Source organism: Leeuwenhoekiella sp. ZYFB001 (genome assembly GCF_011784865.1).
Taxonomy (GTDB): domain Bacteria; phylum Bacteroidota; class Bacteroidia; order Flavobacteriales; family Flavobacteriaceae; genus Leeuwenhoekiella; species Leeuwenhoekiella palythoae.
On the sequence record NZ_CP050460.1, the window covers coordinates 3,033,670 to 3,264,355 of the forward strand.

Here is a 230,686-nt window from a genome sequence, read left to right on the forward strand (position 1 = left end):
TGAGTCGGTCAAGGTTAAAAACATTAAGTAAGGGCGTGTTAGCAACATCGTCAGGTAGCGCCGGGCCACCTTCGGCAGGAGTTATGTAGTTGATAGGAGACGGAGCGTTGTAAACGATATTCATCCTAAAGCCATCCGCTTCTAACTGCCCTACCCCGAGTCCATAGATGTTTTTCATCATCAGATCCCAGATGGGTTCTTCAACATCTGTGATATTACTCTTAAGCAATTTCACCACTAACGCCTGAGAAGTCCCTCCCTGGCCGGGTGTTATAAAACTGTCTAAAATTCCGTCGTTATTGATATCGCTACCGTTAGTCTGATCAGCATCAGCAGCATCGGCAATCTGGTCACCGTCAGTATCCTGACCGTTATTGTTAACGCCATCACCATCAGGATCTACATCTACAATATCAGGCACTCCATCACCATCTGTATCTGCATAGGCGCCACTGGTAGCGTCAACGCCATCATTAGCAAACTCCCCTACCTGATACACTTCTCCATTTACCGTATATTGAAAGGCTACCGCCAGAACCTCGTCGTTATTGAGTCGTTGATTTAAGGAGATATATCCTAATTGGGTGTTTAGCGTATATTCTGCAGCGGTGAGTTGACGCGCATTTTCTAAAGAAACATAGTCAGATCCGTCAGCAACTTGCACTCCGCCAAATCCCTGTTGTACAGTAGCCACATCACGAATAGCAGAAGTAAGCACAGACTGGCCGGTACCGTCGATACCAAACGGATTAAAATCATTACTACTGTTGCGTGGATATGCTCCTGCCGGAAGATTAACAAAGCCTCCCGGAATTGTAGGCAAACCTATTTTAACAGGGTCTGACTCCCCAATATCCTGAATTGCAACAATGTTTCGAGTGTTTTCAAATCGCTGCGTACGGTTTGTAACCCAAATCTCAATACGCGTGATTTGCACATTAGAATTGATAAAAGGATAATTTGCTAATGCTCTATCATAATTATCTCTAAAATACTGCGCTAGGAAATAATGCCGGTTCTCGTCATATTCTAGCGCATAAATATCAAAATCCTGAATTGTCCCATCGCCTTGAGCAACTACTTGATTGGTTTGGGATTGCTGCTCAGAGAACACGCCGGTAATGGTTGTTTTTCCAAACTGAAGCTGTGTTTTTACCCCAAATAAACTTTGCGAACCTTGAATAAGCGCACTATTGAGCGGCATACTTACATTACCTACTTCAATCTTCTGAACAATATCATCCTCATTAGGCGTGTATTCTAATTTGATCTGATTTTGAAAATTGAAGGTCGACTCGGTATCATAAACCGCATTCACCTGCAGTCGTGAACCTACTTTACCCAGCAAGCTTAAGCTGATACGCTGGTCAAAATCAAAACTGAAATTGCTTCGGTTACGCGGAGAAAAACTAGGATTATCTTGTTTTGTAAACAATCCACCAATGTCCATTTCCACCGAACCTTGCGGAGTGAATTCTATGGTATTTCCACCGAAAATAGATTCAAAAAAGTCAGATTCTACATAGTAAATAGGCAGTAAGCCGTTTTGACTTTCTTTTCCTTCTTCGGTACGGCCATCAACCGCTGCTATTTTCTGCTGAAAATAGGTTTTCATGCGCTCTTTTTTCACCAGCTCTTTAAATTCATCTGGTGTAAGAATACGCGGGTAATTTATGTTGTATTGCCCTAAAGTCTCGGTATAAATATACTTGTCTGTAAGTGGATCGTAGGTATATTTGGCAACAATAGAGTTAGGGTTTTTAAGGCTCAGTTTGCCTAAACTCACTCCTATTTGGGTAGAATCTTGCTCTTCTTCCTGTGCAAATACGGGCATAGAACACAAAAGTGTCCCAGAGATAAATAGCATTTGTAAGGAAAACCAGCGTAGTTTTGTACCCAATGTCTATTACAGTTTTTTTAGTGCTAATTTAATGATCGTCTCTACCGAAGCTTGCGGCTCATCACGAACGATCGCCGTACAAACTTTCTCAGCCTGCTTGCGCGCGAAACCTAAGGTCTCTAAAGCTGATAACGCTTCTTCTTTATTGGTATTGTCTGCTATAGGAGAAACTTCATTAATATCATAAACTTTAAGAATTTTATCTTTTAGATCTAAAATGACGCGCTGTGCAGTTTTAGCCCCAATACCTTTTACCCCTTGAATGGTTTTAACATCACCGGTCGCGATCGCCTGTTTCACTTGACTAGGTTCAAGAGAAGAAAGCATCGTGCGCGCAATGCTCGTGCCCACTCCACTCACAGAAATCAACAATTTAAAGATCTCACGTTCAGATTTATGAGCAAAACCATAAAGTGTATGTGCATCTTCTTTGATGTGCAGATAGGTATAAAGCATAATGCTCTCCCCGTCTGGCAACAACGAAAATGTATGTAGCGAAATATTTACAAAGTAGCCAATACCGTTACATTCTATAACGACATCAGTATGGTTTTTTTCGACCAACTTGCCTCTTAAAAAAGTAATCATCTGCTAATAAAAGGTTAAGGCTTCAAATGTATTAAAATTAATCAACACACCTAAAGCCTGTTCTATCTTGGTTTTATGCATTATTTGCTTCTCCTAATAATTCTTCCTGAAGCTTTTTTCCTTTCTGCTGCGCATCAATTACTGCAACAGCAGACATATTTACGATCTCATCTACACTTGCTCCCAGTTGCAATACGTGAACCGGTTTGTTCATCCCCATCATAATAGGCCCAATATTATCAGCATTGTTCAATTCTTTAACCATTTTGTACATAATGTTGGCTGAATCGATATTGGAGAATACAAAGGTGTTCACCTTTTTTCCTGCTAGTTTTGAGAATGGAAATTTACTCTTCAACATTTCAGCATTAAGAGCAAAATCTGCTTGCACCTCACCATCAACTGCAAGATCAGGGTAATATTTATGTAAATAGGATACCGCTTCGCGCACCTTATCTGCCTGCGGATTTTTTGAAGATCCAAAGTTAGAATACGAGATCATTGCAATTACCGGCTCCATCCCGAAGAGACGCACCGTACGCGCCGTCATCAATGCGATTTTTGCCAATTCTTTTGCGGTGGGCTCAATATTGATGGAAGTATCTGCTAAGAATAAAGGTCCCCGACTGGTGTTCATCAAGTTGGCTGCTGCTACTTTCTGAACATTAGGCGCCGAACCAATTACTTCAAGAACCGGTTTTACCGCCGAAGGATAACTGCTGCTATATCCTGTGATCATCGCATCAACATCTCCCTGCTTCACCATCATAGATGCATAATAATTACGCTGTCTCAATAAACGCTGCGCATCATAGAGTGTAACCCCTTTGCGCTTGCGCTCTTGCCAGTAAATTTGTGCATACTCGTTGAGCTTCGGTTTTTCTTCAGGAGTTTTAGGATCTATGATTTGCACATCTGCATCAAAATCAAGCTCTTCCATAAGCTCAATAATGGTCTCGCGATTTCCTAACAATACCGGCACACCAATACCTTCATCGTGAATGATTTGTGCTGCTTTTAGAACATCTAGTTGATCTGCTTCAGCATATACAATACGCTTAGGCTCTGTTTTCGCACGGTTGAGTATAAGACGTACAATTTTATTATCTGAGCCCATACGCTCGTGCAGTTCGTCTTCATATTTCACCCAATCCGTAATAGGTTCACGCGCTACGCCACTATCCATCGCGGCTTTTGCAACCGCCGGCGGAACCTTTGCGATCAATCTTGGATCAAAAGGTTTTGGGATAATATAATCGCTACCAAAATTCAGTCGGGTTTCGCCGTAGGCTATATTCACCTGTTCAGGCACCGATTCTTTAGCGAGTTCGGCTAAGGCTTTTACCGCAGCCATTTTCATTTCTTCATTGATCTTTGTGGCACGCACATCTAGCGCACCTCTAAAAATAAATGGGAAACCAAGTACATTATTCACTTGATTAGGATGGTCAGATCTTCCTGTTGCCATTATGATATCGTCGCGGGTGTCCATCGCAAGGTTATAGTCGATCTCCGGATTTGGATTTGCCATGGCAAATACGATCGCATTAGGCGCCATAGATTGAAGCATTTCCGGCGAAACAATATCTGCAATGGATAACCCGATAAATACATCTGCATCTACCATTGCTTCTGAAAGTGTATCAATTTTACGATCAGATGCAAACTCAGCTTTTTCCACCGTAAGGTTTGCGCGATCGCTACGTATCACCCCTTTACTGTCAAGCATCACGATATTTTCTGCTTTTGCTCCAAATGCTTTATAAAGACGCGTACAAGAAACCGCTGCAGCACCCGCACCACTTACCACAATGCGAATGTCTTCCATCTTTCTATTAGTAAGTTCGACCGCATTTAATAATGCTGCCGCAGAAATGATGGCGGTACCGTGCTGATCATCATGCATTACCGGAATATCAAGCTCTTCTTTTAAACGACGCTCGATTTCAAAAGCCTCAGGAGCTTTGATATCTTCTAAGTTAATTCCACCAAAGGTTGGCGCAATATTCTTTACGGTTTCAATAAAAGCATCTACATCTTTAGTATCAACTTCTATATCAAAAACGTCAATTCCTGCAAAAATTTTAAACAGGAGGCCTTTCCCTTCCATCACCGGTTTTGAAGCTTCAGGACCAATATCGCCCAAACCTAAAACGGCTGTTCCGTTAGAAATCACAGCAACTAGATTTCCTTTGGCTGTATATTTATATGCGTTCTCTTTGTCCTTTTCGATCTCCAGACAAGGCTCTGCAACCCCGGGAGAATAGGCTAACGACAAATCTCTTTGTGAAGAATATTTTTTAGTAGGTACAACCGCAATTTTACCTGGCTTTGGTTTGGCATGGTATACTAAAGCCTCACGGCGCTTACTTTCTTTACTCATAATTTAAGTGTTTGCTAGTAGTACAAAAGTAAGCCTATTATTGAATCACCCTAAGAAATATCAAGGTTTCCTTGCCGCAATTTTGACAGTATCAAAATTTTAACGCTTAGCGCAATTTGATCTCATCAGACGAATAGCTCTTTTTGAGACGCAGTGCTAAAAGCGCCGCAATGATAAAAAACACACCACCAAAAAGGATCGCGTTTACCGCATTATCCCCAAGTAGATTTTTAATTATAGGGCCAAACGTAACCGTTTGTATCAGCATAGGAATCACGATCATCATATTTACAATTCCCATATAAACACCTCGTTTTTCTTCAGGAATCACTTTAGAAACCATCGCATAAGGAATACCCATCATTGCAGCCCAACCAATACCAAAAAGGACCATTGGGATAAGAAGTGCATATTCATTTGTGATGAACGGCATACTTAATAAGGCAATTCCGGTAAAGACTAAACTCAATACATAAACATTACGAGAACCGTATTTTTTAGCAAAAGGAACTAGAGCCAGCGCCACGATCATCGTCACAAAATTGTAGGTTCCGTTCATTAAACCGGTCTGTGCTAAGGCTTGCTCTGAGACCATCTGAAAATTTTGAGCGAAAGCAGTGTCTCCTGTCCCTACGGTTCCGCCCGACTTACAAGCTTCCATAATTGCTTCGAAACGCTGATTATCTTCATTGGTCAAGCCATAAATACTATTGCGTAGCATGGGCGTTACAAATTGCCAGTACACAAATAGCGCATACCACTGAAAGAAATAAACGGCAGCTAGTTTTTTTAGCATCGAAGGCATATTACCAATAGCCCCGATGATCTCAGCAAAAGGTTCTTGAATACGCTGTAAAAAGGTTGAATCTCTTTTTTCCTTTTTTAAAGCTGCTAAAGCTTCATCTGACGGAGGAATTTCAGGAGTTTTCCAAACCGACCAGCTAATCGTTAACACCGAAGCTATTGCGCCAAGAAAAAAGGAGTAATACACCCAAGTAGGAATATTAGAGACCGTCTCTGTCGCCGTAGAGCACAATGCAGCACTTTGCTCTGCAGACGAGCCAAACCAATCCTGAAACAGAAAAAGCGAGAAGTTAGCAATGGTGATCCCGGCACCCACAAAAAGGCTCTGCATTTGATACCCAAAGGTTAACTGGTCATCATTAAGCTTATCTCCTACAAAAGCCCGATAAGGCTCCATCGCGGTGTTATTCCCAACATCAAGAATCCATAATAAACCAACAGCAAACCACAACTCTGGACTATACGGAAAGGCAAACAAACATAAGCTTCCCAAGATAGCCCCTATGAGAAAAAACGGCTTTCTGCGACCACCCCATTTAGGCAACCAGGTTTTGTCTGAGATCGCCCCAATAATAGGCTGAATTAATAAACCGGTAACAGGACCCGCAAGATTTAGCAGCGGCAAATCTGCGTGATCTGCTCCCAAAAAGGAAAATATGGGATTTATAGCAGTTTGTTGCAGTCCAAAACTGAATTGAATACCAAAAAACCCAACGTTCATATTCCATATTTGCCAAAAAGAAAGATTAGGCTTTTTTAGGGTACTCAACACTTTATTCATAATAGCACAAATTTCAAACGTTTTCGATTAGCAATTAATAATATTACGATATAAAATGCAAAAATAACATAGTAAGCAGTGTAGAAAATAAATCTTACTCAGGATCTTTGATGTTCTCTAAGAAATCAATATTCCGCTTTAAGCCGCTAAACTTTGTACGCTTTACCGGTGACTTTTTAAAAATTTCTGAAAAAACCTCCTGGGTAAGTTCTTTCCATTCCTTTTTAGAATACTGAAGCAACTCCGGTTTGGGATTAAATAAGGGTTCATTATGGGGTTTTGAAAACCGGTTCCACGGGCATACATCCTGACATACATCACACCCAAACATCCAGTCGTCCATCTTACCTTTAGCATAATCAGGTATTTCATTTTTTAATTCGATCGTAAAATAGCTGATACATTTACTTCCATCAACCACATAAGGATCTACAATCGCTTGTGTAGGACACGCATCAATACAAGCCGTACAAGAACCGCAATGATCAGTAACCGGAGTGTCGTATTCTAGCTCGAGATCAATGATCAATTCAGCAATAAAAAAGAACGAACCCACTTGTTTGGTTAATAGGTTACTGTTTTTCCCTACCCATCCCAAACCACTTTTTGCCGCCCAGGCTTTATCCAATACAGGAGCCGAATCGACAAAAGCTCTACCATCTACTTCTCCTATATGCGCTCTGATGGCTTCAAGGAATTCCTTCAGCTTATCTTTGATCACAAAGTGATAATCCGTTCCGTAAGCATACTTAGAAATCTTATACGCATCTTCTCGCTGGGTTTCTTCAGGATAATAATTCAATAATAACGAAACTACACTTTTAGCTCCGGGAACTAGCAACGTGGGGTCTAGACGCTTATCAAAATGGTTTTCCATATAGTGCATTTCACCATTTCGATTTTTATTCAACCAATCTTCAAGACGTGGAGCTTCTTGCTCAAGAAAGCCAGCCTTAGAAACACCACAACTCATAAAGCCCAACTCCTTAGCTTTAGCTTTGATCCAAGCGGTATGTTTAGCTTTGGTGTTATTCACGGTCTCTAGGAATAAAGGTGAGCAAGACGTCTTTGGGTTTTAATGTGATCAACGGATTAATAGCGATTGGAGATGCTTCCTCTTGAATCTTGAACTTGCACATTAACTGACTTACCGTCAAAACCATCTCATACATCGCGAAATTATTACCGATACACATACGTGACCCAGCCCCTAATGGATAGTAATATGGAGAATATTTTAAGCTATCGTCAGCAAAACGATTCGGATTAAATGTGTCAGGCTGCTCCCAAAAATCGGTGTGCCTGTGAATTTCAAAAATGGAAAATAAAATATTGGTCCCTGCTTCAATCTCAAATTCTTCAAATTGATCGTTATCAATACTTATACGATCAATAAAATACGCCGGCGGATACAACCGCATAGATTCGTTGATCACTTGATTGGTATAGGTCAACTTTTTGATTTTATCTAAGAGATCAGATTCTTGTTGAGCTTGGAGTGCTTCGGCACAAAGCTTTTCCTGAATTTTAGGATCTCGGGCTAAAAGAGCCGCCGTAAAAGTCAAGGCATTTGAAGTAGTCTCGTGCCCCGCAATGAAAAGTATTAAAATCTCATCAATAAGTTGCTCCCGACTCATAGGCGTGTCATCTTCATACCGTGCATAGAGCAGCATATCAAGTAAATCATCGTGACGGGTTTCGCTCGCAATACGCGCATCGATAAGCTTACTTAGAATTTGCCGTGCTTCTAGGGACTCATTTAGTGCTTTTTTTAAGGCTCCTGAAAGGTGAAACCACCAATTTAAATACGGCTGTCTCAATTCTTTGACCATCATACGCTGATTGCGTTCTGTAATATTTTGCAATCTGTTAATATCTTGCTGATCAATCACATTACTAAATAACGCCTGCACAACCGTGTTAAACGCCAGATCATTAAATACCGGAAAAATATCAAAGGTTTTCTCCGGCTCTATTTTACTAAGTTCCTTCTGAATAACTTCATCTACTTTATGAAGTAAACCGTGTATCGTTTTTTTATGAAATGCCGGCTGAATGAGTTTGCGCTGTTTTGCCCAATGCTCTCCATTTGCAGTTAATAATCCACGACCCACATATTTTGCAAGATCTTTCGTTTGAATAGGAGACTTCTGATAGTTTTTTTGATTTTTCTGAAGCGCGTGCTGCGCAAAACGGGCATCCCTTGAAAAAAGAACGCTTCTGGAAAAACCGATCTTCAACTGAAACGTATCGCCTTTGGCCTCAAAATTCCGTTTATGAAAAGGCAATGGATTTTTTAAAATCGACAAAGCCGATCTTAAAAACTGAACCATGGAAACTTTAGGAAAAGGCTTAGCCATAACTTCCGGTATTAAAACAATCCTCCTTGAATAGGACCTTTAACCCTATTCAAATGCGTATAGGCCGCTTCAGTAACTTCTCTACCGCGTGGTGTTCTTACAATAAAACCTTGCTGAATTAAAAAAGGCTCATACACCTCTTCAATTGTCTCTGCACTTTCAGAAACTGCGGTTGCAAGGGTTGTGATCCCAACCGGCCCACCTTTAAATTTATCAATGATGGTAGCCAGGATTTTATTATCCATTTCATCCAAACCGTGCGCATCTACATTAAGTGCCTTTAAGCCAAAACGGGCGATCTCGATATCTATAGTTCCATTTCCTTTTATTTGAGCAAAATCCCGAACCCTTCTCAGTAAAGCATTTGCTATACGCGGCGTACCTCTACTTCTACCTGCAATCTCAATTGCAGCTTCCATATCAATCGGTACTCTTAAAATTTCGGCACTACGCTGAACGATGGTAGTCAGTAATTCGGTGTTGTAATATTGTAATCTTGAAGAGATGCCAAAACGCGCTCGCATAGGAGCTGTCAACAACCCGGAACGTGTGGTTGCGCCAATGAGCGTAAATGGATTTAAAGTGATTTGGACCGTACGCGCATTGGGTCCGCTTTCGATCATAATATCGATCTTGAAGTCTTCCATTGCGGAATATAAATACTCTTCAACAATCGGACTTAAGCGGTGTATTTCATCTATGAATAAAACATCGCGTTCTTCAAGGTTGGTCAATAATCCGGCTAAATCGCCCGGCTTATCTAAAACCGGCCCGGAAGTAACCTTGATATTCACCCCCAATTCATTGGCAAGAATATTAGCCAAAGTGGTTTTTCCTAATCCCGGAGGCCCGTGAAATAAGGTATGATCTAGTGCTTCTCCTCTACCATTAGCAGCCTGCACAAACACTTCAAGATTTTCAATAACTTGTTCTTGACCCGTAAAGTCATCAAAACTAAGCGGTCTCAAGGCACGCTCTATATCGTATTCTTCGTGAGAAAATCCTTCTCCGGTGGGATCTAAATGCTCATTCATAAGGTAAAGATACTAAATAGGAGTGCACAGATTACTTGAGGCTCCTCTAATAAAAAAGCCCGCAAATTGCGGGCTTTTGAATATTTATCAAGAATCATTTAGTGATTCATTTCTTCTTCATTTGGCTGAAGGGGTACATTCTGAGGAACGAAATCCTGACCAGGAATTACGTAATCAGTCTCATCTTCGTTCAATTTACTATAGTCATAAGACCAACGGTAAACAGATGGAATCTCACCCTCCCAGTTTCCGTGAATGTGCTTCAACTCTGTAGTCCACTCTAGCGTGTTAGATTTCCAAGGGTTCTTAGGACCTTTCTTTCCATAGAAAATAGAAGAGAAGAAGTTATATAAGAACACTAGCTGAACCGACGCCGTTACGATTGCTGCAATAGTAATCATTACGTTTACGTCAGCAAGATCGTCAAAGTACGGGAATGCAGTGTTTGAATAGTAACGTCTTGGTAAACCTGCCATCCCAATAAAATGCATCGGGAAGAATACAGCGTAAGAACCTATAGCCGTTACCCAGAAGTGTACGTAACCTAAATTCTTGTTCAGCATCCGCCCTTCGAACATTTTAGGGAACCAGTGATACACTCCGGCAAAAAGACCGTACAGCGCAGAAATACCCATTACCAAGTGGAAGTGCGCCACAACAAAATACGTATCGTGAACATTGATATCTAGTGTAGAATCTCCAAGAATAATACCTGTTAAACCACCGGTGATAAAAGTAGACACCAAACCAATAGAGAACAACATAGCAGGGTTCATCTGCAAATTACCCTTCCACAACGTAGTAATATAGTTAAAGGCTTTTACTGCGGAAGGAATCGCGATCAATAGGGTCGTAAAGGTAAATACAGAACCTAAGAATGGATTCATACCAGATACAAACATATGGTGACCCCAAACAATTGTAGATAAGAAAGCAATTGCAAGAATCGATGCGATCATCGCGCGATAACCAAAAATAGGTTTACGAGCATTTGTAGCAATAACTTCTGATGAAATTCCCAATGCAGGAAGTAATACAATATAAACTTCGGGGTGACCTAAGAACCAGAACAAGTGTTCAAACAATACGGGAGAACCTCCTGAGTTATGCAATACTTCCCCACCAATATAGATGTCAGATAAGAAGAAAGAAGTACCAAAACTTCTATCCATTATTAATAGTAACGCAGCCGATAATAAAACCGGAAAAGATATAATACCAATGATAGCGGTCACAAAGAATGCCCAAATTGTAAGCGGTAGTCTGGTCATTGACATCCCCTTAGTTCTCATATTAATTACAGTAACTACGTAATTCAAAGAACCTAATAAAGATGAAGCAATGAAAACAGCCATTGAAACTAGCCATAAGGTCATACCCGTACCTGCAGCAGATATAGACTCAGGCAAGGCACTCAATGGAGGATAAATCGTCCAACCTGCAGCAGCAGGGCCAGCCTCAACAAACAAAGACGAGCACATAATAACAGCAGACAAAAAGAATAACCAATAAGAAACCATATTCAAGAAACCGGAAGCCATATCTCGAGCCCCAATTTGCAATGGTATTAAAAGGTTACTGAACGTACCACTTAACCCAGCGGTAAGTACAAAGAATACCATTATAGTACCGTGAATGGTAACTAATGAAAGGTAGATACTAGAATCCATAACTCCTTCTGGAGCCCATTTCCCAAGGAAAATTTCAAAAATGGTAAAACTTTCCTCTGGCCAAGCAAGCTGAATTCTAAAAAGAATAGACATTGCTATACCGATGATCCCCATAAACAAACCAGTAATTAAATACTGCTTTGAGATCATTTTATGATCGGTACTAAAAATATATTTACTTATAAAAGTCTGGTGATGATCGTGGTGCGCATGATCGTCGTGATGTGCGTGATCATCGTGAGCATGTTCAAAAGCTGTTGCGTTTGCTGACATATCTAGTTTCTTTTAAAAATCAATTTTACTGCTGAGCTATGCTCGCTTCAAAAGTTTTCTGGGTTTCTAACCAAGCTTCATAATCTTCTTGAGATTCAACTATAATCTTCATCTGCATATTATAGTGGCTAGCTCCACAAATCTTATTACAAAGTAAATAATAGTCAAATTCATCATAAGAGTCAAGTGCAGGCTCTCCGGCAGCAACTAATTCTTTACTTTTTTCTTTACGTATCTCTTGAATAGTACGCATTTTATCCTGCATATACTCAGTCTCTCTGATCTCTTCGGTAGTCACCGTAGGAGTGAATGAAAACTGAGTGATCATACCTGGAACAACGTTCATCTGCGCTCTAAAGTGTGGCATATACGCTGAATGCAATACGTCTTGTGATCTTAGTTTAAAAATCACCTGACGGCCTACCGGCAAATGCAGTTCTTGAGTCACCACATCGTCTTTACCATCAGCATCACTAGGATCTATACCTAATTGATTAACACCTTCGATAAAACGGACATTGGCATCTCCTAAAATGTTGTCTTCACCCGCATAACGCGCTTTCCAGTTAAACCGCTGTGCATATAATTCAACTACAAGAGCATCTTCATCTTCCTCAAAATTCATAATGTCTGACCACGTAAATAATCCGTAGATGATTAAACCAGCCAAAACAATTACCGGAATAATGGTCCATATGAATTCTAACTTATCATTATCTGCATAGAATAAAGCTCGCTTACCTTTTTCACCTTTATACTTATAAGCAAAAAAGTGTAATAGAAATTGCGTGATTACCTGCACCACCATAATAAGGGCGATAGAGATAAACATCAAGTTATCGTACTTACCACCGTGAGCGGAAGAAGCTTCAGGCAAATAGAATTTAGAGTAATGCCAGAAGCAATAGAACATTAAGAAGTAAAGAAACACCATAAACATTACCATCAACTTGGCATTGATACGGTTATCCTTTCCATTTGCGACATCTTGGGTATCTTCAGCAGAATTCCCTTTAGAAAGCGCATATATTTTACTCATTTGCCATATTGCTACAGCAAAAAGAATGATTACAATAAGTACTAAAAAAACGGTCATTGTTGTGTTTTTTCTGTTCGTTGATATTAATAGTGAAAATGCTCGCTTTCTACTAAGAATGGATTATTCTTAGGTCTCAACGATACTTTAGCTAATCCTAAACCTACCATTAAAATAAACAGGCCTAAGAAGAATAGTAACGCAGCGAATTCTGTGATTCCGAAAGACCAATGCGGTCCAACCGTAGATGGCATAACCAATAGGAAAATATCTATATAGTGTCCTACCAAAATGAAAACACCTGCAATTACCACAAACCAAGAAACGCGTTTGAAATCACTATTCATCAATATTACAATTGGGAATACAAAGTTGATGATAATCATTCCAAAGAAAATAGGATTATACTCTTGTATTCTCAAAATAAAATAGGTAACCTCTTCTGGGATGTTTGCATACCAGATCAACATAAATTGACCAAACCATAAGTATGTCCAGAATACACTGAAACCAAACATAAACTTAGCCAAGTCATGTAAGTGACTATCATTTACAAATTCTAATTTACCAATAGCTTTAAGTGAAACTGTTACTATTGCAATAACAGTTACAGCTGAAACAATCATACTTGCAAAAATATACCAAGCAAAAAGCGTACTGTACCAGTGTGGTGTCATTGACATAAACCAGTCCCAAGCCATTGTAGATTCTGTTACGATAAAGAAGGCTAAGAAATACACCGAATACTTAAATAAGTTCTTGTAAGGTCTATCTCCTTCAGCATCATCCATTGCAAGAGAGTTCTTTCTAGCAAAATGTCTGTATAAATTCCAACCAACAACATAGATGATCCCTCTAATCAACCAGAATGGAAAGTTTAAGTATACTGATTTCTCTTGAAGAATGGTATCTTCAGCTACTAATTCGTGATTTTGCCAAGGGAAGAAATGCTCACCTGCAAAAATTACGATCAATAAAACAATCACAGATCCAGGCAAAAGATAGTTCGTAATCCCTTCCATCACTCTAAACAGCACTGGCGACCATCCTGCTTGAGCTGCATTTTGAATTGCATAAAAAACCAATGTTCCTAATGCAATCATCATAAAGAAGAAAGCTGCGACAAATACCGCAGACCAAGGCTTTGTTTGCATCTGATGCAATACGTGCTCCATATGCTCTCCTTCGCCGTGTGCCTCGTGGCCCATATCTTTATCATGTGCCATGGCTTTCTCAGAATATCCATGTTCCTGACGCGCCTCGTCAACAAAATTTGCTTCTTCGTGACTAGCTTCTTCACCATGATGCCCTTCTTGAGCGGCAAGCACTTCACTTGCTTCTTCAACTGTAGCGGGTACAGATAAAAATCCGTAGACCACACCTACAAGTCCAAGAACCATACTAATTATGGCAAAAAGTCTTAATTTACTTGATAACGTGTACATAATTTTGAAATATCCTGCCTTTATTATTCTTCAGTTTGCGCTTCAGTAGTTTCTACCTCTCCTGCGGTTTCCTCAACACTTGCAACATCTTCAGAAGAAGCCTCGTCTATAAATGCTCTCTTAGGCTTTCCGTCAAGTGCATCTTTAAGGTCAAGCACGTAATGATTAATCAACCACAGTTCGCGCTCGGTTGTTTGAGATGCATAAGACCCCATTGTGTTCAGACCATAATAAGTTACGTGATAAACACTTCCTTCAGTAATGGCACGGCCCTGATCATTGTATGCCGGAACACCTAATATTTTCTCGCGCTTCGCTAATGTACCTTTACCGTCCCCTTTATCGCCGTGACAAATTGCACAATAAATAGTATATAACGCTTTACCTTCATTGAGGTTATCTTCGGTATAGGGTACAGGGTTTTTTAAACTTGCTTTAGCTGCTTCATAACCTTCAGTGCTATTCTCGTAGCCATAAGGCATCCAACCACGCGAAACTGTTCCTTCTGCAGGCTGCATAGCTTCCATTCCGTTAGGAAAAACCTCATAATTGCCATAGGTTTCATAACCTACATCTTCATACATGTTAGGCATATATTGATAGTTGGGATGATCTTTATCCTGACAAGAGGCCATAAAAACCAACATCATTACCAATGAACCTAATATTTGAATATTATTTTTCATTTGTTACGCGTGTTCTTCGTTATGAATTAGACTTATCTCTGTAGCTCCTGTATCATAAAGAAACTTAGAAAGTTCATCAAGATCGTGATTTGCTGCATCAACCTCAATCAAAAAGTGATCATCAGTTGTACGTACGTCTGGATTCTCAGCTTTTTTGAAAGGCCAGATCTTACTTCTCATATAAAAAGTAATAACCATAAGGTGAGCCGCAAAGAATACTGTTAATTCAAACATAATTGGCACAAAAGCAGGCATATTCTGCAGGTAAGAAAAACTTGGCTTACCACCAATATTTCTTGGCCAATCTTCAATCATTATGAAATTCATCATAAGGGTCGCCACACTCAATCCAATTAGTCCATAGATAAATGAACATATAGCGATACGAGTATAAGGTAATCCCATAGCCTTATCCAAGCCGTGAACCGGAAATGGTGTATATACCTCAATAATTCGATAATGTTTAGAACGCAGTGCCTTTACTGCCTTCATAAGGATATCATCATCATTGTAAAGCACGTGTAAAACGTTTCCTGATGCCATAATTATTGTTTAAGATTTTGTGCCTGACCTGCCCAATCATCGCGCTCTGCTCTACCAGGAAACGCATCGATAATTTCGTCTAAAAGGTCATATTCTGTTTTAGTCATTTTACTCACCTGATCATAGGTATAAATACCTAACTGATGTAGCTTTTGCTCCAATACCGGACCAACACCACTGATCTTTTTCAGGTCATCAGCTGATTGTGTTGCCGGATCATAGGTTCCTATTTTAGCCAGCATCAAATCAATCTCTGCTTTTTTAGTTTCAGTATCAACTAATGCATCTGCATTTATAGTAGATTGGTGATAAGTACTTTCAGCATTTGAAGCAGCGGCTAAACTTTCAGGTCGAGTCGTATAGTTAGAGGTACGCTCATCTGTTGCTGTACCAGCTAAATCTTCACCTGACTCTCTAATTCTCTTGTAGCGTTCTCCTGAAGATTTAAGAATACTCTTAACCTCTGCTTGTGCAATAACCGGGAATGTACGAGCATACAATAAGAACAACACGAAGAAGAATCCAATTGTACCTACAAACACTCCTATATCAACAAATGTAGGTGAGAACATCGTCCAAGTAGAAGCCAAACGGTCTTTACTCAAACAGATCACAATAATATCAAAACGCTCAAACCACATACCGATGTTAATCACTAGAGCTACGATAAATGTCCAAAGAATGTTTCTTCTCCATTTCTTAACCCAAAGCGTAAGCGGCACGATTAGGTTACAAATAATCAGCGCCCAGAATGCCCACCAATATGGTCCTGTAGCAGCACCAAATGACAAGTATGTATAGTTTTCGTAAGGCACCCCAGAGTACCATCCGATGAAATATTCGGTTAAATAAGCAACTGTTACGATACCACCGGTAAGCAAGATTACCTTATTCATAAATTCAATATGAACAATGGTAATATAGTTTTCAAGGTTAACCACTTTTCGCATTACCAAAAGAAGCGTTTGCACCATAGCAAATCCAGAGAAAATCGCTCCTGCTACGAAATAAGGAGGGAAAATCGTACTATGCCATCCCGGTACAACCGAAGTAGCAAAGTCAAAAGATACAATCGTGTGTACCGAAAGTACTAGCGGAGTTGCAAGACCTGCAAGAACAAGAGACACCTCTTCAAAACGCTGCCAGTCTTTAGCACGACCACTCCATCCAAAACTTAAGATACCGTATATTTTTTGCTGAAACGGGCTCTTAGTACGGTCGCGAATCATCGCAAAGTCAGGTAAAAGACCCGTCCACCAGAATACTAATGAAACCGATAAATAGGTAGAAATTGCAAATACGTCCCAAAGAAGTGGCGAGTTGAAGTTAACCCATAACGATCCAAATTGGTTTGGAATAGGCACAACCCAATATGCTAACCAAGGACGACCCATGTGGATGATCGGGAACAAACCTGCCTGCACAACCGCGAAAATTGTCATCGCCTCTGCAGAACGGTTAATCGCCATACGCCATTTTTGACGGAAAAGTAATAATACAGCAGAAATAAGAGTACCAGCGTGACCAATACCTACCCACCATACAAAGTTTGTAATATCCCAAGCCCAACCAATGGTTTTGTTAAGACCCCAAACTCCAATACCTGTAGACACTGTATATACAATACAGCTAAGACCCCACAAGAACGCAATAAGCGCGATAGAAAAACAAATCCACCAAGACTTATTGGCTTTACCAAGAATAGGAGCACCTACATCTACACTGATGTCGTGATAAGATTTCTCTCCAAGAATCAAAGGCTCTCTTATGGGTGCTTCGTAATGTGACGACATATTAATATATTGATATTTATTTTATACTAAATTAAGCTTCTGCAGTATTCTTAACTTTTACCTGATAGAATACATTAGGCTTCACACCAATATCTTCAAGTAAATAATACTTACGTTTATCATTTTTCAATTCTACGATCTCAGAATCCGGCATATTCACATCACCAAACTTGATAGCGCCGTTATCACAAGCATTACTACAAGCGGTTGCAAACTCACCATCCTCTACTGCTCTACCTTCACGTTTCGCATCAAGAATTGTTTTTTGTGTCATCTGAATACAGAAAGAACATTTCTCCATAACCCCGCGAGAACGTACTGTAACGTCAGGATTAAGCACCATACGACCAAGATCATTGTTCATGTTGTAATCAAACTCATCGTTTTCTGCATATAGGAACCAGTTGAAACGACGCACTTTGTACGGACAGTTGTTAGCACAGTAACGTGTCCCTACACAACGGTTATAAGTCATCTGGTTTTGACCTTGTCTACCGTGACCAATCGCAGCTACAGGACATACAGTCTCACAAGGAGCGTGATTACAGTGTTGACACATCACAGGCTGAAATGCAACTTCAGGATTGTCATAAGACTGCTTCTCTACTACTGAATAGCTATCAAAAGCAGGAAGCTCCTCAAGGGTTTTAGTTTCCTCTTCAAATGTATCTGCAGATGAATAGTAACGGTCAATACGCAACCAGTGCATATCTCTAAAGTTTCTTACCTCTTGCTTACCTACTACAGGAACATTGTTTTCTGAGTGACAAGCGATAACACACGCACCACAACCGGTACACGCATTAAGATCAATCGAAAGATTAAAATGAGGACCCATGGTATCATCAAAAGATTCCCAGATATCTGCATTTTTATCTCTTACCGAAATTTCAGAGTGGTTATAATCAACCTCTCCTACAGGATTCCAAGCGTGAACATCTTTAGTATTAAAAATCTCTAAAGTAGTCTCACGTATAATATCATCTGCACGGCCTGCCATTGTATTCTGCATTTGAACACAAGCAAATTCGTGCACTCCGCTTACTTTTTCAATCTGCACAGACTGTGTAGCGCTAAAGTCTTTATATAATGGGTAAGCATTAACACCTACCTGCATCTCTTCTTGAACAGCAGCTTTCTTTCCATAACCTAAAGCTAAACCAACTGATCCTGGCGCTTGACCCGGCTGCACATAAACAGGTACATTCTCAATAGTTTTACCATCAAGAGTAATGTTTACGTAATTACCATTTAAAGCCCCTTTAGAAGTAATTTCATTTTCAATCCCTAACTTATCTGCATCTGCTTTAGACATAGTAAGATAGTTATCCCAAGAAGTTCTTGTGATAGGATCAGGGAATTCTTGCAACCAAGGGTTGTTAGCCTGCTCCCCGTTACCAATACCAGTACTTGAGTATAAAGTCAACTCGTAACCAGAAGTTGAAGCTTCCTCTTGAGCAAGAGCAGCAACAGCGCTTGAAAGTGTAATTGCACCATTTGCAGTTGCACTTGACATTTCTGCCGTCTCTTCAGCAGCTGGAATAGAACCCGCTACAAAACCATCGTGCAATGCCTGATTCCAGCTCGTAGAAGCATTACTCCAGTTATTTTTTAGATACTCGTAATAGGTAACTCCTTGACCAGTCCAAGCCAATAATGAGTCTTGAAATTGTCTTGTATTGAATAAAGGACGAATGGTTGGCTGCGTTAGGCAAATCTGACCTTTCTTGATTTCAACATCACCCCAAGATTCTAAATAATGTGGAGCTGGTGCTAAGTAATTACAAAGAAGTCCGGTTTCATCTTCTTTCATATTAAAAGAAACCTTCACATCAACATTCTCTAAACCAGCAACAAACTCATCAGCATTAGGCAAACTGTAAGCAGGATTCACACCCGCAACAAGAAGCGCGCCTACAGCACCAGAATTCATATCAGCAACCAATTGCTGTACTTCTTCAGCATTACCCTGACGGGTCATTTTTGGAGCCTGAACATCAATAATTCTACTTCCTAAGGTCTCGTTGATAGACAATGCCACCATCTGTGCATTTGCATCCTGAACACCAGTTACAAACACTCCTTTACTTCCCGCTTTACGCAATTGAGAAGCGGCACTCTTCACAGCTTCGTCTAGTTCTGCAGGCAATCCTGTATTAGCACTTCCACCAGAAACAATTGATTGGATAGCAGCAACTGCTTTTTTCTGCTGCGCAGGAGTCATTGGCACACGCTTATCAGCATTTGCACCAGACAAAGTCATATTCGCCTCAAACTGTACGTGACGTGACATTTTTCCATTTTTAGGAACACGACTTTTAGCATAAGTTGGACCGAAGCCGCCACCTTGCCAATCACCTAAAATATCAGCACCTACAGAAATAATCACTTCCGCTTCAGAAAAATCATAATCCGCTAAAGCACGCTCACCATATTTGCTTTCAAAAGCATCTAAAGCAGCCTGCTCACCTATTGCATCGTAAGTCACATGCTTAACATTTGGATAAGCCGCACTAAACTCTGAAATAAGTTTTGAAGTTGAAGGAGAAGCAAAAGTCTGCGTCAACAACACAATACTTTTTCCTCCTAAATTCTTTAATTTATCACCCAGCTGACCATCTAATTCAGACCAAGAAACATCTGCACCGTCAATTTTAGGACCTTGCAAACGCTTGGTATCATACATAGACAATACAGAAGCATGTACTCTGGCATTGTTACCTCCTAAAGAAGCTGCCAGTTTATTATTTTCAATTTTAATAGGTCTTCCTTCGCGTGTCTTAACCAAAACACTAGCAAAGTCAAAACCATCAGCCATTGTTGTAGCGTAGTAGTCTGCCTTTCCCGCCGTAATACGCTCTGGAGCAACTACGTAAGGAATGGACTTGTTCACAGGCCCCTCACATGCTGCAAGTGTAGCTGCTGCAGTAGAAAAACCTACATACTTTAAGAAATCACGACGCGTAGTTGACGAAGCATCTAACGAATCTTTGTCTCCAAGAAACTCATCCATAGGAATCTCTTGCGCAAATTCATTCTGTTTAAGCGCCTCAACAATAGAGCTATTCTCATTTAGCTCCTCAACACTTTTCCAGTATTTCTTGTTTGATGACATAAAATCTATTGTTATTTATTTTGAAACGCGAGTTAGACTACACGCAATCTTAACTTATTAATAATGGCATTTACCACACTCGAGACCTCCCATTTGTGCCGCAGTCAACTGCTCAACACCATACTTCTTAGAAAGCTCTTCGTGAATTTTTTCGTAATACGGATTCCCATCCATCTTAACATTAGTCTCACGGTGACAGTTAATACACCAGCCCATCGTTAACGGAGCGTTTTGATACATAATCTCCATCTCTTCAACAGGACCGTGACAAGTCTGACATTGCACTCCTGCCACTGAAACGTGCTGCGAGTGATTAAAATAGGCGAAGTCTGGCAAGTTGTGAATGCGCACCCACTCCACAGCCTGAGTCTCCCCGGTATAGGACTGCGTTGCAGGATCCCATCCAGTCGCCTTATATAACTTCTGAATCTCTTTATCGTAAAATTCTTTTGAGTAATCTTCAGTCACTGAACTAAATTCTGATGTTTCATCAGCAACCTCACTAATACTTTTGTGACAGTTCATACACACATTCAAAGAAGGAATTCCTGAAGTTTTACTAGTACGCGCTGAAGAGTGACAGTATTTACATTCAATCTGGTTGTCACCAGCGTGAATTCTATGTGAGTAATGTATAGGCTGAATTGGCTGATACCCTTGATCAACACCCACCTGCATCATCCATCCGTATGCAAAATACGCCCCACCTAAAAGCAACACAATTACAGAAACAAGAACCAAGAATTGATTTTCTACAAATGATTTCCAAATTGGCTTACGCGCTTCTTTAACCGGCAAAGCAACACCTTGAGCAACTGCAAATTTTCTAAGCGTATTATTTACTAAGAATAAAACAGCAACAAGCATCACAAGCACAACAGCAAGAATAGCTAAGATCACAGTGCTCGAAACACCACCTCCACCTTGACCAGCAGCACCTGCCGCAGCAGCCGGAGCTTTAGGCTCTGGCTTTGGAGTATCTGTATACGCTAAAATATCATCAATATCCGCATTGCTTAATTGCGGAAAAAGATTCATCGCTGTTTGATTGTACTCTTCGTAAATCGCAATCGCCTCCGGATCCCCAGAATCGATCAACGCACGGTTATTTTTAATCCACTGATACAACCACTCTCTATCGCGACGCTCAGTAACATTATACAAAGCCGGGCCCGTAGCACGACTGTACAACTTATGACACGCAGCACAATTCGCATTAAACAATGCTTTACCTGCAGCAGCGTCACCCCCTTGCACAGCAGGAGTAGTTTCAGACTGCGCAGCCCCTTCAGCAGGCTCAGCATCCTGAGCAAACACAAACGAAGAAAAAGAAAGCAATAATGCTAAAGTGATTATAGAAAATCGAGAAGCTGAATTAAGGTAGTTACCCTGTTTCATAGTATGATAGAATTGTCATAGTAATGCGGCACTAATTCTAGATATTTAAGCATCAACTAACTAAATATAGTGCCGACAAATTTGATGGCAAAAGTAAGACTTAGAAGTGGATTTTTGAAGTGTTACTAAAGCGTTAAAAGGTAATTTATACCTGTTCTAAATAATAATTATCACAAGTTTTGAGTTATTACTTTTACATTTGCTTAAACAATTTTTCTTATGAAAAGAAACCTAAAAAAACCGCTATTATATCTAATTTTTAGCGGCATTTTCAGCACCGCTACCTATGCGCAAACCGCTAAGAGTAATGTCATTCAAGATAATAAGTTACCCGAACTTTTAAAGTTGAAGTCAGAAATGACCGTGAATAACGAACTGGCAGATCGTTATAAAATTCAATTATTTTACGGCCAAATCACAGAAGCCAATAAAGTACAGAAAGATTACAACTCAAGTTTTAGCGAATGGGAGCCTAAGATCGTTTATGAGAGCCCAAATTATAAAGTCTGGGTTGGAAATTTTAGGGATCGTCTGGACGCAGATCGCGCACTACTCAAAATCAAAGAAAAATTTCCTAGCGCATTTGTAATGAAACCAGAACGCTAAATGAAATACTACCGCATAAAAAAACCGCTGATGTTCAGCGGTTTTTTTTATTCTTAATTGATTTTATTTCAATTTCTTCTTAACAGCTACCTCCTGATATGCTTCAACAATATCACCTTCTTTGATATCATTGTAGTTCTTAATCTGCATACCACAATCGTAACCTTTACTCACTTCCTTAACATCGTCTTTAAAGCGTTTTAACGAAGCTAGCTCCCCAGTATAGACAACAACTCCGTCGCGTATTAAACGCACTCCAGAGTTACGATAGATTTTACCTGAAGTAACCATACAACCCGCAATAGTACCAATCTTAGAAATCTTAAAGGTCTCTCTGATCTCAGCATTACCGGTAACCTCTTCCTTCATTACAGGAGAAAGCATTCCTTCCATCGCATCTTTCAGATCGTTGATCGCGTCGTAAATGATAGAGTATGTTCTGATGTCGATTTCTTCCTTATCAGCTACCTGACGAGCATTTCCGGCAGGTCTAACATTAAATCCGATAATGATCGCATCTGAAGCCGAAGCTAACAATACATCACTTTCAGTAATTGCACCAACTCCTTTATGAATGATATTTACAACAATCTCTTCTGTAGACAATTTACCGAAGCTATCTGTAAGCGCTTCAACAGAACCATCCACATCACCTTTAAGAATAATGTTAAGCTCCTTAAAGTCTCCTAAGGCAATACGTCTTCCAATCTCATCAAGTGTAATATGTTTCTGAGTTCTCACTGACTGCTCTCGCTGCAACTGCGTACGTTTATTTGCTATATCCTTAGCTTCACGCTCATCTTCCATCACATTAAACTTATCACCCGCTTGAGGCGCTCCATCAAGACCTAAAATAGAAACCGGCGTAGAAGGCCCTGCTTCCTTGATCTCTTTACCGCGCTCATCGTGCATCGCTTTTACCTTACCACTGTTAGTACCGGCAAGAACGTAATCTCCAATTTTAAGCGTACCACCTTCAACCAATACTGTTGAAACATAACCTCGACCTTTATCTAGGAATGCCTCTACAACGGTACCGTTAGCACGTTTGTCAGGATTCGCTTTCAGCTCTAGAATTTCAGCTTCTAATAAAACTTTCTCCAGTAGCTCAGCTACACCAACACCTGTTTTAGCCGAAATATCATGAGATTGAATTTTTCCACCCCAATCTTCAACAAGCAAATTCATATTTGCCAGCTGCTCTTTAATCTTATCAGGGTTTGCTGTTGGCTTATCTACCTTGTTTATCGCAAAAACAATAGGCACTCCCGCGGCTTGTGCGTGAGAAATCGCTTCTTTAGTTTGCGGCATCACATCATCATCAGCAGCGATTACAATAATCGCAATATCAGTAACCTGAGCACCACGCGCACGCATCGCCGTAAAGGCTTCGTGACCCGGTGTATCTAAGAAGGCAATTTTTTGACCGTCTTTTAGGGTTACTCCGTATGCACCAATGTGCTGCGTGATTCCACCACTTTCTCCCGCGATCACATTTTCTTCACGTATATAATCAAGAAGCGAAGTTTTACCGTGGTCAACGTGACCCATTACCGTAACAATTGGAGCACGGGGCTTAAGATCTTCTTCAGCATCTACCTCAACAGCAACAGACTCTTCAATATCTGCATTTACGAAATCTACCTCGTAACCAAATTCGTCTGCAACAATAGATAACGTTTCTGCATCCAGACGCTGGTTCATCGTCACCATCATTCCCAATGACATACACGCTGAAATAATCTGAGTCACCGAAACATCCATCATAGTAGCTACTTCGCTAACCGTAACAAACTCGGTTACTTTCAACACCTTGTTTTCTGCTTCCTGCTGTGCTTGTTCGCTTTCAGATTTCTGACGGTGCTGATCTCTCTTATCTCTACGATATTTAGCACCCTTTCCTTTGTTAGATTTACCTTGAAGTTTTTCTAAGGTTTCTCTAACCTGCTTTTGCACTTCTTCTTCTGAAGGCTCTTCTTTTACAACAGGCGCATTGCGGCGTCCACCACCTCTTTGATTACGACCTCTATTGTTGTTATTACCACCACTATTAGGATTCGCACCCGTAGCTTTACTTATACGCTTACGCTTACGTTTTTTATCATCCTTATTGGCAGCTGGCTTCTTCTTTTTCTCCGGCTTTTTAAACTGAGAAAGGTCAATTTTTTGACCTGTAAAGTTTGGCCCGTCTAATTTCTTATAATCTGTCTTTAAGACATCATCCCCAAGCTTAGGCTCTTCAGTCTTCGTCTCGGCTTTTTTAGGCGCTTCAGCTTTTGGCTTAGCCACCTCTTTCTCAACAGGCTTCGACTCAACCTTTGGCTTTTCTTCCTCTTTAGGCTTTTCAGCCTCCACTTTCTTCTCTTCTACCTTAGGCGCTTCTACCTTTTGCTCAGCAACCGGCTCTTCTTTTTGAACTGGCTTAGGCTCTTCTTTAGGCTTTTCTGGAGCTGCAGCTTTTGGCTTTCCTGATTTATCTAAATCAATCTTACCTACTTGCTTAGGTCCTTGAAGGTTCGATTTTGCACGAATCACCTCCTTATCAGAATCTTGTTCCTGGCGTTTCTCTTCGATCTCCTCCTCGCGCGCTTGTCTGATAGCTTCTTTTTCTTTCTGCTTCTCTTGCGCTACTTCTTTAGACGCAACTTTTTTACTCGCGTCTGTCTGAAATTGATCAGATAATACCTCGTAGATTTCGGCAGAGATTTTTGTAGTAGGGCGCGCCTCTATCTCATGCCCTTTTTCCTTAAGGAAATCAACAGCACGATCAAGTGAAATATTAAGTTCACGCAATACTTTATTTAACCTCATGTTCTTTACTTCTGCCATAAAATGCTTTAATTCGCTATAAAATTAACCTAAAAAACCTGTACAGTCCTAAATTTATTCAAACTCTTCACGAAGAATCCTCATCACATCTGCAATGGTTTCTTCTTCAAGGTCTGTTCTTCTAACCAGGTCTTCTACGTCTTGTTCTAAAATACTTTTTGCGGTATCTAAACCTATTTTTGAAAATTCGGCAATGATCCAATCTTCAATCTCATCAGAGAATTCTGTAAGCTCCACATCTTCTTCAACTCCTTCTCTGTACACATCAATCTCATAACCTGTAAGTTGGCCCGCCAATCTAATATTGTGACCTCCACGACCGATCGCTTTAGAAACCTCTTCTGGTTTAAGCATTACTTCTGCTGACTTATTCTCATCATCAATTTTGATCGAAGTAATCTTTGCAGGACTTAGCGCTCTGGTAATATATAATTGCAGGTTATTTGTAAAATTGATTACATCAATATTCTCATTACCTAACTCACGAACTATGCCGTGAATACGTGATCCTTTCATACCTACACAGGCTCCAACAGGATCGATACGATCATCGTAAGAATCAACAGCAACTTTCGCCTTCTCTCCAGGGATACGCACTACTTTTTTAACTGTGATTAATCCGTCAAATACTTCAGGAATCTCTGACTCAAACAACTTCTCAAGGAAAAGTGGAGAAGTACGCGACATAATGATCGCCGGCTTATTTCCCTTCAACTCAACACTCTCGATAACCCCTCTAACATTTTCTCCTTTACGGAAGAAATCTGAAGGTATTTGCTTGTCTTTTGGCAATATGATCTCATTACCTTCATCATCAAGCAATATGATCGCTCTGTGTCTTATGTGATGCACCTCAGCATTATAAAGCTCTCCTTCAAGATCTTTAAATTGCTTATAAATATTAGTATTATCGTGCTCGTGAATTTTACTGATAAGATTTTGACGCAATGCAAGAATAGATCTACGTCCCAAGTCTATAAGTTTTACTTCTTCAGAAACATCTTCACCCACCTCAAAGTCAGGCTCAATTCTACGTGCTTCAGTTAAACTAATTTCTGAATTCTCATCTTCTACTTCACCGTCAGCTACCACAACACGGTTACGCCAAATCTCTAAATCTCCTTTATCTGGATTTATAATGATATCAAAATTATCATCGCTTCCAAAACGTTTTTTTAACGTACTTCTAAAAACTTCTTCGAGTATTGCCATAAGCATTACTCTATCTATGAGCTTATCATCTTTAAACTCAGAAAATGATTCGATTAACGCAATATTTTCCATGCTGTGTACTTAAAATTTAATCTTAACTTTTGCTTGCTTGATAGCTTCAAAGGCTATCACCTCTTCCTTCTCTACGGTCATCTTACCTTTACCCACCTCTTTAGGCACGCGCTCTTTCCAGAACAACACAATACCCTCATCATGCACTTGAATTAGATTACCTGTTATTTTTGAACCATCTTGAAGTACTACTTCAAGATCACGGCCTTCATTCTTTTTATACTGCCTTGTATTAATCAATGGTTCGGTAGCCCCTGCAGACATAACTTCTAAAGAAAAATCCTCTTCTTCCCTGTCTAAATTATGCTCTACTTTACGGCTTACATTGATACAGTCTTGCACCGTTACTCCCTGATCACCATCTATCACAACTACAATCTCGTTGTTGCCTTTAATTTTTAAATCTATAAGAAAGAGATTCTCATACTCCTCAAACGCCTCTTGTAAAAGGGCTGTAACTTTTTCCTTCAACATGTTCCTATAAAAAGAGGGGACTCAATGTGTCCCCTCGATTAATTTTCTTAATTCAACACTGCAAATATAATAATATTTATCAAGATATAAAATAGAACAAGCTCACTATTAAATGCTTAACTTTAATACAGCCCATTAAAATCTATATAACTTTTAAAGTCAGTACATTATGATCAAAAAATTACTACTGCCTACAGATTTTTCTGAACAGGCAACCTACGCATTTGAAGTCGCTTGCCAACTCGCAAAACAGTATGACGCGCAGCTACACCTAATTCATATGGTTGAATTACCTTACTCGTTAATTGATGTTATTGACGGCAATCACAACGCACATCTGCCCGAAGCGCTTTTCTTTATGAAGCTAGCACAACAGAATTTTGAAAAGCTGCGTGCTGAAAAATACGCCAGCGACATTGAGCTCTTTGAACACGTTAAATTCAACAGCATTCAAAGCGGAATTTTAGACTATGCCGAAGAACACGAAATCGATATCATAATCATGGGATCTCATGGCTCCAGCGGATTTGAGGAACTTTTCATCGGCTCAAACACTGAGAAAATTGTTAGACACTCTAAAATACCGGTTTTTGTGATCAAAAAAAGACACGTCAACTTCAAAATCAACAGTCTGATTTTTGCGACAGATCTTGAGAATGACAATCTAAAACCTGTAGCTCAGGCATTAGAATTTGCGCAAACGCAAAAAGCTGAATTTAAAATGGTTTATGTGAATACTCCTGACCGATTTGAGACCACAGAAAAAATTCAGGCTTTGTTTAAGGAGTTTGTTCAAAAACTACAGATCAAAACTCCGCACTTTGAAATTTTTAATGATCTCAAGGTTGAACGTGGCATTATGAATTATGCCAAAAGTCAAAAAGCAGACCTTATCGCCATTGGCACACACGGTCGAAAAGGACTCGCACATTTCTTTAACGGCTCCTTGAGCGAAGGTTTGGTTAATCACGCCAAAAGACCGGTCTTGACTTTTAAGATCTAAAGGTTAATAAATCTCTAAATAACACTTTTTTAGAAATTTTATCGCGCTCAAAAAGGTAGCTTGGAACTAAAATTCAAATGCTATGCAAACCGAAAATCAAACATCAATTCACGCACTTTATCGCCTTATAGATGAAGAATGCCAGCTCGCGCAACATTCAGCGCGCGCAGAACAATTACAAAAAGCGATCTTGAAAAAATTCTTTAAAGCTTCAGATGTTGTAATTAGACAAACCGAGCGCGAGGTTCACATTACTATGAGCCCGCTCCTTTCTGATGCGCGTTCCGCGGAAATAAATCTTGAGATTCCTAAAGCACGCTTTTCGACATTTCTTCAGAATTGCATCAAAAATGATTCAGGAAGCAAAGCATTTTACACCAATATGATGCGTTATTTTATTACTAATACTATTGCCTAAAAAGATAAAGTCGCAATTTAGAGGCACTCACACAGTAGCACCACTGATAAACAAAAAAACCCGCAAAAATTTGCGGGTTTTTTATTGCAGTTGGCCTACTAGGGCTCGAACCTAGACTCTTCTGGACCAAAACCAGACGTGTTGCCAGTTACACCATAGGCCAGTACCTTTCTTAAAAAGAAAACATTCACCTGACTTGCGAATGCGGCTGCAAATTTAATACAAACTTTTTGTTCACCAAATATTTTTTGAGGAAAAATTTAAACCAAAGAATATTTTTAGGTTCAACTACGTTACTCCTAAGCATCTATCGCAATTTATTTAAGAATTTAGCTGTGCGAGTTTCTTTTATTCCATTGCGATCAAAACCGCATGGATTACCGTATTAATTCTTAAATTCGCTGCTTGCTAATTTTGCCTTATGACCATGACAAACTTCAACTTCCCGAAGTATAACAAAATAGTAGGATGGCTCGCATTTGCCATTGCATTATTAACCTACAGCCTCACGGTAGAACCTACCGCGAGTTTCTGGGACGCGGGAGAATACATCTCAACCTCTTCTAAGTTAGAAATTGGTCACCCGCCGGGAGCACCATTGTATCAAATGCTCGGCGCCTTTTTCTCAATTTTTGCTCCAGACAGTAGTTATGTGGCACTCTGTGTAAATTTTATGTCCTGCCTGGCTTCAGCATTTACCATTCTTTTTATGTGCTGGTCCTTGTCTTTGCTGTTGCGCAAATTGCTTAAACGCAACAAAATTGAATTGACATCTTCAGACCAAATAGCAGTTCTGGCTGCTTCGTTTATCGGCTCAACTGCTTTTGCATTTACTGATAGTTTTTGGTTTAACGCCGTGGAAGCCGAAGTGTACGCGATGGCCATGTTTATGCTTTCGTCTTTGTTTTACGTAGCGCTGCTTTGGGAACGTGACATGTTCAAACCTCGAGGAAACAGATGGCTCATGCTTATTTGCTTCATTATCGGATTGTCTTTTGGGGTGCATTTTATGGCGCTACTTACCATTCCGGCAATTGGGTTTTTGTATTTCTTTAAAAATTACAAAACCATAACGGTCAAAAACTTCATCGTCGCAAACATCATTGTAGTTGCGGTATTGATGTTCATTTTTAAATTTTTACTACCATACACGTTGAGTTTCTTTGGCTACGCCGAAGTATTTTTCGTAAACACCTTTGGCTTACCGTTCAATAGCGGAACGATTATCGCAGGCTTAGTCTTTATCGGAATCTTCTATTACATTTTAAGCTACACCCGAAAAAAATCATATTACCAACTCAACACACTTGCGCTTTCGATCTTATTCATTTTTATTGGATTTTCAAGTTGGTTAATGCTTCCTATTCGCGCTAACGCCGGGACAACCATTAACGAGAACAACCCTAACAACGCACGAGAACTTCTTGCGTATTACAACAGAGAACAGTATCCTGAAACGCATTTGTTTTACGGACCGCAGTTCACTGAAATTTTTGGCGGACTCGACGCTCAAAATCCATACGTGGACGGAAAGCCCAATTACGAGAAAGACGAAGAAAGCGGCAAGTATGTGATCGTTAACGAATGGAAGAATTCTGTTCAAAACTCAGAAGACCGTCATAAAGTGTTTCTTCCGCGTATGTGGAGTACAGACCATATTGCAAACTATATGCAATTTACCGGTCCTTTAGAATTTCAAGTAAAGCCAGAGTATGCAGACAATCAAGAGTTGCAACAAGCCGTAGCACAGTTCAAATCTGACTATGCTCAAGGCCGTATGGATAATGAAGGCTTTCAGTCTACTCTAATGCGCTTAAGAAACTATATTGATGTCAATCCGCCGTCATTTGCAGACAATCTTGCCTACATGTTTGATTTTCAATTTGGCTATATGTATTGGCGTTATTTTATGTGGAATTTCACCGGGCGTCAAGACGACATTCAAGGTAAATACGACAATATCCACGGCAATTGGCTCAGTGGGATTTCATTTATTGATGAAGCAAGATTAGGCCCTCAAGACAATCTACCTAGTGATGCTTTAAAAAATAAAGCGCGTAATACCTATTTCTTCTTACCCTTAATTCTAGGATTACTTGGGCTGGTCTTTCAAGCAAGTCGAGACAAAAAAAGCTTCTGGGTGCTTTTAGTACTTTTCCTATTTACAGGTATCGCTTTAAAGATTTATTTGAATGAGCGTGCTTTTGAACCCCGTGAGCGTGATTATGCTTTAGTGGGATCCTTCTACGTTTTTGCAATGTGGATCGGTTTTGGCGTCTACGCCCTTTATGACTTACTTAAAGAAAAAATTAGCGCTAAAGTCGTGCTACCCGTAGTTACAGTTGTCTGTCTACTTGCCGCTCCGGTAATTTTAGCAGCACAAAACTGGGATGATCACGACCGTTCTGGCAGAAAGACTGCCTTAGCGATGGCTAAAATGTATCTTGACAGTTGTGATGAAAACGCTATTCTATTCACCATTGGTGATAACGATACGTTTGCATTATGGTACGCACAAGAGATCGAAGGCTACCGTAGAGATGTGCGCATCGTAAATACCAGTTTGTTTCAAACCGCGTGGTATATTGACGATATGAAACGTAAGGCTTATGAGAGCGATCCTATACCTTCTCAGCTTTCGCATGACAAATACGTTGCCGGAAATCGCGATGCTATTTTTTATAATGAATTACGTCCTGATGACACTTTAGATATTAAAACCTGGATGAACTGGATCGCAAGCGATGATCCACGTACGATGGAAGAATTACAAAGTGGCACAATGGTGCACTCCTTCCCTACCCAACACGTGAGCATTCCGGTAGATAAGCAAACCGTGCTTGCGAATGGCACTGTGGCTCAAAAAGACGCAGATGAAGTAGTTTCTGAAATTGTGGTAAACATTAAAGAGTCTGTAATTTATAAAAACCGCCTTCTAATGCTTGATGTTATTGCAAATAACAATTGGGAACGCCCTATTTATTTTACCGGCGGAAGTTTTGGTGATGATGATTATTTGTGGATGAAAGATTATCTGCAGCTTGATGGTGTTTGCTATAAGCTTGTACCCATCAAAACACCAATAGATCCTCAGGCTCCTTATGACATGGGACGCATTGATTCTGATAAATTCTACGATATTGCTACCAATTGGTATTGGGGCAATAGTGGTGATCCAGATATTTATCATGACACCGAAACGCGCCGTAACGGGATCACTTATCGTGGCAATCTGGCTCGTTTAACCGAAAAACTGATCCAAGAAGAGAAATTTGATAAGGCAAAGAATATCCTAGATCTAGCTATGGAAAAAATGCCTGTTGATATTTTTGAATATTACACGCTTTTAGAGCCCTACATCAGCGGTTATTACCAAGTAGGCGAGCAAGAAAAGGCGCGTGCACTCTGGGAACAAGTAGCTAAAAAATATCAAGAAAAGCTTGATTACTGGAGCAGCCTTAATCTTGAGCAGCAATACAATTATGCTCAGGACATCATTACGGATATTGAGCGTTACCGAAGTTTGGTTGATTTATTGATCATCAATCAAGATCAAGAGATTATTCCTGAGAAAGCTCGTGAATTCAATTCGTACCTGCGTAAATTCAATCAGTTCTATGGCGAAGATGAGACCGAACCAGAAACTGTGCTACCTACCGAACCAACGCAGGATAGCTCTATTGCAATTCCGGCAGACACTTTAGAATAGATGAAGTTAAAATTTGACCTACCCGTAAAGACGCCTAAGTTACTTAAGCGTCTTTACCCTGGGTATGTTTGGGATAAATATGCAACTTCAGCAACTGAAAAAACACTTTATCTCACCTTTGATGACGGACCAATTCCTGAAGTTACCCCGTGGGTTTTAGAGCTTTTAAAAGCTTATAATGCCGAGGCAACATTTTTCTGCATCGGAGACAACATTTCAAAAAACCCGGAAATCTTTCAGCAGCTGGTTAGCAGTTCGCACAGTATAGGTAACCACACCTACAACCACCTTAAGGGCTGGAAAACAAAAACCGAAACTTACCTAGCAAACGCTTTTAAAACCGAAGAGATCATCTCAAGGTTTGCAACACCCCAAAAACTCTTCAGACCACCTTACGGAAAGATTAAACGCAGCCAAGCAAAAGCGTTAAAAAAGCACGGTTACCATATTATAATGTATGACGCCATTGCCTATGATTGGGATCAAAAACTCGATGGAAAAACGTGTGCAGATTACATTATAAACAATGCACAACCCGGAAGTATTGTAGTATTTCACGACAGCTTAAAAGCCGAGAAGAATATGAAAATTGCCTTACCCATGGTCTTACAACATTTCACCAAGGCCGACTATACGTTTAAACCGCTTTAAATGAATTTTTGAAGTACAGACGTAAGTGCGTTTGTAGTTTGCGCACCACTTTGGCGCCATTTCATCTCGCCTGATTTATAGATCACTAAGGTAGGTAAACCTTTTATGCGTAGCGCTTCGGCGAGATCTTGATTTTTTTCAATGTCTATTTTAATGACTTTAATTTGGTCGCCAAGGGCAGCCGCCACTTCACGCAATACAGGATTCATCGCTACAGAGGCTTGATCTTTTGCAGAAAAAAAATCGATCAATACCGGGATTTCTAAATCGATAAGAGCTCCAAACTTTGACATAAGAAATGCACTTTACATCCCTAAATATAAGGTTTAAAAGCATATAATGTGAAAAGCGATGATAATTTAAGTCACACAACTGAATTATTAACCTAAACGCTTCTTCCGTTTCAGCTCAATAACAGTGACTTCAGGCCAGATACCTACGCGCCCCGGGTAACCTAAATATCCAAAACCTCTATTCACATTGAGCACACGGTTTCCTTCCTTGTAAATTCCTGCCCAATTCTCATATCGATACTGCACCGGACTCCAGCGTATAAAACCGGGAATTTCGATTCCAAACTGCATTCCGTGCGTATGCCCGCTTAAGGTTAACTGAAAATTTTTAGGATCAGTTTTTAAACGCTCTGACCAATAAGAAGGGTCGTGACTCATAAGCACTTTAAAATCATTGGTGTTCAACCCGGCTGAAGCTTTATCAATATCACCCGCTTGTTTAAATCCGGCGCCCCAGTTTTCAACTCCTACAAGCGCAATACGCGCATCATCTTTTTCTAACCAGCGGTGTTCGTTAAGCAACAACTTCCAACCCATTTGCGCTTGTAAGGCTTTTAAATCTTCAAGATTTTGAGCTTTTGCCTGCTGTGTTTCCCAATCAGCATAATCTCCATAATCGTGATTTCCAAGCACGGAATACACCCCGTCTTTGGCCTTGAGCTTAGAGAAATGTTGGGTCCAGTTTTTCATCTCGCTGGCAAAATTATTGACCAGATCTCCCGTGAATAAGATCACATCGCTTTCTTGCTTATTGATCAGATCTATGCCGTATGCGATCTTGTCAGCATTATCAAAACTACCGCTGTGCACATCGCTGATTTGGGTAATTGTATACCCATCAAATGCCTCAGGAAGATCATCAAATTCGAGTTGGTACGACAACACCCTATACCTGTATTTACCTTTATACATCCCATAGATCAAAGATGCAAACGGAATCGCCGCTACCCCTAGAGCAATTGCACTTACAAATTTTCTTCTGGAAGGCATATGAAAAGATTCTTTACCGGATAAAGCTGTAAACGCCCCAACAATGAAGCGAATCAGATCTTCTCCAAACATAAAAAGCGTAAGTAGAAGCTTCGGCACAAAAAAGACCAAGAACCAACCAAAAACATACATTTCATCAGTGGTAATTCCTTTTGAGCGATCAAGTGTACTCAGCGTATAAATTAAAAAAGCAAGGACCCCAAGAGATACAAGAATGTAACTGCTATTTAACCAAACAGATTTTGAAAAGGTTCTGAACGCTTGAAAAGCGTAAATATCAATAAGAATATAGAACAGGATAAAAAGAAACCAACGCATCGCTAAATTTTAAGAAAAGCAATATTACTAAAGCTCCTTGCGGATTTCTTTAATATTTTCCTATTTTTTTTGAATATTATCGTCTCAATAATCATAGGGGCTTTAGTAACTTTCCATCTTAACACAAATACAAATGAAACGTCGAAATTTTATCACCAAAACGAGCATCAATACACTTGCTTTTGGTTTAGGAATTCACAGTCTTGCCCAAGCCGGCACGGCTAAGAATTCTGCTGAAAAATTGAAAAAAAAGAATACAACCGCAACTACTCCTGTTGCCATCTGTACTTGGCAATTTACCGAAGCCAATGCCACTGCTGGCGCGCTTCTTGACCAAGGAATCCCTGCACTTGACGCAGTAATTAAGGGCGTAGCAGTTGAAGAAGAAAACATTAAAAATACCACTGTTGGTAAAGGCGGCTCACCCGACCGCGAAGGCAACGTAACACTTGACGCTTGTGTTATGGACCACACAGGTAACTGTGGTTCTGTTATGTGTGTTGAGAATATCACCAACGTTGCAGCCCTTGCCAAGAAAGTAATGGAGGACACACCTCACGTTATCCTCGCCGGAAAAGGCGCCGAAGAATTTGCTGTTAAAAATGGATTTACTGCAGAAAATTTACTTACCGAAGAGAGTGAAAAAGCCTATAAAGAATGGTTAAAAACCTCAAAATATAAACCCATCATCAACATCGAAAATCACGATACTATTGGGATGCTCGGTTTAGATAAAAACGGAAACATATCAGGGGCGTGCACAACATCTGGCTTGGCCTATAAGATGAAAGGTCGCGTGGGCGACAGCCCTGTAATAGGTAGTGGTTTATTTATAGACAATGCTATTGGCGGTGCAGCGGCCACCGGAATGGGCGAAGAAGTGATCAAAACCGTAGGAAGTTTTCTAATTGTTGAACTTATGAGAAACGGTATGTCGCCACAAGAAGCTTGCGAAGAAGCTGTTAGACGAATTGTTACTACTAATCCCAACCACACCAATTTTCAGGTTGCTTATATCGCCATCAATAAACAGGGAGAAACAGGATGTTATTGTATTCATCCCGGTTTTAAAATGATGAAGTACGCAAACGGAAAAAATACGCCTGTAGTATCCGGAAGTCACTTAAAATAAGTTAAATACGCTAAAAGTTTTTATAGGTATTTTAACTTCTCAGGTTTTCTAAACCGAAAAAATGCTTTAGCTTTGTTTTGTGCTGAAAAGCGAAAAATATTGAAGACTGTTGTAATTGACTTGTAATAATCAATTATGATTTGGGGTGAAAGCCAGCTCTTGTAGCTGGCTTTCTTTTTTTTGTTCCTAACTGCTTCTAAAAGCTAAGGGGTGGTGAACAAGGGTTAATGTATATTCATTCTTTACTATTCACAAAAAAACCCGAAGTGAAGCGTTTCAATTTTAATAACTGTACCGGCTTTTTTTTCCTAACTGCTTCCAAAAGCCAAGGGGGTGGTGAATGAGGGTTAACGTATAATCATTCTTTACCAACAACATAAAAACCCAAAGTGAAGCGCTTTAATTTTAATAACTGTGCTGGCTTTCTTTTTTTGTTCCTAACTTCTTCTAAAAGCTAAGGGGTACTGAACAAGGGTTAACGTATATTCATTCTTTACCAATCACATACAAACCCGAAGTGAAGCGTTTTAGCTTTAATAACTATCTTATTACTTATTATTTAAGATAAAGACAGTCGTACTGATAATCTATAACAGCCTTTCCTTTCTTTAAAATATCGGCACCTATGATTCCGCTTACGGGACTAGCTTCGTGATTAATCAAAGCTTGGTTAACATGAGAAAGATCAAAAAGCACGATTGATACACTTCTGGTAGACCACGTGTCAATTTCGATCAAATTATCTTGAGATATCTGCGTAAGCATATCTATCGCTCCTGCTCCGGCTGCTTTCACCTCACTATCTTCAGCAAACAGCTTAAAACGCTCCAGATCCTCAAAACCAATACACGTATTGGATGCTCCGGTATCTAAAATGAATTCACCTAAAACCCCGTTGATGGTTGCCGCAAACTTTAAATGCCCTGTACCCACCGGTGTTAGTTTGATGCGTTTGTAGCCTTTTCTTGTGAGATGTTGCCGTAGTGAAGCCATAGTCAATTTTATGTGTTCAAACTTACTGTAATTAAAATTGGAGGACTTTAAATATTCTCTAAAGTTTGGCATAGCCAAACGCCTATTTTAACTTTGTGAGCTATGTTTATAGATACACACACCCACTTATATAGTGAGTCTTTTAAAGAAGATCGTGACGAAGTTATCAAACGCGCTCTCGACCAGTCAATTAATCAATTTGTATTACCAGCCATAGATTCTACATACACTAAAGCTATGTGGGATTTAAAAGACCAGCACCCAGATCTAATGCATATTATGGCCGGCTTGCACCCTACTCACGTAGACCCGCTGAGTGTTTCTGAAGAGCTTGATCACGTAAAGCAGCAGCTAGAGCAAAAAAATGTATGCGCCATTGGTGAGATCGGGGTAGACTTGTACTGGGATTCTTCAACAAAAGATTTACAACAAAAAGCTTTTGCACAACAAATTCGCTGGGCAAAAGAATACGATTTACCTATTGCGATACATTGCCGCGATGCCTTTGATGAAGTTTTTGAAGTTCTAGAGCAAGAGAACAATGACAAATTAAGAGGCGTATTTCATTGTTTTACAGGAAACCTTGACCACGCAAAGCAAGCGATTGCTTTCAATTTAAAATTGGGTATCGGCGGGGTTGCAACATTTAAAAATGGAAAAATCGATCAGTTTTTAAAGGAAATTGATCTGGAGCATATCGTTTTAGAAACCGACGCACCTTACTTGGCACCGAAACCTTTTAGAGGGAAACGCAACGAAAGCAGTTACTTGATTCATATCGCCGAAAAACTTGCAAATATTTATCAAGTGCCGTTATCAAAAATTGAAGAAATCACTACAGAAAATGCTAAAAAGCTATTTAAACTTGATTGATCTTTAAAATATTTCGTTCTTTACGCTTCAACAAAATTTGAAAGTGTGTCAAAATTTGACTCTATAAGACCGTATCACGATTCTGAAGTACACGAGGTATTGCAATCGTTTCACCGGCACCCCATGATTCAAGCGTTATTGCAGTTTACTTTTCCTGAAAAATCATCAGAGGAAATTAAAGCAATAATAGACGAGTGTCATTCTATCTTTGATTTCCAAAGCAAAGTAATTTATAAATCGGTTCACAAAATCATGGAGAAAAGCACAGACGGCTTTTCGACTTCTGGTTTTGATGATCTGGAGCGCAATAAACCCTACTTCTACCTTTCTAACCACCGTGACATTATATTAGACACCTCGTTTATTAACGTCGCGCTTTACGATCATGAGTTGATCATGACCGCTTCGGCTATTGGTGATAATCTGGTTAAGAAATCTTTTTTAATGGCATTGGCCAAACTCAACCGAAGTTTTCTGGTAGAACGTAGTTTGACTCCGCGTGAAATGCTGTTAAGTTCAAAAAAACTTTCAGAATACCTTCAGTTTTTACTTAGTGAGAATCAATCGATCTGGATGGCACAACGAGAAGGACGCACTAAAGATGGAAGCGACAAAACTCAACAAGGCGTGCTCAAGATGGCGGCAATGGCGCGCGGTGAGCAAACCGCACTCAATTATTTAAAGAGTCTGAATATTCGCCCGGTGGCCATTTCATATGAATTTGATCCAACAGATATTCTAAAGGTCCCTGAGCTGATTGCTAAAAGTGAAGACACGACGTATGTAAAAAGCAATAATGAGGATTTTAATAGTATTCTCAGAGGAGCTTTAGGTTCAAAAAAACGCATTCATATTGCCGCAGGGAAACTTTCGGCAACCACCTTTGATGAGATCGAAGCGCTAGATTTATCTGAAAACGATAAACTACAGGAACTTGCCAAACGCATAGACAAAGAGATCTATCGCATCTATAAATTATGGCCGTCTAATTATGTGGCTTATGATTTATACTATCAAACAGATCGTTTTGCGCGCACGTACACTGAGCGTGATAAGCGCAGTTTTGAACGCCGTTTTGAACGCCGCGTAGATCCTTCTAGCGAAATTGCACGCGAGAGTTTCTTACTTATGTATGCAAATCCTGTAATTAATAAACTTAAAAGCATTGAGCAAACAACCTAAAATACTACTCATCTACACAGGTGGTACTATAGGTATGATCAAGGATTTTGAAACAGGAGCACTTAAAGCTTTTGACTTTAAAGACCTTTTAAAAAAAATCCCAGAATTACGCTTATTAGATTGTGAGATAGAAACCACAGGGTTCGCCACACCTATTGACAGCTCTAATATGAATCCTGATTTATGGATTGAGCTGTGTGACATTATTGAAACACATTACGACACTTGTGATGGCTTTGTGATTCTCCACGGAAGCGACACTATGAGCTATACTGCTTCAGCATTGAGTTTTATGCTTGAAAATCTGGCGAAGCCGGTCATTTTTACAGGATCTCAATTACCCATTGGTGATTTACGCACCGATGCTAAAGAAAATTTGATCACAGCGATTCAAATTGCAGCTTTACGCAAGAGAAATCGGCCTTATATAACAGAAGTCGGACTTTATTTTGAGTATAAATTATACCGCGGTAACCGGAGTTCAAAGATCAGTGCAGAGCATTTTGAAGCCTTCAAATCTCCTAATTATCCACCTTTGGCGACCTCGGGAGTTCATTTAAATATAGAAGATGAGAAGCTTTTACCTTATTCTAGAAAGAAGCTTTTAGTACATCGCAGTCTAGCGCGAGACATTTTAGTGGTACACCTCTACCCCGGAATTGACCAGAAATTACTGACTTCAATTTTTGAAAATGCAACGTTTAGCGGGGTAATTCTGTTAACATTTGGCTCAGGAAATAGCACAACATCCCTTTGGTTTACCCAATTGCTTAAAAAAATTATTCACAAAAACATTCCTATTGTGAATATTACACAGTGCACTTGGGGTAGTGTTCAAATGGGTAGTTATGAGACCAGTACAGGCCTTAAAAACATAGGCGTTATTTCTGGCAAAGATCTAACAATAGAAGCTGCCATTACAAAAATGATGTATCTCAATAGTCAAAATTTGTCTCCAAAGGTCTTTAAGACTATATTTGAAACATCTCTAAGAGGAGAAATGAGTTAATGAGAACAATTTCTTATACCAAACAAACCTTTTGGAAATCGATATTTTTTTTGTTAATTGGCAACCTTTTGAGAAAAGGCTTCGGCCTGAATAGAGAGGTGGCCGAGTGGTCGAAGGCGCACGCCTGGAAAGTGTGTATACGTCAAAAGCGTATCGAGGGTTCGAATCCCTTCCTCTCTGCTAATTTTTAATAATTGAATAATTAATTTTATATCTTTATCCCTTTACTAACTAAATTTTTAAGATCAAAAGCAATGAAAAGAGTATTTTCTATTCTAGTTATCACAGCTGTAATCGCGTTAGGCAATCTTACAGCTCAAGCAAATACTGCACCTCTTATGACTGTTAATACAACAGCTATCGCGGCAGCAGTTCAAGATGAAGCCGCAGACGAGGCAGCAGCCGATGAGACTGAGTCTTTATCCTTTACACAAGAGTTAAAAAAGCGTTTTATAGAAGGTGGTCCTGGCTTTATGGGGATCGTTCTTTTATGTCTTATTTTAGGTCTTGCAATTGCAATTGAGCGTATCATTTACCTAAACCTTGCGACTACAAACACTTCTAAATTAGCACAAGATGTAGAAGATGCTCTAAACAGTGGTGGTATTGAGGCTGCTAAAGAAGTTTGCCGTAACACCAGAGGTCCTGTTGCTTCTATTTACTACCAAGGTCTTGACCGTGTAGACGAAGGAGTTGATGCTGCTGAAAAAGCTGTTGTAGCTTACGGTGGTGTTCAAATGGGTCTATTAGAGAAAAACGTTTCTTGGGTATCATTATTTATCGCACTAGCACCGATGCTTGGTTTCATGGGTACGGTAATTGGTATGATCCAGGCGTTTGATAAGATTGAAGCTGCAGGTGATATGCAACCTTCTCTTGTTGCAGGTGGTATTAAAGTAGCACTTTTAACAACTGTATTCGGTCTTATTGTTGCGATTATTCTTCAAATCTTCTATAACTATATCATCGCTAAGATCGATAGTATCGTTAATGATATGGAAGATGCTTCTATCACTTTGATAGATATGCTTGTACGTTACAAGAAGTAATAATCCCTCTTAAATACATAAACAGATTATGTTACATAAAATATTAAAAATTATTGCACTCATCCTGTCTGTTCTTGGAGCCATCTGGCTGGTAAGAATCATTCTTGCGGGTGACACTGCAATAACAGATTCAGCAGACTTACAAGATAGTTTGGTTACTCCATTTATCTTGATCGCATATGCAACCATTGCAATTGCCATTGTATTCGTTTTGGTCTTCGTTCTTAAGAACTTGTTCAGCAGCGGATCTTCTTTAAAGAGCACCTTAATTGGTCTTGGCGCGTTTCTTGCAGTAGTTGTAATATCATACGTTTTGGCTTCAGGAGAAGAAGTTCAGCTTCGTGATGGAGAAGTACTATCAGCTAGTACATCGCGTTGGGTAGAAGCAGGTATTTATGCCTTCTATATCCTAGCAATTGTTGCAATTGGTGCAATGGTATTTTCAGGTGTAAAGAAATTAGCTAAATAAAAAAGTATTATGGCAAAAAGATCAGCTCCAGAAGTTAATGCAGGTTCGATGGCAGATATTGCCTTCTTACTCCTCATTTTCTTCCTGGTAACTACAACAATTGAGACTGATAGCGGTATTAGCCGTAAATTACCACCCGAGTTGGATGAAAATATGCCACCTCCACCGGTAATTAAAGAACGTAACTTATTTACAGTAATCGTTAACAGTAATGACGAGCTACTTGTTGAAGATAAAGTTATGGAGCTTAAGGACCTAAGAGCAGCTGCTGTTGAGTTTTTAGACAATGGTGCAGAGGACTGTTCTTATTGTCAAGGTGCTAAAGATCCTAACTCTTCTGTTAATCCTACAAAAGCGATTATTTCGCTAGTTAATAACAGGGGAACTTCTTACAAACGCTATATCGCAGTACAGAACGAACTTGTGGCTGCATACAACCAGTTACGTGATCGCGTTGCTCAAGAACGTTACGGTGAATCTTTCATAGCTATGGAAGCTCGTTACAACGACCCTCGTACTTCAGATGCGAATAAGGATAAATTAAAGCCGAAACTTGAATTGATTCGTGAGCTTTATCCAGAGAAACTTTCTGAAGCAGAACCTAAAAAGAGTTAAAAACATTTAACATTAAAATCTATGTCTAAATTTAATAAGAAAAAAAGTGGTGATTTACCAGCTATTTCTACGGCATCGCTGCCGGATATAGTTTTCATGTTACTTTTCTTTTTTATGGTTGCTACCGTAATGCGAGAAAATACGCTAATGGTAAAAAATGATTTACCTACAGCAAACCAAATTGAGAAACTTGACAAGAAAGATCTTGTAATGTATATCTATGCCGGGGAGCCTGTTGATCGCTTTAAAGGTGTTTATGGTTCATCTGCAAAAATTCAATTGAATGATAAAATTTCAGATGTTTCACAAATTCAAGATTTCATTTATGAAGAGCGCGCAAGTAAACGTGAGGAACTTGTTCCTTTCTTAACTACTGCCCTTAAAGTAGATGGAGACAGTAATATGGGTCTTATCTCAGATATCAAGCAAGAACTGCGTAAAGCAAACGCTCTAAAAATTAATTATGTTACCAAATCTGGTGACGCCGTTGAAGCCAACGATTAATATACTCTTAGAGTTAATTGCATATCTCTTAAAATTTAAGAAAACGTCCTGATCATTTCAGGGCGTTTTTTTGTTTCTTTAAACCGTATTTAATTGACTGAATGAAACGTCTTTCTCTACTAATATTTTTAAGTTTTACTGCGATAAACTTTGCACAAGATTCTCTTGTAACCACTATTGATACCGCCAGCGTTTACCAGAAATATAGAGAAGATCAATTTTATCTAGGCCTTACTTTTAACCTGCTTACCAATAAGCCGGAAGCTATGGAGCAAAATGGCTTTAGCGGTGGCTTGCAGTTTGGTTTTATACGGGATATGCCCATAAACAAACAGCGTAATTGGGCTATTGGCGTTGGAGCCGGTATTTCCATGAATACCTATAATCAAAATCTTTTTGTTGGGGAAACCACTTCAGAAGAGAGTATTTTTCAGATCATAGATGACCAAACTGACTACAACAAGAACTGGTTTACTACCTATCTGGTTGAAGCACCCATACAACTACGTTGGAGAACCTCTACGGCGACCGATTACAAATTCTGGCGTATTTATACCGGATTGCAGTTAGGCTACGTTTACGCTTATAAATTCTATTTTGAACAACCGGGCAATACGGTAACACAAACCGATGTTCCCGAATTTGATCGCTACCGTATGGGACTGACGTTCACTTTCGGATATGACACTTTTAACTTTTACTTTTACTACAACCTGAATCCTATATTTAAAGATTCGGGGCAAATTGATGGAAGTCCTATTGAACTCAACAGTCTTAAACTCGGTTTAATGTTTTACATTTTATAAAAGTAGAACATCAAAAATTGCGGGATACCGCCTACAAAAAGTCCCACAAGTAATTCAGTCATGGTGTGTGCTTTTAATTCTAGTCTGCTTGCAGCAGTAAATCCTAAACCTAGAATAAGTAACCCAATGATCACAAGATAATTGGCATTATAGATCATACTCAAGGCGATCACAAAGCACAAAACGCCGCTTACACCTACCATATGCAGGCTAGTCTTAAAGTTCAGCAGACTAAGGATAAATGAAGTTGCTGCTGTGATTAAAATTCCCAAGAAGAAAATATAAAGTTCCGGAAATTCGTAACCATTAATAATAATCCGAATAATCAAAAGGATAAGACCTACTTGCACTAAAAGTGGAATTCTACGCTCTTTAATCTCTCGTAAGTGTACTGAGGAAACTAGTTTTACACTTTCTAATAAAAAGTAAAACAACACCGGTACGACAATGGTAAGTATGCTCACCGCAAACAATTTAGCATACATAAAACTCTGCGGAACAAATTTAGGCGTAACCGAAAAGTAAATACCTACACCAAGAAGCGGCATAAATAGCGGGTGCATCAGCACCGAAAAAAAACGTAAAAAATACTTCATTAAATTTCTTTTCGAAGTCGGGCTACGGGTACATCTAACTGCTCGCGATATTTAGCAACTGTTCTTCTTGCAATAGGATAACCTTTTTCTTTCAGGATCTTGGCCAATTTATCATCGGTTAAAGGTTTACGCTTATCTTCCTCCTGAATAGTTATTTCTAATATTTTTTTGATCTCCCGCGTAGAAACTTCTTCCCCTTGATCATTAGTCATACTTTCACTGAAAAACTCCTTGATAAGCTTGGTGCCGTATGGGGTGTCAACATATTTACTATTGGCAACTCGAGACACTGTGGAAACATCCATCTCGATCTCATCTGCAATATCCTTAAGGATCATTGGGCGCAAGTTACGCTCATCACCGGTCAAAAAGTATTCCTTTTGATATTCCATTATGGCGCTCATGGTTACAAATAATGTTTGCTGACGTTGCTTTATCGCTTCAATAAACCATTTTGCAGCATCTAACTTCTGCTTGATAAATAGTACCGCATCCTTTTGCGACTTGCTCTTTTCTTTAGCTGCTTTATAACCCTTAAGCATATTTGTATACTCGCGAGAAACGTGCATTTCCGGAGCATTACGGCCGTTTAAAGTCAACTCCAATTCTCCATCTCTAATATTGATGGTAAAATCTGGAATCACATGTTCTACGACTTTGGTATTGCCGGAATAGGATCCACCCGGTTTTGGGTTAAGATGCTCGATCTCGTCAATAGCATCTCTCAACTGATCTTCTGTAATATCAAATTTTGAAAGCAAACGCGAATAATGCTTTTTACTAAAGTGATCAAAAGTATCGGTTAAAATTGCTATGGCTAAGGCAACCGCTTCGGTTTCTTCTTTGCGTTTCAGCTGAATCAATAAACATTCTTCAAGACTACGCGCCCCTACTCCTGCCGGATCCAAGTTTTGGACAATTCTTAAAATTTTCTCGAGTTCGTCTTCCGAAGTATAAATGTTTTGCGTGAAGGCCAGATCATCCATCAGATCAACCAACTCTCTACGCAAATAACCACTTTCATCCACGCTACCTATGAGAAATTCTGCAATTTCCATCTGCTCATCACTGAGTCTATACGTATGCAATTGCCCCATTAAATGCTGCGTAAATGAAGTTCCTGATGCGTAAGGCACCTGGCGTTCCTCATCATCAGCACTGTAGTTATTGCTATTTAAGCGATAACTGGGAATCTCGTCATCAGACAGGTAATCATCAACATCGATTTCGGTTTCGATCTTTTCAGAATCGTATTCCTCATCTGCGCTGTTATCAAACTCTTCATACTCATCTCTCGCATCTTCCTTGCCGCTATCAAGCGCCGGATTTTCTTCAAGCTCTTGCTTTACGCGCTGCTCAAAAGCCTGCGTAGGCAACTGAATAAGCTTCATCAACTGAATTTGTTGCGGTGAAAGCTTTTGCGAAAGTATGAATTTGAGTTGTTGTTTGAGCATATACTTTTAAGAATCTGTTCTTACAAAAATAAAAAAATGCATCAACCGATGCATCAGAATGTTTTGTTAACAAAAAATACGCCAAAAATTAATTTTACGCTGCTTGCGCACATTACAGAGTACACCAGATTAAAAATTTCAGCTATAACGTAACACTTAATTGCGTAACCCTTTGGCGACAAGAACCATCTACAATGTTAGCTTCTGATCGAGTACACAAAAGACAACATAATTGAAAAACTAGGGAACAAAAATTTTATTCTTAATAGCATAGATCACCAATCCCGTGCGGTTTTTTAAACCTAGTTTTTGAAAAACTGATTCTCGATAACCTTCAATAGTTTTAGGACTTAAAAACATTTTTTCAGCGATCTCTTTATAGGTCATTTCGGTGCAGGCGTGTTTGATAAATTCGATTTCTCGTTCTTTTAAAACGATCTCCTGATCTTTTAAACGCTCCGTTTTCTTGACGATACGCTCAACCGTATTGGTATAATAATATCCGTGCTCAAGGACTTCATTTAAAGCTTGCTCTAAAATAGATTTGCGCGTGTCTTTTAATAAATACCCTTTAGCTCCGGCGCGAATCATTTGCATCACCACGCCCTCTTCTTCCTCTACCGAAAGCGCCAGCACCTTGATCTCAGGATAGTGCTTTGTTAAATACTGCGTAGTTTCGACCCCGCCCATCACAGGCATTTTCACATCCATAAGCACAACATCTGGCTGCATATCAGGATTGGCCTCAATAAAGTCTACCAATTCTCTTCCGTTAACCGAAACATTGACAACTTCAAAATTCTCAAAACGTCTTACTAATCCCGCAATGGCCTCTGACAGCAAAGTGTGATCGTCTACTAAAGCAACTTTATACATATTCTAATTTCTAATCTAAAGGATAATATAATTTTAATTGAGTCCCAGCCCCGGGAATAGAACTTATACGTGCCTGTGCTCCTATCAATTGCGCACGCTTATCTATGTTACTTAAACCTATACCGCGCTCTAACAGTTTCTCTGCGTCAAAACCCACACCATCATCTAGCGCAGTGATCTCTAATGCATCAGCTTTAAACTGAACACGTATCTGCAGTTTGGACGCCTTAGAATGCTTCATCGTGTTACTCATAAACTCTTGTACTATCCGAAACAAAATGATTTCCGCTTTAGGATTAAGTTGCACAGGATCACCGATCAAATCATAGGTTGCCGAAAGAAATTTCAAGCGGTTAAAGCGGGCCACTTCGTTTTCTAAGGACTTTAGAAGCGACTGACCGTTAATCGCTTCTGGGTTGATCGATTTTGACAACGCCCTGAGCTCATTTAAGCCCGTTCCTATCGTTTCTGCGACTTCGAGCATATCTTCGCCATCTTCTATGTTCTGCGCTTTGATCTTGGCTAAGGTGAGCAACTGGCCAATATTATCGTGCAATTCCCAACTGATGTTACGTAAAGTTTCTTCGCGTATCTCTATTTGGGTTTCTGCAATAGCGCGTTCGTATCGTTTTTCGGCTTCTATTTGCTCGCGCAGCAAACTGTTTTTACGTTTCATAAATACTGAAAACAGGACAAAAATGATCAGCGCCAGCAGGAATAATACCAGCAAAACAACCAATATGACTAAAAGCTGCGTATCCTGATCCATAGTTATTGCATTAAATAGTTTGAAGATTTAGCTCTATAAAAACCATAAATAAAAATTAGATACATAGCACTCGCCACCCAAAAGCTTGCGTTACGAATTATATTAAAAAACTGTCGTCTCTCATCATTCAGCTCCATAACTCTTGGCCAACCTACATAAGTCATTGTAAGTACAGGTAACTGTACCACAAGATTTAGAATCAGTGCTATACTTATATAAACTAAAAAAACATCTTTTAAGGTGGTGGTTAAATTATTATTTATCACTTCGATCAGAAAAAAGAGAATCACTATGAGCAATAAAAAACCACCAAAAACTCTTGAAAACAAAGCGACCCCCTCTACAATACCATGAGTAAATACAAAGTATAAATAGCTCAAACACCAGAGACCAAACATCATCAAAATAATCTGTCTGAAACGATCGCTTACGGCATATTGATAAAATAAATAAAAGTACACTCCAAAATATATAGGGTAACGCACATTATAGAATATGCTCGTGTGATCTGCCCAACCAAAAATATAAATTGTAGATGCTGTGACCTCATTTAAAAAATTATACCCTAAAAAAAGAATGAACCATATTATAGAGGTACTTTCAAACTTTTTCCAATAATATAGACCAGTAACAAATGCAGCCAACTCAAAAAAGTACATTATTACCAAAGAGGGATTCCCAGTCAAATATCCCAGACGTTCATAAGAAAACTCAAACGTGATTATTGAGGTTTGCAATGGCTTATTTAGTTTAGATTACTAGTTCTTGGTGCTTTAGCTCTATAAAAACCATAAGCAAAAATTAAATATGAAACACAATAAGCCCAAAAGCTAGCATCTCTAATGATATTATAAAATGCATTAAGACTGTCTGAAGCATCTGTTATTTTATACCACCCTACATATATGGCTACAGAAACAGGAAGTTGAATGACTGTACTTATCACAAGACCAATACTTATATAAATCAAAACAAGGTCTTGTATTTTGCTCAAATCTGCACTATTTATTGTTTCAACCAAATATAAAAGAACAACCACAAGCAGAAGCATATCACCGGTTACTGCTGAAAATAGCGGTTTTTGATAAAGAAAATAACTTGTTGCTACAAAATAGATATACGTCAAAAGCCATAGAGCATAAAAAGCGACCACTGTATTTTTGAATGAACGTTTATTTAAGTATTTGAAATACATCCAAAAGAGTGCTGAAAAATAAATCAAGTATCTTAGATTGTAAAATGCGGTATTTCTATCGGCAAGATTAGCAACCACAACAAAAGCAGCTGCTACCTCATTCAAGAAGTTATATCCTAAAAAAAGAATAAAAATGACGATTGGTGTTTTAGAGAACTTTTTCCAATAGCATAAGCCAACTATAAACGAAAGCAGCTCGAGCGCAGTCATGGTCATCGTGGATGGATTGCTCAAAATGAACTCTAAACGTTCCTGTGATATTTCTAAATCCAATCTTCTCTAATTTTTAAATCCTAAATTAATTATTTGACCTACCGCGTTAAACTCATACTTGGTGCTTTTGCTCTATAGAAACCATAAGCAAAAATGAAATACATTAAAGCCCCAGCAAAAGTGCCCACATTTCTTAAAATCTGATAAAACTCCATTCTTGGCCCCGTATCCTTTCCAATTTTCTCCCACCCCACAAATGAAGTGACTGAAGTTGGAATACTAATTACCAAATAAACCAAAAGCCCTAAGCCTAGATAAATAATCATGTTGTCTTGCAGCTTTGAAATAGTTGAAGCATTAATGACTTCTATAAAAACAAATAAAACACTGATCATCTTAAGAAAATCACCGAGAACCGTTGAGAACAATGCATATTCTAAAACTAGATTTTTGGTAAAAAGCTGATACGTAAAGCTTATCAACCAAACACTATAAAAGAGAACAACGGCAAGTTTCAGCCTTTTTCGTAATAGGTATTTATAAAAAATGTAAAAATGAACACTAAAGTAAATGACTTGATGCACATTATAAAAAATGGTATTGTTATTACTCAAGCCACTAACGTAATAGGCTAAAGCAGCCATTTCGTTAAAGAAATTATATCCTAGAAATAGAATAAACCACCTTATAGGCGTTTGTTTAAACTTATTCCAATAAATTAACCCGAAAACGAAACTCAGCAATTCGGCAAAATCAGAAATCATTATTCCTGGATTTGTAACGAAATACGCAATGCGCTCTTGCCAATCTGAAATTATTAGTGATTCAATCGTCACCCTTAATCTAGCTTAGATGTTGATTAAAAATCTTCATCACTTATTGGTGGTGGTGGCATTTCTTGGCCAAAATTCTCGGCAAGAGAGTTAACGTCCTCTGCTCCCAAACCTGAAGTCAAAGCAGATCCATTCAACACAGATCCAACAGTCACTGCACTCTTAGAACCATCAGCATTATTAAGAATAGCAAAACTTACAGTATCTTTTGTTCCATCTGCAAAAACAAATTCAGCTGCGGGATTAAAAAACACTGTCCCCTTATTTGCTTTAGTTTTTTTAATAGGTTTTTTACCATATTTACCAAAATACACCCGTAGTTCCAAAACCTCTACACCTGCAGAATCTGCCTGCTGTTCGATATATGCCATATATTTTTTCATTTCAGCAAATGAGAAACTAACTAGACGGGTGGCCTGTTTATAATTAGCATCCTCTTTTGGGATGGTATCGCCTTCTTCGGTGATGTTTTCTGCAAGCTCGATAAGGGCAACACGACTGTTACCATAATTTTTATACAGCGAATCTGCCTGAGCTAAGGGAATAATATTAGCCGGAGCACCTAAAATTGGCGTTTCCGCCTCCTCGCACTCGCAAGGTTTTTCGCAAGAAGTAATTAAAAATGCAGCACTAAGCACGGCTGCAACTAAGGTAGTTTTTTTCATCTGTTGGATTTTAAAATAGTTAGGTGTAAAATAGACATCTTTTTTTTCACTAGGAAAAAACACTTTTAAAAAGGGGGTTTTTCCCCGAAGCATTTTTAACCCCAAAAAAAAGCCCGATTTAAAAGTTTAAATCGGGCTTTTTTTAATTTATTGCTCTGTTTAAAACTCAGCGTTTTGCGGAAAACGTGGATAAGGAATCACGTCTCTAATATTAGTCATTCCGGTTGCGAATAGTACTAAACGCTCAAAACCAAGACCAAAACCACTGTGCACACAGCTACCAAAACGGCGGGTATCTAGATACCACCACAGTTCTTCTTCGGGGATGTCTAGCGCTGCCATTTTTTCTTGCAACACTTCTAAACGCTCTTCTCGCTGCGAACCTCCTACGATCTCACCAATTCCCGGGAAGAGAATATCCATCGCGCGTACGGTTTTGCCGTCTTCATTTAAGCGCATATAAAAAGCTTTGATATTTGCGGGATAATCAAACAAGATCACCGGGCACTTAAAGTGCTTCTCTACAAGAAAACGCTCGTGCTCACTTTGCAAGTCGGCACCCCATGCTTCAATAGGATATTTAAATTTCTTCTTTTTGTTAGGCTTTGAGTTTTTAAGGATCTCGATCGCTTCGGTATAGCTTACGCGCTTAAAATTGTTCTCCAAAACAAACTTTAATTTCTCACGCAAAGGCATTGGCGCACGCTCTGCTTCGGGCTTAGCTTTATCCTCCTGGATCAATCGGTTTTCTAAAAACTCTAGATCATCCTGGCAATTATCCATCACAAACTGAATCACATATTTGATAAAGTCTTCCGCCAGATCCATATTCATATCCAAGTCGCAAAAAGCAACTTCCGGCTCGATCATCCAGAATTCTGCCAAGTGACGGCTCGTATTTGAATTTTCAGCTCTAAAAGTTGGCCCAAAGGTGTAAATCTGTCCCAGACCCAACGCATAGGTTTCTCCTTCTAATTGACCAGAAACCGTCAAATTAGTTTCCTTTCCGAAGAAATCCTTTTTATAATCAATGTTTCCGTCTTCATCCTTCGGCGGATTTTTCATGTCTAAAGCCGTTACTTTAAACATTTCACCCGCACCTTCTGCATCACTACCGGTTACAATCGGAGTATTTACGTAATAAAAACCTTCTTTCTGAAAGTACTGATGTACCGCAAAGCTCAATTGCGAACGCAAACGCATTACTGCCCCAAAAGTATTGGTACGCACACGTAAATGGGCTTGCTCACGCAATTTCTCTAGCGTGTGACGTTTAGGCGATAAGATGGTTTTCTTTACCTCTTCAGGATCTGCATCACCAAGAATTTTAATTTCCTTAGCTTCAACTTCAACAGCCTGACCACCGCCTTGACTTTCGATAAGATTTCCGGTAACGGCGATTGCAGCACCTACGGTAATACGTTTTAAAAGCTCTGGATCTGTATTTTCAAAATCAACGACACACTGTAAATTATTAAGCGTAGAACCGTCATTTAGCGCAATAAAGCGGTTGGCTCTAAACGATCTTACCCAACCTTTTACGGTAAGTTCGTGCCCTTTGGGCTCTTCTTTTAAAATGTGTACAATGGTTTTTCTCATAGTTATAGAATCAAAACGTCTTGAGACGTGATTGGCTTAGTTCTGTAATTCAAGTTTGATACGCGACAAAGATAAATTTTACATCAGATTGCCGCAAAACTGGCTGAAAATTTAAACGGAATTATTCTTTGTCTAATTCTTCAAGCACTTCTTCATCTTCTACTTCGTCCAGAATGTGGATCGCAGGTTTTTTAAAATCTTCTTTATTGGCAATATTTCGCTCTAGCGAAAGCAACAATGACGGAAGCAATAATAGGTTAGATAACATCGCAAAGATCAAGGTTACCGAAACCAAGCCTCCTAGCGCAACCGTACCACCGAAGCTACTGATCATAAATACCGAAAATCCAAAGAACAAGACGATTGAAGTATAAAACATACTTACGCCAGCTTCTTTTACCGAAGCATACACCGAACGCTTGATCTTCCAACCGCTGCTTTTTAATTCCTGACGGTATTTGGCCAAAAAGTGAATGGTGTCATCTACCGAAATTCCAAACGCAATACTGAACACTAAAATGGTTGAAGGTTTTATAGGCACGCCCAGAAAGCCCATCAATCCGGCGGTGATCAATAAGGGTAATAAATTCGGGATCAAAGAAACCAAGATCATTTTAAACGACCGGAACATAAAGGCCATAAATACGGAGATCAATAAAATGGCCAGCGACAAACTGATGATCAGGTTATTGATCAAATAATTAGTTCCTTTTTGAAACACCAAAGCCTTACCGGTCAGCGTCACATCAAACTTATCTTCAGGAAAAAGAATACTTATTTTATTGTACAGATTGCCTTCTACGATCTCCATACGATCAGTCCCAATGTCCTGCATAAAGGTCGTCATACGCGCATACTGCCCGGTAGAATCTACATAACTATCCAGCAGGCCGGCTTCGCTAGAAAAGCTTTGCGCATAAGGCAATATAAAGTTGCGCTCGTTTGAAGTAGGCAATTGATAATACTGCGGATCCCCATTGTAAAAAGCCTGCTTTCCATACTTCACCAGATTCACAATAGAAATAGGTTTAGAAAGCTCTGGAGTTTCTGAGATGGTCGTTGCCAGCTCGTCCATACGTTTTAAGGTTGGCAACTTCATCACGCCTTTAGGTCGCTTGGTATCGATCAACACTTCAAGTGGCATTATCCCGTCAAACTCGCTTTCAAAGAACTTGATGTCTTTGTAAAACGTCGTGTTTTTGGGCATATCTTCAATCAAACTACCCGAAACTTTTATTTGATAAATACCTATCATACTTACGATAAGTAAGATCACGGTACTGATGTAGATCGTGATGCGGCGATCGCGCACCATACGTTCAATCCAGTTTACAAAACCTTCAATCCAGGTTTTTCCCAAATGTTTTAAATGGCGCTCTTTTGGCGGCGACATGTAGCTATAAATGATAGGAATGATCAACAAGCTCAATAGAAATATCGCCAGGATATTGATTGAAGCCACAATACCAAATTCCTTCAGCAGCGAACTCTGCGTTAAAATAAATGTTGCAAAACCAGAAGCTGTTGTGATGTTGGTCATCAAGGTTGCGTTACCAACTTTTGTGATCACACGCTGAAGCGCCTTGATCTTGTTCCCATGGTTTTTATATTCCTGCTGGTATTTATTGATCAAAAAGATACAGTTAGGAATCCCGATCACGATAATTAATGGCGGAATTAACGCGGTAAGCACGGTAATTTCATAACCTAACAAACCTAAGAATCCAAAGGCCCACATCACACCAATCACCACAGTGATCATCGAAATAAAGGTCGCTCGGTAAGATCTGAAAAAGAAGAAAAAGATAAGCGAGGTTACTAGAAGTGCACCACCTACAAACCAACCAATTTCACTGATGATCGTTGCACTGTTTAGTGTGCGTATGTACGGCATCCCGCTAGTATGCACTGTGATCCCGGTCTCTTCTTCAAACTGATCAATCAACGGAATAAGGTCATCTACGATAAAGTCTTTCCGCGCTGCGGTATTAACGATGTCCTTTTTGAGATACACGGCACTGCGTACCGTACCGGTCTCTTTATTATAGATCAGTCCTTCATAAAAAGGCAATTCTTTAAAAAGCTTTTTCTTGAGCGCCTCTGCTTGCACTTTAGTATTTACAGAACCGTCTACAAAAGGAATCATCTCAAAACGCTTAGGTTCCTCTTGCTTTTGAAGCAGTTTTAAATCCTTAAGAGATACCGAAAGCGCGACTTCATTAAAATCATTGATGGTATCAGAAAGCGCATTCCATTTGTTAAGCGTTTCGGGAGTAAAAAGCGTAGAATCTTTTATTCCGAATACGATAAGGTTTCCTTCCTCCCCAAATTGATCAAGAAATTTGTTGTATTCCAGATTGACTTCGTGATCATCCGGCAGTAAGTTGGCTTCGGTATAGGTAAATCGCATGTATTTCCACTGTGTGCCTAAAAACACAGTAAATGCGGCAACCAGAAAAAGAATAAAGAGTCTGTTGCGTAAGATAAGGCGTGCGACACCGTTCCAAAATCCGTAACCCAATAGCTTGGTCATCGTCCTAATTTAAGAGGCGCAAAGATACTCATTTAAGAACGAATAGCCTTTGCCATAAATCAAAAACAAAATCCACAGAAAAGCGCAGGCTTTGAACTGAAGATCCCTACGGAAACCTAATTTGAAAATCTATTTACAACTGAAGGTTGAACGTAAACTTGAACGCAATGTTATCTGCAAAACTAGGCAGGCTATACGCCCCGTAGCGGTAGGTTAAACTTGTACCGAAGCCAAAAAGTATCTTGTTGATTTCAAAGCCGGTTTCAGTATAGCCTTTATCAAGAGTTCCAAAACTCACATCCTGATGCCGCGCTATGTTTGAGATATCGCCAATGGCATAACGGGTGATGAATACCATTTCGGGCTTGAATTTTTCGCCTAAATTAAACGGCCGCAAATGATGTTTTACTTGCAGCGTCGCAATACGATCTGAAAAGAATTCCCCAAAATACATGGTTTCAAAACTATTTACACCCGCCACCGAAAAACGCTGCATAATAGTTTCTTTTGTAGGCGCATTGGGATACGCGTGAAATAAATGCGTTAACGGCACTTCGCCAAATGCCATCTTACCTTCAATCAAAAATTCGGTGGTTGATTTATTGAGGCGTTCTACTTGATAGTAAAATTTTGCACCCACTCTAGTAAAATCAAAATCTCCATCAAACAAGCCTGAAATTCCTTTAGAAACTTGCGCTGTAACTTTAGGATAGCCATCGTAGATCTCTACCGTTCCCTTCTCAGAACGCATAAACTTACTCGACGGACTCCATCGAACTCCAAAAGTGGCTTCGGTAATATCATATTCTTGATAAGACTCATCGCCTAAAACAAATCTATAATCTTGCGTTTGAACAATGTTTGACTTCGCAAATTGAAACTCAGATAAAATCTTAGGTGTGATTTGATATTCTTGATTTAGTCGAAGTGTTTTATAGTCAAAAAACTGCGTGATATTCACCAAACGCGGCTCAAATAAAGAGTACACCCGGCGATCTGTTAAATAGTTAAAGCTACCTACTTCCTGCAAGTCATCGTTATAGGTTAAACTCAACCAGGCACCGTGGGATTCATTGAGCATAATTCCCCCGCCAATGCCGTATTTTAAAGCCTTATCTTTAAAACCATAAGCCGTGTAGCCTTCTAGCCTGAACTTTTGCGAAAACGAAGCATTGGTCACTCCGCCCAAGCCCAGTCGCAAACCTTCGTAATTGTTATACTTTACGGGATAGGTCAAATCAAAATCAAAAAAATCAACCGTGTAATAGCCAATCCCAAAGTTGTTGATGACTGCTAAACGACGCTCAATATTTTGAGTTTCTACAATGTTATTGAGGTAGTCAAAACTATTAAGGTCTCGCTGCGTCAACGCTTGTGAGCGGTATTTTTTCCAGAAGGATTCGGGTTTATTTTCTGCGCCTTCCATCACTTCAACCGCAAGATTGGGATGCTCGATCTCCTCGTCTTCAGAAAGGTTAAAATTGGCATTGTACGAAGTAGAAAGCAAGTATCTGCCTTCTATCGCTTCTTTAACCGGGTTGCGCTCGATGGTTCCTACGGAAACTTTTCCTCTAAAAAGCGACAATCGTTTTGAGGTCTCGCCCTTTTCAATATAAAGTTTACTTGATTTGGGGAGGTAAACAGCCTCCTCCTCAAGATACGTGTAATGCTGCTCAATACGAGCCACAAGCTCATCGTTAATTGCGATATGCACCCGCTGAATAGCTAAAGATTCTTGATCTAGATACAATATCCCTTCTAGCCCGGGAATAGTTTGTGGCCTTTTTGGCTGAAAAGCTACCGCATAACTGGGACGTTCTAAAATGGTGGTATCCGCAACAAATTGATAATCATAATTCTTGAGTCCGCGGGAAGAAAGTGGTCCGGCGTAACGGTAATTGAAGATCACAAAATCCTCATCATAAAAGGAGCGCGACTGCAAGGTGATCCCAAGCACTTCATAACGCGGTTCTTTAAAACCAGCCATATTGAGGCCTAGCACTTCTTCTTTAAAACCCGAATATGCATCAAACTCATTTTTTGAAACCTTTTCGGTAAAAAAAGAATGGGCGTTGGTTTCACGTTCTAAGGAATCTGTAATAATGGTTTTCTCGTAAGTGGTATAGCTGTAATGCGGCAGCGCCTCTTGAGGATTATTTTGTTCTGCCGCCAAAATAGCACGTTGCATTAACGAATCGACAGCTATGCTTTTTTGCTGAGCAAATGCATTTTTTTGCAGCAAAAGAAACAAAAACAAACAGAAAATAAGTTGTTTAAACATTATCACCGAAGAACTTAGGGACTAAAAATACTATAAAAAAAGCGACCCAAGGGTCGCTCTTAGCATGAGTTTAACGAGAACTAAACGGTAAGAATTTCTTTTTCCTTTACTGCTAGTAGTTCGTCAATTTTTTTGATGTATTTATCAGTCAAATCCTGAACATCAACTTCTGCATTTCGGCATAGATCTTCTGCAAGACCATCTTTCTCCAGCTTTTTAATATCGTTATTTGCTGATTTACGATCGTTACGCACACCTACTTTTGCATCTTCTGCTTCAGCTTTAGCTTGTTTTACCAAATCTCTACGGCGCTCTTCAGTCAACGGCGGAACGTTGATAATCACGCTTTCACCGTTATTCATTGGGTTAAAACCAAGATTGGCATTCATAATTGCCTTTTCAATCTCTTGAATCATCGCTTTCTCCCAAGGCTGAATAGAAATCGTTCTTCCGTCAGGAGTATTCACATTGGCAACCTGAGCCAATGGTGTTTGACTTCCGTAGTAATCTACCATTACACTTCCTAACATTGAAGGGCTCGCCTTACCGGCACGTATGTTTGCAAATTGCTTTTTTAAGTGATTGATCGCATTTTGCATGCCTTCTTCAGTTCCGTCAAGTATAAATTGAATGTCTTCGTTCATAGCTTTATTTGTTCGTTGCTTTTTTTCAAACCAACCAAAAATACTAAATTATAAATTTACTGTAGTACCTATATTTTCTCCTTCAACAACTTTGAGCAAGTTGCCCTGTTTGTTCATATCAAACACGATAATGGGGAGCTCATTCTCCTGACTTAATGTGAATGCGGTTGTATCCATCACTTTAAGTCCCTTCTGTAAGACATCTTCAAAACTGATGAAATCAAATTTTACAGCCTTCTCATCTTTTTCAGGATCGCTGGTGTAAATTCCATCTACGCGCGTTCCTTTTAAAATCACATCTGCGTGAATCTCAATAGCTCTTAAAACCGCTGCAGAATCAGTAGTAAAATATGGATTCCCGGTTCCTCCACCAAAAATCACTACACGTCCTTTTTCTAAGTGGCGAATGGCGCGACGTCTAATAAAAGGTTCTGCAACCTCATTGATCTTTACCGCGCTCTGTAAACGGGTTTGAATACCCGCTTCTTCAAGAGCACTCTGCAATGCCAAACCGTTGATCACAGTGGCTAGCATTCCCATATGATCCCCTTGTACGCGATCCATACCGCGGCTGGCTCCGGCAACACCTCTAAAGATATTTCCACCACCAATTACAATGGCTACTTCTACCCCCTGATCAAGTACTTTTTTAATTTCTTCTGCATACTCAGCAAGTCTATCTGGGTCTATACCGTACTGGCGTTTTCCCATTAATGCTTCACCTGATAATTTTAAAAGAATGCGTTTGTATTGCATGGCGTAGAAAAATTTTTGACAAATATAAGCTTAAATGACATTTGAGAAAAAGAAAGAATGCAAGGCATAAAAAAAGGCCGCCAATAGGCAGCCTTCTTACTTAGTATTTTGTCAGAAAGAATTAAGCTAAGCTCACACGCTTAAAGCCTACTACTTCTGCATCACCTTTACTTGCAACATATTTTGCAACGTTGATGCTCTCATCCATAATGAAAACTTGATCTAACAAAGCTTTCTCATTATCAAGAGTAGTGTTGTCAGAAACAAAACGCTCAATTTTACCAGGAACGATACGATCCCAGATTTTTTCTGGTTTTCCTTCTGCTTTCAATTCTTCTTTGATATCTGCTTCTGCCTGAGCCATAACTTCTGGAGTTAACTGAGACATAGAGATATATTGTGGTACGTTTTTAAGGGTTTTTCCTAAACGACCTAACTCAATGTTTTCTTTTTCGATCGCAGCAATGCGTGCTTCGGTTTCTGAAGCAACAAATTCTGGATCAAAATCTTTGTAAGATAACGTGGTTGCCCCCATAGAAGCTACCTGCATAGAAACTGTTTTTGCAACTTCTTCTGCGTTATCTGAAGCTTGAGATAAACCAGTTAAAGCACCAATTTTGTTACCATGTACATATGATCCAACAAACGGAGCTTCTAAAAGTTCAAAACCACCAATTTCTAACTTCTCACCAATAACACCTGTTTGCTCGATCAATTTTTCTTCAACAGTCATCCCTTTAAAGTCTGCTGCTAAGAACGCTTCTTTAGTATCAAAGTTGATCGCGATATCACCAAGTTCATTTGCTAACTCTACGTAAGAATCATTTTTAGCAACGAAATCGGTCTCACAGTTTAATGAAAACACAACACCACGGTTGTTTGCATCATTGATTTTTGCCACCACAACTCCTTCGCTAGAATCGCGGTCTGCTCTTTTTTCAGCAACTTTTTGTCCTTTTTTACGAAGGACAGCGATTGCTTCATCAAAATCACCATCAGCTTCTACAAGTGCATTTTTACAATCCATCATACCTGCACCGGTAGCCTTTCTAAGTTTATTTACTTCTGCGGCTGTTATTTTTGCCATTTTAAATACGTTTTATGAGTTAAAACAAAAGTCGTTTAGTTTAGTGCAAAAATGCAGTATACTAAACGACTTTACTTATTATCAAATTGTTAAATACTATTCTTCTTCGTCGTTAGCTACAGCTTTAGCTTTTGCCTTTGCCGGCTTAGCTGCTTTATCTTTCTTCCCTTCACCAGATTTTTCTTTTCCGGCTTTGCGTTCTGAAAGACCTTCTACGATAGCATCAGCAACGTTAGAAATGATTTTCTCAATAGATTTTGAAGCGTCATCATTAGATGGGATAGCATAATCAACCTGACGTGGATCAGAGTTGGTATCAACCATCGCAAAGATTGGAATGTTTAATTTTTGAGCTTCTTTAATCGCAATGTGTTCACGTTTGATGTCAACTACAAATAGTGCACCTGGAAGACGTGTCATATCCTCGATAGAACCTAAGTTCTTTTCAAGTTTTTCACGCATACGGTTCATTTGTAGTTGCTCTTTTTTAGACAAGCTATCAAAACGACCGTCTTGTTTCATACGATCTACAGTTTGCATTTTCTTAACCGCTTTACGTATAGTTACGAAGTTGGTTAACATACCTCCAGGCCAACGCTCTGTGATGTAAGGCATTTTTGCACGAGTTGCTTGTTCTGCAACAATCTCTTTAGCTTGTTTTTTGGTAGCTACAAAAAGTATTTTTCTACCTGAAGCTGCAATTTTACTTAGTGCTTCTGAAGCTTCGCTAAGTTTAGCAGCAGTTTTGTATAGATTGATGATGTGAATCCCATTACGCTCCATATAAATATATGGTGCCATGTTAGGATCCCATCTTCTGGTAAGGTGACCAAAGTGTACACCTGCATCCAGTAAATCCTTTACATTTTCTGTTTTTGCCATTTTGACTTTAGTTTACGTTCCCGTTGTAGTAGCAATATGCAAGTGGTCTTCTTAATGAATCGCCAAGCACATTTAGATGCTAAACTAATTTCCTGATCACTCAGGACAACGACTTAATTTTTAAATTAATTTCTTTTCGCTTTCAAAAACTGAATGAAAAATAAATTCCATAAAGATTGAAACACGATTGCTGTTAACGTTTTGAGAATTGGAATTTCTTACGCGCTTTCTTCTGACCGAATTTCTTACGCTCTACCATTCTTGGGTCTCTTGTTAACAAACCTTCCGGCTTAAGGATACCTCTGTTCTCTGCATCTACTTCGCACATTGCTCTAGAAAGAGCTAAACGTACAGCTTCTGCTTGTCCTGTGATACCTCCACCATAAACGTTTACTTTTACGTCAAAGTTTTTATCATTTTCAGTCATTACTAATGGCTGATTAACTTTGTACTGTAACGTTCCTGTTGTGAAGTATTCTTTAAGATCACGCTTGTTGATGGTGATGTTACCAGAACCAGGAGCTAAATAAACACGAGCAACGGCGGTCTTTCTACGACCAATTTTGTGAATTACTTCCATTTACTTGAGTTCGTTAATGTTAATTGCTTTAGGTTTTTGCGCTTCCTGCCCGTGTTCTGCACCGGCATAAACCTTTAAATTGCGATAGATCGCACTACCTAATTTGTTTTTAGGCAACATACCTTTTACTGCATTCTCGATAAGACGCGCAGGGTCTTTACCATACAATTCTTTTGCAGTAAGGCTTCTTTGACCACCAGGATAACCCGTGTGACGGATGTAAGACTTAGCGTCCCACTTTTTACCTGTTAAGTTGATTTTAGAGGCGTTGATAACAACAACATTGTCTCCGCAATCAACGTGTGGTGTGTAGTTAGTTTTGTACTTCCCGCGTAACAGTTTTGCTACTACAGAAGACATACGCCCTAACGTTTGTCCTTCAGCATCAACAACAACCCACTCTTTGTTTACGGTGTTTTTGTTGGCAGATACTGTTTTGTAACTTAATGTGTCCACACTGTTTTATTTAATTATTAAACATTCCATTTCCTGTCTTCAATCGCTCGCGCGTGAAAACAGGGGTGCAAATGTACAATTATATATTTAGATAGCAAACAGAGGTTTGCGAATAATTGATACCATTAAAAAACTTTAAAATAGCACTTTAACCTAACCCAAAAAGAATTCTCTTTTTAAATTTGATGTTCATCAGGACTAAAATGCTAATGATGAAAAATTTCTCGCCCCTAGTTTTAACACTTTTACTCTTCTCTCAAGCTTTATTTGCTCAGATTGGTATTGGCACCACAGCTCCAGAAGCTAGCCTAGATGTGCAGTCTGTTGCTAATGGTGGTATGCTCATTCCACGCGTAGCACTTACTAGCACTACAGATAATACTACGGTAGTCAATACAGACAGCGGAGCCCTTGCTGAAAGCACCTTAGTCTACAACGACGGAACAGGCGGCTTAACTCCTGCCGGATTTTATTATTGGCAAAACAGCCAATGGAATCAATTATTATCTGAAACCACAAAGCAAATTCACTTTGGAAAAATCCTTGTGACCAGTGCAGGTACAGAAGCTGTTACCGGAGTAGGGTTTACCCCTAGCGCCGTAGAATTTGTTGCAATAAACCGCATACAAGATTACAATACTACTTATAGGTCTGACGGTAACAATACAAATGATATCAGAATGGCAGGCGGAACAACATTTGGCTATGCGCAGAACAACGGCGGTACGATTGACCAACAAGTCATCTCAAATGCATTTAGTGGTTCAAGTATTAATAATATAGGAACCTTTGCATCAGACACGCACTGTATCGCAGCCTATTTTGTCAACAACAATGGGCAAGCTATTCACGACAACGGAACCGCAAGCGGTGGTTCAGAAGATCAGGATGGTTTAATACGAGCGACCTTGCAGTCATTTGACAGCGATGGCTTCACCCTAAATTTTGATCGATTTTTGTCACCCACCACGGCAAGCCCAGACCGTACCAATCAAATCGTAATTCTTTATAAAGCATATAAATAGACTTTTTGAAAATTGAAATATTGGCAGCTTTAAATAGAAAAAAATATTTCTTATCCTTCCATAAGTCGTAAATAATCGTTGGTCACGCTGTTTTTTAAAAAAGTCAGCAAAAACCTTAACAAAAATGCTATACTACGCACAAGGATTTTTTTGCATTTAAATTATGTTTTTAACTAAAAACCATATTTTAAATCAAAAATCGCCACCTTCACAACTCGATTTACATACTTCTCAATAAAAAAGACCTTCAATTGAAAATCTTGTAATTTCAATTGACATTTAACATACTTTTCGACACTTAATCAATATGTATGTTAAATGATAAAAAAATTATTATTTAGTTTCTTAATGTGCTTGCTAAGCCTGTCGGCTTTCGCACAGCAAAAGACCGTGACAGGTACCGTAATCGGTGCAGACGGCACTCCGCTACCGGGAGTAAATGTAGTAATTAAAGGCGCCACCGGCAGAGGTACGCAGACTGACTTTGACGGCGCCTACACTATTGATGCCAGCTCAAATGAAACTTTAGTATTTTCATTTGTGGGCTTTGAAACGCAAGAGCAGCTTGTGGGTGCAAAAACTACATTAAACGTAACCCTTGCAGAAAACACCGAATCGCTAGACGAGGTAGTGGTAGTAGGGTACGGTGTTCAACGCAAGCGTGACTTGACCGCTTCGGTATCTCAAGTAAAGGGAGATGACATCGCAAACTTGGTTACTCCAAGTTTTGAATCTCAACTAGCAGGACGCGCTGCCGGGGTACAGGTTACTACACAGACCGGAATTATTGGTGAAACTCCACGTTTCAGAATACGAGGTATTGCTTCAATCGATTCGGGTACTTATCCGTTAGTAGTTGTTGATGGTATTCCTATTTACACCGGTGACTTAGGTGGTTATGCCTCCAACAACGCTTTAGGTGACGTAAACCCTGCCGATATTGAATCTGTAGAAATTCTAAAAGATGGTTCAGCTACTGCAATCTATGGATCACGCGCTGCAAACGGTGTTGTTTTAATCACTACCAAAAAAGGTCGCGAAGGAAAAATGACTATCAATTACAACATGTCTGCTGGTTTTGCAAGACCGGTAAACACGTTTAATCTTTTAGGCGCTTCAGACTTTGTTACCATAAGTAATGAAAAGCGCAGCAACCGCGGCCAAAGCGATTGGGCTGCAGGAACCGAATTCAACACAGATTGGCAAGATCTTGTTTTAAATGACAATGCTTTTCAACAGGATCATAGTGTTTCTTTTTCTGGCGGAACACAGTACACAAAGTATTATTTGTCCTTAGGTTATACCGAGCAAGAAAGTATCGCGCGCCCTAATGACTTTGTACGTTATACGTTTAGATCAAATATTGAGCAGAAAATCAAAAGTTGGTTATCTATGGGGGTAAACGCAGGTTTAACCCGCTCTGAGTACAACGGCTTAAACACCGGCACCAACTCACTTTCAGGTAACATTTTTAATGCGAGCCGTCAGCATCCTAACGTATCTCCTTATGATGCAAATGATCCTACAGGATATAATTTAGATGACACATTCCCTGATCGTATGGGACGCGGCACCAACTTAGAAACCGTAGGAGATAACATCCCAAACATTATGTTTGCGATCGAGAACAACTCGTACTACTCTAAAGTAAACCGTGTTATTGGGAATGTTTATGCAGATATCAAACCCGTTTCTACGATCAACTTTAGAACTCAAGTTAGTATTGATCAAACCAACACCACAGGTTTCTTATTCTGGAGCCCGATTCACGGTGATGGATATGGCTCAAACGGACGTGTGCAAAACAACAACACTGACCTTACCCGCTGGAACTGGCAAAACGTGTTGAGCTACAACGAGACTTATAGAGAAGATCATAATGTTTCGCTTACACTAATCAATGAATATCAAAAGTCAAGAGACCAAAGTTTCTTCGGCACAGGTACAGATCTAAGCAACGAGTTTTTCAATCAAAACCTTATCAGCAACTCGTATGGTGTTCAAGGTTCTGGTGGAAGCTTAAGCGAGAATGGTTTGATTTCCTATGCTGGTCGTTTGAATTATAACTACAAACAGAAGTATTTCCTTCAGGGAACATTACGTAGAGACGGACTTTCTTCATTACCATTTGAAAACCGCTACGGAACTTTCCCAGGAGCTTCTTTTGGATGGACTGTAAGTGAAGAATCATTTATGCAAGGCATTAAAGAAACCCTTTCTGACTTCAAAATCCGTGGTTCGTACGGAAAAGTCGGTAACACAGACATTGGCAACTACCCTTATTTAGGACTTTATGGCGCTGCAAAATATGGCGACACTAATGGTATTGGTTATGTTCAATTTGGTAATGATCAGCTGCGTTGGGAAACCAGTATTAAATATGACTTAGGTGTTGATCTTGCTTTTTTACGCAATCGCATTACCTTTAGTGCAGACTACTTTAAAAACGACACCGATGACTTGATCTTAGATCTTGAAACTCCTATGTCTTTTGGTGTACCTAATAACAGCTACCGCGCAAACATTGGTAAAATTCAAAACACCGGTTATGAATTTGCTGTAGATGCACGTATTCTGGATAAAGAATTTAGATGGAATGTTTCTGCAAACATCTCCTTTATCGACAACGAAGTTATTGCTTTGGTTAACGGTCAGGATCGTATAGGCACCAACACGATCACTCGTGAAGGAGAATCTATCAACTCTATTTACGGTGTGCGTTATTACGGAACAAATCCAGAAAATGGTAATCCGGTTTATTACAAAGCAGACGGAAGCCTAGTTCAAGGCAACCTGCCCGGTTCTAGTTATTCGGTTTTTGATCCTGCAAATCCTGCTGATGTTTCTCAGGCTGCTTCTTTAAGCGCTGCAGACGATCGTGTGATTTTAGGTCAATCGCTTCCTAAATATTTTGGAGGTTTAAATTCTTCTATGAATTACAAAAACTTCGATTTAGGATTTTTATTTCGCTTTAGCGGCGGAAACAAAATCTTCAATGCTACCCGTAGAGATTTATTAAACCAAAACTTCACAAACAACAGCACTGAGATTTTAGGAAGATGGCAAAGTGTAGAAAATCCAGGTGATGGATGGACCCCCAGATTATATGCATCTACAAACACTACTACCAACTTAACTTCAATAGCGACTTCACGTTTTCTTGAAGACGGCGATTTTATCAAATTAGATAACATCACTTTAGGATACAGCCTACCTACTGATACCGCTACACAATTAGGTATCACTAAGCTTCGCCTGTACTTACAAGCGCAAAACGTATGGACGATTACTGATTACTCAGGCTTAGATCCAGAAATGGAATCTGCAGGTGTTGACCTTAACGGTACACCTAGAGCAAGCATTTTTTCTTTTGGTCTTAATCTAAGTCTATAACCTTATTACTATGAAAAAACGAATTTTAAATATGAAATTTTCCGGTGCTGTTAAACCACTTCTTCTCGTTTTAGGATTGAGTGTCTTTTACAGCTGTCACGAAGAAAATGTTCTCGAATTAGAGCCTTTTAACCAAATCTCTGAAGACGCTGCGTTTTCTACCGCAGATCTTGTTGAACTATCCGTAACCGGTATGTACAATGCAGCTCAAATAGGAGTGTATACCGGCGCAGGGCGTGGGTATCCTTTTGGGGCTGCTTTTGTACAGCAAGGAGATAACCGTGGTGAAGATGTGGTAAACGTTGCTACCTTTTACCAGCTTACCTACACCGGCACCTACGACCCCACTACAGCAAATAACGTGTATTACTGGAGCGATACCTATCGCTTAATAAACAGAGCAAACATCGTTCTTGAAGGGGTACAGACCGCGTTAGACAATGGGATCATCACTCAGGAACAAGCTGACGACTATGAGGGTCAGGCAAAATTCTTGAGAGCTGCTGCACATTTAGAGTTGCTGTTTCATTTTGCAAAACCGTATAACGACACTCCAGATGCATCACATCTTGGGGTTCCTTATAGAGACTACCCGATCAACACTGCAGAGTCTATCGCTACTGCGTTGGAGCAAGGCAGAAACACCGTCGCAGACTGCTATGCCCGAATTTTAGCTGATTTTGATGATGCTGAAAGTCTTTTGCTAAGCAAAGCGGAGCGTGGAGGAACAGACGGAATCATCAGAGCTACAAGCGAAGCTGCAATTGCATTTAAAACCCGTGCCTACTTGCATATGCGTAACTGGCCAATGGTTATTCAAGAAGGAACCAAACTTAATGGAACATATACCTTAACTGCTTCTCCTAACGAACCTTTTGCAAGTGGATATGCTAATACCGAATCTATTTTCTCTATTGAAAATACAGCTTTAAACAATCCCGGTGTGAACGCAGCTTTAGCTTCTCAATATAATCGTCGCGGACTTGTAGTAATCAGCCCAATTATCTGGAGAAATCCTTCTTGGTTAGAAGACGACCTAAGACGCGGAGAAGGAACTTTAGTAACCACACGTTCAGGAGTAAAGTACACTAACAAGTATAAAGATGCTACGAACTACACAGACCCCGCTCCGGTAATTCGTTATGCTGAAGTGTTACTCAATATGGCCGAAGCTTATGCTCGTACTAACGCTGCCGGAAGCGCGCTTACCAATCTTAACTTGGTACGCAACAGATCGCTCGCAGCACCTACAACTCAAGCCTATGTGAGCACCAGTTTTGCAACTCCGGCTGCTTTGGTAAATGCAATCATTACCGAGCGTAGAATAGAATTTGTTATGGAAGGAAGACGATGGCCAGACATTCACCGTCTACAACTTGATGACTTAGCACCCGTAAGTGGTGTTCCTCAGAAAGTGGCTAACGGCACACCTACTGCCGAAAGCTATACTTTAGGCACCGCATATTCCGGACCTTATGGTGTAGATGCTATTCCTTATAGCGCAACTGCATTTTTATGGCCAATACCTCAGCAAGAGATCAACAACAACCCAACTCTTGCTGCGCAGCAAAACCCAGGTTGGTAAACCAACATTTGGTTTCATTAAATTCATTTAGCCAAAGAAAAACCCGCTTAAGAATCTTAAGCGGGTTTTTTAGTTTAATCAATCTTCAATTTATATTGGGTTTTGCTCCAATAATGGGTTCGCATTTAATGCATCTAGAGGAATCAACCATTGCCATCTGTTATCTCCTGCAGGCACCTCATACACATTATTAATTACTGTTTGTACGTGATTAGCTCCTGTACGATCAAGCGGTTGATTTAAACGCTTTAAATCATAGAATCTAAAACCTTCACCCCAAAGCTCTATTCTTCTTTGAATATATATCTCCTCTTTAAGAGCCTGACCTGTATTGGTTGACAAGGTATACTCAGGATCTCTGTTTGAAGCAAAATCAAACAATACAGAACGCGCTGCTCCTTCATCAATATAGCTTAGCGCTTCAGCTTCTATAAGATACATCTCCCCGGCGCGCATATAAGGTACATCCATTCTACTATCACCGGTTCCTGCAGCTAAGAATTTCTGACTTGTATATGGGAAAAGTGAAAAATTAGACGCAATTGAATATCCCGGAGGCAAACTATCGTGTTGACCGGTAGGATCAAACAACACAGCCCGAATATCTGTTTCAGAAATCTGATCGTAAAGCAAAATATTTATCGCTTTAGGGTTTGTTCTAATATTTGTTGAACTGTAATTTCTTGAAACATACGCGCCGAAATTTCCATAGTAATCGGTTTGATCCTCTTGAATATAGCTTCCCCACATCCACTCACCATTAGTATATGTGTTGAAGTTTGCATAGTAATCATCATTAGACATAAGATTATAGTTGGCTCTAGCCTGCGCTGCATAATCTGCCGCAACTTGGTAATTTTGCTGAACCAAAGCTACACGTGCTTTTAATCCTAATGCCACTGATTGATCTAGATGTGATTTATTAGGTCGCACATAACCGTCAAGCAATTCAATAGCTGCATCAAGATCTGTATTAATCTGTGCATAAACTTCTTCAACGCTCGCACGAGGTAATGGGTCATTATCAGCGGTTAATCTGATAGGAATTCCCGGTTGTGTATTTTCAGCACCTGCTGAATAGCGAATTCCATAAAGTTGAACCATTTGAAAATGAGCCCAAGCTCTATAAAGAGTTGCTTGACCTAAAGCAGCCTGACGTTCTGCAGCATCACCTTCAGCATTTTCCGCTCCATTGATGACTACGTTAGCATTTCTGATAATTCGATAATAGGTACGATACGGGAAAAGGTTATCAGAATCATCTGCATTGGTGTGGTCTAACCAACCTGCCGCAGAAACAAACCAACCGTTTCCTCGAGAAGTCATAACAAAATCCTCTCCTAATACATCGTTTTGAATCATTAACGATCCTATACCGCTTCGGCCTTGCGCGCCGTATCTTATGTATAAAGAACGGTGAATACCATTAATTACTAAAAATAGGTTTCCGGTTGTTGACGTAGCGGTCACATCAGAAACACTTTCGGTAGGCACTTCTTCTAAAAATTCTTCACTACACGATGATAATGCTAATCCCAGCACTACAAAGAGTAAAGTAAACTTAGTTATATAGTTGTTTTTCATAGTTTTTATAATGTAATATTTAATCCTACTGATAATACACGAGCCGGTGTAAAGCGGTTTGAAGTGGTACCGTTAAAGCTTTCACCTACATCCATACCTTTTCTAGCGGTAAGCTTGAATAAATTCTCTCCACTTACATATACATTTGCTCCTGTAAGCCCTAACTTTTGCACAAGCTCAGCATCAAATGCATAGCCAAGATTTACTTGTCGTAATGCCAAGAAATCTGATTTTTCTAACCAACGGCTAGATCCTGCACCAAAAGCAGCTGATTGCGCAGCATCAAGTCTAGGGACATTCGTAATGTCACCCGGCTCTTGCCATCTATCAAGAATATCTGTACTTAGCGCGGTTCCGTAAGTACCAGAATGCATCAGACCAGAATAGTTAGAGTCATACGTTTCTCCACCTAACTGATAAGTAAATGTGATCCCTAACTGAAAGCCTTTATACTCAAAGTTGTTTCTAAAGGCTCCGTAAACATCTGGAGTAGCTTTACCTACAAAGTTGTAGTTTGCATTATTTTGGTTAGTAGTTACTGTGGTTCCGTCGATTTCTCTTAAATCGCTTCCTCCTGCTTCAATAGCCTCAGGACTTGCAATGTATAGCGCCATACCATCAGCAGGATCTACACCATACCACTCTCTTAACCAGTAGTCATAGATATCACCTCCTACAACCAGCTTTTTAGAACCATTAATGATCTCTTCTTGTGAAAGTTCTTTAATCTCATTTTTGAGAGTTGAAGCATTAATGCTGAAATCCCACTTAAACTGACTGTTGCGAACAATTCCTACAGTTACGTCAAATTCAAAACCACTGTTTACCCAGCTACCTATGTTGTCAGGATAATCATCAAGACCTGAAGATACCGGAAGCGGCACATCAAATAATAGATCTTCAGACTTACGGTTATAGTATTCAAAAGTACCAGCCACGCGGTTGTTGAATAAACCAAATTCTATTGCAGCATCGGTTTGAATGTTAGTTTCCCACTGCAATCTTGGGTTTCCTGGAGAATCAACTAAGATTCCACCTTCTGAAGCGTTGTTGTAATCTAAAGCAAATAAAGACTGGCTTACATAATATCCGCCTAAGTTGTCATTACCTACTTCACCATAAGAGGCTCTCAATTTTAGAAGATTTGCCCAATCTGCAGTCTCCATAAAGGCTTCTTGATCTAACCTCCAAGCACCACCTACAGAAAAGAAATCTCCCCAACGAGCATCTTTGCTAAATCGTGAAGACCCGTCACGTCTATAAGATCCTGAAATGTAATACCGACTGTCATAATCATAATTTACACGAGAGAAATATCCTTCGGTCGTTTGATTACTGGTATAGGAAATCAAATCATTTGTAGTAGTAAAGTTGATCAACTCGGTATTTCCTTCAACGATTTGATTTTGTCTGAATCCATTTAGATACTCATACTCTGTATCAAAACTTTCGTGTCCTACTAAAGCAGAAACGCTATGCTTTCCAAAAGTCTTAGAATAATTAAGTAACTGGTTGTAGTTTACTGTAGTTCTAGTTGAAGTTGTTCTACCTGCTCTACCATCAGGAGCACCATCACCTACAATTGGGTTGTCAAAACTTTCGTTGCTATAAAAACGCTTATCAATACCTCCATTTACGGTAAAGGTGAAATCTTGCAAGAAGGTGAATTCAGCATAAGCTCTAGACGTAAATGAGAAAATCTTATCACGATCTACGTTAAGCAAAGTCTCTTGAATCACATTACGACCACTACCACCGCCACCTACACGGTTATCGCCAAGGTCATAGATCCAATTGCCATCACTATCTAAAATATATTCTCCTGTTTCAGGGTCGTGCTCGTGAACTGAGTAAATAGGACCGATATATCTGGTAGTTCTAAACGGGTTTACGTAGGACGAACTTCCTGCATCTGCAGCTTGATTGGAGTCTGAATCTGCAGCCGAAATATTTAATCCTGTTTTAATCCAATCTGTTACTTGCGTATTCGCATTAAGACGGGCTGTAAGTCGCTTAAAATTTGAATTGATGATATACCCATCTTCTTTTAAATAACTAACCGAAGCATAATAGTCTGATTTCTCAGTACCACCGCTATATGAAAAATCAAGGTTGGTACGCACACCGGTACGCACAAGCGGCTCTAACCAATCAAGATCTTCCGCGTATAATAATGACGCATTAGGATTTAAAGTTCCATCTTCTAAAACGATTTGATCGTTAGCCACATTAAATGGGTTTTGCCCGAGCTCATCATAAATTGTTGAGGAAGCAATAGCGTTTGCTTCAGCTACCGGTGTATCACTACTCATAGATAAACTATTGCGTAACGCTTCCCACATTAAAGGATAATACTCACTCGCGCTAACGCGATCGTATTCTGGAATACCACGACTGGTAATACCTTGAGACATTTTTAAGGAAATTTGAGGTTTTCCACTGCGTCCAGATTTTGTTGTGATCAACACCACCCCGTTTGCAGCTCTACTACCATAAAGTGACGTAGAAGCAGCATCTTTAAGTACGGTTAAACTTTCAATATCATTAGAGTTGATACTTGAAAGCTCTCCATTAAACTGAACTCCATCTACGATGTAAAGTGGCGTATTTGAAGCACTGTAAGAACCTGTTCCTCGAATACGGATGCTAGGAGCCGATCCCGGCTGACCGTTTGCTGCAGATACATTTACACCGGCAGCAGCACCGTCTAATGCAGAAATAGCATTGGTAATAGGGCGTTGTTCTAAAGACTCTCCATTTACCTGTACTGCAGAACCGGTAAAGTCTTCTTTCTTTGCAGTACCATAAGCAACTACAAGCACTTCATCCAGTGATTGAGTGTCTTCAGATAAGGTTATTGAAAATGTAGCAGAAGCACCTACGAGTTGCTCGTATGGCTTAAAGCCCATATAAGAAAAAACGAGCGTTTCATCGGCGCTCGCTGCGATGGTAAAATTACCATCAAAATCGGTTTGCGTACCACGACCTGTGGTATTCTTTACCGTTACATTAACTCCCGGAAGCGGCATGCCGGTTTGATCGGTCACCGTTCCACTCACCGTTTTTGTTTGGGAGAAGGCGAAATTTAAGGTCATCAGGAAGACTAATGACCAGATTAATCTTAGTTGTTGTTTCATTCGTAAAAATTTGAATTTTGATATTAGCCAGCGCTAAAAATGAAACAAACCAATTGAAAACACTTCTTTTTAACAGAATCCGAAGCACTTTTATTAATACAACAGTTATTTCATTGATTTTTATAAAATTCAAATTTTAAATAGGGTAGAATTCACATAATAGCACCCTATTTTTAACAACATAAAACGTATTAGTTAAGAATATTTTATTATAACGTTAAGTTAAAGAAATCATAGAAACTCCTGTTTTAATGGGCATCAAGCCAGTTATCACCTAACCCGACTTCAACATCAAGAGGAACATCTAACTTAAATGCGTTTTCCATTTCAGATTTTATAAGTTCTTGAACTTCATCTAATTCTGATTTGTAAACATCAAATACCAATTCATCATGAACTTGAAGTAACATTTTGGTTTTTAAGCCTTTATCCTTGAGTTTCTGGTGTATTTTGATCATTGCGATTTTAATGATATCTGCAGCACTCCCTTGTATTGGCGCATTTACCGCGTTACGCTCAGCTGCACCACGCACCACCGCGTTACTACTATTGATATCCTTTAAATAACGACGACGTCCCAAAACCGTTGATACATAACCATTCTCGCGTGCAAAGTCTACCTGTTCGCTCATATAATTGCGCAGTTTAGGATAGGTCTTATAATAGGTATCTATAAGCTCTTTACTCTCGCTTCTGCTAAGGTCGGTTTGATTGCTCAGTCCAAAAGCAGACACGCCGTAAATAATCCCAAAATTCACGGTTTTTGCATTACTACGTTGTTCCCGCGTCACCTCATCAATGGGCACATTAAAGACTTTTGCAGCAGTAGATGCGTGAATATCTTCTCCTTCCTGAAAGGCTTTCATCATCGTTTCTTCCTGGCTCAAAGCTGCGATGATACGCAATTCAATTTGCGAGTAATCTGCCGCCAGTAATACATAATCCTCATTACGCGGCACAAAAGCCTTACGTACCTGACGCCCACGCTCAGTACGGATTGGAATATTCTGTAAGTTCGGGTTATTTGAACTTAGACGGCCGGTAGCCGCTACGGTTTGCATATAATCGGTATGTACGCGGCCGGTTTTTGAATTTACCTGTGCAGGCAGCGCATCAACATAGGTACTCTTAAGCTTAGAAAGACCACGATAATCAAGTACGTGCTGCACGATCTCGTGATCAGGAGCTAAATAAGAAAGCACATCTTCTGCGGTAGAATATTGCCCCGTACGGGTTTTCTTCGGTTTATCTACAAGCTTTAATTTGTCAAATAGTATTTCACCCAATTGCTTTGGCGAACCAATATTAAATTCTTCTCCCGCTTCTTCATAAATACTTTTCTCCAGCGAGGTGATGTCATTATTAAGCGCTTCAGAAAGACTGCCTAAAAATTCCTGATCCAGGTTGATTCCTTCTAATTCCATATCAGCTAAAACCTGCACTAAAGGAATTTCGATATCATCAAACAACTTTTGGGTATTAGCCTCGCCCAATTCTTTTTGAAAATGCTCTTTCAGCTGAAGCGTTACATCTGCGTCTTCTACAGCATATTCGGTTTGCTGATCAACAGGTACGTCGGCCATTGACTTCTGATTCTTACCTTTTTTACCGATCAATTCTTCAATAGAAACCGGTGTATAGTTAAGGTAAGTTTCTGCGAGCACGTCCATATTATGACGCATATCTGGATTGATCAGATAATGCGCGATCATTGTATCAAACAATTTCCCTTTAACCTCAACATCATACTTCGCCAACACCTTGATATCATATTTAAGGTTCTGCCCTATTTTCTCGATTTCTTCCGCTTCAAAAAACGGACGCAGTGCTTCGATCAGTTTTTGTGCTTCTTCCTTTTCTGATGGAAATGGAATATAAAATCCTTTGGTTTTCTCCCAGCTGAAAGCGATCCCTACCAGTTCTGCCTGTAACGGATCTAGATCAGTAGTTTCGGTATCAAAACATACCGAAGTTTGCTTCATTAAGTTTTTGATGAATAAGTTCATCGCCATTCCTGGAGCTACACTTTGGTAAAAATGCTCAGTGTCTTTTATGGTTTTTCGAGTATTGCGCTCTTCTATAGCAGGCTCATCGCCACCAAAAAGATTGTATTGTCCGGCGCCGGCATTCGCTGCTTTTTCTGCAGAACTTACTAATTTTTTAGCCGTTTCCGTACCGCTTACTGCGGCTCCGGTATCGCTATCGGCTTCGCCGGAAAATATCTTGATAAACTGATCTTTAAGCCTACGGAATTCGAGTTCGTCAAAAATCTCTTGAACTTTATCTGCATCCGGTTGCGAAAGTTCGTACTGCTCAGCATCAAATTTCACGTCACAATCGGTCATAATCGTCGCCAGCTTTCTGGATAGACGACCTAGTTCAGCGTTTTCGATCACCTTCTCTTTCATCTTCCCTTTAAGCTGATCTGTATTTTCCAATAAACCTTCTAAGCCACCGTATTGCTTAATAAACTTCTTAGCCGTTTTATCTCCCACTCCGGGCAATCCGGGAATATTGTCAGACGCGTCACCCATCATTCCTAAGTAATCGATCACCTGTTCAGGACGCTCGACTTCAAAACGTTTTTGCACTTCAGGAATTCCCCAGATCTCGATCCCGTTACCCATTCGCGCCGGTTTGTACATAAAAATGTTTTCAGAAACCAATTGCGCATAATCCTTATCCGGCGTCACCATAAAAACCTGATAATCCTCCTTCTCTGCCTGTTTGGCCAGCGTACCAATCAAATCATCTGCCTCTACACCTTCAATCTCAATACACGGCACGTGCATCGCTTTAAGAATCTCCTGAATAATAGGCACCGCAATACGTATCGCCTCTGGAGTTTCATCACGATTCGCTTTGTACTCTTCGTACATTTCGACACGTTCCGAACTTCCGCCTTTATCAAATGCCACTGCGAGATGATCTGGCTTTTCACGCTTGATCACATCAAAAAGCGAGTTGACAAAACCCATAATTGCAGAAGTATCCTGTCCTTTTGAGTTCACTCGCGGATTTTTAATCAGTGCGTAATAACCACGAAAAATCAATGCATAAGCATCTAAAAGAAATAAGCGCTTTTGAACAGCCATATTGGGAATTTTTAATCGAATATCAGAAGTATCAAAAATAGGAATTAGTCTTATGATAAAAGTTTTTAGCCGGAGACATTTTGACAAAAACGATATGGTCTATTTTTAGACAGATTACTTATCTTTCTTAAAACTGAAACTTAAATACCATGAGCATACCGCAATCTTATACGGAGTTTGAAGCCACACTAGAGAAGAGCAATCCGCCTTCACATTGGCCCGAAGCCTTACTAGCACTTTGGTATCAAGCGAAAGGAGACTGGGAAGCCTCTCACAATATCGCACAAGACCTACATACTGCTATGGGAAGTTTGATTCACGCGCACTTACATCGCGATGAAGGCGATGATTGGAATGCAAAATACTGGTATCGTCAAGCCGGAAGACTTTTTCCAACTGTTTCTTTGGAGGAAGAATTGAAACTATTGATAAACGAAACTATCGCTAAAACAAAACCCTAAACAATCTCAGGGCAAACTCAATAAACATTGGTTAGAAACGAATTTTTCAATTTTAAAGCAAGCCTCGAAGTATTAAACCCTTTGGCGGCGCCAATAAAAAAACCCGCTGAAAATCAGCGGGTTTTTTTATTTATTGAATGTACCTATTACAATTCTAACGCTTTAAGCACATTATTATCCATCAATAATTCTTCAGGATTTTCTAGTGCTTCTTTAACTGCTACCAAGAATCCTACAGATTCTTTACCATCAATAATGCGGTGATCGTATGAAAGTGCTACATACATAATAGGTGCGATAGCAATTCCGCCGTCACGTACGATAGGACGCTCAACAATGTTGTGCATTCCTAAAATCGCAGATTGAGGAGGGTTGATGATTGGTGTAGAAAGCATACTTCCAAACACACCACCGTTTGTGATGGTAAAGGTTCCACCAGTCATTTCATCTACAGTGATCTGACCATCACGCGCTCTTAATGCAAGACGCTTCACTTCAGACTCCACACCGCGGAAACTTAAGTTTTCAGCATTTCTGATAACTGGCACCATCAAACCTTTAGGTCCTGAAACCGCGATAGAAATATCTTTAAAGTCAAAAGAAACCATTTCTTTACCATCGATCATTGAGTTTACAGCTGGGTACATTTCTAGCGCACGCACACAAGCCAAAGTGAAGAATGACATAAACCCAAGGCCAACACCGTGCTTAGCTTTGAAATCTTCTTTATACTTATTACGCAACTCAAAAATCGGAGTCATATCAACCTCATTAAAGGTAGTAAGCATTGCGGTCTCATTCTTTACAGAAACTAAACGCTCAGCTACTTTACGACGCAACATAGACATTTTAGAACGGCTTTCTCCACGGCTTCCGGTTCCCGGAGTTCCCATTGAAGGCTGTGCGTTTACCGCATCTTCTTTAGTAATACGCCCGTCACGACCTGTACCTTTTACATCTTTAGCATCAATTCCCTTTTCATCTAAAGTCTTTTTAGCTGCCGGAGAAGGTGATCCTGAAGCGTACGTTTTTTTATCTTGCGTTTGCTCAGGCGTTCTCGATTTTAAAGGCTCTTCTTTTTTAGGTTCGGCTTTTTCTTCTTTCTGCTCTTCTTTGTCGCTACTGCTATCGCCTTCTGGCTTTGCAGCATCAGTATCAATGAGACAAACAACTTCGCCTACGGCAACTGCGTCGCCTTCTTCGGCTTTAAGGGTAATAATTCCGCTTGCTTCAGCAGGAAGTTCTAAAGTTGCTTTATCACTATCTACTTCGGCAATCGCCTGATCTTTTTCTACATAATCCCCATCTTCAACAAGCCACTGGGCGATTTCAACTTCGGTGATCGATTCTCCCGGCGAAGGGACTTTCATTTCTAAAGCCATAATTCTCTATTGTTATCTTTTATTCTTTAGTTAAAACTAAAATGTTTTTATTGGTTATTTGAATTTTTATCGAAAACATCATCAATTACGCGCTGATGTCTTCTCTTAAATCGTACAGAACTACCTGCAGCAGGCGCACCGTAAAACTTACGACTGCATACTCTGAATTTTTGAGCTTCCGGAAGATGCATCAACAAGTGCCCGTAAGCTCCCATATTGCGCGGTTCTTCTTGTGCCCAAACTACATCATCTGCATTTTTATACTTTTCAAGCGCTGCTCTGATTTCCTTTTTAGGAAGTGGGAACAATTGTTCAACACGTACGAGTGCAACATCTTCACGACCTAATTCTTCACGCTGCGCAAGCAAGTCATAATAAAACTTACCAGTCACAAAAACCAGCGTTTTAACCTGATCTGCTTTTACACTATCATCATCAATAGTCATTTGGAAACTGCCGTTTGCCAATTCTTCTTTGGTCGACATTACTTTAGGATGTCTCAACAAACTTTTTGGCGTAAAAACGATAAGCGGTTTTCTAAAATTGGTCTTCAATTGACGACGCAATAAATGGTAGAAGTTAGCCGGCGTAGTACAATCTGCGACATACATATTGTCAACTGCACAAAGCTGTAAATAGCGCTCCATACGTGCCGAAGAGTGCTCTGCACCCTGACCTTCATAACCGTGAGGCAATAACATTACCAGACCGTTTTGAAGTTTCCATTTATCTTCTGCTGCAGAAATATACTGATCCAGCATAATCTGCGCTCCATTGCTAAAGTCACCAAACTGCGCTTCCCAAATAGGAAGGGTTTTTGGACTCGCCATCGCGTAACCATAGTCAAAACCTACCACACCATATTCTGAAAGCAGCGAGTTGAAGATGTACATATGGCCTTGCTCTCCTTTAAGGTTATTGAGCAACACGATCTCTTCTTCGCTTTCTTCAACTTTGGTCACAGCATGACGGTGTGAGAACGTACCTCGCTCTACATCCTGACCGGTCATACGCACATCAAAACCTTCTTTAAGCAAGGAACCGTATGCAAGTAATTCGGCGAGACCCCAATCTATTTTATTATCATCAAAATACATTGCGCGACGCCCTTCGATGATCTTGTTTATTTTTCTTAAGAATTTCTTCCCTTCCGGAAGTTTGGTGATCGCCTCTGCAATTTCAGTTAATGCATCAAGGTCAAAAGTCGTATCTACCGGCTGCATCATCTCATCTTCAGTAGCAGGCTCAAAACCTTCCCACTCATCTTGCATAATTGCAGTGATACGGGTGGTTTCTTCTTCTCTAGACTTTTCTAATTTTTCCTCGAGTTTTTCTTTGTACTCATCTTCTAACTGCTTCACATGATTCTCGTCAATCACGCCTTGCTCAATGAGTTTTTTAGCATAAATATCTCTAGCATTATCGTGCTTGGCGATCGCTTTGTATAATTTAGGCTGCGTAAAACGCGGCTCATCACCTTCGTTATGACCGTATTTACGATATCCTAAAAGGTCGATGAATACATCACGACCAAAAGTCATTCTGAAATCAAGTGCGAATAAAGCTGCATGTACTACAGCTTCTGCATCATCAGCATTTACGTGCAATACCGGAGATAATGTGGTTTTAGCAACATCAGTACAGTAGGTCGAAGAACGCGCATCAAGATAATTAGTGGTAAAACCGATCTGGTTATTGATGACAATATGAATGGTTCCTTTAGTGGTATAACCATCTAATTGTGCCATCTGAATCACCTCGTAAACAACACCCTGACCTGCAATTGCCGCATCTCCATGCACTACAATAGGAAGCACTTCCTGCGGATTGTCAAAATAATGACGGTCTTGTTTTGCTCGAGAAATTCCTTCTACCACGGCGCCTACAGTTTCTAAGTGAGACGGGTTGGGCGCAATGTTGATATTGATCTCTTTTCCGCTGTCTGTAAGTCGGCTTGAGGTCCAACCGAGGTGATACTTAACATCACCATCAAATACCTCTTGATCGTAATCTTTACCATCAAACTCACTAAAAATATCTTTAGCGTTCTTTCCGAAGATATTGGTCAAGGTATTTAGACGACCACGGTGTGCCATACCCATCACAAAATCTTTTACACCACGATCTGCTGCTGCTTCGATAATGGCATCAACCGCAGGAATAAAACTCTCTCCACCTTCAAGCGAAAAGCGTTTTTGCCCCACGTATTTTGTATGTAAAAAGGTCTCAAAAGAAACCGCTTCATTCAGTTTTTTAAGAATCTTCTTCTTAGTATCTGCAGAAAAATCAGGATGGTTATCATTGACATTCAATTTGTTTTGAATCCATTTGATTTCCTCCGGTTTTCTGATAAACATATATTCAACCCCGATAGAATCGCAATAAATGTTCTCTAAATGCGTGATTATATCTCTAAGGGTGTTAGAACCGATACCCAAGATCTCGCCCGCGTTAAAAACGGTATCTAAATCTTTTTCTGATAAACCAAAGTTTTCTAAAGCCAGCGTAGGCTCATATTTGCGACGCTCGCGCACCGGATTGGTTTTAGTAAATAAGTGCCCGCGCGTACGGTAACCATCTATCAATTTAACAACTTGAAATTCCTTCTGTAATTTATCAGGAACAGCATTATCTGAAGAAGTGTTAGCGCTGAGTTCTGAAACGTCTGCGGCGATACCGCTTTCTTCGATCCCAAAGTCAAAACCTTGAAAAAATGCTCTCCAGCTGGGTTCTACACTATCAGGATGTTGTAAATATTTATCGTATAGGTCTGCGAAGTATGCAGTATTTGCTGCATTGAGAAATGAAAATCTATCCATTTTATAAGTTAAATCTGTCGATTTTTTAAGCAATAATTTGTCAAAAATACAATAAATCGCGCGCACCAAGCGTGTCCTTTCGTAATTTTATGTTTATCATTAACATTTTAAAATCAGGTTTTAACACCTTGCTAACAAAGCCTTAAGCTTTAGAAAAATGTATTTTATGAAATCGATTTCAAAACTTTATATAATTCTTCTATTTATAGTGTTTGGTATAGCTTCTAGCCAAGCACAATTTCGGTCTGATTCTTTTTGGGATCGGGTGAGTTTTGGCGGTGGTTTTGGATTGAATTTTGGCAACGACTATTTTGCTGCAAACCTCGCTCCAAGTGCTATTTACAACTTCAATCCTTATTTCGCTGCCGGACCCGGCTTGAGTTATGCCTACGTAAAAAATGGAAGTTTAAAATCTTCAATTGTGGGTGGAAGCATTATTGCGCTCGCTAATCCGCTTCCTATCATTCAGCTTTCTGCAGAGTTTGAAGAGCTTTATGTTTCCCAACGCGCCAATTGGGACGGCGGTACATTTACTGATGATTTCTGGAATTCTGCTTTATTTCTAGGAGCCGGTTACCGTAGCGGACCCGTGACAATAGGCGCCCGATATAACATACTTTACAACGATGACGATGCCATCTACACCAGTGCGATTATGCCATTTATCAGGTTCTATTTTTAAACTGAACTTTTTTAAATTCCCGCTCCAGAATGAGTACGCTTACAAATTCTGCGAGTTGATGCACCTCACAATCGGGCAAAGCTTTGATCTTAGCTTCAGAAACATCTATAGCGTAAAGCAGCGTGAGGTAGCTTTCAAAATCACTCACCACCAGATTATAAAGTGCGGCTTGCAGATTACGCAGTAACTGTTGATTTTCGTAAGTAGTTTCAAACTCAGCTTCCAGTCCGGCGCGTTCAAAGTCTTTATTAAGCTGAAACACCAAGGCATCATACAGCTTCTCTTTGCGAACCTGGTCTAATAAGTTACTGCCGGAATTCATTCTTCAATTCTTTAAACTTTTCTGCGCATGAGCAGTCGGGCAAAGTCTTCTAAAATACCTTTATTTTCTTGAGGAACCTCAAGCGTTTCCAGAACGTTGAGCGCCTTTTGGGTATAATTCTCAATTTCTTGCTGAGTTGCTTCGGCTGCGCCGGAATCTATAAACAGCTGCTTTACCGTTTCAATTTTTTCCGAAGGATCCTGCGGATTGATACTGAATAAATGCTGTAACTGCTTGCTGTGCGTAGGATCTAGTTTTTGCAAAGCAGTTAAGTATAAAAAGGTCTTTTTGTTTTCGATAATATCACCGCCCACTTGCTTCCCAAAAGTTTTAGGATCACCAAAAGCATCCAGATAATCATCCTGAAGCTGAAACGCGATCCCTAAATCACGACCGTAGTCATAAATACGCTGCGCATTTTCAGAAGAGGCTTCTGCAACCAGTGCGCCCATTTTAAGCGCAGCTCCTACCAAAACCGCCGTTTTGTATTCAATCATTTTAAGATACTCTGGGATGGTCACATCATCACGTGTCTCAAAATCCACATCATACTGCTGCCCTTCACAAACTTCGATTGCTGTCTTACTGAAAAGCTTTGCGAGTTCTCTAAAGGTTTCTCCTTCATAATTCTCAAAAAGCTGATATGCATTGATCAACATTGCATCTCCCGAGAGAATCCCTGTATTTATGTCCCACTTTTCGTGTACAGTCTCTTGACCACGACGCAAAGGCGCATCATCCATAATATCATCGTGCACTAATGAGAAATTATGAAAAACCTCAACCGCTAAGGCCGCGTCTAGAGCCTTCTTATGATCTGAACCAAAAATATCTGTCGCCATCAACGTCAATACCGGTCGTAAGCGTTTCCCTCCCAACTGCAAAATATAGTCAATGGGTTCGTACAGGTTCACCGGTTCTTTAACCTTGACCTTAGCGTTTAGATATTCAACAAACACCTCTGTGTATTGATCAATGCGGAGCATACTTTAAAATTTTGGCTAAAAATAAGACACTAATTCTGAACTCAACGCTTCAAGCATCACAAGCTGGTATTCTTAGGCCATATTATGTAATCATTAAATATTGAAAAAACTTTGGAAACTTAATTAGTTTTTAAAGTTTCCGTTTTATATTTGCGCCGGATTATGAAAACGGAAATTCTAGAAAACGCAACCCAACTCTTTTTAAATCACGGATTTAAAAGTGTTACAATGGATGATATCGCCGCACATATGGGGATATCCAAAAAGACCATTTATGCCAATTATGCGCATAAAACCGAGCTTGTAGAAGCAGTGGGCCATCATTTATTGACCAGCGTACAATGTGTGGTCAAAGATATGGTAGATGAGCACATGAACCCTATTGAAGAGCTTTATGAAATAAAGAAATATGTGATTCAACATTTGCAGGGCGAAAAAACCTCATCTATTCAACAAATGATGAAATACTACCCAAAAATATTTACCAAGCTGCGTGAAAGTCAGAATGCTTTTATGCGTGGCTGTATGGAGCAAAATATTGCTCGCGGTATTGAGCTGGGACTTTTCAGAAACAATCTTGACATTGAGTTTGTTTCCAGAATGTATCAAATAGGGATTACCAACATTAAAGATGAAACCATTTTTCCTTCAGATAAATTCCCGCACATACCGCTTTACGAGACCTATTTAGAATACCACTTACGTGGAATTGTAACACCTGAAGGTCGTAAAATACTCAATCAAATCATTCATTCAAATCAAGACTAATGCAAAAACCAATGTTCCTCTTTTTATGCCTCTTGGGATATTTAAACCCTTCCCTAGCCCAAGACACTACAGAGGTAGAATCTTATGCGCTAACCCTACAAGAAGCCATTACTTATGGCCTCGAGAATAGCTATGATGCTAAAAATGCTCTCACCGATGTAGAGATCGCGCTTAAACAAAAATGGGAGGTTATCGCTCAGGGACTGCCTCAAATCTCAGGTGAAGTGACCTATCAAAATCAATTTATTCAACCTACGTCTTTTATTCCGGCGGTGGTTTTTGATCCTAGTGCAGACCCGGGAGATTTTATTCCGGTGCAGTTTAGCCAGAAGCAAAATGCCTCTGCTGTTGCCACTTGGAATCAGTTGATCTTTGACGGCTCTTATATAGTAGGTGTTCAATCTGCAAAAACGCTTTTACAGATTTCTGAAAATGCTAAGGTCAAAACCGATCTTGAAGTAAAGCAAGCCATTATCGAAGCTTATGGCAACGTATTGCTTGCTCAGGAGAGTGTAGCGATTCTGCAGAAAAACATAGAAACCGTAAACAAGAACCTTAACGACACTCAGAAGATTTTTGAAAACGGATTAGGAGAAGAAGAAGATGTAGAGCAATTGCAGATCACTGCTTTAGGTCTTGAAACCCAATTGAACAACACCGTGCGTCAACTTGCTATCGCATATGACATGCTAAAGCTTACTTTAGGTATCCCAATAGATAGCAAACTGATGGTGACTGATGAACTTGAAGATCTAACGTTGCAATATTATGATCTTAACTTACTCACGCAAGACATCAATCCCGAGCAAAATATTGATTATCGCATTGCTCAAGATCAAACCAATCTTGCTGAAACTGAGGTTAAACTAGAAAAGAGTAAAGCCTTACCACGCCTTAGCGCTTATTTAAATTATGGGGCTGCAGGTGCCAGTAACTCGTTTACTTTTTTGAGCGATGAGCAACGCTACTTTGAACAGTCGATCTTAGGAGTTTCTCTTACCGTACCCATTTTTAGCAGCGGTATGCGTGCCGCTAAAACTGCTCAAAAAGAATTGGCTTACCAGCAAAGTTTAGAAGATCTGGAGCGTGCACGCAATCAGGTAAAACTTCAAATCGCTACCGCTCGCAACGATTATCAATTTGCGCTTGACAATTTTGCCACTCAAGAAAAAAACCTTGATCTGGCAGAACGTATTGAAAATAAAAACTCCATTAAATTTTTTGAAGGTATCGCCTCTAGCTTTGAGTTGAGCGAAGCCCAAACCCAACTTTATCAAGCGCAACAAGATTATTTACAAGCAATGTATGACGTCATCGCTAACAAAGCCGCTTTAGAAAAAGTATTAGACACCACCGTTTATCAACCAAAAGAAGACTAATTCACAGACACACCTACACTATGAAAAATATATTAAGCCTTGCATTTGTTTCGCTCCTACTTATTTCCTGCGGAGGAAAAGAAGAATCTGTAGAACAAATTATTGAAAACGGTGACATCACCGCAATGCGCGCTAAAAAAACAGAACTTGTAAATGAGCAAAATGCGATTAAAGCTAACATTGATTCGCTTAACGCCGCTATAGACAAGCTTGACGTAAAGAAAAAAGCAGCTTTAGTAACCGCAGTAACCTTACAAGACACGTTGTTTAAGCATTATTTTGAAGTTCAAGGTAATGTAGATACAGATCAAAATATTGTGCTTTACGCAGAATACACCGGAGTGCTAACACAGCTTTATGTTAAAGAAGGACAACGCGTAGCTAAAGGGCAGCGTCTTGCCAAGATTGATGATGGAGGTTTAGGAAGTGAACTGGCCCGTCAAGAGGCACAGACCGCTTTAGCAAAAACTACCTTTGAGCGTCAAAAGCGCCTTTGGGATCAGAAGATTGGTTCTGAAATCACGTATTTAGAAGCAAAAACTAATTATGAAGCGATGCAAGCTGCAACAGATCAATTGCGCTCTAGAGTTGCAAAAACCGTTATTACTGCACCATTTTCAGGAATCGTAGACAATACGATGGCAGATCAAGGTCAGGTAGTAAACGCAGGGCAAACCGGTGTTTTACGCCTCGTAAACCTGAGCGATATGTATGTTGAAGCTTCGATCCCGGAAGCCTTCTTAGGTAAAGTTAACCAAGGTACTGAAGTAAAAATCAGACTAGCTTCTATAGGTAAAACTTACGATGGTGAAATTAGACAAGTAGGCAACTTTGTAAGCCCAGACAACCGAACCTTTGACGTAAAGATTTCGATCCCTAATCCTGATAGCGCTGTAAAGCCTAACCTGATCGCAACCGTTATGGTAAATGACTACACCGCTGAGAACGCTATTGTAGTGCCAGAAAATGTGGTTCAGCAAAATGCAATGGGTAACAGCATTACTTATGTATATGAGGAGCAAGCTGATGGTACAGCTATCGCTAAACAAGTACAAATTGAAGAAGGTTATAGCGATGATCAACGCGTAGAGATCACTTCTGGCCTTGAAGCCGGAGACCGCCTGATCGTAGAAGGAGTACGCTCTTTGAGAGATGGGCAAGCTGTAGAATTAAAAGATCAATCTTCAAACAACCAGTAAGATGGCAAAAAACACTTATAAAGAATTTAGCATATCGTCTTGGGCAATAGACAATAAGATGACCGTTTATGTAATTACGGCGATCATCTTACTTAGTGGTCTGGCAGCCTATTACAGTATGCCGCGTGAAGCATTCCCCGAAATCATAGAAACCAAGATCTATGTAAGTTCTGTAAACCCGGGTAATGCCGCCGAAGATGTTGAGAAATTCATCACCGAACCACTCGAAGAAGAGTTCAACGACATCGCCGGGATTAAAGAGATCACCTCTACTACCCTTCAGGATTACAGCATCATTATTGTAGAGTTTGAAGAAGATGTAGATGTAAATGTGGCTAAAACTAAGGTTAAGGATAAAGTTGATTTGGTTAAGGCAGAAACTACTTGGCCTACGTTAGATAATGGTGCCAAAGTAGAGCCTAATATTTTTGACCTTAATATTTCAGAAGAACAACCTATTCTGAACATCAACCTTACCGGTGACTTTCAAGTGCAGCAACTTAAAGATTATGCTGAATACCTTCAGGATAAAATAGAATTGCTTCCGCAGATCAAAGAAGCTACCGTACGCGGTGCCGAAGAGCAAGAAGTAGAAGTAGCGGTGGATATTTATAAAATGACCGCTTCTAAAGTGAGTTTTGATAACATCATTAACGCCATTCGCTCTGAAAACAATACCATTTCTGCGGGTAACGTGATTTCTGATGGGTTGCGAAAAAACATACGGGTTTTAGGCGAAATTCAAGATCCTAAAGAACTCAACAACATCGTAGTAAAACGCGATGGCGGAAATATTTTCCTTAAAGATATCGCCACCGTGCGCTTTAAAGAAAAAGACGCGACCACTTACGCACGTGAATATGGCCAGCCGGTTGTGATGCTTGATGTAAAAAAACGCGCCGGAAAAAATATGATCGAAGCGGTCGAGTCTATTAAAAAGATCGTCGCTGAAGAAGAGGCCAATTACTATCCTGAGTCGTTACACATCAGCCTTACCAATGACCAATCAATTAAAACAGAGAATCAGGTAGATGACTTGGTTAACAACATCATTTTTGGGGTGATTCTGGTTGTAGTGGTATTGATGTTTTTCTTAGGATTTAGAAATGCATTGTTTGTTGGATTTGCAATTCCGCTCTCTATGTTTATGTCCTTAACCATTTTATCAAGTTTAGGTTTTACCCTGAATACGATGGTGCTCTTTGGTCTTGTAATGGGACTTGGGATGCTGGTAGATAACGGTATTGTGGTTGTGGAGAACGTATATTCTTTGATGGATCAAGGTATGCCGCGTTTAAAAGCTGCAAAGCAAGGTCTTGGGGAGATCGCCTGGCCTATTATCGCTTCAACAGCAACTACACTTGCAGCCTTTTTCCCGCTAGGTTTATGGCCCGGAACTATTGGTAAGTTTATGATCTACTTCCCCATCACGCTCTCTGTAGTGTTGAGTTCGTCTTTATTCGTTGCCCTTATCATCAACTCGATGCTGACTTCGCGTTTTATGAAAACCGAAGAAGAAGATATGAGCAAAAAGAGCTTGGTGCGCAACAGTTTAATTCTGACTGCCATAGGTGCCATTTTCCTTATTGTAGGTTTTGTAATTGATTCAGGCGGATTTAGAGGAATCGGAAACTTATTGCTTCTGATCGCAATTTTGCTCTGGGCTTATAAATATTTCTTAGCAGGTGCAGTACGCTATTTTCAGTTTGAATCGCTTCGAAAATTAGAGAACTTCTATGAGCGTTTCTTAAAATATGCGCTGCGCGGAAGAAAAGCGTACGTGTTTTTCTTCGGAACCGTGATTATGTTATTCTTATCCTTTGTATTGGTAGGGATCGCACAACCTAATGTGTTATTCTTCCCTGAAAATGAACCCAATCAAATCATCACCTATATAGAATATCCTGAAGGTACGGCGATTGAAAAAACCAATCAACTTACCAAGCAAATTGAAGAGCGCATTTTTGATGCTATTAAAAAGTATGAAGATGCTGACGGATACAACTATATGGTAGAAAGCGCCATTTCACAAGTAGGTCAAGGTGCCGGAAACCCTCAAACCGATGGTGGCCAGAGTAACGAAATGCCACACAAAGGTAAAGTAACGCTGTCTATGCGTGACTTTAAATTGCGCCGCGGAGTGAGCAGTAGCACCGTACTTTCTGAAGTGCGTGACGCGGTTAAAGGATTCCCTGGAGCTTCGGTTATTGTAGAAAAAGATGCCAATGGTCCACCGGTAGGATATCCTATCAATATTGAGATCAGCGGTGAAGATTATGAAGAAATGCTACTCGCTGCAGAAAATATGCGTACCTATATTGAAGATCTAGGCATAGGTGGTATTGAAGAACTTAAACTGGATGTCAATAAATCTAAAGCTGAACTTGGTGTGACTGTAAGTCGTGAGAAAGCCGGTCAGCTTGGTATTTCTACCGCTCAGGTAGGGCAAACTTTGAGACGTTCGGTGTACGGTGAAGAAGCTTCTACCTATAAAGAAGGAGATGATGATTATGAGATCAACGTGCGTTTTAATGAAGATTATCGTTATGATGAGAATGCTTTATTCAACCAGCCGGTAACGTTTAGAAACAATCAAGGTCAGATCATCCAGGTGCCTATTTCGGCATTAGTTGATAAAAAATCTTCAGCAGCATTTAGTGCTATCAAACGTAAAGACCTTAAGCGCGTGATCACCTTATATTCAAATGTGCTTACCGAACAAGGCTTTAATGCTACTCAAATTGTTGAGCAGTTGAAACAAGACCTCGCAGGCTATGAAACTCCTAACGGAATTGAATACAGTTTTACGGGTGAGCAAGAAGAGCAAGCAGACAATATGAGCTTCTTATTGATGGCTTTAGGTATTGCTATGGGCTCGATCTTGCTTATTCTGGTAGCGCAGTTTAACTCACTTTCAAAACCAGTGATCATCTTGATGGCGGTAGTCTTAAGTTTAGTGGGTGTATTCTTAGGTTTGATTATTTTCCAAATGGATTTTGTCATCTTAATGACGATGATGGGTATTATCTCACTCGCCGGAATCGTGGTGAACAATGCGATCGTACTTATAGATTATACACAGATCCTGATCGATCGTAAAAAAGAGGAATTAGGCATTGAAGATGATGAGTATCTAACCCGTGAAGAATACTTTAGAATTACGGTAGCAGGTGGTAAATCACGTTTACGCCCTGTATTGCTAACGGCAATTACTACAGTGCTCGGGTTGATTCCGCTGGCAGTTGGTTTAAACATTGATTTCTTCGGACTCTTTACTGATTATGACGCGGGTATCTACATAGGAGGTGATAACGTGATCTTCTGGGGACCTCTGGCGTGGACGGTAATCTTCGGTTTGGTTTTCGCAACCTTCCTAACCTTGGTAATCGTACCGGTAATGTTCTACCTTACTAATCGTGCTAAGGTTAAATTTTCAGAAAAGCGAAAAGCACGCGAAGAACAAAAACAACAGGCTAAATTAGCTGCTGCTTCAGAAGATTCAGAAAGCTAAATATCTTTTTGATTTTAATTAGACTCAAAAGCAGAAGACTATTCTTCTGCTTTTTTGTTTTTCAAGGGTTGAATCCCATAAAAACGAAAAGCTTTACGGCTAAGTAAAATACCTCAGGGCAAGCCTGTCTGCCGACAAAGGCAGGCCCATGAAGCATTGCTTGGAAACGAATTTTCAATTTCGAGGCATCCTGAAAGCTTTCGGGACGGAGTATTAAACCCTTTGGTGGTGCCAATAAAATAACCTCAAAACAATAGGCGGTGACTTGCTTTAACTTCTTAAATTTGCACCTCAAATAATCAAGCATGTACAGAACGCATAACAACGGGGCTTTACGCGCCGAAAATATAAACGAAACGGTAACGCTTGCCGGCTGGGTACAAAAGTCCCGCGATAAAGGTTTTATGATCTGGGTAGATCTACGCGATCGCTATGGAATTACCCAACTTATTTTTGACGAGGAACGCACCCCTAAAGCGGTGATGGATCTCGCCAAAACAATGGGCCGTGAGTTTGTGATTCAGGTTACCGGAAAGGTGATCGAGCGCGAGTCTAAAAACCCAAAAATGCCTACCGGTGATGTAGAGCTTTTGGTTGAAAAATTAGAGATCTTGAACGAGGCCAAAACGCCGCCGTTTACTATTGAAGATGCAACTGATGGTGGTGAAGACCTCCGTATGAAATACCGTTATCTGGACATCAGAAGAAATCCGGTAAAGGAGAAACTCATCTTTAGACATAAAGTGAGTATTGCCGTGCGCAACTACTTATCTGAACAAGGTTTTATTGAAGTTGAAACTCCGTATTTGATCAAATCTACTCCGGAAGGTGCTCGTGATTTTGTGGTACCTAGCCGAATGAACGAAGGTCAGTTTTACGCGCTTCCGCAATCACCACAAACTTTTAAGCAATTGCTTATGGTGGGCGGTATGGATAAGTACTTTCAGATCGTAAAGTGTTTTAGAGATGAAGATCTACGTGCAGACCGCCAGCCGGAATTCACGCAGATCGACTGCGAGATGGCTTTTGTAGAGCAGGAAGACATCTTGAATATTTTTGAAGGTTTGACTAAACACCTTTTAAAAGAAGTAGTAAGTTTTGAGATCGAAAGCTTCCCGAGAATGACCTATGACGAGGCGATGGCAAAATACGGTAACGATAAGCCGGATATTCGATTTGGGATGGAATTTGGCGAACTCAACGCGGTGGCGCAACATAAAGACTTCAACGTTTTTAACAGCGCCGAACTGGTTGTTGGTATCGCTGTTCCGGGAGGAGCGAGTTATACCCGAAAAGAGATCGATAAGCTTATTGATTGGGTGAAGCGCCCACAAGTAGGTGCTTTAGGAATGGTCTACGTAAAATGTAATGAAGATGGAAGTTTTAAATCTTCAGTAGATAAATTTTATGATCAGGAGGATCTGGCGAAATGGGCTGAAGCTACCAGCGCACAACCGGGAGATTTGATCTGTGTACTTTCTGGAGAAACTTCAAAAACACGTGCACAATTGAGCGCACTGCGTATGGAATTGGCTACACAACTAGGCTTACGCAAGTCAGATGAATTTGCACCGCTTTGGGTAGTAGACTTCCCGCTTTTAGAATGGGATGAAGAAACCGAGCGTTACCACGCGATGCACCACCCATTTACGTCTCCTAAACCGGGACAAATGGAATTGCTAGACACCAAGCCCGGCGAAGTAAAAGCAAATGCTTACGACCTTGTATTGAACGGAAATGAAATAGGCGGTGGTTCTATACGTATTCACGATAAAGAGATACAGTCTAAAATGTTTGATTACTTAGGCTTCACCAAAGAAGAAGCACAGGCACAGTTTGGCTTCCTGATGGATGCCTTTCAATACGGTGCGCCACCGCATGGTGGTTTGGCCTTTGGATTAGACCGTTTGGTAGCAATTTTAGGCGGACAAGAAACGATAAGAGACTTTATCGCGTTCCCTAAAAATAATGCCGGCCGTGACGTAATGATCGATGCGCCTGCAAAAATTGATGCCGCGCAATTAGAAGAATTAAATCTGAAGATTACTTTGTAAGCTTCGGTAAATATGCAGCTAAGAAAGCAGCCCGGTGAGGCTGCTTTTTTTTGTTTCCTTCTAAAGGATTACTATCCTAAAACCTATCTTGAGATGAATTCTTTCACAGGTTTAAAAACAAAAAAAAGGTACGAAGCATCTCCGGACCTTTTCATATAGCTAATTCAAATATATTATAATCTAGCTTCGATCCAAGTCCAAGTAGAAATATCAACTTGTGAGCCTGTATTATATGCTTCTGTTAAAACAGCTGCAGCACCGTCAATCATAACATTCGTTAATGCACCGTCATCTCTAAAATCTAGGTTAGTATCATAGCCTTCTAAGTAAAGATTAGTGATGGTTGCTCCTGATTCTTTTTTAAACTGTAATGCAGTACCACCTACAGTAGAAATAGCAGTTACATTGATAAAAGTTGGATTATTATTTACACCATCTGCTTCAAATGCAGTTGAGAAATCAGCATCAGTATGCGTGATATACGTGTTAGTCACTGTTCCATTCCATCCTTCAGTCCAGTCTACAGCATCATCTTGGTTATTATCTAAGTAGATGTTGTTTACAGATACGGTACCTCCAAAGAATTCTACACCGTCATCATCACCATTGATGATCGCGATGTTCTCTACAGTAGTTTCAGAACCTACCGCATATAAGGTAAGACCGTTAAACTGTGAATCTGCATTGATTTGAGCTCCCGCTCCAATGATCACAAGATTTGTGATATCTCCAGAATCATCATTGTCAGTTGAACCTCCGTAAACAAGACCTCCTACTTCAGCAGTAGCATCAATACCTTCGGTAGTAGTTGCATCACCACAAACTACAAGACCTCCCCAGTCACCACGGTTTCCATTTAAAGACCCCATTACTACAGGATTGTCTTCGGTACCATTTACATTGATTGTAGCACCTTTTTCAACAGCGATGTAAATACTTGCGCCACCATCTAAAGCCGTAATTTTTGTTCCTGCAGGAATAGTTAATGTATTACCAGATTTTACAGTAAATACATCATCTAATAAATAACGCGTATCTGCATCAAGAGTCATATCTGCAGTAAGATCTCCGTTTAAAGAAACATAAGCTCTAGCCTCAAGACCAGACTGTACCCAGCTAAAATCTGCGATATCTACAGTAGCGGTTGCTACATAACTTAGTGCAGGGTTAGAATCTTCACCTTCAACCTGAACGTTAGAAACAGCACCACCATCTCTATAATCAAAAGAAGTATCAAAACCTTGTAATGAAAGACCAGTGATCGTAGCACCAGATTCTTTTTTGAATTGTAATGCGATTCCGCCAGTTTCTGAAACAGCAGTGAAGTCTGTAATAGTAGGATTAGCGTTATCTCCATCAGCTTCAATTGCAGTAGAGAAATCATCACGATCTAAAACTACATAGGTGTTTGTGATAGCACCACTCCATCCTTCAGTCCAGTCAACAGAGTCATCCTGGTTATTCTCTAAGTAAAGGTTGGTTACGCTTGCAGTTCCACCAAAGAACTCCACACCATCATCTTCACCGTTCAAAATCGCAACGTTTGTGATTTCAGTCTGAGCACCTACTGCGTATAAAGTAAGACCATTATACTGAGAGTCAGAGTTAATTTGAGCACCAGCGTAGTTGATGATCAGGTAATCAATAGACCCAGAATCATCGTTATTATCTGTACCACCGTAGATAAGACCACCTACTTCTGCAGTTGCGTCTACACCTTCTGTAGTAACAGCTTCACCACAGATTACAAGACCTCCCCAGTCACCACCTTGCTCATTAGCAGATGTCATAACAACAGGATTAGAAGCCGAACCATCAACGATAATATCACCTCCTTGCTCTACAGCAATATATTTATCAGTACCTGTTTCAGAAACAATGCGTGTTCCTGCAGGGATGGTTAAAGTCGCTCCGCTTTTTACAATAAAAGATCCAGTTAACTTGTATTCTACAAGCGGGTCTAATTGGCGATCTTCAGTTAGGTTTCCTGTAAGATTTGCATCTTCAGTAGGAGTTTCTTCTCCAAAACCTAGATCATCATTGTTAGAGCAGCTGCTTACTGCCATAGCTAGACCTAAAGCAAAAATCCTTAGGTACTGGTTGTTCATCATTCTTTTCATAATTAATCGGGTTTAATTAAATTTTTATGTTAGAAGTCGTAGGTAAGTCCCAATAAAAAGGTTCTTCCTAAAGTGTATGACTGTACTGTTGCATTAAAAACTGGGTCTCCATTAGTAGGACGCTGAATTTGCGTTTGCTCAATAGTTGGATCTAAAAGATTTCTACCGGTTAGTTTTACCGCAAAACCGTCTGTTACTTGCTTAGACAATACTGCATCAAGAACCACAAAACCCTGTTCTACAATAGATTCGTTAAAGAATACATCTGGTTCTTGCTGGTTACGTGGCGCACCCAATGCAAATATTTTAGAAGAGGCATAGTTACCCACTACGTTAAGTTCCCAAGGATTTTCTTCAGCAGTGCTGAATCCTAAAGTTCCGTTTACAATCCAGTCTGACGCTCCTTGTAGTCCTTCATCAGATTTACCGTTGTATTTAAAAGTTCTAAGCAAAGTGCCGTTTTCATCATAAATTTCTTTAAGGTCTTGCTCGTGGAACATTCGCGTAATGTTACCAGATAAACGCACACCTATATTTCCGCTATCCTCTACCGGCTTCACGATATTAACGCGGCCTTCTAATTCAAGACCAAAAATATTTGCCTGATCTCCTGCATTGAAATACGAGAAGATACCTGCAGATCCTCTTTGTTGTACTTTGTTGATAGGGTCATTAATCATTTTGTAGAAAGCAGCTACAGATAAAAGTTCATCTGAAGATGGAAACCACTCATATTTTAAATCAAAATTATAGTTGATTGACGCCTCAAGATCTGGATTACCTTTAGTTACCTGCCCTACTGGAGAAACATATTCAAATGGAGCGATCTCTTTAAATTCAGGAAGTGTGATAGTACGACTACCTGCAAAACGCACTCCTTGATCTTCGGTAAGGTTATATTTAAAGTTTACCGAAGGATATAGGTTTGTGTACTCTTTATTAGTAGCTCCTCTACGCCCCGGGAAGTTGTTCACATCAAAAAGAACATCAATCGCGTCACGCTGAAAACGCATACCTACGTTAAGATTGAATTTTTCTTTTTGTAAAGTATAAGCAGCAAAAGCCGATTGTGACTCTAAGTCTGCGATGTAACGATCTGTAGGTAAGAATTGAAAATTCAAGTCTCCTGAACGGAAATTCTCATCTGTAAAGATTACGTCAAGATTGTCAATAGAAACCGAACCAAAATCTGCACCGGCATTACTCTCAGTAGCTCCTAAGAATTGAGATTTAAAGTTACGCGACTTCATGCGCACATTTAATCCTCCTGAAATTTCAGATTTTGAACCGGTATCAAAATCTTCGTTAATTACGTAAGTATCTTTAATGAATCCGGCTAATTCTTCATCATCGATCAACTGAAAACTTTTACGTTGCTGAAATCCTCCGGTCACCCCTAGTTGTACAAAGTCTGCGTCTGGGGTTATATTCACCTCATTTCTTACACGGTTAGGCTCATCTGCGCTCAACAAGTTGATTCCCACTCCCCAATCTAAGGTGTTCTTTTCTGAAAGCTCGTGGTTACCAAAAAACTGGTTTACCCAAAGTCTGGTTTGCTTGGTGTTTTGATCTCTAATGAACTGAAACACATCATCTCTAGACTCTTCCTCAAAGATAGTAGCCTCTCCATTTCTACCTCCTTCAAACACTTGATCAGAAAGGCTATTCACAAATAATGAAACCCATCTTACATCATTCTTATCATTGATCTTATACTCGGTGTTTAACAAAACGGTAGTAGTTACGCGGCGATTATAATAAGTCGCATCGGTAATACTATCATCAATGTTGTTTTCTCTATACTGTCTAAAAACTCCGTTTCTGTACGTGAAGTCTCCAGACTGTGATGCTGTAAAAAGCACTTTAAACTTCTCACCAAATTTCTTACCCGCAGTAATCGCATAACGATAATTCATTGGGAAATTAGCAGTTGAAGTATTCCAGGTTTGCTGTGTCATACGCGGGTATGCGCTATAACCTGGCGAACTCGCTTGCGTAGTTTCGTTAAAACCCTGATTCTTTAAAAACCCTAAAGTATAATCTCCTTTGTTTCCGGTGAGTTTAAAATTGTCACTTACACCGCTCTGTGTAGCATTTGTGTTAGCTCCCACACGAATACCAACACCAAGTTCTTTGGTTCCGCTTAATTCTTTAGTAGCTACATCTATAGTACCCGAAGCCTGGTCTGCAGAGTTACTCACTCCATAGGTTTTACTGATCCCTACGTTTTGAATAACACGAGTAGTAAATAGACCAAGATCAAAGTTTTTCTTTTCAACATCATCAGAAGGAATAGGCAACCCGTTCATTGTAGTATATAAGTAACGGTCTCCTAGCCCACGTACATAAATATCTCCTGAAGCCTGACTTGCAGTAACTCCGGAAATTTTTGTAGTTGCGGTAGCAGCATCGGTAACTCCCTGTTTTGCCAGCTGTACAGCCCCAATACTTTCTTTGATCTCTACAGCCTTCTTTTGCTCAAGAAGTAATGCTGACTCGCGCTCTCTACTGGTTTGTACCTGTATCACTACCTCATCTAAAGCAGCAGCACTTGCACCTAAGGCGGTGCTAACATTGGTGAATTTTCCTGCTTGTACCACTACATTAGGCACTGTTACAGGCTCATAACCTACAAAGCTGAATTCTACTTCATAAGTTCCTACCGGTACGTTCTCAATAATGTACTTTCCATCAAAATCAGTAGTAGCACCTTTAGTCGTACCTTTAATAATAACATTAGCAAAAGGAAGCGGCTCATTGTTTGTTTCTTTGTCTGATAGAGTCCCTTCAATTGTTCCTGTTTGTCCTAATGCAACTGCCGAAAACATAAGCATTAAAAGACCTAAAATCTGTTTCATCAATAATCGTATTTTGTGCTGCAAAGATGTCGCTAAAGAAACTCTAGCCAGTTAATCGAATGTTATGAATTCGTAACCCAAGAGTTACTTCATGGTTACCTTAATGTTAACAGCTTTTTGAGACCTCTGGGTTTCATTAGATTAAAATTTGGCAAAGATGTATCTTGCCAAAAATTGCACACTATGATGAATTGGGAGCATTTACTTTCCTTAAAAAGACAGGGCGATACCGCAAAAAGACTGCGTATAGAACAGGACGACACACGCCTGGGTTTTGAGGTTGATTACGACCGCATTATCTTTTCGGCAGCCTTTAGAAGCTTGCAAGACAAAACCCAAGTGATTCCGCTTTCTAAAACAGATTTTGTTCACACGCGCTTAACACACAGCATGGAAGTTTCTGTGGTGGGCCGCTCTCTAGGTCGTATGGTGGGTAAAAAATTATTGGAGAAATACCCGCACTTAGAGCAGGTGTATGGGTATAAGTTTAATGACTTTGGGGCAATCGTAGCCGCTGCGGCTTTAGCACACGATATCGGTAACCCACCTTTTGGGCACAGTGGGGAGAAAGCGATAGGCGAATTCTTTAAAACCGGATACGGGAAACGTTATAAAGACAGTCTAACGGCGAAAGAATACCAAGACCTCATCAAGTTTGAAGGTAATGCCAATGGCTTTAAAGTGCTTTCGCAAAGCAAACCGGGAGCTCCGGGAGGCTTGCGCTTATCTTATGCTACTTTAGGTGCATTTATGAAATACCCTAAAGAATCACTTCCGCACCGCCCTACAGATCATATAGCCGATAAGAAGTATGGCTTTTTTCAGTCTGAAAAAGAACTCTTTGAAGATGTCGCCCAAGAACTGGGCCTTTTAAATCGAAGCTCTACAGATGATCTAAGCTGGTCGCGTCACCCACTGGCCTATCTTGTTGAGGCTGCTGACGATATTTGCTATACCATCATTGATTTTGAAGATGGTATCAACTTAGGCCTTATCCCCGAAGAATACGCCCTTGAATATATGGTAAAGCTCGTAGGCCAGACTATAGACCGCAATAAATACAATGCCTTGCAGGAGACTTCAGACCGGGTGAGCTACTTGCGCGCATTAGCTATCGGCACATTGATCAATGAAAGTGTTGAGACCTTTATGACCTATGAGGAGGAAATTCTTGCCGGTACGTTTGACCAGTCGCTTATTGACAAAAGCAGCTATCAGGCCCAGATCACAGACATTATCAATCTGAGTATAGACCGTATTTACAACAGCCGCGAAGTGATCGAAAAAGAGATCGCCGGGTATGAGATCCTTTCTACATTGCTTGAGGCGCGTTGCCGAGCTTTAGACAATAACGATACGCATTACAACCAACTCATTCAGCAACTCTTAGCTCCTGCTGATCAATCTGAAAAAAGCTTGTATCAAAATCTTATTCAGATTTGTGCCGAAGTCTCTACGATGACTGACGGAAAAGCGTTGCGCAATTACAAAAAGATTAAAGGCCTTGACATTAAATAAGTGTTAAGCAATGCGCTACGTGCGCCTTAAGGCTTTCAAAATCCAGACCCACCGAAGCTCTTAATTCTTCGGTGGTTCCTTGTTCAATAAATGTATCAGGAATACCTAATACCTGCAGTTTCCCTTTATAATTTTGGCGTACGGCTTCTTCTGCGACAGCGCTACCAAATCCTCCTGATACTACACCATCTTCGAGCGTGATCACGTTAGTATAGGTGCTAAAAATTTCTTGCAGCGCCGCAAGATCCAGCGGCTTTACAAAACCAAAATAATACACCGCTACCTCATTTTTAAAAGTATCCGCAAGTTGAAGCGCCGTTTCGGTCATCGTGCCGGTCACGAGAAGGGCAATGTTATCCCCTTCGGTTAACTTTTCGGCCTTACCTATTTCTATTTTTTGAAAGTAGGTTTTCCAGTTGATCGTAGTTCCGCGACCTCGCGGATAGCGTATGGCAACAGGCTGCTCTAAACCCAGCTGGGCAGTAAACATTATGTTGCGCAAACTTTCTTCATTCCGCGGAGCGAAAATGATAAGATTGGGAATGCAGCGTAAATAGGCCAGATCAAAAACTCCATGATGCGTCGCCCCGTCTGCGCCTACCAATCCAGCGCGATCCACACAAAAAATAACCGGAAGCTTTTGCAAGGCCACATCGTGAATCAATTGGTCGTACGCCCGCTGCAAAAAGGTAGAATAGATCGCACAAAAAACGACTCCGCCTGCTGCAGCTATTCCGGCGGAAAGCGTAACCGCATGCTGCTCGGCGATCCCTACATCAAACGCGCGCTCAGGAAACTCCTGCATCATATATTTTAACGAACTCCCGGTAGGCATTGCCGGTGTGATGCCTACGATCTTTTTATTTTTCTTGGCCAACTCTACCAGAGTCAGCCCAAATACATCCTGATATTTTGGAGGTTGTGGTGTGGTGCTTTTAGGGTTTAACTCTCCTGTTACCGCATTAAATTTTCCCGGTGCGTGATAGACCACTTGTTCTTTTTCGGCTTGTTTGAGTCCCTTGCCTTTGGTGGTGATCACGTGCAAAAACTTAGGACCCTTTATTTTCTTAAGCGTCTTGATGATCTCCAAAAGCTTGTCAATATCATGCCCGTCAACCGGACCAAAATACTTAAAGTTCAAGGCCTCAAAAATATTCTCTTGCCGTTGACTTCCGGTTTTTACATTGGTCAGGTAATTTTTCAACGCACCCACACTCGGGTCAATTCCAATTGCATTGTCATTTAAGATGACGAGTAAATTAGCATCACTATCACCGGCGTGATTCAAGGCTTCAAAAGCCATTCCGCTGGCAATAGATGCATCACCGATGACGGCGATATGCTGACGTTGCGTATTCCCTTGTATCTTCGCTGCGATCGCCATACCCAGCGCAGCAGAGATCGAGGTGCTCGAGTGCCCGGTTCCGAACGCATCATAAACACTTTCTTCTCGCTTAGGAAAACCGCTCAATCCGCCCAGTTGCCTATTAGTATCAAAGTTATCCCGGCGTCCGGTAAGGATTTTATGTCCGTAGGCTTGATGTCCCACGTCCCAGATGAGTTGATCTTCAGGCGTATTAAAGGCGTAATGCAGCGCCAGTGTGAGTTCAACAACACCCAGACTTGCTCCCAGATGTCCTTCTTTAGTGGCAACAATATCTATAATAAACCGGCGCAATTCTGCGGCAAGTTCGTTTAACTGTGCTACCGGAAGTTTGCGTAAATCCTGCGGGTCATTTATGGTTTCTAAAAGCGGGTAACTCATAAAACAAAGGTAGCCGAACTTCAAGAAATAATTAGTGGCACATTTAAAAATGATACTGCAAAAAACTTTTTATCTTCAAGCTTTAAAACCAACCGCATGGCGCTAATTGAACCTTTTGACGATCACTATTTTATGAAAAAAGCCTTGCAGGAAGCTGAGACTGCTTTTGAGCTCGGCGAGATTCCGGTAGGTGCAGTCGTCACGGTAAATAACCGCATCATTGCCCAAGCACATAATTTAACCGAACGCCTGCACGATGTGACCGCACACGCCGAAATGCAAGCCATTACCGCAGCAGCCAATTTTTTAGGCGGAAAATACTTAACCGATTGCACGCTATACGTTACGCTTGAACCCTGCCAAATGTGTGCCGGTGCTTTGTATTGGAGTCAGATCAGCAGGATCGTTTTTGGTGCGGCAGACACCAACCGGGGTTATCAAAAAATGGGAACGCATTTGCATCCTAAAACGCAAGTAACTTCAGGTGTGCTAGAGACCGAAGCTGCCCAACTGCTCAAGCGCTTTTTTATCGAGCGCCGTAACCTCAACTAACGCTAAACTTCTAAGCTTTTGAAAAATACTATTGCAGAACGTGTTGCCGATTTCTTAAAACGCTATCCGCCATTTCAATTCCTGGCAGCAGACAGCCTCTTGAAGATCGCTGCGCAAATCGAGGTGCTCTACTTTGAGAAAGACAAACCTATCTTTAAAGAACACGATACCAACCACGCTATGTTTTACGTGGTTAAAGACGGTGCCGTACGGGTGTTTAGAACGGTAGATAACCAACCTAAAATTGTAGATATTTGTGATGAAGGCGACATCTTTGGTCTGCGTCCGCTGATCACAAAAGAAGATTATGAACTCTCTGCTTCTGCTAATGAAGAGTCTATCATTTATGGGATCCCTATAGACCTTTTTCTGCCCATCGCTTTAGAACACAAAGAGGTGAGTAACTTTCTTATCGCCAGTTTTGCCTCTAATGTGAGTGACCCCTATTCCCTTGAAGAAAGCGGAAAACTATTCACCGAATATTCTGTAGAACGCAACAGTGAGATCTTTGATCTACAAAAAGCGCGTTACTCTAAAAACATACTGACCTGCACGCCAGATACTACTATAAAAGTAGCGGCAAAGAAGATGAGCCACCGCGATGTGGGTTCCATTGTGGTGACACACGATGAGAAACCTGTAGGCATCATCACCAACCGTGATCTGCGTGACCGTATCGCTACGGGAGATTTTAATATCTCAGATACGGTGGATAAGATCATGAGCCATCCGGTTAAATGTTTTCAGAAAGATCCTACGGTGGCACAAGCCCAACTGATTATGCTTAAGAACGAAGTAAATCATTTGTGTATCACCGAAGATGGCACGCCAGACACCAAACTACTGGGGCTCATCACAGAACATGATATTGTAGTTTCGTTTGCTAACAATCCGGTGGTGTTGTTAAAAGAGGTAAAACTCGCAAAGCGCACCAAACGCCTGCGCGATGTACGGCTTAAAGTTTCGCGTTTGCTTAAAAAGTATTTAGATCAAAACCTGCCGCTGTCGCAAATTCTCAACATTCTCAATGAGATCAATTATGCGATCGCAGTACGGGCGCTGGAACTTTCTCTTTTAAAGATGGAAACTCCGCCGCCGTGTAAATTTGCCTGGCTGGCTTTGGGAAGTCAGGGACGCAAAGAGCAACTTCTGTTTACAGATCAGGATAATGCCATTGTGTTTGATAACGTTCCCGAAGAAGAATACGAGGCAACCCAGGCATATTTTATAAAACTAGCACGCATCACCACGCGTGCGATGCATAAAGTGGGCTATGCCTATTGCCCTGCAGATATGATGGCGAGCAATCCGCGCTGGTGTCAGTCGCTTTCCGAATGGAAAAAACAATACCACACCTGGATCACCGATCCCACCCCGGAAACCCAACTGCTCTCTGCCATCTTTTTTGATTACAGTTATGTTTTTGGCGACACCCAACTAGTAACTAAACTTTCAGACAGTATTCTTGATACTTTAGATACCAACCCAATGTTTTATCGGGTGATGGCTAAAGATGCTATCCGCAGTCCGTCGCCGTTGGGGTTCTTCAGACAGTTTCTGGTAGAAGAAGGTGGCGATCATAAAGACTTTTTTGATATCAAAACCCGTGCATTGATGCCGCTAATAGATGCTGCGCGTGTGCTGAGTCTCAATCATAAATTGCGCAACATCAACAATACCGCCGGTCGCTTTGAGCGCCTTGCCGAACTGGAACAGAACAATAAAGAGATTTATGAAAACTGCTCGTATGCTTTTAAGGCCTTACTGAAATTCAGGACCAAGCAGGGAATTTTACACGACGACTCCGGAAGGTTTATTGAATTAGCAACCTTAAGCAAAGCCGAAAAACTTAAGCTGAAGCGCTGCTTTAAGTCCATTCACGACATTCAGGAATTATTAACCCTTCGATACAATCTCAAATAAATATGCGCATTCCGTTTTTCAGCAAAACCCCTGAGCCGCCTGAATTCTACAAAAACTACGCAGCGCAATTTTCAGGAAAAAGCCTTCCGGAATTTGAACAGGCGCGTTTTATTGTTTTTGATACAGAAACCACCGGCACCAATGCCCGCGAAGATCGTATGCTTAGCATTGGCGCCTTAGAGCTTAAGGGAAACACCATTAGCCTCTCCAGCAGTTTTGAACTGTATGTGGAACAAGACGTGTTTAATGAAGAAGCTGTTGCTATTCACGGTATTCTACGTGAAAACCGGAAATACAAAAAGGTAACCGAAGAAGAAGCTGTAAAAGCTTTTTTAGAATTTATAGGCGATGCCATTCTTGTAGGGCATCACGTAGGGTTCGACATTGGCATCATCAATTATGCGCTTAAACGCCTGGGCGCTCCTAAACTGAAGAATAAGTTTACCGATACCGGGGTGTTATATAAACGCACGGTACATTTGGTAAACATCACAGACCCCAATAAAGTATATACGCTAGACGATTTATGTGAAGAGCTGAATATCGCCCGAACAGACCGACACAAAGCAATGGGTGACGCCTATATCACAGCCCTGGCCTTCCTAAAGATCCTTTCTAAATTAAAGACCAACAAAAAGTTTAAACTGAAGCAGATTCTACTCAATTAAAATTCCTTGCATTTTTAGATTGATACGCCAGACGATCGACCTCATCAAAATATTTAAACTCTGAAATTTCAGACTCATTGAGCATTTTTTTGATCCTACCGGTGTACGGACTACGCTCTTGACTGATCAACTCCTGAAGGTGTGCCTCAAACGTGCTGTAAAGCAATTGTAACAAACGCGTTTTCACCCCGGCATCTTTGTAATACTGCATAAACTTTTTACAACAAGACAAAAACAGTTGGGGATGCGTGATCAAACTATCTACAACCGTATTAAAATAGTCTAATACTTCAGGACCGTGAAGGGTAGCCACGAAGTGTTTTTCAGCAACTACATCGTTTGCGGGTTTAAACAACCACAAATTTTTTTTGATGAATTGAGAATAATCTTGGGTACTGCTATAGTACACATCAAGTCCCAGACCAGTGCTTATAACAAATACATTATGACCGATAGCATTGATTAGAAATCGGTTTAATTGACGTTCGGCCTGCGGGTACAGCACCGGCTTACGCTTAAAACCAACATTTCTAAAACGTATGGAGTGTAAGTCTTGTACTACTTTAGGGTGTAGCATGCTTTAATAGATTTTCTATTTGATCTAAACCTTGCATACGTGCATGGTCTTCGGCTTTTAGATCTCTAGAATCTCTTAATTCAGGGTTTGCTCCGCGCTCCAATAACAATTCAACCAGTTCTTTTTGATTAAACGTTGCTGCATAAATCAATGCGGTCGCTCCATTAAAGTTCTGCACATTCACATCGGCACCTTTATCGATCAGGAGTTTTGCCACTTCGGTATACCCTTTAAAACACACGCCCATTAAGGCGGTATTTCCTGAGGCATCTTTAGCATCAATAGCAGCACCTTTATCAATAATCGTCTCGGCGATTCCTTTGTGTCCGTAATAGGTAGCTAACAATAACGGGGTAGATCCGCGCTGGTCTTTTTCGTTGATCAATTCGGGGTGCTCCGTTAATAGCGCTGCAACGGTTTGCTCATCTTCAGAACGAATGGCATTAAATAGAGATTCTGATTTCATCTAGTTAAAATACTATATTTTTTCAAAAAAAAAGCGAGGCAGCTATAATTTAATCCGCCTCGCATATCTTATATATCTTGGTTTATACGTCTTGTGGAAGCACGTTACTATTAGGATCAACACCGGTTTTCATCGCTTTGATCGCATCTTCCACTCCTTTTCCGTATGCAGGATCTGCCTTGTAAAAATGGCCTAATTGACGCTGTACAATAGGTTCTGAAACACCATCTAAAGCAGTAGCAATAGTCACAAACATACGCTCTTTTTCATCTTGTGGCATCAAACGGAACAGATCTCCCGGCTGCTTATACACGCCAAACTCATCATTCTCTTCATAGCGTTTTACATCACCACTAATGCGCATTGGCGGCTCTTCAACCTCCGGTACTTCAACAGCACCACCTTTAGAATTCGGTTCGTAATACGCGTCTGGGTTTCCAAAATCGTTGGTGAAGAAACGCATCGGTCCGTCTTTGTGGTAATGATTAACCATCGCGTTTTTAGGCGCATTAGCCGGCAATGCTTCATAATGCGTTCCTAAACGATAACGGTGTGCATCAGCATACGAGAAAATACGCGCTTGCAATACCTTATCTGGTGAGAACCCAATACCCGGCACCACGTTAGATGGCGAATACGCAGCATTCTCTATAAATTGAAAGTAATTCTCAGGATTCTCATTCAACTCCAACTCCCCTACTTCAATAAGCGGATAGTCATCGTGTGGCCATACTTTAGTAAGATCAAACGGATTGAATGGTAAGTTCTCTGCTTCAGCCTCCGGCATCACCTGAATTTTCAACGTCCATTTAGGATAGTTTCCTTCGTCAATGGCTTTAAACAATTCTTCCTGATATTTTTCACGGGTTTGCCCAATAATATCCGCAGCCTCTTCATTAGTATAGTTCTCTATTCCTTGCTGAGTCTTGAAGTGAAATTTCACCCAAAAACGTTCTCCATCCTTATTCCAAAAACTAAAGGTGTGCGAGCCGTAGCCATTCATGTGCATAGGTGTCTTAGGGATTCCTCGGTCAGACATTAAGATGGTGACTTGGTGTAAACTTTCGGGAGAAAGCGACCAGTAATCCCACATAGCTTCAGGCGAACGCAAGTTGGTTTTAGGATGACGCTTTTGCGTATGAATAAAGTCGGGAAACTTATAGCCGTCACGAATAAAGAATACGGGGGTGTTATTCCCTACCATATCCCAGTTTCCTTCTTCGGTATAAAACTTAAGCGAAAATCCGCGCACATCACGCTCGGTATCTGCAGCGCCAGCTTCCCCGGCTACTGTAGAAAAACGCGATAGTATCGGAGTTTGCTTCCCTACTTCAGAAAATAATTTGGCACAGGTATATTTTGTGATATCATGAGTAACAGTAAATGTTCCTTGTGCTCCCCAGCCTTTGGCGTGCACTGTACGCTCTGGAATGCGCTCACGGTTTTGGTGTGCTAATTTTTCAAACAATTTGTAATCCTGCATTACTACAGGACCGCGATCGCCGGCTGTTTGCGACTTCTGATTATTAGAAACCGGTGCTCCCGCTGAGGTGGTCATTTTCTTTTGCTCTGCCATGATATCTTTATTTTTTGGTAATTTTCCTACCAAAGGTATTTATTGAGTTTGCCGATTTTATTAGAAAATGATTAAAAAATAGCATTCAATCATTAGCAAAAGCTATTTAACTTTTATTTACCATAATTTTTAACAATAATATTAACAGTCTGATGAAAAAACACTCCGCGCGCTTGTATGGCCTTTTTGGTATACTTCTTTTAACCATCAATACCCTTTGTGCACAAGAATATTATTTTCCCGAATATCAAGCCGAATGGAAAACCGCACCAGCAACCTCCGGTGCGTTTACCGAAGCTTCGCTCCAAGCCGCAGTTGATTTTGCTATGGAACACGAATACACCGGTTCACGCGATCTGCGCCAGGCAATTTTAAAAGGATTTGAGCGGGAGCCGTATCATCATATCGCCGGACCCACAAAAAAGCGCGGCGGACCTGCGGGAATGATCATAAAGAACGGCTACCTCGTCACCAGTTGGGGCGATACGCAGCGCGTAGATATGACGTTTAGCGTCACCAAAAGTTTTCTCTCAACCACTGCCGGTCTTGCGGTAGATGCGGGCATCATCACCAATGTGAATGATCTGGTAGGCGATTATATCTGGGACGGAACCTTTGATGGTGATCACAACAGCCAAGTTACTTGGAAGCACCTGCTAGAACAAAACTCCGATTGGAGCGGCGAACTCTGGGGCGGAAAGGACTGGGCAGACCGCCCACCGCGTGAAGGCGGTATTGACGCTTGGAAGAACCGCGAACTGCGCACCCCCGGAACGTTCTTTGAATACAACGACGTGCGGGTAAATGTACTCGCCTACGCACTCACGCATACGTGGCGCAAACCGCTTCCGCAGGTATTGAAAGAACAGCTTATGGATCCTATAGGCGCTTCTACCTCGTGGCGCTGGTTTGGCTATGATAACGCGTGGAGCACCATAGACGGTCTCCAAATGCAAAGCGTAACCGGCGGCGGACATTCCGGTGGTGGGATGTTTATCAGTGCTGAAGATATGGCGCGCTTTGGACTCTTATTCCTTAATAATGGTGTTTGGGACGGTAAGCGCTTGCTTTCTGAAGCTTGGGTAAAAGCGGTACAACAACCTTCGGCGCCAAATCCTAATTACGGCTATATGTGGTGGCTGAATCAGCAAGGTGCGCGCCACTGGAAAAACCTCCCCGAGCATTTATACTATGCTGCCGGTTTTGGCGGAAACTTTATCGTCATCGATCAAGAAAACGATTTGGTCATCGTACTCCGCTGGCTAGAGCCCAGTCAGATCGAAGCCTTTTTGGAGTTGGTTTATGGAGCTTCATAGACTGGAGACTGGAGATTTGAGATAATAGATTAGAGATAAAAGAATAAAGACGGTTTAAAATACGGAAGTAGAACTGCGACTTAAACGTCATTTCGACCATCGGGAGAATTTGCATCTGGTGTGTGCTTTGTCAAAAGCCCTTATCCCCAGCCCTTCTCTAGTGGGCAGTCTCAGTTGGCAGTTTGCTGTTTACTGCTTACTGTTTTAGATGTTGCCGCGCTGCCTATTCATTTCCTATTGACAATTGTACCTCTGTTGCCGCGCTGCCTGTCCCAATGTAAATGGGGAATTGTATCGCGTGTATAAAGTAATCGAAAAGTTTTCCGTTTTCTGTTTGTGGTATTAAATACTCATACCCGAAGGGTTTCCGCTTCTTTTCTTCCTCTCTTGCCCCGCTGCCTGTCCCAATGTAAATGGGGAATTGTATCGCGTGTAGGTTTACATACTGTCGTTAAATCCTTATGAAACAATTATAAGCGCTTAACACTATCAGCTCCCCTCCTTGTTGAGGAGGGGTGGCAGCAGCAAGCACATAGTGCGCAGCAGCTGACGGGGTGGTGCTCACGCAAACTTACTAAAACCACCTCTGCCCAGCTACGCGGACTTCCCCCTCATCCCCAACCCTTCTACCAAAGGAGAAGGGAGTTAGCGACTTGTGTGACCTCTCCTAACGTCGAGGTGACTAGGCGCAATCATACCGGAAGGATTAAACGAATCTAATATTCCCTCGGTTCCGAATAGACGTAGGAAGCTTATGGTTAAGTCGACAGTAGCAGTCTTCAGTTTTCCGTCTTCTGTTTTCAGTTTGTGGTATTGAATACGCATACCCGAAGGGTGACACGAATCTAATCATCCCTCGGTTCAGAATAGCTGCAGGAAGCTCCGAAGGACAGGAGCGGTAGCGACGCGGAGCTGACAAAGCGGTTTTTGCCTGATAAGGCAAAAAATTCCTAAGCGAGGGGGTCTTTTCTTTTGGTTCGTTTTCTTTGGACAAGCAAAGAAAATGAACAAACATGATTAGTAAACAAAATTACTCAAGCTGCTGCGCTGCGCTACCCTCCAATGCCTATCTACGTTGTTTTAACTTGTGAATTGACCTATCAAGTAACATAGGGTTTACGTACCCAAAAAAGCTTATCGTACTATCTTGTTTGTGCACCAAAACTATAAAGCGTTCTCCGGGTTTAAGCGTTCTGTGAATGTTAAGCTCATAGCCAATTAAAGGTGTCTCTTGGTCTAGGAAGTATTCATAGTTTAGCACCCGATTTCTTGGCAATGAAAAACTCAATAGATTACTAAGCACCCTACCTTCTACTTCATAGAACCCCTCAGGTTCAAAATCAGCATACGACAAGCCTTTGTTATTGGTAGAAGATCTACAGCCCATCGTAAACATACTAACGAGTAGTAAAAGTGCAATTATGCTTTTCATAGAACATCTTGTTAGGCCACAATATGAAATACATCAAGGTGATAAAAGCGCTATATACGTGCCACCAGTTACAGACTGGCGGTAGCGGGGAGTGGTTTAGTCCTTATTTGTAATATTTAAAAGTCTAATTAAGCCAAAGTTTTACATTTAGTAATTATATCCTTAAGTTCTTCGACGCTCAGTTCTTTACCATTTAATTTTCTATGAAGCATAGAATGGCAATTTGGACATACTGGTATTAAATCGTGTTTATAATCAATTCTATAGTTTTCTCCGATTTCGTGAATTGGTATCAAATGGTGAATGTGAATAAAATCTGTTCCAATTTCTCCGTACATTTCTTTAAAGTTTATATCACAAACCTTACAATTCACTCCATGGAAATTCACAGCATTTTCTCTTGCTTTTGAACTTCTTTCATATTTGTTGACAACTATTGCTTTCTTTGCTCCTTCATATAGTGTTTTGTTTTCTTCTACAATATCAGGGAAAAAATCTGTTTGATAATTGTCGGTAAAGTAAATTTCAATGTGCCTTAGAAGGTTATCATTCTTTATTTTTACTGGTCCCTGTGGCGCAGCTTTCAATCCGTTTACTTTAAGATTCTCGAGTTTCATTTGATTATTTGAAACTTGCTCAACTAACCGCAAAGTCATAAATTTTCCATTTAGTGATTTAAAATATTCTTCCTCGTCAAGCCAATATTCTTTATCATTTCTAATTTGATCAGAATTCAAATCAATTTTATCTACGATACATTTATATTGTATCATCATTAAAGGTCGAGTACAGTATATATATACAGTATCTCCAACTTCAAATTTTGCATTTCCTTGTCTCCAATCTATCGATCCGTGATGCTCGAATGAACTAGAATGATCATACATTCTAGAGTTTGCGGAAATTATCCAATTCATTTAAAGTTTTTGGTTTTAATACTACTTAGCTTGTTCAGAAATACAATCAATTCTAGGCACCCTAAATTGCTATTGGGTTATCGAAGCATTTATACTTCCCCTAAATCTACCCCAAAATCCCCACACCACTTTACGCAATTCCATAATTATCAATAATTAAACTCCTAAAACCTGCAAATAGGGTGTATTTCCCCGTGGGTCTGCTACGGTCTTTATGCATTGTTTTACCATAGTTTCTCCATTGTTTTACCATTAAACCCCAGTATTTATGGGCAAACAATGGAGTATTAATGGACAATCTATGCTCAATCTCCCTGTTAAGCCCATTTTACGCTCGTGCCGCAGGTGTCAAAAAGCTGTTAAACCCAAAGGCCTTGTGTGGTATCCTTGTTACCTTTAAACCAAACAACAAATTATGAGCACGACCCTTGAAGCCTGGTTAGAAAAAGATACCTTCACCTCTAATGTTAGTCGCGGTTTGATCTCCGGCGTATTGGGCGGTCTTGCCGGTACTTTGGTCAAAACAGCGATCGAGAAAGTGCTTCCGGTACGTAAGCCCAATACCCGCTCGGCACAGATCAAAATGGTAGATGATCTCTCGATGAAACTTACCGGAGAGCGCATTAGCGAAAGCAACCACGAGCTGGCAGAGCAGTTGGTGAATGTGCCTTTTGGTGCTAGTTTAGGTGCGACCTACGGCTACGCTAAACGCGATAAGTTAGATACTAATATTTTTGACGGTGCAGCCTATGGTGCAACGACGTGGATAGGTACGCACGAGACCTCGTTACCTTTGTTAGGGCTTAAAGACAATCCGACCGAGATCCCGGCGAAAATTCAGGTGAATGAACTCTTGGCACATTTGGCATTTGGGATCACTACCGAGTTGGTACGCGGTTATGTAGCCAAAAAATTACGCGAGTAAAAATTTCGGGCAACACCTAAGATCTAGTTGAAGGTATAGTTATCGCTTGAGGCTATTGCGAGCGCCTTTGATCTGGATTATCGAGTAAACCGCGCAATTTGGGTAAAAAGTGTCACCTTTACCTTGCAGAAGCACCGCCTTCTGCCCCTAATATTTAATAGTGAATTTCAGGCAGTACCATACCCAAACCACCCGCTTTTTTAACAGTACAGATTTTGCTAAAGCACTGCTCATCACCTTTGGCGTGGTGGCTCCTATGCTTACCGGGTATCTTCTGGGAGCGCTCAATATTGGGTTGGCATTAGGCACAGGCGTTTTGCTATCATCGCCCAGCACGGTTACCGGCAGCCTTAAAAACAAACGCATTGGCATCTTGCTTTCAGCACTTTTAGGCGGAGTGATCAGCTTGATCGGTGCGTATATTCCGCCTACGCTTTGGGTACAATTGCCCTATCTGGGCATCACCGTTTTTGCGCTTTCGATGCTTTCGGTATATGGATTTCGCGCTTCGCTTATCGGCTTTGCGGGCTTGTTTGCCGTAGTGCTCAGTTTTGCCAATCTATCGGCATCCGGTCTCCTGCCTTATGAACGCAGCAGCCTTATTGTTTTAGGCGGAATTTGGTATTTAGCATTGACCTTGCTCTACGACCTGCTGGCGCCTAAAAAACAGATCGAAGAACTTTTTGAAACCGCACTCAACCTGAGCGCGTCTTATATTGAGGCGAGAGGCGAATTCCTGAAACAGGCGACCGACCGAGACAGCGGCCTGCAACGCTTGTTTGTGATTCAGAGTGAGTTTAACGAGCATCTCGAAAAACTCCGCGAGATCTTATTACAAGCGCGGCATGCTTCGGGTACTTCAAGCTATTACCGCAAGCGTTTTCTGGTGCTTACCGAATTGGTTGATCTTTCTGAACTCTCGTTGACGAGTCCTATCCCACCACAGCAAATGCATGAGGTGCTTAAAAAGTATCCCGAGCAGCTTGAGGCGTTCATTCAGCTGAACAAAGCGCAAAGCGAAAGCTTAAAACGTATTGTCACTACCAATTTGCAAAAGCACGACCTCAACCTCAACTCCCTAGAGCAACGCCTTAAAAATGCTAAAGGTGCCCTCTTACTGCTGAAGCAACAACCGGTAACTACAGACTATATCGTATTGCACAACTTATACGAATTGCAAGAAAAACAGGCGCAGCGCATTTTTGGTATCGCAGATTTGTTAGACCGAAGAAAAAACATCAAAGACACCAATACCGACTCGCCCAAGGAGCTGGAAGGTTTTATCACCAAACAAGATTACAGTTTTCAGCTTTTGCTCGAAAACCTCAACCGCGACTCCCCGATCTTCAGACACGCACTGCGTATTGCCGTGACCGCGATCGCCGGGATCACCTTAGGGAATTTATTTTCGGTGCAAAACCCGTATTGGATCTTGCTGACCATTGTGGTGATTATGCGCCCGGGCTATGGCCTTACCAAACAACGCTCTAAACAACGTATTCTGGGAACCTTGCTGGGTGCCGTGGTAGCAGCAGGCATTGTTTATTTTTTTGAAAATGACAAAATGCTTTTTCGGGTGTTGGCGATCCTCAGCTTTGTGGGTGCGCAAGCCTCGCTACAAAAAAACTACCGTACCGGCGCCTTGTTCATTACGCTGAGTATCATTTTTGCTTATGCGCTGCTGCGCCCGGATGTGTTGGCGGTAATTCAGTTTCGTGTGATCGATACTGCCGTAGGAGCAGCACTGGCTGCCTTGGCGAATGCCTTTTTATGGCCCACTCGAGAAGCCAAAACGCTTAAACAAAACCTTGCCGATAGTCTGCGGGCACACCGAAATTACCTTGCCGCCATTGAGCAACATTACGATACTAAAGAAGAGCTAGCACTTGCCTATAAATTGGCACGTAAAAAAGCGTTTATCGCCACCGCCGGACTCAACAGCGGGGTGCAACGCCTGCTGCAAGAACCTAAAAGCAAAGGCAAACTCACCGGAAAGCTTTATGAACTGGCGGTACTTAATCACGCATTTCTGGGAGCGCTAGCTTCGATTGGTGCTTATTTACGTACGCACAACGTCACCCGCCGCAGTGAGGCCTTTCATCAGGTTACCGCTCCGGTTTTTAAGAATATCGATCACGCTTTGTTGTTGCTGGAAGCACAAAATACGCAAGCAGAATGGGAAGTAGAAGACCTGATTCCCTTTGAAACACAACTGACGCAAGAGCCGGATGAAGCGCTCCTGGAAACCCATATTTTAAGCGAACAACTCGCATCGCTCAAACGCCTAAGCGAACAGGTAAATAAGCAGTTGAAAAATTTACATGCGTAATTCTAGAAATCCTAACTTTAGCTAAAACCCAAAAATATGGCTACATTAAAATTAAGTTCTAGTTCGTCTAAAGGAGATTTTAAAGTACTTGACGGTGCTAAAGAATTGTGTGAGGTGGTGTATAAAAATTGGTTTTCGAGCACTGCGATTACAAACTTGAAAAAGTCGGTTATTGAGATCAAGCCCAAAAATATCTGGACGAGCAAAGTAGATCTTTTTAAAAACGACCGCAATGTGGGTGACATCACATTTAACCTTAAAGGGCAGATGGTGATCCGCTACATCAATCCTGACCGCACGGAAGTCAATTATATTCTCAAAAACGTTTCAGGGCTTAAGCTGAAGTTTGAGGTGTATAATGCCGAAAAACAACTGCAGTTTAAGCTGATATGCACCAGTAAATGCCATCAACTCAGCTACAACTATGAGGTAGAACCGGAAGCTTTTGATAAACAAACCGATCTGGAAGAACTATTGGTCTATTGCGGGTATGCTGCCAACCTTTATATTTCGATCATTAGCGCGGCAGCGCTTTAGATCGAATTGAGAATTGCTGCTGCTTTGAGCAGCGTATCTTCTTCTTTAGCAAAGCAAAAACGCAACAGATGATCATCACGTTGTTCTTTATTAAATACCGATACCGGAATGCTCGCCAGTCCCTTTTCTTTCGTAAGATATTCGGCAAAGGCAACATCATTTAGATCACTGATTCCTGTATAATCCAGCATTTGAAAATACGTCCCTTCAGAAGGTGTAAAGCGAAAACGTGAACCTTGAATCGCGTTTAGGAACACATCGCGTTTCCGCTGATAAAAACTACCCAGATTTAAATAATGCTCAGGTTCGTTCAAGTATTCAGCGAGTGCCACCTGGGTAGGATGGTGCACACAAAACACCGTGTTTTGATGTACTTTATTGAATTCTGCCATCAGCGCTTTTGGCGCAAGACAGTAACCCATTTTCCAACCGGTGGTGTGAAAGGTTTTTCCAAAAGAAGCCGTCACTAGTGCACGTTCTTTTAAGCCGGGATATGATGCGACACTGCGGTGTTGCTTTTCATCAAATACAATATGCTCATAAACCTCATCGCTCAAGATTAAAATATCGGTGTCTTTTACCAATTCTTCTAGGCGTTTTAAGTCGGCATCCTTCAGCACCATTCCGCTGGGATTATGCGGATTGTTTAAAACCAGCATTCTTGTTTTGGGCGTGATCGCTGCGGCTACCGCATCCCAATCTACCGTAGTGTAAGGTGCATCAAGTTGAACCGGTACGGGAATTCCGCCTTGCAATTCAATCGTAGGCTCATACGTATCGTACGCCGGTTTTAAAACGATAACCTCATCGTCGCGATGCACAAAAGCTGTGATCGCCACATACAAAGCTTCCGAAGCACCTACAGTGATGCAGATCTCATGTTCCGGATCGTAAGTTGCACCACGAAGCTCCTGCACCATAGCTGCAATGTTTTTGCGTAGCGGAAGATATCCCGCCAGTGGTGCATATTGATTGGCGCCATTTTGCATAGCTTGAGTCACCAACCGAATCAACTCCGGGTCTGTATTAAAATCAGGAAAGCCTTGCGATAAGTTGATGGCGTTGTATTGCGCCGCCATTTTGCTCATCACAGCAAAAATAGATAGTTTGTTCTGCGGGAGTTTACTTCGCATCTTCTTGCTTCAAAAGCTCCACAACCGCTTCTAACTCCTCGTACCAAGGCGCACCAAACTTGCGAATAAGCGCATCTTTAGTAAACTTATATACAGGCACTTGCAACTCTTTACCCAAAGTACAGGCATCGTCACAAATAGGCCAGCGCTCGTAGTTTACTGCGGTGAATTTAGAATACTTCTGCAAACGCACCGGATACAAATGGCACGAGATGGGTTTTCTAAAATCTACCTCGCCCGCATTGTAGGCATCCTCGATCCCACACGAAGCCACCCCTTCTTTGGTAAAGGTCACGTAAGCACACTCAGCACCATTGACCAATGGAGTTTCCAGTTGGTCCAGATCGGTTTTAATGTGTGTACCCTGAGCTTCGATCGCCGCGATCCCTTCCGGGCGCAAAAAAGGCTTCACCTTAGGGTAGATTTCCTTTAAAATTTCAACTTCCTGAGGTTCAACCGGCGCTCCTGCCTCTCCGGCGATACAACATTCTCCTTTACACGCAGCGAGGTTACAAACAAAATCTTTGTTGATAACGTCTTCTGAAACTATGGTTTGATCTATCTGAAACATAGCGCAAAGATACATGTTCTCCCGCTGAGCGCAGTGTATTTCTACATTCTTGTTTTAGAAGCGCACGTGCTAAAACCGTGCGTAAAATCATTAGCCTCCAGGTACTTTGAAGCACATTATCTAATCGTTAAATCTTTGGGTTTTAATGCTTATTAATCAAAGAAATAGATGTAATTTTGCGCCCTCTTTAAAAAAAGGATAGCGATGGCATTTAATATTAAAGAAATCATAACGGCGACCATGATCCTATTTGCGATCATAGACATCATTGGTAACATCCCGATCATCATTGGGCTGCGTGAAAAGGTAGGGCATATTCAGAGTGAAAAGGCTTCTATAGTAGCGGCAATGTTGATGGTTGTGTTTCTTTTTGTAGGTAAAGAAATCCTGAACCTTATAGGTATTGACGTCAATTCGTTTGCCGTAGCCGGTGCTTTTATTCTGTTTTTTCTGGCTTTAGAAATGATCCTAGGGATCTCTTTGTATAAAGATGACGCTCCTGAAACCGCTAGTGTGGTGCCGCTTGCCTTCCCGTTGATCGCAGGAGCCGGAACAATGACCTCCCTGCTTTCACTGCGCGCAGAGTATGCCGTAGAGAATATCATCGTGGCCATTTTTATCAATATTGTGATCGTTTATGCAGTATTGAAAGCCTCTGGCCGCATCGGAAAAATTCTAGGAAAACAAGGAATTAACATCATACGCAAAATCTTTGGTGTAATTTTGTTAGCGATGGCGGTTAAGCTGTTTACTACAAATATTCAAGGACTCTTTTAAACCCAGCTCATGAAAGTTGCACTCTATATCATTCTTGCTTTGGCAAGCGCTCTATTGATATTTAACCTGACCAAAGTAGATTATAGCGCGCCGCTTACCGGCGACAGTACGGTTGCTGTAATTTCGGTAGTGGCTTGTTTATGTGCGATGTTACTCGTAGTGATTTTACTTATTTCAAGAAAAATTGCCGAAAAGAGCAAGGCGGCTCAAAAGACCAAGACCATCAAAACGCAGTTATAATAGCGCGACAAGCGAGGGATTGATGAATTCATAGACGATCCCGGCGATAAACGTGAGCACGGCAAGTATTAAAAATACTTTGTGCAGCTTTTGATACACTAGCGTACGTTTGAGCTTTTTACGCAGCTCATCATTCTCAATGCGACTCATTTGCTCTTTGATCTCTGCGGCTTTGAGATAAAACGGACTCACCGATATGCCATTTGAGATGAGCAGGCCTGCACTGTTGTCTAGCAATCTGAATACTGCTGCAATACAAAAAACAAATATGGAAGCTATAATTACCATAAGCACTACTCGCGGCTCAGTTCTTTAATTTTGATGATGGCAGGATCTTCTTCATTGATCAGCTTTTCAAATACCGTATTCCCAAAAAGCTGTTGCGCCATTACGGCCTTAAGATAACGCTTTAAATCGTCTTTATAATCCCTTACTCTGATTTTTAAACTGCGTTTACTCATGTAATTCACAAAATCAGTTATGGTTTTATCACTGATGCTTACCGTTTTACTGAATTCTTCAAAAGAAAGGCTATTATAGTACGGGCGGCGCTGCTCAATGATCTCAAAAATAAAACGAGACATAAAGCCCGAGCGCAACGCGTAGGTTATCGCTTCTTTCTCATAATTGGTATCCTTTGGGATAAACACATCAGGGATGATTCCGCCGCCGCCATAGACCACCTTTCCTCCCGGAGTAACATAGCGAAGACTATCGGCTACGGTGATGCTGTCTGCGCTTTGCATCTCCCCGTTTTTATAGCGCGAAAGATAATCTTCATAGTAGGCTTTGTTCCCGGAATCATAAGGTCGCTGAATACTTCTACCAGTAGGCGTGTAGTATCTGGCGATGGTGAGTCTGACTGCACTACCATCTCCCAGTTGCATTTCTCGCTGCACCAAACCTTTACCAAAAGAACGTCTGCCTACGATAACACCGCGGTCATTATCTTGTATAGCTCCGGCAACGATCTCACTAGCAGAAGCCGAATTCTCATTGATCAACACATACACCATCCCGTCTTCAAAAGCACCTTCATCGGTAGCATAGGCGTTTTCGATCTTTCCGGTTTTGTTTTTAGTGAACAGAATGAGTTTATCTTCTTTTAAAAACTGATCAGCAATTTGTTCTGCTGCCGAAATATAACCTCCCGGATTTCCGCGCAGGTCAAGAATAAGTTGGGTGGCGCCCTTTCGTTTTAGCGTTACCAAAGCTTTTTCAAATTCTTGAGGGGTACTTTCGGCAAAACGGTTGATTTTGATGTATCCTAACGTATCCGTCGCCATATACGAAGCGTCAACACTTTTGAGCGGCACTACTGCTCGGGTAACTTTAAAATCGAGCAAACCTTCTACTCCCGGGCGTTTGACTTTGAGCGCTACTTTAGTATTGATCTGGCCTTTTAACTGGTTGGTGATCGTATCGTCACGCACCACAGCCCCGGTTAACGACTGGTTATCTGCCGCCACGATGCGATCGCCACCGCGTATGCCGGCCTTTTCACTTGGACCTCCGGGAATGGCTTGAATGACTGCAATGGTATCTCTAAAGTTGTAAAAACTGATCCCTATACCTACAAAATCCCCTTTCATACTCTCACTCACTTCCTGCAATTCACTCGGGGGAATATACACAGAATGCGGATCGAGATTTTCGAGTATTCCGTTTACGGTTACCTCAACAATACTATCTGTATTTATAGGATCTACATACTCATAATCTATGTAGTCTATGAGACGGTTGAGTTTTTCTTTTTTGGCATTTCCGCCTAAAATATTGGTAGGATTGCTGCTGTAGTTGAGTTGGCTCCCAATGAAAATACCCAGGGCTACCGCCACACAGAAAAAGATAGGAAGGTATTTTTTTTGGTAACCGCCCATTTATTCTTCAATATTTTCAATGCAGTCTACTTGTACTCCGGCGCGACGTAAGAATTCGATTCCGCTAGGGTCTTTATAGGCTTTGTGAAAAACCACACGTTTGATACCGGCCTGATGTATGAGTTTACTGCATTCGGTACACGGAGAAAGCGTGATATATAAGGTTGCTCCTTCACAAGATTGGGTAGAAGACGCTACTTTCAAAATCGCATTAGCTTCTGCGTGAAGCACATACCACTTGGTGTAGCCTTCATCGTCTTCACATATGTTTTCAAAACCTGTGGGCGTCCCGTTATAACCGTCTGAAATAATCATCTTATCCTTAACGATCAAAGCGCCTACTTGTTTTCTTTTACAGTAAGAAAGTTTTGCCCACTCCTGCGCCATACGTAAATAGGCGATATCGTAGGTCAATTGTTTATCTGAAGTTATTGAAGACATAAATCTATAATCCCGAAGCTGAAATACAAGTCGTTAAGTTTGCGAAGATAAAAAACTTGCGTCGCTTCTCATCCCACAAAAACTGCTTTACCACGGATAATTTGCTATTAACATCGGAATTACCATACCAATGACAACGGCAGATATGAACATCACCCAATCTCTGCGAGAGAACCTGAAAATGGTTTGGCAGATAAACCCAATGATCAACACGATAAGCGTGATAATGATCTGCGCAGCTTCGATACCTAATGCGAATTCTGCCAGCGGCAACAACTTATTAGACAAATGGGCTGTTAACTGCTCAAAAAAGCCTGAAAAGCCTAAGCCGTGAATCAACCCAAAAAACAAGGCCGTAATGAGCAATACACCCAACTTGTCTTTGTGCGCTCCCCTACCTGCAGTAAACACATTGTACAATGCTGCAATAAAAATGGTCACCGGTATTAAAAATTCAATAAGACCGCGGTTGATGCGTACTACATCATATACTGCAAGCAGTAATGAGGTGGTATGCCCTAAAGTGAATAAGGTCACCATCAATAACACCCTCCGCCAATCTTTAAACACATAGGGTACTGATAAAACGATAAGAAATAAAACGTGGTCGTATGCCGTGTAATCTAAAACGTGATCAAGACCAATTTTAAAATAGAACCAGAAATCTGACATAGGGGAAACTTAGTATTTTCTCAAAACTACAATTATTTCCCAAAGTTGCGCTGTTAAACGTTAAACTATGTCTAAACAGATTTACCACAAAATGCCGCTTTTGTAATTTCAATTTTAAAATTTACATATGCGCCGTTTTCTTTATGTTTTTACAGCTGCTCTGGGGCTGCTCGTTGTAGTGGCTTGTGGCGCTACACCCGGAATTACCACTACAAAAAAGCAATTGCTTAACGCCCCGTCGTACACGTACATAGATACCAAAGGCAATGTATACTCGATCTCCTCAAAGAAACTGATCTACGAACCAGTCTCAGCAGACAATACCATTGATGGCCTGGATGATGAAGGACGTTATCTGGAGCTGAATATTGAGCTGAACGATTATACTAAAATGGCTGCGGAATGTGAACGACAACTGAATACTACACAAAAAGAATTACCTGCCAACTATACCGGATATGCGATCCCTACGCTTACCCGTAAAGACAGTCTTGAAACGCAGAGCATAGACTTGAGCATTGAAGCGGTAGACGAACTCGATTATGTGATCAAGCCCTTTCTAAACGATGAATAAACCCAAGAATCCCATATTAAGACAAGGCTTTACGCTATTTCAGTTTCTTAAGAAAACTTATGTGGCTTGGGATCGGAATGACCCGTTTGCTAAAAGTGCGATCATTGCGTATTACACCTTATTTTCGTTGCCCTCACTGCTGATGATCGTCACCTCGATCGCCAGTGCATTTGTAGGTCCCGAAGCTGTACAGGGACGCATTCACGATGAGATCTCAAGATTTATCTCTCCTGAGGTCGCCATCGCCATTGAGCAAATGATTGGCAAAGTTACCCTACAAAATGACAATTGGATCACTTTGATCATCAGTATAGGAGCATTGATCTATGGTGCTACCGGAGTGTTTTTTCAGATGAAAAAAACCATGAACACCATCTGGAATGTTACCGAAAAGAACGACAACTTTAAACGGATGCTCATCAACCGGGCGATCGCTTTTGGAATGGTGTTGGTTTTAGGATTTATGCTGCTGGTAGCCTTTGTGATCACGGTACTGCTTAACCTGCTCACAGATTACTTATCACAATTTGCACCGACTATTACCGTCGTGTTTGCCGATGCCTTGCGCTTTCTCATCTCTTTTGCGTTCATCGCCGGCCTCTTTGCTGCAATTTTTAAAATTCTCCCCGATGTAAAAATGGGATATAAAACCACCGTACTTGGCGCCAGCATAACTGCAATTTTATTCTTGGTTGGGGAAAGCATTCTCGGCTATTACTTTGCCAGCAGCAATCCGGCTTCGGTTTACGGGGGTGCTGCTTCGATCGTATTGATTTTACTTTGGGTGAACTACACTTGTTTGATCTTATTTTTTGGTGCAGAAATCACTGTGCAATATGCTTTGGTCAAAAAGCACAAGATCGTACCTAGCAGCCACGCAAAACTGGCGCACTCTGAAGAAATGGCTGCGCTTCGCGAAAAGGAAAAACAAATAGAAGCTGATAAAAAAAAAGCCATAGAATTAGCAACCAATCCTGAAGAACCGCCAAAAACCTAATCCGTTTTCCGTATTAGAGCGATGTATACAGGAAAGTGATCGCTGTAGCCTCCGGTGTAATTTCCGTTAGCGAAACTGCGAAAAGGATAACCTTTGTAAGGCCCTTCCGGAGTTTGCAAAAAGCGTTTATTAAATATTCCTGCTTTATAAAACTGAAAAGTCTCGTAGTCTTTAGAAAGCCAAGCGGCAGAAAGCAAGATCTGATCAAATAAGTTCCAGCTGTCCCGATATGCCAGCGTACCTTGACCGCGTTTGGCCATGCGTTCCATTGGGTTATAGATCTCGCGCAAACCTACAGCTTCTACACGAGCTTTGGTTTTCAACACCTTCTTTAAACTTTTGTCTTTAGGATCATCATTAAGATCCCCCATACTCACGATTTTAGCGTAGGGTTCCTGACTTAATATAGAATCCATAATCTTTTTATTCAAGGCTGCGGCCGCCATACGTCGTGGTCGGGTGCGTGCCTCTCCTCCACTTCGCGACGGCCAATGGTTGACGATCACGTGCATACGCTCTCCGGCCAAATTACCGGTTACCAGAAGTTGGTCTCGCGTATAAATACGTTTGTCTTCACGCTCGGTATCGTACAATTCCAGTTCAAAAACTTTGCTATTGATGACTTGAAAGACTTGCGTATTATAGAGCAGTCCTACATCAATTCCGCGCCGATCAGGAGAGTCGTAGTGTACGATCCCATAATGCGCTGAGCGCAATACTTCTTGGCCGCTAAGCTCTTGAAGCACCTTTAGGTTTTCAATTTCAGCCACACCGAGTATTGCGGGCGGCCCTTGTGCTTCCTCCGGACCAATCTGCGCAATGACCTCAGCCATTTTTGCTAGTTTATCGGTATAGATTTCCTGCGTCCAGCGGTCTTTTCCATCAGGGGTACGATTGTCATCGTAAGTTATGGGATCATTTTCGGTATCAAAAAGATTCTCAAGATTGTAAAATGCCAGCGTAAGCATTTGATACTGTTGCGCTTCCTGACCAAAAACACACAGAAATGGGATAAAAAAGCACACTACCAGAACACTTAATCGAATATTTCGCATAACACACCTAAAATCAAATAGTTAAGATACATTATTTTCTACTTTAGATACGTACGCCCCTAGAAAATTTTAAATCTGGACGCTTCGTGTACAAATTTGCTACGATCTTAATGCTGTTTCTTAGTAGTGCTTCCGCAGTTGCACAATATGCCCGCATACGCGGCACAGTTAAAGATGCAGCTACTTCAAGTGCACTTCCTGAAGTTGAGGTTTTTGTGCAAAAAACTAACTACACCACTCAAACCGATGCTGACGGAAATTTTGACTTCATCCCTCAAGTACCGCCGGGCAGCTATACCCTCGTATTGCGTAAATCTGGCTATCTCTCGCTCACGATCCCTGTGAATCTCATTCCCGATCAGGAACTGGTTCTAGAATACCTACCCTTAGAAATTGATCTTGCTGAAGCCAATGAGCAAATTACCATCATCAGTCTTTCTGACGTACAACTCAATGACGACAATGAGCAACGCGACAATGCCGTATCAGGACTGCTGGGCGCCACGAATGATGTGTTTAGCAATGCTGCTGCTTTTGATTTTAGCAGTACATTTTTTAGACCTCGAGGCTTAGATAGCAAATACAGCCGGGTCCTCATCAACGGACTCGTACTAAATAAATTCAATACCGGCAGACCGCAGTGGAGCAACTGGGGCGGACTCAACGATGTGATGCGCAACAGGGAATTTAGTATGGGTTTGACCGCCAGTGATTACAGCTTTGGCGCGCCGGCAGGCACCTTACATTTTAATATGCACGCATCCTCGTATCGGCCCGGAGGTCGTATTTCATATGCTACTGCAAATCGCACCTATACCGGTAGAGTTATGGCAAGTTATAACAGCGGGGTTACAGCTTCTAACTGGGCGTATTCTGTTTTAGTTTCACGAAGATTTGGACCAGAAGGCGCTATAGACGGCACCTTTTATGACGCCAACTCGTTGTTCTTTGCTGCGGAAAAAATACTTTCAGAAACACACTGTATCAATCTTTCATTCCTCTATACGCCTAATCGAAGAGGCCGAAGTACCGCATTAACTCAAGAAGTAATCGATCTGAAAGGCTACACGTATAATCCCAACTGGGGATTTCAAAATAATGAAGCACGTAATGCACGCGTTCGTGCCATTAAAGAACCTTTAGTATTGCTTTCCCATCATTGGCAACTAGGGAAACAAGCAAGTTTACAGACCAATCTGGGGTATCAATGGGGAACCACTAAAAATTCGCGTATTGATTACACCGGAAGCACTTTAGTTAGCAACCCTAACGGGCAAGAGCATTTTGTGGGTGGCGCAAGAAATCCGGCTCCCAATTATTACCAAAACCTTCCCAGCTATTTTTTGCGCTACCCCAATCCATCAGCAGTGCAATACCAGCAAGCCTATTTAGCTGAGCAAGAATTTAGAAACGATGGGCAACTCGACTGGCAGGCTTTATATGAAGCAAATGAAACAGCAGTGCGTTCCGGATTGAATACCATCTATGCGATACAACAAGACGTAAATCAAGACCAACTCTTCACAGGAAACATCAGGTATAAAGCACAAATGTCAGAACATTTTGATATCAATTTTGGGGTTTACGGTTCTGCATTACAAAGCGCGCATTATGCGGAATTAGATGATCTTCTTGGCGGAAACGTCTGGTTGGATATAGACAGTTTTGCGGAAGACGATAACACCACCGGCGGAGATCTAGCACAAAGTGATTTGCAAAATCGCAACCGACTGGTACAACCCGGAGACCGGTATAAATACAATTACGGAATAGCCGCCAGGCAAATAGGCACATTTGCGCAACTAGAAGCCACTTATAATCATCTGGATTTCTATGCTGCCCTAAGTGCAGAACAGACCTCTTATCAGCGGGAAGGATATTACGAAAACGGTTATTACCCGGGCGCCTTGTCTTTAGGTAAGAGTGCACCGGTGCGCTTTACGAGTTTGGGCGCCAAAGCCGGAATCACGTATAAATTCAACAGTAAGCATTTTGCGTTACTAAACGCCGGATTTCTTGAACAACCACCAGGCTTCAACACCGTTTTTACCAACGCCAGGCAACGTAACGCCATACTTGAAAATCCGCAATCAGAGCGTTTGATCGATCTGGATGCCAGTTATATTTATCGAGGTTCTGATCTTAAACTGCGCTTGACCGGTTACCTGCTTAATTTCACTCAAGGAAGTGAGGTTTCTTATTTCTATACCCAGTCGATGCAAACCCCGCTGATTGATCAAGGTAATGCACTTGTGCAAGAAAGCACTACTCATATTGCACGACAAAATCTAGGTTTAGAATTTGGTGCGTCTTACAGCATACTCCCTACGTTGACTTTAAAAGCGGCGGCGGCCTTTGGCCAAAATATGTATACTCAAAATCCTCAGGTATACTACACCACCACGCTTGCTGAAACTGCCATTCGTTTTGGCGATGGCAGTGTCAAACTTAAAAACTATCACGTCGCAGGAGGTCCTGAACGCGCCTATCAGCTGGGTTTTGACTATCGAGATCCCGATTTCTGGTGGTTGGGCGCCAGTGTAAACAGATTCTCCAACGCTTATGTAGATGTAAGCTATTTGCGGCGATCAGGAGCATTCAGCAGCGATTATGACGGACAAGCTTTTAATGATTACACTGCTAAAGTGGCGCAAGAACTTTTAAAGCAAGAGCAGCTAGACGCCTATTATCTGGTCAACATCGTAGGCGGCAAATCCTGGCGTGTAAAAAGCTATACCGTGGGGTTTTTCGGGTTACTGAACAATGCGTTGAACACCCGCTATAAAACCGGCGGTTTTGAAGATTCGCGTATAGGAGATTACAGAAGTTTATTAGAAGAACGTGCCCGGGATACTCCGCTATTTGGCAACAGGTATTTTCTGGGATATGGCGCTACTTTTTATCTAAACTTTTATGTGCGGTTTTAATCATTCGCTTCGGCATCCTTAATAGAAAATAATATGAAACTACCTTGTAGATACCTCATCGCATCCTTTTTGCTTCTAGGCTGTGTGACTTCAGAATTTGAAATTCCGGAAACTGAAAGTGCATCGGTCACTCCTGAAGGCACTGAAATCAGTATTATCGCCGTACTCAACAGCCTGCGGCAAAGTAGCGAACCCATCATAAGTTTTGACGCCACAGACACCTACTTTACAGGCTATGTGACTAGTAGCGATGTTGCCGGTAATTTTTACCACGAACTCATCGTACAAGATGCTGCTGAAAATCCCACGGCGGGGATTACACTTCAATTGAATGTTAATGCGCTGTACACACTGTATGAGCCGGGCAGAAAAATCTATGTTTACCTTGATGGTCTTGCCCTTACTACAGAAAATGGGGTGCTGCAATTGGGCATCCGTGACGGAAACGGCATTACAGAGATTCCTAATTCGGTTATTGGGAATCATATTTTACGCGATGCGGAAGTAGCACAACTGGTTCCTTTGCCTATAGCCATTTCGGAGTTTTCTGAAGCTTATGAGAATATCCTCATTCAGCTTGATCGCGCACAATTTAACCAAAATGAGGTTCTAGGTTCTTCGATTAAAACCTATGCCGGAGAGCTCACTGATGAATACGACGGGATACGCTTGCTTGAAACTTGTGAACCCCGCGGAAGAACTTTAGTAAGCACCAGTACCTTTTCGAAGTTCAAGTCGGTTGCGCTTCCTACCGGCTCCGGAACCATTTCAGGCATTCTAAGTCGGGATTTTTATGATGACTTCTATATTTTGAGAATCAATACCACCGAAGCTGTGGTTTTTGAAGACACGAGCCGCTGCGACCCTGAATTGTACCGTTGTGGTCTGGCAGAAGCCGAAGGCACAACGGTACTGTTTGCAGATGACTTTAGTGAACAGTCGCGTAACAATCCCATTGAAGGTAACGGCTGGACCAACTTTGTAGAATACGGAGTTCAAGCTTGGGAAGCTTATACCGCTACCGGCACCAATGCTTCTCAGGGAGTTTCGGCACGCATAGATTCGTATCAATCAGGAGATGCGCTTAGTGTTTGCTGGCTGATCACTCCGGCTATTGATTTAGCAACCACAACTAACGTACGTTTACGTTTTGAAACCAGCAGCAGTTTTGCAGACGGTAGTGATCTTGAGGTATTGTTTAGCAGCGATTGGGATGGTGATCCTACAACAATCACACAGGCCAGCTGGGCAATTCTGGACGAAGCTTTTGTGATTAGAGATCTTGACTTTTTTGGTGATTGGTACAGTAGTGGAATTGTGAACCTTTCCTGTACATCTGCAAATAGCGGCTATATCGCATTCAAATACACCGGAAGCACTCAAGAAGCCTTTGACGGCACCTACCAGTTAGACAACATTAGCATCACCGCAGACTAAACCTAAACTACCTCGGGCCAGTTTGTGAGAGATCCTACCATTTGGTGACGCCAATTAAATTGGTATTTTTAAGAAACTAAAAACCAATCATCTTGATCAAAACTACCCTTTTCAGTCTTCTGTTTATATGCTTGATTGCATGCAGTTCTACAAACGAGCAAAAACAGACTCCTTCTCAATTTAGCCAAGAACAAACCAGCCTCATTATGGCTGCCGATTCTGTGACCCCTATGCGTGTTTTTAAGATCACTAACAAACAAGATTCCCTTTTGCTACGTACGCCAAGTGAGCACGTAAATGTAGACCCAAAAGATACTGTACTGATGAACCTCATCAACCGGATGTATGCTACAGTACGCGACAGCCTTTCTCTGGGTGCAGGAATTGCTGCGCCGCAAGTGGGTATTCTAAAAAACATAGCTTGGGTGCAACGTTTTGATAAAGAAGGTTTTCCTTTTGAAGTGATCATCAATCCCGTGATCAGGCAGTATTCAAAGAAAAAACAAGACTGTCCCGAAGGTTGTTTGTCGATTCCCGGACGTCGGGATACCTTGTCTTCCCGCGCGTATGCCATTTTAGTGGAATATGATACTCCCGATGCTTCTCACGAGATCGAAATGGTTGAAGATTTTACAGCAGTGGTCTTTCAGCATGAGATTGATCATCTTAACGGAATTCTGTATTTAGATCACCTAAAACAAGAAGTTAAAGACGCCGAAGGCTTGATGACCTTGGATACGCTTTCTAATTAAAATACCGGGTAACGGGTATTTCTTCCCACTTTTTTAAAGCTTAATATCACATTCGTCTATAAAACCCATGAAAAATAACACCATCACTCCTACCGGATTACTTTATTTAGGAGCAACTTCAGAAGTCTACGATCAACTCGTTTATGCGTCACAATCGTACGGAACATTTTACGCGATCTATGCCAATATTAAAACCTCAGCAGCAAGTACCGGTGAGCGCCAAATTGATGAAATAAAACTGCGCATATTAAATTACAAAGGCGTTATCAATCTGGGTTTAGAGAAAGCCGAATATAATGCGTCAACAGGAACTATAGATCTATTTGTAAAAGCTTTAGGCAATACTTCAAAAGAGATTCTTTGTAAAAAGCTGAATAAGCTTAGAAAAAAAGATCAGGAAAAGCTAGTCTTTGTCAGACATCTCATTCACTTACCAAATGCTCATAACAATGGTATTTTTGAGGTAGAAAAATACTACCGGGACGGCACTTATACCGAAGAACGTCCTGATTATGATAGTGCCTCCCCTGTAGCCCCCGGCGGACGCTGCATGATGTCTGAATTGAAAATTTTGACTTAATGCGGTGGGTGCTGTGGCATATCATAGGGTTTTTAAGTTTTAGCCTTGCTTTTGGTCAGGAAACTGACTTCTCTAAATTTGATGCTTATTTTCAAGCTTTAAAAACACTTGAACACCAACAGGCCTTAACACATCTCAGCACTATTGAAGACACGCTGTATTCTCAGCCTTTAAACACCTTTGCACAGCTCACGTATCACGGATTTTCCGGGAGTCCCGAAAACTTTAAAGCCGCGTGTGTGCTGCGCACAAGCGATGACCCTTTTTTAAATGCAGTTTACCGGCTGAATACCGGCTATTATAAGTTTTACTTTTTACAAGACCGCACCGCGGCATACCCTCATTTCTATAAAGCATTAAAAAGCGCAAATCAGCTCGCCTACGCGCCGCTTCAGCGTAGGGTTTTACGAGCCATCTTGCAGTACTTTCATCACGAGATCGCGCGTAACAACAATAACTACCAGATATTTCTAGATCAATATCAAGATCTTATTTTGGATAGTAATGATCAGGTTTATTTTCAGATCTATGAAGTCATTTTTCACTCTTCAGAAATCGATATCAAATCGGTTTATTATACTAAAGCGCCGCTGCTTGAAGGCTTAATTTCTCAGTTAGCGCCCAACAGCAAATTACTACCGAAGCTGTATCTGGAGATCGCTTTATATCACGAATTGATCAAAGAATATGACCGGGCAGCTTACTATTATCAAAAAGTATTTGATGAGGGTAAAGACATTCCCTATTATAACGACAGTAGGTTTTCTGCCATTACCAAGTTGGCCTACCTGCAGCACCTAAAAGGAAACTCTCAGGAAGCCCTCAAAAAATTAGAAGAAGTATCTTGTTGTTTCAATCCGCAGGACTCCTTAAAAAACACCTTTTTTGTAGAATACTATACCTCTCTTTTTTATGAAGGTCTGGGCGCAGATTCATTAGCGCTGGCACATTATAAAACCTATGTTGAGGCAGGACACAATATCAATTTCAGAGATAATTCATTAGAAATATCCCGGTTACAGGTAGAACTGGAAACCGAAAAAAAGGCCAATGACCTCCTGTTGGAAAAACAAGAAAAGAAACGCATCCTGGTTTTAACCGTGGGACTTTTAGTAGCGCTCGTTATTCTTTTATTGATAGCCTATCTGATTCTTAACAACAGCAGAAAACGGCGCAAATTAGCCGAACAGGAACGGGAGCTAGAAAAAGAACGCGTAGCCAATCTCTTAAAAGATCAAGAACTTGCCAGTATAGATGCAATGATCGCCGGTCAGGAAAAAGAACGTTCGCGCATTGCCGGTGAATTGCACGACGATCTGGGCGCCCTAATGACTAATGTGCGTATGCATTTTGAATCCCTTAAATCTTCTCAGGCTCCCGAACTCTTTGATAAAACCGATGCGCTGCTTCACGAAGCCTATCAAAAAGTACGCAGTATCGCACACGCTAAAAATTCAGGAGTTATTGCCAATCAGGGTCTTTTAAAGGCGGTAAAAGATCTGGCAAAAAAAGTATCACAACTCAACGCTTTAGAAATACAAGTGGTACACCACGGGATGACTAACCGACTTGAAAATAGCCTTGAACTGAGTATTTTCAGAATCATTCAAGAACTCATCACTAACATCATCAAGCACGCAAAAGCTACAACCGCAACTATTCACGTGATCAATCACGGAGATTCGCTCAATATTATGGTTGAAGATGACGGCTTAGGGTTTGACCCTAAGCATATAAGTCTGCGCAGTCAGGGAATGGGCATCAGCAGTATTGACAAACGTGTAAACCACCTAGACGGAAGCCTCACTATAGAATCGGCTCCCGGCGAAGGAGCAACTATAATTATAGATATACCTTTATGATACGTATAGCAATAGGAGAAGATCACCAATCTTTAATTGACGGCATCGCACTGTTGATCAGAGATGAAGCGCATATTCAACTTGTTTGCAGCGCAACTAATGGCTTAGAACTCGTTCAGGCCGTACGTAAATATCAACCCGATGTGATCATCACTGATATACGTATGCCGAAGATGGATGGGATTCAGGCTACGGAAATCATCAAAAAAGAGTTTCCTAATATTGCGGTGATCGCTTTTACCATGTTTGATCAGCAAGATGCAGTGCAGCAAATGCTTGATGCCGGAGCATCGGGGTATATTTTGAAGAATTCAAGCTTACAAACTTTAAAAAAAGCTATAGAAACTGTAGCTGAAGGAACACCCTTTTTTGATTCTCAAATTGATCTAAGCGCGTTTGAAGAAGATCACAGTGCAACCTCAAAAAGCGGTTTGCTTACCAAGCGTCAACTCGAGATCCTTCGCCTTATCGCTCAGGGTAAAACCTCAAGAGAAATTGCAGACGAATTATTCATAGGGGTACACACGGTAGACACCCACCGTAAAAACATGATGCGTATTCTGGAACTCAAAGGAAAAGGCGAACTGCTTCGGTATGCACTCGACCGAAAGTATGATTTTTAAACAGCAAGAACAGGCTCTTTTTGTGTCATTCCTATAAAAAACGCTTCAGTAGTTCTGAAGCGTTTTTTATTTCTAACTTTACCCTCTAATTTTCTACTATGGCTTTATCTAACAACGACATCTTTAAAAAATTACGTGTAGCGCTAAAACTGCGTGATGACGATATTGTAAAAATATGTGCGTTAGTAGATTTTGCAGTGACCAAGAGTGAATTGGGTGCTATTTTCAGAAATGAAAACCATCCTAAATATGTAGAATGTGGAGATCAATTTCTTCGGAATTTCCTCAACGGACTCGTTATTCATATGCGCGGCCCTATGCCCGAAAAGAAAGCCGGTAAACCGGCCCTTAAAAAAGACGGGGAAAAGAAGAAAAATACCAAGAAAAAAGATTCTCCAAAAAAACCGGACTAATCTTCCACTTTAAAAATCGTATACACCGGAAAGTGATCGCTTAAGCCGCCCAAATACTTATCACCGGCATAGGTGCGTAACGGATTCCCGCGGTATTTCCCCTCCTGCTCTTTTAAATACTCAGGATTATAGATTTCAGATTTATCATACTCTAGGGGATTGTCATAGGCTTTCATCCAGTTGGGCGACAAGATGATCTGATCAAACAAATACCAATCGCCACGATGGGTTAAGGAGCCTGCATAACGAGTTAATAAAAAGACCATAGGGTTGTAAAAATCGGTGGACACCAGATGATCGCGCACCGCAATACTCTGCGGATCGTCGTTAAAATCTCCCATTATAATGATACGCGCTTCAGGATCGCGTGACTGAATATCTCGAATGATTTCACGGTTACGCTCAGCAGCAGCAATACGTTTGGGTTCAGAAATTGCCACACCTTCTCCCCGTGATGGCCAGTGATTGACCAAAACAAAAACAGGTACACCGGCGAGTTTTCCTTCTACATAAAGGATATCGCGCGTAAAATCGCGTACACCTTGGGCCGTTTGAAGATGTAAAGAATAGCTCCTGCTTTCGATAACTTCAAAGCGGTTTTTATCATATAGTAACGCCGTATCAATACCGCGCTCATCCGGTGAATTGTGATGTACAAAATCATAATTCAATGTATGTAACGCTTCGGTTTGTAAAAGATCGTTGAGCACTTTTTTATTTTCAACTTCGGCCACGCCAATAAGTGCAGGCGCTTGTCCTGTTTCCGCTTTGCCCACTTGAGCAATCGTTTTTGCGAGTCCGTTTAACTTTTGCGTGTACCGCTCGTGATTCCATTTGAGATCGCCGTGCGGCGTAAAATCAGCATCCAGAATATTGGGGTCCTTTAGGGTATCAAAAAGATTTTCAAGATTGTAAAAGGCAAGGGTAAGTTTGGTTTGGGGCATTTTTGTTTTGATAGCGGCGCCGGTCTTTTAAAGTTTATAAGTCACTTTAAAAATAAGGGTTCTTGGCTGAATAAAGGTGCGCTGATCTGTAATTAGGAATTGACTAAAAAAATTGCTCGCGCGAAAGCGAATGTCAAAAATATTTTGTGCTTCTAGCTCAAAGCCCCAGGCACTTCCCTCCTTTTGATAAAACAAACTTGCCCCGGCTTCCTGAAAATGATTAATCTGGTTTTGGGCTTTGTTTTCATAATAGGTAAACTCATAACTGGCTTTTAAAATGAAGTCCTCTAGAAAGTCATAATCGAGATAAGCAAATGGAGTGATGCGTTGAAAAGTACTCTCAAAACTATCTGAACTGAAATCACTGAAGCTATGTCTCAGCCCGGTTTCTAAATTTGGCCAAGTATCAAAAGAGGTTTCAGTTTTAAAGTTATAGCCGTAGTTTACCGAATTGTAGGCAAGCGTCGCATTGTTGATGATTCTTGAATAGTCTGAAAGATTCAAATTTCCTCCTAGTGTAAAGCGATAGTCGCTAATTTTTTTAGAAAATGACGCATTGGTGCCATAACTGTTTTCCGGGAGATCTGTGTAGATCAAGGTGTTGATCTGGTCTATTCCTTCAATTTGGGTGGTGTTACGTATCGCGTCTTCTGTATGCCTATAACTCAATCCAGCATTCATAAAAATTCCGCGGTAGAGACTGAACTTCGAGTAAAACAAGGAAGCACTGTGAGACAACTGATTTTCGAGGTTTTCATTACCACTAAACAATCCGTTGAAACTGCTCAGACGCAAGCGATTTGCCAATTGCGAGGCATTACCAAACTGGGAAAGTCTGTTGTACTTCAACCGTAATTTTTCGCCACTGCTTATTTCCCATTCGACCAGCAATTCCGGCAATAAAACAGGTTTTCCTTTGCCTACTTCCTGGGTTTCAAATTGGTCTACCGACCACGAATAATAATGATAAAACAAGCCCGGTTTGAAGATAACATCGTCCGCTTTGGCCTTATACTGAAACCCAAAATAGCTATCGCTCAGTTTAAAGAACAAATCATTATTAAAGCCGCTACTTGTAAAATCTAAACGACTACCGTCATTTAATCGTTGAGTGTCTAACGTCGTATAATTTTGATGCGTCACATTGATACCGACTTCGGGATAAATATGATGAAAGCGGTGCAGAACCCAATAATGCTTAGCATTGATATTAAAATCATAATTTCTGGAACGTGTGGTCTGGACTAAATTATAGGTGTCATCTTCCGCATTAAAGGGAATGACTCCTGAAAACACAGGGCGATTAAAAAGCCAGTCACGATCATTATTATTTTGACTATACTGCACAGCTGCTTCAACCGTACTGGTGTGTTTGTACGAGAATTGGCGATTAAAACTCAATTCGGTTTTAAAGTCTAAAGACTGTGGCTGTGTCTGGGTATCTACAAAGGTGTTTTGATCGGGCGTTTGAGACAACACATGATTCAGGCCGTCGCCTTTACTTGTTTTCAAATAGCTTGCTGCATAAAGATCGGTGCCACTGTCTGGGATGTAGCGCAAACGCAGCTTATTAAGCGTAAACAATAGATTATTATTGGTTGTAGTGGTTCGGTTTTCTTCTTGCTGCTCGCCTGTTAAATAGGTGAAATCACTCTCATTACGAGCTTCGAGCTTTCCGTTAGAAACAATAGAATAGGCATCAATGTTTGTAGATTTGCTCAGCTCCTGTGATATACTGAAAGCTCCAAACTCATTTTTGTTGTAAACAAAATCATCGTTATTTAAAAACTGTGCGAAATCATCATTGCCCAAGTTGAAATAAGCGGAAGGATCTTTACTCAACAAACTAAAACCGCCTTCAAAATTGATGTAATCACTCAAGGTAAATGACTTTTGGCCGATGTTGATAAAATCACCAATAGCATTTACCGCCGTTTTTGCAGAATAATAAAACAGATTGGGGTGTATCAAATACCGATCTTCAAGTCCGCCACCAACTTCAATATCTCCAAAAGCAAACTTCTTCTTACCTTCTTTAAGCTTTATATTAAGCACCATCTTATCGCTATCACTTAAACCCTTTAAAAAGGCAACTTCGTTATAATTATCAATGGCTTCAACTTCATCAACAGCATCTGCGGGAATGTTATTGACGCCTAATTTCTCGTCGCCGGTAAAAAAATCTTTCCCCTCGACCATAAGCTTGGTCACCTCTTTACCATTAACGGTTGCATTACCGTCGCGGTCTATCTCCACCCCGGGCAGCTTTTTAAGAATATCCCGCAGTTTGCGCTCCTCGCCGGTTACAAAATTATCGGTGCGGTAGGTGATGGTATCTTCACGTACTTTTACCGCCAAGCGCTGCTTGATCACTATCTCCCCCAATTGATCGCTCAAGGGTTTCATTTTGAAATCGCGAACCGTGTCCTCACTCAAACTGATAGTGTCTGAGATTTTAGCAAACCCCATATAACTTACTTCAACCCTATAGGAAACATTACGTTCTAATTGCAACTTGTAAAGCCCTTGCGGACTCGAGATCGCAAACCGGGTCTGAAAACCGCTTTCTTGTGGAAATGCTAAAATATTAGCATTGGGCAGCGGCTGATCTAGAGTATCTTTTACACTCCCGGAAAGCTGTGTGTTTTGGGCATGGCAAAAGGATAAACCTATTATAAATAGTGTGAAAATGGTAAACTTCAAATCATTCAACCTGATAAATGTCAATATTGACTACTATTTAGTTAAGCATAAAACGCGAAAAGTATTAGTATTTTATCGGTGTGACTATTTTTCAATAGAAGCCCCCATGGCGTGAAGCATTTTCCTTGTAGTACTTCCAAGATCTTTCTGTGCAATAGGAATTCCTTTAACTGGTTTTTCTATTATGATATCGTCTTCTGTACTAAGATTTAATTCTGTTGCGGTCCAACGTATGGGACCAAGATCTACCTGTAATACTAAGCCCGGAAAACCATCAAAATGAATGGGCCCCAATGCAACAGGTATATCAGGTGTAAACCATACAGAATAGGTATACCTCGTATCTTTTAAGTCTTTATTGGGAGCTTTATTAATACCCGTGACAATAGCTTGTCTACACTCATAATTACCAATTATTTTTGTTTCATTGGTAATAGTAAACGTAGGATGATCCATTTTTACTAAAAACAATTCGCCTATGTATTCAACTTGACGTATTGAATAATTACAATCTAAAGATGTATAATATGTTCCATTCCCACCTCCTGAACGAAACACATAGCTATTAAACCTATTGTCATCGCGTTCCATATTATCAATCATACTAAAAAGCGCTTCCTTAGTATTAAATTTAAGTTCGTACCGTAGCGCATCATAGGCACTTTTTATCGGTTTGTTACTTACAAAAACTATTGTCCCAGTATGCTTCTCACTAGCCACTGGTTCTTTTTTATAGATCACGCTACCTTGAAGAGTTTGAGCAACGCTCAAGAACGGTAGTACAAGTAGCAAGTAAATGCAATACTTATTTTTCATAGAAAACACCTTTAAAAACTAAATAATTAGTTGAATTTAGTCAAAAGATTAATATAAAGCACATTATATCCTAATTTTTTCACAATGATCATCAAATTTGTGATCTTAGCGTAATCTATTGGCGTAATGCGCTCAGCATTAAATATAACCTCTAAATAGGCTTCGGTCTGAGCCCACAAAGCACACAAAAATGACTAAAAATTATTAAAAGTGCTTTCATTTAAATACGTATAGTTTAGTTTTTTCGCCATCCAAAAGTTGCCGTTGCTAGTGAATCTACATATTTGCTAAAACCTTCTCTTGTTTTTACAATCCCATTTCTTTCAAATACAATAGCATCGATGGGTTCCAATTGCAGCTTGGTCATCTCATAGATCACAAGATGATCTTCCAGATACAAAATCATTCCCGGCAATCCGCAATATCCTTTAGGACCATAATTAAAAGATAGTTGTGGACAGAAATAAGCGATAATTTCAAGCGCTTCTTCATTGGGCCCTTCAATAATACTTGTTGCTTTATGACACGTATACCCTTGAATTATTTTGGTTTCCTGCTGAATCTCCCAAGCATAATCTGAACACTTCTGCGCAATAAGATAATCATCCCCCATAAATTCTATTTTATTGAAGGATTCGCCAGAAGGCTGAAGTGTATAGAATGGCGTGTTCCGAGCTAGTTTTGCTGCATTTTGAACTGCAGGATGACGTTCATTAGCCAGCTGTTTTTCTATGTCATAATAGGCTATTTCCGTATTAAAATACAGCTTGTACTGCAATTGATCCAGATGCTTTAAAGCATCCTTTATTTCTGCATAGATGTTATTTTTTGGGGATAAAGCTTCCACTCGCTTCATATTAGGATAAACCCTATAAACAGCGACACCAGAGTTGTTTTTCTGAGCTTTGGTATTAAAACCAGCACAAAATAGCAGTAGGAATAAAAGTATATTGATTTTCAGCATCTTGATTAAAGCTACACAAAATAAATTTAGCTTCTAAATCCGTATCTTTGCAGCTTACTTTTATTTATGATTGAAGAGACTAAAATAGAATATGAAAAAACCGTATTGATCGGTTTAATTACACAGTTTCAGGACGAGGAGAAAGCGACGGAATATCTTGACGAACTCGAGTTTCTTGCGTACACGGCAGGTGGCGAAGTTCTCAAACGCTTTACCCAAAAGATGGATACACCTAATCCCAAAACATTTATTGGTACCGGGAAGATGGAAGAAGTACGAGCGTATGTAGACCAGTATGAAATAGGAACTGCAATTTTTGATGATGAATTGAGCCCTGCCCAGCAGAAGAATATTGAAAAGATCTTAAAGTGTAAGGTCATTGACCGAACCAACCTGATCCTTGATATTTTTGCGCAACGCGCACAAACGAGTTATGCGCGTACTCAAGTAGAGCTGGCGCAATATGAATATTTGCTGCCACGCCTTGCGGGGATGTGGACGCACCTTGAGCGTCAACGAGGAGGTATCGGGATGCGCGGACCGGGTGAAACCGAAATTGAAACCGACCGTCGTATTGTGCGTGATCGTATTTCGTTACTTAAAAAGAAACTCGAAAAGATAGATAAGCAGCAAGCGATACAACGAGGTAACCGCGGCGCTTTAGTGCGTGTCGCTTTGGTAGGATACACTAATGTTGGGAAATCTACATTGATGAACACGATAAGCAAAAGTGAAGTTTTCGCAGAAAATAAGCTTTTTGCTACGCTGGATACTACCGTGAGAAAAGTGGTCATTCGCAACCTTCCGTTTTTACTGAGTGATACGGTTGGGTTTATTAGAAAACTGCCTACGCAGCTGGTAGAATCCTTTAAAAGTACCTTAGATGAGGTGCGCGAAGCCGATTTGTTACTGCACGTTGTCGATATCTCACACCCACAGTTTGAAGATCATATCGCTTCGGTTAACCAAATTATGGATGAGATAGGTGGTTCAGACAAGCCGATGCTGATGGTCTTTAATAAAATAGATCAATACACGCATAAAACCATTGATGAAGATGATTTAGTTACCGAACGTACCGAAGAGCATTTTACGCTCGAGGAATGGGAACGTACATGGATGTCCCGTGTAGATGGCGATGCTATTTTTATTTCGGCATTAAATAAAGATAATATGGAAGCTTTCCGCAAAAAGGTTTACGATCGCGTTCGTGAAATTCACATTACGCGTTTCCCTTATAATAACTTCTTATATCCTGAGTACGACGCTTACGGCGAAGAAGAATAGCGTATTTTAGATTTTAAATAAAAAAACCCGATGCTTTCTGCATCGGGTTTTTTTATACAATAGAATGCTTTTTAGAATGCATAGGTCAATCCTAATAGATAATAAGATTGAAGTTGGCTGTCTAAGTTGTCAAACGTAGGCTCTGTACCTGTGCTTCCGTTGTCAACATATTCTCCTAATGCGTAATCTAGGTTTTCTTGTTTGTTTCCTCTTAAACCAAACTCAAAACCTACACCAACTTTGCCAAACAATTTATAGTTGAACGAGTTGATCCAAGTGAAGTTTGAATAATTACTACTCTTGTAGCTTTGAAATGCAGAAAGGTTAGACTTGAATGCAATCTTACCAATCTGACGCGTATAATCTGCCACAATCTTTGCCCCTAAAGAGGATTCAAAAATGGTGTCTTCATCGCTAAACACAAAGTTGTAGTTGATAGGATGTACAACTACCGTAAGATTAGTGATCGGTGTCCACGTCATACCGACACCCAAGTCTAGATAACCGGGATCATTAAAGTTGTCAAGAATTGTGGTTCTATATTCACCAAGACCTGATACTGCTAGTTTTTCACTTAACTTGTAACCGTATAGCGAACTGATATTAAATACATCTGTCGCGTTGCGGAAGCTATCATCATCGTCCGGATCGTCGCGATCATCAAACTTTACCCAACCCAAATTGAGATTCATTGCATTTCTCCAGAAATACTTTTCATCTTTTTTATTGGCGAAAGCATTTACAGTTGCACCAATTGTTGCCGAAGATACATTAGGATTTCCCTGAGAGTACCAACTATTGAACCAGCTGAAATTAGCACCAATAGTACCGAAAGCACCAAATTTCCAACCCGGAAGATTGTCAATTTGCGATTGCAGTGCGTTGACTTCTTTTTGCAGTTTTGCGATTTCGGCTTTTTTAGGAGCGATCTCTTCTTTAAGCTCTTGTTCTGTTTTCTCCTGAGCAACTACTCCGCTTACAGAGCAGGCTAAAAAGAATAGGAATAATAATTTTCTCATAGTGCTGATTTTTCAGATTTGAAGCAAAGATACTTCACCCAAAAAACATAGGTGGTCACTATATTTGAGAAAAAAGACTAAAACCGTAAATTAGTTATTTTGCTTTATAAAGCGGTACTGAAGAGCATGCCTCTCCAAACATCAGGCTTTTAGCTACTTTTTGTAGTTTTTGCGTAAGCAATATATAAGCATTTTGAGGCACCGGTTTATTAGAACAACCTTTAACGATCACCAGTTGGTTCTCGTAAGGAGCTACATCTAATTCAGCAATGATCTCAGTATATAACAAACATTCAAGGTCTTCTAGCGTACCTACAATCACTTTTTTTGCAACCGGCTGAAGATAAGTAGTCACTAACATATACGCCCAAGCCGGCACGATTGCATCTGTGCTGCAATGCAGCGCAACAAAAGCATGTTCATAAGCAGACCAGTCATAATCCTTAAGACTTGCTCTAAATTCTTTTTCTCTCAGAATAAATCCTTCTAACAGCCACTGCGAGATATCTACTGTCGCTCTGCGTCCTGAAGGATAAAGATCTTCAAGATCAAAGGTTTTAAGCTTACTGTTTGCGACTCTGTTTATGATTTCTTCCATAGCTATTAGGTTTTAAAGCAGGCCTAATTCTAGCTTTGCTTCATCACTCATCAAATCCTGACTCCACGGCGGATCAAAAGTAATTTCAACCTCACAATCTTTAACCATGTCAATAGTCTTTACTTTTTCTTCAACTTCAACCGGTAAAGTTTCTGCCACCGGACAGTTAGGCGTTGTTAAAGTCATCAAGATCTTAGTCTCGTAATCTTCATTAACAAAAACATCATAGATCAATCCTAACTCATAAATATCTACAGGAATCTCTGGGTCATAGATCGTTTTAAGCACACGTACTACTTTCTCTCCCAATTCTTGAGTGTCTATTTCTTTTGTATCGCTCATGGTATTATTCTTTAAATCGTTTGTCTAAGGCTTTTTCGGTGCCTAAAAGTAAATATATAACGGAACCTATAATCAACAATAGGGTTAAGAACATTTGAACCTTCGGGTTAAAATCTAAATTGACAAAAGCTCCCAAAACGGCCAATATGAGTAACGCAACCACAGCCTTAATCATTTTTACAGAAGAGAACTTTTGCGCAAAATCCCACCGGTCTTGAGATTTCATGGATTTTGAAGTTCGATACCCGTAAAAATGGTTGATCTTTTTAGGTGGAAAACGGTACATTAAAATTCCAACGACAACAAACACGAGTCCGCAAATCCCGCCGGTTAATGTTAAAGCGTTTTCCCAATGCATCAGGATTCTGCTTTTGCCTGATAGGCCACTGCGTATAATTTTATCTGCTTGATCATACTCACCAAACCGTTAGCACGCGTTGGCGACAAGTGTTCTTTTAACCCGATCTTATCAATGAAAGAAGTATCAGCATCTAAAATCGCTTGCGGCGGCTGGCCAGAAAAAGAACGAATTAAAATAGCGATGATCCCTTTTGTGATGATCGCATCACTATCTGCCGTAAATTCTATTTTATCATCCTTTAAATCTGCGTGGACCCAAACCTTACTTTGACATCCTTTAATGATATATTCTTCGGTTTTGTATTTTTCATCTATCAGCGGCAGTGATTTTCCCAACTCGATCATATATTCATAACGCTGCATCCAGTCGTCAAACATTTCAAACTCTTCAATAATCTCTTGTTGTATATCTTGAATACTACTCATAGGTGTTTAAACTTATTTTGCAATCAATATAGGTTGCTCTTCAGCATCTAAAAGACTTAATTTATTGCTCTTAAGACTAAAGGTTTTCGCATTTAATAAAGCCTGAAAAAAATTATATTCAATAGAAGTTCCTTCAGGGCACATCATCTTAGTCGACACTGCCGGCGAAAACTTAATATTATTTCCGCTAACCACATAAGTGGCGCTATAGGAGTTACAAACGGCTTTACCACTCACTTGACCTTTTTCTTCATCAAAGATCAATTGAATCTCTTTCCCTGCAACCGTATCTTTTTTGATAGAGGCTACAATATATTCTCCTTTAGGTCCTTTAATTTTCTTATCGGTTGATTTACAAGCACTAAAACTTACAAATACTAGAAGCAACATCACTGCAAATGTTTTCATATCTTAACGTTTTAAGAGTGAAATTACTAGTAATCGCTTAAATATGCACCAGACTAAAGGTTAAATTTAGCCCAACATACTTTTTGCCTTGCGCACTGCATTCACAAAAATATCTATTTCCTCTTTAGTGTTGTAGAAAGAAAACGAAGCTCTAACCGTTCCGGGAATTTTGTAGAAATCCATAATTGGTTGTGCACAATGATGACCAGTACGCACCGCAATACCCAACTTGTCTAAGATAGTGCCGATATCATACGGGTGAATGTCACCAATATTGAATGAGATTACAGCCGTTTTATGTTTAGATTCACCATAGATGCGCAATCCTTCGATCTCTTTAAGTTTTTGTGTTGCATAAGTGAGCAACTCGTATTCATAAGCTGCAATATGCTCAAAACCTATGGCATTCATGTAATCAATGGCTGCACCAAAAGCTATTCCGCCACAAATATTGGGAGTCCCCGCTTCAAACTTATGAGGTAATCCTGCATAAGTAGTTTTCTCAAAAGTAACCTGATCGATCATTTCCCCTCCTCCTTGATACGGGGGAAGTTTTTCAAGCCATTCTTCCTTTCCATAAAGCATTCCTATTCCTGTAGGACCGCACATTTTATGCCCGGAAACGACGTAAAAATCTACATCCAAAGCTTGAACATCTGCTTTGATATGTGGTGAAGCTTGCGCCCCATCAACTAAAACAGCTCCACCCACTTGGTGGGTTTTGGTGATGATCTCGTCAATAGGGTTTACAGTTCCTAAAGCATTACTCACGTGATTGACAAAAACCAATTTGGTCTTCTCTGAAAGCACGGCGTCAAACCCATCCATGTCAAGTTCGCCACTTGTAGTCATTGGGATGACTTTAAGCGTCGCACCGGTTTTTTCGCAAAGCATTTGCCACGGTACAATATTAGAGTGATGCTCTAATGCCGAAACAATAATCTCGTCTCCCGCCTTTAAAATCTCAGCAAACCCTGAAGCTACAATGTTGATCCCGTGTGTGGTCCCCGAAGTAAAAAGCGTTTGATACGCGTTAGGGATATTAAAATGCTTTTGCAATTTTATACGCGCCTGCTCATAAGCATCAGTAGCTTCTTGCGATAACGCGTGAACCCCACGGTGTATGTTTGCATTATAGTTTGAATAATAATCAACGATCACATCGATTACTTGCTGCGGCGTCTGAGAAGTCGCAGCATTATCAAAATAAACCAATGGCTGCCCGTTAACCTTTCGGTTTAGAATAGGAAAATCTTCGCGTATTCTTAAGACATCTAAGGTTGATGTGATACTAGCAGTAGCCATATGTACAATTTTTGACGAGTTACTTACAAGACAAAAAAGTCTTGTCTAGAGATCAAAACCAATATTAACGCCTAGTTTTTCGGCAATAAGATTGGTGATGCGTGCTTTTAACTGTGGAATTTTTACACTTTCTAAAACATTGTTAGCAAAGGCATACATCAATAATGCTCTACCTTCTTTTTTACCAATTCCGCGGGTACGCATATAGAATAAAGCATCTTCATCAAGCTGACCAATGGTACAACCGTGTGAACAACGAACATCATCGGCAAAAATCTCCAACTGAGGTTTTGAGTTGATCGAAGCTTTATCGCTAACCAAAATGTTATTATTAGATTGGTATGCATTGATCTTCTGCGCAATAGCATCTACAACCACCTTACCATTGAAAACTCCGGTAGATTTATCATCAAAAATACCTTTGTAATCCTGATGACTTTCACAGTTCGGCTGCTTGTGGTGTACTAAAGTATTGTGATCTACGTGCTGCTTATCTTCAATGATGGTAACCCCTTTTAGAATAGAATTGATGTGCTCCCCATTCTGATAATAATTCAAATTATTACGGGTAAGCTTTCCACCAAAAGAAAAGGTATGTACTGATACTTCACTAGACTCCTGCTGATCAATATGCGTATTATCAATTAATGACGCATTTTCTTTGTCATTTTGGATCTTATAATAGTCTACACGAGCGTGTTTACCCGCATAAATTTCAGTAACAGAATTGGTAAATACAGCATTTGAACTCAAACTCTGGTGACGCTCAATCACTTGTACTTCGGCATTCTCTTCAGCAACAATCAAGTTACGCGGCTGAAGCATAAGATTTGCCTCATTACCGGTTGATAAATGCACAATCTGTATAGGTTTGTTTACCGCCATACTCTTAGGCACATAGATGTAAGCACCCTCTTTAGCAAAAGCAGTATTTAAAGCAGTAAGACTGTCGTTCTTGGCAATTTTATTAAAATACACATCAATAACCTGCTTGAACTTAGGCTTAGTAAGCGCTGAACTCAAGAGACAAACATCAACACCATCGTGTGTAGTTTCAGAAAGATACGAACTGTAAACACCATCAATAAATACGATCTTAAAGGTGTCAATATCATTTAAAAAATATTGTTTTACATCTTTAAATTCAATCGCATCATCACCGGTTGCTGCCAAGCTATAATGAGGCTTTGTAACTGAATTTAATGAAGTATACTTCCAGTTCTCATCCTTTTTACTCGGAAAACCTTCCGCCTCAAAGACCTTTATAGCCTGATCTTTAATATCAAGAATACTGTTATCAAAAGATGTATTCTCTTGAAAAGTCAAGTATGATGATAATAATTTATCTTTTAAACTCATAATTCAATTTAATATTCAAAGTTGAAAAAGTCAAAAGTCACTTTTACTCTAACAACTTCATACATTTTAATGTTCAAGCGTATTTAAACTTGAACGCTCTAAGCAGTAAGCTCCGCTTTTACCCAATCGTATCCTTTTTCTTCTAACTCAAGCGCTAACTCTTTTCCGCCGGATTTTACGATTTTTCCATCTACTAAAACGTGTACAAAATCAGGAACAATGTACTCTAGAAGACGCTGATAGTGCGTAATCACCACTACTGCATTGTCTTTACTGCGTAGTTTGTTTACACCGTTAGAAACGATACGTAATGCATCAATATCTAATCCTGAATCAGTCTCATCAAGAATAGCCAATTTTGGCTCTAACATCGCCATCTGAAAGATCTCATTACGTTTTTTCTCTCCACCCGAAAAACCTTCGTTTAATGAGCGTGATAAAAACTTACGATCAATCTCTAAAAGTTCAGATTTCTCACGAATCATCTTTAGCATATCGTTCGCCGGCATATCTTCAAGGCCTTTAGCTTTACGCGTTTCGTTGATCGCTGTTTTGATAAAATTGGTAACCGATACTCCAGGGATCTCTACCGGATACTGAAAAGATAAGAACACACCTTTATGCGCACGCTCTTCAGCATCTAACTCGAGCATAGACTCACCCTCAAAAATAATATCTCCGCCGTTTACCTCATATTCCTCTTTACCGGCAATAACAGACGACAATGTACTTTTACCTGACCCATTAGGCCCCATAATAGCGTGTACTTCACCTGCGTTAACTTTAAGATCAATTCCTTTTAGAATGTCTTTATCTTCTATACCTGCATTCAGATTTTTTATCTCTAACATATTCTATATTCTTTGGGCATCAATGCCTTTTTCTGATGTTCTTATTTTGTTTTATCCTACGGAACCTTCGAGTGAAATTTCCAATAATTTTTGAGCTTCTACCGCAAACTCCATCGGAAGTTTGTTTAGCACTTCTTTACTAAAACCATTAACGATCAACGCAATTGCTTTTTCAGTGTCAATTCCACGTTGGTTACAGTAAAAGATTTGGTCTTCACCAATTTTACTGGTAGTTGCCTCGTGCTCTACTTTAGCCGATTTATTTTTAGCTTCGATATACGGGAAGGTATGTGCACCACATTTATTCCCCATCAATAGTGAATCACACTGCGAGAAGTTACGCGCATTTTCTGCTCTGCTATTGATTTGAACCAAACCGCGATAACTGTTTTGAGATTGCCCTGCCGAAATACCCTTAGAAATGATCGTGCTCTTCGTGTTCTTACCTAAGTGAATCATCTTGGTACCCGTATCTGCCTGCTGAAAATTGTTAGTAACCGCGATCGAATAAAATTCACCAATCGAGTTATCTCCTTTCAACACACAACTTGGATATTTCCAAGTTACAGCACTACCGGTTTCTACTTGTGTCCAAGAGATCTTCGCATTTTTTTCGCAAAGCCCGCGCTTGGTCACAAAATTGTAAACACCACCTTTTCCTTGATCGTTACCAGGATACCAGTTTTGTACAGTAGAATATTTAATCTCCGCATCATCTAGTGCAATCAATTCAACAACTGCAGCGTGCAATTGATTCTCATCACGAGATGGAGCGGTACAGCCTTCTAGATAACTCACATAACTACCTTCATCTGCAACAACAAGTGTACGTTCAAATTGACCGGTTCCTGCTTGGTTAATTCTGAAATACGTTGAAAGCTCCATTGGGCAACGTACGCCCTTAGGAATATAACAGAAAGAACCATCACTAAAAACAGCACTATTTAAAGCAGCATAGAAGTTATCTTTCTTAGGAACTACTGTACCAATGTATTTCTTTACCAGCTCAGGATGTTCCTTAATCGCTTCAGAAATAGAACAGAAAATAATTCCCTTTTCCGCCAGCGTTTTCTTGAAAGTAGTAGTTACCGAAACTGAATCCATAACTACATCAACTGCCACACCGGCAAGTTTCTTTTGCTCATCGATAGAAATACCTAAACGTTTAAATGTATCTAACAATTCAGGATCCACCTCATCTAGACTATCGTATTTAGGCTTTTTTGAAGGTGCAGAATAGTAAGAGATATTCTGAAAATCAGGTTTCTCATAATGCACATTCGCCCATTCTGGCTCCTCAAGCGTTTGCCAATACCTAAAAGCTTCAATACGCCATTCGGTCATCCATTCAGGCTCTTCTTTTTTCTTAGAAATCGCTCTCACAATATCCTCGTTAAGCCCAACCGGAAAAGTTTCAGATTCAATATCTGTATAAAAGCCGTATTTATATTCTTTGGTGGCTAATTCTTTCTCTAAGTCGTCTTCTGTGTACGCCATATACTTTATCTAATCTGTTATAAAAACAGGTTTAATCTAATTACAATGAAAAACTTTCTCCACAACCGCAGGTACGTTGTGCGTTAGGGTTATTAAAGACAAAACCCTTACCATTTAACCCGCCGCTATATTCAAGCGTGGTACCAATCAAGTAGAGAAAACTGCGCTTATCTACTATTAACTTTATGTTGTTATCTTCAAAGAGTTTGTCTTCTTCAGCTTTACTCTTATCGAATTTCAAATCATATGATAAGCCACTGCATCCACCACTCTTCACGCCAACCCTAACATAGTCTGTGCTAGGATCATAACCATCCTCAGTCATAAGAACAGCTATCTTCTTTTTTGCGCTTTCACTTACTTTAATCATAATTCATTTTACTTGTTGCAAATATACCATTTAAGTAGGGTTTTACCATACATCCTTACATTAAACTATTTTATGCTTTTATAGACTAAATATATATAATTCGCCATGGCAGCACATCACGTTAAACTTCTATCTAAATCCCGGTGAGATCAAAATAATACACAAACGCACTTAGATTATTTAAAGGAGTCTCGTGCTTGCTTTTGATTTATTCCCATTAAATTTGCGCTTTTAAAGAAACTGTTATGTTTGAAAATAAAGATGAATCACGCACTTCACTAAGCGATCTGGGAGAATTTGGTTTAATAAATCACCTTACCCAAACGTTTAAAATCAAGCAATCAAGCACCGTAACCGGCATTGGGGATGATGCCGCGGTAATTGACCCAAAGGAGAACCAACTTGTAGTCACTACTGATCTACTGGTTGAAGGTGTGCATTTTGATTTGAGCTTTATGCCGCTGAAACATTTAGGCTACAAGGCTGTTATGGTAAATTTATCTGACGTCTATGCTATGAATGCCGAAGCTACTCAGATCACCGTTTCAATTGCAGTATCTAATCGGTTTCCTTTGGAAGCGCTTGAAGAACTTTACGCAGGAATTGAACTCGCTTGCTCTATCTACAACGTAGATCTAATAGGTGGCGACACCACATCAAGCACAACAGGACTATTAATCAGTGTAACCGCATTAGGCCAGGCCGAACCAAAACAGATCGTGAAAAGAAGCGGCGCAAAAGATGGGGATCTGCTCGTTGTTTCAGGTGATTTAGGCGCCTCGTATATGGGACTCCAGGTTTTAGAGCGAGAAAAACAAGTATATAAAGTTAATCCTAATGCGCAGCCTGATCTAGAACCTTACGCTTATTTGGTAGAACGTCAATTAAAACCGGAAGCCCGTAAAGACATCGTAGAGCTTCTAAAGAAAATTGACGTGCAACCTACTTCTATGATCGACATCAGCGACGGACTCTCTTCTGAAATTATTCATCTATGTAAAAGCTCTAAGACCGGAATCAGGCTTTATGAAGAGAAAATTCCACTTGATCCGCAACTCATTCAGACTTGCGAGGAGTTTGAACTTGATAGCACCACGGTAGCCTTGAGTGGTGGTGAAGATTACGAACTCTTATTCACCATTAAACAGGAGGATTACGATAAGATTAAAGGAAACCCACACCTTACAGTGATCGGCCACGTGACGCCGGAGCACGACGGAATGAATTTAATCACGAGAGCAAACACCTCAATACCTATTGTAGCTAGAGGATGGAATGCACTTAAAAATGAAGAATAATTTATTTTAAGCAGACTGCCTACGCGCGTGCTTGAAGAGGTAAAACTTCTCCATAACCTCATTAATGCGGCGCAATTTTGGGGTTAATGGGGCTAGATAACCGTGCTCATCTTCTGTAAATTGCTGTTTACAACATGAGCATTCATATTCCTTTTTGTTGGTTTGATACTGGCGCAATAAATTATAATTGTGACCAAAAAGTTTACACCGTAATCGCTTTAATGGATTTCTCGTAGGGCTTTGTAAATTCATTTTAAGGGAATTTTATGAAGTTAGCTTGACGAATTTAACAAAATAAACGTTAAAAAGCATTTTTTATACGTTTAAAAGACCTATTTTCTGCAATGCACCATTTATTTTGAGAAATTCCTAAAATGGAAGCAGTAAATCTTTAATCTGTTAAAATTTTAGCCTCATATTCAGAACTTTATAAGAAACAATACGGGTTTACAACTTTAAAATTGCTTCAATATTGCCAATACCCCCTTAAAATTTTCAATGGTAAGCATATGGCCGCCCTCTAAAACGTCTATTTGCACATCGTATTCCGTAAACTCGTTTTTCAAATCTTCAGCACGAATCAAGGTATCTTGAGCGCCTAAAATCATCATTTTTTTAAAACTTCCGTTTTTCCAGAATTCTGTGGAATCGTCTCTTATTGCCATCGCCTTTTGAGAATTGATATAACCTTCAAGCGGAGTCTGTAGCGCTTCTTGCTTTGTTAGCTGAATAGCTTCGGTTAACCGACTTCTTAAAGGCTGTGAAAAAAGGTTAGCCACTGACATAGATACTAAAGCGTGATAGTTCTTTCTGGCCACTGTAATTCCATGTTCACGCAATGCAACGCGCTCGGCAGTATCTGCTTTAGGTGTCGAATTGAGCAAACAAATTCCGCTTATATCTTCCGGAAACCGTTGCGCGTAGGCCAAGGCTACATAACCCCCCATAGAATGTCCCACGAATTTTAGATCTTTCAATTGAAGGTGATCAACTAGCTTTTTTAGTTCTTCTGCCATTAGCGCTAAGTTTTGCGCTCCCTTTAAAACATCACTTCTACCATGCCCCGGCAAATCAATTAAAATCAACCGATGTTTCTTAGATAATTCAGGCACAAACGGCATCCACATCTTTCGGTTTTCTAAAAATCCGTGAAGTAAGAGCATCGCAGGTCCATTCCCAAATTCCTCATAAAATAGGGTGTTTTCAATTATATTTGGCATCGTTTTATTTTATCTTTCGGTTTGAAAGTTACAAGCAATATGCGTTTTAACAAAGAAGTACTCGTTACAGGTTTTGCAATATTCTCTTTATTTTTTGGAGCAGGAAATTTAATTCTTCCGCCCTATTTAGGCTATTTAAGCGGCACCCACTGGCTTCTGGTTACTCTAGGTTTTTTCATTTCCGCAGTATTTATACCTATACTAGGTGTTATAGCGCACGCACGCTTACAAGGAACGATGCTCGATTTTGCGACTAAAATTCATCCGGTCTTCAGCACCGTATTTTGCATTCTAGTGTATCTGGTTTCGGTTACACTTCCCGGCCCTCGTACAGCTTCTGTAACCTATGAAATGGCCATTGAGCCCTATTTTGAGATCAATTCACTTACTTCTAGCGCCATATATTTTGGATTGGTACTGCTTAGCGCTTTAAATCGGTCAAAACTGCTAGACCTTTTGGGTAAATATCTTACGCCTCTGCTTTTGCTAATCTTAGTCACCATTATCGCAATCCTTTGTCTTGCCGAAATACCGATTGCGAATAATAAACATATTACTAAAGTAGTAAGCACCGGGATTCTAGAAGGTTATCAAACCTATGATGCGATTGGCGCCATTGTTATTGGTGCGCTAGCCATAATCTCTTTAAAAATAAAATTCAAAGAAAGTTCGGTTGGCGAAAAAAGAAAAGTCCTTTTTAAAGCTGCATTCATTGCCGGAATAGGTTTGCTTCTTATTTATACCGGGCTGATCTATGCCGGTTCTCTGTTTTCAAATTTAACTGAAGAACCGTCGCGCACAGATTTACTTACTCTTTTAAGTTATGAAGCTTTGGGAAGCTCTGGAAATATTGTGCTCTCCATTTTAGTAGCTCTTGCCTGTTTTACAACTGCTGTAGGGGTAGTTACCGGAACTGCAGATTTCTTTCAAGGTTTAAATCGAAGCAATAAAACCATCTACCCGCTAACGGTAACATTAGCCTGTATTGCTGGTATCGTTATCGGGCAGACCGGAGTCTCCTATATCATTACAATTGGAGTTCCAATACTTGCTTTTATTTACCCTCTAGTTATTACTTTAATTTTGTTGAATGCCTTACCTGAACGATATGCCACAACTTTGGTATTTAGAGTTACAGTATTAGGATGTATTCTTTTTAGCATCCCCGAATTTTTAGAAAGCATAAATATAGAAACGCTTACTCCCCTCCAACAGCTTTTACCATTATCCGCTTATGGAGTGGCATGGTTTATTCCTACGGTAGTTTGTTATGCACTAGGTAGCGTGGCACAACTAGCGATGAAACCCACCTAAGTTATACACATAAACGTTACAAATCCCGATTTTAATGCACTTGTTGTAAGATTTCGTAAAACGTTTTACAGATTAAAGGTATCAAACACACTTTTAACAGGCTATAATATAGTATCTTACGTTGATATTATTATTTTTTACAAGTAAAAAATAATTTTTGCTTTTATTTTAGAAAACCCTGCAAAATTTAACACTTTTTTAAAAGCTACAGGTTTTACAGTAAAAATGTAGTCGTATTCATACAAAATATACACCTAAAGGCAATTAACCTCATTTTTTTGTAAGAAAAACCTATTTTATTCCATTATTTCTTCTTATCAAATAAAGCCAGCTCAAAACCATTCACCGACACATTACGTAAATTAACCGACAGAAAAAGCTTGTTTATCAACAAAAAGCAAAAGATTGTCAACAAATATTAATAGCTTTAATGTTTGAATAAGGCTTTTGTAAGAAAAATATTACGAGTAATAAAATCGACGCTTATATGAATAAAATTACCCCTAAATTTTTTCATCTTGACTTAATAACGCTTTTCGAAAGATATCTTTTGGTAGCGGTTCTATTTTGTTGCACCAACTTAACATTAAACGCTCAAGCTACATTTAGCGGTAACCCTTCAAATGCCCAAATTCTAAATCAGATTAGTGGTGAAGGTGTGACCCTCTCTAATATGAGTCTAGTTACCGGTGACCGCCCTTCTCAATTAGCAATCTTTAGCAATGGAAATGCAGGTGCGAATCTAAGCCTTGATACAGGGTTAGCAGTCACCACCTCTAATCTTGCAACTACATTTTCTTCAAATAATAATGTAGCAGCCAGTGTAAATGCACCAGGGCCTAATACCTACAGTGATCCTCAATTACGAAGTGTTGATAATGGTGCTATATATGATGTAGTCGTATTTACTTTTGATGTTGTCTTAGACCCAGGTTTTACAGAGCTCAATATTAGATCAGTATTTGGTTCTGATGAATACCCTGATTATGTAGGCTCAGTTTTTAATGATGCTTTTGGTTATTTCATATCAGGACCCGGAATAAGTGGCACAAGAAATTTAGGGGTATTACCTAATGGCAATCCTATTGCAGTAAATAACGTCAATGCCGGATTTTTAGGTTGTGCACAAGATGGAACTTTCGCAGACCTAACACAAACTTCAAATTATATTAACAATGGCCATGACGGGCCCGGTGCTTGTAATAATGGAGGCAATCCCACTCCTGTCAATATCCAGTTTAATGGACTAACAACTGTTCAAACCGGTAAATTAACAGGTCTACTTTCTGGTGTTACCTATACCTTTAAGATAGCAATTGGAGATACTGGTGACCCAACCTACGATTCGGCTGTATTTATAAATCAAATTTTTGCTTCTTCTCCTCCTGACATTGACAACGACGGGATCACTGACATTGAAGATTTAGATGATGATGATGATGGAATTCTCGATAGTGTAGAGAGTGCAGGTTTACCAAATGCTAGCGAAGATGACGATTTAGACGGAATTTTAAATTATCAAGACTCAGATATTGCTGGTTACATTGATTCCAACGGAGATGGAATTAATGATAACTATGATTTTGATCTAGATGGTATTATAAATCAATTTGATTTAGATTCTGATAATGACGGTATTCTTGATATCATAGAAAGTGGTCAAAATGATAATAATGCTGATGGAAAGGTAGATAACTTCGTTGATTTAAATAATAATGGTGTTTCAGATCAAGTAGATCCTGAATGTGATGGATCCACGACGAGCTTCACAGTCAATGCAAGTTCAGTTTATAGTCAGTTTAGTATTCAAAATGCTGCTAACGCCTTAGGTGCTCAAGACAATAATTTTGCTAGTATAAACGATCTTGATGATATTTTAACTTTAAGATTATCAGATGATGTTCCTGTTGGATCCACAATTCAAGTCAGAACTAATATTTCTAATGGTAGTGGTACTTCTTATGCTTTGAGCGTTGAACAATCTCTAGATGGATCAAACTTTACCAATCTTCAAAACTTTAATTATACTACCACTAATGCAGTTAATTTCAATTATACTGTAACTGGAAATCAAGCACGCTTTATTAGGCTTAGAATGTCAACAGATACCGGTTCTCGCAGTATTGGTATTGATGCATTGACAAGTAATTATACAGTCGTAGCTCCCTGTTCTGGAGGAAACGCCGTAAATCCGATTAATACAAGCGGAATTGGCAATCCCAACTACTTAAACAATGAATCTGATAGCGATGGTTGTTTTGATGCACTTGAAGGTGATAATGCAACACTTACTTTGGCTGATTTAGATAGTAATGGGCAAATTACAGGAGGTGTTGATGGCAATGGTATTCCATCTTCAACAAGTGGAGGGCAAGATGATGTCAGCAGTACAGACATAGCTGTAACAGGTGACGCTTGTGATGATGATGGTGATGGAGTCATTAATGCTAATGATCAATGTCCGGGCTTCGACGATACCGTTGACTTTGATGGAGACGGTGTGCCTGACGGTTGTGATAGTGATGATGACAATGATGGAATTTTAGACTGTGAAGAAAACGGACTTCTTAATTCGGATTTCAACGAGATTTTTCAAGTCAATGGCTCTGCGCAACAAAGCACCGCAAATCCAAACGCAGTGATACTTACTCCGGAAGAACCAGGTCAATCTGGCCAAGCATATGGCATGAACAAAGTTGATTTCACCCAAAATTTTTCTTTCTCATTTCAGGCTAACTTGGGTAGTTTAGATGGCACTGGAGCGGACGGTATTGCAATTATTTTTCATAATGACCCTAATGGAACTTCTGCCTTAGGCGCTACCGGTGTTGGTATGGGGTCTTCAGGCATAAGTAATGGTATTGTACTTGAGCTTGATACTTTTAACAATGGCACAGGTGTGGGTGATATAGTGAATGATCACACTATGATATGGGACTCTGATAATCAAAGTGGCGCAGGCCTCTTATCGAGTGCTATTGATTTTGGTAATTTAGAAGATGGCGCTTGGCATGATGTTACGGTCTCTTGGAAACAAAATAGTCAAACTTTGACTTACACCGTAGATGGTAGATTAGCTGGTTCATTCACAGGGAATCTTATTTCTGATTATTTTGGTGGGGCTTCGGAAGTCTATTTTGGTTATACTGCATCTACCGGTGGCTTTACCAATGAGCAAACAATACGCTTTGCAGACTTTTGTTCTTTACCTCTTTTTGCAGACTCAGATAATGATGGTATTCCAAACTACTTAGACCTTGACAGTGATAATGATGGTTGCCCAGACGCTTTAGAAGGTGATAACGGCTCACTAACTTCGAGTGATTTAGCTGCTGATACTAGTTTGGGTGATGCCGTAGATAGTGACGGTATTCCTACAATTGTTAACGGAGGTCAAAACGATGTAAGCAGTACTGACCCTTACATAACAAGTGATCAATGTGATGACGATGGTGACGGCGTAATTAACGCAGATGATAGGTGCCCAGGTGCTGATGACACTATTGACTTTGATGGTGATGGTGTTCCTGACAGCTGCGATACTGATGATGATAACGATGGTATTTTAGATGTTGATGAGCAAGATTGTACTACCTTAAACAACGGTAATTCAAGCGTTGCAAGTGGTGATTTTGCTCAGAATATATTCTGGTTATCCTGGACGGGAACTTCACTTGAAACTAATGGTATCCAAGAGAATACTACCGCAACCATAGCCCTTCCGGGCGGTGGCAGCATCACTGCGACGTTTACTAATGTTAGAGATCTTAATGTGACTAATCCGGAAGCTTTTGGCCCTGACAATGGTAATGCTCCCGAAGATTATTTTTTAAGTGACTTTAATACCTTTGGAGGAGCAGTCTTAAAGAACGACTACAATGTTGCTGGCGCTTCAATATTTGCAAACTTTAACGGTACTGGAGATAATAATGATATCAGCTTTGATGTCACCTTTACCGCACGCACTGCTTCGGGTGTTGTATATACTCCTGATCTTATTTTTGCAGATACTGAGGAAACCAATAATCTAGACTTCCCTGCTGAAGAATATCAACGCGTTACTACCAATGGTAGAAACTGGGAAATTATTGAAAGCGTAGGAGGAACCGGCTATAATATAGCAGGAGCAGGCTCTAATAGAGTTCAATACAATAATACAGGGGCAGGTGTGCCTATCTTACGTACAGTAGATGCAACCAGACTTTCTGTTGAAATCAATACTGCTGGTCAAAATGGTGCGCAAGGTGGTCAAGCCTTTGCATTTGGTGTGTTCTTAGAATGCTTACCAAGAGATACTGACGGTGATGCTGCATCTGATTCTAGAGATACAGACAGTGACAATGACGGCTGTTCTGATGCGAACGAAGCGTACAACAATCCTAATGCTGATGGTGGAGACAACCGTTTTTATGGCACAGGTAATCCTCCTGCAGTAAATCCTGATGGTACTGTTGTAGGTGCAGCCTATCCCGGAACGAATACCAATGTTACAACTGTAAACGCCGCACCAACCATAAGCGTTCAACCTACTAATAAAACTATAAATCAAGGTGCTAATACTACCTTTGCTGTTACCGCTACAGGTACCACTTTAAGTTACCAATGGCAAGTAAGTACCAACGGCGGAGGAAGTTATAGCAATGTGGCTAATGGAGGAGTTTACTCAGGTGCCACAACCAATACCTTGACATTAACTAATGTCCCCTACTCGTATAATACCTATAGATACAGAGTTGTAGTAACTGATGGTTCTTATGTTTGTGGCACAATTACCTCAGCGGCAGCAATTCTTACTGTAAACGGGATTCCTGTGGCTAATCCTGATACTAACAGTACGCCAGAGGACACTGCGCTTAATGTCAATGCAGCCAATGGTGTGCTTAATAATGACACGGATGCTGATGGTAACACCTTAACTGTAAACCGGTTCACCATAAATGGAACGAATTACACTCCTGGTAATAGTGCTCCGATCTCTGGAGTAGGTATTTTTACATTAAATACTAACGGAAGTTACACCTTTACACCTGCAGCCAATTATAATGGTCCAGTTCCTGTAATCACCTATAGAATTACTGACGGAAATGGCGGAACCGCAAGTTCTACATTGACGCTATCGGTAACTCCAGTTAACGATCCGCCAGTTGCTGTTAACGATAGTAATACTACTCCTGAAGATATAACAATAACTGTAGCAGACGGTGCTGCCAGAGATTTATTAAATAATGATTCTGATGTTGACGGCAATACGCTGAACATTACCAACTTTACCTTCGATGGAACTACTCAAAGTGCCGGCACCACCATTACAGTGGCCAACGTAGGCGCACTTACAATAAATTCTAACGGAAGTTACACTTTTGCCCCTGCGGCAAATTACAACGGTACTGTTCCGGCTATTTCTTATACAGTAAGCGATGGCTCACTTACCGCTACAGCAAATTTAGCTATAACAGTAACTCCTGTTAACGACCCTCCGGTAGCTGGTGATTACACCAATAGTACTGATGAAGATACCGCACTTAATATTGCTAACGGAAGCGCAGATGACTTACTTCCTGTAGAGACTGATGTAGATGGTGATCCTATTTCTATTACCAGATTTACCTTTAATGGAGTTAACTACAATGCCGGGCAGTCTGCAACAGTAACTGGAGTTGGTACTTTAGTTATTAATTTAAATGGAAGCTACACCTTTACACCTGCTGCAAATTATAATGGTCCGGTTCCAGCAATTACTTTTACCGTAAGCGACGGAACTCTTACAGATGTAGGCAGCTTAACGCTTACTGTAGATCCGGTTAACGATCCTCCGGTAGCCGTTGATGATTCTCATAGTACTAACGAAGACACTACTTTAACTGTAGCCGACGGTAGCCCCGATGATTTACTACAGGATGATACAGATCTCGATGGCGATCCGCTAAGTATTAGTGAATTTACCTTTGATGGTACAAATTATACTGCTGGCCAAACAGCATCTATAGCTGGTGTTGGTGATCTTACCATAAATGCCAATGGAAGCTACACTTTTGCACCGGCTTCCAATTATAATGGCGCTGTGCCTGCCATCACTTATACCGTGACAGATGGGGCACTTACTGACGTCGGTAATTTAGCGCTTACGATCAACGCAGTTAATGACGACCCTATTGCAAACCCTGACACTGATACCACTTATGAAGATGTAACGCTGTTTATTGGTGCAGACGAAGGGGTTTTAATCAATGATACTGATGCTGACGGCAACACACTTAATGTAACGGAATTCACCTTTGGCGGAACCACAGTAACTGCAGGAAACAGTGTTGCTGCAGCTCAAGGCGAACTTACCATTTATGCTGACGGAAGCTATAAGTTTATTCCTGCTCCAGGATTCAATGGCGCTGTTCCTGCTGCAAATTATACGATCTCTGATAGTAATGGCGGCACTGCCTCAAGCACGCTTACAATTTCGGTTACTGCAGATCCTTGTGCTACTGAAAGCACCTTCAATTGGGATACGGTGACTTGGGCTCCTGGCTCGACTTCTAATACTTACAACAATAAGAATAATACTTCTTATGCATTCAATATTACTCCTCCAGCAGGTGGTTTAGAGTCCCCTACTCCCGTTAATGCTGCTTTTTATGAAGGAGATCTAGGCAGTAGTCCTTCAGATGCAAGTCAATTAATTTTATCAGCTCTTGCATCTAATATTGATGGTGATGTTATTTCTACTGAAATTCTTCTAGGAGAATCTAATACTGGTCTTGATGGAGTACAGTTTAAATTATTTGATATTGATGGTTCTAGCGGCTCTGTAAATTATCAAGAGACTGTTACCATTACCGGTTACCTAGGAGGCACAACCGTTAACCCAATTCTCCAAGGAACTCCTATACACACTATTGCTGGAAACACCGTAACTAGTGATGCTTTTGACGCTCCACAAACTGGTGCTGATGCCGCTTTTGGTGTGGTCTACGCAAGCTTTAGCACACCGGTAGATCGTATTGTGATTTCTTATGGTATTGTTTCAGGTGGAACTTACAATGCTGGTTCGGCTCCTGGGTTTGCTATCTATGATTTAACACACTGTTTTATCGATGTTGACAGTGATGGTGATGGTATAACAGATAGTATTGACCTTGATGATGACAATGATGGTATTCTTGATACTGCTGAAAATTTAGCCGGACTTGATCCTAATGGTGATGCAGATGGTGACGGTGTTGTAAATTATCTTGATGATGATTCTACGGATGCTGCGATTGGTGATGCTGACGGTCTTCCGGCAGCGGCGTATGATCTAGACGGTGATGGAATTGCTAACCATTTAGACCTTGATGCTGATAATGACGCGATCCCAGATGTTTTAGAAGCCGGACTTACAGATGCTGATAATGATGGATTAGTGGATACTGCAGGTTATGGAACTAATGGTTTTGCAGACGAACTTGAAACTTCAGCAGACAGCGGTGTGGCCAATTACACGCCTCGAAATACTGACGCTAATTCTGATATCGTTCCTAACATCTATAATTTCCTTGATAGAGATTCAGACAACGACGGACTTTCTGATACTGAAGAAGCGTTTTCAAATAATCCTTCTTATAACGACACGGACAATGATGGTGTGGTTGATGGATTTGTGGATGCTGACAATAACGGATGGCACGACCCTATTGATGCCGAAGCTACCTTCCCTACGCTTAGAAATTCAGATGCAGACAGCTTACCTAACTACTTAGACTTAGATTCTGACGGCGATGGTATCCCAGATACTTATGAAGGTAACTTCGAGGTTGTAGACAGTGAAAATGACGGGATTGTAGGTTCCGGAACGCCTGCAGACGCCGATCAAGACGGTTTAGCAGATACTAATGATGGTGTAATCCCTGGGATTGGTTTTGGCTTCAATGCAGACCGTGATGGTGACGGCGTTAAGAATGTGGTTGATATTGATATTGACAATGATGGTATTATAGATAATATAGAAGGGCAGCCTACGACAGGATATAGAGCACCTTCTGGTATTGATACTGACAATGACGGTATAGATAATGCGTACGATGTGAACAATGGTGGTGTCGCTATTGGTACTATCAATACAGACGGAGGCTCGGCTCCGGATTATGCAGATACTAATTCTGATCAGGTAAACGGCGGATTGGACCCGTTTGACATTTCAGAAAATGCAACTGATGATAGTATTGATTTACCTCTTGATGCCGATAATAATGGTATTGTTGATCCTGATAAATTTGTTGACATAGATGGAGATGGTCTTCATGATGATTTTGAAAATGGAATTTTTGACACTACAGATCCATTAAATGCAACAAATAATGGTCAACTGCCCACAGATATGCCTGATGTTGATGATGTAGGTGGTGATAGAGATTGGAGGGAAGAAAACTTACAGGATAAAGATGGAGACGGCATTGCTGACACCGATGATTTAGACGACGACAATGACGGTATATTAGATACTGACGAAGATTTTAATGAAGACGGAGATGGGGATCCTAGAACCAACCCTTCTGATAAAGATGGAGATGGTATTCCTAATTATTTTGATTTAGATTCAGACAATGATGGGATCACAGATTATGCTGAGTCCGGAGGTACAGATGATCCTGATGGAAATGGTCAACCAGGTACCGGTGTATTAGACAACACAGAAGTGAATAGCAACGGTATTCCTCTTGCAGTAGTTGGCGCAACCGCAACAGAATCTATTATTGTTCCTATAAATACTTCTGGAAGTGCCAATGCAGATTTTGTGGATCTAGATTCTGACAATGACGGGATACCAGATACTATTGAGGCCGGTGGTTTTGATCCCGACGGAGATGGAGAATATGGTGCTGGAACTTTGAACGATGAAGATGCAGATGGTCTTGCTGATGCTTTAGACCCTTATGATGATCGTGATGGAAGTGCTGATGCTCCATTGCCAACAGCAGGAACGCCACTAGTCATACCAGACACTGACGGGGATTCTATTCCTAATCATTTAGATTTAGATTCTGATGACGATACCATACCTGATAATGTCGAAGCTCAAACCACTTTAGGTTATGTTTATAGATCTGAAAATGACACTGATGAAGATGGTCTTGATGATAATTATGATTCTTCAGGAGGTGTAGGAACAGGTATTCAACCGGTAGATACAGATGGTGATGGAACTCCAGATTATTTAGACCTGGATTCTGATAACGATTCGCTTTTTGATATTGTCGAAGCAGGAAACCCTACTGCCGACACCGATGCTGACGGAAGAACAAATAATACCGTTGGCGTAAACGGTTTTGATAATAACTATGATAATGGTGATGCCTATCTCGACTTTAATGGTATTTACGACAACCCTCAAACCGACTTCCCAGATGCGGATAACGACGTAAACACTGGTGGTGATGTTGACTATCGTGATACCTTGGATAATGATAATGATGGGGTAGCTGATGCAGACGACCTTGATGACGATAATGATGGCATTCTCGACAGCGTAGAAAACGGAGGAACCGACCCAACTGTAGATTCTGATAATGATGGTATTTTAGATTACAGAGATGCCGATACTGCAGGTTTTGTTGATACCAATACAGATGGCGTTGACGACCGTTTTGATACTGATCTTGACGGAATTATAGATCAGTTCGACACCGATTCTGATGGTGATAATTGTAGTGACGCTAATGAAGCATACAACGATCCAAATGCTGATGCAGACGGAAACGGATATTACGGTATCGGAAATCCGCCGGCAGTAAATTCAGACGGTACAGTAACCGCTGCAAGCTACCCAGGTACAAATGCAAATGTGACTACACCGGGCGCTGCTCCTACAATTACCACACAACCTGTTGATAGTTCTGTAAATGAAGGAGAAAACACTTCTTTCTCTGTTTCCGCGACAGGTACTACCTTAAGCTATCAATGGCAAGTAAGCACAGATGGAGGAAGCACCTTCTCAAACATTACTGATGGTGGAATTTACTCCGGGGCAACGACTGCAACCCTTAACTTAACCGCAGTAGCGTATGCTAACGATGGGTATCAATATGCGGTTGTTATTTCTGATGCTACCTACATTTGTGACATAACTACTTCTAATGCTGCAACCTTAAATGTAAATGGAATTCCTGTTGCTGTAGATGATTCTAATTCAACAGACGAAGATGTTGATTTATCAGTAGGAGATGGCAACGCTGGTGATTTATTATTGAATGATACTGATGCAGACGGCGATGTATTAACTATTACTGCATTTACCTTTAATGGAACTCCTTATACCTCGGGACAAGTAGCTTCAATCCCTAATGTTGGCGATCTTCAAATTAATTCAGATGGAAGTTATACGTTCAGTCCGGCTGAGAATTACAATGGTACAGTACCTACCATCACCTATACGGTAAGTGACGGCACTGCTTCAGATATTGGAGAATTAGTTATTACGGTGAACCCTATCAATGATGATCCGGTAGCGGTTGATGATACCTATAGTGTTGACGAAGATGATTCAGTAGTACTAACTCCATTAGACGATGACACAGATGTAGACGGAGATGTACTTTCAATTCAAAGTATCAACGGAACCACATTTACCGGCGGTGAGCAAACTATCGCAGTAGATAACGGAGTTGTGCGCATTGATGCCGGTGGAATAATTACATTCACTCCGGATGATGACTTTAATGGTTCGGTTACAATACCTTATACAATTTCTGACGGAAATGGGGGCACAGCGACTGCAAATCAGATCATTACTGTTAATGCAGTAAATGACCCACCGGTTGCCGTTGATGATTCCTATTCAGTAGACGAAGATGATTCAGTAGTCCTAGCGCCACTTACAGGTGATTCAGACATTGACGGAGATGGTTTAACCATTGAAAGTATCAATGGCACTCCAATTGCCGGAGGTGCGCAAACTATTCCTGTAACTAATGGTACCGTAACAATAGATGCCGGTGGAATAATCACATTTACACCTGATGCTAACTATAATGGTCCAGTAAGTTTCCCATACGTTATCAACGATGGAAATGGAGCCACTGCAACTGCTGATCAATTAATCACAGTAAATTCGGTTAACGATGATCCGGTTGCTGTAGATGATGCTTATACGGTGAACGAAGATGAGTCGGTGATTTTAACACCACTCACAGGGGACACAGATGTTGATGGAGACCCACTTACCGTACAAAGTATAAATGGTACTGCGGTCACTCCCGGTGTAGCACAAAATATCGCCGTTACTAACGGTCAGGTGACTATTGCTACAGATGGCACTATTACTTTTGTTCCTGCGGATGATTACAACGGCCCAATCACGTTTACCTATACTATTTCAGATGGTCAAGGCGGTACAGCAACTGCAAGTCAGAATATCAATGTGGTTTCTACTCCCGATGCTTATGATGATAACTTCACTACTAATGAAGATACTGCTATAACTGATGACTTATTTGCAGATAATGGAAACGGGCCTGATGATTTAGGGGTAACGCCTACTACAGCTGCTCTTGAAACGAATGCAACTTACGGTTCGGTAACTGTAAATACTAATGGTACCTTTACCTATACTCCGAATCCTGACTACAATGGCACTGATAGTTTTACTTATACCATCACTGACGCCAATGGTCAGTCAAGTACAGCTACTGCCAACATTACGATCACTTCAACACCTGATGCGGTTGATGACGTATTCTCTGTAAATGAAGACGCTTCAGTTTCTGGAAATCTATTAGCAGATAACGGAAACGGGCCTGATGATTTAGGTTCTGAACCTACAGCAGTTGCACTTGCAACTAATGCTGCTAACGGTTCGGTTACGATCAATCCGGATGGAACCTTTACCTATACTCCTAATGCCAACTTTAATGGAACGGATAGTTTCACCTATACCATCACTGACGCCAATGGTGTATCAAGTACTGCTTCAGTTTCAGTAACTGTAATAGCCACTCCTGACGCAGTTGACGATGCATTTACAACTTCAGAAGATACTGCAGTTTCTGGTGATCTTTTAGCAGATAATGGCAATGGTACAGACGATTTAGGGGTAGCACCTACTTCAGCTGCTCTTGAAACGAATGCAGCCAACGGTTCGGTAACAGTAAATACTAACGGAACCTTTACCTATACTCCTAATGCCGACTTTAACGGTACAGATAGTTTTACTTATACGATCACTGACAATAACGGTGCAACCAGTACTGCGACCGCTACAGTAACTGTTATATCGACTCCTGATGCAGTGGATGATGCATTTACAACAAATGAAGACACAGCGGTTTCAGGAAATCTGTATGCTGATAACGGCAGTGGAGCTGACGATTTAGGTTCTGAGCCTACAACTGCAGCTCTTGAAACAAATGCTGCAAACGGTTCGGTAACTGTAAATGCTAACGGAACCTTTACGTATACTCCAAATCCTGACTTTAATGGTACAGATAGTTTTACCTATACTATCACTGATACGAATGGAGCGGAAAGTACGGCAACAGCTACTATCACGATCGTTGCTACCCCTGATGCTGTAGATGATGCATTTACAACGGATGAAGACACAGCGGTTTCAGGAAATTTAATTGCCGATAATGGTAATGGAGCTGACGATCTAGGTTCTGAACCTACCGCAGCAGCACTTGACACCAATGCAACAAATGGTTCAGTAGTGGTCAACTCTGATGGAACCTTTACGTATACTCCGAATACTGACTTTAACGGTACAGATAGTTTTACCTACACGCTAACTGATAATAACGGTATAACTAGTACTGCTACCGCTACAGTTACCGTAATTTCTACTCCTGATGCACTTGATGATGAGTTCACAACTTTTGAAGATGCAGCAGTTTCCGGAAATCTATTTGATGATAACGGTTTTGGTGCAGATGACTTAGGTAGCACGCCAACTACTGCAACCTTACTCACAAATGGAGCTAATGGAAATGCAGTAGTAAATACTGACGGAACCTATACTTATACGCCAAATACAAATTACAATGGAAGTGACAGCTTTACCTATACTATCACCGATGATAATGGAAACACGAGCACTGCTACAGTATTTATAACCATTGTTTCCACTCCAGATGCATTTAACGATGAGTTCACGATAGATGAAGATGAAGTACTAACAGACAGTGTATTTGCTAATAATGAAAACGGCGCAGATGACCTAGGAACAGCTCCAACTACGGCTGCACTTACAACAAGTCCTGCTAATGGTGCGATCATTTTTAATACTGATGGTACTTTCACATATACCCCGGAGGCAGATTTTAATGGTACTGATAGTTTTACATATACCATCACTGATGATAACGGGAACACAAGTACAGCCACAGCAACCATAACGCTTAATCCTATCGCTGATGCGGTTGCTGATACGTTCACAACTGATGAAGACACAACTCTTAATGCTGATGTAAGCGCTAATGATACGTATACAGGTACAGCCACTTATGTATTTAATAATGATGCAGACAATGGCGGCATTGTCTCTATGAACAACGATGGCAGCTTTGTCTATACCCCTGCACCGGATTTTGTAGGTGATGAAACCTTCACATATACGGTAACAGATATTAACAGCGCTACCGAAACTGTTTCGGTTACCATAACAGTCAACCCAGTCGCTGATATTGTACCGGATTCAGATACAACAAACGAAGATGTAGCAGTAACTACTAATGTAGTAGATAATGATACCTTCCAAGGAACTTATGGTACCGACTATGCGATCACTGCAACTACTGATCCGGCAGACGGAACAATCACAGATAATGAAGACGGTACCGTAACGTATACGCCTGATCCGGACTTTAACGGTACAGATTCGTATACCTACACTGTAACTGATGTAAATGGAGATACCGAAACTACAACTGTAACTATCACCGTTAATCCGGTAGCTGATATTGTAGCCGATGCAGATACAACAGACGAAGATGTAGCAGTAACTACTAATGTAGTAGATAATGACACCTTCCAAGGAACTTATGGTACTGACTATGAGATCACCGCAACTACTGATCCGGCAGACGGAACAATCACAGAAAATGGAGATGGTACTATTACGTATACGCCTGATCCGGACTTTAATGGTACTGATTCGTATACCTACACCGTTACTGATGTAAATGGAGATACCGAAACAACAACAGTAACCATCACGGTGAATCCTATAGTTGATATTGTAGCCGATGCAGACACCACAGACGAAGATGTAGCAGTAACTACTAACGTAGTGGACAACGACACTTTCCAAGGAGTTTATGGTACCGATTATGAGATCACTGCAACTACTGATCCGGCAAACGGAACAATTTCAGAAAATGGAGATGGCACCATTACCTACACTCCAAATTCTGACTTTAACGGTACAGATTCGTATACCTATACCGTTACTGATGTAAATGGAGATACTAGCACAGAAACGGTAACCATTACGGTTAATCCTATTGCAGATGCTGTTGCTGATACGTTCACAACAGATGAAGACACCGTATTAAATGCTAATGTTAGCTTAAACGACACCTACACCGCTGCTGCAAACTATGTATTTAATGGTGATACCAGCAATGGCGGTAGTGTGGACATGAATCCAGATGGATCGTTTGAATATACTCCTGCAGCTGATTTCGCTGGCGAAGAAACATTTACCTATACGGTAACTGATGTAAATGATACAGACGAAACAGTTACGGTTACCATCACAGTCAACCCAGTAGATGATATTGTAGCAGATGCAGACACAACAGACGAAGATGTGGCAGTAACTACTAATGTAGTAGATAATGACACCTTCCAAGGAACTTATGGAACCGATTATGAGATCACTGCAACTACTGATCCGGCAGACGGAACAATCACAGATAATGAAGATGGCACAATTACATATACGCCTGATCCGGACTTTAACGGTACAGATTCGTATACCTATACCGTTACTGATGTAAATGGAGATACCGAAACTACAACCGTAACTATAACCGTTAATCCGGTAGCTGATATTGTACCGGATTCAGATACAACAGACGAAGATGTGGCGGTAACTACTAACGTAGTAGATAATGACACCTTCCAAGGAGTTTATGGTACCGACTATGAGATCACTGCTACTACCGATCCGGCAGACGGAACAATCACAGAAAATGGAGATGGTACCATCACCTATACGCCTGATCCGGACTTTAACGGTACTGATTCGTATACCTACACCGTTACTGATGTAAATGGAGATACCGAAACAACAACAGTAACCATCACCGTTAATCCGGTAGATGATATTGTAGCCGATGCAGATACAACAAACGAAGATGTAGCAGTAACTACTAATGTAGTGGATAACGACACCTTCCAAGGAATTTATGGCACCGATTATGAGATCACCGCAACTACTGATCCGGCAAACGGAACAGTTACAGAAAATGGAGATGGTACAATTACCTACACTCCAAATCCAGACTTTAACGGTACAGATTCGTATACCTACACCGTGACTGATGTTAATGGTGATACCAGCACAGAAACGGTAACCATCACGGTTAATCCTATTGCAGATGCAGTTGCTGATTCGTTCACGACTGATGAGGACACCTTATTAAGTGCAGATGTAAGTGCTAATGACACCTTTACTGCTGCTGCAAGCTATGTATTTAATGGCGATACCAACAATGGTGGTACTGTAGCTATGGATACAGATGGATCATTTGACTACACCCCTGCGGCTGATTTTGTAGGTGACGAAACGTTCACATACACCGTAACCGATATTAATGGAGCTACCGAAACCGTAACGGTAACCATCACGGTTAATCCTATTGCAGATGCCGTTGCTGACACGTTCACAACTGATGAAGACACGGTTTTAAACGCTGATGTAAGTGCAAACGACACCTACGCTGATGATGCGACCTATGTCTACAACAATGACGCAGATAATGGCGGAAGCATTAGTATGATTACTAGTGGAGCATTTGAATATACACCAGCTCCTGATTTTGCTGGAGACGAAACTTTCACATACACGGTAACTGATGTTAATGGAACTACGGAAACTGTTTCGGTTACCATTACCGTTAATCCAGTTAATGATGCCGTTCCTGATGCGTTCACAACTGATGAAGACACGGTTTTAAACGCCGATGTAAGTGCAAACGACACTTATTCTGATGATGCTACTTATGTTTATAATAATGACGCTGATAACGGCGGAAGCATCACTATGCAAACAGACGGTACTTTTGAGTATACTCCTGCTGCTGACTTTGTAGGTGACGAAACCTTTACTTATACGGCAACAGATGTTAATGGAACTACGGAAACAGTTACGGTTACTATTACCGTTGATCCGGTTGATGATGCAGTTGCTGATACATTCACAACCGATGAAGACACGGCTCTAAATGCAGATGTGAGTGCAAACGATACCTACGCTGATGATGCTACTTACGTTTACAATAATGACGCTGATAATGGCGGAAGCATCACCATGCAAACAGATGGTACTTTTGAATATACTCCTGCTGCTGACTTTGTAGGTGACGAAACCTTTACTTACACGGCAACAGATATTAATGGAACTACAGAAACGGTAACTGTTACAATTACAGTTAATCCTATTGCAGATGCAGTTGCTGATTCATTCACCACTGATGAAGATACGGCCCTAAATGCCAATGTAAGTACTAATGACACCTACTCTGCTAACGCAACGTATGTATTCAATGGAGATACCGATAATGGAGGTAGTGTAGCTATGAATCCTAACGGTACTTTCGCCTATACACCTGCGGCTGATTTCGTGGGTGACGAAACGTTCACATACACCGTAACCGATATTAATGGTACAACCGAAACAGTTTCAGTAACCATCACAGTTGATCCTATTGCAGATGCCGTTGCTGATATGTTCACAACTGACGAAGACACTGTTCTAAATGCAGATGTAAGCACTAATGATACTTACACCGGAGTTGTCTCGTATGCTTATAACGACGATGCTTCTAATGGTGGTAGCATCGCAATGAATTCTGACGGAACATTTGAATATACTCCGGCCTTTGATTTTGTAGGTGACGAGACCTTTACCTACACTGTGACTGATGTAAATGGAGCAACCGAAACCGTTTCGGTTACCATTACAGTCAATCCTGTGACCGATGCTGTAGCAGATACCTATACAATAGACGAGGATACAGTGCTTAATGATGATGTGAGTGCCAATGACACCTATTCTGATGATGCTACCTATGTGTTTAATGGAGATACCGATAATGGAGGTACGGTCGACATGGATCCTGACGGAACATTTGAATATACTCCGGCTCCTGATTTTGCCGGTGAGGAAACTTTCACCTATACCGTAACGGATTTTTACGGTGCTACCGAAACAGTTTCTGTTACTATAACGGTAAATCCTATCGACGATGCGGTGGCAGATACGTTCACAACAAATGAAGACACCGTGCTCAGCGATAATGTGAGCACCAATGACACGTACTCTGATGATGCTACCTATGTGTTTAACGGAGACACGAATAATGGCGGCACGGTTGTTATGAATTCTGATGGTAGTTTTGACTATACTCCGGCTCCTGATTTTGCCGGTGAGGAAACTTTCACCTATACGGTAACAGACGTTAACAATACAACCGAAACTGTTTCGGTTACTATTACAGTAACAGCTACACCTGATGCTATTGATGATAGTGTAACAACCGATGAAGACACTTTAGTTTCAGGAAACTTATTTGTAGATAATGGAAACGGAGCTGACGATCTAGGAAGCGAACCTACCACTGCTGCTTTACTTACAGATGCTGCGAATGGTGCTGCCTTTGTAAATCCTAATGGAAACTATACCTACACTCCTGACCCTGATTTTAACGGTGTAGATAGCTTCACTTATACCATTACAGATGCTAATGGTGCTGAGAGTACAGCAACGGTAACTGTTACTGTGAATCCGGTTTCTGATATTAATAATGATACTGATACGACTTTAGAAGATGACGCTGTTACTACAAGCGTGTTAGATAATGATACCTTCCAAGGTGTCTATGGAACGGATTACAATATTGTAGCTGCAACAGATCCATCAAACGGTTCTGTGGTGATAAATCCTGACGGAACAATCACCTACACTCCTAACGCAGACTTTAACGGAAGCGATTCTTATACCTATTCTGTAATTGATGTGAATGGAGATGCAAGTACTGCGACGGTTAACATTACTGTTCTTGCAGTTGCTGATGCTGTGGATGATACTGCTACGACTGCTAATGAAACTCCTGTTGAAATTGACGTTCTTGAAAACGACTTTGAAGTTCCTACAGCAGGTAGCCTTTCTGTTTCAACTGCTCCTAATAACGGGACTGCAACAGTATTAGATAACGGTACACCGGGAGACCCAAGCGATGATACCATTTTGTATACTCCTGATGCAGATTTCTTTGGGGATGACACGTTCAGCTATGCGATTTGTGATAATAATGGAGGTTGTAATACTGCGGTGGTTACCGTAACGGTAGAAACAGCAGTATTAGTAGCTACTGACGATGATATTAGCGCTACTCCGGTACGTGGTGATATTGGCGCAACAGCAGTTGTTAACGTCCTTGATAATGACCTTATCAATAACAATCCTGTTGATCCGGCTGAAGTTGTAATTACTCCGGTATCTGCAGGTCCACTTACTGTAAATGCTGATGGAACGGTAGATGTAAGTCCTAATACTCCTGCGGGAATTTATTCTATAACTTATTCAGTTTGCGAACTAGCAAATGGTTCTAATTGTGATACTGCTACGGTAACTGTTCAAGTTGCAGGTGCTGCACTGGTTGCTAATGACGATGACCTAACCGCTACTCCGATCAACGGATTTACCGGTGGAAGCATTGGCGATATCACAGCAAATGATACCTTAAATGGTGTTGCTGTAGCGGATGAAGATATTGCTATTTCAATAACTGATGATAACGGAATTGATGGACTTCAGGTAAATAATGACGGTACATTGATTATTCCGGCAGGTACTCCGGCAGGAACGTATAACATTGTTTATCAAATCTGCGAAAACCTAAATCCTGATAATTGTGAGACTGCGACAGCTACTGTAGAAATTAGTGCTGCTGTACTCGTAGCTAACGACGATGACTTTAGCGCAACACCGATAACAGGACAAACCGGTGGAAATGCAGGTGATGTTACTACTAACGATACGCTAAATGGTATTACAGTCAATGATGATGATATTGCGATCACACTTCAAAACAATGGTGGTCTCGCAGGTGTAAGTATTGAAGATGATGGTACTATAATCGTTCCGGCAAATACTCCGGCAGGAACTTATAGCATCGTATATCAAATCTGTGAAAACTTAAACCCAGGAAATTGCGACACAGCGACTGCTACCGTGGTAGTAAATCCTGCTGCGCTTCTAGCTAACGACGATGACTTTAGCGCTACTCCGGTTAATGGATTTACCGGCGGAAATGCGGGAGATGTTACACTAAATGATACGCTCAATGGTGTCGCAGTAGATGATGGAGATATTGCAATTACTATTGAAGACTTTGACGGATTAACCGGCGCTTCAATAGAGACAGACGGTACGGTTATCATTCCGACTAATACTCCGGCAGGAACGTATGACATCGTTTATAGAATTTGTGAAAACCTAAACCCTACAAACTGTGATACCGCTACAGTTACTATTGTTGTAGAAGCGGCTGCTCTTGTAGCTAACGACGACGACTTTAGCGCTACTCCTATCACAGGACAAACGGGTGGCAACGCAGGTGATGTAACTACTAACGATACGCTCAATGGTGTGGCAGTAGATGATGGAGATATTTCGATCATTTTGATTGATCGCGATGGACTTTCAGGTGCAAGTATCGAAAATGATGGTACAGTCATTATTCCGGCTAATGCTCCTGCAGGAACATACAATCTGGTTTATACTATTTGCGAAAACCTAAATACTGATAATTGTGATACAGCAACCGTAACTGTAGTAGTAAATGCTGCTGCGCTGGTAGCTGATGACGATGACTTCAGCGCTACTCCGGTGAACGGATTTACCGGTGGAAATGCTGGTGATGTTACCGCTAATGACACCTTAAATGGTGTTGCTGTTGAAGACGGTGATATTACAATCACGATCCAAGACTTTGACGGTATAACCGGAGCATCAATAGATGCTGACGGCACGTTGATTATTCCGGCGGGAACTCCGGCAGGAACCTACAACTTTATTTATCAGATTTGTGAAAACCTCAATCCGGATAATTGTGAAACAGGAACTGCGACAGTAATAGTAAATGCTGCAGCTATAGTAGCAAATGATGATGACTTTAGTGCGACACCTATTACAGGTACGACTGGAGGAAACGCAGGCGATGTTACTGCAAATGACACGCTAAATGGCGTTGCTGTTACAGACGGTGATATCACAATCACAATTCAAGACTTTGATGGTCTGTCTGGTGCATCTATTGATGCTGATGGTACGCTGATCATTCCGGCTAATACTCCGGCAAGAACTTATAACATCGTTTATCAAATTTGTGAAAAGTTAAACACAGATAACTGCGATACGGCAACTGCGACAGTAGTCGTAAACGCTGCAGCACTTGTAGCTAACGATGATGACTTCAGCGCTACCCCAATTAACGGATTTACCGGTGGAAATGCGGGCGATGTTACTGCAAACGATACGCTAAACGGCGTTGCTGTTGAAGATGGAGATATCACAATCACGATCGAAGATTTTGATGGAATAACCGGTGCTTCAATTGACAATGATGGTACGTTAGTTATTCCGGCAGGAACTCCGGCAGGAACGTATAATATCGTTTATCAAATCTGTGAAAACTTAAATCTTGATAATTGTGAGACCGGAACTGCTACTATTGTAGTAAATGCTGCTACACTTGTAGCCAACGATGATGACTTTAGCGCTACTCCAATCACGGGACAAATTGGTGGAAACGCTGGTGATGTAACGGCTAACGACACCCTAAACGGAATTGCCGTAGAAGATGGGGATATTGAAATTACCATCGTAGATCCTAATGGACTTTCCGGAGCAAGTATCGATAATGACGGTACGCTTATCATTCCGGCAAATGCTCCGGCAGGAACCTATAATCTGGTTTACAGTATTTGCGAAAAATTAAATCCAAGTAATTGTGAGACGGCAACTGCAACAGTAGTTGTTAATGCTGCTGCGCTTGTAGCCAATGATGATGACTTTAGCGCTACTCCAATTACAGGACAAACAGGGGGTAATGCAGGTGATGTTACCACTAATGATACACTAAATGGTATAGCTGTTGAAGATGGAGATATTACAATTACCGTAAACGATCAAGACGGACTTACTGGAGTAACCATAGACAATGATGGCGTACTTAACATTCCGGCGGGTACTCCGGCTGGAACGTATAACATCGTTTATCAAATCTGCGAAAACCTAAATCCAGATAATTGTGAGACAGGAACTGCTACAGTAGTAGTGAATGCTGCTGCGCTTGTAGCTAACGATGATGATTTTAGTGCTACTCCGGTTTCTGGACAAGATGGTGGAAACGCTGGTGATGTAACGACTAATGATACCTTAAATGGTGTTGCTGTTAATGATGGTGATATCACCATTACAGTAACAGATCCAGGCGGACTGTCAGGTGTGACGGTAGACAATGATGGAACTATTATAGTTCCGGCAAATGCTCCGGCAGGAACCTATAATATTGTTTACCAAATCTGTGAAAACTTAAATCTTGATAATTGTGAAACTGCGACGGCTACTGTAGTCGTAAACGCAGCAACGCTCGCAGCTAATGATGATGACTTTAGTGCTACTCCGGTTTCTGGACAAGATGGTGGAAACGCTGGTGATGTAACCGCTAATGACACGCTTAATGGCGTTGCTGTTGAAGATGGTGACATCACCATTACAGTAACAGATCCAAACGGGTTATCAGGTGTGACGGTAGACAATGACGGGGTGATTATCATTCCGGCAGGCACTGTAGCAGGTACGTATAACATTGTTTATCAAATTTGTGAAAACCTAAATCCAGGAAACTGTGAAACAGGAACAGCAACAGTAGTTGTTGCTCCTGCAGCACTTGTAGCCAATGATGATGATTTCAGCACCACGCCAATTTCAGGTCAAACTGGTGGGGACGCAGGTGATGTAACTACAAATGACACGCTTAATGGTGTTGCCGTAGAAGATGGAGACATCACGATCACCGTTGCAGACCCAGATGGATTATCAGGTATTACAATAGACAATGATGGTACGCTTATGATTCCAGCGGGTACTCCGGCAGGAACGTATAATATTGTTTACCAAATTTGTGAAAACCTTAATCTAAGTAACTGTGAGACTGCAACTGCTACGGTTGTTGTGGATGCTGCAACTTTGGCTGCAAATGATGATGACTTTAGCGCTACTCCTGTTTCAGGACGAAATGGTGGAAACGCTGGTGATGTTACAGCAAATGACACGCTCAATGGTGTTGCCGTAGAAGATGGAGACATTACAATTACAGTAAATGATCCAGATGGGTTAACAGGTATTACCATAGACAATGATGGCGTACTTAACATTCCTGTTGGTACTCCGGCAGGAACCTATAACATTGTTTATCAAATCTGCGAAAATCTGAATCCTGGAAACTGTGAAACAGGAACAGCCACAGTAGTAATGAACGCTGCGACACTTGTTGCCAATGACGATGATTTTAGTGGTACCCCAATCACCGGACAAACGGGTGGTGACGCAGGAGATGTAACCACTAATGACACGCTTAACGGCGTCGCTGTTGAAGATGGCGACATCACAATCAGCATTAGTGATCCAGACGGACTAAGCGGTGTGACTATAGATAATGATGGAACGCTTATGATTCCGGCGGGTACACCAGCAGGAACGTATAACATTGTTTATCAAATCTGTGAAAACCTTAATCTAGATAATTGTGAGACCGCAACCGCCACTGTAGTAGTAAATGCCGCTACTTTAGTAGCTAATAACGATGACTTCAGTGCAACTCCTATAACAGGACAAGTAGGTGGAAGCGCAGGCGATGTCACTGCTAATGATACCTTAAATGGCGTTGCCATAGAAGATGGTGATATTACAATCACGGTAGCAGATTCTGATGGTTTAGCAGGTTTAACAATAGAAAATGATGGTACAGTAATTATTCCGGCAGGTACTCCGGCAGGAACGTATAATGTCGTTTACCAGATTTGTGAAAACCTTAATCCAGGAAATTGCGAAACAGGAACCGCAACAATAGTTGTAAATCCTGCAGCTCTCGTAGCCAATGACGATGATTTTAGTGCAACTCCAATCTTAGGCCAAAATGGCGGAAATGCTGGAGATGTAACTACTAATGACACTTTAAATGGAGTAGCTGTCGAAGACGGAGATCTTACCATTTCAATAGCAAATCCTGACGGATTAACCGGTGTAACCATTGACAATGATGGTACCGTGATTATTCCGGCGAATACTCCGGAAGGAACGTATAATATCGTTTATCAAATCTGTGAAAATCTTAATCCAAGCAACTGTGAGACTGCAACTGCTACGGTAGTGGTTAATGCTGCTACGCTGGTAGCTAGCGACGATGACTTTAGCGCAACTCCGGTTTCTGGACAAAATGGTGGAAACGCTGGTGATGTTACAGCAAATGACACGCTCAACGGTGTGGCTGTTGAAGATGGAGATATTACAATCACGGTAGCAGACCCTGATGGATTAACTGGTGTTACCATTGATAATGATGGTACTGTAATTATTCCGGCAGGTACTGTAGCAGGAACATATAACATTGTTTACCAAATTTGCGAAAACCTAAACTCAGGAAACTGTGAAACAGGAACCGCCACAGTTGTCATAAGTGCTGCAACACTCGCAGCCAACGATGACGACTTTACCACTACTCCGGTATCTGGTCAAAATGGTGGCAACGCTGGTGACGTTACTGCTAATGATACACTTAATGGCGTAGCTGTAGAAGATGGTGATATTAGCATTTCGATACAAGATCTAGACGGCTTGTCTGGTGCAACTATTGACAATGACGGTACTTTGATCATTCCGGCGGGCACACCTGCAGGAACGTATAATATCGTTTATCAAATCTGTGAAAATCTGAATCTAAGTAATTGTGAGACTGCAACTGCTACTGTAGTGGTTAATACTGCTACTCTAGTAGCCAATACCGATGACTTTAGCGCTACTCCAATTGCAGGACAAAATGGTGGAAATGCCGGAGATGTTACCGCTAACGATACGCTTAACGGTGTGGCTGTTGAAGATGGTGACATTACAATTACGGTACAAGATCCTGATGGCCTGTCTGGAGTAACTATTGATAATGACGGTATACTTATCATTCCGGCTGGGACACCTGCGGGAACCTATACTATCGTATACCAGATCTGTGAAAACTTAAATTCAGGCAACTGCGATACTGCGAGCATTACGGTACTTGTAAATGCTGCAATGATTACTGCCAATGATGATGACTTTAGTGGTACTCCGATTGCAGGACAAACCGGAGGTAACGCAGGAGACGTGACTATTAATGACACACTTAATGGTGTTGCTGTAGAAGATGGTGATATCACTATTTCTATAGTAGATCCTGATGGATTAAACGGTGTAACCATTGATAATGATGGCACATTAATGATTCCTTCAGCAACTCCTGCAGGAACGTATAACATTGTTTATCGTATCTGCGAAAATCTAAATCTAAGCAACTGCGAGACTGCAACTGCAACGGTAGTGGTAGATCCTGCAACCATTGCAGCGATCCCTGATGATTTTAGCGGTTCACCAGTCAACGGTTTAACCGGAGGTATCGCAGGAGACGTTACGGCTAACGATACGTTCAACGGAGCTCCTGTTAATGACGATGATATCTTTATTACTGATGATGGCGGATTAGCCGGCGCAAGTATTGATGATGATGGAAATTTAATTATTCCTCCAAATACACCGGCAGGTTCTTACACCATTGTATATACGATCTGCGAGAATTTAAATCCGGGCAATTGTGGTTCTGCACCAATAACCGTAGCGGTAGGAGTAGCACCTATTGATGCCGTTGATGATGACTTCACTGCAGCACCTGTAGATGGTTTTGATGGTGGAAGCACTGCTTCGGTGTACAGTAATGATACTTTAAACGGAAATTCATTCGGTAACACTAAAGTGACTCCGTCTATTATAGATAATGACGGCATTACTGATCTTGATATTTTAAGTGATGGTACTTTAGTTATTCCGATGCAAACTCCTCCAGGAACCTATACTATTACTTATCAGATCTGCGAAAGCCTTAATGCCGGTAACTGTGATACCGCTCAAGTAACCTTATTGGTTAACAGTCCGGTTGTTGACGCGGTGAATGATGATTTTTCAGCTACAACCATTAATGGTCTTGATGGCGGTTCAGCCGGAAATGTCTTCAGCAATGACCTTGTGAATACACGCATGGCCAACGCTACTTATGTAACGGTAACAGTGGTCGACGAAGGCGGATTAACGGGTGTAACAATTAATAGTAACGGAATTTTAGAAGTACCGGCTGGTACTGCTATTGCAACATATACGGTAACCTATCAAATATGTGACGTCCTAAATCCTGCAAATTGTGATACCGCTACTGCTCTTGTTAATGTTGGTGGAGGTGATGTTAATGCTAATAATGATGATTATAGTTCAACACCTGTTGACGGATATGAAGGAGCAACACTACCTAATGTTTTGGTAAACGATCTAATTAATGGAAATCCAGCCACTACTGCTAATGTCAATCTAAGTTTAATCAACAATGGTGGAATCAATGGATTAACCCTTAATCCTGATGGTACCGTAACCGTTCCTTCAGGAACAGCGGCCGGTTCATATAGTGTAATCTATCAAATATGTGATCAAATCAATACCGGTGAATGTGATAGCGCTACAATTACAATTGTGGTTGATCTTCCTGAACTTACTGCCGTACCAGATGACTACACCGGCACTCCTATCAATGGATTCGTGGGCGGTACAACCCCTAATATCATTAGTAATGATTTAGTTAATGGAGATCCTATTACACCAGCAAATGTTACGATCAGATTGATTAATACAGGTGGAATTAATGGGCTACAGGTGAATTCTGACGGAACGATTACAGTTCCGGCAGGTGTACCGGAAGGAGATTACACACTTCAGTATAGAATTTGTGGTGTAATTAATCCTTCAAATTGCTCATCAACTACCGTAGAACTGCGAATTATAGCACCTACTATTACTGCTACTATAGACGACTTTACAGGTACTGCAGTTAATGGTCAGACTGGAGGAATTGCCGGCGATGTAACCGCTAATGACTTCCTTAACGGCGCATTGGTGAATGATGATGATATTGATATTAGTTTGATCAGTACCGGTGGACTTAATGGTGTTGAATTGAATAATGACGGAACAATCAACGTCCCACCACTTACACCTAACGGAAACTATGTGATCACATATTCTATTTGTGAGAATCTGAATCCAGGCAACTGTGATACTAATAGTGCTACTATTTTAGTAGGAGCTTCTAATATTGCACTTACTGATGATGACTTTAGCGCAACTCCTATCAGTGGAAGAAACGGTGGTATCCCGGGTAATGTACTTGCTAATGATGAGCTTAATGCTAGTCCGATCGATCCGGCTGATGTGAATGTCACGCTGGTCAACAACGGAGGATTAGAAGGATTGGCAATCAACGATAACGGAAATATCATCGTGCCGCCAAATACCGTAGCAGGAGACTATACCTTCACCTACTCCGTATGTGAAAACTTAAATCCTGGTAACTGTCAGACTGCTAGTGTAACCATTAACGTGGCAGCAGGTACCTTGGTAGCAGAGGATGATGACTTTAGTACAACTCCGGTAAATGGTGTTGACGGTGGTATTGCGGGTGATGTAACCCTTAATGATACCTTAGATGGTATACAGGTAGATGATGCGGATATTTATATCGTGAACAATGGTGGACTCAACGGTGTGGCGATCAATGCCAATGGTAACCTGATCGTACCGCCAAATACACCACAAGGTACCTATACCGTAGCATACAGTATTTGTGAAACACTCAATCCAGGCAACTGTGATAGTGCACAAGTCACTGTGGTTGTTGAGCCTTCTGCCATCACCTTGATCGATGATGACTTTAGCGCAACACCTATCAGCGGAAGAAACGGTGGTATCCCGGGTAATGTACTCGCTAATGATGAGCTTAATGATAGTCCGATAGATCCGGCTGATGTGAATGTCACGCTAGTAAACAACGGAGGATTAGAAGGATTGGCAATCAACGATAACGGAAACATCATCGTGCCGCCAAATACCGTAGCAGGAGACTATACCTTCACCTACTCCGTATGTGAAAACTTAAATCCTGGTAACTGTCAGACTGCTAGTGTAACCATTAGCGTTGCAGCAGGTACCTTGGTAGCAGAGGATGATGACTTTAGTCTGACTCCGGTAAATGGTGTTGACGGTGGTATTGCGGGTGATGTAACCCTTAACGATACCTTAGATGGTGCACCAGTAGATGATGCGGATATTTATATCGTGAACAACGGTGGACTAAACGGTGTGGCGATCAATGCCAATGGTAACCTGATCGTACCGCCAAATACACCACAAGGTACCTATACCGTAGCATACAGTATTTGTGAAACACTCAATCCAGGCAACTGTGATAGTGCACAAGTCACTGTGGTTGTTGAACCTTCTGCCATCACCTTGATCGATGATGACTTTAGCGCAACACCTATCAGCGGAAGAAACGGTGGTATCCCGGGTAATGTACTTGCTAATGATGAGCTTAATGCTAATCCGATCGATCCGGCTGATGTAAATGTCACTCTGGTAAACAACGGAGGATTAGAAGGATTGGCAATCAACGATAACGGAAACATCATCGTGCCGCCAAATACCGTAGCAGGAGATTATACTTTCACCTACTCGGTATGTGAGAACTTGAATCCTGGTAACTGTCAGACTGCTAGTGTAACCATTAGCGTTGCAGCAGGTACTTTAGTAGCAGAGGATGATGACTTTAGTCTGACTCCGGTAAATGGTGTTGACGGTGGTATCGCAGGTGATGTAACCCTTAACGATACCTTAGATGGTGCACCAGTAGATGATGCGGATATTTATATCGTGAACAACGGTGGACTAAACGGTGTGGCGATCAATGCCAATGGTAACCTGATCGTACCGCCAAATACACCACAAGGTACCTATACCGTAGCATACAGTATTTGTGAAACACTCAATCCAGGCAACTGTGATAGTGCACAAGTCACTGTGGTTGTTGAACCTTCTGCCATCACCTTGATCGATGATGACTTTAGCGCAACACCTATCAGCGGAAGAAACGGTGGTATCCCGGGTAATGTACTTGCTAATGATGAGCTTAATGCTAATCCGATCGATCCGGCTGATGTAAATGTCACTCTGGTAAACAACGGCGGATTAGAAGGATTGGCAATCAACGATAACGGAAACATCATCGTGCCGCCAAATACCGTAGCAGGAGATTATACTTTTACCTACTCGGTATGTGAAAACTTAAATCCTGGTAACTGTCAGACTGCTAGTGTAACCATTAGCGTGGCAGCAGGTACCTTGGTAGCAGAGGATGATGACTTTAGTACAACTCCGGTAAATGGTGTTGACGGTGGTATCGCAGGTGATGTAACCCTTAACGATACCTTAGATGGTGCACCAGTAGATGATGCGGATATTTATATCGTGAACAACGGTGGACTAAACGGTGTGGCGATCAATGCCAATGGTAATCTGATCGTACCGCCAAATACACCACAAGGTACCTATACCGTAGCATACAGTATTTGTGAAACACTCAATCCGGGCAACTGTGATAGTGCACAAGTCACTGTGGTTGTTGAGCCTTCTGCCATCACCTTGATCGATGATGACTTTAGTGCAACACCTATCAGCGGAAGAAACGGTGGTATCCCGGGTAATGTACTCGCTAATGATGAGCTTAATGCTAATCCGATCGATCCGGCTGATGTAAATGTCACTCTGGTAAACAACGGAGGATTAGAAGGATTGGCAATCAACGATAACGGAAACATCATCGTGCCGCCAAATACCGTGGCAGGAGAGTATACTTTCACCTACTCGGTATGTGAGAACTTGAATCCTGGTAACTGTCAGACTGCTAGTGTAACCATTAGCGTTGCAGCAGGTACTTTAGTAGCAGAGGATGATGACTTTAGTCTGACTCCGGTAAATGGTGTTGACGGTGGTATCGCAGGTGATGTAACCCTTAACGATACCTTAGATGGTGCACCAGTAGATGATGCGGATATTTATATCGTGAACAACGGTGGACTAAACGGTGTGGCGATCAATGCCAATGGTAACCTGATCGTACCGCCAAATACACCACAAGGTACCTATACCGTAGCATACAGTATTTGTGAAACACTCAATCCAGGCAACTGTGATAGTGCACAAGTCACTGTGGTTGTTGAACCTTCTGCCATCACCTTGATCGATGATGACTTTAGCGCAACACCTATCAGCGGAAGAAACGGTGGTATCCCGGGTAATGTACTTGCTAATGATGAGCTTAATGCTAATCCGATCGATCCGGCTGATGTAAATGTCACTCTGGTAAACAACGGAGGATTAGAAGGATTGGCAATCAACGATAACGGAAACATCATCGTGCCGCCAAATACCGTGGCAGGAGAGTATACTTTCACCTACTCGGTATGTGAGAACTTGAATCCTGGTAACTGTCAGACTGCTAGTGTAACCATTAGCGTTGCAGCAGGTACTTTAGTAGCAGAGGATGATGACTTTAGTCTGACTCCGGTAAATGGTGTTGACGGTGGTATCGCAGGTGATGTAACCCTTAACGATACCTTAGATGGTGCACCAGTAGATGATGCGGATATTTATATCGTGAACAACGGTGGACTAAACGGTGTGGCGATCAATGCCAATGGTAACCTGATCGTACCGCCAAATACACCACAAGGTACCTATACCGTAGCATACAGTATTTGTGAAACACTCAATCCAGGCAACTGTGATAGTGCACAAGTCACTGTGGTTGTTGAACCTTCTGCCATCACCTTGATCGATGATGACTTTAGCGCAACACCTATCAGCGGAAGAAACGGTGGTATCCCGGGTAATGTACTTGCTAATGATGAGCTTAATGCTAATCCGATCGATCCGGCTGATGTAAATGTCACTCTGGTAAACAACGGCGGATTAGAAGGATTGGCAATCAACGATAACGGAAACATCATCGTGCCGCCAAATACCGTAGCAGGAGATTATACTTTTACCTACTCGGTATGTGAAAACTTAAATCCTGGTAACTGTCAGACTGCTAGTGTAACCATTAGCGTGGCAGCAGGTACCTTGGTAGCAGAGGATGATGACTTTAGTCTGACTCCGGTAAATGGTGTTGACGGTGGTATCGCAGGTGATGTAACCCTTAACGATACCTTAGATGGTGCACCAGTAGATGATGCGGATATTTATATCGTGAACAACGGTGGACTAAACGGTGTGGCGATCAATGCCAATGGTAACCTGATCGTACCGCCAAATACACCACAAGGTACCTATACCGTAGCATACAGTATTTGTGAAACACTCAATCCAGGCAACTGTGATAGTGCACAAGTCACTGTGGTTGTTGAACCTTCTGCCATCACCTTGATCGATGATGACTTTAGCGCAACACCTATCAGCGGAAGAAACGGTGGTATCCCGGGTAATGTACTTGCTAATGATGAGCTTAATGCTAATCCGATCGATCCGGCTGATGTAAATGTCACTCTGGTAAACAACGGCGGATTAGAAGGATTGGCAATCAACGATAACGGAAACATCATCGTGCCGCCAAATACCGTAGCAGGAGATTATACTTTTACCTACTCGGTATGTGAAAACTTAAATCCTGGTAACTGTCAGACTGCTAGTGTAACCATTAGCGTGGCAGCAGGTACCTTGGTAGCAGAGGATGATGACTTTAGTACAACTCCGGTAAATGGTGTTGACGGTGGTATCGCAGGTGATGTAACCCTTAACGATACCTTAGATGGTGCACCAGTAGATGATGCGGATATTTATATCGTGAACAACGGTGGACTAAACGGTGTGGCGATCAATGCCAATGGTAATCTGATCGTACCGCCAAATACACCACAAGGTACCTATACCGTAGCATACAGTATTTGTGAAACACTCAATCCGGGCAACTGTGATAGTGCACAAGTCACTGTGGTTGTTGAGCCTTCTGCCATCACCTTGATCGATGATGACTTTAGTGCAACACCTATCAGCGGAAGAAACGGTGGTATCCCGGGTAATGTACTCGCTAATGATGAGCTTAATGCTAATCCGATCGATCCGGCTGATGTAAATGTCACTCTGGTAAACAACGGAGGATTAGAAGGATTGGCAATCAACGATAACGGAAACATCATCGTGCCGCCAAATACCGTGGCAGGAGAGTATACTTTCACCTACTCGGTATGTGAGAACTTGAATCCTGGTAACTGTCAGACTGCTAGTGTAACCATTAGCGTTGCAGCAGGTACTTTAGTAGCAGAGGATGATGACTTTAGTCTGACTCCGGTAAATGGTGTTGACGGTGGTATCGCAGGTGATGTAACCCTTAACGATACCTTAGATGGTGCACCAGTAGATGATGCGGATATTTATATCGTGAACAACGGTGGACTAAACGGTGTGGCGATCAATGCCAATGGTAATCTGATCGTACCGCCAAATACACCACAAGGTACCTATACCGTAGCATACAGTATTTGTGAAACACTCAATCCAGGCAACTGTGATAGTGCACAAGTCACTGTGGTTGTTGAACCTTCTGCCATCACCTTGATCGATGATGACTTTAGCGCAACACCTATCAGCGGAAGAAACGGTGGTATCCCGGGTAATGTACTTGCTAATGATGAGCTTAATGCTAATCCGATCGATCCGGCTGATGTAAATGTCACTCTGGTAAACAACGGCGGATTAGAAGGATTGGCAATCAACGATAACGGAAACATCATCGTGCCGCCAAATACCGTAGCAGGAGATTATACTTTTACCTACTCGGTATGTGAAAACTTAAATCCTGGTAACTGTCAGACTGCTAGTGTAACCATTAGCGTGGCAGCAGGTACCTTGGTAGCAGAGGATGATGACTTTAGTCTGACTCCGGTAAATGGTGTTGACGGTGGTATCGCAGGTGATGTAACCCTTAACGATACCTTAGATGGTGCACCAGTAGATGATGCGGATATTTATATCGTGAACAACGGTGGTCTTAACGGTGTGGCGATCAATGCCAATGGCAACCTGATCGTACCGCCAAATACACCACAAGGTACCTATACCGTAGCATACAGTATTTGTGAAACACTCAATCCGGGCAACTGTGATAGTGCACAAGTCACTGTGGTTGTGCTTGAGTCGGGATTAGCACTTATTAAAGATGCTGTCTTTGTTGACACTGATGCTAATGCTTCGGTAAATATTGGTGATATCATTACGTACACGTTCAGTATAACAAATACCGGTAGTTACGTTATTGATGACCTTAGACTTACTGATTCAGAATTAGGCATTGCTGATCTTGCAATTACACCTTCAAGCTTAGCTCCTGGAGAAAGCACATCACTAACGATTGACTATAGCATTACTCAATCTGATATTGATTTTGGAAGGGTGATCAATACCGCAAGTATTTCGGGTATAGATGAGAACGACAATGTGATCAGTGACGTTTCCGATAGTGGAAATGCGGCAGATGACACCGGTCGTGATGACGATGCAACAGTTACGCTTCTTAATGGAAATTCTAATCTTGAATTACTTAAGGTCGTACGTTATGAAGACACTAATGGTGATGGTCTTGTAAATTCTGGAGACAATCTGATCTACAACTTTACCGTTAATAACAATGGTAGCGTTACTATTAATGATATCACTATCGTTGATGACTTAGTTACTGTAACGGGCGGACCAATAGATCTTGCTCCGGGTGAGTCTGACGCTAGTAGTTTTAGTGCAGAATACACTATAACTCCTGCCGATGTTGAAGCTGGAGAAGTAATCAACATTGCGCTGGCAACAGGTGTTGATACTAATGGTGTATTGATTGATGATTTCTCTGACGATCCTACTGATGCTTTAAATGTTGATGAAGACAATGACGGTGATTTTGAAGATCCTACAGTATTTGTCATCAATGAAGATGCAAGTATCGAACTGTTAAAGATGGCTGAGTATGTAGATGCTAACAGCAGTAACATACCTGATTTAGGTGATATTATCAGATATACGTTTGTAGTGACCAACACAGGTAATACCACGATCAATAACATCACAATTACTGATGAATTAGTAACTGTGATTGGTGGACCTATAAGTCTGGCTCCGGGAGAATCTGATGCTACTACATTCTATGCAGAGTACGCAATAACACGCAGCGATGTGATGACAGGTTATGTTGATAACACCGCTAGCGTCTATGGTACTACGCAGAGAAGTACTATTGTGACTGATATTTCTGATGATCCTACTAACAGTACGAACGAGGATGCTAATGGCGACGGAAATCCAGATGACCCAACGCGACTAGTGCTTTCAATTGAGGATGTATTTATTTACAACGTGATCACGCCTAACGGAGACGGTCTTAACGATCAACTCGTGATTGGTGCAATTGAGCGCTTCCCAGACAATACCTTGAGAATCTTTAACCGTTGGGGTGTTGAAGTCTTTAAAGAGGAAAACTACGGTCAACCCGGCAGTGAACCTTTTAGAGGATATTCTAATGGTCGCGTGGTTATAGATAGTGGCGAGTTATTACCTACCGGCACATACTTCTATGTATTAGAATATGTTACTCAGCGTGGCAATACCCGTCAGAAAGCAGGATACATTTATATCAATTAAATTGCTATAATGAACGAAATGCCCAACCCAAATCTTAATAACACATGAAATTGAGTTTAATTAAAATAAGTTTATTGATGGTTTTCTTGCTGAGCTATTCCTTAGGGATAGCCCAGCAAGATCCGCAATACACGCAATATATGTACAACCCTTTGGTGATCAACCCCGCGTATGCGGGGAACCGCGGGGTAACCAGTATTTTGCTGTTACACCGCAGTCAGTGGGTAGGTCTTGATGGTGCGCCCAGCACTCAAAACCTGTCAGTACACAGCCCTATTGGTTTAGGAAAAGTCGGACTGGGTTTCAGTTTGGTAAATGATGTTTTGGGACCAGCGAGAGAGACCTATTTTAATACTGATTTTAGTTATACCATAGATACGGGTGCTGAGGGTAAATTCAGTTTTGGATTGAAAGGTTCTTTGAATTTATTAGATGTCGATTTTAGCCGAACCAATCCATTTAATCAGAATGATCCTTTTTTAGTGAGTATTGATAATAAGCTTTCGCCAAACGTAGGTGTTGGTATCTTTTATCACGATGCCAAATTTTACGGTGGATTATCTGCTCCGCAGTTATTGCGTACTGATCATTTTGACCGAAGCGGTTCACAAGGAGCACAAACTTTTGTTTCTGAAGAAGAAATTCACTATTATGGTTTAGCAGGTTATGTATTTGATCTCAACCGAAATTTAAAATTTAAACCTTCTACTTTAGTGAAGATGGTTGCAGGAGCACCTCTTTCGGTAGATGTGAATGCAAACTTTTTATTGTATGATAAATTGACCTTAGGAGCTTCCTATCGTTGGAGTGCTGCATTGAGTGCTTTGGCGGCTTTTCAGGTGAATGATGGTTTGCTTATTGGCTTCGCATATGATAGAGAATCAACAGATTTAGGGAATGCGACTTACAATAATGGAACCTATGAAGTTTTTCTTCGGTTTGAGTTATTTAAGGAATACAACCGTATGCTAACGCCTCGATTCTTTTAAAAACTTAATAGCCTCACTGCGTTAAAAATTACTTTTCAAGCGTTTTCTCAGTCGTAAACATTAATTTTGCGCTGTGAAAAATCTCGTAATCATATTTGCCTTTCTAATGGTTTTGCGCCCAGCATTTCCGTTTTTAGAATATGCGCTTGATTATGAGTATATCAGCACCGTGCTTTGTGAGAACAAAGACAAACCGCAATTAAATTGTAACGGTAAATGTTACCTGATGCAAGCGCTCGCTGATGCTTCAGAAAAAGAGTCTACTCAAAAGAAAAAGAGTACTATGTCTTCAATTGAGTTGCTTCCTTTTATTATTGAAGTAAACGAGCTCTCGATCCCAATTGTATTTGCTGAACAAACACAAGTTACTTTTTCTTTCTATCCTAATCTTTCCGCTAGAGAAACCGCAACCGGTCTCTTCCGCCCTCCTATTGTTTAGTTTACATAAATCTATTTTTTATTCAAACTAAACTTTTTACCATGTACATTTTTAATAAATGTCGCGTCGTTTTGTTGTGTATTCTTATGGCAACAAGCTTGATTTCTTGTGATGAGAATGCTGAACAGCGCGACCAATACAATGCTCTTTTTACTGAAGTCATTGATCTTCATGACGAACTTATGCCTAAAATGAGCGAACTCACTAATCTTGAAGAGCAACTGGAATCCCAAGACTCTCTTGGCCAGGCAGACCAACAAATTCTGGAAAACCTAAAAAAGGCTGATTCCCGTATGATGGACTGGATGCATGATTTTACAGATACTTATGTAAAAGACCGCACTCCCGTGGCTAAAATGACTGCTCAGGAACTTGAGCAAGGCATTGAAGGCTTACAAGGCGAACTTCAGGAAGTTAAAGACTTACGCGATTTTACGCATAAGAGCTTAGACGAGGCTACAACTACCCTTAAGTAAGCAGGTTGAAAATATTCTGGTTTCTTTTCACTGCGCTGATGGTGTTTCGCCCGGTTGCGCCCCTACTCGACTATATGGTCAATTATGATTATATAGCTGATGAGCTGTGCGTAAACCGCGACCGTCCCGAACTTAATTGTAACGGACGCTGCTACCTCATGAACGCCCTTGCCGAAGAAGCTTCGAAGAAAAAAGATGCGCAACAACGCGAAGGAAAACTTAACTTTCAGTTGAGCATCACCTATTTTGTATCTGAAACAGATTGGAGTTTTGAGTTGCCGCAAGCTGCCACCAAAACGCAACCTACAGATCATTATCTTTTCAAAAAAATTGAGGGCTTTACAGCCGCTTTGCTAAAACCTCCCATTTCTTAATACCCCATTCTTCTTGCGCACGTGGATTATAATGCTGCGTAGCGCTATTTTTTTAAGGGCGAGTTATCGCCTACACTTCCCTATTGGGATTCTATTAATCCATATTTATTAAGAAATGAAAACTATAATAAAACTTCAATTATTAATCTTAACCCTAGCACTTACTGTAAGTTCGTGCTCTTCAGACGATGATGCAACTCAAGAATTATCTGGCGAAAACAACCTCACCATCGAGTTTGATAACAGTGTAAATGGTGACGATTTGCTGCTAGGCACATCATCATACACCAACAGTAATGGCGAAACCCTTACCATAAATCGCTTCAATTATATCGTGAGCAACTTTGTGCTTATTGATGCTGAAGGTAATGAATATGTTTACCCAAAAGACGATAGCTATTTTGTGATTTCTGAAGAAGAAGCGATGAACGAAGTAGTACTTGAGAACATTCCTGCGGGCGATTATGTCGCAATGCGTTTTGGTGTTGGAGTAGATCAAGAAAAATACCTTCAGGGCGCCGAAGGTCAAGGAGATTTTTTACAAATCGCTGAAGAAACCGAAATGATGTGGTCATGGCAAGCCGGTTATAAATTCTTGAATTTTGAAGGGACCTTTACCTCTGCTACCGTAACCGAAGCTACTAATTTTCAAATTCACATGGGAAGCCACGGTAGCAGCCTTGACAATTATAAAGAAGTAACTGTTGAGCTACCTACAACCGCTTTAGTGAGTGAATCGCTAAGTCCTATCGTGCACTTTGCTGTAGATGCTAACGAAATTCTAGACGGGAATACTAAAATTCTTCTTTCAGAAAAAGCAGTGGTAATGATCGATGAAGTTAAGAGTCCGCAAATTGCGGTGAATGCTACTGGAATGTTTCGTGTAGACCACGTTCATAACGGCGAAAACATCGAGCATTAGATCTAACTAGATTCCTGTACAAACAGGTTTCAATTAAAGTTACACTATGAAATCATTGCTTATAAGCTGCTGTGCTTTGCTATGCATTTTTGCTTCGTGCAGCAGCAATGATGACGCAGAATACATTGCAATCGACGAAGCTTTGGCGCTAGAGCTTCCTGATAATTTTCCGGAGATCAATTATGACCTCAGCGCGAATCCGCCTACCAAAAACGGAGTAGAACTGGGTAAAAAGTTATTTTATGACGGAAAGCTTTCAGCTAACGGATTTATCTCTTGCGGTTTTTGTCATGAGCAGCGTTTTGCCTTTACGCATCACGGGCACCAATTTAGTCACGGGATCGATGATCTTGAAGGAACGCGCAACGCTCCGGCAATTCAGAACATGGCTTTTCAAACCGAATTTGCCTGGGATGGCGCGACCTCACATCTTGACCTGTTTCCTATTATTCCTATAACTAACGAAGTAGAAATGGGAGAAACGATGACTAATGTGCTGAGCAAGCTGCAGGCAGATAGCGAGTATCAGCGCTTGTTTGCTTCGGCTTTTGAAGATGCTGAAGTTTCTAATGAAAACTTCTTAAGAGCACTCGCTCAGTTTATGGTAACGATGATCTCTTCAAACTCCAAGTATGACAAATATGTACGCAAAGAGGAAGGTGGCGAATTTTCAGACTTAGAAAAAGAAGGTCTAGCTGTTTTTGAATCAAAATGTGCTACCTGTCATGCAACCGATTTGTTTACTGATAATTCATTTAGAAATAATGGGCTCCCACCCTATCCGGGCATTGATGACATTGGGCGCGCAGAAGTAAGCGGAAGCGCAGCAGACAATTATAAATTTAAAGTTCCCAGTTTGCGCAATGTGGCAATTACTGCGCCTTATATGCACGATGGCCGCTTTGGAAGTTTACAGTCGGTACTCAATTTTTACAATTCTGGCGTACAGGAATCTGAAACCTTAGATCCTATTTTACAACAAAATGAACGTTTGGGAATTGCGCTCACCACAGATGAGCAGGAAGCACTGATCGCTTTTCTAAATACCCTTACCGATAATGAGTTTCTGGAAGACGAGCGTTTTGCAGAATATTAAAATCAATAGAAACATGCTAAAATATATAAGTTCTTGTTTTATACTATTGGCAACTTTAATGGTTTATGCAAATACACCCATTGAAGATCCAATACCTTCGGCTGTTAATCCATTCTACAAATATGATTATGAAGAATGTGATTTTTGCGGCTGCGGAAGCACCGGTGGCGGAATGGGCTACGGCACTATCGGAAATGAAAATTTCATCGGTATCCGTTACATCTATCAGCGCTATCAATCACGCGACGGAATTTTTAATAACTCGCCTTGGGTTGAAGAGAATTTCAATACGCTACAGCTTTGGGGGAAAATTCCCGTGACTGAAAAGCTAAGTGTAACCGCGATTTTACCTTATCATTTTCACAACCGTAATTTTGTTGACGGCTCCTCGCAAAGCATCGATGGGATAGGTGATCTTAGTGTTCTTGCTTTTTATTCACTCATCACTCCTAAAGTAGATGGCCTTTATGCCAATCAGCAAACCACCTTTAAACATATGCTTGAGATTGGTGGTGGTGTAAAAATGCCCACCGGCGCTTACGACCGTGCCAATAATGAAGGTAGTGTAAATCCAAGTTTTCAGGTAGGAACAGGTAGCTGGGATTATATTCTTGCCGCAAATTATTCGGTGGGATATGAGACTTGGGGATTGGGCGTTCTGGCCAATTACACCTTTAAAACCGAAAATAATGCGGATTATCATTTTGGTAATCAATTTACGTATGGTGTCAATGTTTCTAAAGTATATAACACCTTAAGTATTGATAAGATCATTCCTTATGCGGGATTAGCAGGCGAAGTTTACGCCGAAAATGAAAGTTACGGCTTGCCTGTGGCTGACACTAAAGGGAATGTTATGTTTGCCCGATTAGGCGCAGAGATCTCATTCGGAAAATTAGGAACCGGAGTGAATGTTATGCTTCCGGTGCATCAAGATCTCAATGCCGGAAACGTTGAAGCCAAATACCGTTTAGGTTTACACTTAAATTACATGCTCTAAGTAAACAAAACTTGCTAGTTTTAGCTCCTTAGCAGCATAAATAAAAACGGGCTACCGCAAGGTAAAGCCCGTTTTTTATTGAAATTCACCACAAAAATCAATTTGCTTTTAAGTAGGTACTATCGCTTTTTAAGCGGATAACTTCTATGCTTGGTAAGATTGTTGAATACGAGTGCTGTGAGGTATAAAATGAGAGCACCGGATAATACTGGTGAAAGCGCGTAATAATAACCCAGTTCTTTTATTTTGGATGTTCCTATAATTGCAATGAGCGCCGTGGCTCCACCGGGAGGATGTAGTGTTTTTGTGAATTGCATCGCTAAAATAGATAACGCAACTGCAAGTGGTGCTTCTATCCAAACAATATCAGGAATCCACTTGGCTACACTCACACCAATAAGTGCTGAAATCAGGTGACCTCCTAAAAGGTTACGCGGCTGTGCCATCGGACTATTTATCGCCCCGTAGACTAGCACACTTGATGCTCCAAATGAGCCTATTAAAAATATGTTTTCAACTTGTAGCAAATAATGCGACTGGATATAGGCAATGAGCCCAATCCCCATAAAAGCCCCTAGAAATGACCAGAAATACTCTTTGTAATCCACAAAAGTTTCTCTGTAAATAATATATTTCGAAATTCTAAACGTGCGTTTTACCGTCTTTTTAGGCATTAGTATTCTTTTCTTCTAGTTCAAAAAGAAACCCACTCCCAGACAGGTAATCCCTACAACACGCCGTCAGGAATGGGTGGTTTAATTCAAAATAAAGCTTTAAGCAAAGAGCTCGTAAAAAGTGAGAGAAACGCGCCCGTTATAACAGAAGATTCCAAACTGCCTTAACAAGCGCACACTAACTAACTGACTATATGTTTCTCTCTTTTTCGTTTTAGTTTATGGCTAATTAACTAAACACTACTTCAACCTAAGCTCTCCGGCAGCAAGCGCTTCCTTAAAATCTACACTTACTGTATTTACGGTATTGAAGAATTTTTTTCCGTTTGCGAGCTTTACATCAACTTTTGCGATACAACCATTCTCCATAATCACATCGGTCACTTCAACTTCTTGATTGATAAGCGCTCGGTAATTTGCAATACCACCGCGTTTGATGATAAAATTGCTTTTTGGAAAATTAAAATGATCGTAAGAGCTGTGCGCCGGCTCAGCAATTTTGAGAACATCTCCTGCTTTTACTTTTGGAGTTTCACACGTTTCTTGTGCTTGTACAGATACAGTTCCCAGGGCCAACGCGGCTATTAAAAATAAAGTTCTCATAGTATTGATATTTATAGTTATTAATTATTTGATTTTCTTGCCTATATAAAGGCAAGGCACGTGCCAATACTATAAAACCCTATCAATACTATTTTTCAAAATACTGAATTTCAGTTATTTATATATTTTTAAACATTTTTAGCTGAAGAATGCATTCGGATAATTTTTACACAATACGGGTAAAAATTATCCGATTTTCACTGCTTAATTATCTAATTTATGTCGCAAGGTTTTGCGAGTTATCTGAAGAATTTCTGCTGCTTTTGTTTTGTTATTTCCGGTAGATCGAAGCACTTTTTTAATGTAGTCGCGTTCCATTTCTGCCAGAGAAACCAATTTGTTTTCCGGCATTTCAAGGTTGTATTTTAAATGATCAGGAAGATCTTTAACGCCTACCGCTTTATCACACATAATCACCGCCCGCTGAATTATATTTTCTAATTCTCTAATATTTCCGGGCCAGGTGTACCGCTTGAGTATCTCGAGTGCCTCTGGATCAATACGTATAAAGCGATCTTTATATTCTACCCCGTATTTAAATAGAAATTTATCTACCAATAGCGGAATATCAGACATACGCTCGCGCAAGGCCGGCAAAGGAATCTCTACAACACTCAGCCGGTAATACAAATCCTCTCTAAAGGTTTGTTTTTTTATCATTTCCCTTAGATTGTTATTTGTAGCTGCGATGACCCTGACATCTATTTTTTCGGGCTTTTGTGCGCCCACGCGAACCACTTCCTTTTCTTGCAAAACCCTAAGCAGTCGTGCTTGTACCGCCAACGAAGCATTCCCTATTTCATCTAAAAAAATAGTTCCGCCTTGCGCAGCTTGAAACGCTCCCTTTCGGTCTTTATCTGCACCTGTGAAAGCTCCTTTAGTGTACCCAAACAATTCGGCTTCCAGAAGATTTTCAGGTATACCCCCGCAATTGACAGGGATAAATGGTGCTTTGCTAAACTTACCTTCGTAATGAATTGCCCGGGCAACAAGCTCTTTACCAGTACCACTTTCACCGTTGATAAAAATGGTGGCTTTATTGTCTTTTACCCGGTCTATGATCTGTAAAACTTCTTCTATCTTTTCTGAAGCACCTATAATTTCCCCGTGTTGCTTGGGCTTTGCCGTATCGTTTTTGACAACCTCCTTACTTGACTTGGGCAACGCCTTAGCTACGGCGGCTTGCAACTCACCTTTGGTAAACGGTTTAGTGAGGTATTCTACTACGCCAGACTTTATCGCCTTTAAAGAATCTTGTACCGAAGGAAAGCCGGTAACCACCAGTTTAGGCAAATCAGGATAATGCTCGGTAACAAATTTGATAAGTTCAAAACCATCTATTTGAGGCATTTTTAAATCAGTGATCAGCAGATCTACGTGCGTATCTTTTAAGATTGCAACCGCCTCTTTTACAGAAACAGCTCTGTAGGTATGGTAATTCCAGCTGTGCAGATGCCGTTGCAGCAATTCTAGAATGTGCAAATCATCATCTACGATCAATATATTTTCTTTACGTAATCTCATTATTTGGGTAAACTTACTTTAAAGGTTGCTCCTTTATCCTTATTATTTTTTGCCGAAATGCTTCCGTTATGGCTTGTTACGATTCCGTGAACCACGCTTAATCCCAATCCTGCACCTGAACCTGTGGGCTTTGTCGTAAAAAAGGGTTGAAACACTTTCTCTAACCCTTCATCTGAAAGCCCCGGGCCTTCATCAATAATTTCAAGATAAATTGTTTCGGCATCTTGATTCACTTTGATCTGCACCAAACCATCAGGTGGTGAAAAATAGATCGCATTGATGGTCAGGTTAAACAAAATCTGGGTAAGCTGCACCGTATCAACTTCGAGCAGCATTTCTTCATCAGCGATGGTCACCGTGTAACGCACATTTTCTTTTCTAAAAGTTGCGTCGAGTAAATTCATCGCCTCCCTGACCTGCGGCACAATATTGACCAAAGTTTTTTCTTGAGGCATTGCTCTGGAGAAAAACATAAGCTTTTTAACCACTTCTCTGGAGAAAATCGCGTTCTTGATAATTTTATCTAAATCCGCAGCCACCGAAAAATTTTCTTCCAGATCTTCTTTGAGCAATTCGGCGAAGCCTAAAATATTAGCCAGCGGCGTGTTGAGTTCGTGCGCAATCCCAGCTGTCAGCTCTCCAATGATCGCTAATCGGTCTGCGTGTTCCATCTGTTGACGCAGTCGTGCTGCATTTTGTTTACTGGCTACACGATCCAGATAATCGCCAATTTTAATCCCAATGTTATCTATAAGCGGTTGCTCTTCAGGCAAAAAGTCTAAAGATTCCTTGTTCAAATAAACCTTGATGAATCCTTCAACCGCATCAAAAACTTTAATTTTTGTGGAAAGAAATTTATCGGTTAAAATAGTTCCTGTCGCAACATGTATCGAACCTTGCTCAATCACGACTTCGGTATCTTCAGGATACTGAAACCCCACTTTTATACTTTGCGCGATAGCCGTAAATGTTTTTATATGTTCTTTAGGGTCTGCATCAACTAAAATTGAAGAAACTTCATACAAACATGTCAATTCTTTAATACGTTCTTTTAACGCTGCCTCAATAGTGCTCATTGAATCCATTTAGATTTCTACTAAGTTAGTTAACCTTTTTACAATATGAGAATCGGCCGTCTAAGACTGTGCGATTAATTAAGCCTTGACACTCTTTTTAGCTTTATAAAAAACAATGATCTGTAATGCAATCCCAATGCAAATGAGAAAGAAGATTTCAAAATTGGCGATCATATTACTCATATCAAGCGATTTTTGCGCGCTAGTTGTGAGGTTTCTGCTTTCGGTGATCTGAATTTCAGACAACTTGTTTAAATACTCTTTTAAGTTTGCGATCTGACGCTGCTGTTGAGCAACCATTTCAGGCTGTACTGACCGTGTCTCTAACTTCTGTAAGGCGACAAAATCGCTTTTAAACTGACTGAGAAGTTCTGCCTCAGAACGCGTGAGTTTGGTAGTTTCAAAATCGGCTATCAAATCTTCAATAGCGGTATTGGTAGTTTTAGATCGATTATAGGTTTGCTGCGCCAGCATTAGTTCTTTCTCGTGTAGAGCTTGGGCAATTGAGAAAATATAGCCTTGAACTAAGACACGATCTTTAAAAACTTCGTTGACGGTTTCCTGTGCTTTTTCAAAATGATGCTGATCGATTCTATTGGTTGCTAACACCATTAAAAACACGACCAAAAGCGCTAAAAATGTATGTATTCTACGTGCCATAAACTCAAAAATTTTAAAATGTGATGAACGTCAACACTCTTAAAATCAAAAAGCTATCCGAAATACCTTTGAAAAATTTAAAAAACTGAAAAACAATGCCTTACAGACACATATCAATTTGACACAGAAGTTACACTGCGTAAAAATTACCCGCTTTGGATACAACCGAACCACTTTAGATCAATAACCTCTAACCATTAAAACTTTATCACTTCTATAAACCGCAACAGAAAAATGGCTTTCCGGCATCTTTGCTAAAAAAATACCAGTATTGACTAAATTATGAGCAAAAGCAAGTAATTCAATACGATATATTTACAACACAATTGCAACGCGTCAAGCCTATTATTATGAAATTCTCCAGAATATTTTATGTTTTCTTACTTTCTGTCTTAAGCCTTAACAGCACCACATTAGTTGCTCAAAATGGGGATCAAACGCTTGATGGAATAGGTGAAACAGCGCTTATTGCACGCTATATTTTTGATGGAAATGCTAAAGATTGGTCGCGAAATAATCTGCACGCCACTTTATCCGAAAATGCCGAATTTACCACTGACTCCACTTTTAAAAAGGTGCTTTCTTTAACTGACGCGGCGTTTGTTCAACTCCCGCAAACCACCTTAAACAGTATGGAATCCTTGTCGATCTCCACTTGGATTCAACTCGATCAAAATACCGAAAACCAAACACTGTTTGATTTTGGTAAAGATGCAGCCCGGCATTTTTATGTTAATCCGGTCTCAGGAAATGTTGTTTTAAAATCGAACGCTAACGCTCTTACCGGTACTTTTTCAAAACTAAATAGTGATACTTGGGCGCATCTTGCAGTAATTGTAGATGTTACTGCTCAGCGCTTAGAAATCTACCTCAACGGGGCTTTGGCTTCTCAAAAAATGTTGAGCGCACTTGACTTGAACACCATAATCAATACTGAAAATAATTACCTGTACTTAGGCAAATCACTTACTGCTTCTGAGGGTAGCCTACAAGGTAAGCTGCACGATTTTAGAATCTACCGAATACCACTGAGTCAGAATCAAGTTAAAAACATTTACGCCATCGCCACCGGAAAAGAAGAAAGTATGGTCAATGAGCGTCACGAGCCTGAAGATAACCTTCCGCAGTTTGCTAATGATGTACCGCAATTGTATAATAACTATTTAACAGGTGTCTCAGATCTTACGGTAGAAACCGTCGTGGGCCAACTTCCCCGCTTGCCTCGTTTTGTTGACGCAACCTATAAAATACCGGTAAACACAACTAAAGTTCGCGTGATCTGGCCGGCTCCAACAGATAACAGCAGTGTGCTACAAACGGGAACTTATGAAATTACAGGCCAAGTGTTAGGTACTTCTTTTAAGCCTAAAGCGACCGTGGTGGTTAAAAAAGGTAATGCCCAAGAAACACCGCAACGCACCCTTGAAGCGTTTGCTTTAAATGAGGTAAGCCTTGATGCAAACCGTTTGGGCCAAAAGTCAAAATTTATTGAGAATCGCGATAAGTTTATCACTACACTGGCCGGCACCAACCCTGACTCGTTTTTGTATATGTTTAGAAATGCATTTGGGCAACCACAACCTGAAGGAGCAACACCTCTTGGCGTTTGGGATACGCAAGAAACAAAACTTCGCGGCCACGCAACCGGGCATTATTTAACCGCGATCGCCCAGGCCTATGCGAGTACCGGCTATGACAACACACTTCAGCAAAATTTTGAAGCAAAGATGAATTATATGGTTAATACGCTTTATGATTTATCACAACGCTCGGGAAAACCAACAACTGCAAGCGCAACTTTCGTTAGCGATCCTACTGCCGTTCCTACCGGTCCAAATAAGGAAATTTACTCATCAGATTTAAGCGAAGCGGGTATTCGTACAGATTATTGGAATTGGGGTGAAGGGTACATTAGCGCCTATCCGCCAGACCAATTTATAATGCTTGAGCACGGCGCAAAATACGGTGGTCAGGAAACACAAGTATGGGCTCCTTATTACACCTTACATAAAATTCTAGCCGGACTTCTCGATGTGTATGAAGTAAGCGGAAATGAAAAAGCATTACATACCGCAGAGGGAATGGCGAGTTGGGTATATGCCCGTCTGAGCCAACTTCCTACGGAAACGCTCATCACAATGTGGAATACCTATATCGCCGGAGAGTTTGGCGGCATCAACGAGTCGCTTGCCCATTTATACCGTATAACCGAGAATGAAAACTATCTGAAAGCAGCGCAGCTCTTTGATAATATCAAGGTATTTTATGGCGATGCTGAACATAATCACGGACTCGCAAAAAATGTAGACACTTATCGCGGTCTGCACGCCAATCAACACATTCCGCAGATTATGGGCGCATTAGAATTATATCGAAATTCAAAAAATGCTGCCTATTATCATATCGCCGATAATTTTTGGTATAAAACTAAAAACGATTATATGTATAGCATTGGCGGTGTCGCGGGTGCTAGAAATCCGGCAAATGCAGAATGCTTTGTCGCCCAGCCTGCTACCTTGTATGAAAATGGGTTATCAGCCGGTGGTCAAAACGAAACCTGCGGAACCTACAACATGCTCAAATTAAGTCGTGGTTTATTTCTCTACAATCAGCAACCCGAGTTGATGGATTATTATGAGCAAGCGCTTTATAATCAAATCTTGGCATCGGTGGCAGAGCATACTCCGGCGAATACGTATCATATTCCGTTGCGTCCCGGCTCTAAAAAACAGTTTAGCAATGCAGATATGAGTGGTTTTACCTGCTGTAACGGAACCGCGATAGAAAGCAGCACCAAGCTTCAAAATTCGATTTATTTTAAAAGTCAGGATAATAAAGCACTTTATGTAAATCTCTTTGTTCCATCTACTTTACAGTGGATCGAACAGCAGATCAGTATTCAACAAGTGACGGCATATCCGCAAGAAGATCAAACCAAATTGATCATCAACGGAAAAGCAAAGTTTGATTTGCATTTGAGAATTCCCGGTTGGGCAACCAATGGCATCGAGGTCAAAATCAACGGAAAAATTCAAAAAACAAATGCTAAACCCGGCAGCTACCTGAAGCTTAGCCGAAGCTGGAAAAATGGCGATACTGTAGCACTAAAAATGCCATTTAGCTTTAGGCTAGATCCTATTATGGACCAAGAAAATATCGCAAGTCTGTTTTATGGGCCCGTACTTTTAGCGGCACAAGAAGAAGCCCCACGCACCGATTTTAGAACAATCACGCTCAACGCCGAAGATCTCGGAAAAACTATTACCGGAGATCCAAAAGCCCTGGAGTTCACTATAGATGGCACAACTTTTAAGCCCTTTTTTGAAACCTATGACAGACATTCGGTTTATTTAGATGTTCAGCTCCAGCAGTAATAGCCCTCGAGTGTATTCTCATTGGTGGCTGCTAAATAAGATCGAACGACCAGCACACGGAACTCCGTATTCAAATTAACGCAACTTTGTTGCATAAAGTTGAGACGGAATTCCTATTTTTGCCGCGCTATCGCAGTATTTAGATAGCATTGTGATGGTATCGCACTATGAACGCACGAATAAAACAGTACATCTCGCTTTTATTCCTAGCCTTTTTTCTTACTACGAAAATGGCCGGTCTTCACGTGCTTACTCACGAAGATACAGATGTAAAGGACGACTGTGCGATTTGTCACGTTTTGGTAACAGAGCATCAAACTGCTGTTATCTTACAAGAGCCTGAAGCATTTGTTCCTGATTCTTTTTACCCAGAATATCAAGAAAAACAGCCTATTACTACTGCTGTTTTTTACCAAGGAACATCATATTCCTATCACCTATTTTCCCGGCCTCCACCGGCAGCATAATTTTATCCTCTTTTATTAGAATACAACCTCAAAAGCATAGCGCTCTTGTGGCTTGTCGTTAGGTATTGATTCCTATTGACCACTTGTATTGTATGAGAAGGATAACCCTCTGATTTCCCTATTTCCCTTTTCTAAGGAAGTTTAATCCTTATTCTTTTTACGCATGCTATTCAGACTACTGGTTGTATGTCTAAGTCTTGTACTTAGCACATATTCCTTTGCGCAGCAAACCTCGATCGTTAAAGGTTCTGTTGTAGATTCCTCTTCATTAAAGCCACTTTCAGGAGTTACCATTCTGGGCGAAAACACGTATGCCGTTACTGATGATTCGGGTGCCTTTCAACTGAAAAGTCCTAAAAATTCAACGGTTTTTGAAGTTTCGCATTTGGGTTACGCTTCCACAAAATTCAAACTTAACACCAATCAAAGCACACCTTTAGTCATCAAACTCAAGCCTAGCAGTACCTCGCTAGACGAAGTTTCGGTACAAGGAAAGACCAGTTCGCGTATCGAGAAAGAATCGGCTACTGTTTCCGTATCCGTTGATGAAGAATTTCTTCACGCCAATCGTGAAAATAGCCTGATGCAAACCCTTAGAAAAATACCCGGCGTCAGCACGATGACCATTGGTTCTGGACAATCTAAACCTACGATCAGAGGACTTGGATTTAATCGGGTAAGCGTGGTGCAAAACGGGATCAAGCACGAGGCACAACAATGGGGTAGCGACCACGGCCTTGAGATCGATCAATACGGCATACAAGACATTCGCATTATTAAGGGGCCGGCTTCCTTAATGTACGGTTCTGATGCCGTTGCCGGTGTGGTAGATATTCAGCCTTCAAAAGCACCTGCGATCAATTCGTTTGGCGGAGAAGTCAATGTTCTGGGTGAAACCAATAATGACCTTCTCGCAGTCTCTGCTGGAGTACAAGGCAGAAAAGAAAAATGGTACTATCGGGCGCGGCTTACCTATCGGGATTATGCCGATTTCAAAGTACCTACTGACCGTATTAATTATGAGAATTATGTCTTTGAGCTGTATGATAACGACTTGAGAAATACCGCCGGTCGCGAAGCTAACGGAAGTTTCAGTTTTGGGTATGTAAGCGACAATTTTAGGTCTGAAACCTTTGTAAGCAACGTCAATGCAAAAAACGGATTCTTCGCCAATGCGCATGGACTTGAAGTGCGTTCTTCAAACATTGATTATGACTCCTCAAATCGTGATATCGACCTGCCTTTTCATAAAGTAAATCACGTTAAAGTCACCAATAATACCACGATTAATCTGAATGAGCACACTTTGCATTTTGACCTGGGTTATCAAAATAACCAGCGTGAAGAACATTCTGAGCCGGTGCCTCACGGTTATATGCCTACACCGCCTAACAGTAGAGAACGCGTGTTTACAAAAAACACATATTCCCTAAACGCGAAAGATATTTTTAAAGTTGAAAATCACACCCTTTCTGCCGGAATCAATACCGAATTACAAAACAACAACATTGGCGGCTGGGGATTCTTGATTCCGGCGTATGACCGTTACACTGCCGGAGCTTATTTATTTGATCATTTTGAATTAACCGAAGATATACACTTGCAAGGCGGGTTGCGGTTTGATGCGGGACGTGTAGCAACCCAAGCGCATTATGACTGGTACCGCTCGCCACGGGACAATCCTGATGGGTCTACCTCAAACGTATATCTGCAACGCGCCGAAAACAGAACTCTTGATTTTGAAAGTTTTAGCGGCTCGGTGGGCGTTAGTTACATTCACGGGAACACCACCTATAAACTCAACGCCGGAAAGAGCTTTAGAATGCCGCTCGCGCACGAACTCGCTTCAGACGGGGTGAATTATCATATGTATCGCTACGAGCGCGGAAATCTTGATCTGGATCCGGAGGCTTCGTACCAACTGGACGCCGAAGTTACCCATACTGCGGGCAGATTCAATTTTGGGGTTAGTCCGTTTCTCAACTACTTTGAAAATTACATTTACCTCAACCCAACATCAAGTTATGTTGAAACGCTTCAGGTGTATGAATACACACAGGCTGAAGTCTTCCGGACCGGTGGAGAAGTAACCGCAGGAATGCAGGTCTCTCAAGATTTTCGTTTAGACGCTTCCGCAGAATATGTGTATTCAAGACAAACCAGCGGACCAAAAGAAGGATTCACTATTCCGTTTTCTCCCCCATTGATCGGGATGCTTTCCGCAAATTATAACCTGGGGAATTGGAGCCTTTTTGAAGACGTGAATCTTAATGCCGACTTGCGTGTTGCGGCAGCGCAGACAGATATAGTGCCCCCCGAAGAAATCACAGCAGGTTACCAAATGCTCAACCTCGCGGTGATGAGCAAACTCAACCTGTTTAACAATCAAAACCCCACGTTGTTGCGCGTAAAACTCAACAATGTGTTCAATACAGAATATTATGATCATACCAGCTTTTACAGGCTCATCGACGTGCCGGAAGCCGGAAGGAACCTATCGGTTTCGTTAACCCTGCCTTTTTAAACTCTTTTATTAATTAATCAATAAACACTAAATCTAAATTTTATGAAACTAAACATGAAACACTTAGCACTATTTGTACTTGCGGGTATTACTTTAAGCTCGTGTAATGATGATGACACAGATGTCATTGTAGAAGAAGCTCCTCTCATCTCAAATTTTGAGTTTGGAGAAGGAAGCACGCACGGTGATGAGCAGGTAGCTTACAAAGGTTCTGACATTCATTTAGAAGCAGAGATCGTTGCAGAAGCTACTGTAAGCAGTATTACCTTAGACATTCACGCACACGATCTAGAAGTTGGTGAAGGCGAAGAAGAATGGCATTTTGAGCAAGAATTTACAGATGAAAGCTATCTGGTAATCAACCCTACTTTTCACGAGCACGTAGATGTTCCTGCGACAGCTCCGGCGGGAGAATACCACATCACACTGACTGTTACCGATACTAACGGAAACAGCACAGAAGTTGAAGGTCACATTCAAGTATTAGATCCTGTTACTACCAGCAACCTTTCAATTGATGAAAGCGTAGCGCGCGGTTCTGATTTTCACGCTGAATTTTTGATCGAAGCGGTACACGGAGTACACAACATCACCGTTGACATTCATGCACACGGACTCACCGTAGGAGAAGGTGAAGCAGAATGGGATTTTGAGCAAGTTTTTGAAGAAGGTTACCACGGGGAAACTTCAGTAGAATTTCACGAGCATATTGATGTTCCTGCTACTGCGCCAGTAGGTGAATACCACATGGTTATCACTATTGAAGATGAAGAGGGTAACATCTCTGAAATTGACACGCATCTTGACGTGACTGCCTAAACTGTATTAAAACTAAATGCCTGCGTTTTGCAGGCATTTAGTTTTTAATCGCTTTTGTGGCTTTGAGCCACACCTAGCATTACCCTGAGCTTATGCTCAGTAAACCTTACTCAATCATTGAGAAAAAATAAATTTTTATGAAAAGAATAGCTTTAATAACACTCGTTTTTGGCAGTCTTTTTATCGCATCGTGTTCGTCAGATAATGATTCGGTTAGAGATGAAGAACGCCCAACCATTACAGTAGACTACAGTGCCGGTTTTCCGCAAGGTTGTGAAACCCTACAGCGCGGCGAGACCTATACCTTTACTGCAAGAGTAACAGACAATCTCGCACTGGCTTCATACAGTCTTGATTTACATCATAACTTTGACCATCACACACACGACGACCAAGGGGCTACTTGTGATCTGGAACCCGTAAAAACTGCGGTAAACCCGTTGATCTACATGGAAAACTTCAGTTTAGATAACAGGCCTACGGAATATGAAATTCAAATTGAAGTGAGCATTCCTGAAGATATTGATACCGGCGATTACCACTGTGCATATTCTGTTACTGATGAAACCGGATGGCAAAGCAGGACTTCAATTGATATTAAGATCGTCGAGTAAATTCAATGTTTTGAGCTTATCAACATTAAGTTTTTCTATTCAGTTACGGTATAAAACACTAAAAAATCTATATAAAAAAAACCCGCCAATTGGCGGGTTTTTTAGTTGCTTCAATTAGTTAAGCTTCACAGCTTACACACTCTTTTTTCTGCTTAAACTTCTGCGCAGCATTCATACTGTGCTGATAGTAAAGCGACTTTAAACCTAGTTTCCAGGCGGTGATATGAATTTTATTGATCTCCTTAATAGGCATATCAGGATGCACTAAAAGGTTTATTGATTGTCCTTGATCAATATGGTTTTGTCTGTTTGCAGCTTGATAGATGATCGCCATCTGATCGATCTCTGCATAGGTTTTAAATACGTCTTTTTCCTGCTCCGTTAAGAATTCAAGATGCTGAACGCTACCGTCGTTATCACGTACGCTTCTCCACACTTCTGGAGTATTCATACCTTTTTCTTCAAAAAGCTCTTCTAAGAATGGGTTTTTGATGGTCGTCTTGATCTTAGCGATATCTTTTACATACACATTAGACCAAATTGGCTCGATACCTTGAGAAACCTGTCCTAAAATAAATGCTGAAGAAGTAGTAGGTGCAATAGCATTAAGCGTTGCGTTACGTCTTCCGTAGCCTTTTAAAACTTCAGGCTCACCAAACTTTTCTGCAAGCTCTTCTGAAGCTTTATACGAACGTTGCTTGATCTCTCTAAAGATCTCACTGTTTAAATCATAAGCTTCCTGGCTGTCAAACGCGTGTCTCTTAGACTGAAGTAACGAGTGCCATCCTAATACTCCAAGACCTAAAGCTCTGTTTGATTTTGCGAAGTTATACGCACGCTCCATAAACATAAAGGTCTGGCGGTGATCGCGATTGTCTGAATCACGATATTCTTCAAGCTTGTCTATAAATTCGGTAAGTACTGCATCTAGGAAGCACACCATAGTTTCTACAGCATCTGTATTCTTCCACTTATCATAATGCAATACGTTAATTGAAGAAAGTACACATACAAAAGACCACTCATCACTAGAAGGTAACATAATCTCAGTACAAAGGTTACTTGCATAGATATCGTGCCCTTTATCTTTATAAACATCCGGTTTTCCGTTGTTCGCATTATCAGTATAGAAAATATACGGATAACCCATCTCACCACGACGTTGTAATACTTTGGCCCAAACCTCACGCTTATCTGTATCTCCATCGATCATCTCCTGCATCCACGTGCTATCTACAGTAACCCCGTGTGTCAATTGCTGAATCGAGTTCCCTTCGGTACCAATTTCTAAGAATTCTTTGATATCCGGGTGACTGATTGGTAAGTAAGGAGAGAATCTACCACGACGCACAGAACCTTGACTCACTACATCAACCATCTTATCAAACAGCTGCATGATGTGTACCGCTCCACTTGCATAACCATTGTTCTTCACCGCAGCACCACGATGACGTATTTTTCCAAAATACCCAGAAGTACCACCACCAAGTTTTGACATCATACCCACCTCTGACTGAGTGTACAGAATGTTACCCATATCATCATCGATATGCGACCCAAAACAACTGATAGGAAGACCACGCTTTTTACCAAAGTTTGACCAAACCGGAGAAGCCAATGAGAAATAGCCTTCGCCCATATATTTGTAGAACTTATCAGAAAAGCCGGGCATTTCTAAAATCTCTTCAGCACGATCTGCAATCTCACGAATACGCTCTTCTGCGCTCACCCCTTCAGATAAGTAACCTGCCGCTAAAAAGCTACGGCTGTGCTCTGTAAGCCATTTAAATGATCCTTCTGTTTCTTCGGTCTTTTCGGTAGCATCGTGCAATGCGTCACGACGCGCCTTTAAAAGATCGCTTTCTTTTGAAGGTTGAACTTGGGTCTCTGTTGTGTTTTGGAAATCTGTAGTGTTTTCTCTCATGGCTTAAAATAAATCGTCACTGGTTATACTTTGTGTTCTTTTGCTATAATTGATCGAGCGTTTTACGAAGAAATCGCCGTGCTTGGTTCCTATAATTTCATCATCAAACCATTCGGTTTCCTGAAGTAATGCTTCATCGATATCAAAGAGTTTATCAAGACCGATGGCTTCAAGCGATTTGTTGAATCTGTTTTTAACAAACTCATTGATCACTGCTTTTGGTAAGAAGTCTAGTTCGCCTTTTTCAAAAATCCAATCTACCACTTTGCTTTCTGCCTCAAATGATCTCAAGCACATGTCCTTGATCAAGTTGTTATGGTCTTCATCAAACCACTCTGGATTTTCTTTCTTGATGATGTTGATAATATCTACACCAAAATCTCCGTGAATCTGCTCTTCTTTTGAAGTCGCTTCTACTGCATTAGAAATTCCCTTAAGCATATTTTTATGCTTGTTGAACGCCATAATGATCAAGAATTGAGAGAACAGCGACACGTGCTCAATAAACAAAGCAAAAAGCAAAATAGACTCTGTGTATTCTCTATCATCATCACTTTTAGCATGCTTGAGCGAAGTCTCTAAATAGTGCACACGCTTCATGATTACCGGCTTCTTTTTAAGCTCTTTGAACTCTTCATTAAGGCCTAAAATCTCAAGCAGGTGTGAATAGGCATCGTGATGTCTTACTTCACTTTCTGCAAAGGTCGCTCCTACAGCCGCGATCTCAGGTTTTGGTAAACGATGGTGCACATCTCCCCAGAAGGTTTTCACTGCCACTTCGATCTGAGAAATAGCAAGCATCGTGTTTTTGATCGCGCTACGCTCTACTTCGCTTAGACCGGTTTTAAAATCCTGGATATCGCTGGTGAAATTAAATTCGGTATGAATCCAATACGAGTGTCTAATCGCAGCAACATATTCATTCAGCTCTGGGTACTCGTATGGTTTAAGGTTAATGCGCTTCTCAAAAATATTGGTTTTGCGCTCCATCGCACGTTTGTTACGGTAGATGATATACGCTTTAGCCACATCATGAAATTCACTGCTCATCAGCTTTTCTTCAACCATATCCTGCACTTGCTCTACCGTTGGGATATAATCTGCTTCACTGTCTTTATTGATCAACAAAGCCTCATACACCTGCATTGAGATCAATTTAGCATCTTGCTCAGACCCGTGTCCTAAAGCTGCCATCGCATTGCTTATCGCATTCGTAATTTTTTCTAATACAAAAGGTGCCGTGCTGTAATCCCTTTTGATAATTTTTTTAATCTCTTGTGAACTCATGATATCTCCTTAAAATGTCTATTGAAACGCTTATATCGTAAAAATTGAAGTCAAAAATCCTCACGTCAGCACCGACTAAAAAGCCGACACCCGTCTTAAAAACAGGCAACTAAAAAATTGAGTGTGAGTATCTTTTAACTACTTGTAAAGTTTAAATTTTGTTCAATACGATTTGAAGTGTGGCTCAAAAGGTTTTCAACGATTTATCAACGATTCTTTTGAAAACTTTTTAAAATACTGAACAACAGAATCTTAAGTGCGTAATTTGTAAATGTTAAGATTTAAAATCCAAGCACTTTTACAGTCCAAAAAACCGAAGATTTTTAGCGCTTAGAACTGTTAAAAAATCGATCAGCAAGTGATTTTTTAGGCGTTGACAAGCCATGAATTTTTCAAAAATTAAAGCAGAATAGCCGTGGCCTATTTTTCAACATAAAAATCAAAGCATAAAAAAAGCTTCCCCAATGAGAAGCTTCTTGATTTAGATCTAATTCAAAAATTAATTCAATCTAATGGTGTCGCCAGATTGCCATTCAGAGTACTTCACAGCTCCGTCTTGCACTAAAGCGATCTTAAACTTACGATCCATCGTGCGAGAACCTTCAGTTTGCTCAATATGCACTTCAACCTGATCATCAACTGTGGTAGCTTCAAAAGCTAATATAGAATAATCGCCTGATTGATACCCGTAACCTTCTCCTGCATCATCATAAAGACTTCCTGAAGCTTTTCCTTCAGCATCCAGATTAATAAATAAAGTGATTTCTGAAGTGCTGTATTCTACGGTACTTTGAATTACAGGACCTACAGGAAGAACCGCCCCGTCTCTCAATTTAACGGTGGCCTGATATTTATCTGTGTTTTCTTCGAGCGTAAGATCTTGCCAGTCTCCCTGAGGCATCTTAAGATTTTCTGCCCATTGCGGAATAACCATCAGATCTTCCCCTAAGAGGAAACTCTGCTGCTCCTCTCGCAAAGAAATATCGGTGATGTCAGCAAAAAATGTGGGACGCATAATAGGCATTCCGGTTTGAGAAGCCTCGTGAAATAAAGTATATAAATACGGCAATAGGCGGTATCTGCGATTGATCGCTGTACGTGATACCTGCTCAATTTCTTCACCAAAAGCCCAAGGCTCTTGCGCTTCGGTCTCGTTTGAGGTGTGATTTCTACTGAAAGGATAATACGCACCTAAAGCGATCCAATTGGCAAAAACTTCAGGGGTTGGACTCTTAGTAAATCCGCCAATATCAGGGCCGTTAAAAGGCTGACCGCTCAAACTTAAATTGATAGACATTGGGATAGACATTTTAAGGTTTTCCCAAGTAGAAGAGTTATCTCCTGTCCACGTAGCTGCATAGCGCTGCCCACCTAAAAAGTTGGCTCTTGAAAGCACAAAAGGTCTTTTTTCTGGGTTTACTGCCATAATTCCTTCACGGCTAGAGCGTACCATTAAAAGTCCGTATACATTATGATAACGCAAATGCTTATCCATAGGTAAAGCGCCACCGCCTCGATGCAAGTTACTATCTGGCATAGAACCTCCCGGGCCATCAAAAACCGCCGGCTCATTCATATCATTCCAAACGCCGTCAATACCTAAATTCATAAAATCGGTATACAACGACGCCCACCATTTTTGCGTGCGGGGTTGGGTATAATCTGGAAAAGCAACCTGCCCAGGCCAAACTTCGCCATTAAACTCCTCTCCACCTGCGGTTTGCACCCAATGATCACCGGCTGTTCCTTGCTGATAAATCGTGTATAACGAGTCCTGCTTTACCCCGGGATCGATCATATAAACCGATTTAAAATCTTTGTCGTGTAGGTAATCATTTAAGCCCTTGGGATCCGGAAAACCTTCTTTATCAAAGGTAAATACTCTGAAACCGTCCATATAATCAATATCCATCCAGATCACATCTGCCGGGATTTTACGCGCTCTAAACTCATCTGCCAACTCTTTTACACTAGTATCAGGATAGTAAGAGTAACGAGATTGCTGATAGCCCAAAGCCCAAAGTGGCGGCATCGCCATCGTTCCTGTAAGTTCCCCTAAAGCTTTCATCACTTCTTGAGGCGAATCTTTCTCGATCACCAAAACTCTAAACGTAGGTCCTTCACTTATGAAAGTCACTTTATCGTCGAGAACGATCTGCTGGCGCCAACTGTGATCTGCTAAAATACCAAATGAGCTTCCGTCTTTGCGAACGCCCAAAACCCAAGGATGCGCTTGATACAATTGCTTTCCTTCAAATTTTCCGTATTCATAATTGTCGGTATTCCATAGGGTAACATCGGTTCCATTACGACGCAAGTCACCTAATACTTCTCCGGTTCCGTAGAGATCTACGTGTTCCGGAAACGTAAATTGCACGGCATTTTTACCTTCTATTTGTAAAAACTGTGGCTTCACAGCCCAATTGGCAGGAAGTGGTTTTTCTTGTGATACATCTTGCGTAACCGCTAAAGATGGTAGGGTTTTATAGGACTTAAAATCTTTTGGGTAAAAGATCGCAACATCAGGTTGAACAAGGCTTGAGGTTTGCGCTACTGCAAGCTGAAAACTCACAAAAAGCAGCGCAAGAAATAACATACTGTTTTTTCTCATTGTATATATTCTAATTTAGTTGAATGATCAAGGGTGTTTTTGCTGAAACTTCCAGAGTCTCCTCCAGTTTGATTGTACTTTCAGAAAGAATCTCGAGTCCGTTGCCGGCTTCAGGCAAAACTTCTCGGAAACGTGTTAAGTCTAAAGTTTGATCGCTTGAGCTATTGTTGAGCACGACCATAATTTTTTCATCTCCAAGAATTCTGAAATACACGTACACATCATTTTCAGGAATAAATTGCGTCAAGGTTCCTTGGTGAACGGCTTTGGCGGTTTTACGCCAATTCATTAGTTTTTTAGAAAAGCTGAAAAAAGCCTCCTGCTGCTGGGTTCTGGATGCTGCTTCAAAGGCATTCTGCGCATCATCTTTCCAGCCTCCCGGAAAATCTCTACGAATATCCCCATCACCTTTTCCTTTATCGCCACGCATACCTATTTCAGAGCCGTAATACAACTGCGGAATGCCGCGTGTGGTTGCGATCAAGGCAAGTCCCAACTTATAATTGTCGAGGTTTTGGTCATAGATCTCATTAAATCTCCCGGTGTCGTGATTCTCTAAAAAGACTAAAAGATTATTGATATCCGGATATAAAAAGTCGTTTACAAAGTTGTTATAGGCTTTCATCATTCCGGTATCCCAACCCGCACCTTCAGAAAACATTGAAGTCAAGCCGTCGTGCAGCGTGAAATCCATCACCGAGGGTAAGTGGGTATTGTAATTTTGAATGGCACCAATTTTACTATCCTTTTGCCAATAGGCTATTTGCGCCTGATCGTGTAACCAGACTTCTCCAACAATATTGAAATTGGGATATTCTTCAATAATGGCTTTGGTCCATTTTGAAATTCCTTCTTTATCATTATAGCTGTAGGTATCTACTCGAAATCCGTCAAGATTGGCATACTCGATCCACCAGATTGCATTTTGAATTAAGTATTGCAACACCAATGGATTCTTCTGATTGAGATCTGGCATCGTTTTTACAAACCAGCCCTCTACACAATAGTGCTGATCATGCTCAGCTGCATGCATATCGTATTGCGTTTCCATGCGGTAATTAGATTGCGCGTAACCGGGAAACTGATTGATCCAATCATAAGTAGGCAAATCTTTGATCATCCAGTGTTCTGCACCCCAATGATTGGTCACATAATCCATCACCAACTTCATCTCGCGTTTATGCAGTTCGTCTGCGAGATTTCTATAATCTGCATTTGTTCCGTAGCGTGGATCAATTTTATACACATCACTTTGCGCATAGGTATGGTAGGAATATCCCGGGTCGTTATCTTCAAGCAAAGGCGTGCTCCAAATAGTAGTCACCCCTAAATCTTCGAGATAGTCTAAATGATCTGTAATCCCCTGTAAATCGCCGCCGTGTCTACCGCCGCTTGCTTCACGATCATAGGTATCGGTTAATCCTTCAACAGAATCATTATCCGGATTTCCGTTAGCAAAGCGATCGGGCATTAATAAATACATCGCATCGCTGCTGTCATAACTTTGTCGCTGTGCCGAACCTGCTTCGCGCTTCTTTAATTCATAAGGTCGCGTAAACGACTTTTTTCCTTTTTTACTGAAGTTAAACTGAAATGTTCCCGCCTGAAGTCCATCGGTTTCGATAGTGACAAAAAGGTAATTGGGATTTTCAGTTTTTGTCACCCCCGTGATGAGCACCTCATCATCGGTTGAAACATCGTAGGCTGCAATATTTTCTCCGTAGAAAAGAATTTGCACTTCAGAAGTTTCCATATCGGCCCACCAATAAGGTGGCTCTACCCGATCTATTTGCGCGCACAACGGAGCGCTAAACAGGAACAAAAAGAGCATTGAATTAATAAAAAGTTTCATAGGAATTGAATTAAAAAATCAGCCGAATATTTTAGGGGATAATATCCGGCTGAAGGATTTCTTCTTGTACTCACATACGCTGTATTAAAGCGTTTACTCTTCCATCACAGACCAGATCGCGTAACCGTTTGCCGGAGCTTCCAGCTGGGTACTTCCATCTTCGGCTGTCGCCGGATAGTAAGTTGAATTTTCTGTGTAATCCATCAATTGACGGCTACTCCATCCCGTGTTTATAGTACGGCGCTTAGTGCTAGTGTTGGTCGTGATATAAATGATAAGACCGGGATTAGCGTCGGTTCCTTTTCGCTTTGCGATATACTCATCCTCATCAGTAAAAAGTACTTCTAGGTCTCCAACAGCAAGCGAATTGTGAATACTCACTAACTTATCCAATTGCGCTTTAAAAGCTTCGTTTTGGTAATCTGAATAAAACAAGGTTGGATAACCGGGATGCGTCATAATAAATGCATACGCCTTGAGTTTGTTTTCACGCTCAATGTAGTTATCGATGTTCCCGTCTTTTTCGGTATCGTGATTTGCGGTAAAAGTTACCGCCTTGTCAGGATGCGTTTGCCAAACCTGATCTCTGGTCAAATAGGTCAAATCGCTGTAACGATCAAACGCCTGCTCCATGCGGTAAAAGGCTGCAAAATCAAATGCACCACTTCCTGTAGCTTCAATATGCTCACGAATAAGATCAGGATCGCCGTCCCATAATTCGCTCACAGAAAAACCACCAACATCCGCAAGGAAATCTTTGATCACAAATGACTCGAATCCTAAAACATAGTCAAATCTCCAGCCGTCAAAGCCCATCACATTCTTATAATATTTTGCTACGGAATTCTCATCTTTCCAAAGCCAGTTTTGCACGCGCTCTCTGTGATGATCCAGATTGGTTTCCGCATAAAACAAGCTGCCCGGATCGTAATTACTCACACTGTTTGGATAAAAATCTTCGTAATTTCTGTTGAACATACCCGAAGCATTTCCGTGAGTTTCGTCAAAAAGACTGTACGTATCATAACCGCGATACGGATTGTACTCTAAGCCACCACCCGAATTGTGATTCAACACGATATCTGCGATCACTTCGATATTGTTATCGTGCGCGGTAGCGATAAGATTCTCCAGATCAGTACGTGTCCCGAAGCGGGTTGCCACTGTACCGTGCTGCTCATAATCCCCAAAATCAAAATAATCTGAAACATCATACCCCATCGAGTATCCACCTGATTGACCTTTGGTCGCCGGCGGTAACCAGATACGATTGACTCCGGCTGCACTCCAATCTTCTAATTGAGTAGAAAGGGTGTTCCACCATTCAAAACGCGGTTCTACATCCCAGTAAAACGCTTGCATCATCACGCGGCTTCCGTTATCATACTCGGATAAATTAAGCGCCTGATATGCTACCGGATCCGGGGTTTCCTGACCTTCCTCTGCCTCTACCGCTGCATCATCGTCTGATGAACAGCTTATGCTGATAGCAAGCAACAGCAAAAGCAGAAACGGATATTTAAAAAAATACTGTTTCATAGTTATAAGATTTTCAAAACAAGCTGATGCCTAAAAACAGCATCAGCTCGTATGGGTGATTAATTTTTAGTAATCGAGTACTTGTATTGTCTAGGATTGCTCAAATCAAGCGTGATGGTATAATTTCCATCTTCCGGAATACCGATGTTCTGACCACCAAACTCCATTGTTCCGTCGGCATCGTTATCACCTATGTTTAAGTCCCAAGCATCATTTGCTCTGAATTTGATACCGTTATCAGGAGCTTCTTGCTCGGTAAGATCTAAGGTAAGTGACCAGATTTTTGTAGCAGGATCGTAAACCATATCGGTATCGCTATCCCATCCCGTTGGTGTTGCGTTACCAATGATTCCCCAGCTGGTTTTAGTCATCGCATAGGTTAATGCTTCGGTATCTACATTGATCAAGTAATAGCCGCCGGTTCCGTCAGGAGTTCCTGCATTAACTTCACCTTCTTGCTCAATAGTTCCTGAAAAGTCACCGTTATTTTCACCGGTATCTCCGTAATCCCCGTCAAAACTTTCGTTTGTAGGTAAGAATTTAAGTTCAGGAGTATCTGAGTTTACAAAAACAAAACCTTCATAATCTGTGTTTCCTTCAGCAGAAGCGGCAAGCGGAACTGCATCAGCAGGAGTCCAGTCTGAACCATAACCACCTCCAGATAAGAAGTTACCCACCACAAAGATTTGAGGCAATTGAATCTCCTCTTCTTCTTCAGCTTCCGGAAGGGTTACTGAAATCGCTAGCGCATCAGAAAATTGTTCTACCACATTTCCTGCATCAGCACCTACATAAGCACGCACTCTAAAGTAGATCATCCCGGTGTTAGGTTCAGGAGTAAGCGGATCGTTATCCAAACCGGCTTCACGCGCTAAACTCAACATATTACCTACCGTTACCGGAAGATTGGTTTGTGTTCCCACACCAATAACAGAAAAAGTCTCAAAGCTCTCAGTTGCAGCACCCTGAATCTCATAATTCACCGGAGTTTGTACACCAAAGTCTACTTCATTCCACACAAAACGTTCTGCTAAATTATCTGAACTAGAAGCCATCAAATTATAAGTCTCTAGTGTTGAGTTTGTAAAAACTACCCCCTCAGGATCTGGCTTTGCAGTAAATGTAAAACCGTCATCATCTGTACAAGCTGTAAAGTTTAAAGCTGCGATAAGCGCAATAAAAACAAGTGTTAAATTTTTCATCGTTTCTTTTATGTATTAGTACCCCGGATTTTGAGTAAGGTTGGTGTTAATCAATATTATATTACTTGGCAACGGAAACAAGTTTCTAAACTCATCTACCGCCGTCCCTGAACGCGAACCGCCTTTAAATGGCCATAGATAATTGCCTGTAGTAAAATCGTTAAAGCGAATTAAATCTGTTCTGCGCTGTCCTTCCCAGTACAGTTCGCGAGCGCGCTCATCAAGAATAAAATCTAATGTCAATGCCGCACTTGTGATGTTTCCACTAGTATTTCCATAAGCACGTGCTCTCAGCTCATTAATATATCCTGCAGCGGTATTCACATCACCTCCTGCACCGCCTCTAAGCACGGCTTCTGCATAGGTAAGGTAGATTTCCGCAAGGCGAATGATAGGCAGATCAGTATCTACAAAGTCACCACCGGTATCGCTTCCGGCAGCGCCGTTAGAATCTATATTGGTGAATTTTGTTACCGCATAGCCATCTGTAAATTGGTTAGCAATGGTGTTAATCTCAAAACTCTGCCCGTCTGTATAGAACATCGCACGCGAGTCTGCCCAAGCGGTAGGATTGCCGTCAGCATCACTTTCGGTCACTGAAGCATCAAATTTATTTACCAAAGCTTTGGTCGTACGTAGACCGCTCCAGCCGCCATTCACACCAAAGTTGAATGCGTCCATAGAGCCACCAATTGCAGCATGAACTAAAAAGGTGGTTCCACCGTAGGTACGTGAATTGTTTCCGTCAAAATTGAGAGCGAAAATAAATTCGTTTTGTGCTCCGTTTGAATTGTTATCAGCTAAGAAAAGTTCGTCGTAGGCTGAACCGTCTCCGTTAGCATCTGTTGTGTTGATGCTGTAGCTTGAGTTGATCGCCATTTCAGCATACGTGATCGCATCAGTATAACGCTCTGTACCCGTCCAAACTTGAGCGTTCAAATACAGCTTAGAAAGTAACGCCCAGGCAGCAACACGGTCAACACGACCATATTCATTAGCTCCGCTTTCCACTAACAGATCTTGAATTTCGAGCAGTTCACCTTCAACAAAATTGAAAATTTCAGAACGCGTACTTTGTTCAGGCAGGTCTGTAGAAACTACAGTCACTAATGGCACATCGCCAAACAGATCCATCAAATTGAAATACGCAAAAGCTCTTAGAAAACGTGCTTCAGCGATGTATGCCTCAACCTCAGCATTATCGTTTAACAGCTGTGCATTTTCAATAAACGAATTGGTAAACGAAACCTCTTGCGCCAGACGGTAATACATACCGGTTGTAAAGTCGTTACCCGCACCCCAGTTCATTGCGTGAAGATTAGGCAAACCGGGGTCTCCCCAACCTACCACGGCATTGTCTGTGGTTAATTCATTTAAACTGAATAATAATCTCGAGTATTGTGAAGTACCTTCATCAATACCTGTAATATCGGCTTGTCCTGCAGGTCCTTGCTGACCGGTTAACGCAAGACTGGCATATAGTTTTGCCAAAGCTCCTTTTGCTTCGTCAGCATTTGCAAACACGTTAGTTTCAGTAAAACTATCTGGATCAATGGGTGTCTGATCTAAATCATCGTGACACGCAATGAGCAAAAGCGTAGGAATAAGAAGCGCTATTTTTTTAATGTAATTCATTTTCATAGTTTTTTAGAAATTTAGATTTACACCAAATGTGAAAATTCGTGGTCTTGGGTAGAAGTTGTTATCGATACCTCCGCTTATTTCAGGATCTAATCCGTCATATTCGGTGATGATCAACACGTTTTGCGCAGAACCATACAATCTCAATGAAGCATCGTCAAATAACTGCGGAAACGTGTACCCAAGGGTTATGTTATCAAGTTTAAAGAATGAGGCGTTTTGCACGTAATAATCACTCTGCAAACTAGACTCTGTTATAGTCTGAAAACCTGTATTGAAATAATCTCTGTGTAAATTGGTAAGAATGCTGTTTTCGGTAGCACGTACTTCATACGATCTGCTCGAAGCCATATTGTTGTATGCATAATTTCCTAAGCTCGCACGCGTTACAATCGCCAAATCCCAGCTCTTGTAGTTAAGGTTTGTATTAAGCCCCATTGTAACATCTGCAAACGGATCTTTATACAAGTAGCGATCTTCATCATTGATCTGGTTATCACCGTTGCGGTCTACAAAAGCACCCTCAATAGGACGACCATTATCATCATACACTTGCTTGTACACCCAGTAGCTAAACGGAGTATACCCTTCTTTGTGAAGTTGCACGGTATTACCGGTTCCACCTGAAATCCCACCTACTTCGACTTGATCAGGAAGGTTGGTGATTTCGTTATCGTTATAAGCAACGTTATAGCCTATTCTCCAAGTAAAATCTTCAGTCTGAACAGGAGTTACGTTCAGTTCAAACTCGATACCCTTATTCTCCATATCTCCAATATTCTTGTTGATCTTATTAGAGAAATTGGTAAATGGGTCTACCGTCACAAAACTGATCAGATCTTCGGTTTTCTTAAGATAAGCGTTTAACGAACCCGTTACACGGTTGTTGAATAAGGCATAATCAATACCTGCGTTAAAGGTCTTACCTACTTCCCAACGCAAATCTTCATTGTATGCATCTGGACGGTAGGTTTGATAATAAGTATCTCCAAACTGATAGTTGGCATTTGATCTACTTCCGGTATAATTGGTCAAGAAAAGATAATCTCCAAGACCGTTTACGTTAGCGATCTCACCATAACCTACGCGTAATTTCAGCTGGTTGATGGTTTCAGAATTGAAGAAATTTTCATTATTGATATTCCAAGCTACTGCAAATGATGGGAAATATCCCCAGCGGTCATCCGGATTCAACTTAGAAGAGGCATCCGCACGCATCGTAGCCGTTAATAAATAGCGGTCGTCATAGTTATAGTTTGCACGACCAAAATAAGAAAGCAAGGTGCTTCTCCATTTATCAATAAATTCGGCATCATTACCTTCTTCTTGTGCTTCGCTATCAAAGCTGTAGTTATCGTACTCAAAACTTTGGTAAGAATAACCGGCAACAGCGTTTAATGAACTCTTCCCAAAATCTTTGTCGTAGGTTAAATACGCATCAAAAAGTTGGTTAGTCGCCCTGTTGATGTAATTAGAATATGAACCATTCCAATCTAATTGCGAAGAAGGCATATTTTCTGAAACAATAGTTCTTCCGTGGCTATTGGTTTTATCTAGACCAATATTAACCGTAGCGGTAATATCTGAGAAAAAATGCAGCTTGTAATCAATTTTAGCATTTCCTATAAATCTTCTGATCTCCGCAGAATCATCCTTTTCATTGATCAACGCGATTGGGTTTGTGGGGGAAAGGCTATTCTGAATAAAGCGATCTGCTTCAGCATTATAAATATACCACCCGTTGTAGTTTGAAAATGGTGAATCAGCACTATAGATAGGTTTCGTAGGATCGTAATCTACCGAAGCTCCAATCGCATCACGATTTGCAAATTCGTTTTCGGTATACATTCCTCGGGCGTTGATTTCAGCCTTTAAATAACCATCAAGTACACTAGGTCTTAAACTTACCGAACCTGTAGTTCTGGTAAAGTTATCACCACGTAAAACTCCATCCTGATTGGTATATCCTAATGAAGCACGTACTGGCATAAAATTACCTACATTTCCGGTGGTGCTGATGTTGTGCTCTGCACCCATCGCCTCAGTATAGATCTCTTCTTGCCAGTTTATAGAAGCGTTTCCTAAACGCGCTCTCGCCGCATCATTTCCTACTCTGTTAACCAGCGTTCTAAACTCATCGCCATTCATCACATCTACATAATTTGTAGGTCTGTACACCGTAGTTGCGCCGCTGTAGTTGAATTTGAATTCGGTTCCTTTTCCTTTTTTGGTTGTGATCAAAATCACCCCGTTTGCTGCTCGCGAACCGTAAATCGCCGTAGAAGATGCATCTTTAAGCACGGTCATACTTTCAATATCGGCCGGGTTGATAAAGTCTAACGGGTTACGCGATCCACCCACATTACTGTTATCTAAAGGAATCCCGTCAACAACATACAAAGGCGAACTGTTTAAAGAAATCGAACCAATACCTCGAATATTGATGTTTTGCCCTTCACCAGGTGCTCCACCTCCAGAGGTTACTGTAACCCCGGCAATCTTACCGGTGATCAACTGCCCTGCGGTGTTCACCTGACCTTTATTAAAATCTTCGGTAGACACTTGATTTACCGCACCGGTCGCATCTTTTTTGGTCACGCTACCATAACCAATCACCACGACTTCATCTAAGCTGGTCTGGTTTTCTTCTAACGCGACATTTACTGTGGCTTGCCCGGTATACGTGATTTGTTGCTCGGTAAAGCCCAAAAACGAAAACAACAAAACATCACCTTCATTCACGTTGTTGATGGTGTAGTTTCCGTCAAAATCTGTAGTAGTACCATTGCTGGTACCCTGTACAATGATATTTGCTCCGGGAATTGACATTCCTGTCGCCTTCTCGGTCACTACTCCCGTTACTGAGTTTTGCGCAAAGAGTGCGACAGGAACCATAAAGAGCAAAAACCTTAAGCTTTTGAAAAGTTCTCTCATAAAATTTACATTCATTAAATAGTTGCTAATGCTTGTTTCTGTTTTTAAGACCCATTTTTTTGAAAACGTTTGCGTCAAGCGGAATGACTTATTACGAAATCGTATTCTTAAAATGAATTTAAAAGTTAATTGTGTATCAGATTAGGTCAATAATCCACATACAGAGCAAATTTGAAGAATTTAGATGCTGATATTACGTGAAGAAAATTTTATATAGAAAATAAAATCAGAATATTGATTATAAAAAACTGAATATTAAATAATTGTGATTTATTCTTAGCGTTTTTTATATAGAAATTATATAGTAAAATGATCGAATTTTATTGCTTGATTCGGGTTTTTTCAAGCAACATTTGATCAAAATCCTTCTTATCTAAAAATGATTTATTCCTAATTTTAGTCTTGTAAGCGTAGATCGAATTAACAGAATACCCTAAAATCTGGGCTATAATTTCATTATGCTTAATTCCGAGACGAATCAGTGCGAAGATGCGAAGCTCTTTATTTAACAATTGGTCTTTTTTCAACTTGATTTGCTCTTCCGGTTTGAGCAACGCATTGAATTCTGCAATGAAATTGGGAAAGAGTTTTATAAACGCTTCATCAAAACTTTCGAGTAGTTTTTTCTTTTCCTTCTTCAAGTCATAAACCGTGGTCAGATATTTAATGCGCTCCAAATTATTAGACTTTAGGTTGCGCTCAATCCCGGTCTTGAATTCTTTGAACTTCTCAAAAATATCAGCATCCTGTGTAAAGAAAAAACCAATATATTCCTCCTTAATTGTATTGGCCTCCTGCAAAAGATCATTTACCCGATTGAGTTCTTCATTTTGAGAGTGTACCGTCTCATTAACCTCTACAATGCGATCATTTTTGACTTGCAAATCATTATGCGCTACGAGCAGCGCCTTTCTAGCACGTTTAAGTCGGCGTAGTTGCACATAGGTAATTATAGCCAAAGCCAGCAACACCACAAGTAAAATACTCAACATGATATTTTGCTTAGATAATCTCGCGCGCTGCGTTTCGACCTGATTAATAATTTGCTCTTCTATATTAGGTAAAATAGCACCTACACGTATTTTACGTTGTTGAGCCCCATAAGCTTCAGCATCTGCGTTGGCTTTTTTGATAAATACAGAAGCTAGTTTAACATCGCCCTTTTTAAATAAAAATTCAGCCAACTGGATCATCGACAGGTTTTCTTTAGCCGAAGACTTTATATCTGCTATAGAAGATTGCGCAAGGTGCTTTATGGCCAGTTCCTCTGCCCCCATTTGCACGTAAATATCTCCTAAAACCGAATTGACCACCGCTTGGGATCTCAGGTCATCCCGCATAGCTAACGATGGCTTAAGATCTTTAAGTGCTTCTTCAAGATTTCCGTATTTAAAATTTAAGTAGCCGCGCAGCATAATGAAATCCCACGTATCAGGAACGGCCAGCTCTAAAGATTTCTGATGATAGTCTTTAGCGCGCTTACGGTAAAGATCAGAGTAATAGGAAATGGTACTGTAGTCTGCCATATCACTATAACAGCGCCCTAACAAACCATTTAAGGAAAAACGAATGTCTTTGGGAATATCATCAAGATCAGCATCATTCAAGTAAGCCAGCGCTTCACTAAACATCCCTGCGGAAACACAAACATTGGCCAGATCTAGTGTAGTTTCGGCGATCAAACGTTCATCGCCCAACTGCTCAGCAAGATGCTTAGATTGTATCGCATACTTGAAAGCCGAATCTTGTTTGAAAATTCGGTATTCAAAAAAAAGAGCTCTGTTTAAATCAAATTGCTGCTGTACCGAAGCACCATCAAGTGCATAGAGTTGTTTTGACAAGTCATTGATGCGCTCCACTTTAATACGATCGTAGGCATCAGATTGCTCAATGGTTTGCAGCAGCTCGTCTAAAACATCATTTTTTTGAGCAAAGATTTCACCGCAAAACAACACCAAGCAAAAACTAAAAATAAGTGCAGTATGTTTTGTCGTGAAATTCATATGTTATTTTGATGCGCTTAGAAGCTAAATATAATCAAAACTAAAAAAGCCTTTAAGCAATGCTTAAAGGCTTTTGTACCCCGGGTGGGAATCGAACCCACACTCCTAAGAACTGGGTTTTGAATCCAGCGCGTCTACCAATTCCGCCACCGAGGCATTAGGTCAAAGTCTTGAGTTGTTCTTTACCAACACCAGACTTCCAGTATTTCTCTCTTTTACGAGCTTCAATTCGTGTTGAAGCTTCTTAAACCATTAACAAAAACCGGCTTGAATACACACAGCTTTTTAACCACGTCTACCTCCCGATAGTCATCGGGACCGCCACCGAGGCATTAATGGACCGCAAAAGTAATAAAATTTCCCAATCTTCAATCAAATAAATAGCAAATAAATACTTAGAAGCCAATTTAATTTATACTTTTGCAGCCTCTTATACTTTTAGCAAATCTAAACATAAGATAACCATGTCATTATCAGCCCCTGATGCGAAAATTTTTCCCTGCACACAAAGCCGGGATTTAGCCGAAAAAATAGCGAAGGCTTACGGGCAACCGCTGGGCAAGATAATTACATCAACCTATAGTGACGGCGAGTTTCAGCCTTCTTTTGAAGAGTCTATTCGCGGTTCGCGCGTTTTCATTATTGGCTCTACGATGCCAAGCAGTGAAAACCTGATGGAAATGTTACTTATGTTAGACGCTGCAAAACGCGCTTCGGCACGCCATATTACAGCAGTGTTACCGTATTTTGGTTGGGCACGTCAGGATCGTAAAGACAAACCTCGCGTTCCTATCGCAGCAAAATTGGTGGCTAATCTATTAGAGACGGCAGGTGCAACCCGCATCATTACGATGGACTTGCACGCAGATCAAATTCAAGGATTCTTTGAACGTCCGGTAGATCACCTGTTTGCTTCAACAGTGTTCTTACCGTATTTAGAGTTGCTTAATTTACCAAACTTAACAATCGCATCGCCAGATATGGGTGGTTCTAAAAGAGCTTACGCCTATTCTAAAGCTTTAGATTGTGATGTGGTTATCTGTTACAAGCAGCGCGAAAAGGCAAACGTAATTAGTCATATGGAACTTATTGGGGATGTAAAAGGGCGCAATGTAATTCTTGCAGATGATATGGTAGATACTGCCGGAACCTTAACTAAAGCTGCAGACCTAATGATGGAACGCGGCGCGCTTAGCGTGAGAGCAATATGTACACACGCACTGTTAAGTGGTAATGCTTATGAGCGTCTTGAAAACAGTAAACTTCAAGAACTTATAGTTACAGACAGTATTCCACCGAAACAGGAAAGCAGCAAAGTGCGTATTTTAAGTTGCGCCGAATTGTTTGCCGATGTAATGCATCGTGTTCACAGTAACACATCGATTGCATCAAAATTTTTAATGTAATTTATTAATACTTAATATATAATTAAATGAAGTCAATCACGATCACAGGATCTAAAAGAGAAAGCGTGGGCAAAAAGGCAACTAAAGCCCTACGTAATGCTGGAGAGGTTCCTTGCGTATTATACGGAGGAGACGAGCCAGTTCATTTTAGCGCACCAGAGCTTGCGTTTAAAGGTTTGGTTTATACTCCAGATGCGCATACCGCGACGTTGGAGCTTGACGGAACTACCTACATGGCAATCCTTCAGGACATCCAATTTCACCCGGTTACAGATCGCATACTTCACATCGATTTCTATCAAATCTTTGAAGGTAAAGAGGTAACTATGACTATTCCTGTACACTACGAGGGTAACTCTAGAGGTGTACGTAACGGTGGTGTATTACGTAAAACATATCGTACACTTCGCGTTAAGGCATTGCCTAAAAACCTTCCTGATTATGTTGTTGCAGATATTACCAAACTTAAAATTGGTGATAAATTATACATCACAGGAATCGAGCAAGGAGAATGGAAATATCTTCACCCAGACAACACTGTTGTTTGTCAAGTTAGAACTTCACGTAATATGGTTGAAGACCTTGATGACGAGGATGAAGATGAAGAAGGAGCAACTGCAGAAGGTACAGAAGCTACTGAACAAGCTGCTGACGCTGCAGAATAAGTTGAAAAACCTATCTGATCTTAAAACACCCGCCAGTGCGGGTGTTTTTTTTTGACTTTTCTTAAACACCTTGGTTTTGCAATTTTCTGATAAGCTTAACCCTATTCTGCGTCCAAAACGCAACAAAATCATAAATTTGCGCAAAGGTTTACTTGCTTTGCTTTAACGCTTCGGCAAGTGCTTTTAAAAGCTTTAAAACACGATTCTCTAAAATGACATCAGGCTTTTTCAGCAAGCTTTTCGGTTCAAAAAAAGAAAGCATTGATCCTATGAATAAATACCTAATTATAGGTTTGGGGAACATTGGGCCCAAATATGATAACACACGGCATAACATCGGCTTTAAGATCATTGATGCCTATGCCAGCGAAAAAGAAACCTCCTGGTCTACCGAAAAACTTGGTGATATCGCCTACACTAAAGTACGAGGTCGCACCGTAGTTTTGCTCAAGCCTAACACCTATATGAACCTTAGCGGCAAAGCAGTTAAATACTGGATGCAGAAAGAGAACATCAGTATTGAAAATATTCTGGTGATCACAGATGATCTCAATCTGGAATTTGGCACCATTCGGGTAAAAAGCAAAGGCAGTGATGGCGGACACAACGGATTAAAAGACATTCAAAACCAGCTTTCAACAACTAAATACCCACGGTTTAGATTTGGTATTGGTGATCGCTTTAGCCGTGGCAAGCAAATAGATTATGTTTTGGGCGAGTGGGATAAAGACGAAGACCTTGATATGCCAGAAAGACTAGACATCTCGTGCAAGGTAATCGAAAGTTTCATAGCTTCGGGAATAGCAAATACGATGAACGCTTACAACGGAAAATAAATTGAAACAGCATACTTCAGCAGATACATTTGACGGTCTCAAAGGTACGGTAGTCACTATCGGAACTTTTGACGGTGTGCATCTGGGACATCGTAAAATCATAGATCGCCTCTTGGCGAGCGCACAAAGCAACGACCTAGAATCTGTAGTTCTTACCTTTTTTCCGCATCCGCGTATGGTGCTGCAAAAAGATACAGGCATCAAACTCATAAACAGCATAAACGAGCGTATTGCACTTTTAGAAGCTTCGGGTCTCGATCATTTGATCATTCACCCGTTTACTAAAGCTTTCTCGCGCCTTACCGCAGAAGAGTTTGTAAAAGATATTTTAGTAGATCAGTTAAAAGCCAGAAAAGTCATTATAGGTTATGATCATCGTTTTGGCCGTAACCGCAATGCCAATATTGAAGACCTAAAGGCTTTTGGAACACAGTATGATTTTGAAGTTGAAGAGATTTCTAAGCAGGACGTAGATGACGTTGCAGTTAGTTCTACTAAAATCAGAAAGGCTTTAAATGAAGGTGATCTTACAAAAGCTAACGAGTATTTAGGCTACCCGTTTATGCTTAACGGTATTGTTTCTCGCGGAAAAGGATTGGGTAAAAAATTCAATTATCCTACAGCCAATTTAAAGATCGAAGAAACCTATAAGCTCATTCCGGCAAAAGGCGTTTATGTCGCTAGAGCTAGCATCAACGGCAAAGAGGTTTACGGTATGATGAGCATTGGCACTAACCCCACCGTGGGTGGAAGCGATCTTACTATTGAAACATTTTTCTTTGATTTTGAAGCTGATCTTTATGATCAACATTTGCAAATAGAATTGCTCACCCGTATTAGAGATGAGAAAAAATTCAATTCGGTTGACGAACTTATCGCTGCTATGCAGGCTGATGAACGATTTTCGCGTGATTTTATTCAAAAAATAGATGCTTGAACGGTGGTTGTATAAACGTGTAGACAATAGTGCCCTCATTGTTTTCAGGGCGATTTTTGGCTTTCTAATTACCGCAGAAGCCTGGGGCGCGATCGCCACAGGATGGATCAAACACACACTACTAGAGGGAGATTTTACCTTTAACTTTATAGGCTTTGACTTTTTGCAGCCGCTTCCCGGTGATGGGATGTATTACTATTACGGCCTGATGGGGCTTTTTGGCGTTTTTGTGATGCTTGGTTTCAAATACCGTTTTAGCGTGATCGCTTACGGTTTGATGTGGACTTGCGTCTATTTGATGCAAAAATCCTCATACAACAACCATTATTACCTTTTAATGCTTTTACTGGGAATCATGGCCTGCCTCCCGGCACATCGGTACTTATCCCTAGATGTCAAGTTCAATCCTAAATTGAAAAAAATAAGTATGCCTCGCTGGGTGTATATCATCATTATCGCTCAGTTATGGATTGTGTACACCTACGCCTCTATCGCTAAAATATATCCAGATTGGCTTGATGCAAGTATGGCTGCGCAACTTATGGCAGCACGCAAAGACTATTGGTTAGTGGGTGATTTCCTGCAACAAAATTGGGTGCATTGGAGCATTGCTTATGTAGGTATATTATTTGACGGTCTGATCATTCCGGCTTTGCTATTCAAGCCTACACGCAAAGTGGCCTTCTTTATATCTATATTTTTTCACCTGTTCAACTCCTTTATCTTCCATATCGGGATTTTCCCGTATATGTCACTTGCGTTCACGCTTTTCTTTTTCCCTGCGGAAACTGTGCGTAATATATTTTTAAAAGGAAAAGAATTGTACTCGGGTAACGAAATCATCAAGCCCAAAACGTACAAACCCATCGTAGCGCTTTTTGGCCTCTACTTTGTGATTCAGATCGCGCTGCCTTTGAGACACTGGATCATTAAAGACGATGTATTATGGACCGAAGAAGGCCATCGCCTCAGTTGGCGTATGATGTTACGCTCTAAAGGCGGAAGAATAAGTTTTAAAGTCATCGATAAAAAAACCGGTCTTGAGCAAAGCTTCAATTATCGCAAAATGCTCTCTCGGAAACAACAGCGCGTGGTAGCCACAAAACCAGATGTAATTTGGCAATTCTGCCAGCGCATAAAAGAAGATTTCGCCAAAAAAGGCAAAGAGGTTGCCATTTATGTGAATTGTAAGATCAAGGTTAACGATAGTGACCTTCACACCTTGATAGACCCTAAAGTCGATATGGCTTCTGCATCTTGGGATTATTTCTGGCACAATGAGTGGATTCTTCCTTCCCCATTGCATAACGAAAAAAGAAAACCACCGTACGCTCCTGAAGGTCTTCAGTAATATTTTGAAGCATTTTTAAAGCGGAGAAGTCTGCGTGGCAAACCTTCAAAAATTTAGGTTGTATACGATTAGACTTGTTTGTTTAAACTTGGTTTGTTTTCAGCGGCATTTATGTATTTTTGCCGTCTAAAATTTAAAGCCATGCTACACGTTACAGACATTCGTGACCACAAAGAAGATTACATAAATGCGCTAACTAAGCGTAATTTTGATGCAACTGAAGTGTTTGAACAAGTGCTTTCACTTGACGAAAAACGCCGTAGCACGCAAGCCTCCTTAGACAATACTCTAGCTGAAAGCAACAAACTCTCTAAAGAGATCGGGATGCTTTTTAAAAATGGTGAAGCTCAAAAAGCAAACTTGCTTAAAGAGCGCACCGGTAAATTAAAAGAAGATTCAAAAAACCTTCAAGAGGTGCTTAATGCAACGGTCGAAGAACTTGATCAGTTGCTATATACGATTCCTAATATTCCGCAAGCAAGCGTTCCTGCAGGAAAAAGCGACGAGGATAATGAAGAAGTTTTCCGCAAGGGTGATGTTCCTGTTTTGGCAGAAGGCAGCCTTCCGCATTGGGAATTGGCAAAAAAGTATGACATCATCGATTTTGAATTGGGTACCAAAGTAACCGGAGCCGGATTTCCTGTTTATAAAGGAAAAGGAGCGCGATTACAACGCGCGCTTATCAACTATTTTCTCGATAAGAATACCGCAGCCGGATACAACGAAGTGCAAGTGCCACACCTAGTAAATGAAGCTTCCGGTTTTGGTACGGGCCAGCTTCCTGACAAAGAAGGTCAAATGTATCACGTAGGCGTTGATGACCTTTATTTGATTCCAACCGCTGAAGTACCTGTGACAAATATGTTCCGTGACAGCTTACTTGAAGAAAAAGAGTTACCTATCACGTGCACCGGGTATACACCTTGTTTCCGCCGTGAGGCAGGTTCTTACGGGGCACACGTACGTGGCCTTAACCGCCTGCACCAGTTTGATAAAGTTGAGATCGTTCGCATTGAGAAAGCTGAAGATAGCGACGCTGCCCTTGACGGAATGGTAGAACACGTAAAAATGATCTTAGACGAGTTAAAGCTACCGTATAGAATTTTGCGCCTTTGTGGTGGCGATCTAGGTTTTACTTCAAGTCTTACTTATGATTTTGAAGTGTTTTCTACCGCACAAGATCGTTGGTTAGAGATCAGTAGTGTTTCTAACTTTAAAACCTTTCAGGCAAATCGTTTAAAGTTGCGTTATCGCGATGCTGAAGGCAATAAACAGCTTGCGCACACCCTTAACGGTAGCTCACTAGCATTACCCCGCGTACTTGCCGGAATTCTCGAAAATTATCAAACCGAAGATGGAATTACCATTCCTGAGGCACTTGTACCGTATTGCGGTTTTGATAAAATTTAAGCAACAAATACTAGCATAACTGGGCTTTCGTTTTAGAAGCAGGAGACTGCTTGAACTTTAGTATCTTTAACTAAAATCGAAAGCCTGTGTTACGCGTATTTTTCTTAGCTCTTTCTTTCCTTGGCTTTTTGCCACTTCAGGCTCAAGAAGATCTTCTTGCGCGTAATTATATGCAACAGGGCGCTTATGAAAAAGCCGCGCTTTTATATGAAGGCTTGGTAGCAAAAACTCCCGGAAACACCAATCTGGTCACTAGCTTGGTTGAAGCGTATCAGCAATTAGAACAGTACGACAAAGCCGAAAAAGTACTGTTAGAAACGCTTGAACTGTCTAAAAATCTTGTCTACATCAAAGTTGATTTGGCTTACAATTATCAATTGCAAGGCTTGGATGCTAAAGCGCAACAACTCTATAAAGAGGTTATTGAGCAGGTAAGCGCAAATCCGCCGCTAGCGAGTATGGTAGGCCGAACGTTTAAAAAATACAACCTACTAGACGAGGCTGCCACAACCTATACTTTAGCAAAAGACGCCGGCTTAAACAGTGTTTATATCAATGTGGAACTGGCCCGCATTTATGGCGAGCAGGGCAACATTGAGCAGATGTTTGATGCGTATATCAACCTTATTTTAGACAGTGACCGGTATCAAAGTCTTGCGCAGCGCGCATTTAATGATTTTATCACTGATGATCCTCAAAATGAAGCCAACGGCATTTTTAGAACCCTGCTGCTCAAAAGACTTCAAGACGATCCCAACCTGCTTTACAACCGTTTGTTAAGTTGGTTGTTCATTCAGCAGAAAGAATACAGCAAAGCATTTATTCAAGAAAAAGCGATCGCACGACGCACAAATGATCTTAATGGCATTTTTACTCTTGCAAGTGTAGCCAAAGAAAATGAAGCTTTTGAGCTGGCAAGCACGATTTATCAATACCTCGTAGAGCAAGCACCAAGCGACGAGATGCGCCTGTTTGCACATCAAGAATTACTGGATCTCAGAGTTCAAAAGAACGATCAGGCAGATTTTGCTAGCATTGAAGCGGCATATAAAAGTTTGCTTAATCAATTCGGCAAGGCTGCCGAAACGCTTGATCTACAAACTAAATACGCACACTTTTTAGCCTTCAATCAAAATAAAAAGGAAGAAGCTTCGGCATTTTTAAAAGAAACACTCAATTTAAAACTGAATCGGTTTCAAGAAGCCCGCGTTAAAATGGAACTTGCCGATATTTTGGTTCTTGAGGAACGCTTCAACGCAGCATTGATCTATTATTCTCAAATTCAGAAGAATTTAAAAGACAATATTTTAGCCCAAGAAGCACGTTTTAAAGTCGCAAAAACCAGTTATTACAAAGGTGACTTTGAGTGGGCAAAAACACAGCTGAAGGTTTTAAAATCTTCTGCTGAGCAATTGATCGCTAACGATGCTCAAGACTTGTATTTACTGATTACAGACAATACTGTGGGTGATTCTACACAAACCGCACTAAAGACTTTTGCTAAAGCAGATCTGTTACTTTTTCAGAACAAACAGGATGCAGCGCTAGAGGTTTACAATACGCTTTTAGCTGAACATAAGGATAAAGCCATTGAAGATGAAACCTTGCTGGAACAGGCAAAAATCTTTGAAAACAAAAGCCTATACGATCGTGCGGCGCAAAATTACCTGCTTATTTTAGAGAAACACGGCGACGATATTCTTGCAGATGATGCACATTATCGCTTGGGTAATTTATATGCAAACGAATTGGAGCAGCCCGAAAAAGCAAAAGAGCAGTACGAGAAGATCATTTTTAATTTTGCTGACAGTATTTTTTATGTAGATGCGCAGCAAAAATACCGCAAATTAAGAGGGGACGCGATCAACTGATGTGTATCTTTGCCGACCAAAAAAAGATGACCTGCCTTAGGGTATTATTTCCTACGGTGGTGCTAAAAAAATTGCGCTATGATTATATATAATGTTACGGTAAATGTTGATGACAGTGTACACAGCGATTGGTTGTACTGGATTCGCAATGAGCACATCCCAGATATGCTTGCTACCGGAAAATTTGTAAAAGCTTTAATGACCAAAGTTTTGGTCAAAGAAGAAATGGGTGGCCAGAGCTACTCGATACAATACACTGCAAAAAGCAAAGATTCTCTAGCACGCTATTATAAAGAAGACGCACCAAAACTTCGTGAAGAAGCCGGGCGTTTTGGTGATAAAGTACTTTCGTTTAGAACAGAACTTGAGATCATCACCGAGCAAACCGAATTTAAACCGCAGTAATCGCTTAAGCCTGCATTTTTAAATCCTATTGATGAAAAAAAAGTTTACCCGTACGCATAAAAAAGCCGCTTCAGAAGATCCTGTGAAGGCCAAAAAGCATTTGGGTCAACACTTTTTAAAGGATGAAACTATTGCAAAAAAAATAGCTGAAACCTTAAGCTATGACGAGTATTCTGAAGTTTTAGAAATAGGCCCTGGCACCGGTGTGCTTACAAAATATTTGTTGCGCAAAGACAGCAACGTAACCGCGATGGACCTTGACAGCGAGTCTATCGTGTATCTCAATCACAGCTTTCCGTTAGAACATCCACAACTTATGGAAGGCTGTACTTTAAATGTCGTAGAAGCCGACTTTCTCAAGTTTGATCTCAGCAAATTATTTGGGGGTCAAGCTTTTGCCATCACCGGGAATTTCCCGTATAATATTTCAACGCAAATCGTGTTTAAAATGCTGGAGTGGCGCGATCAGGTGCCAGAATTTAGCGGAATGTTTCAGAAAGAAGTGGCGCAGCGCATTTGTGAGCCAGAAGGCAGCAAAGCTTACGGCATTCTTTCGGTATTGGCACAAGCTTTTTATGATGCCGAATATTTATTTACCGTTCCGCCCGGTGTTTTCAATCCGCCGCCTAAGGTAGACAGCGGAGTTCTAAAACTCACCCGTAAGGCCAATTACAAAGATCTTGCTTGCGATCCTGATCAATTGTTCAAAGTGGTTAAAATGGCATTTCAGCAACGGCGCAAAACCCTCAGGAACAGCCTTAAACAATTAGAACTCAGCGACAGCTTTCGCGAAAGCGAAATTTTTAATAAACGCCCAGAGCAACTGAGCGTAGCGGCCTTTATTAAACTCACTCAAGATATTGCCGAAGATTTAGCAAAGTAGGTCTTATCCCAAGCCAACAACAATATCGTTTTCGGGCTTAGCCGGGCGGTAAATGTATCTTAAACCCCACGCAATCTGTGTTGAGTTTATTTATATTTGCCTGACTCAAAAAAATACAAACCCTCAATAAAGTAGCGACTATGGCTTTTGAACTTACCGAAGACCTTATAGAGCAAATTGAAAACTTTATCGAGGTTGGTGATGACACCAGTATTCTTGCACTTTTAGAGGAAGTTCACCACGCTGATATCGCCGAGATCCTTGATGAGATCTCTACCGAAGAGGCCACCTACCTGATCAAACTTCTGGATAGTGAGAAAACTTCTGAAGCGCTGATGGAGCTTGACGAAGGCTATCGGGAAGAAATTCTGGACAACCTTTCGCCTCAAGAAATTGCAGATGAACTTAACGAACTAGACACCGATGATGCGGTTGACTTTTTATCTGAATTAGATGAAGATATTCAGCGTCAGGTTATTGATGCGATTGAAGATGAAGAGCATGCGCGCGACATTATTGAGATGTTGCGTTATGATGAGGATTCTGCCGGTGGTCTGATGGCAAAAGAGCTCGTACGCGTGCGCGAAACGTGGACGGTTGACGGTTGTGTGCGCAAAATGCGGGCGCAGGCGCAGAACGTGACTCGGGTACATTCGGTTTATGTGGTTGATAAAAATGATCATCTCATCGGAAGGCTTTCTTTAAAAGACCTGCTGACCGCCGAAGCCAAGTCTAAGATTTCAGACATTTATATACCCAATGTAGATTCGGTAAACGTGCATGATACCGGCGAGGATGTAGCCCGAATTATGCAAAAATACGATCTAGAAGCGGTACCAGTCGTAAATGATGCCGGTGTGCTACTCGGGCGTATTACGGTTGATGATATTCTTGATTTTATACGAGATGAGGCCGATGAAGATTACCGAATGGCGGCAGGTATTTCTCAGACCGTTGAGGCTGACGACAACCTGTTTAAACTCACCAGAGCGCGACTGCCGTGGTTGATGATCGGGATGTTTGGTGGTCTTGGGGCTGCAAGTATTATAACCGGTTTCAACAGTATTTTTGAAACTTTTCCTAAGCTGCTCGTTTTCGTGCCGCTCATTCAGGCAACCGCCGGAAACGTAGGCGTTCAATCTAGTGCGATCGTCGTTCAAGGATTGGCAAACGATTCGCTTAAAGGCAATATCGCCGGACGTTTACTCAAAGAATGTGCTTTGGCGATTATTAATGGTCTTGCCATCGCAACGGTTGTTCTCGTCATCAGTCATTTTTTCTTTGAAACCACCTATTTAGAGTCGGTAAGCATTGGGGTTGCGATCATTGCCGTTATTATTTTAGCCGCCTTGATCGGCACTTTTATTCCGATTGTATTAGACAAAAGAGGTATCGATCCCGCTGTAGCTACAGGTCCGTTTATCACCACCAGCAATGACGTCTTCGGTATTCTCACTTACTTTTTAATCGCCAAGCTCATTCTGGGCTTCTAGTGGTATTAAATTCTTCTCAAAACTACTTATAACAGTCACGCTCCTTTTAGAGTTTCGTATTTTTGAGCAATGATGAATGCAAAAACGTTTAAGCTCAATATTACAGTTCCTGCCGAAGCAATTGACGGCTTAGGCCACGTAAATAACGTGATCTATTTACAATGGGTGCAAGATGTCGCTGAAGCCCACTGGCAGCATAATTCAACCGAAGAAATGCTACAAAAATATGCCTGGGTCGCTTTGGAGCACACAATCAAATATCACGCTCCGGCCTTTGAAGGGGAGCAAATTACCATTGAGACTTGGGTAGAAAAATTTGAAGGCGTTCGCTCTATTAGACGCACTAAAATCTTTAGACCTTCAGACAACAAAGTTCTTGCAACTTCGATCACAAATTGGTGCCTTTTGAATATGCAAACCCGCAAGCCATTACGCGTTCCGGAGTCGTTTACCGCATATTATGAGGAGGTTAATCAATAAGCATTTTATCTTTTTACTATGAAAATTCTACATATAGACAGCAACCACGAATTGATGATCGAGCAACTCCAAGCCGCAGGTCATATCAATGAGGAGGACTATACATCTTCAAAAGAGGAGATCGAAGCAAAAATCGATCAGTATGAAGGCGTGGTCATTCGCAGCAGATTTAAGATCGACAAGCAGTTTCTTGATGCTGCCACCAATCTTAAATTCATTGCCCGTGTGGGTGCCGGTCTAGAGAGCATAGATATTCCTTATGCGGAGTCAAAAGGAATCGCTCTAATCGCAGCACCTGAGGGCAATCGCAATGCTGTTGGGGAACACGCTTTAGGTATGTTGCTGATGCTTTTCAACAAACTAAAGCAAGCCGACACCGAAGTTCGCGCCGGACAGTGGAATCGTGAGAAAAACCGCGGTTTGGAGCTCGAAGGTAAAACGGTAGGACTCATAGGTTATGGGAATATGGGTAATGCATTCTCTAAGAAGTTGAAAGGCTTTGACTGCGAAGTGCTTTGTTATGATATTCGCCCTAATTTAGGCAATGAGAATGCCACTCAGGTGAGTTTAGAAGAACTTCAGCAACGTGCAGATGTTTTGAGTTTACATACACCGTGGACGCCACTTACTGATAAAATGGTAAATACTGAATTTATCAACGGATTTAAAAAACCGTTTTGGCTTATCAATACCGCTCGCGGAAAAAGTGTAGTGACTGAAGCGCTTACCAATGCTTTAAAAAGTGGAAAGATCTTAGGTGCGGGACTTGATGTTCTAGAATACGAGAAACTCTCCTTTGAAAATCTATTTACCGAAACTGAGCAAATGCCTGAACCGCTACAATACTTAATTCAAGCTGAAAATGTAGTGCTCACACCACACATCGCAGGCTGGACAGTCGAAAGCAAGATTAAACTCGCACAGACTATTGTTGACAAAATTCTAGCGCTAGAAACTAAATAGGATTCCATACTACTAGCTTAAAATGGTTGGTTTTAAGGCTTTTTTGTAACTTAGGAGTGGTAACACTCTTCTATGCAACACATTTACGATCCTGATTTTCAAAACAAAGATTTAGCTGCGAAAACAACGGCTGCCTTTGATAAGCTGGCTGATGCTCTTAAAACAATGCAGTGGGCGAGCCAAAAAGAAAATGGCTTCTCCCCGCTTCAACAAAAGTTAATATTTTTTATTGCCTATCATGGCCCCACAGAAAACACCGTGACTCAACTGGTTAAAGAATTTAAGGTTACTAAAGCAACGATTAGTGATTGTATAAAAACACTCGAACAGCGCAAACTGCTCATCAAAGTACTCAACCATAAAGACAACAGGCGTTTTCACATTACACTCACCGAAAAAGGTAAAGAAGTAGTTGCCCAACTCACCGAACCTGCAACACCCGTCTACAAAGCTTTAGAAACAGAATCCTCTGAAGATTTAAAGCAGCTTTATACTAGTTTGTTTTCCATACTATCTAAATTGAGTAAAGAAAATACGGTCGCTTTAAGCAGATCGTGTAACGATTGCAAAGCCTACCGTTCAGACGGAATCAATCATGCTTTTTGTATGCAATTACGCACGCAACTGCAGCCTGAAAATCGAAGAATAGATTGTCCTAAACATCAACCTAAATAATATAGTATGAAAAACAGAGTAACCGGATTGGGCGGATTTTTCTTTAAAACCCAAAATCCAGATGCAATTAAAGCGTGGTATAAAACGCATTTAGGAATTCCTACAGACCAATATGGGTGGACGTTCTGGTGGCGTGATGAACAAGGGAATAAGTGCTCAACACAGTGGAGTCCTTTTCAGCAGGATACCTCCTATTTTTCTCCAAGCGAGAAGCAGTTTATGATGAATTTTAGAGTAGAAAATTTAGTTGAATTGCTAGAAGTACTTAAACAAGAAGGTGTCGAGATCGTGGGGGAAATGGAAGAATACGATTACGGCAAGTTAGGTTGGATCTTAGATCCTGAAGGCAATAAAATTGAACTTTGGGAGCCTGTTGATTTCGTATTCTTAGATGAGAGTGAAAAATAACATTCCATATTCCTGAAACTATGGATCTTCTAATTCGACCTTTTAAACCCAAGGATTATCCTGAAGTCGCTAAAATCTATCAAGCAGGCATCGACACTCAAATTGCAACCTTTGAAACGGAGGCTCCCGTATTTGAAGCTTGGGATTTACGTTTTTGCAAAGCGTGCAGACTGGTTGCTGAGGTTGATCATAAGATTGCAGGCTGGGCAGCGTTAAGTCTGGTTTCTAAACGAGAAGTTTATCGCGGGGTTGCGGAAGTCACAGTGTATGTCGCACCGTAACACCAAAATAAAAGAATAGGTCTTCACTTGCTTAAAGCGCTTATTCAAGCAAGTGAACAAGCAGGTTTTTGGACGCTAACTGCACATATTTTTCCGCAAAATAAGGCCAGTATTCACGTGCATCAAAAGTTAGGTTTCAAGCTTCTAGGAATTCATGAAAAAATCGCTAAGTGTAATGGTGAATGGCAAGACAATGCGCTTCTAGAACGCCGAAGCACTAAGATTCTTTAGCCGACTCGTCCTCGTTGCGTGCCTGCTCCAGCTTCTGCTCTAATTCAGCTTGAAATTCTTCAAGAACCGGCTTTACGGTACTTTCCGGAAGGTCTTCGATCTTGATATACATGAGTCCGTCAATAGCATCATTAAACAACGGGTCTACATTAAAAGCGATCACTTTTGCATTCTGCTTGATGTATTTTTTGATCAACACCGGGAGACGTAGATTACCGGTTTCCATCTCTTCGATGATCTTGTCAAACTTATTGAGATCAGCTTCAGTCTCATCAAAAACAAATTCTTTATCGGCATCTTTCAGCTTAACCTTAAATTCCTTTTTCGGTCTGATGTACTGCGCGATATACGGATCGTAATAATGCGAACGCATAAACTCGATCATCAGCGACT

The 230,686-nt window shown here is 40.9% G+C and carries 166 protein-coding genes, 3 tRNA genes and 1 pseudogene (2 of these 170 running past the window's edge); 76 read left to right on the forward strand and 94 right to left on the reverse strand.

The features are described from left to right. From sprA to HCN54_RS13195, 15 genes are all read right to left on the reverse strand, one after another. Positions 1 to 1,834: the 5' portion of a cell surface protein SprA gene (sprA, locus tag HCN54_RS13125; RefSeq protein ID WP_240924888.1), read on the reverse strand. Its footprint begins 5,408 nt before the window's first position; only the first 1,834 of its 7,242 coding nucleotides appear in the window; the start codon lies at positions 1,832 to 1,834; its stop codon lies beyond the left edge, outside the window. Positions 1,835 to 1,906: 72 nt separating this feature from the next. Continuing rightward, positions 1,907 to 2,488: a Holliday junction branch migration protein RuvA gene (gene ruvA / locus HCN54_RS13130; protein WP_072983120.1), complete on the reverse strand. Its 582-nt coding sequence runs from the start codon at positions 2,486 to 2,488 to the stop codon at positions 1,907 to 1,909. 73 nt (positions 2,489 to 2,561) lie between these two features. Next, a complete protein-coding gene (locus HCN54_RS13135) occupies positions 2,562 to 4,871 on the reverse strand; it encodes an NADP-dependent malic enzyme (protein WP_167598144.1) in 2,310 nt (769 codons plus the stop codon). A 106-nt stretch (positions 4,872 to 4,977) separates the two neighbouring features. Continuing rightward, the gene (locus tag HCN54_RS13140) at positions 4,978 to 6,456 is read right to left on the reverse strand and encodes an MFS transporter (RefSeq protein WP_167598145.1); all 1,479 of its coding nucleotides are present in this window, start codon (positions 6,454 to 6,456) and stop codon (positions 4,978 to 4,980) included. A gap of 94 nt (positions 6,457 to 6,550) precedes the next feature. After that, positions 6,551 to 7,492, reverse strand: coding sequence for a tRNA epoxyqueuosine(34) reductase QueG (queG, locus tag HCN54_RS13145; protein ID WP_167598146.1), 942 nt, complete (start codon positions 7,490 to 7,492; stop codon positions 6,551 to 6,553). Continuing rightward, a complete protein-coding gene (locus HCN54_RS13150; protein ID WP_167598147.1) occupies positions 7,485 to 8,816 on the reverse strand; it encodes a cytochrome P450 in 1,332 nt (443 codons plus the stop codon). Before HCN54_RS13150 ends, queG begins: the two co-directional genes overlap by 8 nt. Positions 8,817 to 8,827: 11 nt before the next feature. Beyond that, positions 8,828 to 9,850, reverse strand: a complete 1,023-nt coding sequence (gene ruvB, locus HCN54_RS13155; RefSeq protein ID WP_072983112.1) for a Holliday junction branch migration DNA helicase RuvB — start codon at positions 9,848 to 9,850, stop codon at positions 8,828 to 8,830. 98 nt (positions 9,851 to 9,948) lie between these two features. Next, complete coding sequence (locus tag HCN54_RS13160) at positions 9,949 to 11,793, reverse strand: cbb3-type cytochrome c oxidase subunit I (protein ID WP_072983110.1); 1,845 nt, start codon at positions 11,791 to 11,793, stop codon at positions 9,949 to 9,951. A gap of 25 nt (positions 11,794 to 11,818) precedes the next feature. Next, the gene (locus HCN54_RS13165; protein WP_167598148.1) at positions 11,819 to 12,889 is read right to left on the reverse strand and encodes a cytochrome c oxidase subunit II; all 1,071 of its coding nucleotides are present in this window, start codon (positions 12,887 to 12,889) and stop codon (positions 11,819 to 11,821) included. Between the two features lie 26 nt (positions 12,890 to 12,915). Then, positions 12,916 to 14,274, reverse strand: a complete 1,359-nt coding sequence (locus tag HCN54_RS13170) for a quinol:cytochrome C oxidoreductase (RefSeq protein WP_167598149.1) — start codon at positions 14,272 to 14,274, stop codon at positions 12,916 to 12,918. A 23-nt stretch (positions 14,275 to 14,297) separates the two neighbouring features. Further along, complete coding sequence (locus HCN54_RS13175) at positions 14,298 to 14,960, reverse strand: c-type cytochrome (RefSeq protein WP_167598150.1); 663 nt, start codon at positions 14,958 to 14,960, stop codon at positions 14,298 to 14,300. A 3-nt stretch (positions 14,961 to 14,963) separates the two neighbouring features. Next, positions 14,964 to 15,503, reverse strand: coding sequence for a DUF3341 domain-containing protein (locus HCN54_RS13180; RefSeq protein WP_072983103.1), 540 nt, complete (start codon positions 15,501 to 15,503; stop codon positions 14,964 to 14,966). A gap of 2 nt (positions 15,504 to 15,505) precedes the next feature. Further along, positions 15,506 to 17,296: an NrfD/PsrC family molybdoenzyme membrane anchor subunit gene (gene nrfD / locus HCN54_RS13185; RefSeq protein WP_167598151.1), complete on the reverse strand. Its 1,791-nt coding sequence runs from the start codon at positions 17,294 to 17,296 to the stop codon at positions 15,506 to 15,508. 31 nt (positions 17,297 to 17,327) lie between these two features. Further along, positions 17,328 to 20,411: a TAT-variant-translocated molybdopterin oxidoreductase gene (locus tag HCN54_RS13190; protein WP_167598152.1), complete on the reverse strand. Its 3,084-nt coding sequence runs from the start codon at positions 20,409 to 20,411 to the stop codon at positions 17,328 to 17,330. 57 nt (positions 20,412 to 20,468) lie between these two features. Next, positions 20,469 to 21,809, reverse strand: coding sequence for a c-type cytochrome (locus HCN54_RS13195; protein WP_072983098.1), 1,341 nt, complete (start codon positions 21,807 to 21,809; stop codon positions 20,469 to 20,471). Between the two features lie 219 nt (positions 21,810 to 22,028). On the opposite strand from HCN54_RS13195, the gene HCN54_RS13200 reads away from it, so the two are divergent. Continuing rightward, complete coding sequence (locus tag HCN54_RS13200) at positions 22,029 to 22,415, forward strand: SPOR domain-containing protein (RefSeq protein WP_072983097.1); 387 nt, start codon at positions 22,029 to 22,031, stop codon at positions 22,413 to 22,415. Positions 22,416 to 22,478: 63 nt separating this feature from the next. Here the strand turns inward: HCN54_RS13200 and infB are convergent, their stop codons facing one another. From infB to rimP, 3 genes are read right to left on the reverse strand one after another with little or no spacing between them, the layout of a single operon-like run. Next, the gene (gene infB, locus HCN54_RS13205) at positions 22,479 to 25,244 is read right to left on the reverse strand and encodes a translation initiation factor IF-2 (RefSeq protein ID WP_167598153.1); all 2,766 of its coding nucleotides are present in this window, start codon (positions 25,242 to 25,244) and stop codon (positions 22,479 to 22,481) included. 54 nt (positions 25,245 to 25,298) lie between these two features. Next, positions 25,299 to 26,528, reverse strand: a complete 1,230-nt coding sequence (gene nusA, locus HCN54_RS13210; RefSeq protein WP_072983093.1) for a transcription termination factor NusA — start codon at positions 26,526 to 26,528, stop codon at positions 25,299 to 25,301. Positions 26,529 to 26,537: 9 nt separating this feature from the next. Continuing rightward, the gene (gene rimP, locus HCN54_RS13215) at positions 26,538 to 27,002 is read right to left on the reverse strand and encodes a ribosome assembly cofactor RimP (RefSeq protein ID WP_167598154.1); all 465 of its coding nucleotides are present in this window, start codon (positions 27,000 to 27,002) and stop codon (positions 26,538 to 26,540) included. Between the two features lie 169 nt (positions 27,003 to 27,171). Between rimP and HCN54_RS13220 the strand changes: the two genes are divergently transcribed. Beyond that, positions 27,172 to 28,005: a universal stress protein gene (locus HCN54_RS13220; RefSeq protein ID WP_167598155.1), complete on the forward strand. Its 834-nt coding sequence runs from the start codon at positions 27,172 to 27,174 to the stop codon at positions 28,003 to 28,005. Positions 28,006 to 28,087: 82 nt separating this feature from the next. Continuing rightward, the gene (locus HCN54_RS13225) at positions 28,088 to 28,423 is read left to right on the forward strand and encodes a hypothetical protein (RefSeq protein ID WP_167598156.1); all 336 of its coding nucleotides are present in this window, start codon (positions 28,088 to 28,090) and stop codon (positions 28,421 to 28,423) included. 90 nt (positions 28,424 to 28,513) lie between these two features. Here the strand turns inward: HCN54_RS13225 and HCN54_RS13230 are convergent. After that, a tRNA-Gln gene (locus tag HCN54_RS13230) sits at positions 28,514 to 28,586 on the reverse strand. Between the two features lie 264 nt (positions 28,587 to 28,850). Here HCN54_RS13230 and HCN54_RS13235 point away from each other — a divergent pair. Beyond that, entirely contained in the window at positions 28,851 to 32,132 is a 3,282-nt protein-coding gene (locus tag HCN54_RS13235; protein ID WP_167598917.1) for a protein O-mannosyl-transferase family, read from the forward strand. Beyond that, complete coding sequence (locus HCN54_RS13240; RefSeq protein WP_167598157.1) at positions 32,133 to 32,783, forward strand: polysaccharide deacetylase family protein; 651 nt, start codon at positions 32,133 to 32,135, stop codon at positions 32,781 to 32,783. Here the strand turns inward: HCN54_RS13240 and HCN54_RS13245 are convergent. After that, positions 32,780 to 33,076 carry a thioredoxin family protein gene (locus HCN54_RS13245; RefSeq protein WP_167598158.1) on the reverse strand — a complete coding sequence of 99 codons (297 nt, stop codon included), beginning with the start codon at positions 33,074 to 33,076 and terminating at the stop codon, positions 32,780 to 32,782. The genes HCN54_RS13240 and HCN54_RS13245 overlap by 4 nt on opposite strands. A gap of 87 nt (positions 33,077 to 33,163) precedes the next feature. After that, positions 33,164 to 34,384, reverse strand: a complete 1,221-nt coding sequence (locus HCN54_RS13250; RefSeq protein ID WP_167598159.1) for a metallophosphoesterase — start codon at positions 34,382 to 34,384, stop codon at positions 33,164 to 33,166. Between the two features lie 133 nt (positions 34,385 to 34,517). Here HCN54_RS13250 and HCN54_RS13255 point away from each other — a divergent pair, with 133 nt between their 5' ends. Next, positions 34,518 to 35,516, forward strand: coding sequence for an isoaspartyl peptidase/L-asparaginase family protein (locus HCN54_RS13255; protein ID WP_167598160.1), 999 nt, complete (start codon positions 34,518 to 34,520; stop codon positions 35,514 to 35,516). Positions 35,517 to 36,071: 555 nt separating this feature from the next. Here HCN54_RS13255 and HCN54_RS13260 read toward each other — a convergent pair. Then, a complete protein-coding gene (locus tag HCN54_RS13260; RefSeq protein ID WP_167598161.1) occupies positions 36,072 to 36,509 on the reverse strand; it encodes a retropepsin-like aspartic protease in 438 nt (145 codons plus the stop codon). A gap of 102 nt (positions 36,510 to 36,611) precedes the next feature. Between HCN54_RS13260 and HCN54_RS13265 the strand changes: the two genes are divergently transcribed. The 9 genes from HCN54_RS13265 to HCN54_RS13305 all read left to right on the forward strand — a co-directional run bounded on the left by HCN54_RS13265 (position 36,612) and on the right by HCN54_RS13305 (position 43,016). Beyond that, positions 36,612 to 37,382 (forward strand): TatD family hydrolase, encoded by a 771-nt coding sequence (locus tag HCN54_RS13265; protein WP_167598162.1) that lies wholly within the window; start codon positions 36,612 to 36,614, stop codon positions 37,380 to 37,382. Between the two features lie 45 nt (positions 37,383 to 37,427). Continuing rightward, the gene (locus HCN54_RS13270) at positions 37,428 to 38,564 is read left to right on the forward strand and encodes a 1-acyl-sn-glycerol-3-phosphate acyltransferase (protein ID WP_167598163.1); all 1,137 of its coding nucleotides are present in this window, start codon (positions 37,428 to 37,430) and stop codon (positions 38,562 to 38,564) included. A 34-nt stretch (positions 38,565 to 38,598) separates the two neighbouring features. Beyond that, positions 38,599 to 39,573, forward strand: a complete 975-nt coding sequence (locus HCN54_RS13275; RefSeq protein WP_240924975.1) for a type I asparaginase — start codon at positions 38,599 to 38,601, stop codon at positions 39,571 to 39,573. A 92-nt stretch (positions 39,574 to 39,665) separates the two neighbouring features. Then, positions 39,666 to 39,753, forward strand: a tRNA-Ser gene (locus HCN54_RS13280). A 74-nt stretch (positions 39,754 to 39,827) separates the two neighbouring features. Beyond that, on the forward strand, positions 39,828 to 40,622 hold the full coding sequence (locus HCN54_RS13285; RefSeq protein ID WP_167598165.1) for a MotA/TolQ/ExbB proton channel family protein: 795 nt from the start codon (positions 39,828 to 39,830) through the stop codon (positions 40,620 to 40,622). A gap of 28 nt (positions 40,623 to 40,650) precedes the next feature. Further along, entirely contained in the window at positions 40,651 to 41,091 is a 441-nt protein-coding gene (locus HCN54_RS13290; RefSeq protein WP_167598166.1) for a hypothetical protein, read from the forward strand. A 9-nt stretch (positions 41,092 to 41,100) separates the two neighbouring features. Beyond that, positions 41,101 to 41,706 carry an ExbD/TolR family protein gene (locus tag HCN54_RS13295; protein WP_072983070.1) on the forward strand — a complete coding sequence of 202 codons (606 nt, stop codon included), beginning with the start codon at positions 41,101 to 41,103 and terminating at the stop codon, positions 41,704 to 41,706. 21 nt (positions 41,707 to 41,727) lie between these two features. Further along, positions 41,728 to 42,210, forward strand: a complete 483-nt coding sequence (locus HCN54_RS13300; RefSeq protein WP_072983068.1) for an ExbD/TolR family protein — start codon at positions 41,728 to 41,730, stop codon at positions 42,208 to 42,210. Between the two features lie 101 nt (positions 42,211 to 42,311). Then, entirely contained in the window at positions 42,312 to 43,016 is a 705-nt protein-coding gene (locus tag HCN54_RS13305) for a porin family protein (protein WP_167598167.1), read from the forward strand. Here the strand turns inward: HCN54_RS13305 and HCN54_RS13310 are convergent. The 17 genes from HCN54_RS13310 to rplM form a co-directional block, all read right to left on the reverse strand. Continuing rightward, positions 43,004 to 43,612, reverse strand: a complete 609-nt coding sequence (locus HCN54_RS13310; protein ID WP_167598168.1) for a hypothetical protein — start codon at positions 43,610 to 43,612, stop codon at positions 43,004 to 43,006. The two genes, HCN54_RS13305 and HCN54_RS13310, sit on opposite strands and share 13 nt — an antisense overlap. Next, on the reverse strand, positions 43,612 to 45,066 hold the full coding sequence (gene rpoN / locus HCN54_RS13315; RefSeq protein WP_167598169.1) for an RNA polymerase factor sigma-54: 1,455 nt from the start codon (positions 45,064 to 45,066) through the stop codon (positions 43,612 to 43,614). The genes HCN54_RS13310 and rpoN overlap by 1 nt, the downstream gene beginning before the upstream one ends. 240 nt (positions 45,067 to 45,306) lie before the next feature. Next, on the reverse strand, positions 45,307 to 45,942 hold the full coding sequence (locus tag HCN54_RS13320; protein WP_167598170.1) for a response regulator transcription factor: 636 nt from the start codon (positions 45,940 to 45,942) through the stop codon (positions 45,307 to 45,309). 10 nt (positions 45,943 to 45,952) lie between these two features. Further along, positions 45,953 to 46,711 (reverse strand): sensor histidine kinase, encoded by a 759-nt coding sequence (locus HCN54_RS13325; RefSeq protein ID WP_167598171.1) that lies wholly within the window; start codon positions 46,709 to 46,711, stop codon positions 45,953 to 45,955. 2 nt (positions 46,712 to 46,713) lie between these two features. After that, positions 46,714 to 47,448 carry a hypothetical protein gene (locus HCN54_RS13330; protein ID WP_072983058.1) on the reverse strand — a complete coding sequence of 245 codons (735 nt, stop codon included), beginning with the start codon at positions 47,446 to 47,448 and terminating at the stop codon, positions 46,714 to 46,716. 8 nt (positions 47,449 to 47,456) lie between these two features. Further along, positions 47,457 to 48,179, reverse strand: coding sequence for a hypothetical protein (locus HCN54_RS13335; protein WP_167598172.1), 723 nt, complete (start codon positions 48,177 to 48,179; stop codon positions 47,457 to 47,459). A 38-nt stretch (positions 48,180 to 48,217) separates the two neighbouring features. After that, positions 48,218 to 48,955: a hypothetical protein gene (locus HCN54_RS13340; protein ID WP_167598173.1), complete on the reverse strand. Its 738-nt coding sequence runs from the start codon at positions 48,953 to 48,955 to the stop codon at positions 48,218 to 48,220. Between the two features lie 23 nt (positions 48,956 to 48,978). Further along, complete coding sequence (locus tag HCN54_RS13345) at positions 48,979 to 49,617, reverse strand: hypothetical protein (protein WP_167598174.1); 639 nt, start codon at positions 49,615 to 49,617, stop codon at positions 48,979 to 48,981. Between the two features lie 159 nt (positions 49,618 to 49,776). After that, positions 49,777 to 51,216, reverse strand: coding sequence for an asparagine--tRNA ligase (asnS, locus tag HCN54_RS13350; RefSeq protein WP_167598175.1), 1,440 nt, complete (start codon positions 51,214 to 51,216; stop codon positions 49,777 to 49,779). A gap of 121 nt (positions 51,217 to 51,337) precedes the next feature. Continuing rightward, a complete protein-coding gene (locus HCN54_RS13355; protein ID WP_167598176.1) occupies positions 51,338 to 53,749 on the reverse strand; it encodes an efflux RND transporter permease subunit in 2,412 nt (803 codons plus the stop codon). Between the two features lie 133 nt (positions 53,750 to 53,882). Then, positions 53,883 to 56,030 carry a DUF5686 family protein gene (locus tag HCN54_RS13360; protein ID WP_167598177.1) on the reverse strand — a complete coding sequence of 716 codons (2,148 nt, stop codon included), beginning with the start codon at positions 56,028 to 56,030 and terminating at the stop codon, positions 53,883 to 53,885. A gap of 80 nt (positions 56,031 to 56,110) precedes the next feature. After that, positions 56,111 to 56,674: a ribosome recycling factor gene (gene frr / locus HCN54_RS13365; protein WP_072983046.1), complete on the reverse strand. Its 564-nt coding sequence runs from the start codon at positions 56,672 to 56,674 to the stop codon at positions 56,111 to 56,113. A gap of 48 nt (positions 56,675 to 56,722) precedes the next feature. Continuing rightward, the gene (gene pyrH / locus HCN54_RS13370; protein WP_072983045.1) at positions 56,723 to 57,430 is read right to left on the reverse strand and encodes a UMP kinase; all 708 of its coding nucleotides are present in this window, start codon (positions 57,428 to 57,430) and stop codon (positions 56,723 to 56,725) included. 121 nt (positions 57,431 to 57,551) lie between these two features. After that, positions 57,552 to 58,517: a translation elongation factor Ts gene (gene tsf / locus HCN54_RS13375; RefSeq protein WP_072983043.1), complete on the reverse strand. Its 966-nt coding sequence runs from the start codon at positions 58,515 to 58,517 to the stop codon at positions 57,552 to 57,554. A 96-nt stretch (positions 58,518 to 58,613) separates the two neighbouring features. Beyond that, positions 58,614 to 59,399 carry a 30S ribosomal protein S2 gene (gene rpsB, locus HCN54_RS13380; RefSeq protein ID WP_072983041.1) on the reverse strand — a complete coding sequence of 262 codons (786 nt, stop codon included), beginning with the start codon at positions 59,397 to 59,399 and terminating at the stop codon, positions 58,614 to 58,616. A gap of 193 nt (positions 59,400 to 59,592) precedes the next feature. Further along, positions 59,593 to 59,979, reverse strand: a complete 387-nt coding sequence (gene rpsI / locus HCN54_RS13385; RefSeq protein WP_072983039.1) for a 30S ribosomal protein S9 — start codon at positions 59,977 to 59,979, stop codon at positions 59,593 to 59,595. Beyond that, entirely contained in the window at positions 59,980 to 60,435 is a 456-nt protein-coding gene (gene rplM / locus HCN54_RS13390; protein WP_072983038.1) for a 50S ribosomal protein L13, read from the reverse strand. It abuts the gene before it with no gap. A 209-nt stretch (positions 60,436 to 60,644) separates the two neighbouring features. Here rplM and HCN54_RS13395 point away from each other — a divergent pair, with 209 nt between their 5' ends. The 3 genes from HCN54_RS13395 (at position 60,645) to HCN54_RS13405 (ending at position 66,438) form a co-directional block, all read left to right on the forward strand. After that, a complete protein-coding gene (locus tag HCN54_RS13395) occupies positions 60,645 to 61,460 on the forward strand; it encodes a hypothetical protein (RefSeq protein ID WP_240924889.1) in 816 nt (271 codons plus the stop codon). 318 nt (positions 61,461 to 61,778) lie between these two features. Beyond that, a complete protein-coding gene (locus HCN54_RS13400; RefSeq protein ID WP_167598179.1) occupies positions 61,779 to 64,853 on the forward strand; it encodes a SusC/RagA family TonB-linked outer membrane protein in 3,075 nt (1,024 codons plus the stop codon). A gap of 10 nt (positions 64,854 to 64,863) precedes the next feature. Beyond that, complete coding sequence (locus HCN54_RS13405) at positions 64,864 to 66,438, forward strand: RagB/SusD family nutrient uptake outer membrane protein (RefSeq protein WP_167598180.1); 1,575 nt, start codon at positions 64,864 to 64,866, stop codon at positions 66,436 to 66,438. 90 nt (positions 66,439 to 66,528) lie between these two features. Here HCN54_RS13405 and HCN54_RS13410 read toward each other — a convergent pair whose 3' ends face one another. From HCN54_RS13410 to polA, 3 genes are all read right to left on the reverse strand, one after another. Then, on the reverse strand, positions 66,529 to 68,022 hold the full coding sequence (locus HCN54_RS13410; RefSeq protein WP_167598181.1) for a RagB/SusD family nutrient uptake outer membrane protein: 1,494 nt from the start codon (positions 68,020 to 68,022) through the stop codon (positions 66,529 to 66,531). A 5-nt stretch (positions 68,023 to 68,027) separates the two neighbouring features. Then, positions 68,028 to 71,159 carry a SusC/RagA family TonB-linked outer membrane protein gene (locus tag HCN54_RS13415; protein ID WP_167598182.1) on the reverse strand — a complete coding sequence of 1,044 codons (3,132 nt, stop codon included), beginning with the start codon at positions 71,157 to 71,159 and terminating at the stop codon, positions 68,028 to 68,030. A gap of 248 nt (positions 71,160 to 71,407) precedes the next feature. Then, positions 71,408 to 74,254 carry a DNA polymerase I gene (polA, locus tag HCN54_RS13420; protein ID WP_167598183.1) on the reverse strand — a complete coding sequence of 949 codons (2,847 nt, stop codon included), beginning with the start codon at positions 74,252 to 74,254 and terminating at the stop codon, positions 71,408 to 71,410. Between the two features lie 149 nt (positions 74,255 to 74,403). Between polA and HCN54_RS13425 the strand changes: the two genes are divergently transcribed. Next, positions 74,404 to 74,715, forward strand: a complete 312-nt coding sequence (locus HCN54_RS13425) for a hypothetical protein (RefSeq protein ID WP_167598184.1) — start codon at positions 74,404 to 74,406, stop codon at positions 74,713 to 74,715. A gap of 146 nt (positions 74,716 to 74,861) precedes the next feature. Here HCN54_RS13425 and odhB read toward each other — a convergent pair whose 3' ends face one another. Then, positions 74,862 to 76,097, reverse strand: a complete 1,236-nt coding sequence (odhB, locus tag HCN54_RS13430) for a 2-oxoglutarate dehydrogenase complex dihydrolipoyllysine-residue succinyltransferase (protein ID WP_167598185.1) — start codon at positions 76,095 to 76,097, stop codon at positions 74,862 to 74,864. A gap of 47 nt (positions 76,098 to 76,144) precedes the next feature. Next, positions 76,145 to 78,916, reverse strand: coding sequence for a 2-oxoglutarate dehydrogenase E1 component (locus HCN54_RS13435; RefSeq protein ID WP_167598186.1), 2,772 nt, complete (start codon positions 78,914 to 78,916; stop codon positions 76,145 to 76,147). 166 nt (positions 78,917 to 79,082) lie between these two features. Between HCN54_RS13435 and HCN54_RS13440 the strand changes: the two genes are divergently transcribed. Further along, positions 79,083 to 79,598 carry a hypothetical protein gene (locus HCN54_RS13440; RefSeq protein ID WP_167598187.1) on the forward strand — a complete coding sequence of 172 codons (516 nt, stop codon included), beginning with the start codon at positions 79,083 to 79,085 and terminating at the stop codon, positions 79,596 to 79,598. On the opposite strand, the gene HCN54_RS13445 is transcribed toward HCN54_RS13440, so the two are convergent. Beyond that, the gene (locus HCN54_RS13445) at positions 79,582 to 79,920 is read right to left on the reverse strand and encodes a hypothetical protein (protein WP_167598188.1); all 339 of its coding nucleotides are present in this window, start codon (positions 79,918 to 79,920) and stop codon (positions 79,582 to 79,584) included. The two genes, HCN54_RS13440 and HCN54_RS13445, sit on opposite strands and share 17 nt — an antisense overlap. 11 nt (positions 79,921 to 79,931) lie before the next feature. Then, positions 79,932 to 80,906: a polyprenyl synthetase family protein gene (locus HCN54_RS13450; RefSeq protein ID WP_167598189.1), complete on the reverse strand. Its 975-nt coding sequence runs from the start codon at positions 80,904 to 80,906 to the stop codon at positions 79,932 to 79,934. Positions 80,907 to 81,068: 162 nt separating this feature from the next. On the opposite strand from HCN54_RS13450, the gene HCN54_RS13455 reads away from it, so the two are divergent. The 5 genes from HCN54_RS13455 to aspS all read left to right on the forward strand — a co-directional run bounded on the left by HCN54_RS13455 (position 81,069) and on the right by aspS (position 89,817). Further along, positions 81,069 to 81,674: a TetR/AcrR family transcriptional regulator gene (locus HCN54_RS13455; RefSeq protein WP_072983021.1), complete on the forward strand. Its 606-nt coding sequence runs from the start codon at positions 81,069 to 81,071 to the stop codon at positions 81,672 to 81,674. After that, complete coding sequence (locus HCN54_RS13460; protein ID WP_167598190.1) at positions 81,674 to 83,053, forward strand: TolC family protein; 1,380 nt, start codon at positions 81,674 to 81,676, stop codon at positions 83,051 to 83,053. Before HCN54_RS13455 ends, HCN54_RS13460 begins: the two co-directional genes overlap by 1 nt. A gap of 20 nt (positions 83,054 to 83,073) precedes the next feature. Next, a complete protein-coding gene (locus HCN54_RS13465) occupies positions 83,074 to 84,252 on the forward strand; it encodes an efflux RND transporter periplasmic adaptor subunit (protein WP_167598191.1) in 1,179 nt (392 codons plus the stop codon). A gap of 1 nt (position 84,253) precedes the next feature. Then, positions 84,254 to 87,763 carry an efflux RND transporter permease subunit gene (locus HCN54_RS13470; RefSeq protein WP_167598192.1) on the forward strand — a complete coding sequence of 1,170 codons (3,510 nt, stop codon included), beginning with the start codon at positions 84,254 to 84,256 and terminating at the stop codon, positions 87,761 to 87,763. Between the two features lie 305 nt (positions 87,764 to 88,068). After that, complete coding sequence (gene aspS, locus HCN54_RS13475; RefSeq protein WP_167598193.1) at positions 88,069 to 89,817, forward strand: aspartate--tRNA ligase; 1,749 nt, start codon at positions 88,069 to 88,071, stop codon at positions 89,815 to 89,817. A 173-nt stretch (positions 89,818 to 89,990) separates the two neighbouring features. Here aspS and HCN54_RS13480 read toward each other — a convergent pair whose 3' ends face one another. Both HCN54_RS13480 and HCN54_RS13485 read right to left on the reverse strand, forming a co-directional pair. Then, the gene (locus HCN54_RS13480) at positions 89,991 to 91,937 is read right to left on the reverse strand and encodes a hypothetical protein (protein ID WP_240924890.1); all 1,947 of its coding nucleotides are present in this window, start codon (positions 91,935 to 91,937) and stop codon (positions 89,991 to 89,993) included. A gap of 29 nt (positions 91,938 to 91,966) precedes the next feature. Further along, the gene (locus tag HCN54_RS13485; protein WP_167598194.1) at positions 91,967 to 94,795 is read right to left on the reverse strand and encodes a TonB-dependent receptor; all 2,829 of its coding nucleotides are present in this window, start codon (positions 94,793 to 94,795) and stop codon (positions 91,967 to 91,969) included. 186 nt (positions 94,796 to 94,981) lie between these two features. On the opposite strand from HCN54_RS13485, the gene HCN54_RS13490 reads away from it, so the two are divergent. After that, entirely contained in the window at positions 94,982 to 96,313 is a 1,332-nt protein-coding gene (locus HCN54_RS13490; protein WP_167598919.1) for a deoxyguanosinetriphosphate triphosphohydrolase, read from the forward strand. Here HCN54_RS13490 and dxs read toward each other — a convergent pair. Further along, the gene (dxs, locus tag HCN54_RS13495; protein WP_167598195.1) at positions 96,306 to 98,078 is read right to left on the reverse strand and encodes a 1-deoxy-D-xylulose-5-phosphate synthase; all 1,773 of its coding nucleotides are present in this window, start codon (positions 98,076 to 98,078) and stop codon (positions 96,306 to 96,308) included. The genes HCN54_RS13490 and dxs overlap by 8 nt on opposite strands. 96 nt (positions 98,079 to 98,174) lie before the next feature. On the opposite strand from dxs, the gene HCN54_RS13500 reads away from it, so the two are divergent. Genes HCN54_RS13500 through HCN54_RS13510 form a run of 3 tightly spaced genes read left to right on the forward strand, consistent with a single transcriptional unit; the run spans position 98,175 to position 101,221 of the window. Continuing rightward, the gene (locus tag HCN54_RS13500) at positions 98,175 to 98,630 is read left to right on the forward strand and encodes a nucleoside deaminase (RefSeq protein ID WP_167598196.1); all 456 of its coding nucleotides are present in this window, start codon (positions 98,175 to 98,177) and stop codon (positions 98,628 to 98,630) included. An 18-nt stretch (positions 98,631 to 98,648) separates the two neighbouring features. Continuing rightward, complete coding sequence (locus HCN54_RS13505; protein WP_072983003.1) at positions 98,649 to 100,553, forward strand: DUF294 nucleotidyltransferase-like domain-containing protein; 1,905 nt, start codon at positions 98,649 to 98,651, stop codon at positions 100,551 to 100,553. Between the two features lie 2 nt (positions 100,554 to 100,555). Continuing rightward, the gene (locus HCN54_RS13510; RefSeq protein ID WP_167598197.1) at positions 100,556 to 101,221 is read left to right on the forward strand and encodes a 3'-5' exonuclease; all 666 of its coding nucleotides are present in this window, start codon (positions 100,556 to 100,558) and stop codon (positions 101,219 to 101,221) included. Here the strand turns inward: HCN54_RS13510 and HCN54_RS13515 are convergent. The 3 genes from HCN54_RS13515 to HCN54_RS13525 all read right to left on the reverse strand — a co-directional run bounded on the left by HCN54_RS13515 (position 101,214) and on the right by HCN54_RS13525 (position 103,840). Then, positions 101,214 to 101,798, reverse strand: a complete 585-nt coding sequence (locus HCN54_RS13515) for a hypothetical protein (RefSeq protein WP_167598198.1) — start codon at positions 101,796 to 101,798, stop codon at positions 101,214 to 101,216. The two genes, HCN54_RS13510 and HCN54_RS13515, sit on opposite strands and share 8 nt — an antisense overlap. Further along, positions 101,785 to 102,264, reverse strand: a complete 480-nt coding sequence (locus HCN54_RS13520) for an ankyrin repeat domain-containing protein (RefSeq protein WP_072982998.1) — start codon at positions 102,262 to 102,264, stop codon at positions 101,785 to 101,787. The genes HCN54_RS13515 and HCN54_RS13520 overlap by 14 nt, the downstream gene beginning before the upstream one ends. An 82-nt stretch (positions 102,265 to 102,346) precedes the next feature. Continuing rightward, complete coding sequence (locus HCN54_RS13525; RefSeq protein WP_072982996.1) at positions 102,347 to 103,840, reverse strand: catalase; 1,494 nt, start codon at positions 103,838 to 103,840, stop codon at positions 102,347 to 102,349. A gap of 152 nt (positions 103,841 to 103,992) precedes the next feature. On the opposite strand from HCN54_RS13525, the gene HCN54_RS13530 reads away from it, so the two are divergent. Next, positions 103,993 to 105,156, forward strand: coding sequence for a serine hydrolase domain-containing protein (locus HCN54_RS13530; protein WP_167598199.1), 1,164 nt, complete (start codon positions 103,993 to 103,995; stop codon positions 105,154 to 105,156). Between the two features lie 1,066 nt (positions 105,157 to 106,222). On the opposite strand, the gene HCN54_RS13535 is transcribed toward HCN54_RS13530, so the two are convergent. Both HCN54_RS13535 and HCN54_RS13540 read right to left on the reverse strand, forming a co-directional pair. Continuing rightward, positions 106,223 to 106,588, reverse strand: a complete 366-nt coding sequence (locus tag HCN54_RS13535) for a hypothetical protein (RefSeq protein ID WP_167598200.1) — start codon at positions 106,586 to 106,588, stop codon at positions 106,223 to 106,225. Positions 106,589 to 106,716: 128 nt separating this feature from the next. Further along, positions 106,717 to 107,505: an HNH endonuclease gene (locus HCN54_RS13540; protein WP_167598201.1), complete on the reverse strand. Its 789-nt coding sequence runs from the start codon at positions 107,503 to 107,505 to the stop codon at positions 106,717 to 106,719. A 415-nt stretch (positions 107,506 to 107,920) separates the two neighbouring features. On the opposite strand from HCN54_RS13540, the gene HCN54_RS13545 reads away from it, so the two are divergent. From HCN54_RS13545 to HCN54_RS13555, 3 genes are all read left to right on the forward strand, one after another. Further along, on the forward strand, positions 107,921 to 108,430 hold the full coding sequence (locus HCN54_RS13545; RefSeq protein WP_072982982.1) for a DUF1440 domain-containing protein: 510 nt from the start codon (positions 107,921 to 107,923) through the stop codon (positions 108,428 to 108,430). Positions 108,431 to 108,590: 160 nt separating this feature from the next. Next, positions 108,591 to 110,759, forward strand: a complete 2,169-nt coding sequence (locus HCN54_RS13550; RefSeq protein ID WP_167598202.1) for an FUSC family protein — start codon at positions 108,591 to 108,593, stop codon at positions 110,757 to 110,759. Positions 110,760 to 110,795: 36 nt separating this feature from the next. Then, positions 110,796 to 111,296: an aminotransferase gene (locus tag HCN54_RS13555; RefSeq protein ID WP_167598203.1), complete on the forward strand. Its 501-nt coding sequence runs from the start codon at positions 110,796 to 110,798 to the stop codon at positions 111,294 to 111,296. Here the strand turns inward: HCN54_RS13555 and HCN54_RS13560 are convergent. After that, positions 111,293 to 112,429: a methionine aminotransferase gene (locus tag HCN54_RS13560; protein ID WP_167598204.1), complete on the reverse strand. Its 1,137-nt coding sequence runs from the start codon at positions 112,427 to 112,429 to the stop codon at positions 111,293 to 111,295. The two genes, HCN54_RS13555 and HCN54_RS13560, sit on opposite strands and share 4 nt — an antisense overlap. Next, positions 112,419 to 113,000 carry a DUF3109 family protein gene (locus HCN54_RS13565; protein ID WP_072983818.1) on the reverse strand — a complete coding sequence of 194 codons (582 nt, stop codon included), beginning with the start codon at positions 112,998 to 113,000 and terminating at the stop codon, positions 112,419 to 112,421. The genes HCN54_RS13560 and HCN54_RS13565 overlap by 11 nt, the downstream gene beginning before the upstream one ends. Before the next feature lie 204 nt (positions 113,001 to 113,204). Here HCN54_RS13565 and HCN54_RS13570 point away from each other — a divergent pair, with 204 nt between their 5' ends. Further along, positions 113,205 to 113,777, forward strand: a complete 573-nt coding sequence (locus tag HCN54_RS13570) for a MarC family protein (RefSeq protein ID WP_072982977.1) — start codon at positions 113,205 to 113,207, stop codon at positions 113,775 to 113,777. A gap of 9 nt (positions 113,778 to 113,786) precedes the next feature. Further along, positions 113,787 to 114,017: a hypothetical protein gene (locus HCN54_RS13575; RefSeq protein ID WP_167598205.1), complete on the forward strand. Its 231-nt coding sequence runs from the start codon at positions 113,787 to 113,789 to the stop codon at positions 114,015 to 114,017. Here the strand turns inward: HCN54_RS13575 and HCN54_RS13580 are convergent. The 4 genes from HCN54_RS13580 to HCN54_RS13595 all read right to left on the reverse strand — a co-directional run bounded on the left by HCN54_RS13580 (position 114,012) and on the right by HCN54_RS13595 (position 117,010). Continuing rightward, entirely contained in the window at positions 114,012 to 114,305 is a 294-nt protein-coding gene (locus tag HCN54_RS13580) for a hypothetical protein (protein WP_167598206.1), read from the reverse strand. The two genes, HCN54_RS13575 and HCN54_RS13580, sit on opposite strands and share 6 nt — an antisense overlap. A gap of 5 nt (positions 114,306 to 114,310) precedes the next feature. Then, positions 114,311 to 115,897, reverse strand: a complete 1,587-nt coding sequence (locus HCN54_RS13585; RefSeq protein WP_167598207.1) for a S41 family peptidase — start codon at positions 115,895 to 115,897, stop codon at positions 114,311 to 114,313. Then, complete coding sequence (locus HCN54_RS13590) at positions 115,898 to 116,338, reverse strand: deoxycytidylate deaminase (RefSeq protein WP_072982969.1); 441 nt, start codon at positions 116,336 to 116,338, stop codon at positions 115,898 to 115,900. It lies immediately after the preceding gene. Positions 116,339 to 116,425: 87 nt separating this feature from the next. Continuing rightward, on the reverse strand, positions 116,426 to 117,010 hold the full coding sequence (locus tag HCN54_RS13595; RefSeq protein WP_072982967.1) for a HupE/UreJ family protein: 585 nt from the start codon (positions 117,008 to 117,010) through the stop codon (positions 116,426 to 116,428). 127 nt (positions 117,011 to 117,137) lie between these two features. On the opposite strand from HCN54_RS13595, the gene HCN54_RS13600 reads away from it, so the two are divergent. Both HCN54_RS13600 and HCN54_RS13605 read left to right on the forward strand, forming a co-directional pair. Beyond that, positions 117,138 to 117,584 (forward strand): hypothetical protein, encoded by a 447-nt coding sequence (locus HCN54_RS13600; RefSeq protein WP_167598208.1) that lies wholly within the window; start codon positions 117,138 to 117,140, stop codon positions 117,582 to 117,584. Beyond that, complete coding sequence (locus HCN54_RS13605) at positions 117,577 to 118,581, forward strand: YihY/virulence factor BrkB family protein (RefSeq protein WP_072982964.1); 1,005 nt, start codon at positions 117,577 to 117,579, stop codon at positions 118,579 to 118,581. The genes HCN54_RS13600 and HCN54_RS13605 overlap by 8 nt, the downstream gene beginning before the upstream one ends. Here HCN54_RS13605 and HCN54_RS13610 read toward each other — a convergent pair. After that, the gene (locus HCN54_RS13610; RefSeq protein ID WP_410503570.1) at positions 118,578 to 119,636 is read right to left on the reverse strand and encodes an endonuclease/exonuclease/phosphatase family protein; all 1,059 of its coding nucleotides are present in this window, start codon (positions 119,634 to 119,636) and stop codon (positions 118,578 to 118,580) included. The two genes, HCN54_RS13605 and HCN54_RS13610, sit on opposite strands and share 4 nt — an antisense overlap. 110 nt (positions 119,637 to 119,746) lie before the next feature. On the opposite strand from HCN54_RS13610, the gene HCN54_RS13615 reads away from it, so the two are divergent. The 7 genes from HCN54_RS13615 (at position 119,747) to HCN54_RS13645 (ending at position 128,230) form a co-directional block, all read left to right on the forward strand. After that, on the forward strand, positions 119,747 to 122,563 hold the full coding sequence (locus HCN54_RS13615) for a carboxypeptidase regulatory-like domain-containing protein (protein ID WP_167598209.1): 2,817 nt from the start codon (positions 119,747 to 119,749) through the stop codon (positions 122,561 to 122,563). Positions 122,564 to 122,596: 33 nt separating this feature from the next. Further along, positions 122,597 to 124,000, forward strand: a complete 1,404-nt coding sequence (locus tag HCN54_RS13620) for a DUF5689 domain-containing protein (RefSeq protein WP_167598210.1) — start codon at positions 122,597 to 122,599, stop codon at positions 123,998 to 124,000. A gap of 206 nt (positions 124,001 to 124,206) precedes the next feature. Beyond that, positions 124,207 to 124,752 (forward strand): peptide deformylase, encoded by a 546-nt coding sequence (locus HCN54_RS13625; RefSeq protein ID WP_233430637.1) that lies wholly within the window; start codon positions 124,207 to 124,209, stop codon positions 124,750 to 124,752. 67 nt (positions 124,753 to 124,819) lie between these two features. Beyond that, positions 124,820 to 125,332, forward strand: a complete 513-nt coding sequence (locus HCN54_RS13630; protein WP_167598212.1) for a hypothetical protein — start codon at positions 124,820 to 124,822, stop codon at positions 125,330 to 125,332. Beyond that, positions 125,332 to 127,194 (forward strand): sensor histidine kinase, encoded by a 1,863-nt coding sequence (locus tag HCN54_RS13635; protein WP_167598213.1) that lies wholly within the window; start codon positions 125,332 to 125,334, stop codon positions 127,192 to 127,194. The genes HCN54_RS13630 and HCN54_RS13635 overlap by 1 nt, the downstream gene beginning before the upstream one ends. Continuing rightward, positions 127,191 to 127,817 (forward strand): response regulator, encoded by a 627-nt coding sequence (locus HCN54_RS13640; protein WP_167598214.1) that lies wholly within the window; start codon positions 127,191 to 127,193, stop codon positions 127,815 to 127,817. Before HCN54_RS13635 ends, HCN54_RS13640 begins: the two co-directional genes overlap by 4 nt. A 98-nt stretch (positions 127,818 to 127,915) precedes the next feature. Next, on the forward strand, positions 127,916 to 128,230 hold the full coding sequence (locus HCN54_RS13645) for a DUF1456 family protein (protein WP_167598215.1): 315 nt from the start codon (positions 127,916 to 127,918) through the stop codon (positions 128,228 to 128,230). Here the strand turns inward: HCN54_RS13645 and HCN54_RS13650 are convergent. From HCN54_RS13650 to HCN54_RS13665, 4 genes are all read right to left on the reverse strand, one after another. After that, the gene (locus HCN54_RS13650) at positions 128,227 to 129,174 is read right to left on the reverse strand and encodes an endonuclease (protein WP_167598216.1); all 948 of its coding nucleotides are present in this window, start codon (positions 129,172 to 129,174) and stop codon (positions 128,227 to 128,229) included. The two genes, HCN54_RS13645 and HCN54_RS13650, sit on opposite strands and share 4 nt — an antisense overlap. 27 nt (positions 129,175 to 129,201) lie before the next feature. Next, on the reverse strand, positions 129,202 to 131,877 hold the full coding sequence (locus tag HCN54_RS13655; protein ID WP_240924891.1) for a TonB-dependent receptor: 2,676 nt from the start codon (positions 131,875 to 131,877) through the stop codon (positions 129,202 to 129,204). 84 nt (positions 131,878 to 131,961) lie between these two features. After that, entirely contained in the window at positions 131,962 to 132,693 is a 732-nt protein-coding gene (locus HCN54_RS13660; protein ID WP_410503571.1) for a GLPGLI family protein, read from the reverse strand. 235 nt (positions 132,694 to 132,928) lie between these two features. Beyond that, on the reverse strand, positions 132,929 to 133,657 hold the full coding sequence (locus HCN54_RS13665) for a GLPGLI family protein (protein WP_167598218.1): 729 nt from the start codon (positions 133,655 to 133,657) through the stop codon (positions 132,929 to 132,931). Between the two features lie 66 nt (positions 133,658 to 133,723). Between HCN54_RS13665 and hflX the strand changes: the two genes are divergently transcribed. Beyond that, the gene (hflX, locus tag HCN54_RS13670; RefSeq protein ID WP_072982948.1) at positions 133,724 to 134,944 is read left to right on the forward strand and encodes a GTPase HflX; all 1,221 of its coding nucleotides are present in this window, start codon (positions 133,724 to 133,726) and stop codon (positions 134,942 to 134,944) included. 71 nt (positions 134,945 to 135,015) lie between these two features. Here the strand turns inward: hflX and HCN54_RS13675 are convergent, their stop codons facing one another. The 11 genes from HCN54_RS13675 to HCN54_RS13725 form a co-directional block, all read right to left on the reverse strand. Continuing rightward, positions 135,016 to 135,963, reverse strand: a complete 948-nt coding sequence (locus HCN54_RS13675; RefSeq protein WP_072982946.1) for a DUF3078 domain-containing protein — start codon at positions 135,961 to 135,963, stop codon at positions 135,016 to 135,018. 94 nt (positions 135,964 to 136,057) lie between these two features. Further along, positions 136,058 to 136,561, reverse strand: a complete 504-nt coding sequence (locus HCN54_RS13680) for a DUF2480 family protein (RefSeq protein WP_167598219.1) — start codon at positions 136,559 to 136,561, stop codon at positions 136,058 to 136,060. A gap of 12 nt (positions 136,562 to 136,573) precedes the next feature. After that, positions 136,574 to 136,903 carry a DUF59 domain-containing protein gene (locus tag HCN54_RS13685; RefSeq protein ID WP_167598220.1) on the reverse strand — a complete coding sequence of 110 codons (330 nt, stop codon included), beginning with the start codon at positions 136,901 to 136,903 and terminating at the stop codon, positions 136,574 to 136,576. A 4-nt stretch (positions 136,904 to 136,907) separates the two neighbouring features. Continuing rightward, a complete protein-coding gene (locus tag HCN54_RS13690) occupies positions 136,908 to 137,261 on the reverse strand; it encodes an SdpI family protein (RefSeq protein WP_167598221.1) in 354 nt (117 codons plus the stop codon). Then, complete coding sequence (locus HCN54_RS13695; protein ID WP_072982940.1) at positions 137,261 to 137,689, reverse strand: SufE family protein; 429 nt, start codon at positions 137,687 to 137,689, stop codon at positions 137,261 to 137,263. Before HCN54_RS13695 ends, HCN54_RS13690 begins: the two co-directional genes overlap by 1 nt. A 12-nt stretch (positions 137,690 to 137,701) precedes the next feature. Beyond that, complete coding sequence (locus tag HCN54_RS13700) at positions 137,702 to 138,097, reverse strand: META domain-containing protein (RefSeq protein ID WP_167598222.1); 396 nt, start codon at positions 138,095 to 138,097, stop codon at positions 137,702 to 137,704. A 66-nt stretch (positions 138,098 to 138,163) separates the two neighbouring features. After that, a complete protein-coding gene (locus tag HCN54_RS13705) occupies positions 138,164 to 139,402 on the reverse strand; it encodes an aminotransferase class V-fold PLP-dependent enzyme (protein ID WP_167598223.1) in 1,239 nt (412 codons plus the stop codon). Positions 139,403 to 139,447: 45 nt separating this feature from the next. Then, entirely contained in the window at positions 139,448 to 140,761 is a 1,314-nt protein-coding gene (gene sufD, locus HCN54_RS13710; protein ID WP_167598224.1) for a Fe-S cluster assembly protein SufD, read from the reverse strand. A 98-nt stretch (positions 140,762 to 140,859) separates the two neighbouring features. Next, a complete protein-coding gene (gene sufC, locus HCN54_RS13715) occupies positions 140,860 to 141,612 on the reverse strand; it encodes a Fe-S cluster assembly ATPase SufC (RefSeq protein ID WP_167598225.1) in 753 nt (250 codons plus the stop codon). A gap of 51 nt (positions 141,613 to 141,663) precedes the next feature. Next, positions 141,664 to 143,109: a Fe-S cluster assembly protein SufB gene (gene sufB, locus HCN54_RS13720; protein ID WP_167598226.1), complete on the reverse strand. Its 1,446-nt coding sequence runs from the start codon at positions 143,107 to 143,109 to the stop codon at positions 141,664 to 141,666. A gap of 40 nt (positions 143,110 to 143,149) precedes the next feature. Further along, positions 143,150 to 143,479, reverse strand: a complete 330-nt coding sequence (locus HCN54_RS13725; protein WP_072982930.1) for a HesB/IscA family protein — start codon at positions 143,477 to 143,479, stop codon at positions 143,150 to 143,152. A gap of 245 nt (positions 143,480 to 143,724) precedes the next feature. Here HCN54_RS13725 and thiL point away from each other — a divergent pair, with 245 nt between their 5' ends. Next, a complete protein-coding gene (gene thiL, locus HCN54_RS13730) occupies positions 143,725 to 144,777 on the forward strand; it encodes a thiamine-phosphate kinase (protein ID WP_167598227.1) in 1,053 nt (350 codons plus the stop codon). A gap of 6 nt (positions 144,778 to 144,783) precedes the next feature. On the opposite strand, the gene HCN54_RS13735 is transcribed toward thiL, so the two are convergent. Continuing rightward, positions 144,784 to 145,029, reverse strand: a complete 246-nt coding sequence (locus tag HCN54_RS13735; RefSeq protein WP_072982926.1) for a hypothetical protein — start codon at positions 145,027 to 145,029, stop codon at positions 144,784 to 144,786. Positions 145,030 to 145,232: 203 nt separating this feature from the next. Continuing rightward, positions 145,233 to 145,997, reverse strand: a complete 765-nt coding sequence (locus HCN54_RS13740; RefSeq protein WP_167598228.1) for an alpha/beta fold hydrolase — start codon at positions 145,995 to 145,997, stop codon at positions 145,233 to 145,235. Between the two features lie 39 nt (positions 145,998 to 146,036). On the opposite strand from HCN54_RS13740, the gene brnQ reads away from it, so the two are divergent. From brnQ to HCN54_RS13785, 9 genes are all read left to right on the forward strand, one after another. Beyond that, positions 146,037 to 147,311, forward strand: coding sequence for a branched-chain amino acid transport system II carrier protein (brnQ, locus tag HCN54_RS13745; protein WP_167598229.1), 1,275 nt, complete (start codon positions 146,037 to 146,039; stop codon positions 147,309 to 147,311). A 673-nt stretch (positions 147,312 to 147,984) separates the two neighbouring features. Further along, complete coding sequence (locus HCN54_RS13750) at positions 147,985 to 181,374, forward strand: Ig-like domain-containing protein (RefSeq protein WP_167598230.1); 33,390 nt, start codon at positions 147,985 to 147,987, stop codon at positions 181,372 to 181,374. 44 nt (positions 181,375 to 181,418) lie between these two features. Beyond that, positions 181,419 to 182,363, forward strand: coding sequence for a type IX secretion system membrane protein PorP/SprF (locus tag HCN54_RS13755; RefSeq protein ID WP_072980500.1), 945 nt, complete (start codon positions 181,419 to 181,421; stop codon positions 182,361 to 182,363). Positions 182,364 to 182,436: 73 nt separating this feature from the next. Further along, complete coding sequence (locus tag HCN54_RS13760; protein ID WP_167598231.1) at positions 182,437 to 182,802, forward strand: hypothetical protein; 366 nt, start codon at positions 182,437 to 182,439, stop codon at positions 182,800 to 182,802. 41 nt (positions 182,803 to 182,843) lie between these two features. Then, complete coding sequence (locus HCN54_RS13765; RefSeq protein WP_167598232.1) at positions 182,844 to 183,278, forward strand: hypothetical protein; 435 nt, start codon at positions 182,844 to 182,846, stop codon at positions 183,276 to 183,278. Between the two features lie 5 nt (positions 183,279 to 183,283). After that, positions 183,284 to 183,652 carry a hypothetical protein gene (locus HCN54_RS13770; RefSeq protein WP_072980506.1) on the forward strand — a complete coding sequence of 123 codons (369 nt, stop codon included), beginning with the start codon at positions 183,284 to 183,286 and terminating at the stop codon, positions 183,650 to 183,652. A 115-nt stretch (positions 183,653 to 183,767) separates the two neighbouring features. Next, on the forward strand, positions 183,768 to 184,574 hold the full coding sequence (locus HCN54_RS13775) for an MbnP family protein (protein WP_167598233.1): 807 nt from the start codon (positions 183,768 to 183,770) through the stop codon (positions 184,572 to 184,574). A 46-nt stretch (positions 184,575 to 184,620) separates the two neighbouring features. Then, the gene (locus tag HCN54_RS13780) at positions 184,621 to 185,670 is read left to right on the forward strand and encodes a cytochrome-c peroxidase (protein WP_167598234.1); all 1,050 of its coding nucleotides are present in this window, start codon (positions 184,621 to 184,623) and stop codon (positions 185,668 to 185,670) included. Between the two features lie 13 nt (positions 185,671 to 185,683). Then, positions 185,684 to 186,670 carry a transporter gene (locus tag HCN54_RS13785; RefSeq protein WP_167598235.1) on the forward strand — a complete coding sequence of 329 codons (987 nt, stop codon included), beginning with the start codon at positions 185,684 to 185,686 and terminating at the stop codon, positions 186,668 to 186,670. Between the two features lie 119 nt (positions 186,671 to 186,789). On the opposite strand, the gene HCN54_RS13790 is transcribed toward HCN54_RS13785, so the two are convergent. The 5 genes from HCN54_RS13790 to HCN54_RS13810 form a co-directional block, all read right to left on the reverse strand. Beyond that, positions 186,790 to 187,344: an HPP family protein gene (locus tag HCN54_RS13790; protein WP_167598236.1), complete on the reverse strand. Its 555-nt coding sequence runs from the start codon at positions 187,342 to 187,344 to the stop codon at positions 186,790 to 186,792. Between the two features lie 240 nt (positions 187,345 to 187,584). Further along, positions 187,585 to 187,947, reverse strand: a complete 363-nt coding sequence (locus HCN54_RS13795; RefSeq protein WP_167598237.1) for a hypothetical protein — start codon at positions 187,945 to 187,947, stop codon at positions 187,585 to 187,587. 204 nt (positions 187,948 to 188,151) lie between these two features. Beyond that, complete coding sequence (locus HCN54_RS13800) at positions 188,152 to 189,471, reverse strand: sigma-54-dependent transcriptional regulator (RefSeq protein ID WP_167598238.1); 1,320 nt, start codon at positions 189,469 to 189,471, stop codon at positions 188,152 to 188,154. Next, positions 189,471 to 190,547: a sensor histidine kinase gene (locus tag HCN54_RS13805; protein ID WP_167598239.1), complete on the reverse strand. Its 1,077-nt coding sequence runs from the start codon at positions 190,545 to 190,547 to the stop codon at positions 189,471 to 189,473. The genes HCN54_RS13800 and HCN54_RS13805 overlap by 1 nt, the downstream gene beginning before the upstream one ends. Positions 190,548 to 190,625: 78 nt before the next feature. Further along, the gene (locus HCN54_RS13810; RefSeq protein ID WP_167598240.1) at positions 190,626 to 191,207 is read right to left on the reverse strand and encodes a hypothetical protein; all 582 of its coding nucleotides are present in this window, start codon (positions 191,205 to 191,207) and stop codon (positions 190,626 to 190,628) included. Positions 191,208 to 191,557: 350 nt separating this feature from the next. Here HCN54_RS13810 and HCN54_RS13815 point away from each other — a divergent pair, with 350 nt between their 5' ends. From HCN54_RS13815 to HCN54_RS13835, 5 genes are all read left to right on the forward strand, one after another. Beyond that, positions 191,558 to 194,581, forward strand: coding sequence for a beta-L-arabinofuranosidase domain-containing protein (locus HCN54_RS13815; protein WP_167598241.1), 3,024 nt, complete (start codon positions 191,558 to 191,560; stop codon positions 194,579 to 194,581). A 167-nt stretch (positions 194,582 to 194,748) separates the two neighbouring features. Further along, positions 194,749 to 195,048 carry a hypothetical protein gene (locus HCN54_RS13820; protein WP_167598242.1) on the forward strand — a complete coding sequence of 100 codons (300 nt, stop codon included), beginning with the start codon at positions 194,749 to 194,751 and terminating at the stop codon, positions 195,046 to 195,048. Between the two features lie 163 nt (positions 195,049 to 195,211). After that, positions 195,212 to 197,572, forward strand: a complete 2,361-nt coding sequence (locus HCN54_RS13825) for a TonB-dependent receptor (protein ID WP_240924892.1) — start codon at positions 195,212 to 195,214, stop codon at positions 197,570 to 197,572. Between the two features lie 42 nt (positions 197,573 to 197,614). Beyond that, a complete protein-coding gene (locus tag HCN54_RS13830; protein ID WP_167598243.1) occupies positions 197,615 to 198,391 on the forward strand; it encodes a DUF4625 domain-containing protein in 777 nt (258 codons plus the stop codon). 137 nt (positions 198,392 to 198,528) lie between these two features. Next, entirely contained in the window at positions 198,529 to 199,005 is a 477-nt protein-coding gene (locus HCN54_RS13835; RefSeq protein ID WP_167598244.1) for a DUF4625 domain-containing protein, read from the forward strand. Positions 199,006 to 199,123: 118 nt separating this feature from the next. Here HCN54_RS13835 and HCN54_RS13840 read toward each other — a convergent pair whose 3' ends face one another. The 10 genes from HCN54_RS13840 to HCN54_RS13885 form a co-directional block, all read right to left on the reverse strand. Further along, positions 199,124 to 200,929 carry a ribonucleoside-diphosphate reductase subunit alpha gene (locus HCN54_RS13840; protein WP_072980538.1) on the reverse strand — a complete coding sequence of 602 codons (1,806 nt, stop codon included), beginning with the start codon at positions 200,927 to 200,929 and terminating at the stop codon, positions 199,124 to 199,126. 3 nt (positions 200,930 to 200,932) lie between these two features. Then, the gene (locus tag HCN54_RS13845; RefSeq protein ID WP_167598245.1) at positions 200,933 to 202,216 is read right to left on the reverse strand and encodes a ribonucleotide-diphosphate reductase subunit beta; all 1,284 of its coding nucleotides are present in this window, start codon (positions 202,214 to 202,216) and stop codon (positions 200,933 to 200,935) included. Between the two features lie 499 nt (positions 202,217 to 202,715). Next, a complete protein-coding gene (locus HCN54_RS13850; protein WP_167598246.1) occupies positions 202,716 to 204,827 on the reverse strand; it encodes a TIM-barrel domain-containing protein in 2,112 nt (703 codons plus the stop codon). Between the two features lie 10 nt (positions 204,828 to 204,837). Then, positions 204,838 to 206,679, reverse strand: a complete 1,842-nt coding sequence (locus tag HCN54_RS13855) for a glycoside hydrolase family 13 protein (RefSeq protein WP_167598247.1) — start codon at positions 206,677 to 206,679, stop codon at positions 204,838 to 204,840. Between the two features lie 93 nt (positions 206,680 to 206,772). Continuing rightward, positions 206,773 to 208,218 carry an alpha-amylase gene (locus HCN54_RS13860; RefSeq protein WP_167598248.1) on the reverse strand — a complete coding sequence of 482 codons (1,446 nt, stop codon included), beginning with the start codon at positions 208,216 to 208,218 and terminating at the stop codon, positions 206,773 to 206,775. Between the two features lie 59 nt (positions 208,219 to 208,277). Further along, entirely contained in the window at positions 208,278 to 209,420 is a 1,143-nt protein-coding gene (locus tag HCN54_RS13865) for a SusE domain-containing protein (protein WP_167598249.1), read from the reverse strand. A gap of 15 nt (positions 209,421 to 209,435) precedes the next feature. Continuing rightward, positions 209,436 to 211,061: a RagB/SusD family nutrient uptake outer membrane protein gene (locus tag HCN54_RS13870; protein ID WP_167598250.1), complete on the reverse strand. Its 1,626-nt coding sequence runs from the start codon at positions 211,059 to 211,061 to the stop codon at positions 209,436 to 209,438. Positions 211,062 to 211,067: 6 nt separating this feature from the next. After that, positions 211,068 to 213,995 carry a SusC/RagA family TonB-linked outer membrane protein gene (locus tag HCN54_RS13875; RefSeq protein WP_167598251.1) on the reverse strand — a complete coding sequence of 976 codons (2,928 nt, stop codon included), beginning with the start codon at positions 213,993 to 213,995 and terminating at the stop codon, positions 211,068 to 211,070. Between the two features lie 320 nt (positions 213,996 to 214,315). Then, the gene (locus tag HCN54_RS13880) at positions 214,316 to 215,998 is read right to left on the reverse strand and encodes a DUF6377 domain-containing protein (RefSeq protein ID WP_167598252.1); all 1,683 of its coding nucleotides are present in this window, start codon (positions 215,996 to 215,998) and stop codon (positions 214,316 to 214,318) included. Positions 215,999 to 216,074: 76 nt separating this feature from the next. Then, positions 216,075 to 216,154 (reverse strand) — tRNA-Leu (locus HCN54_RS13885). 308 nt (positions 216,155 to 216,462) lie between these two features. Here HCN54_RS13885 and HCN54_RS13890 point away from each other — a divergent pair. From HCN54_RS13890 to HCN54_RS17590, 16 genes and pseudogenes are all read left to right on the forward strand, one after another. Beyond that, a complete protein-coding gene (locus HCN54_RS13890; protein WP_167598253.1) occupies positions 216,463 to 217,404 on the forward strand; it encodes a ribose-phosphate pyrophosphokinase in 942 nt (313 codons plus the stop codon). 26 nt (positions 217,405 to 217,430) lie between these two features. Beyond that, positions 217,431 to 218,069: a 50S ribosomal protein L25/general stress protein Ctc gene (locus HCN54_RS13895; protein ID WP_072980560.1), complete on the forward strand. Its 639-nt coding sequence runs from the start codon at positions 217,431 to 217,433 to the stop codon at positions 218,067 to 218,069. A 269-nt stretch (positions 218,070 to 218,338) separates the two neighbouring features. Continuing rightward, positions 218,339 to 218,905 (forward strand): aminoacyl-tRNA hydrolase, encoded by a 567-nt coding sequence (gene pth, locus HCN54_RS13900; protein WP_240924893.1) that lies wholly within the window; start codon positions 218,339 to 218,341, stop codon positions 218,903 to 218,905. A 1-nt stretch (position 218,906) separates the two neighbouring features. Then, positions 218,907 to 219,842, forward strand: a complete 936-nt coding sequence (locus HCN54_RS13905) for a bifunctional riboflavin kinase/FAD synthetase (RefSeq protein ID WP_167598255.1) — start codon at positions 218,907 to 218,909, stop codon at positions 219,840 to 219,842. After that, a complete protein-coding gene (locus tag HCN54_RS13910) occupies positions 219,835 to 221,193 on the forward strand; it encodes an HTTM domain-containing protein (protein ID WP_167598256.1) in 1,359 nt (452 codons plus the stop codon). Before HCN54_RS13905 ends, HCN54_RS13910 begins: the two co-directional genes overlap by 8 nt. A gap of 141 nt (positions 221,194 to 221,334) precedes the next feature. After that, positions 221,335 to 222,603, forward strand: a complete 1,269-nt coding sequence (gene serS / locus HCN54_RS13915) for a serine--tRNA ligase (RefSeq protein ID WP_167598257.1) — start codon at positions 221,335 to 221,337, stop codon at positions 222,601 to 222,603. An 86-nt stretch (positions 222,604 to 222,689) separates the two neighbouring features. After that, entirely contained in the window at positions 222,690 to 224,474 is a 1,785-nt protein-coding gene (locus HCN54_RS13920; protein WP_167598258.1) for a tetratricopeptide repeat protein, read from the forward strand. Positions 224,475 to 224,552: 78 nt separating this feature from the next. Then, positions 224,553 to 224,879: a DUF4286 family protein gene (locus HCN54_RS13925; protein WP_072980570.1), complete on the forward strand. Its 327-nt coding sequence runs from the start codon at positions 224,553 to 224,555 to the stop codon at positions 224,877 to 224,879. A 31-nt stretch (positions 224,880 to 224,910) separates the two neighbouring features. Continuing rightward, on the forward strand, positions 224,911 to 225,762 hold the full coding sequence (gene rsmA, locus HCN54_RS13930) for a 16S rRNA (adenine(1518)-N(6)/adenine(1519)-N(6))-dimethyltransferase RsmA (RefSeq protein ID WP_167598259.1): 852 nt from the start codon (positions 224,911 to 224,913) through the stop codon (positions 225,760 to 225,762). A 140-nt stretch (positions 225,763 to 225,902) separates the two neighbouring features. Then, positions 225,903 to 227,255: a magnesium transporter gene (gene mgtE / locus HCN54_RS13935; protein ID WP_167598260.1), complete on the forward strand. Its 1,353-nt coding sequence runs from the start codon at positions 225,903 to 225,905 to the stop codon at positions 227,253 to 227,255. A 69-nt stretch (positions 227,256 to 227,324) separates the two neighbouring features. Then, the gene (locus tag HCN54_RS13940) at positions 227,325 to 227,735 is read left to right on the forward strand and encodes an acyl-CoA thioesterase (RefSeq protein ID WP_167598261.1); all 411 of its coding nucleotides are present in this window, start codon (positions 227,325 to 227,327) and stop codon (positions 227,733 to 227,735) included. A gap of 18 nt (positions 227,736 to 227,753) precedes the next feature. Further along, positions 227,754 to 228,698: a 2-hydroxyacid dehydrogenase gene (locus tag HCN54_RS13945; RefSeq protein ID WP_167598262.1), complete on the forward strand. Its 945-nt coding sequence runs from the start codon at positions 227,754 to 227,756 to the stop codon at positions 228,696 to 228,698. Between the two features lie 72 nt (positions 228,699 to 228,770). Next, positions 228,771 to 229,373 (forward strand): MarR family winged helix-turn-helix transcriptional regulator, encoded by a 603-nt coding sequence (locus tag HCN54_RS13950; RefSeq protein ID WP_167598263.1) that lies wholly within the window; start codon positions 228,771 to 228,773, stop codon positions 229,371 to 229,373. Positions 229,374 to 229,379: 6 nt separating this feature from the next. Beyond that, positions 229,380 to 229,781, forward strand: coding sequence for a VOC family protein (locus tag HCN54_RS13955; protein WP_167598264.1), 402 nt, complete (start codon positions 229,380 to 229,382; stop codon positions 229,779 to 229,781). Between the two features lie 20 nt (positions 229,782 to 229,801). After that, complete coding sequence (locus tag HCN54_RS17585; RefSeq protein WP_317171976.1) at positions 229,802 to 230,062, forward strand: hypothetical protein; 261 nt, start codon at positions 229,802 to 229,804, stop codon at positions 230,060 to 230,062. Positions 230,063 to 230,074: 12 nt separating this feature from the next. After that, positions 230,075 to 230,293 (forward strand): annotated as a pseudogene (locus HCN54_RS17590) (GNAT family N-acetyltransferase); the annotation flags it as partial. Here HCN54_RS17590 and HCN54_RS13965 read toward each other — a convergent pair. Next, positions 230,280 to 230,686, reverse strand: partial view of a lysophospholipid acyltransferase family protein gene (locus HCN54_RS13965; protein WP_072980585.1) — the end only. The gene runs 1,426 nt beyond the window's last position; the window shows 407 of its 1,833 coding nt (coding positions 1,427–1,833); the start codon falls outside the window, past its right edge; it ends in the stop codon at positions 230,280 to 230,282. The pseudogene HCN54_RS17590 and the gene HCN54_RS13965 overlap by 14 nt on opposite strands.

Bases quoted from the DNA above. Each gene is read 5' to 3' on its own strand.
- HCN54_RS13285 (WP_167598165.1), top strand. From the start codon at position 39,828: ATGAAAAGAGTATTTTCTATTCTAGTTATCACAGCTGTAATCGCGTTA.
- odhB (WP_167598185.1), bottom strand. From the start codon at position 76,097: ATGGCTTTAGAAATGAAAGTCCCTTCGCCGGGAGAATCGATCACCGAA.
- HCN54_RS13780 (WP_167598234.1), top strand. From the start codon at position 184,621: ATGAAATCATTGCTTATAAGCTGCTGTGCTTTGCTATGCATTTTTGCT.
- HCN54_RS13945 (WP_167598262.1), top strand. From the start codon at position 227,754: ATGAAAATTCTACATATAGACAGCAACCACGAATTGATGATCGAGCAA.
- HCN54_RS13735 (WP_072982926.1), bottom strand. From the start codon at position 145,029: ATGAATTTACAAAGCCCTACGAGAAATCCATTAAAGCGATTACGGTGT.
- HCN54_RS13820 (WP_167598242.1), top strand. From the start codon at position 194,749: ATGAACGCACGAATAAAACAGTACATCTCGCTTTTATTCCTAGCCTTT.
- HCN54_RS13540 (WP_167598201.1), bottom strand. From the start codon at position 107,505: ATGAATTGGATAATTTCCGCAAACTCTAGAATGTATGATCATTCTAGT.
- HCN54_RS13400 (WP_167598179.1), top strand. From the start codon at position 61,779: ATGATAAAAAAATTATTATTTAGTTTCTTAATGTGCTTGCTAAGCCTG.
- HCN54_RS13160 (WP_072983110.1), bottom strand. From the start codon at position 11,793: ATGTCAGCAAACGCAACAGCTTTTGAACATGCTCACGATGATCACGCA.
- HCN54_RS13325 (WP_167598171.1), bottom strand. From the start codon at position 46,711: ATGGATCAGGATACGCAGCTTTTAGTCATATTGGTTGTTTTGCTGGTA.
- HCN54_RS13455 (WP_072983021.1), top strand. From the start codon at position 81,069: ATGAAAACGGAAATTCTAGAAAACGCAACCCAACTCTTTTTAAATCAC.
- HCN54_RS13815 (WP_167598241.1), top strand. From the start codon at position 191,558: ATGAAATTCTCCAGAATATTTTATGTTTTCTTACTTTCTGTCTTAAGC.
- HCN54_RS13880 (WP_167598252.1), bottom strand. From the start codon at position 215,998: ATGAATTTCACGACAAAACATACTGCACTTATTTTTAGTTTTTGCTTG.
- HCN54_RS13785 (WP_167598235.1), top strand. From the start codon at position 185,684: ATGCTAAAATATATAAGTTCTTGTTTTATACTATTGGCAACTTTAATG.
- HCN54_RS13925 (WP_072980570.1), top strand. From the start codon at position 224,553: ATGATTATATATAATGTTACGGTAAATGTTGATGACAGTGTACACAGC.
- HCN54_RS13865 (WP_167598249.1), bottom strand. From the start codon at position 209,420: ATGAAAAATTTAACACTTGTTTTTATTGCGCTTATCGCAGCTTTAAAC.
- thiL (WP_167598227.1), top strand. From the start codon at position 143,725: ATGTTTGAAAATAAAGATGAATCACGCACTTCACTAAGCGATCTGGGA.
- HCN54_RS13795 (WP_167598237.1), bottom strand. From the start codon at position 187,947: ATGAGAACTTTATTTTTAATAGCCGCGTTGGCCCTGGGAACTGTATCT.
- HCN54_RS13180 (WP_072983103.1), bottom strand. From the start codon at position 15,503: ATGGCATCAGGAAACGTTTTACACGTGCTTTACAATGATGATGATATC.
- HCN54_RS13275 (WP_240924975.1), top strand. From the start codon at position 38,599: ATGATCAAGGATTTTGAAACAGGAGCACTTAAAGCTTTTGACTTTAAA.
- sufB (WP_167598226.1), bottom strand. From the start codon at position 143,109: ATGGCGTACACAGAAGACGACTTAGAGAAAGAATTAGCCACCAAAGAA.
- HCN54_RS13810 (WP_167598240.1), bottom strand. From the start codon at position 191,207: ATGGCACGTAGAATACATACATTTTTAGCGCTTTTGGTCGTGTTTTTA.
- mgtE (WP_167598260.1), top strand. From the start codon at position 225,903: ATGGCTTTTGAACTTACCGAAGACCTTATAGAGCAAATTGAAAACTTT.
- HCN54_RS13305 (WP_167598167.1), top strand. From the start codon at position 42,312: ATGAAACGTCTTTCTCTACTAATATTTTTAAGTTTTACTGCGATAAAC.
- HCN54_RS13355 (WP_167598176.1), bottom strand. From the start codon at position 53,749: ATGACCAAGCTATTGGGTTACGGATTTTGGAACGGTGTCGCACGCCTT.
- HCN54_RS13950 (WP_167598263.1), top strand. From the start codon at position 228,771: ATGCAACACATTTACGATCCTGATTTTCAAAACAAAGATTTAGCTGCG.
- HCN54_RS13755 (WP_072980500.1), top strand. From the start codon at position 181,419: ATGAAATTGAGTTTAATTAAAATAAGTTTATTGATGGTTTTCTTGCTG.
- HCN54_RS13825 (WP_240924892.1), top strand. From the start codon at position 195,212: ATGCTATTCAGACTACTGGTTGTATGTCTAAGTCTTGTACTTAGCACA.
- HCN54_RS13910 (WP_167598256.1), top strand. From the start codon at position 219,835: ATGCTTGAACGGTGGTTGTATAAACGTGTAGACAATAGTGCCCTCATT.
- HCN54_RS13685 (WP_167598220.1), bottom strand. From the start codon at position 136,903: ATGAGCGATACAAAAGAAATAGACACTCAAGAATTGGGAGAGAAAGTA.
- HCN54_RS13545 (WP_072982982.1), top strand. From the start codon at position 107,921: ATGAGCACGACCCTTGAAGCCTGGTTAGAAAAAGATACCTTCACCTCT.
- rimP (WP_167598154.1), bottom strand. From the start codon at position 27,002: ATGTTGAAGGAAAAAGTTACAGCCCTTTTACAAGAGGCGTTTGAGGAG.
- nrfD (WP_167598151.1), bottom strand. From the start codon at position 17,296: ATGTCGTCACATTACGAAGCACCCATAAGAGAGCCTTTGATTCTTGGA.
- HCN54_RS13320 (WP_167598170.1), bottom strand. From the start codon at position 45,942: ATGTATAAAGTTGCTTTAGTAGACGATCACACTTTGCTGTCAGAGGCC.
- dxs (WP_167598195.1), bottom strand. From the start codon at position 98,078: ATGAGTTACCCGCTTTTAGAAACCATAAATGACCCGCAGGATTTACGC.
- HCN54_RS13440 (WP_167598187.1), top strand. From the start codon at position 79,083: ATGAAATCGATTTCAAAACTTTATATAATTCTTCTATTTATAGTGTTT.
- HCN54_RS13310 (WP_167598168.1), bottom strand. From the start codon at position 43,612: ATGAAGTATTTTTTACGTTTTTTTTCGGTGCTGATGCACCCGCTATTT.
- HCN54_RS13680 (WP_167598219.1), bottom strand. From the start codon at position 136,561: ATGGAAGAAATCATAAACAGAGTCGCAAACAGTAAGCTTAAAACCTTT.
- rpsB (WP_072983041.1), bottom strand. From the start codon at position 59,399: ATGGCAAAAACAGAAAATGTAAAGGATTTACTGGATGCAGGTGTACAC.
- asnS (WP_167598175.1), bottom strand. From the start codon at position 51,216: ATGAGAAAAACCATTGTACACATTTTAAAAGAAGAGCCCAAAGGGCAC.
- HCN54_RS13255 (WP_167598160.1), top strand. From the start codon at position 34,518: ATGAAACGTCGAAATTTTATCACCAAAACGAGCATCAATACACTTGCT.
- HCN54_RS13580 (WP_167598206.1), bottom strand. From the start codon at position 114,305: ATGGTAATTATAGCTTCCATATTTGTTTTTTGTATTGCAGCAGTATTC.
- HCN54_RS13135 (WP_167598144.1), bottom strand. From the start codon at position 4,871: ATGAGTAAAGAAAGTAAGCGCCGTGAGGCTTTAGTATACCATGCCAAA.
- HCN54_RS13625 (WP_233430637.1), top strand. From the start codon at position 124,207: ATGGCTGCCGATTCTGTGACCCCTATGCGTGTTTTTAAGATCACTAAC.
- HCN54_RS13660 (WP_410503571.1), bottom strand. From the start codon at position 132,693: ATGAAAAATAAGTATTGCATTTACTTGCTACTTGTACTACCGTTCTTG.
- HCN54_RS13395 (WP_240924889.1), top strand. From the start codon at position 60,645: ATGATGAAAAATTTCTCGCCCCTAGTTTTAACACTTTTACTCTTCTCT.
- HCN54_RS13645 (WP_167598215.1), top strand. From the start codon at position 127,916: ATGGCTTTATCTAACAACGACATCTTTAAAAAATTACGTGTAGCGCTA.
- HCN54_RS13600 (WP_167598208.1), top strand. From the start codon at position 117,138: ATGCGCCGTTTTCTTTATGTTTTTACAGCTGCTCTGGGGCTGCTCGTT.
- HCN54_RS13450 (WP_167598189.1), bottom strand. From the start codon at position 80,906: ATGCTCCGCATTGATCAATACACAGAGGTGTTTGTTGAATATCTAAAC.
- HCN54_RS13220 (WP_167598155.1), top strand. From the start codon at position 27,172: ATGATCAAAAAATTACTACTGCCTACAGATTTTTCTGAACAGGCAACC.
- HCN54_RS13405 (WP_167598180.1), top strand. From the start codon at position 64,864: ATGAAAAAACGAATTTTAAATATGAAATTTTCCGGTGCTGTTAAACCA.
- HCN54_RS13460 (WP_167598190.1), top strand. From the start codon at position 81,674: ATGCAAAAACCAATGTTCCTCTTTTTATGCCTCTTGGGATATTTAAAC.
- rpsI (WP_072983039.1), bottom strand. From the start codon at position 59,979: ATGGAAGTAATTCACAAAATTGGTCGTAGAAAGACCGCCGTTGCTCGT.
- aspS (WP_167598193.1), top strand. From the start codon at position 88,069: ATGTACAGAACGCATAACAACGGGGCTTTACGCGCCGAAAATATAAAC.
- HCN54_RS13435 (WP_167598186.1), bottom strand. From the start codon at position 78,916: ATGGATAGATTTTCATTTCTCAATGCAGCAAATACTGCATACTTCGCA.
- HCN54_RS13465 (WP_167598191.1), top strand. From the start codon at position 83,074: ATGAAAAATATATTAAGCCTTGCATTTGTTTCGCTCCTACTTATTTCC.
- HCN54_RS13610 (WP_410503570.1), bottom strand. From the start codon at position 119,636: ATGCGAAATATTCGATTAAGTGTTCTGGTAGTGTGCTTTTTTATCCCA.
- HCN54_RS13250 (WP_167598159.1), bottom strand. From the start codon at position 34,384: ATGCGTTGGTTTCTTTTTATCCTGTTCTATATTCTTATTGATATTTAC.
- sufC (WP_167598225.1), bottom strand. From the start codon at position 141,612: ATGTTAGAGATAAAAAATCTGAATGCAGGTATAGAAGATAAAGACATT.
- HCN54_RS13835 (WP_167598244.1), top strand. From the start codon at position 198,529: ATGAAAAGAATAGCTTTAATAACACTCGTTTTTGGCAGTCTTTTTATC.
- HCN54_RS13890 (WP_167598253.1), top strand. From the start codon at position 216,463: ATGTCATTATCAGCCCCTGATGCGAAAATTTTTCCCTGCACACAAAGC.
- HCN54_RS13590 (WP_072982969.1), bottom strand. From the start codon at position 116,338: ATGTCTTCAATAACTTCAGATAAACAATTGACCTACGATATCGCCTAT.
- HCN54_RS13575 (WP_167598205.1), top strand. From the start codon at position 113,787: ATGAAAGTTGCACTCTATATCATTCTTGCTTTGGCAAGCGCTCTATTG.
- HCN54_RS13260 (WP_167598161.1), bottom strand. From the start codon at position 36,509: ATGGCTTCACTACGGCAACATCTCACAAGAAAAGGCTACAAACGCATC.
- polA (WP_167598183.1), bottom strand. From the start codon at position 74,254: ATGGCTGTTCAAAAGCGCTTATTTCTTTTAGATGCTTATGCATTGATT.
- HCN54_RS13235 (WP_167598917.1), top strand. From the start codon at position 28,851: ATGACAAACTTCAACTTCCCGAAGTATAACAAAATAGTAGGATGGCTC.
- frr (WP_072983046.1), bottom strand. From the start codon at position 56,674: ATGAACGAAGACATTCAATTTATACTTGACGGAACTGAAGAAGGCATG.
- HCN54_RS13765 (WP_167598232.1), top strand. From the start codon at position 182,844: ATGTACATTTTTAATAAATGTCGCGTCGTTTTGTTGTGTATTCTTATG.
- HCN54_RS13895 (WP_072980560.1), top strand. From the start codon at position 217,431: ATGAAGTCAATCACGATCACAGGATCTAAAAGAGAAAGCGTGGGCAAA.
- HCN54_RS13510 (WP_167598197.1), top strand. From the start codon at position 100,556: ATGCGCATTCCGTTTTTCAGCAAAACCCCTGAGCCGCCTGAATTCTAC.
- sufD (WP_167598224.1), bottom strand. From the start codon at position 140,761: ATGAGTTTAAAAGATAAATTATTATCATCATACTTGACTTTTCAAGAG.
- brnQ (WP_167598229.1), top strand. From the start codon at position 146,037: ATGCGTTTTAACAAAGAAGTACTCGTTACAGGTTTTGCAATATTCTCT.
- infB (WP_167598153.1), bottom strand. From the start codon at position 25,244: ATGGCAGAAGTAAAGAACATGAGGTTAAATAAAGTATTGCGTGAACTT.
- HCN54_RS13640 (WP_167598214.1), top strand. From the start codon at position 127,191: ATGATACGTATAGCAATAGGAGAAGATCACCAATCTTTAATTGACGGC.
- HCN54_RS13585 (WP_167598207.1), bottom strand. From the start codon at position 115,897: ATGGGCGGTTACCAAAAAAAATACCTTCCTATCTTTTTCTGTGTGGCG.
- HCN54_RS13860 (WP_167598248.1), bottom strand. From the start codon at position 208,218: ATGAAACAGTATTTTTTTAAATATCCGTTTCTGCTTTTGCTGTTGCTT.
- HCN54_RS13140 (WP_167598145.1), bottom strand. From the start codon at position 6,456: ATGAATAAAGTGTTGAGTACCCTAAAAAAGCCTAATCTTTCTTTTTGG.
- HCN54_RS13425 (WP_167598184.1), top strand. From the start codon at position 74,404: ATGAGCATACCGCAATCTTATACGGAGTTTGAAGCCACACTAGAGAAG.
- HCN54_RS13620 (WP_167598210.1), top strand. From the start codon at position 122,597: ATGAAACTACCTTGTAGATACCTCATCGCATCCTTTTTGCTTCTAGGC.
- rsmA (WP_167598259.1), top strand. From the start codon at position 224,911: ATGAAAAAAAAGTTTACCCGTACGCATAAAAAAGCCGCTTCAGAAGAT.
- hflX (WP_072982948.1), top strand. From the start codon at position 133,724: ATGATTGAAGAGACTAAAATAGAATATGAAAAAACCGTATTGATCGGT.
- HCN54_RS13165 (WP_167598148.1), bottom strand. From the start codon at position 12,889: ATGACCGTTTTTTTAGTACTTATTGTAATCATTCTTTTTGCTGTAGCA.
- pyrH (WP_072983045.1), bottom strand. From the start codon at position 57,430: ATGCAATACAAACGCATTCTTTTAAAATTATCAGGTGAAGCATTAATG.
- HCN54_RS13740 (WP_167598228.1), bottom strand. From the start codon at position 145,997: ATGCCAAATATAATTGAAAACACCCTATTTTATGAGGAATTTGGGAAT.
- HCN54_RS13150 (WP_167598147.1), bottom strand. From the start codon at position 8,816: ATGGCTAAGCCTTTTCCTAAAGTTTCCATGGTTCAGTTTTTAAGATCG.
- HCN54_RS13750 (WP_167598230.1), top strand. From the start codon at position 147,985: ATGAGTCTAGTTACCGGTGACCGCCCTTCTCAATTAGCAATCTTTAGC.
- serS (WP_167598257.1), top strand. From the start codon at position 221,335: ATGCTACACGTTACAGACATTCGTGACCACAAAGAAGATTACATAAAT.
- HCN54_RS13940 (WP_167598261.1), top strand. From the start codon at position 227,325: ATGATGAATGCAAAAACGTTTAAGCTCAATATTACAGTTCCTGCCGAA.
- HCN54_RS13790 (WP_167598236.1), bottom strand. From the start codon at position 187,344: ATGCCTAAAAAGACGGTAAAACGCACGTTTAGAATTTCGAAATATATT.
- HCN54_RS13595 (WP_072982967.1), bottom strand. From the start codon at position 117,010: ATGTCAGATTTCTGGTTCTATTTTAAAATTGGTCTTGATCACGTTTTA.
- HCN54_RS13775 (WP_167598233.1), top strand. From the start codon at position 183,768: ATGAAAACTATAATAAAACTTCAATTATTAATCTTAACCCTAGCACTT.
- HCN54_RS13360 (WP_167598177.1), bottom strand. From the start codon at position 56,030: ATGTTTAAACAACTTATTTTCTGTTTGTTTTTGTTTCTTTTGCTGCAA.
- HCN54_RS13690 (WP_167598221.1), bottom strand. From the start codon at position 137,261: ATGCATTGGGAAAACGCTTTAACATTAACCGGCGGGATTTGCGGACTC.
- HCN54_RS13555 (WP_167598203.1), top strand. From the start codon at position 110,796: ATGGCTACATTAAAATTAAGTTCTAGTTCGTCTAAAGGAGATTTTAAA.
- ruvA (WP_072983120.1), bottom strand. From the start codon at position 2,488: ATGATTACTTTTTTAAGAGGCAAGTTGGTCGAAAAAAACCATACTGAT.
- HCN54_RS13290 (WP_167598166.1), top strand. From the start codon at position 40,651: ATGTTACATAAAATATTAAAAATTATTGCACTCATCCTGTCTGTTCTT.
- HCN54_RS13190 (WP_167598152.1), bottom strand. From the start codon at position 20,411: ATGTCATCAAACAAGAAATACTGGAAAAGTGTTGAGGAGCTAAATGAG.
- HCN54_RS13675 (WP_072982946.1), bottom strand. From the start codon at position 135,963: ATGAGAAAATTATTATTCCTATTCTTTTTAGCCTGCTCTGTAAGCGGA.
- HCN54_RS13570 (WP_072982977.1), top strand. From the start codon at position 113,205: ATGGCATTTAATATTAAAGAAATCATAACGGCGACCATGATCCTATTT.
- HCN54_RS13200 (WP_072983097.1), top strand. From the start codon at position 22,029: ATGAAAAGAAACCTAAAAAAACCGCTATTATATCTAATTTTTAGCGGC.
- HCN54_RS13845 (WP_167598245.1), bottom strand. From the start codon at position 202,216: ATGAGTTCACAAGAGATTAAAAAAATTATCAAAAGGGATTACAGCACG.
- HCN54_RS13445 (WP_167598188.1), bottom strand. From the start codon at position 79,920: ATGAATTCCGGCAGTAACTTATTAGACCAGGTTCGCAAAGAGAAGCTG.
- HCN54_RS13415 (WP_167598182.1), bottom strand. From the start codon at position 71,159: ATGAAACAACAACTAAGATTAATCTGGTCATTAGTCTTCCTGATGACC.
- HCN54_RS13840 (WP_072980538.1), bottom strand. From the start codon at position 200,929: ATGAGAGAAAACACTACAGATTTCCAAAACACAACAGAGACCCAAGTT.
- HCN54_RS13520 (WP_072982998.1), bottom strand. From the start codon at position 102,264: ATGAAATCAGAATCTCTATTTAATGCCATTCGTTCTGAAGATGAGCAA.
- HCN54_RS13535 (WP_167598200.1), bottom strand. From the start codon at position 106,588: ATGAAAAGCATAATTGCACTTTTACTACTCGTTAGTATGTTTACGATG.
- HCN54_RS13525 (WP_072982996.1), bottom strand. From the start codon at position 103,840: ATGGCAGAGCAAAAGAAAATGACCACCTCAGCGGGAGCACCGGTTTCT.
- pth (WP_240924893.1), top strand. From the start codon at position 218,339: ATGAATAAATACCTAATTATAGGTTTGGGGAACATTGGGCCCAAATAT.
- HCN54_RS13565 (WP_072983818.1), bottom strand. From the start codon at position 113,000: ATGTTTCAGATAGATCAAACCATAGTTTCAGAAGACGTTATCAACAAA.
- HCN54_RS13470 (WP_167598192.1), top strand. From the start codon at position 84,254: ATGGCAAAAAACACTTATAAAGAATTTAGCATATCGTCTTGGGCAATA.
- HCN54_RS13170 (WP_167598149.1), bottom strand. From the start codon at position 14,274: ATGTACACGTTATCAAGTAAATTAAGACTTTTTGCCATAATTAGTATG.
- tsf (WP_072983043.1), bottom strand. From the start codon at position 58,517: ATGGCAAAAATAACAGCCGCAGAAGTAAATAAACTTAGAAAGGCTACC.
- HCN54_RS13515 (WP_167598198.1), bottom strand. From the start codon at position 101,798: ATGCTACACCCTAAAGTAGTACAAGACTTACACTCCATACGTTTTAGA.
- HCN54_RS13695 (WP_072982940.1), bottom strand. From the start codon at position 137,689: ATGAGTAGTATTCAAGATATACAACAAGAGATTATTGAAGAGTTTGAA.
- nusA (WP_072983093.1), bottom strand. From the start codon at position 26,528: ATGGAAAATATTGCGTTAATCGAATCATTTTCTGAGTTTAAAGATGAT.
- HCN54_RS13875 (WP_167598251.1), bottom strand. From the start codon at position 213,995: ATGAGAGAACTTTTCAAAAGCTTAAGGTTTTTGCTCTTTATGGTTCCT.
- HCN54_RS13665 (WP_167598218.1), bottom strand. From the start codon at position 133,657: ATGCTGAAAATCAATATACTTTTATTCCTACTGCTATTTTGTGCTGGT.
- HCN54_RS13605 (WP_072982964.1), top strand. From the start codon at position 117,577: ATGAATAAACCCAAGAATCCCATATTAAGACAAGGCTTTACGCTATTT.
- HCN54_RS13635 (WP_167598213.1), top strand. From the start codon at position 125,332: ATGCGGTGGGTGCTGTGGCATATCATAGGGTTTTTAAGTTTTAGCCTT.
- HCN54_RS13175 (WP_167598150.1), bottom strand. From the start codon at position 14,960: ATGAAAAATAATATTCAAATATTAGGTTCATTGGTAATGATGTTGGTT.
- HCN54_RS13870 (WP_167598250.1), bottom strand. From the start codon at position 211,061: ATGAAAATGAATTACATTAAAAAAATAGCGCTTCTTATTCCTACGCTT.
- rpoN (WP_167598169.1), bottom strand. From the start codon at position 45,066: ATGCTCAAACAACAACTCAAATTCATACTTTCGCAAAAGCTTTCACCG.
- HCN54_RS13225 (WP_167598156.1), top strand. From the start codon at position 28,088: ATGCAAACCGAAAATCAAACATCAATTCACGCACTTTATCGCCTTATA.
- HCN54_RS13195 (WP_072983098.1), bottom strand. From the start codon at position 21,809: ATGAAACAGGGTAACTACCTTAATTCAGCTTCTCGATTTTCTATAATC.
- HCN54_RS13850 (WP_167598246.1), bottom strand. From the start codon at position 204,827: ATGAGAAAAAACAGTATGTTATTTCTTGCGCTGCTTTTTGTGAGTTTT.
- HCN54_RS13500 (WP_167598196.1), top strand. From the start codon at position 98,175: ATGGCGCTAATTGAACCTTTTGACGATCACTATTTTATGAAAAAAGCC.
- HCN54_RS13830 (WP_167598243.1), top strand. From the start codon at position 197,615: ATGAAACTAAACATGAAACACTTAGCACTATTTGTACTTGCGGGTATT.
- HCN54_RS13705 (WP_167598223.1), bottom strand. From the start codon at position 139,402: ATGGCTACTGCTAGTATCACATCAACCTTAGATGTCTTAAGAATACGC.
- HCN54_RS13345 (WP_167598174.1), bottom strand. From the start codon at position 49,617: ATGAAAAAAACTACCTTAGTTGCAGCCGTGCTTAGTGCTGCATTTTTA.
- HCN54_RS13650 (WP_167598216.1), bottom strand. From the start codon at position 129,174: ATGCCCCAAACCAAACTTACCCTTGCCTTTTACAATCTTGAAAATCTT.
- HCN54_RS13630 (WP_167598212.1), top strand. From the start codon at position 124,820: ATGAAAAATAACACCATCACTCCTACCGGATTACTTTATTTAGGAGCA.
- HCN54_RS13800 (WP_167598238.1), bottom strand. From the start codon at position 189,471: ATGAGATTACGTAAAGAAAATATATTGATCGTAGATGATGATTTGCAC.
- HCN54_RS13700 (WP_167598222.1), bottom strand. From the start codon at position 138,097: ATGAAAACATTTGCAGTGATGTTGCTTCTAGTATTTGTAAGTTTTAGT.
- HCN54_RS13245 (WP_167598158.1), bottom strand. From the start codon at position 33,076: ATGTCAAAGTTTGGAGCTCTTATCGATTTAGAAATCCCGGTATTGATC.
- ruvB (WP_072983112.1), bottom strand. From the start codon at position 9,850: ATGAATGAGCATTTAGATCCCACCGGAGAAGGATTTTCTCACGAAGAA.
- HCN54_RS13265 (WP_167598162.1), top strand. From the start codon at position 36,612: ATGTTTATAGATACACACACCCACTTATATAGTGAGTCTTTTAAAGAA.
- HCN54_RS13240 (WP_167598157.1), top strand. From the start codon at position 32,133: ATGAAGTTAAAATTTGACCTACCCGTAAAGACGCCTAAGTTACTTAAG.
- HCN54_RS13615 (WP_167598209.1), top strand. From the start codon at position 119,747: ATGCTGTTTCTTAGTAGTGCTTCCGCAGTTGCACAATATGCCCGCATA.
- HCN54_RS13485 (WP_167598194.1), bottom strand. From the start codon at position 94,795: ATGAAACAGATTTTAGGTCTTTTAATGCTTATGTTTTCGGCAGTTGCA.
- HCN54_RS13300 (WP_072983068.1), top strand. From the start codon at position 41,728: ATGTCTAAATTTAATAAGAAAAAAAGTGGTGATTTACCAGCTATTTCT.
- HCN54_RS13725 (WP_072982930.1), bottom strand. From the start codon at position 143,479: ATGATTAAAGTAAGTGAAAGCGCAAAAAAGAAGATAGCTGTTCTTATG.
- HCN54_RS13955 (WP_167598264.1), top strand. From the start codon at position 229,380: ATGAAAAACAGAGTAACCGGATTGGGCGGATTTTTCTTTAAAACCCAA.
- HCN54_RS13480 (WP_240924890.1), bottom strand. From the start codon at position 91,937: ATGAAAAGAATGATGAACAACCAGTACCTAAGGATTTTTGCTTTAGGT.
- HCN54_RS13295 (WP_072983070.1), top strand. From the start codon at position 41,101: ATGGCAAAAAGATCAGCTCCAGAAGTTAATGCAGGTTCGATGGCAGAT.
- HCN54_RS13490 (WP_167598919.1), top strand. From the start codon at position 94,982: ATGAATTGGGAGCATTTACTTTCCTTAAAAAGACAGGGCGATACCGCA.
- HCN54_RS13530 (WP_167598199.1), top strand. From the start codon at position 103,993: ATGAAAAAACACTCCGCGCGCTTGTATGGCCTTTTTGGTATACTTCTT.
- HCN54_RS13560 (WP_167598204.1), bottom strand. From the start codon at position 112,429: ATGCGAAGTAAACTCCCGCAGAACAAACTATCTATTTTTGCTGTGATG.
- HCN54_RS13855 (WP_167598247.1), bottom strand. From the start codon at position 206,679: ATGAAACTTTTTATTAATTCAATGCTCTTTTTGTTCCTGTTTAGCGCT.
- HCN54_RS13805 (WP_167598239.1), bottom strand. From the start codon at position 190,547: ATGAGCACTATTGAGGCAGCGTTAAAAGAACGTATTAAAGAATTGACA.
- HCN54_RS13410 (WP_167598181.1), bottom strand. From the start codon at position 68,022: ATGAAAAACAACTATATAACTAAGTTTACTTTACTCTTTGTAGTGCTG.
- HCN54_RS17585 (WP_317171976.1), top strand. From the start codon at position 229,802: ATGGATCTTCTAATTCGACCTTTTAAACCCAAGGATTATCCTGAAGTC.